This window comes from Ruegeria sp. N11 (genome assembly GCF_056531525.1).
This window is the reverse complement of the sequence record NZ_JBQFLX010000006.1, coordinates 57,219-257,289: the sequence shown is the minus strand read 5'-3', so window position 1 is coordinate 257,289 and position 200,071 is coordinate 57,219. Positions and strand designations below refer to the sequence as shown.

Below are 200,071 nucleotides of genomic sequence, written 5' to 3'. Positions count from 1 at the left end.
AGGCCGTCTCCCCGACCCGTCAGCACCGCCTCAGCAGCGCCAGTGAAGGGGGTTCTAAGCATAACACTTATCAGCCGCAAGCGAAAAAACAGAAGAAATCGAAAAAAGTTTGAGCAACAAGTTTTCTCATTTAAAAACATATTATTAAGTCGATGCTACGCTCGAAAAACTACAGACGACGGCATGGAAACGCACTAAATCCAGACAGCAAGACATTTATCCACAAGCTTGCCCACAGACTCGCCCTTGGTCAGGCAGAGTCTGCCGTCCTGAACCGCATCAAGGCTTCGGTCATCGGAAGGCGCAAAGCCAGAAGACCAACGATCAGGCCCAGATAAACCAGCGGCTCGATCTGAAATCCCTTTGCCAACATCACGTAGTGTAGCCCACCCAGGATTGCCGCCGGATAGGCCAGACGGTGCAGCTTGCGCCAAACCGGACCCAAATGCCGGACTGACCAGTTATTCGAGGTTAGCGCGAGCGGCAGCAATAACAAGAAACCGGCCATCCCGACTGTAACATAGGGGCGCTTGAGTATATCCGCCCAGATTTGACCCGGCACCTGTACGTCCAGAACAAGCCAGACCAGCAAGTGAAAACTGACATATCCGAATGTCAGAACACCGATTGCCCTGCGGAACTTCATCAGGTTCAGGCCCAGATGCTTGCGCAGCGGTGTGATTGCCAGTCCGAAAATCAACAACTGAAGAGCCATTTCGCCGTATTCATGCTCCAGGGCTTCAATGGGCTCCACGCCCAGACCTCCGGTCAAGCCCTGATAAAAAAACCAGGGTGCCGGCAGGAAACCGACCAGATAGATCAGCCAGACCGGGATTCGTCGCAGGTGATGATTCAAAAACTGCATGGTCTCAGTAGTTTTTCGCCAGATCCATGCCTTCGTAAAGACCGGCAACCTCTGTTTCATAACCATTGAACATCAGCGTGGGCTCGCGTTTGGCAAACAGCCCGCCTCCGATGCGACGCTCAGCGGCCTGCGACCAGCGCGGGTGATCCACATTGGGATTAACATTACTGTAGAATCCATACTCACGCGGGTTCGACATGTTCCAGCTGGTTGGTGGCTGCGTGTCTGTCAACATTATCCGGACAATCGACTTGATGGATTTGAAGCCGTATTTCCACGGAACCACCAGACGCAAGGGTGCGCCATTCTGGTTCGGGATCGGCTTGCCATAGATGCCCGTCGCCATGATCGTCAACGGATGCATGGCTTCATCCAGACGCAACCCTTCGCGATAAGGCCATTCCAGGATCGGGTATTGCACCCCCGGCATTTCGTCGGGGCGATAGGCGGTTTCGAATGCCACGTATTTGGCGCCCTCCTGAACCCCTGCCATGGCCAGCAGATCAGCCAGCTCAAACCCGTTCCAGGGGATAACCATTGACCACGCCTCGACGCAACGGAAACGGTAGATACGCTCCTCTACCGTCATTTCTGACATGATGCCCTTAAAGTCGTATTCGCCGGGGCGATCAACCAGACCATCTATCTTCACGCTCCAGGGTTCGGTTTTCAGCGAAGCGGCATATTTTGCCGGGTCATCCTTGCCCGTGCCGAACTCATAGTAGTTGTTGTATGATGTGATCTCTTCCCAAGTGTTCGGCTCAAGCGTATTCTGTGCATCTGCCGGCTTTGCCATCGCTGTCAATCCGACACCGGCCAGACCGGCCATGACCTGCCGCCGGTTAAGAAACGCCGACTTCGGGGTGACGTCTTCATGTGTCAGTGTGTTTCTCCAGCGATACGCCATTTGGGTCTCCATATTCCGTATTTCCCGGGCTCGGGATCGCCCGCTCATACCACATTGTCACCGCTATATACGCTCCAATCTGATGACATTCTCGCAAGCTGACGCAGCTGTTACCCGTGTTACAGGGGGATGGGCGTCAAAGATCCACAACGCTTTCATCTGGGCGCAATTTGATCGGCCCGTTGAAAAGCCTTCTCTTTACAAAGCAAATGCCGAGCGCGCAGTCTGTATCATGCTGTCAGACGCGAAATTGTCGCCTATGGAAATGGCAGCCTGAAAGGGAGAGGACTAATGTGTGACATCTGCGTAGTTAACGCGGTCAAGGACCGCATGCTGTCAAGACGGGGATTCTTCAAGGCCGCGGCAGCCTCTGGCGCGGCGATTGCCGCAACGGGCGCGACCGCGCCTGCCGCTCTGGCCCTAGTGCATGGCAAGGTCGAAGATATGACCCATACACTAAGTGCTGATTTCCCAACCTGGGGAGGTGACCCCGGTTTTGCCGGTGATCAGGTTTTCAATTTTGGGGAACACGGGTTTAACCTGTTCAATCTTACAATCAACGAGCATACCGGCACGCATATCGACGCCCCGCTGCATTTTTCCGCGGATGGCCTGTCTGTTGATGAAATACCGGTGACGGATCTTGTTGCCCCGCTTTGCGTGGTCGACATCGCAGCACGGGCCGCCGAAGATGCGGACACACTGCTTACGCCGGACGATCTGAAAGCGTGGATTGCAGCCAACGGCGACTTTCCTGACGGAGCCTGCGTGGCAATGCATTCAGGTTGGGCAGGCAAGACAGCCACCGATGAGTTCCGCAATTTTGACGGCGAGGCCCAGCACTACCCAGGCTTTCACGTTGAAGCCGCGCAGATGCTGATGGAGGAGACAGGCGCACGCTCGATTGCGGTAGACACTTTGTCGTTGGACCACGGGATCTCGGCGGACTTTGCAACTCATTACGCCTGGCTTCCTTCCGGACGTTTCGGAATTGAATGCCTTGCCGGGCTTGATCTGGTACCTGCTTCGGGTGCGACCCTCGTCATAGGCGCGCCAAAACATGCAGGCGGGACAGGAGGACCCGCACGAATTTTTGCACTGATCTGACGACACCGGGACGATCAATAAAGGGCTCGCCGCGATGGTGAGCCCTTGCTGCTTGGGCAATTGCTTCAGCGAGACCTAAGCAGCCAATCGATTGAAGCCGCCTGAACCAAACATGTTTTGTCTTGACCTAAACCTACCTTGAGCAATCAGGGTCCATTCGAAGACCGGATAGCAATAGAAGGATTCGCATGTGCATGTCCTGACAATTCTTGATCATCCAGACCCCAACTCATTCACCGTCGCTGCGGCGCGGAGCTTTATGGAAGGTGCGACAGCGGCCGGTCACACCACCGAGCTTGGCGACCTGCATGCAGAAGGTTTTGATCCGCGCTGGTCCATGGCCGATGTAGAAGGAAATCTGGCCTCCGACGCGCTGTCAGACGTTGTTGCCGAGCAGTCGCGAATTGCGCGCGCCGACGCAATCTGTCTGGCTTTTCCCCTGTTTTGGTGGGGAATGCCGTCCATGATGAAAGGCTGGGTTGATCGCGTATGGACCTGGGGGTGGGCGTATGACCAGTTGAATGATCCCGAGAAATCGCTCCAGAGGTCTCGCACCGGAGTACTGTTGGTACCAGCAGGGGCCCGATCCGACGAAATGGAACGCGCCGGATATCTTCAGGCGCTGGAAACAAGCTGGATGCAGGGTACCTTTGGGTATTTTGGGTTTTCACCACGCAACCTTGTTATTCTTCACGGATCGACCGGGTCGGAATCCCGGCGAAAAGCTCTGCTGGAAAAGTGCTACACTATCGGCCAGACCTTGCCCGTGCCTGAGAACCACTAGGATACATTTCGTCTCGTGGTATGGCTTTTTCGAACTCAATTGCGACGGGCCGAGTAGTTTGATCACTGCCCAAACCCAAATAATTTCACAGACGAGATTGTTTGGATGGACTGCCAAACACTTACCAAAACGTCAGTGCATATTCTCTTTTAACTGCTTCACCATCAAGCTGGCAGAACTGGTTGCGGCTTCCAGAGACGAATGGGAATGTTCATCGCGGTAGAGTACGATCCCATCCTCGCCAAAATAGTTACAAACCAGCCCCGGACAATAGAAGTCGAACAGATCCACAAAGATCGCAGTTTCGTTTTCCTCAAGCGTTGACAGTTCGGTGCGGACCCCGCCAACCCGATTGAGAGTTTGCTCGCGCGTCAGGTAGTGGCATGGACCGCCATTGGGCGCAAACCACTGGGCAACTGCCACCTCGGGCGTGCATCGGGCTTCGCGGACAAGAGGCAATGGACCAACAACTGCGAGCGAAATATCTTTTTCACTCAATTCACCGGCAAACCGCTGAATACCTTCCAAGTAACGCTGCAGAACCACGTCATCCTTCCCGCCTGAGCCGTACGAAAGCCCGCCAAGATCGCTAAGCATCAGAACCACATCCCCGGCACGAAGTTCACGCACCAATTCAGGCACTGCGTCTTCCCAATAGTGTTGATTGGCTTCTTTCCATGGTCCATTGTAACCAAGCTCAGGCACTGGCTGTGCGCCCCAGCTGGAGGTTAGCAAAACCGCCCAGTCTTCGGTTTCCGAAATCTCTCGAAATGCACCGCCAAAGGCGACGGAGAACGAGTTTCCGACCACCAGTATGCGTTTTTCAGCCGTTTCCCATGAACCGAAGACGCAGCCTTCAATTGGAATGGACCTCCCGACCTCGGTTGCGTCTCTGATAATACAAGGCCTTCCCTGCCAGACAGAACCATCATTTGCCTTCAACGGCGCCTCGAGGGTCGCCGGACCTTGTTGAGCAAGCGCCGGAGACACGCCGGAGTATAGGTTCCGGCTTACATCTTCTGACAATACCCAAAGGGCAATCAACGTTGTGACCAGCGCGGAGGACCCAACCAGGTAACCCGGCATTCTGGCTGCGGTCCACTTGGCATGGCGCAGAGGATTCTCGATAAACCGGTAGGACAGCGTAGCGGCCCCAAACATCACGAGAACAAAAAACGGTGCGGTGATCGCGGTTAGCCCGATCGTCCATTTGGCCAGAACGGCAACTGGCCAATGCCACAGGTACAGCGAGTATGAGATCTTACCGACCCAGCGAAGCGGCGTATTCGAAAGCGCCTTCGAGAAGGTTCCGGTCCGGACGGGGAACAGCAACAAGGTCGCCGACAAGACAACGGCAATGACCGTTGCAAAGTTGCGATTCAAGTCGACCTGTAAGGCAAACAAGATCAGCAACAGCCCCAGACAAACCGGAACGATCAGAGAGTTAAAACGCTGCGGTCGCCAAAGTCTGATCAGCACGGCAATGGCCACACCCAGCCCCAGCTCCCAGGCCCGGAAGTAGATCATGTAAAACGTGCCCACCGGATCCGCCTTGGCAAACAGCAAGTACGCTCCAAGCGACGCCAAGCAAAACACCGCCAATACCGTGATTGAAATCAGGTTTACCCTGCGCGGCAAAGCTGCTGACAGCGACAGCCACGCAGCAAGTGGAAAAAGAATATAGAATTGTTCTTCAACACCAAGGGACCAGGTATGCGTGAACAGGTTGAGATCCAGCAACCTGCCAAAATAGTCAAATTGCTGACTATAAAAGAAAAAATTTGAAAGCCCGACAGACGCCCAAAATGCGGTTTTCGTGTTGTCCTCCATGTCCTGAATAAAGAACGAACCCACTAGTGAGGACAGCAGAAGACACACAAACAAGGCAGGCGCCAGCCGCTTGAAGCGGCGCGCAAAGAAATGAGAAGCATTGGGCCAGAACTTCGTCCAATCCCAATCGATGACGGATCGGGCGATGACAAACCCTGAAATCACGAAGAAGACATCAACGCCCAGAAATCCGTAAGGAAGAAGATCGAGGCCGAGATGATCAATCAATACAGCCAGAACAGCAATGCCACGAAGGCCTTCGATATCTCCGCGAAACTTGTATGGCTCCGCGCTGGGGCCATGGAAGTCTGTTTGTTGCATTGCGGTTTTCCGGGGTCGTCCTGCGTGACTGCCGTGGGTGAGCGATATGCGCCTTACCAGACTTTTAGTCAAAAAGACAAATAGCCGCCAATATGGCGGCTATTTATCAGTTCAAATGTCAGATCAGTGCACCACGGCATCATCGGGCCTTGGACGTTCTGACGTACCCAGCCGATCGCCGATGATCAGCCCATCAGGTCCGGCGGTGACCGGTACAGTCCCGCCATCCTTGATCTCACCGGCCAACAACGCCTCGGCCAGCGGGTTTTGCAAGGCGCGCTGAATCACGCGCTTGAGCGGACGGGCACCGAAGACCGGGTCATAGCCTTCGTTCGCCAGCCATTCCTTCGCGCCATCGTCCAAAGCCAGCTCGATCTTGCGCGCAGCCAAACGTTTCTGCAGACGCGCCATCTGGATATCGACGATGCCATCCATATCGGCCCGCTTGAGGCGGTCGAAGATGATGGTCTCATCCAGACGGTTCAGGAACTCGGGTCGGAAATGCGCCCGCACCGCATCCATCACGTCACGCCGCGCCTGCGCGCTGTCCGCGCCCTCGGGCAACTGGCTCAGCGCCTGCGACCCAAGGTTCGACGTCAGGATAATCAGCGTCTGCTTGAAGTCCACCGTGCGGCCCTGACCATCGGTCAGGACGCCATCGTCCAGAACCTGCAACAGCACGTTGAAGACATCCGGGTGCGCTTTTTCGACTTCATCGAACAGCACGACCTGATAAGGCCTGCGCCGCACGGCTTCGGTCAGCACACCACCTTCGTCATAGCCGACATAGCCCGGAGGGGCACCGATCAGACGGGCGACTGCGTGTTTCTCCATGAACTCGGACATGTCGATGCGCACCATCGCGTTGTCATCGTCAAACAGGAAGTTCGCCACGGCCTTGGTCAGTTCGGTCTTACCCACACCCGTCGGGCCGAGGAACAGGAACGAGCCCAGTGGGCGGCCTTCGTCATTCAGACCGGCACGGGCCCGGCGAACGGCGTTGGCCACGGCAGTGACCGCCGCATCCTGACCGATCACGCGGGAATGCAGATCATCTTCCATCCGCAGCAGCTTCTCACGCTCGCCCTCCAGCATTTTCGAGGTCGGGATACCGGTCCAGCGCTCGACCACCGAGGCGATCTGTTCCGGTCGCACCGTTTCCTCGGCCATCATCTCGCTGCTTTCGGCGTTCTCGGCCTCGGTCAGCTTCTTTTCAAGCTCGGGGATGACGCCGTAAGACAGCTCACCCGCTTTGGCGAGGTTGCCTTCACGCTTGGCGATCTCAAGATCGGCCCGCGCCTTGTCGAGCTGTTCCTTGAGATCCCGCGCGCCTGCCAGCTTGTCGCGTTCAGCCTGCCATTGGGCGGTCATCTCGGCGGACGTCTCCTGCAGGTCGGCCAGGTCCTTTTGCAAGGTTTCCAGACGATCCTTGGAGGCCGCGTCATCCTCAAGCTTCAGCGCCTCTTCCTCGATCTGCATCTGCAGAATCTGGCGATCCAGCTGATCGAGCTCCTCGGGCTTGGAATCCACCTCCATCCTCAAGCGGGACGCCGCCTCATCGACAAGGTCGATGGCCTTATCGGGCAGGAAGCGGTCGGTGATATAGCGATGCGACAAAGTCGCCGCCGAGACCAGCGCTGAGTCCGAGATGCGCACACCGTGGTGCAGCTCGTATTTCTCCTTGATGCCGCGCAGAATGCTGATCGTGTCCTCGACCGACGGCTCCTGCACCATCACAGGCTGAAACCGGCGCGCAAGGGCGGCGTCTTTTTCTACGTATTTGCGATACTCATCCAGCGTGGTCGCGCCGATACAGTGCAGCTCACCCCGGGCAAGCGCGGGCTTGATCAGGTTGGCGGCATCCATCGCGCCTTCGGATTTACCCGCACCGACCAGCGTGTGCATCTCATCGATGAACAGGATGATCTCACCAGCGGCCTCGGTCACCTCGGTCAAAACGGCCTTGAGGCGTTCTTCGAACTCACCGCGGTATTTCGCACCGGCGATCAGCGCACCCATATCGAGCGCCAGCAGCTTCTTGTCCTTCAGCGATTCCGGCACGTCACCGTTGATGATGCGCAAGGCCATACCCTCGGCTATCGCGGTCTTACCGACGCCGGGTTCCCCGATCAGAACCGGGTTGTTCTTGGTGCGGCGCGACAGAACCTGCATCGAGCGGCGGATTTCCTCGTCCCGTCCAATAATAGGATCGATCTTGCCTTCAGCCGCCGCCTCGGTCAGGTCACGCGCGTATTTCTTGAGCGCGTCATAACCCTCTTCGGCGCTCGCGCTGTCAGCGGTGCGCCCCTTGCGAATGTCGTTGATCGCTTCGTTCAGTTTCTGGGCGGAAACAGCCCCGGCCTCCAACGCCTCTTTGGCCTTGGATTTCACCATGCACAGCGCCATCAAAACGCGCTCGACCGGCACAAAGCTGTCGCCCGCCTTGGTGGCGATCTTCTCGGCCTCGTCCAGAACCTTGGCGGTCTGGCCGTCCATGTAAATCTGGCTGGCGTCACCGCTGACCTTCGGGATTTTGCCCATTGCGGCGTCCAGCGCCTCGACCACGCGGTTGGGCGCACCGCCCGCGCGTGTGATCAGGTTGCTGGCCAGCCCCTGATCGTCATCCATCAATGCTTTGAGTATATGTGTGGGCTCCAGCCTCTGGTGCCCCTCGCGCAACGCAATGGTCTGCGCGGCCTGCACGAATCCCCGTGCCCGCTCGGTGAACTTGTTCAAGTCCATTTTATTCTCCTTTTTCTCAAGCGCCCTGAATATGATGCGCCCGCTTGGCGGCACGCTTCGGTCTGGGCCTCACATTCAATTTGGGAAATGTCTTCACGGCTTCAAGGGGCCAGGTTTCAATATTCGGCCTTATCCCCGCGGTATTGAGTAGACCGTGTAGCCGCCGGTCTCAGCCATTTGCCTGGCTTCGTACATGTCCACAAGCGATTGCGCCGCATCGCTGCCCGTCGGGCACGACACCAGATCGGCGGTATGATCCAGAAATTCGACGGTAAATGCGGTCTCGCCTGTGAGCTGGCACCAGTCGTCCTCTGATCGATATCCAAGCACCAGCAGCAGATCATCATTGGTCGGGACCGGGGCAGCGCCTGTGTCAGGTGTGTTGACGCGCGGCGCCTCATCACACGCGAAAAGCGCCAAGGTCGCCCCAAGCAAAATCAGTTTCTTCATATCGCAGTTCCCTATTCTTCATCACAAACCGGCAGGATCATAGCACAGAGTTGAATCCGCTAAGTGATCTGCATCACCCGGTTATCATGCATGGACAGAGCATACTGAACCCGTTAGGACGCACACGTTTGCCAAAAAGGAGCCTGCCCATGTCCGATGACCGCCTGATCGTTGCCCTTGATGTTCCGAATGCCCTGCAAGGGTTGGCCATGGCCGAGCGGCTGGGCGACAGCGTTTCGTTCTACAAGATCGGGTTGGGAATGCTGACCGGTGGCGGATTGGCCCTGGCCAATGAGCTGAAGCAGGACCACGGCAAACGCATCTTTCTGGACATGAAGCTGTTCGACATCGGCAACACAGTGGAAAACGCAGTACGCGGGTTGGCGCAATTCGATCTGGATTTCCTGACCGTGCATGGCGATCCGCACGTGGTTCGCGCGGCCAAAGAAGGGGCGGCAGGCAAAGACCTCAGGATTTTGGCGGTGACGATCCTGACTTCGCTGAACCGCGACGATCTGGATGCCAGCTTGCTGAAAGACGGATCAGTGCAGGAAATGGTCGTTGAACGTGCCGCACGTGCGCTGGAAGCCGGGGCCGACGGGGTCATTGCAAGCCCGCAGGAAGCTGCCCTGATCCGCGCCCTGCCCCAGGCCGAAGGTCGGCTGATCGTTACACCCGGTGTCCGCCCTGCAGGGGCCGCTTTGGGCGACCAGAAACGCGTGGCCACACCTGCCAGCGCCATCGGCGACGGGGCAGATCATATCGTGGTTGGCCGTCCGATTTATCAAGCTGACGACCCAAAAGCAGCAACCGAGGCCGTTTTGGCAGAGCTAAATTCTTTGACCACGAACTAAACAGACATGGCCGATTGACGTAGCCGACACACCCAAATCGGCTCGCAACGCCTTGACCTTAGGTCAATTTTGGCGTCAGCCGCGCCAAATCGTCCCTGTGCCTGAAAACACACATGAAAAACACAAGTTCAAAAGGCAAGTTCTCAACCCTGTCGTAATTGTGAGTTTTGCGCGATTCTGTAGGGGTATACTCCCCAACGGGCCATTTCTTCCTGAGGTCCGTTACCTCCCCCCGCGCAAGTGCGGGGGGGCTTCTTTGGTAAAATCCAGGCCTCCCATCACCGCGCAAATTCCGACCAAGAGGTCCCGCAGTCAGCGGCGCTTACCGGATGCGCAACCACTTCAAAAATCCCGCCTATGGCGCAATCCGCAAAAACATCATGGCCTTCGCGCCGACGCCGCGAAGATCTCTGCAGCCCGGTTAAGGAATACTCCGTAAGTCATTTCGCTGAATCACCACCGATTCTGGTTCCGAAAACAGCACCGTCTTTTGCCGTGTCGAAATCCATGTGCCGCTTTTGCTTTGTTCTGAACCACGTTAGAATTTAGCAGATTGCTCGGGCGAACCAAGCCCGCGCCGGGCTAGGAAGTGACTGAAATGCCTGCTCTCTGTCAGGATTGCCTTACACAAATGGAAGCCGGAAGCAGGTGCCCGTCCTGCGGCAGCCCGCGCGTCAAATCGCACCCGGAGCTATTTGAGCTGAACATCGCGCACATGGACTGCGATGCCTTCTATGCCTCGGTCGAAAAAAGGGACAACCCCGAACTCGCAGATAAGCCGGTTATCATTGGCGGCGGCAAACGCGGGGTCGTGTCCACCGCCTGCTATGTGGCGCGCATTCGGGGCGTGCGATCGGCCATGCCGATGTTCAAGGCATTGCAGCTGTGCCCCGACGCTGTGGTCATCAAACCGCGCATGTCGGTTTATGCGGACGTGTCACGTCAGATCCGGTCGATGATGGATGAACTGACCCCGGTTGTGGAGCCATTGTCGCTGGATGAAGCCTTTATGGACCTGTCGGGAACCTATCGCCTGCACGGCGCCCCACCAGCGGTGATGCTGGCGCGACTGGTCAAGAGGATGAAAGATGAGCTGGGCCTGACCGGGTCAATCGGACTGAGTCACAACAAGTTTCTGGCCAAGGTTGCATCCGACCTTGATAAACCACGCGGATTTTCAGTGATCGGCAAGGCTGAGACAGCGGAATTCCTGCACAACAAGCCCGTGCGGCTGATCTGGGGCATTGGCCCTGCGGCCCAGGACTCTCTGGACCGGGCTGGGATTCGCAGTTTTGCCGATTTGTTGCGTTGGGATCAGGAGGCTCTGACCGCACGGTTCGGGTCGATGGGTTATCGGCTGTGGCACCTGGCGCGCGGGCAGGACAAGCGCCGCGTTTCCGGCAATGAGCCGATGAAATCAATCAGCAATGAAACGACTTTCTTCGAGGATACGGCCAGTATCGACATTCTGGACGGGCATTTGTGGCGTATGTCCGAGAAAGTGGCCGACAGGGCCAAGGCCAAGGGGTTGGCGGGACGGGTCATTACACTGAAACTCAAGAAGGCCAATCACAAGATCATCACACGGCGCGTTTCCCTGCGCGACGCGACTCAGATCGCCGACCGCATCTATCGAACGGCGCGTGGGCTTTTTGATCAGGTCGGAGATCGGGGACCATACCGCCTGCTTGGTTGCGGATTGTCGGATCTGTGCCCCGAGCACCAGGCCGATATTTCGGGCGACCTGCTGGACCCCGGTGCGGCAAAGCGGTCACAGGCAGAGCGGGCCACAGATGAAATCCGACGACGTTTTGGATCTGAGGCGATCGTGAAAGGGCGCGCGTTGCGCTAGGGCTATTCGGCAGCCAGACGGGCCGGCTCGGCGCCGATGCAGGCAATCTCTGAGATCACATCGCGCAGTATGGTTCGGAATTCATCGAAATTTTCGCTGGGCTCAATGGTGTCTTCGTTCATATAAAGCGACCGGTCGATTTCAATCTGAACCGCATGTTGATGACGCACGGGGCGACCATAGGTCTGGGTCACGTAAGCACCGGCAAACGGGGCATTGCGCGCTACATTCAACCCGGCAGATTCAAAGGCAGCTTCGATTCGATCGACGACCTCACCAGTCGCTGATGCCCCAAACCGGTCGCCCAGAACAATTTCCGGCCGTTTGGACTGTGCATTGCTGGCCATGGCGACGGCTTCATGTGGCATCGAATGGCAATCGATCAAAATAGCCTGCCCAAATGCCTCGTGCGATTCTGACAAAAGGGACTTCAGGCGTGCGTGATACGGGCGCCAGCATGTGTCGATCCGCAGGCGCGCTTCGTCCATCGTCAGTTTCCCGCGATAGATGGCCCGACCGTTGGCAACGACGCGCGGAATCACACCCAACCCGGACGCAACACGCGGGTTGTGACCATGTCTGCGCGCGCCTTCGATCAGGGCCGGATCCAGTTCATCGGCACTGCGATTCAGATCCAGGTATGCGCGCGGCATTGCAGCCGATATCAGCGGCGCACCAAATTCGGATGCCGGGGCAAACAGCTGATCGACAAAAGCATCCTCCGAGGATCGAATCACGCTTGGGCTTAACACTGTCTTCTTGAGCAGGGAATCAGGGTAGACGCGCCCGCTGTGTGGAGAGGAAAACACCACGCATGACGTACGCTTGACGGGCAATTCCAGTATATAGGCTGCGTTCGACATGGTGACTCCTTGTTCGCACTCAACATAGACCGGAAAATAGTTCTTCCAAACCCCTTGAACCCCTTTGCGACTCCTTTTATAGACCCCGCTACCGGCGCGGGGTTCCGCGCCCCATTTCGTTATGGGGCACATCTCGCAAAGGTAAGTGGGCGGTTAGCTCAGCGGTAGAGCACTTCGTTGACATCGAAGGGGTCACAAGTTCGATCCTTGTACCGCCCACCATCGTTTTCACTGCTTCGGGTCTGACCCGGGGCACCCGCTAACCCAGGCGCTGGCCACGTCTCTGATGAAGGCGCCGCAGATTGGAGACAGACCATGAAGGTCAAGAACTCGCTCCGCTCGCTCAAGAACCGGCACCGTGACTGCCGTGTTGTGCGTCGCAAAGGCCGCGTCTACGTGATCAACAAGACGCAGCGCAAGTTCAAAGCTCGTCAGGGCTAAGAACTGCATTGAACCGCTAAAAGAAGCCGCGCCGTTGAGCGCGGTTTTTTTGTTGTCTGCATTAGTCCGCGCAACATGGTACGCTTGCCTCATTTGATCGGAGCGCGAATTCCATGAGAGGACAAGGCGTCGACATACTGGTCGGAACGACCAAAGGCACATTCATCATCACCAGCGACCATGACAGGTCGAATTGGAAAGTTTCAGGCCCGCATTGCGATGGCTGGCCGATAAACCATGTGATCGGCGACGCAGAAACGGGCCTGCTTTGGGCCGGTGGCGGCAGCGATTGGCACGGCGCGGGCATCTGGCGGTCTGAAGACGGTGGAGAAACTTGGGAAGTGACAAGGCTTACCACCGGTCAGAGGGACGAATGGGCCAGCAATGACCCTGATTTCGCCAAGATGGTCGGCTGGACCGGCGAACCTATGCCTTTCACCGACGCATTTTCACAAATCTGGTCGCTGAGCTACGGGCACGGCACGTTGTATGCAGGCGCCAAACCAGCGCGTTTGCTGACCAGCCATGACAACGGGCGGACGTGGGAGACTGTCGAAGGCCTTACCAACCATCCTTCAGCGCCGGACTGGAATCCAGGGGGCGCCGGATTGGTATTGCACACAATCCTGGCAGACCCGGATGACAGCCAAAAACTCTGGGTCGGCATCTCAGCGGCGGGGGTCTTTGCGTCAGAAGACGGGGGCAGGAATTGGGAACGGCGCAACCGGTTGTCCAACGCGGAAAGCTGTGATCACCACGATCATCCCGCAGCCCCAAAGGATGGTGAAACAGGTCATTGCGTGCACAATATGGTTCGGGCCCCGAAGACCACGGACTTGCTGTACCAACAGAATCACCACGGAGTCTGGCGCTCGGTCGACGGGGGGCGCAGTTGGGAGGATATTACCGAGGGCCTTCCATCGACTTTCGGTTTTCCGATTCATGTTCATCCGCGAGATCCTGGCACGATCTGGACTTTACCCCTGAACGGCGACAGCATCGGCCGCTATCCACCCGACGCAGCAGCAGCGGTTTGGAAATCCACTGACGGCGGCGCGACATGGCAAGATCAACGGCACGGGCTGCCGCAGGAAAGCTGCTATTTTACGGTACTGCGTCAGGCTATGGCCGGAGACAGCCGAGACCCCGCAGGAGTTTATTTTGGGACAAACAGCGGGTCTGTTTTCGCGACCGGTGATGAAGGGGACACCTGGAACGAAGTGGCCCGACATTTGCCGACCATTCTCTCTGTTGAGGTTCTGGACCACGAATAGATCATTCGTGGCGATGAGACACTGATCCAATCACGGCCAGCGGCTCGAATGGTCATGAAGAGTGTGAAGATACAAGCTGCGCCATTTTGACCGAGTAAATTTGTCAGATTTCCTTGCATCCTCCCGAGAATCGTATAATTGACCAATTCAGTCGGATAACGATCCGCTACAACTTCAATCGTTGGGAAATATGATGCTGAAATCCTCTACATGCGTTGCTGCCGCTCTGACGGCCCTGATTGCAACCTCCGCCACCGCTGACGGCGAGCTGAACCTCTATTCTTCGCGCCACTACGACACGGATCAGCGTCTTTACACCGATTTTGAAGATGCCACCGGGATCACTATCAATCGCATCGAAGGCAAAGCAGACGAACTGATCGCTCGGATGGAAGCCGAAGGCGCAAATTCTCCGGCCGATATCCTGCTGACAGTTGACACATCACGCCTTGCGCGCGCCAAGAACGCAGGCATTCTGCAGACCGTGGACAGCGAAGTACTGGAAGACCGCATTCCGGCAAATCTTCAGGACGAAGACAATCAATGGTATGGATTTTCGCAGCGCGCCCGCATCATCTTCTTTGACAAGGAAGGCGTCGCCAACCCTCCGGCTTCTTATCTGGACCTGGCCAAACCCGAATTCAAAGGTCAAGTCTGCATTCGTTCGTCCAGCAATACCTACAACCAAACCCTGCTGGCCTCGATCATTACCAACCACGGCGCGGAAGAAGCAAAAAAATGGGCCGAAGGTGTCGTTGCCAACATGGCGCGTGACCCACAGGGTGGTGACACAGACCAACTCCGCGGCATCGTTTCGGGTGAATGCGAAATCGCGGTGTCCAATTCCTACTATTTCGCACGTGCCTTACGTAAGGACGTGAAGGGCCTGAGCGACCAGATTGACATGATCGGCGTGCAATTCCCCGCTCAGGACGCCGAAGGCGCACATATGAACCTTTCCGGCGCGGGCGTTGCGGCACATGCCCCGAACAAAGAAAACGCAATCAAGTTTCTTGAATATCTTGCCAGCGAACAGGCTCAGGAATACTTCTCGTCCGGTAATGACGAATTCCCGGCTGTTGAAGGTGTTGCTCTGGCTGAGCCGGTCGCTGCTCTGGGTGATTTCAAGGCTGACAGTGTCAACCTGTCCGAAGTTGCCAAAAACATTCCGGATGCGCAGAAGATCTTCAATGAGGTCGGCTGGAAATAAGCTGGCTCCATTCGAGCGGGAACGAGGCGCGGTCAGACGCGCCTCTTTTTCTATTGATTAAGGCTAAAAATCTACCAATACTCCCAGATAAGGGAAAAATTCTCGGTTCTGAAAAATGCTTGATAATATCTCGAACCGGCTTGCAAGCCAGCTGAGAGAACTGCGCAGAAGACAAGGCTGGTCCCTGGACCAGCTGGCCAGCCGCAGCGGACTTAGCCGGGCGACCCTGTCCCGCCTTGAAAAAGGCGATGTCAGCCCGACGGCGGAAAGCCTCGGGCGTTTGTGCGCAGCCTACCGGTTGCCCATGTCCCGGCTTTTAATGATGGTCGAAGACAGTTTCGACCCCAAAGTTCCGTTCGAACGACAGGCCGAATGGCGCGATCCGGAAACCGGTTTCACACGGCGCTCGGTTTCACCGGCCGCACCCGGGCTTAGCGGTGAAGTTCTGGAATGTCACTTGCCGCGGAACACCGTGATTTCCTATGACGCACCCCCCAATCCGGGGCAAGAACACCATTTAGTCGTATTGGACGGCGGCCTTTCCCTGACGCTGGATGAAACAACACATGAACTGGCCGGAGGAGATTGTCTGCGGTATCACCTGTCTGGCCCGACCCGGTTTGAAACAGGCGCACTGAAAGGCGCGCGTTATATTCTGGTGTTGTTGTGATACAGCGGCTTGACGAAAACAGCTTTGAAGCCGCCCTGCCCGATCTCAGCGAGATTCTCCACGCCTGCGTTCATGCAGGGGCCAGTATTGGCTTCATTCTCCCTTTTTCCCACGAGGATGCGCGGGCGTATTGGCTGGACAGGATACTGCCGGACTTACAGGCCGGTCTTTTGGATCTGTTTGTGTTTCTGGACCGGGGCCGCATTTTGGGAACGGTCCAGCTTGTCCCTGCAGCGATGCCAAACCAACCGCATCGCGCGGATGTAGCCAAATTGCTGGTTCACCCCGATGCAAGAAGGCGCGGTCTTGGGAGAAAACTGATGGCAGCGCTTGAGGGGCGTGCGATCGAACGCGGCAGATCCGTATTGGTTCTGGATACGCGCAGCACAGACCCTTCCAGAATCTTGTACCAAAGCATTGGATTCCGGAGTGCCGGGGAAATCCCAAATTACTGCCGCAACCCCTTTGAAGACCGCCTGGAACCCACAACGTTCATGTTCAAATTGCTGGAGTAAGAACGGCGCATGAGGGTTGTCGAACCCACAGTTCAATGTTTGCTTATTATCAGTGAGTTTAGAAGATCGTGTGGTGCGGGTGGAGGGACTTGAACCCCCACGCCTTGCGGCGCCAGAACCTAAATCTGGTGCGTCTACCAATTTCGCCACACCCGCATTCCGGCATTTGCGCGCCGGATTGACGCGGTCAATATCAAAGCTTGAAACCAAGTGCGAGAGGGAATTGCAGGTGACGCCAAAGTTTATTCCCATTCGCAATATTACGCCTGTTCAAGGTACTGATCCAAATTCTTTCATGGCAACCGTCAGTTGAACTAACTCCTGTTCAATGCCGTGTAGAAACAAGGACATGGCGATGCAATTGAACAGGCCCTGCTGAGTTTATTCATCTCTACTGAGATGATCGGCACAATAGGTGCGCAATCGGATGAGGCGTTCATGAAGTCATCTGCGCGAGCATTTCTGCTTCGCAAAGTCCGCTGGGTCCAATCAATCAGAGCTCTGCGCACCAAAGCAGAAAAACCAATGCAAGTCCGCCCACTACCGGCAATCCCGATTTCCGCTGACGCGTGTGGTGCTCAAATCTTCAGGCGAATAGGCAACCGCGCACGCAAAGCCTCCTCGGCCTTGGCGGGCAGATGGTCGGGCGCGGGTTGTGCCTCGATCTGGGCAACGCGGGCGATGGCGCGGTCCCATACTGTCTGCGCACCGCTTTCCAGCCAGTCATTGACGCTTTGGCGGTCGCCCAGAGAGGGGTAGACATATTCGCGGGTCATTAGGTTCAGTGTTTGAGCGGTGCCAAGATAGTGCCCGTCGCCTGTGACGACCTCTTCGATCAGGTCAAGATCAATCGAGTTGTCACACATCTCGACCCCGCGAACAGACCGCAGGATCGCACCGCACATGTCGTTGTCGATCACCAGCGCCTCTTTGCTGGCGGCCATGATCGAGCCCAGCATGCCGACCGAAAGATTGATCATGTCCGCCCCGCCCTGCGCTGCCAGGGCGATGGTATAGCCTTTCTCGTATCCTGACTGCGCGTCAGCCGTCTTGGCGTCAGTCATCCCGGCGGAAACAGTCGATGGCAAGCCGAGGTTCAGCAACAGCTGCGCGGCGGCGGCATTGGCGATTGCGGCTTCACCCGATCCGCCGGTCATGGCCCCGGTGCGCAAATCCGAGATGAATGGCAGAAAGGCAAGGATGCAGGGAAAGCCGGACCTCATCATGTTGACTAGCACCAGACCCGCCATCGATTCTGCCAGACCTTGCGCCAGCGCTCCGGCAAGAGAGGCCGGGCTGGTTGCCCCCGCCTGAGCCGCCGAACAGATCTGGAGCGGCATCCCAAGACGCACGCATTCGCGCATGACACCACATGCTTCTTCGGCCAGCGTCAACGGCGGCACCACATGACAAACCGAGGCAAAGCAAAACGGTTGCCTCCTGAAACCCCCTTCTGCCCCCAACGCCTGATCAAGCATCTCGATCACTGGGGCGACGTGCGCCGGCTCGAAAAAGCTGGTGCCGATGGGCTTTGATGTCGCCTTCATTGCTGCAAAGGCGGTGTTGATATCCAACGTCAAAGGGTCTTCCAGATCCCGCGCGACCACCGGGCGCAAAGAATAGTGAATCGCATCACAGGAATCGACGATCCGCATCAGACCATAAAGGTCCTTCAGCGTGCTGTCGCGATATGTATTGGTTTCGGAATCAAGGATGTGTACGGCCGCGCCGCCAGTACCTATATGGACCTTTCCACCGCCTATCTCGATCCCGCGATCCTTGATGAACCCGGGCAGTTCGACCCGCTTGCAGGCCTTGGAAATCACCTCTTCAACCAAAGCGCGGGGAAAGGTGATACGCCCGTCCGCCCGCTGCAACGCGCCGTTGTCCAGCGCCAGATCACGGATGTCACGGGACGCACCCGACACTCCTGTCCGTTCCAGAATATCAAACGCGGCGTTGGTAATTTGGGCAAGCTTGCCCTCGTCCAGCGGTCTGAACCGTCCACCGAAAGGTGGCGGCGTCATTTGGTGCGCAGAAAGTTCCAAGCCCCGACCGGATCGTGATCGCCGCATGTCTACATCCTATGTGGATCCCCATGCGGAGGCATATTAGGAAGCGCCACTTTCAAGCTCAATTCTATTAGTTGCATAATTTCGTGAAATTATTTCGCTCAATGTAGGTCAGGCCCACCACCCGCCCTGAACAGGGGGCCTGTCCTTTTTGCTGTCGGGAAGGAAATCAAGCGAACTCTCCCATGGGTTGAGGCATTCTTATGCGCGCCTCACCACATTCGCGCCACAATTCAAACGTTAAAATATCTTATTCGCGTCAAAATAACACCGCCTTGAGGGTTCTTCTTGGGCACAGGAGTTAATGAGTCTTTTTGCGCATCTGCTGCGCTGTACCAGTGTTTCACTCAACTCCAGCACAAGGGTCTTTACCGTGACCGACATGATGAACTCCGCCGCTGCCGAGCAAGACGCTGTCGTTTTTGCACGTCAAAGTTTTCTTGGTGAACTCAAAACACTGAACCGCGATTACCCTGACACGGGATTTGGCATTGCGTTGCGAACCCATTCCGGCGACCACTATCTGCTGGCCAATGCGCGGATGCCTTTGCCTTCCTTCAAATCTGAAGGGTTTCCCACCGGACGCCAGGTTGCACGCCTGGAAAACGGTGATCATTTCAGTCTGATCGAAGTTCTGGCCGATGCCGGGGCATATGAAAACATTTCTCCGCGCGCTGAAGCCGAAATTCTGGGCAACGCTCTGGATCTGATTGCCCGGATCGACACCCTGACCCGCGCGCCTTCTGGCCGAATGCCGGAAACCCTGCAAATCGCCGCAACTGGAACCGGAGGCTGATCCATGGCGCGCAACGAACATCTTCTGTCCGTAGGTAATGAGGCCCTGTCACCTATGACGTCGGCCATGACGTCCCTGACGGCTCAGATCGACCAATTGACGGAAGTGGCCGATGCGCGCTCTTCGGCACGGCTGGCGACACTCAAGACGCGGATGGAGAACTTTACCGCGTCAGTGACGCTGGTCGGGCAGGTGAAGGCCGGTAAATCCTCGATCGTGAACATCCTTGCGGGCCGTCCAGCCCTGCTGCCGTCGGATGTGAACCCATGGACCTCGGTTGTCACCACCCTGAACATCAACACCCGTACGCAGGGCGGCACCAAGTCCAGGTTTACCTTCTTCGAGCAGGAGGAGTGGGACAATCTGATGGTCGGCGGCGGTCGGCTGGGCGAACTGGCCAACCGGGCTGGTGCGGACGACGAAATGGATGATATCCGGCGTCAGATCAATGAAATGAAGTCCAAGTCCGAAGCGCGGTTGGGAAAGCACTTCGACCTGATTCTCGGCCAGAGCCACCAGTACGACTATTTCGATGAGGAACTGATCCAGCGCTATGTGTGTCTGGGGGACGAAGACGACCCGGATATTAACCCAAAAACGGGGCGGTTCGCCGATGTCACCAAATCAGCGGAACTGTTCATGGATATTCCCCAATATCCGATCTCGCTGAAGCTCTGCGACACGCCCGGTGTGAACGATACCTTCATGGTGCGCGAACAGATCACCTTGCGCAGCTTGCGCGGATCCGAGGTCTGTATTGTGGTTCTCGCGGCCAGTCAGGCGCTGACCACCATGGATATGGCGCTGATGCGGATCATCGCCCAATTCGAACACCGTCAGATCATCCTGTTCGTGAACCGGATCGACGAGCTGGCCGATCCCGTCAATCAGGTTCCGGAAATCCGCGACCGGATTCAGGACACGCTGAAACAGAACAACATCGACACAAACACCAGCGTTGTATTTGGAAGCGCTTTGTGGGCCGAGGCCGCACTGACTGGCAACCCCGACATCCTGACAGAAGAATCTCGACAGGCGCTGAACACGTTCTACCTGGCGGCCGGATTTGGCGATCAGGCACCTTCGCTTGACAAAATCTGGGCGTTGTCCGGTCTGCCTGACCTTCTGCTGGCCATGAATGAACGCATTGCCGAAGGCGCGGGCACCCGTCTGCTGGATCGTGTGCGCCACCGGGCCCGAAACATTGCCAGCCAGATTCGGGCCACGGCCGTCGCCAAGACTCTGTCTGGTGGCGAAGGAGTGGTTCGGGATCTGGACGGAGTATCGCCAGAAGACGCCATTTCCACCGTAGCCGCCGAATACGAAAAGAAGGTCGCTGACCTGACCACGTCGCTGCGCGACAAGGTGCTTGAACGGTTGGCCTCGGCCGAGGCGAATTTTGTCAAACGGGCGACGGATTCCCTGATTTCCCATCTGGAACAGAACGGCGAACAAGGCACCTGGCAGTATGATCCGGCCGGGCTGCGCACCCTGCAGAAGGCCGCCTATTTCAGCTTCGCCCGATCCATCCGCAAGGAAGCCGGAGCGCTGTACGCAACCGCCGCAACGGACGTGGAAGCCCTGTATCACAGGTTGCTGGGCAACCATTTGGGTGAATTCAAGATCGAAGCCCCGATTGTACCGCGCGTCCCGCCGCCATTGGGCATCGGGCGAACCATTGCGCTTGATTTGCAAAGCACCTGGTGGCGCCGCTGGTGGAAACGCCGCAAAGGATTCGAGGCTTATGCGGCGGATTACACCCGCCTGATCGCCTCCGAAGCGAACTCGATCACCAAGGATATCGAAGAAAACCAGATCGCAGCCGTTCTGGAAAACGTCAGGGCTACTCTGTCCGATTTCATGCGTGAACAGAAAGAGACCCTGCTGAACATCTCGGCTACGGCGGAGCAGGATCCCGGACGCAACACCGCATTGATGGCAGGCATCCAACTGCAGAAATCGCGGGACGAAATTCTGGGTAGCATCCTTAAAGATCTAAGTAACGAGGCAGCATAAGTAGAGATATGACAAAAGACTCACAAAACCGCTTCGTGTCACCAAAGGCCTGGGAACGCATCGAGCAGTGGTCCCGCCGCAAGCCGGTCTTTGCGCTAATGGGGGAATTCAGCGCCGGGAAATCGACGCTGATGAATTTTCTCCTGCGCACGCAGGCACTGCCGACACAGGTCACGGCGACGCAATTGCCGCCCATCTGGTTCAGTTGGGGCAACAAACCTGCATTTGTAAAACGGCATGATGGCAGCACGGAAAGTATCACGCTGGATCAGCTTGAAAGTGTTGGCGTGAATGATGCGCAGTTCATTCGCATCTATCTCGAGGCCGACATTCTGGAAGCTGTCGACCTGATCGATACCCCGGGCATTTCGGATCCCAAGATTTCGACCGATGTGTGGCGGCGCGCGATCGGTCAGGCCAATGGCGTTCTGTGGTGTACCCATGCAACGCAGGCCTGGCGCGAGACTGAACGCGCAACCTGGGTATCCCTGCCCGAGCGTTTGCAGAACAACTCCCTGTTGCTGGTCACCCGCGTCGATGCACTTGATGTCAAAGACCGCCAGAAAGTGCTGCGACGGGTCAATCGGGAAGCCGGACATCTGTTCAACAGGTCGATCCTGTTTTCTGCGCGCGATGCCATTACGGCGCGGGACAAAACCGGCGATGCCGAGCTTTGGTCGCGCAGTGGTGGCGGCAAGATGGTCGACAGCTTTCTGGAGATCACCGAGCACATCATGGACAACCGGGCCGAACAGCTGTCCCGCTATCAGATCGACAAGACGCTGCCCAACGAACCCAGGGTTCGGCCGCTGCGTCCGTCGCGTAAAACCGATGGCGAGGCGGACAAACGGCCCGAAAGTGAAGCGGCGCCCCTCCAGCTGGTAAACCCCCTTGCCGACGAAAGCGACGAACCCAAGGTCGTGACCAGCTTTCCAGTGCGTCCTGCACGTGTGGAGCGGCAAGGCGAGGATTCGGAACGACCGCGAATTGACGCGGCTGAGGCCGAACGACTGCGGGCTGAGATGGTGCCCGATACCGTAGACTCGAGCAAAGACGGCGAAGACGACGATCTGCGGACCTTTTTCCGCAAAACGTCGGAGGGTCCGCTGGACCTGACTGCGCTGGCCAGATCCACTTCGGATGAAGACGAGTTCGATCTGCTGGACGAAGACGAACTGGATGAAGAGGCTCGCGACCCGGCGATTGCGACCAGTGAACCCGAAGGTTGGGACGAGTCTGAAACCCTGATCGCGACGGCTGAAGAAAATCAAGCGGATGCGCCTGAAGTCTCGGTCGAGGAGGAAGCTGAAAAAGAAGAGGGAATTGAGGTATCGGTCTCGTCGATCACGGCTTTGCTGGCCCAGCAATCGGACAAGTCAGACCAGGAATACGAACCTGAGCCTGAAGACCTTAGCCCCGCCGAAGCCGAGATTCTGTCCATGCCGGGCGGAAATGCCGAAGCGCCAAGCCGCGAATCCGAGAACATCGATGCTATAGCTGGCCAGATGTCGGCGCCTAAGGAAAGCTCGCTCAGCGCATCCGCCATGTGGCGCGAGATTGCGAAGGACGAAGACCTGCCGGAAGATGCCGAAGGCTTAAAGAACGTATTCACGGCGTTTCTGGCTGAGTTTGACAAAATCGCCGTTGAGCACAACGAGCAGCAGACCAAAGAGGCGTTGCGCCCAATGGCAAAAACCAGTGAAAACAGCAGGGCGGAATGGCATGTGCTTTAGTCCCGGAAACATTGTCCTGACGGACAGTTTCGACAGAATTGCCAGGTGTTAGATGTCGATCGAAGCTGCGTTGACCACTGCAATGGAATCAATACCCGACTGCATCGCAGCCGGGTATGTCGATATGGAAACCGGGATGTTACTGGGGACAAAAGTCGCTGACCCGGAAGGTGGCGACGCATTGGACACACTTGCAGTTGCAGTCGCCAACCTGTTTCAGGGCCGGGGAGTACGGGCCTTTGAACAGCTTCTGCGGCAGGCAGAGCCAGAAAGCACGGACGGTTCCGGCTTTGGCGAGATTGCAGTGTTTTCAAATGATCGGCTCAATATTTTTCTGCGGACCCGGGAATATCCCGATCATGTTGTCTGCTACGTCTGTCACAGCAGCGCGAATGTCGGGTTGGCGTTGGCGAAATCACATCTGAGTCTGGGGTCGGTGGCGGCTGCAGTCTAGTTCGACCTGAGGGGGTCAAGACATGATGGATACTGACATACTTGACATGCTCGAAGACATCGGGCGGTCATCTGTTGCCCGGCTCTCTCCGGCTGTGACGCTGGCGGGCGACACTCCCGTAACACGTCGCGCTGAAGTATTGCGCGCCATTCGCCGAACCGTATTGCCGCGCCGCCTGGAATTTACGGCTGCAAATGGAGATTGCCTTGCAATTGAGGTCAACAGTTCAAGGGTCACGGATGTCTTTCGCGTCCGGTCCGGTTTGGTGCCGGATTTTGAAACCGAACCGCGGGATGCTTTGACTGACAGGCTGGCTCATCTGTTGTCGGATATTGCCGCTGCCCCTGCCCCGCTGGAACTGACGTCATTGCAGCCGGATACCGCGCTGGAAGCGGATGATGTCGGGATAACCCTCAGCGAAATCCAGGTTGCCTGCCAGAGTATTGAATTTCCAACCGAACCAATTGTTTCGATTGTGCCTGATGTCCAAACGGACCCGCAACCGCCCACACCCCAATCGGATACGCTGGCAGCAAGATTCTTTGACGCGGCCGACAAATTTGCGCTGGGACGGATTCTGGCGGAAAGCTCAGATGGGCGTGAATTGCAATCCGACGGCATTTGCGCACCCGGCCAAAGCGCTGGGCCAAATCAGGATCTTCTTGCACAATTTGCGAAGGATTTGAGCGGGTGGAACGCCGATCTGGCTATCGATCCCGAAAAGCCGCAACTGATTGTCATGCGTCCGTCCGGCGGCAAAGGAGCCGGTCTTGCGGTTCTGCAGCATGGTGATCAATTCGCGGTCGCCTTGCATGAGGCGCGCAAGCTGGGTTCAGCGGTCAATCTGTGGGCCTCTCTGAAGGGATCAGAGGAATGACCGCGCCCAAAACAATCAATTTTTCGAATAATTCAATCCGTGAGTACGAGTAAACAGGTATAACGTTATGAGTGAAAATAATCGTCGCGAGTTAATTCGCATCGCAGAAGACATGAATGAAGTGAGCAATGACGAAACCCGTCAGTTCATTTCGCGTATTGTGAGAGACCTTACAAATCTGAGGCCCTCCATCGCTTTTGTCGGTCAGATCAAGGCCGGTAAGTCTCGTCTGATCAATGGCTTCACCGGGCAGGCCGAGTTCCTTCCGTCGGATGTAAACCCCTGGACCACCGTAATCACCGACATGCATTTCGGGCATCCTTCGGGCCGGACGGACGGGGCCGAATTTCATTTCTTCGACAATCGCCAATGGCAGGCGCTGATCGCCGAAGGTGAAGAACTGCGCAACATGTTCCCCGATGACGAGGACAGCTATAAGCGCGAGATGATCGAGGAACAGGTCGAGGCGATGAAAACCCGCGCCCGGCTGCGTTTGGGCGAAAGCTATGAACAACTGCTGGGTCAGCACCACGATCTGGAACATCTCAATACGGACGATCTGGCGCGCTATGTCTGCGCCGGGGATGATCCAACCGATACTGAAACGCACGACCCCGGTTCTGACCGGGGCCTCTACAGTGACATTACCCGCAAGGCCGAAGTTTATTTCGACATCGGCCACTTTCCGTTCCCGCTGACCGTCACAGATACGCCCGGTGTCAACGACCCGCTGCTTATCCGCGAGGAAATCTCGCGCCAGTATCTGAAGGAATCCGACTTTTTTGTTGTGGTTCTGTCGGCGCATCAGGCCCTGTCCCGGGCTGACCTGAAACTCTTCCGTTTGATGCAGGCGTTGGAGTTGGGCCAGATCGTCGTGTTCATCAACCGCGTGGACGAACTGGGCGGTGGTGCCGACGATGCAACGAAAGTGCGTGCGGACGTTCGCGACGGGCTTGAGAAAGCCCTTGGAAACTCGGATATCGACGTTTTGATGGGCAGTGCCCAATGGGCACATTATGCCCTCACCGGAGATGACACCGGGATCAATCACGATCACGTTCTTGCCTGGTTGCGAGCCCATCCCGAACAGATGCAGCAATATCTGAAAGGTGTTGAGGAGATCAAACAAGGCCCCGGCCCCATCAGTCGCGAAGGTGTCCTGCGCTTTGCGGCCATGATCGCCTCGGGCCTTCCGGATCTGCGCCGGCATGTGACCCGCGCCCTCACCGAGGGTCCCCGGAACGAACAGATGCGCATGGCGTGGCAGCACCTGAACAGTTTCGCCAAGGGCGAGGTTGAACGCTCTGGCGCGCATCTTCGCGCTTTGGAAGTCGATTCCGGCAATGACACCTCAAGTGCGGATGAAAACGACAAGACGCTGGGCGATCTTCGCGCCTTGGTGGTCGAAAAAACCAGCGAAATCACAAATGATATGGACGACGTTCTGGCCAATCTGCGTGGTGTCATGGATGACACGGTGGCCGAATCCGTATCGGGCGTGGTGCGTGGACCGAACGGGCAATCGCCGCTGCTGATCAGGGGCGGCGATACCGAATTGAACTTTACCCCGCTGCGCGATCGGATGCGGGAACTTGTTCAGGGTGCGACGCAGGTCGTCCGTCAACGGATGCTGAGCGAGCTTTACGCCATCGACATGCAATGCAACGCGGCACTGCGGACACTGGCAGGCTGGCATGATCCGGCTGACAACCGCATGAACACCAGTGCCGTGCGGTGGTACCGGCCGGACACAACCGCTCTGACACGCGGAATCACGGTAGAGTTGCGTGTGAACTGGCTCTCTCGCCTGATATCGCGTAATAGTGTGGTATCCAGGGCCGAACGAATGATCGTTCAGGAATTCGAGATGATCGGAGATGATCTGGTCGACACCGCGCGCGGGGATTTACTGGAACGCCTGAATACCGTTCTGGATCACTACATGGCTCTGTTGGCCGGACATCTTGAACATCGCGCCGGTAGCGGAGAGGCAAATGCGAGAACACAGGCGCAGACCGCATATGATCGCGCCCGGCGGATTGCCGATGAACTGGGTTCCGTTTTCGGACCAAATTTGGCGGAAAACACACAAGCAGAGGCTGCTGAATGATTGAATTTCCCGGAACCGAAAAGGAAGTGCGTCAGCTTGAGCGCTTTCTGACCGCGACGGAGGCATTGCCTTCCGATACGGCGCTGGACAAAATGCGCGAGCGTGCGCTGGCCCACGCCGAACGGTTGTCCAATGCTGTCAATATCGGTTTCGCGGGCGAGTTCGGGGCTGGCAAATCCAGTCTGGCCAACATGCTGGCCGGGGCCGACATACTGCCGACCGGGCCGCAACATCTGAAACTGCCCTTGGTGATTGTTGCCTATGCCGATACACCGGAAACCACCGTCGGGTGGTGGGATAAAGAGCCAATGGTGTACTCCGGCATAGCGCTTGAGAAGGCGGCTGCGGACAATCCCGATTTCATCTCAGTCGGGCTGAATACACCTGCACTCAAGGAAATCTCACTGTTCGATCTGCCGGGGTCTGGTGCGCTTGACGATACGTACAAGCAAACGCTGGACCTTCTGAAGTTTGTCGACTGCGCGATCTGGTGCACAAACGGAACCAATGCCTGGCGCGAAACCGAACGTCATCTGTGGGCCCGGGTTTCGGAAGAACTGCGGGCAAACAGCCTGCTGGCCGTCACTCATACCGATCTGCCGCCGGTCCGCGATGCGCTGGATCGTGTTCTGGCTCGGTTGAACAAGGAAAAAGGCGACCTGTTCCGTGCGGTTGTCCCAATCGGCACACCGATAGCGGTCAAGGCAATGGCGCAAGAGCCCGAGCCCGATTTCGACCTATGGGAAACATGCGGCGGGCAAAATTTGGCTGAACAAGTATTGCAGGTCGCATCCGACCGACGGCTGAAGGATCTGGAGGCCGCTCGCACCGACCTGAGGCAACAATTTCTGCCCTATCTGGAAAGCCTGCCCGGTGAGGAACCGGCGCCGGAGTCAGAAAGCACCGATGCGTCGGCCATGCACACGGCGTTGGGGACTGCACTGCCCCCATTGGACAACCCCATACTGGAAGACTGGCTGGCCGCAATCACCAGCATCTACGAGGACCTGCGGGAATCGTCCAGTATCGAACCCGCAGCCTTCCTTCAAAGCTGCCAGGATATCGTCGAAGACTTCGCCGAACGTCTGGAACAGGGGGACGAAATCGACCCTGAGGCAGACTGGATACCGGGTGAGTTCGAAAAGGCCACCGACCTGCTGCTGTTGCTTCAGTTCGAAAGTGGCGATGCGCCGCTCAAGGACGCGATCAGCATCTTGGCGCAGCTGGGCGACAACCTGGCCTGGGCCGGAAGCAAGGTTTCCTCACCACAACCGAAAACCGGCACCTGACAATTTTCTCTTTAAAACTGATCTTGGATATCGCGAATCGAGCCCGGCAGAATCGGGCTTTTATTGTTTCTATTTCGTGGACCAAGAGCGTTTAGCGGACGATCAGTTCACACGCTTGACGAGCTGGAACACAACATATAGCCACACCACCCACCTCTGTTACTGTATGTAGTTTTTGATCAAAAACGATCCTTAGTGAAGCCATCAGGTGGCCCCAATAAAGTCAAATTTGAAACGTCTAACCGTTCTCAAGTGTTCTGCGGTTGTTTCTGGTTGTGAGTTCGAGGGCCATTTGCCCGGTTGTCATTACGCCGCAAAGTTTAGAACGGGTGGAAAGAATGAGCCGCAACCAGGCAGTCGGTGCATCGCACGACGAACCGAAAATTGAAGGATTGGAACCGGGCGCAAAGCTGTTGCGCGGCCAGTATGAAATCCTTCGTTATCTCAGCAACGGCGGATTTGGGATCACCTATCTGGCGCGCGACAGCCTGGAGCGCGATGTGGTGATCAAGGAATGCTATCCCGGTGCCCTCTGCCGCCGGAATGGCGATCTGGTGGAACCCAACGACCCTTCATATCAGGAAGATCTGCGCGCGATCATCGACCTGTTCATTCAGGAAGCCCGCAACCACGCGCGGCTTGTCCACCCCAATATCGTCGATGTGCATCAGGTGTTCGAAGACAATGACACCGCGTATATCGCCATGGACCTGATCCGGGGTTGCGACCTGCTGGATTACGTCGAGAACCCGGAAAACGATGGCGGGCCCGACTTTATCGTTCAGGTCACGGAAAAAATGCTGTCGGCCGTGTCCTTCATTCACCAAAGCGGCATGTTGCACCGCGACATCTCGCCCGACAACATTCTGATCGACGAAAATGGCGATCCTGTTCTGATCGATTTTGGAGCAGCCCGGGAACAGGCAGCACATCAGAGCGCGGCTCTTCTTACGCTTCGCGTGATCAAGGACGGCTATTCCCCTCATGAATTCTATGTGCGCGGGGCCGAGCAAGGCCCAAGCAGCGACCTGTATGTTCTTGCGGCCACCCTGTACCACGCGATCAGCGGCGAACGCCCCATAGATGGCCAGACCCGCCTGAACGCCTTCAACAGCAGCCAGGATGACCCCTACACTCCGTTGGCCGGTCAATTTAAAGGTTATCCCGAGGGATTTCTGGAAGCGATTGACAAGGCGATGGAAGTTCACGCCACGGATCGGTTGCAAAACGCGCTGGAGTGGTTGCGGATGTTCCGTGGTCCGAGCGTGATGTTCGACAGCTTTGCCTATCGTCCCGTTTCGGTCATCGTCGGCATGGACCGCAAAGATGACGAGGAAGAAAAAGCCCGCATCAAGGCCGAAAGCGAAAATGCCGAGGCGGTGGTTACCGCCCTGCTGGCGGGCAACCAGGACATCGTTATCGGCAATGAGGATGACAAAGATTTGGCCAAATTCGCGCCCAAGGCCAACGAGCCGGTTGCGGTAGACACCGTTGTACAAAACCGGTCAGGCGGCAGCGGCAAAATGATTGCCGGCCTTGCCGTAGTCGCAGCACTTGCGGCAGGTGGTTACATCTTTATGGAGAGCAACAAGGGCACCGATATCTCCAGCACCACGGAAACAGCCACACCTGCGGCCGAAACGGCGGAACCTGCGGTAATTGCCGCGGAACCCGCCGAAGAAAAGACCGAAGTTGCAGCCGCCCCAGTCGAAGAACCCCCAGAGGTTGCGGCGCCGGTCAGTGCAGACACCACAGCAGTCGAGACCGTTCAGACCGAAACGGAAACAGCAGTTGTCACACCTGCCGAACCCGTCACCATACAGAAAGAAAACCCCCAGGAGCAGCCTGTCGAGCAGACACAGGCCAAACCGGCGGCCCTGAACGAGGCCGAAGCAAAGACCGCCGAGGGAACAGCGGAAACAGAAACACCCGCGGCCCCGGCGGCACCGGTTAACCTCGCTGAAACGCAAGTTGCATTCGCTCATTGGGACGTAGAAATTCCTTTTGCGACCGCCAAACGCCGCGCCTCGACCGGTAACGTGATCGCCGTTACCGAGGTTGATCCGTCGCTTGACATGGGCGTCATCGGTGAATGGGTCCAACGCGGTGCCGCGATTTTCACACTGAATGGCAACCCAGTGCGCTCGGATGTGACGTTTGCCGCCCAAGTTCTGGATGACCTAAAGGTCGATCCGGACGGCTATATCCGCGTATCTGCACGCTATCGCCCATTGGGCAAGACCCGCGCTCAGAACGGATTGCTGGCGTTGCCTGCTCATCGCAAGCTCGGGCTGGAGAATGGGTTTGCCTTTGATATCCGTCACAACGGTGACGGCTGGCAGACGGTTGTCACCAGTGCCCCTGCAGGTGAAGCAGGCGGCCTTCGGCAAGGGGATATTCTGCGGAATGAAACGCATACAGGTCTGGCCATTGACGGCCCGGAAAGCCTGGATGCTGTACTGGCCGATCTGGTCTCGGAAAATCAGCCCCAGGCACGGCTGACTGTGTTGCGCAACGGTGCGGACACGTCTGCCACCATGCCTTTGGCGAGGGAGTGATCGGACAGTTTGAAATGTGATCTGCCAGTGTGTGTTTGCTGAGGGTCGCGGGTCAAACCCGCAACCCTGACGGGAACCGGCCCGTCGCGGAAAGTTAAGTTAGTTCTCTGGTTTCTCAAATCGTAGGTGCCGCTGCGCATGTTGCGCGGAGGTGAGTAGCAGCCGCGCGGGACAGTCGTCCTGTGCCCAAAGTCAAAGGTGTCGACACCATGTTCAAATATAAAAGCCCTCTCAGCCGGCTTCTCGAAGGTGCCGGCAAAGCAAGAGAAACCGAAACCGAAGACGTTGCCGCCCCGGCGGAAGAAAGCCCGGAAAACAAGCAGCCGATCGCGGACTTCAACGCACTGCGCGCAGCGTTGGGCGGTGGAAACCTCTCGGCCGAAAGCTACGAAGAAGCCGATGAACTGATCCCTGAAGAAAAGATGCCAGAATTCGCTGAAGGCGAAACTGAAGTGGACTCCTCGGATGACGAAGCGCAGGTCGAAGTAGAAGACGCGGTCGCAGAACCGGAAGCTCCACAACCCGAAGAGGCACAGGACGATCAAGTTGTAACTCTGCACTTGACGACTGAAGTTACCGAAGTTGAGGCGGTTGAAGAAACCCCTGAGGCCGACGAAGCCGCAGTTGAAGTAATCGAAGACCCTGCAGAGCCGGAAATTCAACCGGAACCGGAAGCCGTGCAGTCACACGAACCTCAAGTGATGCAGGTCGCCGAACCGGAAATCGTCCAGGTGCCTGAAACGGAAGTTGCACAGGCCCCGGAGGTCGAGGAAACCCCGGCAGCGCCCGTTGCCGCCGATGATCGCCGCAGCCGCGTGAAGACAACCTTCCTGGGGTTTGAGCGTGCCGACACACATGTGCAGGATCTGATGGAAACGGCCGAACCGGTCGCCAAGTCCGAAGCTGCACAGGAGACCTTTCCTGTTGGCTGGCTGGTTGTCACGTCCGGCCCGGGTCGTGGTGCGTGCATCACGCTGACCGAAGGCTTGATGCAGATCGGCCGCAATGACGATCAGGCCATTCAGCTGGACTTCGGCGACACAGGTATTTCGCGCAGCAACCACGCCGTGATCGCCTATGACCCCGAAGATCGCAAATGCTACCTGGGGCACGGCGGCAAGGCCAATCTTGTGCGCCTGAACGGCAAGCCGGTGCTCAGCACTGTGGCTCTGTCCAGCGGCGACCTGATCCGGATCAGCGAAACTTCGATCCGTTTCGCTGCTTTCTGTGATGACGGCTTTGACTGGCGGGATTCCTGATAGATGCTGGCGACCCCGGCATATGATATTGCACTGATCCTGGATCAGGGTCAGCGCGACACGCAGGAAGATGCGATTGCATCGCGCATGTTTGACGCGTGCAACGCAGGTTACGTGATTGTGGCCGACGGAATGGGCGGTCACGCTGCAGGTGAAATAGCTTCGGAGTTGGTGATCGCCGCCTGGCGCGGGGCACTGGACGCCGAGCTTGAGACGGACACTCCAAGCGAAGCTAACCTGATCGACGCCCTGCCTCTGGCCGCCATACAGGCCAATGCCGCTATCGCCAACCACAGCGAAGAACAGGGCGACGGATTCAACATGGGCTCGACCCTGCTGGGTCTTCTGCTGCTGGGCCAACGCGCGTTCTGGATTTCGATCGGTGACAGTCCGCTTTATTTGTTCCGGAATGGCCAGCTGACCCAGATAAATGAAGATCACTCGATGGCACCTGTGATTGACGCACAGGCCGCCGAAGGTGCTCTGACCCTGGCCGAGGCACAGGCTCACCCTGACCGTAATCAACTGACTTCGGTGGTTATGGGCGCCGCTATTCCTAAAGTCGATTGCCCTGAACAGCCTTTGAAGCTGGAAGCCGCTGATATCCTGATATTGGGCAGCGATGGGCTGCAATACCTCAACGACGCGGAAATTCGGTCCATCGTGACCGACAATGCGCAGGCCTTGGCACAGGATCTGGCGGATGCGTTGCTTCGCGCCCTGCAAGCCAAAAACGACCCCGATCAGGACAACGTATCAATCGCCGTGGTGAAACCGGCAATACCCTAACACAGGCAAAGCAACAGGACCCATGAGAAACCATCTGATCGTATCAAGTCTGGCTCTCGCAGCCGCGACGGGCGCGGCCTCGGCGCAAGAGGCGTGCAGTACCTATGAGATTCAGCGAGGCGACAGCCTCCGGGAACTGGCGATACAAGTCTATTCGACTGAAGACTATCGGTTTATATACGACGCGAACCGGGATGTCATCGGCTCGAACCCGAACATCATTCGGGTCGGCGATATTCTGACTTTCCCCTGCCTTGAAGAGGTCGGACGCGAGGCAGCAGTGCCGGATACCAAAGCCGGACGCATCGCCGCGGAAATGGCTGCCGAGTTGGTGAAAGCCGCAGAAGAGCGGGCCGAAAAAGCCATTGCCGACGCCGAAGCCCGCGTTGCAGCAGCCGAAGCCGAGGCCAAGAAGGCCAGCGAAGACGCTGTGATCGAGGCCAAAGCGGCGGCCAAAGAAGAAATTGAAGCCGCACGCGCCGAAGCTGCAGCGCTGATCCGCAACGCAGGCGACAATGAGCGGCCCGAGGTTCGGGATCGCCAGATTTTGCTGATCACCGGCGGAAATTATGCACCCTTCACGGATGAGGCACTGCCGAACCGAGGGTTATATACCTATCTGGTCGAAACCGCGATGCTGCGGGCCGCGCCCGAGCAATCCTACAAGATCCAGTTCGTCAACGACTGGTCGTCGCATCTGGATCTGCTTATGCCGACGCTGGCGTTCGACGCGACATTCCCCTGGTCGCGCCCCAATTGCGAAGAGGCCGAAGCCCTTTCCGACAAGGACCGTTCGCGGTGTGAGACCTACAATTTTTCCAACCCGTTCTACGAAGTTGTTGACACCTTCTTCGCCCGCGAAGGTTCGGGCTATGAACAGACACTGACCTACGCGGATTTCGCGGGCACCACGATCTGCCGCCCCGAAGGCTGGTCTCTGTCGCACATGGATGCGGTCGGCCTTTACGAGCCGGCGATCAAGTTGATGCGTCCGGTTTCGCCGGATGACTGCTTTCACGCCGTCATGGAAGGCACCGCCGACATCGTCGCCATCGAGGCACACCTGGCGGTCGAGGCAATCGGTCGGCTGGGTTACGAACACCGCATCATCGAAAACCCCAATCTGGCGGCGATCAAGTCGCTTAACATCATGACCCACAAGGACAATCCTGACGGGGAGGCAATCCTTGAGACGCTGAACCAGGGTCTGGCAATCATGCAGCAATCGGGCGAATGGCGCGACATCGTGTCGACCGCCCTGCGTCACCAAATGGAAAATGGCTAAGGCCGCAATCGGCCTGACACACAAGAAAGTCTGGAGGAAGTGGACATGTTTAATATTGATCTGAAGAAAGTGGTAATGTCGGCCACCGCCGTCACAGCACTGAGCGCAACCGCGGCGGCGGCACAGGAAGCCTGTACCAACTACACCGTCGAGGATGGCGATACGATGGCAACCATCGCCATCGCGGCTTATGGAACGTCGAACTATCAGCCGATCTTCAACGCGAACCGCAACGTCATTACGAACCCGAACGCACTGGAGCCGGGCCTGGTTCTGGCCCTACCCTGTGAGGACGGCAGCCTGCCCAACGGTCAGACCGCACAGGAAATCATCGCGGCGGAAGAACAGCGCGCGGCCAGCGTAAAGCGGTCGAGCGTCTACCAACCGCCGATCAAACTGGTCACCGGCAATGGCTGGGCGCCGTTTGCCGATGAATCGCTGAACGGCGGCGGTGCAATCACCCGCCTGGGCACCACTGCCCTGCAGCGTGGCGGCAACGCCCGCGACTATTCGGTCAGCTTCGTGGACGACTGGAACTCGCACCTGGAAACGCTGCTGCCTTTGGGGGCGTTTGACGTATCCATGGCGTGGAACATGCCCGACTGCACCAACCGCACCTACGAATGGTCGTGGGAAACTGAAGTGCGCTGCACCCAGTTCGACTCTTCCGTTCCGGTTTATGACATCGTGGTCGGGTTCTACACCCTGCCGGAAAGCAGCTATGCAAGCGCGACAACTTTTGAAGAGCTGAAAGGGTCCACCATCTGCCGCATGGACGGCTGGTTCATCCACGATCTGGAACAGGAAGGCTTGCATAACGGCGAATCCATGACCCTGATGCAACCCATCACCGCGCGCGAATGCCTCGACGCTGTTCTGACAGGTACCGCCGACGTCGCGACGTTCGAAGTTCAGTTGTTCTCGGACACCATGGTCGAAATGGGCCTGAACCAGAACGACATGGTGGAAAACCCCTTCGTGACCTCGCTGTCTTCGCTGCGCTTCATCAGCCACCGGAGCAACCCGTTCGGCAAGCAGTATCTGGCGATGCTGAACAAGGGCCTGAACGAAATGCGTGAATCCGGCGAATGGTACGCCATCGTTTCTGACACGCTGCGCGAGCACAACGAGAAACTTATGGCAGCGTCGAACTGATCCCTCGGTTCAGCTGATACACTGGGGCCGGTTCCGCAACCGGCCCCTTTTTTGTTCGTGATAACCCAGTGCCCTGGCCTGGACTTGGTGGTTGGGCGCCGCATCACGGAACTGAAAGAAGCCTAAGCTGATCGCCTTTTTGTCCTTTGTATCCGGGATTATTCTGGACACGGTGACCGTCGGACGGCGGGAAATGAAGCGGCTGCATTATCTCAGCCTGCCAGCGCCAATATCCAAATAACGGCACTCGGTCTGCTTTCGGACAAGCAAAAAACACCCCAACTACGGGAAACCCCCAATATCGGAAGCTGCCGGGTTTGATATTCTGACCCCAACAGCACCGGTGAGGCCTGAGCCTCTCCACTCACTTGAAAAGGGACTGACTTTGGGGGTCAGTCCCTTTTTACTTGTCTCATTGAATACTTACTATCCGTGAAGGGCCGCATCAGTGGGCGCGGCCCGAATAATCTTACCCGATAATGGCGTTCAGCGTCGCGCTGGGGCGCATAACTGCAGCTGCCTTCGTCGGATCTGCGTGATAGTATCCACCCAGATCGGCAGGCGCGCCTTGCGCCGCAGCCAGTTCCGACAGGATTTGCTCTTCCTTGTCGGCCAACTCTTTGGCAACCTGGGCAAAATCGGCGGCCAGATCGGCGTCATCGGATTGCGCAGCCAGCGCCTCGGCCCAATATCGTGCAAACCAGTAGTGGCTGTCGCGGTTGTCAGGCTGGCCAACCTTGCGGCTTGGCGATTTGTTGTTGTCCAGAATGCCTTGCGTGGCCGCTTCGGCCGCTGAACCCAGAACCCCGGCCTTAGCATTGCCTTTGCTGTCGGCCAGGAAGTTCAGCGATTCACCCAGCGCACAGAACTCACCCATCGAGTCCCAACGCAGGTGGTTCTCTTCCACCAACTGCTGCACGTGTTTGGGCGCCGAGCCACCCGCGCCGGTTTCAAACAGACCGCCGCCATTCATCAGCTTGACGATCGACAGCATCTTGGCCGAGGTGCCCAGTTCCAGGATCGGAAACAGGTCGGTCAGGTAATCGCGCAGCACGTTGCCAGTGATCGCGATGCTGTCCTTGCCTGCTGTAATGGTCTGCAGCGACTGACGGGTAGCCTCACGCGGGGCCATGATCAGGAACTTGTCCGCAACGCCAGCCGCCTCAAGCGCCGGTTTGACGTATTTGATCAGCTCTGCGTCATGGGCGCGGTTTGCGTCCAACCAGAAGATCGCCTCGGAACCGGTCAGGCGCTGACGATCCTTCGCCAGCTCAATCCAGTTCTCGATCGGAGCCTTTTTGACGGTGCAGGAGCGCCATATATCGCCCTTTTCGACCTCATGCGAATGCAGCGTCTCACCATTGGCCAGTACGATACGGATCGTGCCATCGGCGGGTGCTTGGAAGGTAGTCGGGTGCGAGCCGTATTCTTCCGCCTTCTGCGCCATCAAGCCAACATTGGCCACGGCACCGGCAGTTGCCGGGTTCAGCGCGCCGTTGGCTTTGAAGAAGTTGATGGCCTCATCATAGACGGGCGCATAGCAGCGGTCGGGTATCACACAATTGGTATCACCCTTCGCACCGGTCTCGTCCCAACCCTTGCCGCCTGCACGGATCACGGCGGGCATCGACGCGTCGATAATCACGTCCGACGGGACGTGCAAGTTGGTGATGCCCTTGTCGCTATCGACCATGTACATCGACGGACGGTCCGTCTTGATCGCGTCGATCGCGGCCATGATGTCGGCGTTGCCCTTCACGCGATCCAGAAGATCACCCAGACCAGAGTTCGGGTTCACGCCCAAAGCGTCCAGTTCCGCGCCGAACTTCTCGAACACCGGTGCCAGCCATGCCGTGACCGCATAGCCGAAGATGATCGGGTCCGAGACCTTCATCATCGTCGCCTTCATGTGCAGCGAGAACATGGTGCCATCTTTTTTAGTGTCCTCGATGGCGTCCGCCAGGAACGAAGACAGCGCCTTGACCGACATGAAGGTCGCGTCGGCAACAGTGCCTTCGGCCAGAGGCCAGGCATCTTTCAGAACGATCACGCTGCCGTCCTTGCCAACAAATTCGATCTTGGCATCACCCGCCTGAGCAGCCGTGATAGTTGCCGAATTCTCATTCGCATAGAAATCGTTGCCAGACATGGAAGACACTTTGGTTTTGCTGTCCGACACCCACTCACCCATCGAATGCGGGTTCTTCTGAGCGTAGTTCTTGACCGCACGGGCCGCGCGACGATCCGAGTTGCCCTCACGCAGTACCGGGTTAACAGCCGAACCTTTGATGGCATCATAACGTGCGCGGATCGCCTTTTCCTCATCGGTCGAAGGCTCTTCGGGATAGTTCGGAATATTGTAGCCCTGCGATTGCAGCTCTTCGATGGCTGCAACCAGCTGCGGGACCGACGCCGAAATATTCGGCAGCTTGATCACATTGGCATCCGGCGTCTTCACCAGCTCACCCAGTGCGGCCAGATCGTCTGTGATGCGCTGATCTTCGGTCAGGTTCTCGGGGAAGGTTGCCAGAATGCGGCCCGCCAGCGAAATATCCTTGGTGCCGACACTCACGCCAGCGGCCGAAGCGAACTTGCGAATGATGGGCAGGAACGATGCGCTCGCCAGCTCCGGCGCTTCGTCTACAATGGTATACAATATATCGAAGTTCGATTTTTCTGCCATATTCCCTTACCTTTTTTAAGCCTTTCAGGGGCGTGCGATCCAAGAGTTGATGCCACATCAACGTGGCGCGGCAGGGGCACGATCAGGATGCTGCCCCTTGGTTACTCTGATTTGACAGGGCCTCCCATAAAACAGGATGGCCCCGGGATCAATCACCGGAACGCGCGCAAATTGACACGGGGTTGGGTGAACCAGATGAAACGGCGCAGAAAAAGGGTCGGCCTTGCTGCCTCAGACGCCCCAGGTGTCGCTCAGACGATAGCCGCCCGGCCAAGGGTCATCGGGATCCAGCATGTGTTGGTGAATGCCGGTAATCCAGCCCTGGCCGCTGATCTCCGGGACAATAGCCGCGCGATCGCCCAGCCGTGTTGCCTCGACGATTCGACCGGTAAAACGCGAACCGATGATGGAAATGGCTTCGAACGTTTGGCCGACCTGCATCTGTCCTTTGGCGGCCATCAACGCCATGCGTGCCGAGACCGCCGTGCCGGTAGGTGAGCGATCGACTTTACCCGGTTGAATGGCCACGGCGGACTTGCCGCGCACCCCTTCGGGAGCTTCCTCCAAAGGACCGCAGAGGGCACAGAAGGAGATGTGATCCCAATCCGGGTTTTCGGGATGGGAAAAACCAATCTGTTCATTCGCCGCATTTGTGATTGCAACACCCATACGCGCGATATCACGCGCCTCGTCTTCGGTGATCTCAAAGCCCAGAGCGGCGGCATCGACGACGACGAAACTGTCGCCTCCAAAGGCCGTATCGACCTGCAACGTTCCCACGCCCGGAACTTCGAGTGGAACGCCAAGCTTGTCGGCAAAGCTGGGCAGGTTCTGCACAAAGATACGTCTGGCCTTGCCGCCCTCGCACTCGGCCCGGACACGGACCAGGCCGCCGGGCGCTTCCAGTGTCAGATGGGTTTCGGGCTCCTGCATCGGGACGATGCCGCCATCCAGCAACACGGTCGATACGCAGATCGAATTCGATCCGGACATCGGCGGCGTATCTTCAGGTTCCATGATGATAAAACCCGCATCAGCGTCAGGATGTTTGGGCGGCACCAGCAGGTTTACATGGCGAAATACTCCGCCCCGCGGTTCGTTCAGGACAAAACTTCGTAAGGTCTGATCTTTTGCGATGAACGAACGCTGGTCCCACAGCGTTTCACCCGGGGGCGGCGCGACACCGCCAACGATCACATCCCCGACCTCGCCTCCGGCATGGGCTGAAATCACATGAATTGTCTTCACGCTGCGCATGAGGGCTCCTTAAAACCGGGTGGCAGAAAAAGGATCAGGGGAAATCTCAGGAGTATCATCGACAAGCAGGTCGGCGACCATTTCAGCGGTCCCTGCTGACTGTGTCAAACCCAGATGACCATGGCCAAACGCATAAATCACATTGCGGGAACGGCGTGCAGGGCCGATCACCGGAATACTGTCGGGCAGCGACGGGCGGAATCCCATCCATTGCGTACCACCTTCGGTCCTGAGCCCCGGCAGGAACTGCGTCGCCTTTTGCAAAAGGGTTTCCGCCCTCCGGTAATTCGGTGGCAGTTTCAGCCCACCAAGCTCGACAGCCCCCCCGATGCGCACGCCGCCGTTGATGCGACTGGCCACGAATCCGTGGCGGGAAAAGGTCAGATGCATCCGCAGATCGAAGGCGCCCTCGGGCAGGGTCGTGTTATAGCCGCGCTCGGTCTCCAGAGGAATGTGATCGCCCAGAGTGCGCGCCAGTTCATGCGACCACGCACCGGAAGCGACGACAACCTTGTCGGCCTCAACTGTTCCACCGGCATGGCTCAGTTGCACCGATGTGTCCCAGGGAGTAACGGCGCGAATTTCAATTTGCTCGATCCGGCCGCCGCGATGCAGAAACGCTTGCGCCAGATGGCCTACCCAAGTTTTTGGATCGACCGTGTTCATCCAACCCGGTGTGAAACCGGCATGAGTAAAGCGGGGGCTGAGACCAGGCTGCAACTCGGCAATGGCTTCACGGTTTTCCAGCAGTTCAAACGCGATCCCGTGACAGCGGCGTGTTTCCCATCCAGGCAGGCTGGCACGAAACTCTGCCTCGCCTTCGTAAAGCTGCATCTGACCATCCCACTGAATCAGCGCCTCGCCATCGACGTCCGAAATCAGACGCTCCAGCGCAGCGCCCGACAGGCGCATGAGGCCCGCCTGTGCGGCCAGAAGCTCGTGATACCGGCGCGGACGGCTGGCCTGCCAGAACCGCATCATCCAGGGCGTGATCTTCAGGGCATATGCAGGGGGAATTGACAAAGGCCCCAGCGGATCCAGCAACCATTTAGGTGCCTTGCGCATGATGCCCGGCGTCGCCAGCGGCTCGACCTCGGTCAGGGCAAACGCTCCGGCATTGCCGGCAGAAGCCTGCGCCGCGACGCCTTCGCGGTCCAGCACGCGGACATTATGACCCCGACGCTGCAGCTCAAGCGCAGTTGTTATGCCGATGACACCGGCACCGATTATCACCACGTCCGAATGCGTCACGTCGCAATCCCATCTTTGAACGGATCATTTTCGGCAAAGATCAGCTTCGCCTCGGCCATGACATGGGCCTGCCCGGTAATCGAGGGAATGACACCTCCATTCGGGCCCGGCTGATAAGACAGGCGATAGGTGCTTCCGATCACAGATTCCTGCACGATCTCCTCGCCCGGGGCCAGTTTTCCATCCGCCGCCAAACAGGCCAGCCGTGCCGAACTACCGGTGCCGCAGGGCGAGCGGTCGTAATTGTCATCCGGACACAGAACAAAGTTGCGGCTATGAACGCCATCCGTCGAAGACGTTCCCTGAAAGATCACATGATCAACGGGTTCACCTTGTTCGCCGCCAATACCCTGCGCGATCGAGGCTTCGCGGATGGCCACGGCCATATTCGTCAGCTTTGCGATATTCCCGACACAAACCGGAATTGGGCTGGGATCGACAATAAAGAACCAGTTGCCACCATAAGCCAGATCGCCCGTCACTGGCCCGTACTCTGGCACGTCCATGGTGGCTGAGCGCTGTACCCGGCGGCTTTCGATGTTTGTGACGGTCACCGTGTTTGCGTCATGCAATTCGACCGTCACCACCCCCGCAGGAGTTTCGATGCGATGGGTGCCCTGCCCGATCCGACCCAAGTGGGCCAATGTCACGGTCAGACCAATGGTGCCATGACCACACATGCCAAGCACTGCGTCAACGTCAAAATAGATCACGCCGGTCACACAAGTCGGATCAACCGGTTCGACCAGCAATGCGCCAACCATGGCCGGTTGCCCGCGCGGCTCGAGCATGATGGAGCGGTAAAACTCCTCATGCTCGGTTGCCAGTCGCCGGGCTCGTTCCGCAATGGAGCCATTGCCCAGATCAGGTGCGCCATCCAGGATCACCCGCGTGGGCTCGCCCCCGGTATGGCTGTCGATCACATGCATTCAGCGATCACCCCGCCCTGCGCTGACCAGTCGGCGAACCAGTTTTTGAACAGTTCATACTGCTGTTCACAATAGTTGCGCTGTGCATCATTCAACTCATCGCTTTCGTTAAAGTGCAGGCGGTATTCCGGTTCACCGTTCAGCACTAACAGATGCTTGTAATAGAGCACCAGATCGGGGCCTTCGTCAAAGCTGGAAAGAACATGGAACGCCTCGGTCAATTCCTGAGCGCACAAACGGGCCTCGGCGCTTCCGGTGGCGGCTTTTTGCGACAACGCCGCCAGCAACAGCGCCTCGCGCGGCAGCGCATTGCCGATTCCGGTGATCGAACCGGTCGCGCCGCAGTTTACAAAGCCATGAAAGACTTCGGTATCGACGCCTACCATCAGGGTCACGTTGTCATCCTGACTGGTGATGTTCTCTGCCGCGTAGCGCAGATCATCCTTGCCACCGAATTCCTTGAACCCGATCAGATTGGAGTGTTCGGCCCGCAGCGCAAAGAACAACTCGGCGCGGGTGGCGAATCCGTAATAGGGGCTGTTGTAGATCACGGCAGGAATGTCGGGCGCCGCAGTCAGAATATCCCTAAAATGGTTCTTCTGCGCCGCCGGCGAACTGCCACGTGACAGAACGCGCGGGATCACCATCAGGCCGGCGGCGCCCACTTTTTGCGCGTGGGCGGCATGGGCCACGGCGGATTTTGTGTTAATGGCCCCGGTGCCCACGACAACCGGAAGTCCGGCGGCTACCAGACGCTCGACCCCCTCCATCCGCTGTTCGTCGGTCAGCAGGGGCCAATCCCCCATCGAACCGCAATAGACAACCGCCGACATCCCTGCATCGATCATCTCCTGACCCTTGCGGACCAGTGCGTCATAATCCGGTTTGCGGTCCGGTGTGCAGGGCGTCATGAGGGCGGGCATGGTGCCGGTGAAGACATTTTTTGGCATGGGGCAAATCCTTTGGAAGCAGCGTTTCGTACGGCAGGAGGAAATCAGGTCAGAGCCGTTTCGAATCGGAATAACGGATATTGGATACAAAATCCATAAAAATTCTGCGCCAAAGCAAAACGCGCCGAACCGGTGGCTCGACGCGCTGTTTGATCAGGGTTTGGGTGTCAGATTCAGCGCAGGCGCTGCCCGGTTTCGGGGTCGAACAGTAATGCGCGGTCAGGTCGGACCGAAATGCCAATTCGCTCGCCCTGCGTGCTGCGTTGATCGTCGCGTTCTTCGACAATCAACCGGTCGCCATTCGGCGTTACCAGGTAAGAATACGACACCCCGCCAAGCGCTTCGGTCAGGTCAACGGTGCAGGTCTCGCTGCCGCGGTCAATCTGGATATGCTCTGGCCGAATGCCCAGCGTGACCTTGTTGGCCCCCGAAGGCACGGACGCCGTAACCGGAATCGACTGATTGAGTGCAGGATGACTGACCTGACCATCAACAACATCGCATTCTAGAAAATTCATCGCGGGCGAGCCAATGAAACCGGCCACAAACCGATTGTCCGGATCACGGTACAAATCCATCGGAGCGCCGACCTGCTCGATCCGCCCGTCCCGCAGCACGACGATCTTGTCGGCCATGGTCATCGCTTCGACCTGATCGTGCGTGACATAAATCATCGTGGCGCCGATTTCGTTGTGCAGTCGCGCAATCTCAACCCGCATCTCGACCCGCAACTCGGCATCGAGGTTCGAAAGCGGCTCATCAAACAGGAACACTTCGGGCCCGCGAACAATGGCGCGCCCGATGGCCACCCTTTGCCGCTGGCCACCCGACAAAGCCTTCGGCTTGCGTTTCAGGTACTGGTCCAGCTTCAGAATTTCCGATGCCTCGTGCACCTTCCTGTCGATTTCGGTTTTCGAGACGCCATTCATGCGCAAACCGAAGCCCATGTTTTCCGCCACCGACATGTGCGGGTAGAGAGCATAGGTCTGAAACACCATTGCCACGCCACGTTTGGCCGGGTCCATATGGGTTACATCCCGCGAACCGATGTTGATTTGCCCTTCGGTCGTTTCCTCAAGCCCGGCGATCATGCGAAGAAGGGTGGACTTGCCGCAACCTGACGGACCCACAAATACGCAGAATTCACCATCTTCGATCTCAAGTTCTATGCCGTGAATGACCTGTGTCTGGCCGTACCGCTTGATCGCGCCGTTTAGTGTAACTCCGGTCATGTCGCATGCATCCTGTCTTTGCGGGTGGTCCTACGGGATTCTGGGAATTGCCATGCCTGAGCTTCGGCACCGATCTGATCGGCCACATGGCGGACACGGGGAATCCAGGCTTCGAGCTGGGTGAAATCCATCCGTTCCGTGAAGCCGGTTACGGAAATTGCGCCCAACATGCGCCCGCCCGAAGTCAGGATCGGGCATGCGATGCAGATGATGCCGGGCTCGTGCTCTTCATCGTCGATCGCATATCCGCGCTGCCGGATCAGTTCCAGATCCGCGCGCAGCGCCTGTTCCGAGGTCAGTGTCTTGTCGGTAAACCGGTGATAGCTTTGTTGCGACACCGCCTTGGTCAACGCCTCGTCATCCAGATGCGCCAACATCGCCTTGCCGACGCCTGTGCAGTATGCGGGGCCGACTTTGCCAGCTTGCGAGAACATTTCGACCGGCTGCGCTGCGTTACGTTTGTCGACATACAAAACCTGACTGGAATCAAGCTGTGCAAGGTGAACTGTTTCCCCTGTTTCCTGACTTAGCGCGTCGAGAAACGGGCGGGCAATCGGGGCCAGTGAGCTTTGGGTCCAGGCATCATGCGCCAACCGCACCAACCTCAGGCCAGGTGCATAGGTCTGACGGTCGGGATCGTAGGACAACATCCTTTGGTGGGTCAGCGATTGCAGAAACCGGTACAACGTCGCCTTGGGGAAACTGCTGTTGTCCAGCAGCTCCGCGAAACGGACCGGGCGTCCGAATGCAGCCACCTGATCCAGCACATCGCATGCTTTCCCAATTGTTCCTTCACCTGCCACGGGCGCTTTTCTCCTCCGTTTGCCCACGGCCGACAGCACGTGGGTCTTGACAAGACTAACCGAGTCGATGTGTAGTTTTCAATATATAAAACTAAGTTTCACTATGTGGAACCTAAATGTGGAAGCTAAGGGAGGAAACCATGCATTCCATCTACAAGCGCACAACGGCCGCGCTGGCCATGAGCGTTGCACTTGCCGTTCCGGCCTATGCCGAACTCACTGGTGAGCTGCGGATTTTCCTGGACACATCCAACCCGGCGCCGCGCGCGACGATGGAAGCGATGATCGGCCGCTTCGCTGAAAAGCACCCGGGGCTGGAAATCGAAACCACAGTGATCGACCGCGAGGCGTATAAGACGCAAATCCGCAACTTCCTGACCGCCGACACGCCGGACGTTGCCACGTGGTATGCCGCCAACCGCATGAAGCCTTACGTCGAAGCAGGCCTGTTCGAGGATGTTTCGGACCTATGGGCCGAGCCTGAGATTGCTGAAAACCTCGCCTCGACCAAGGGCGCGATGACCATCGATGACAAGCAATGGGGTGTACCCTACACCTACTACCAGTGGGGAGTTTATTACCGCAAAGACATCTTTGATGAGTTGGGCCTTAGCGAACCCACCACCTGGGAAGAGGAACTGGCCAACTGCCAGAAAATCGTCGACTCAGGCCGCGCCTGCTATACCATCGGCACCAAATTCCTGTGGACTGCAGGCGGCTGGTTCGACTACCTGAATATGCGCACCAACGGCTTCGACTTCCACAACCAGCTTGCCAATGGCGAAATCAGCTGGGAAGACGACCGGGTCAAACAAACCTTCGCCAACTGGAAACAGTTGATCGACATGGGCGCGTTCATCGACAATCATCAGACCTATAGCTGGCAAGAGGCTCTTCCCTTCATGGTAAACGGCGAAGCGGCTGCATATCTGATGGGGAATTTCGCTGTCGCGCCGCTAAGGGATGGCGGCCTGACCGACGATCAGCTGGACTTCTACCAGTTCGTGTCCATCAACCCTGATGTCGAAATGGCTGAAGATGCCCCGACAGATACATTCCACATTCCTGCGAATGCATCGAACAAGGAAGCAGCGCGTGAGTTCCTGCGCTTTGTGGTCTCTGCGGAAGAGCAGACCGAAATCAACAATGGCTCGAACCTTGGGCAATTGCCGGTAAACGCACAATCCTCGGTGGATGATGACAAGTTCCTCCAGCAGGGCTTCCAGATGTTGTCGTCGAACAGCCCGGGCGGGGTGGCGCAATTCTGGGACAGGGATGCACCGGCGGAAATGGCAAAAGTGTCTATGGAAGGCTTCCAGGAATTCATGGTCAAACCGGACAATCTGGACCGTATCCTGGCCAAGCTGGAACGCGCACGTGAGCGCATTTACGAAAACTAATCCGGTCGGGCCGGGCACACGCCCGGCCTGCACCTGAACCTGTGCAAGGCGGGTGCCAACCTGCCTTGCTCCTTCCACCTAAACCATGAGTATCCGCATGTCTGCCGTCGACGTCCCCGAACAGGAAAGCTGGTTTCACAGAAATCAGCAGCGCATCGCGCCCTGGCTGTTTCTGGCCCCCGGCCTGCTGTTCTTTATGGTCTATGTGATCATTCCGGTGTTTCAGTCCTTTAATCTGTCGCTTTATGAATGGGACGGTCTTGGTGCGGCTGAATATGTCGGGTTCCGCAACTACGAGGATTTGTACTGGGAATGGGTTGACCGGGATGCATTTTACATCTCTCTCAAAAACAACCTGATCTGGCTGATCCTGTATCTGGCTGCGATTCCCGCCGGCTTGTTCATTGCGCTGTTCCTGAACCAGACGGTCTGGGGCATTCGCCTCTACAAGTCGCTTTTCTTCTTCCCGTTTGTCATCTCTCAGGTCGTTGTGGGCCTCGTCTTTACATGGTTCTACGATCCGACTTTCGGACTTCTCAACGAGTTCCTGGGGTTTTTCGGCGCCGGACCCCTGAATGTCCTGGGAGACGAACGTTTTGTCACCTATGGCATCATCTTTGCGGGCCTCTGGCCTCAAACCGCGTATTGCATGATCTTGTATCTCACCGGTTTGAATGCCGTGGACCCCGAACAGATCGAAGCCGGGCGTCTTGATGGGGCCAAAGGCATGCGGATGCTCTGGCACATCATCCTGCCGCAACTGCGGCCCGCTACTTTCATCGCCTTCGTTGTCACAATTATCGGTGCTCTGCGCAGCTTTGACCTGATCTCAATCATGACGCAGGGCGGCCCCTTCGGTTCCTCCCGTGTCTTGGCTTACTACATGTTCGAGGTCGCCCTGTCCGAATACGGCTTCCGCATGGGGTACGGCGCGGCCATCGCGGTCATCCTGTTCCTGATCATGCTGTGCTTCATCGCTTATTTCCTCTGGTCAATGTACCGCGAAGAGAAGGGGCACTGAGATGTTTCCCAAACCCATCGAAAAACAACCCCGCTCGGCGCAGATTACCTATCAGGCCATGCTGCCCCTGGCGCTGCTTCTGTGGCTGGGGCCTTTGCTGGCCGTCGCGCTGTTCTCCGTCAAACCGGCAGCGGATTTCACCAACGCAAACTACTGGGGCATGCCCTCCAGCTTTGAAGGCGCGTTCAACTACGGTCAGGTATTCTTCAACTCGGACATGCCGCGCTATCTGCTGAACTCGTTCATGATCACCATCCCAACGGTTATCGGAGCGGTCGCGCTCAGCTGCATGACGGGGTTTGCGCTGGGGATCTACAAATTCAAGTCAAACATCTGGATCTTCTTCATGTTCGTGGCTGGCAACTTCGTGCCGTTCCAGATCCTGATGGTTCCCGTGCGCGACCTGACGCTGCAACTGGGTCTCTACAACACCAAAACCGGGCTTGTGCTGTTCCACATCGCCTTCCAGACCGGGTTCTGCACACTCTTCATGCGCAACTTCATCCGCGCCCTGCCCTTTGAACTGATCGAGGCCGCCCGTGTCGAAGGTATCAGCGAATGGCGCATCTTCTGGTACGTCGTCCTACCGCTGATGAAACCCGCTATCGCTGCCCTCAGCGTCCTTATCTTCACGTTCATCTGGAACGACTATTTCTGGGCCGTGGTCCTGACCCAAGGCGCAGAAAGCCAGCCCGTGACAGCCGGTATCACAAGTTTCAACGCTCAGTTCCGGGCCGCCTACCAGTTGATGAGCGCAGGCTCGATCGTCGCCGCTTTGCCGCCTGTGGCCATGTTCTTCCTCATGCAGAAACACTTCATCGCGGGTCTGACCCTCGGAGCTGTCAAATGACCAAAATTACCTTTATCGGCGCGGGTTCCACGATCTTCATGCAAAACATCCTGGGTGACGCGCTGCTGACCCCCGCGCTTTCCGACAGTCATTTTGCACTGATGGATATAAACCCGGTGCGCCTGGCGGAAAGCGAGGCCGTGGCAAGGGCGATGATCCGTTCGGTTGGAACCGGCGCGACCGTTTCCACCCACACCGACCGCCGGTCGGCCCTGGATGGGGCGGATTTCGTAATTACCGCGTTCCAGGTCGGGGGATATCAGCCCTGCACTGTCACCGATTTCGAGATTCCCAAGCAATACGGCTTACGTCAGACCATCGCCGACACGTTGGGGGTTGGCGGCATCATGCGCGGGCTACGGACCGTTCCGGTTCTCTGGGACGTGGCGCAGGACATGATGCAGCTTTGTCCCGACGCGACGCTGCTGCAATACGTCAACCCGATGGCGATCAATACATGGGCCCTGGCGGAAAGATTCCCGACGCTGAAACACGTGGGCCTCTGCCATTCGGTCCAGAACACGGTCGAGGAACTGGCCCACGATCTGGACTTGCCCAAAAGCGATATCCGCTACCGGGTGGCCGGCGTCAATCACGTCGCCTTCTTCCTGCGGCTCGAGTACGAGGGGCGCGATCTCTACCCAGCCCTGCGGCAAGGCTACGCCACCGGGAAGCTTCCCAAAGCCCCTCTTTTGATGCCGCGTTGCCCCAACAAGGTACGCTACGAGGTGATGGACCATTTGGGCTATTTCTGCACGGAAAGCTCCGAGCATCTGGCCGAATACGTTCCGTGGTTCATCAAGGACGGGCGCGACGATCTGATCGAGCAGTTCTCGATTCCGCTGGACGAATACCCGACCCGGTGCGAGGAACAGATCGCCGATTGGCAGCAGAAGGCAAAAACTCTGACTGATGGGGGCAACATAGACGTGATCCGCAGTCACGAATTCGCCGCCGACCTCATGAACGCCATCATCACAGACGAACCTTATACGGCCTACGGCAACCTGCCAAACACCGGCCAGATTCCGCAACTTCCATTGGGCGCGGCGGTGGAAACGCCATGTCTGGTGGACAGCAACGGTGTTCAGCCTTCGATTGTGGCTGATATTCCGCCACAACTGATCGCCCTGATGCGCACTCAGATCAACGTGCAGGAATTGACCGTCCGCGCCCTGACCGAGCAGAACCCGGAGCATATCTATCACGCGGCCATGATGGACCCACACACCGCAGCGGAACTGGACCTGCGGCAGATCCGAGGCCTGGTTACCGATCTGCTGACTGCCCATTCCGACTGGCTTCCCGATTGGTGCCGCCCGGCCCGCGCGGCCTGACCTTCATCTTTTCACAAATACTCAAACCCAACCCGAACCACGAAAAGCAAAACAAGAAATGAAAAAGCGCCGCTCACAACACTGGTACGGAAAACTCGACAAAGATGGGTTCATCCATCGCTCCTGGATGAAAAACCAGGGATTTCCTGATCATGCCTTTGACGGGCGCCCGATCATCGGCATTTGCAACACCTGGTCTGAATTGACACCCTGCAATTCAGGCCTGCGCGATCTGGCCGAGGGCGTGAAACGCGGCGTTTGGGAGGCCGGTGGCTTTCCCGTCGAATTCCCGGTGATGTCGCTGGGCGAAACCCAGATGAAGCCCACCGCTATGCTGTTCCGCAATCTGCTGGCGATGGATGTCGAGGAATCTATCCGCGCCTATGGCATCGACGGCGTCGTGTTGCTGGGCGGTTGCGACAAGACCACGCCGGGCCAGTTGATGGGTGCGGCCTCGGTTGATCTGCCCTCGATCGTCGTCAGTTCGGGCCCGATGCTGAACGGCAAGTATCGCGGGCAGGATATCGGTTCCGGCACCGACGTGTGGAAATTCTCCGAGGCTGTACGCGCGGGGGAAATGACCCTGCAGGATTTCATGAACGCAGAATCCGGCATGTCCCGCAGCGCCGGCGTCTGCATGACCATGGGCACGGCCTCGACCATGGCGTCTCTGGTCGAGGCTATGGGCATGTCGCTGCCCACCAACGCCGCCCTGCCCGCCGTGGATGCCCGCCGCATGGCGCTGGCGCATCTGACCGGCAAGCGGATTGTCGAGATGGTCGACGAAGACCTCAAACCCTCGGACATCCTGACCAAAGAGGCGTTCGAGAACGCCATTCTTGCCAATGCCGCCGTGGGCGGCTCGACCAACGCGGTGGTTCACCTGCTGGCGCTGGCCGGTCGCGTCGGTGTGGACCTGGGCCTTAAGGATTTCGAAATCGGATCCGAAATTCCCCTGCTAGTGAACTGCATGCCTTCGGGAAAGTACTTGATGGAGGATTTCTGTTACGCAGGCGGCGTTCCGGTTGTTCTGAACGAGCTCAAACCCTTTCTGCGCCCGGCCAGAACGGTTTTGAACAAGGATATTTCCGCCCATTACGAGGGTGCCGAATGCTTCAACACAGACGTCATCCGTCCCTTTGCCGATCCGGTGAAACCCGCCGCGGGCCTGCGGGTTCTTCGCGGCAATCTTGCACCCAACGGTGCCATCGTGAAGCCTTCGGCGGCCACGGACGCTCTGCTTGAAACCGAAGGCGAGGCATATGTTTTCGAGAATATCGAAGACCTGAAGGCCAATATCGACCGCGACGATCTGCCGGTGACGCCCGAAACTATTCTGGTCCTCAAAGGATGCGGCCCCAAAGGTTATCCGGGGATGCCCGAGGTCGGAAACATGCCGATCCCCGCCAGGCTAGTGAAAGAGGGCGTGCGCGACATGATCCGCATTTCCGACGCCCGCATGTCCGGCACCGCATATGGCACTGTCATCCTGCATGTCAGCCCCGAGGCGCAGGCCGGAGGCACGCTGGGCTTGGTCAAAAGCGGTGATCGCATCCGGGTTTCCGCCAGCAAGGGCGAACTGGAGCTGTTGGTCGATGAAAAGGAGCTGGACGCCCGTCGTGCCGCGTGGCAACCGGACGACCCCCATTACACCCGCGGCTACGCGAAACTTTATATCGACCACGTGCTACAGGCCGATCAGGGAGCAGACCTTGATTTCCTTGTCGGCAAAGACACCCGCCTTGTGACCCGAGAGAGCCACTGATGACCCAAACCGCCACATTTCACGACCTCAACGGCGCGTCCGTTTTCATCACCGGCGGCGGATCGGGCGTCGGAGCATCCCTGACCGACGGGTTCCTCGCACAGGGCGCAAATGTTGCCTTCATTGGCCGCTCGGACGCCAGCGCTTTTGTCGACGAGATGCAGGAGAAGCACGGGCGCGCACCGCTGTTTTTGCAGGGCGACATCACCGATACAGAGTTGCTGCACGCGACCATGGCAAAAGCCGCCGAGGCTTACGGGCCGATCAAGGTGCTGGTCAATAACGCCGCGAACGACAAACGGCATGGACTGTCCGAAACCACCACGGAGTTCTGGGACTGGATGATCGAGGTGAACCTCAAGGCTTATTACTTCGCCTGTCAGGAGGCCGCGCGGCAAATGCAGGAGGCCGGCGGGTCGATCATCAATTTCTCTTCAATCAGCTACATGATGGGCAACGCGGGATATCCGATCTACACCACATCGAACGCCGGGATCACGGGGATGACAAGGTCGCTTGCGCGCGAGTTGGGTCCGCAGAAAATCCGCGTGAACGCGCTGGCCCCCGGTTGGGTTCTGACGCAGAAACAGCTGGACATGTGGGCCACGCCCGAGGATTTGGCGGCACATATGGAGCGCCAATGTCTGAAAGAGCATCTGACACCGGACGACATGATTGCGCCGACACTGTTTCTGGCTTCGGACGCCAGCCGCGCGATGACGGGGCAGTGCATGGTGGTCGATGGCGGCGTCGTTGTTACGGGGTGAGAACATGAACACAGAATGGATCGCGGTTGATTGGGGAACCTCCCATCTGCGCGCCTGGACAATGCAAGGCGATTCCGTGCTGGATCACGCCCAATCTGACCGAGGCATGTCACGTGTTGCGGGGCGCGATTTTCAGCAGGTCCTGCTGGACCTGATTGGAGGCTGGCTTGGCGCCGGCCCGACCGATGTGGTTGCCTGCGGCATGGTTGGCGCCCGGCAGGGTTGGGTCGAGGCCCCCTACTCTGCGGTTCCGTCCGCGCCGCTTCCGGATATGCCAATCCGTGTGCCGGGCACTGATCCGAGTATTCGCGCGTTTGTGGTGCCGGGACTAAAACAGAACGACCCCGCCGATGTCATGCGCGGCGAAGAAACCCAGATCGCAGGATTTCTGGCAACACATCCAAACTGGGACGGTGTGATCTGCCTGCCCGGGACACACACGAAATGGGTTCAGGTCAGCGCTGGCGAGGTCGTCAGTTTCCGCACGTTCATGACTGGCGAAATGTTTGATCTGCTTCAGGGACAATCGGTCCTGCAACACTCGGTTGGCACCGGCTGGGATGATGCCGCTTTTGCGGAAGCCGTAACAGACATCCTTTCAAAGCCGGAGCAGATGGCGGCCCGTCTGTTCGGCCTGCGCGCAGCCGACCTGCTGCATGGCCAGGGCAAGGACGTGGCGCGTGCGCGCTTGTCCGGTCTGCTGATCGGTGCGGAACTTGCAGCCACGCGCGCCTACTGGCTGGGCCAACAACTGGCCATCATTGGCGCGGAAGGACCATCAGAGGTTTACGCCAAGGCGCTACAGCTACAAGGTGCGTTTGTGGAAACGGCGGACGCCACTTTAGTAACACTGGCAGGTCTGGCTCAAGCGCGTCAACTCACGAGGCAAACCGCATGAGCCGTCCGATCATAGCCATTTTGCGCGGATTGCGCCCGGATGAGGCAGCCCCAGTTGGTCAAGCGCTGCTTGAGGCCGGTATCGACCGGATCGAAGTCCCCCTGAACTCTCCTGACCCGCTGGAGAGCATCCGCATTTTGTCCGCCACCTTCGGCGATCGCGCCCTTATTGGTGCAGGAACCGTGCTGACACCAGAACAGGCCGAGGCGGTTGCAGCCGCTGGTGGAAAACTGATCGTTTCCCCGAATTGCGATGTGGATGTCATCAGCAAATCGGTCGCGCTGAACATGCAAAGCTGGCCGGGCGTCTACACACCAACCGAGGCATTCGCTGCACTTCGCGCCGGCGCCACCGGGTTGAAACTTTTTCCCGGCATTCTTGCCGGTCCCATGGGACTGGCAGCGTTGCGCCCTGTCCTTCCCGACGGAACACTGGTGTTTGCCGTCGGCGGCGCGGGCCCGGACAATTTCCGGGACTGGATCAGGGCTGGCGCGGACGGTTTCGGAATCGGATCAGCCCTGTTCAAACCGGGAATGAGTGTCACGGACATTGCCGACCGCGCCGGACAGATCGTGGCGGCGTATGATGAGGCCGTGGAATGACCGAAATCTATGACGATCGTCCCTGCGCGTTGGGCGAAGGGCCGCTCTGGCATCCGGAACGGCAGCAGTTGTTCTGGTTTGACATCCTTAACCGGTGCCTGATGACAAGGGATCAATCCGGGCAAAAAAGCTGGGATCTTGCCGAACATGTTTCTGCAGCTGGCTGGGTGGATCTCGACACGTTACTGATTGCGTCGGAAACGGGATTGTGGCGCTTTGGCCTGAGCAATGGCAGAAAGGAACTGGTCACACCGCTTGAAGCCGATAACCGGGTAACACGTTCGAATGACGGGCGGGCTGACCCTTGGGGCGGGTTCTGGATCGGGACCATGGGTAAACAGGCTGAACACGGCGCCGGGGCGATCTACAGATATTGGCGGGGAGAGTTGCGAAAACTGGTCCCGGACGTGACAATCACGAACGCGATTTGCTTCTCGCCTGATATGTCCTGCGCGTATTTCGCGGACACCGCTGCCGGGCAGGTGCGTCGTTGGAAACTGGAGGGCAAAACCGGTTGGCCCATTGGCGACAGCTCGGTGTTTCTGGACTTTCGCGAAGCCGGGCTGAACCCTGACGGAGCCGTAACGGATGCCGCAGGCAACATCTGGATCGCGCAATGGGGGGCTGGCCGTGTCGCTGTTTATAGTCCCGAGGGCAGTTTTCTCCGCGCGGTTTCCGTTCCGGCCGCCCACACCTCGTGCCCCGCATTCGGTGGTGAAGACCTGACCACTTTGTTCTGCACAACGGCCCGCCAGGGTCTGGATACGGACGCAATCGAAGCACAACCCACCAATGGCATGACCTTCGCCGCCCACGGCGCTGGTCAGGGTCGGGCAGAATATCGGGTCATCCTATGAAGCCGGAATTGGGCGTTTGCTATTATCCCGAACATTGGCCCGAGGAAATGTGGGAGAATGACGCCAGAAGCATGATCGAGGCCGGCCTGCATTGGGTTCGGATCGGGGAATTTGCCTGGAGCCGGATGGAACCGCAACCGGGAGAATTGCAGTTCGACTGGCTGGACCGGGCGATTGAAACGCTTGGCTCGGCCGGTCTGAAGATTGTTCTGGGTACGCCAACGGCAACACCACCACGCTGGATGCTGGACCGTCATCCGGACATGCTGGCAGTGGACGTTGTGGGGAACCCTCGAAAGTTTGGATCGAGGCGTCACTATTGCTTCAGTCACAAGGGTTACGCGAACGAATGTGGCCGCATCGCCCGGATCATGGGTGAGCGGTACGGGCGCAATCCTCATGTCGTGGCCTGGCAAATCGACAACGAATACGGCTGTCATGACACCACAATCAGCTACAGTCCGGCGGCCTTGCAGGCTTTCCGCCTTTGGCTCGCCGCCGAATACACGAGCATAGACGCGCTGAATGAAGCCTGGGGTAACGTGTTCTGGTCAATGGAATACAGTGAATTCGACCAGATCGACCTTCCAAACCTGACGGTGACCGAGCCGAACCCGGCGCATGTCCTGGCCTTTCGTCGCTTCAGTTCTGATCAGGTCGCGGCTTTCAATAAGGTGCAGGTAGATGAACTGCGTCCGCTGACGGGTGCACCATTGCTGCACAACTACATGGGCCGCGTGTTGGAATTCGACCATTTCGCGGTGGGCAAAGACCTCGATATCGCCACGTGGGACAGCTATCCCATCGGTTTTCTGTCTGACAGGCTTGAAGCGGATGAGGATAATAAATCTGCGTTTCTGCAGCAGGGTGATCCGGACATGCAGGCCTTTCACCATGATCTTTATCGTGCAGTTGGTCACGGGCGCTGGTGGGTGATGGAACAACAGCCCGGACCGGTGAACTGGGCCCCCTATAACCCAGCCCCCCTGCCCGGAATGGTTCGGCTTTGGTCCCTTGAGGCCGTTGCCCATGGTGCCGAGGTGATCAGCTACTTTCGTTGGCGGCAGGCCCCGTTCGGGCAGGAACAGATGCATGCCGGTCTGTTGACACCGGACAATCGCCCCGCTCCTGCATTGGATGAGGTCAGGCAGACCGCAGACGTTCTGACCGGATTGGGGGAAGTGAGGCCATCGCGTGCTCCAGTTGCAATCGTGTTCGACTACGCCTCGGACTGGGCTTGGAGAACACAGCCGCAAGGTGCCGGTTTCGATTACTTTCGGCTGGTTTTTTCGGCCTATTGCGCCCTTCGCCGTGCTGGGTTGTCTGTTGATTTCGTAACTTCAGCGGACAAGTCCGCGGAAAAGTACAGGCTGATCCTTGCCCCCGGTCTGGCAACGCTGGATGACGGGTTTGAAAGCAGGCTGTCGGAAAGCTGTGATCTCGCCATCCTCGGGCCCCGAACAGGGGCAATCACATCTGAATTTCAAATACCCCAGACAGGCCGTCCCGGCCTGAAGGCACTTAGTTGCAATGTTGACCTTGTGGAAACGCTACCCCCCAACGTTGACCGCGCGGTCGTCGGCGGCGGAGCTGCGAAACACTGGGTCGACCGCGTGTCAGGGGACGCCCCCAATCTGCTTCTGTTTCAGGACAAGTCCCCGGCGCTGAAAGGCGCTGATGGGCTTTGGTATCTGGCGGGGTTTCCGGACGAGGCCCTTTGGGACCGCGTGATTGCTTTGGCCGCTCAAGAGATTGGCCTGTCCTTGCAACCAATGCCACGTGGCCTGCGCCGCCGCGAAACTGCGGATCACGAGATCCTGATTAACTACAACGCTGATCCCGTGGAATGGAACGGCCATGTAATTGATGGATGCGATGTGATCATCCTAAATCGCAAACCGCCCGAACAAGACTGACTTGTCCGGGCGGTGGTCTGGTGTTGGGCGAGTTACGTCTAGTCGCCGCTGTTCAGGCTGTTGGGGTCAAATGCCCCGCCGAAACCGCCGCTTCCACCGTTCGAATCCGAGGGCTGTTCTTCGGGTTCCGAAGCACCGTCGCTCTCCTCTCCGCCCAGTGTATTTGGCGCGAACACGTTTCCAAAGCCGCTGTTGTTCGACGGCTTCGGAGCCGATTGCTGGGCGTCGCCCTGTTCGGCCTGTTCCGCCTCGCGCTTTTTGCGCTGTTCTTCGCGCTGCTTGCGCAGCTCCTGAATCCGCTGTTCTGCCTCCAGGCGCTTCTCTTCTTTCACGTTGGCAATGCACTGCGCGGGGTTATACGCCGTAGCAGTACCCACAACGGTGATCGTTGCGACCGAGAAGATAACCAGCAATACGGCGGCGGTGTTGCCTGAAAAGAAGCTGGGCAGTTTGATCTTGCCAGCCAATTCCTCAACCGTGGCCTGTTTGCGGGCCGCCGCGACCAGTTCCTGACGTTTCAGCTTTGCCTCGTTCAGCAAGGCAAAGAACACGGTCAGCGCCACGATGATGAAGGCCAGGGCCGAGATCGCAGGCGTGATACCATAGCGGACCTTCTGCGCCAGTTCGATTGTCAGGGTCGGGTATTCACCGAAGGTGAAGGTGGTCGTGTTGTAGTTCTCGAACGAAGCGAGGAACGCCAACACTGCCGCCGACGCAATCGCAGGGCGCATGAAGGGCAACAGAATCTTGCGGAACGCCTGGGCATGGCTTGCCCCGAGATCCAGCGCCGCTTCGGTCAATGCCACATCATAGCGCTGCAGACGCGCTACCAGCACCAGCATGCAATAGCTGGCAATAAAGGTGGACTGGCCGATCACCGTCAGGAAGATACCGTTGGACAGGAAGCTGTCAGCCCCCAGGCCCAGAAACCGGTTGATCCTGTCCCAAAAGACCAGGGTCGAGATACCCAGAACAACACCTGGGATCAGGATCGGCGCGATGATGACGGTGTAGTAGGTCGCGCGAAGCTTGGGCCAGATCTGGGTCAGCATCAGCGCCCCGGCCAGACCCATCGCCACCGACAGAACAACCGTTCCGGCACCGATGATTAGCGAGTTCTTGATGCCATTCAGAATACGCTGATCCTGAAACAACTCGCCGAACCACTGGAAGGTCAGGCATTCCCACGGACTCATCCTCGGGAACCCGGACGAGTTGAAAGCGGTGATCGACATGATCACCAGCGGGCCCAGCAGGTACAGGAAAAAGATGACCAGATAGACCCAGATGCTTATGCGGAGGAAGGAATTATTCATTTCCCGATGTCCCCCATGTTCACTTTGAACACACGCATCATCGCCAGAACGAACAGGATACAGGTCACCAGCAGCACGATGGCGTAGGCGGCCCCCTGCGGCCAGTCATTGTTGTCGTTGAACTGCTGATAGATCAGCTGCGTGAACCACAGCGACGATGGACCGCCCAGAATCTGTGGCGCGGCCAGCGCACCGGCGGACAGCATGAACACCATGGTACAGCCAGAACTGATACCCGGTTTGGCATATGGAATGACCACGCGCCAGTGAATCCGCCACCAGGGCGCACCCAGATCCCGCGCCGCTTCGATCTGGTTTTTGTCCAGACTTTCAATAACGTTATACATCGGGAAAATCATCAGCAGGATATAGGCATAGCCTAGGCCGGCATACAGCGCGATATCGTTGCGGATGAAGTCGAACGGCGTATCCCATATCCCCAGTCCCACGAACAGCGTATTCAGAACACCGGTCTCGCCAAAGATAATCCGCAGGGCAAAGGCGCGCAGGATTTCATTGATCCAGTATGGAATGATCAACATGATCGCGAAAATACGGATTTGATTGCCCTCGGTCTGGCCCAGATAATAGGCAATCGGATAACAGATGATCAGGTTGAAGATCGTCACGCAGACCGCCGCGACAAGCGTTCGAAAGAACACCCGCAGATCGACCACGTTATAATCCTGACTACCACCTTCGGGGCCATAGATCAGGTATTTGTAGTTCTCCAGCGTATAAACGTCCTTGGGCCCGCCGATTTCAGGCGGCGGAAGGTTTGGACGGAAAGAGAAGTCCAACATCGACAGCTGAGGCAAAATGATCAGGCCAATGGTCCAGAAGACCACCAAACCCAAAATTGCCAGTCCCATGCCGGTGCCGTTGCGATTGAAAAATTCTTTCAGAAACCGGGGCATAAGTTCTTCCCCTTATTCCGCTGCCAGCTCACCAGCAGGAACCAGAACCGCGTTGCGGGTCTCGTATTCCAGCGTGATGTTCCGACCGGTGTGATCCTCGAAAGACTGTCCGTGGTTCGGGATCGACACTTTGATCTCTTTGCCGCCTTCACCTTCGGTGAAAATGTTAAAGACGTTGCCCTCGAATTCTTCGTGGTTGACGCGGGCAGTGACGAAATGATTGCCCGTTGCACTGTCCGGCGCTATGGCGAAGGCTTCGGGACGGATGAACATCATCGCGTCGTCGCCTTCCTTCATCTTGCCCTGATTGGCGGTCGAAATCCGTGCAACCAGCTCACCCGAGCGGTTGGTCGAAATCAGGGCCTCATTGCCCATCACTTGCTTGATCTTGCCGCGGAAGACGTTGTTTTCGCCCACGAAAGAGGCTGCAAAAGCCGTATTGGGATCGTTGTAAATGGTTTTACCGTCGGCGATCTGGTCGATGACACCTGCTCGCATAACGGCGATGTTGTCCGACATGGTCAGCGCCTCACCCTGATCGTGGGTGATGTAGATAAAGGTGATGCCCACACGCTGTTGAATTTCTCGCAGTTCGGTCCGCATGTGCTGGCGCAGCTTGAGGTCCAGGGCGGACAGTGGTTCGTCCAGCAACAGAACATCGGGTTCGGCACACAGGGCACGTGCGATTGCCACACGCTGACGCTGACCGCCCGACAATTCGCTGGGCAGTTTGTCGCCCTGCCCCGGCAGCGCGATCATATCCAGCAGTTCGTCCGCACGTTTGCGACGTTCGGCAGCGCTGGCGCCCTTGATTTCCATAGAGAAGGTGATGTTTTCCCAGACCTTCATCAGCGGAAACAGGGCCAGGTTCTGAAAGATCAGCGCAGTAGGACGCTTGTTGGGCCCGATCCCCCGCATATTGTTGCCGCCGATCAGGACGTTCCCTTCACTCGGCTCCAGAAAACCCGACACGGCGCGCAGGATGGTTGTCTTGCCGCAGCCCGAGGGGCCGAGGAACGAAAAGAAGTCGCCCCCGTTGATGTTTACGTTCGCATCTCGCACGGCGACAAAATCACCGAAACGGATCCACAGGTTTTCCAGATCGACTCCGACCCCTGCACTCATTTTTGGTATCTCCCTGGAGCACGGCCCGCGACCGTGTCACATTTCTGTCCGTCGCACCGGGGCGGCGTACGGAAACAGCCCCCCGCGCCAGCGCGAGGGGCCAGATTTCAAGGCGATCAGGCGCTCTTGAACTTGTTGACGAACTCGGTCCGGGTTTCCGCGTACCAAGGTGCTTCGGCCGGCCACGGATTGAGGTTGGCCAGCGAGTCGCCTGGATAGGCCTCGGCGAAGTTCTTCTTGTAGGTGTCGCCCGAATATTGGTCGGCACCCAGCACCGGCGAGTTGTAGCCGTGGCTGTCAATTGCAACACCGGCAGGCTTGGCTTGATAGGCAAAGTCGATGAACGCATAGACTTGGTCGATATTCGCCGCACCTGACGGCATCGAAATACCGTCAACCCAGGCCATCGCACCTTCAACAGGCGCCTGATAGTGCACAGGCTCACCGGCAGATTTCAGGGCCAGCGGCGGGCCGTCCCATGTTTGGCCGACAACGACGCCTTCATTCAAAAGACCGTTCTTCTGTGTGTCCGCGTCGTTCCAGATCAGCTTGATCCGGTCCTTGCGCGCGATGCACCAGTCGGCGATCTGACCCCAGACCTTGCGCATGGTCTCTTCGTCGCCATATGCGGCCCAGACCGAACCCGGCTCCATCTCACCGGAACGCTCCATATAAAGACCGGCACCCAGCATCATCGAGTGCGCACGGCCCATGGTCTTGCCGGCGTTTTCCTCGGACCAGACGTCGCCATAAGACGGTGCGTCGCCTTCAGGCAGCCACAGATCAGTGCGATATGCGATGCCTTCGGTGCCCCAGATATGCGGCAGCCAGTGCGCGCCACTATCGCCGAAGTTCCAGGCATCCGTGCCGATCTTCGCCATCGCCGGGTTCACCAGATCAATCGGAACCTTGTTCATGTCAAACGGCTGCAGCAGTTCCAGCGGCTCCCACTGGAGCGAGCGGTTGTTGGTGGGCGAGATGATGTCAAAGCCCTGGCCTTTGGTGGCCTTCATCTTGTTGATGATTTCTTCGTTCGACCCGATACCGGTGTAGTTGACCTTGATACCAGTCAGGGTCTCGAACTCTTCGATGAAGGACGGCGGCAGGTAATCCGACCACATCAGGATGTTGATCTCACCCGAAGATGCCAAAGCGGACTTGCTGTATAGTGGCGCTGCCAGCGCCGCTGCACCGGCCCCTTTAAGGACTGTACGACGTGTTACAGTTTTACGGTTTTCCATTGAGTGTACTCCCATTGTTGGAACGTCTTGTTTTTGTTTTGTAGTCGCAGGCTAGAACTTTGCGGCAAGCCTGTCAGGCCAAAAGTGACAGTTGACAAAAATAATAGGTCCAGATCGTCGGCCAACCGATTGGAAAACCTGGTTAAGCCACTGAGCCATCACGCCAGATGGCCAGGTCACACGGGCCAATACTGGCTCGTCCGACCAAAAATCGGCGGCTTTTGTCTTCTGGCAATGTTACTGCGACGTCACCAAAATTGAATGCGAATGTCAGGTCGCCACGGCGGGTGATGCGCACGTCAGGCCCAAGATCACTGCCAATTACTCCTGCCCAGTCCAAAGTTTCGGCGACAATCGCGTGCAGCAGCCCTTTTCGCGGAATCATCGCCAGGTAAGTGGCGCGCGCCGAACGCACGGCCGCCGGACTTCCATCGCGGTAGGGGCTTTCGAATCGCGCGATAACCTCCTGATCCGTCTCCACGATCTCGCGCCAGCCTGTGAACACATGCATCTCTCCACCAGTCAGGCGAACGCGTTCTGCCGCCAAATCCGGCAGCGACTCCACCCGCAGGACACGCAGTCCGGTCAAATCTGACAAAAGTCCGGGTGCCAGCCCCTCGGGGGTATGCATGTCGGGCGTTTTACTGCCAGAGCGTGCGCCGATCAGCAATTTTGCCGTGCAGTTCTTCAACTTCTCGGCAAGATCGGGTGTGATGATCATGCTTTGTGGCAATACAACCAGCGCATAGTCGGACAAATCGCTGTCCGGCCCCACGAAATCCAGATCCACCCCATACCGCCGGAATGCGGCATACCAATCACGCACGATCTGCGCGTTTGGAAAAGCATCGTCATGCGGAAGGATGTCCGCAGCCCAAATCGACTCGTAATCCAGCAGCATGGCGACCTGCGCCCGGTCACGGACTTGTTCCGGCAGGTTTTCGCGTTCCCCTGCAACCTGCGCCAGCTCAACCGATGCCTGATCAGGGCTGCCATCCGATCTCTGCAAAGCAGTGTGGAATTGTTCCTGAGCGAACTTGGCCTGGCGCCACCGAAAAAACATCACTGCCTGCGCGCCGTGCGCATAGGCCGCCCACGTCCATAGCCGCACCATTCCATCCGCTGGCGAGGGGTTTTTCTCTGCCCAATCCACCGGACCTGGCTGCTGTTCCAGCACCCACATCCGGCCATTTCCCTGACTTCGGTAAAGATCGCAGTGAAACCCCTGATAATCCGGTGCCCCGGTGCGTAGGTACCGGTGCTTTTCCTCGTCCGTCAGCGTCGAACCTAGCAAGTTTCCCAGCGGGTAACTGTCAAAACCCACGATGTCCAGATCAGCACCAACGGCGTGATGATCAAACTCGAAACTGCCCGCCATGAAGTTATGCGTGATGTCCCGTCCCGGTGAAAACTGCCGCAGGATATCCACCTGGGTCCGATTGAACAGCCGCACCCGGTCCGAAGAATACCGCGCGAAATCAAGCGAGTGGGTCGGGTTGGGCATGGCAACCAACCCGTTCGGCAGCCCGATCTGCTCAAAGTCCGAATAGACCGTGCTCCAGAAAACCGTTCCCCAAGTCCGGTTCAGGTTTTCAATCGTCGCGTACCGCTCGGCCAGCCAGCGCTGAAAACCGCGGCGCGCCGCGTCCGAATAGCTGAGAACGGTATCATGGTCATTGTATTCATTGTCGATCTGCCAGGCGTGAACACAGGGGTTTTGCCCGTAACGGCGGGCATATTCGGTGGCGATCCGCCTGGCTTCGGCCAGGTAAATGTCGCTGGAGAAACAGTAATGCCTGCGCGATCCGAACCCGCGCACCCGGCCATCCGGACCCACAGGAAGGATCTCAGGATGCTGATCAATCAACCATTTCGGCGGCGCGGCAGTTGGCGTGGACATCATCACGCGCAAGCCAGCCTCGCCCAGAATGCCAATCACCTCGTCCAGCCAGCCCCATTTGAACCGCCCGCGCTCAGGCTCAATCAGACCCCAGGTGAACTCGGCAATGCGCACCCAGTCCAGCCCCATGTCCGCCATCCGCGCAGCATCGTCACGCCATTGTGACGCGTCCCATTGTTCCGGGTAGTAGCAGACCCCAAGTTCCAGTTTACTCATCTGTTTTCTCTTGCGGTTCGCCGCTCGATCCATTTCAGGAAACTGGCGCAGCCAAGGGTAATGACCACGTACAGAATGGCCGCGGTGTTAAACGGAGCGAACGGCAGAAAGCTGGCGGCCTGAAACTCGCGCATGCGCTGAGTCATATCGCGCACCGACAGAATTGACAGCAATGACGTATCTTTGATCATGGCGATGAATTCATTGCCCAATGGGGGGGTCACGATCCGCAGCGCTTGTGGCAGAATGATCAGCCGCGCGGTCTGCCAGCGCGACAGGCCCAGTGATCCGCCCGCCTCGATCTGTCCACGTGGGATGGCTTCGATGCCGGACCGGAAGATTTCGGCCATATAAGCCGAATAGCCCACCGAAATGGCGATGATACCGCGGGTCATATTGGTCATGTCGATGCCGCCGCCAGTGGCATCCTTGACCGCGCCCGCCAACGGGAGACCGATATAAAGGATGATCACCAGCATCGGTATGCCCCGTATCGTGTCCACAAAGAACTCGGCCCCGACCGCAAGAGGATGCAGCTTGTGCTGCGCCCCACCTATCGTCAGGGTCAGAAGCAGAAAGCCGAAAACCGCAAAGGCCAGTGCCGGGTTTCGGTATTTGTCGGGTAGGAAAGTGGTCTGCCAGATCACCGGATACCCTTTGGTATTTGTCCCGGCGGGAACAAAGGCACCCGACACGCTGTCCACGGACTCGATCTGATCCAGTGCGCTGGCGGCATCGGGTGCGCTGCGAATGCGATATTGCTGACCTTCGCCGCCCTCGAATTCGCCAAACCGAATGATGTCTGCCTGCGCCTGCGGCGTACCGCGCACAATGGCAATGCGGGCCTCGGTTGTACCGATCAGTTCATAGCTGACCTGCGGCTGCATGAAGAAAAAGGCCGAGACTGCCAGCAGGGCCAGACTGATCGAGCCATAGACCACCGTTGTTCTGGCCTTGGGCTTGAAAGATTGCAATCCGACCCAGATCAGCCCCAGGATCGCGGCAAAGATATAGGCAAATATTGCCGCCCGGAAGGTGATTGCGACACCGGTCGCAAACTGCCAGTGCGCCATGAACATCAGATAAAACAGTGCGGCACCGGTAAGAATCTCTAGCCCCAACCGGACATACCCGCGCATCGCAGTTGGCAGGTTTGGCGAAATCAAGATCACGGCTACCAAAGCCGCATAAACGCAAAGCAGTATCTGCAAACCGCTCTGAACCTGTTGAACCACTTTCGGAAAAAGAACCCATGTCTGTTCTGATCGGTCTATAAGCGCTGACGTATTTTCGCTGAGTGCGTGAAAGAACACGGATTCGGCAAATGGCATCAAAATTTGTGGGGCCACGAAGCCCAGAACCGCCAGCGCTGCGGCCGCTGGCAATGCCGCCAAGGCTGCACCGCGCAACCACAAGGGCGCGACCGTCTGAAACCGGGCGCTGCGGGCGCACAGATAACCCAGCGCGGCTACTGTCAGGATCAGCAGGAACCCGACAAAGATCGCGCCTGCATTGTTGCCAATACCCAGAATGGCAATCAGGGATCGCAGATATTTTGAAGACGTTGCAAAGAGATAGATGATAAACGGAGCCGCGGCGAGCAATACAAGATTGCTCGGCCGGATCGAGCTGAGGCGGGACATGGGATTTCTTCGACCTCTCTGCTGGGGTTGGATCCGGCGGTCAGAACCGCCGGACCTTCTGTTCGTTCAGAGGATCACTCGGTACTCCAGTACTTGCCGACCAGGGCATCCAGCGTGCCATCTTCCTTGATCGCCGCCAGCCCTTCGTTGATCGCGTCAACGGTGGCGTCACCTTCCTGAAACACGATGCCCAGCGGATCGGACTGCAGACCGGTGATGCCCACGGTCAGTTCACCTGCAAACTCCTGCTCGTACGCCGCAGCCGAAGTTCCGTCGATGATGACGCCCTGCACATCGGCGTTCTGCAGCGCCAAAATGGCGGCCGAGAAATTATCATACAGGCTGACATTCTCACGCCCGACCAGTTCTTCGGCCAGCTGCGCATTGGTGGTACCGGTTTGCGCCGCCAGTTTCTGGCCGCCAGCCTTGAAGTCATCCAGTGTCATGTCAGAGTTATCGACCTGCAGCAGGATGGCCTGGCTGACCACGATATAGGGGTCCGAGAAATCCATGGTTTCTTCGCGTTCCGGCGTGATCGACACGCCCGAGATCACCAGATCGAATTCGCCCTGTTGAAGCGCCGCAAAGATGCCGTCCCACGCGGTGTTCACGAAGTTCGGAACGCAATTCACCTTTTCACAGATCGCGTTCATCACATCCACGTCAAAACCCACGATCTGGCCGGTGGATTCATCAACGGTTTCCATCGGTGGATAGGTGGCATCGGTTCCGATTTTGAGCACGCGCCCTTCCAGATCGGCGGCCATGGCCACGGGTGCGGTCAGCGCGGTCAGCGCCGCTGCGGCAAACAAGTTCTTGAACATTTTCGTCTACTCCTCTGTTGGTTCAATTTGTGTGCGCCGTTTGCGGCGCGGCGGTGTCAGGTTGCCGCTCGATCAATCTGGCCCTGATCTTTTTTTGTGTCCTTGTGGGGTCGGCCCCCTCCAGCGTTTTCAGCATGTACTCGCCCAGCAATTGGCTGGTCTCTTCGATCGGAACATAATAGGTGCTGGGTGGCGGCACGAAGTACCGACTGAGTTGCAGGTCATCGGTCGAGATGACCACAAGATCCCGCCCAATCCTGACGCCAGCGCGATGCGCGCCGGACAATACACCAAGCGTCATCGCTTCGTTTGCGCATATGCAGGCGCTGGGTCGGTTCGGCAGGCGCATCAGATCATCGAAAACCCGCTGCCCCGTTTTTGCAGTGACCGGACCGTTGAAGATCAGTTCCGGCTCTACCGGCAAACCACCGGCCAACAGTGCGGTGGCATAGCCTTGCTGTCGTTGCGTCGCATAGATCAGATTCTTTGGCGGGTTGGCCAAGGCGATACGTCGGTGCCCAAGCCGGATCAGGCGCGCCGTTGCATCATGCGCTGCGGCCTGACTGTCCAGATCGACGTAAGCATGTGGGGCTTCACTTTCGCTCATGCCCATGGTGACGAAGGGAAAGTCTTTTTTCTGCAGGAACGCGATGCGCGGATCGTCGTGTAATGTACCGGAGAAGATCACACCATCGGCCAGCCCGTCCTGAACAATCCGGCCCAGTTTTGCCATTGCATCTGTGACGTCCGAGACGCTGAACACACTCAACTCATACCGCGACCCCTGAAGGGCACTGGAGATTCCAGCCACGATACGGGTGAACTCCACCCCTTCCCACTCATCGGCCGTGTCCGGGGATACGCTGACCAAAACCGCAATGCGATAGGATTTGTTGGTGCGCAGTTTCAGCCCGTCCAGATTGACCCGATAGCCCATTTTAGCTGCTGCGGCCTGGATCACTTCGCGCGTTTCCGCCTTGACCGAAGCCGCCCCGCGCAGCGCATTGGAAACGGTTCCCACCGAATAGCCGGTTTGTCTGGCTATCGACTTGATCGTCGCCCGCGCCATTACCCGACCCCGGCCAAAAACTGGTCGCACAGGAAAAGACGACCGGATTTGAGTATTTCGGCGTGGTTTTGCGTGTCGTCATGTTCGACAAAAATGTCAGTGCAGGCACTGTCGGCCAGGGCCTGCAACACCAGCGCCCAGTCGACCAGCCCCTGCCCCGGCGCACACCAGAGATCATCCTCGGGCCCGGCTCGGGGCTTCACGTCCTTTGCGTGCGCCGACGTTATCCGGTTGGAATATCGGTTCAGTAGATGGTGGGGTTCCGAAACGGCAGATGCCAGCCATCCTATATCCGGCTGCCAATACAACGCCTTTCTGGACAATATGATATCCAGCGGCGTTTCGCCCCTGGGGCCGACCAGTTCAAAGTCATGGTTGTGATACGCCAGACATATGCCGTGCTCAGCCAGACGCGCGGCCCAGCTTGCCAACTGGCCCGACACTACCCACCATCCCTGGGCAGTGTCGGGCCTGGCCTCGGGCGCCAGCCAAGGCATGACGGCCACTCGGCATTCCAAACCCTTCAGCAAGGTGATGATTTCTTGGAACCGGCTTTCGAAGTCTTCCCATTCAAAATGTGCCGACCGAACCTTCAATCCGGATTGCCGCACCTGCTTAATCATTTCCGATACAGAGAGACCGTAAAACCCGACCGTCTCAACATCGGCAAATCCGCAGCGCGCGACCAGATCAAGCTGAGATCGCAGATCGCCAAGCTGGCGCACGGTATATAGCTGGGCTGATATCCGCATTTACACCGGTTTAAGTTCATTGAAACGTTTCAATCACCGTGAAACAACCCGCCCTTCTTTGTCAAGCTCCGAAAAAAGCTGATGTCCCGACCGGATTCCAAGACGGGTACTTGAGCAGAAGAAGTCATTTTTGACTGCGCATACATCTGGATTGCCGCAAAAGGACCTGATAAATGGTAGCGCAATCATTCCCGACCCCGGCAGGTTCCGAGCATGAATTTCAAACGCAGCGACTTTCCCAAAGATTTCCTCTTTGGCGTGGCGTCACCTGCCTGCCAGGGCGAGGAAGCCAACCGGGATGATGCACGTCAGATGGGGCGGGAAACACTTACGGCTTCGACACAAAACTCGGATGGTTCGGCGTATGACCCCCTCAGCAAGCTGGAACAGTGGCTCGATCCGGTAAGCGAAGCCGGGTTTGACGGCTTGGCTTTCACGGTCAGCTGGACGCGGGTGATGCCCGAAGGCCGCGGCGCGGCCAGCCCGGATGGTCTTGATTATTATGACCGGCTGGCAGACGCTTTGCTGGACCGTGGCATACGCCCCTGCGCCACCCTGTTTCACCAGGGCTTGCCCACGGCGCTTGCGGACCTGGGGGGGTGGCGAAATCGCGACATTGCCGGTTGGTTCGCTGACTTTACGGAAATCATAATGGGCCGTGTCGGCGACAGGATGTACAGCGTCGCGCCAATTTGTTCGCCACTGGACGTTATTGAATCAAATCGCCAAATCCCTGGACAGCGCTTTACACGAACTACGGCGCGTACCATGCACCATCTGCTTTTGGCGCATGGGCAGTCGATCCAGTCCATGCGCGGGCTGGGCATGACAAATCTTGGCGTCATGCTGGATATCGATCAGGCTGAAATTGCGACTGCTGATGACCAAGGAGAGCGCACAATCGGGAATGGCTCCCGATCATACGTGCGCCACGTCAACAACGCCCTGTTCCGCAAAACCTATCCCGTAGACGAACCGAACAAGTTGGAGCAACTTCTGCCACACGGTTGGCAGGATGATTTCGAAACGATTGGCGCGCCGATAGACTGGTGTGCCCTCAACTGTGTTTCGTGCGAAGTCGTCGATCCACCAGACGGGTTTGAACAGAAAACCAGTCCCGAACTGCCGAAGCTTCTGTTACACATACAACAGGAGTACACCGGCGACCTGCCCATCTATGTCACCGACGGCATTCGGCGGAACCTCGGTCAGCGCGCAGTTGAACAAGGGATCGAACGCCTGAACCAAGCTCTTGGAGCGGTTCAATCTGCAACGGGTCAAGGCGTGCCTGTCGAAGGGTTTTTCGCCCGATCCTTGCCTGGCGATGATAAGTTTGCAGAAAACGGATCGTTCGAGGCAATAAAGAACGCGTTGTCAAAAGTAGAGGTTCTGGCGCGTCCCATGGCGCAGCCTGCCGGTCGCATGCACGAACATTGGAACCTGGTTGCCGATATCGGTGGAACCAACACACGGCTCGGAGTGATTTCGAACGGGCAACTGACTGAATTGCGAAAACACCCGACGGGCAATCTTTCCCAGTTGCTCACGGCCTTCCACGAGTTGAGGGACGACATCGGAACTGACCCGCGCGCGGTGGTCGCGGCCGGGGCCGGGCCGGTAAAAAATGGAACGATCCGGTTGACCAACGCCCATCTGGACCTGTCCGAAACAGACATCGGGCGGGCAACGGGCGCGCAGAATACATTCGTCATTAATGACTTCACCGCGGCCGCCTGGTCGGTGGCGGAAATCTCATCAAGTGATGTCGATGTCCTGCAAGGGTCCGAAACACCTCCGCCCGGAACCCGTCTGGTGGTTGGACCGGGCACTGGTCTTGGCGTTGGCGCATTGCTCTACTCGGAAGGGCGCTACCATACTGTGTCGGGCGAAGGCGGCCATATCGGCCTGTCCCCGCGCCATGATGACGAGGTCGAGGTCTTCCGCGCTGCCCGAAGCATCGCGCCCGACTGTTTCTTTGACGGCAGTCTGGTGCTGGAGGCCGAGATGTTTCTGAGCGGCACCGGCCTGCCGGTTCTGTATCAGGCTATTGGCCTGGCCGCGGGTCATGCCGACACGCCAAAACGCAACGCCCGGGACATCCTGCAGGATGCGCGCGCGCAAACTGATCCGTTCGCGGCGAAGGCGGCGCAAATGTTCACCACGCATCTTGGCGCCATGATGGGCGATCTGGCGGTGACCCTCATGCCAATAGGTGGCGTTTACCTGGTTGGCGGCGTGGCAGAAAAGAACCGCTGGCTGTTTCGTGACGCATTTCGTGCGGCCTTCAATGCAGGTGGCCGCTTCAGTGAGTTGCGCCGGTCCATGAACCTCTATGTTTCAGAGCAGTCTGAATTCGGCATAATCGGTGCAAACAACTTCTGCAATAACGCCCTGCGGGGCAAGGGCATCTGATCTCCAATCCGAAAGGACTCCTATCTTGATCCTGTGTTGTGGCGAAGCTTTGATTGATATGATTGCCTCTCCGACGCTGTCCGGGGAACAGGGGTTTGTGCCCCATTCCGGCGGTGCCGTCTTCAATACAGCCATTGCACTGGGCCGTCTTGGCGCGCCGGCCGCGATGCTGACAGGTTTGTCTACGGACATGTTTGGCCGACAACTGGAAAAGGCGCTCAACGACAGTCATGTCGATACCACGCATCTGATAGCATCAGACCGCCCAACAACGCTGGCCTTTGTGCAATTGCAGAACGGGCAAGCCACATACAGTTTCGTTGACGAGAACACCGCAGGACGCATGCTGCGCCCCGAAGACATGCCAGAACAGCTGACAACGGTATCAGCAATGTATTTCGGCGGGATAAGTCTGGCGTGTGAGCCTTGTGCTGATGCGTATGCCGCGTTGCTTGACCGCCACGGATCGGATCGCGCTGTCATGCTGGATCCGAATATCCGCCCGGGCTTTATCAAGGAACCGACCAGATACCGCACCCGCCTGAACCGCATGATTTCGCAAACCGATATCCTCAAGGTTTCGGACGAAGATTTGAACTGGATCATACCGGGCCCGGAACCTTTGGAAGAAAAGGTGCCTTTGCTGCTGCAGGCCGGTCCTGCCGTGGTTTTGGTCACTCGGGGCAGCGATGGCGCTTCCGGGTATCTTGCTGATGGATCGAACGTCTCGGTGCCAGTGAAACCGGCAGAGGTGGTCGACACGGTAGGCGCCGGCGACACATTCAATGCAGGCGTGTTGGCCCAGTTGAACGGGTCGGGTCATCTGACCAAACCGGGCTTGCGTAATCTGTCCCGCACCCAGTTGTGCGCGGCCCTTGAAATGGGGGCCGAAGTAGCCGCCGTTACCGTATCCCGCGCCGGGGCAAATCCGCCGTGGCGGCACGAGCTATAAGAAAAGGAAGGTCTTTCGTGAAACGATCCGAAATCAATCGCATCAAGGCAGAAGCTCAGGCTTTCATCCAGTCTTTCGGGGCGGTTCTGCCACCCTTTGCGGACTGGTCGCCCGACGAAATCCGCAGCCCGCAAGCTTCAGGTATCCGCGAACGAGGGTTGGGCTGGGATATCACCGATTACGGACAAGGTCGGTTTGATGAACTGGGTTTGTTTCTGTTCACCCTGCGCAATGGCGACGTGACCCAACTAAATCAGGGGCGTGGCATGCTGTATGCTGAGAAACTGCTGATTTCGCGGGACAAACAGCTTTCGCCCATGCACCGGCATATCATCAAGGCTGAAGACATCATCAACCGTGGTGGTGGTGACCTGGTTATGGAAATCTATGGATCTGACGCCGGGGGCGGCATAGACCGCGATAATGCCGTGACCGTACCCAGCGACAGTTGCCCCGTGACAATCCAACCGGGCGAGCATCTGCGGCTGAAACCGGGCCAGAGTGTCACACTCATGCCCGGTATCTGGCATGCTTTCTGGGCGGAACAGGGCGATTGTCTGATTGGTGAGGTGTCCACGGTTAATGATGACCGTACCGACAACGTGTTCGAAGATCCCATTCCCCGCTTCGCCTCAATTGAGGAAGACGTGGCCCCCGACTTTTTGCTGGTTGCAGACTATTAAATCAGGTGTCGCCGGGCAGTCCGGCGTTGCTGAGACTGCGCAGCAGTTTCTGCTTGAATGCTTCATCCAGTTGCCAGATAGAGAGTGTTTTCAGCGCGTTGGCGGAAAACTCCGGCTGAAGTCTCAGCAGGTCACGGATTGCAGCCTTGGCGCGATCCGGCTGACCGGCTTCGTGACTGAGGGCGGCGTGCCACAGATGCGTCCAGAAAAAATCCGGCATCTCGATCTGGTTCAGCTCGGTCAGGGCCTGTTCGAATTCACCCTGATCAAACAGGTAGAAGACACGCGGGAACCGATACCAATGGGGGTAAACCGGATTCAGCGCAATCGCGCGATCCACCAGTGCCAACCCCTCATCCCAGTCTCCGCCGAAGGCCCGGCGCATACCATAATGTGCCAAGATGGCCGCATCATTTGGATTAAGGTCAATTGCTGCCGCACCCGACTTCCGGAAACCATCCATGTCACCCATGACAAACCTCAGGTTCGCCAGCATCAGATGAGCCGTCGGCAGGTTGGGATCGATCTGCAACGCCCGGCGCGCAGCCACGTTTGCAGATTGCAGTACCTGAGTGCGATCGCCACCCAGATTGAACCGGACCTGCTGCAGATAAAGGTTCGACAGAACCGCCCATGCCTCGGCGTAGTCAGGATTTTGGTCAACCGCTTTCAGAATGCAGGATTTGACCTCGGCGTGGCGACTGAGGTTTATGCGGATCTGATAGGCGTAATACTCGAGAACGCAGTCATAGGCGTCCCGGTTTCTGGGCGGTGTACGGGCTGCGGACCGCATCGCGTCATGTGTCAGCAATCCGTATTTGCCGGCCAACTGCCCGGTAACGTCCCGGACTATCTGATCCTGAGCACGATAGATCTCGGACGGGGACCGCCCGACAGAATAACTGCGCACCCAGACATACCGCGCCTCGGCCAGATTGATCAGCCGCGCTGACAAGCGCAGGGAATCTCTGGTTTCCAGAACGCTGCCTTCAAGCGCGTAGTCCGCTTTGAATTCAGTCCGGAGCGTCTGCGGGTCGGTGTCGCCGCCCCGAAAACGGCCAACCGTCCCCAGTGGCAGAACCCACAAATCGTTGAACCTGATCAGTTCGGTCGTCAGTTGTTGCGTAATGCCATCAGCCAGAACCAAGGACGCCTCGCCCAATGAGTCAAACGGCAAGACCGCAATGATTGGCCCCTTGGGCAACCCCGGGTCTCGTTCCGAGGGCGGGTCATACAAGACAGACCATCCCGCCCAGATCACTGCACATACCATCCCAAGGCACGACGCCAGAATTATTCTGGTGGATCGCGACCGGCCTTCCTTTTTCATAGGCTCTGATGCGGGTTGAACAGAACTGGGTTGGGCAAACGTCATCCGTTCGAACCGCGGCGCATAACCGCCCTTGGGAATGCTGAGACGTATCGGATCGTCGCGACCAGGACCGGCATAGTACCCATCGATGTCCTGACGTAGACGGCGCGCTTCAAGCCGGACAACCGGATCGGATTGCTGATCGAAACTGGCATCGCGGTCAAAGACCGACATGGCAATCGACACGCCCTTGATATGGCCGGCCCGGCCGGCCAGGTATTCGTCGACCACATAAGCCAAAAAGGCCCTGCGCTGGGGCGTCGCTGAAAACTCTGGGTGGTCAAGAAGGCGCTGCAGCTGCGTGCGGATATCCCGCTCTGATATGGCCAAATCCGGCATCCAGTTCTGAAAAATGGTTTTGTTATAGTCTCTTATGGCAAATGTTTCGCCGCTTTTACATCTACTACCGCCCAGGTAGCAACATGTTCGCACTTCACGAGCGCGCGCGAATGCATAACAGCCTTTGCTTCAACAGGAGTTGCTGCAGGTGATCGGTTTGTCTTTCCAAACTTCCACGAATGCGGAACGGAACATCTGAACACGCTCCTGAAAACCACGATCGAGCATTTATCAATTGGAGCTGCCCAACCTATGGCACGTCGACACATTCTGGCCCTTTCCACCGCATTGCTGACTGTCTCCGCCAGTCTTGTAGCCGCACAGGAGCATTTTGATCCCAAGGGTAAACTGCCCTCGGAATTCACGGTCAATTTTCAGGAAAAATTGCGCAACACCCTGCCGTTCGAGGATCAGCGGGATTTTGAAGAAAGCCGTAAAGACCTGATCGCCGTTCCCGATTATCGCCAGATCACGACCGAAGACGGCACAGTGGCCTGGGATATCGGCAGCTATGACTTCCTGCTGGAAGACGGACAGGAGTTCGATTCGATCCACCCGTCGCTGCAACGCCAGGCAGTTTTGAACATGAACTATGGCCTGTTTGAAATTCTGGAAGGCCAGATTTATCAGGTGCGTGGCTTTGACCTGTCAAATATTTCCTTTATCCGCGGCGAAAGCGGCTGGATCATCTTTGACCCGCTGGCGTCGAAGGAAACCGCCGCGGCCGCATTGAAACTGTTGAACGACACGGTGGGTGAGTTGCCGGTCAAAGCGGTGGTTTATTCACACTCTCACGCCGACCACTATGGCGGTGTGCGCGGTGTCATCACCGACGAAGATGTCGCCGATGGCGTTGAAGTCATCGCGCCTGCCGGTTTCATGGAACATGCCGTTTCCGAGAACGTTTATGCGGGCAACGTGATGAACCGCCGGCTGTTCTTCCAATACGGCGTTCTGCTGCCGCGAAATCCTTACGGCCATGTGGACCAGTCGATCGGCAAGAACATCTCGGCCGGAACCACCGGCCTGATTGAACCGACCCGCTATGTCTCGGATGACTATGAAGAGATCACCATCGACGGCGTGCGCATGATCTTCCAGAACACACCGGGTACCGAGGCCCCGGCGGAGATGAATACCTACTTCCCCGACCTCAAAGCGTTCTGGGCGGCTGAAAACATCACCGGCACCATCCATAACATCTACACTCTGCGCGGTGCGCTGGTCCGTGATGCGCTGAGCTGGTCCAAGCATATCAACGATGCGCTTTACGAATTCGGGCAGGATGCCGAACTGATGTTCGCCTCGCACTCATGGCCGCGTTTCGGCAATGATCGTATTCAGGAGGTGATGCGGGCACAGCGCGACACCTATGCCAACCTCAACAACGGGGTTCTGAACCTGGCCAACAAGGGCGTGACCATCAATCAGGTCCACAACGTCTATGAGGTGCCGCAGAGCCTTCAAGATCAATGGGCGGCACGCAGCTATCATGGCTCGGTCGAGCATAACAGCCGCGCGGTGATCAACCGCTATCTGGGTTATTGGGATGCCAACCCGACGACGCTGACGCCCCTTTCGCCCGAAGACAGCGCACCATTGTTTGTCGAGATGATGGGCGGCGCCGGACCGATCATGGCAAAAGGTCAGGAACTGGTGGCTGCCGGGAGATATCTCGAAGCGACCGAGATCCTCAACAAACTTGTCTACGCCGAGCCGCAGAACCAGACCGCCAAGGACTTGCTGGCCGATGCCTTCGAACAGATTGGATATCAGAAGGAAAGCCCATCGGTCCGCAATTCGTTCCTGGGCGCGGCCTATGAACTGCGCAATGGCATCCCTCAGGGCGCCACCATCGAAACCACCGGCCCGGATACGATCAAGGCCATGCCGACAAGCATGTGGCTGGACTTTCTTGGCATCCGCGTCAACAGCGCCAAAGCGGCAGGGATGGAGTTCACGATTAATCTGACGATCCCCGATCGGGACGAAAACATCGTCGTCGAGATGAGCAACGCCACGCTGACCCACATCGTGGGCCAAAAAGCTGATGACGCCGACCTTTCGATTGCTCTGAACCGTACCGACCTGGAACAGGTCATGACCGGAGAGCGGAAGCTGACAGATATGCTGGCGGACGGAACGGCGAAGTCCGAAGGCAATGCGGATCTGGTGGCGCAACTGGCCTCAACTCTGGACCAGTTCGATCTGGGGTTTGAGCTAATGCCCGGGACCGGCGCGCAGGACCTGACGGCCCCTGCCAACGATTTTGCTCAGCCACCTCTTGCGAACTCCAACGGCGGCTGATTCCCCGATCAGCCAACCGGTTCCTTGTCACAACGAACCGGCAACGTTGTGGAGGGCAGGTTTGTCCTGCCGGAAGACGGGCTGCCCCAGCGGCCCGTCTTTTTCGCCTTTCTTGTGAGGCTAGAATGTCTTTTTTGCCGCCGAACGCCACCACAGGGACGTGCGTAAAATCAGACCTCATCCCCAAAACAATGGCGCTTCGTGAGCCTTCAGGCCCCCGCAATCAACGATCTTCAGGTTGTTTCCAGTCCGGAAGTCAGCCCACCATGATGCTGGCTTCGTGTTTTTTCAGAACCCGCGCCGCCGTCGGGCCGTAGTTCCTACAAACGCCATCGGCAATCTCGGGAAAAATCTCGACGATCTCGTTCCAGGACTCCTCTGAGAAGCCTCGCGCGGCGATGTCACCGGGATAAAGACTTTCAGAAAACGCGCCATTTGAATGCACGATTTCATGCCTGTCGAAGATGAAATGGAAATAGGTTACCTGCGACACGTCCGCCGCGACTGACACGCCGGGTAAGCCCAGCAAATGCTTGGCCGCGACCAGCACCGCCTTGTCACCAAAGTGGATTTCATTGACAGGCTTCGTCACCAGCATCCGGTGGTTTGGTGATACCATCAGATCCGACGACGGAGAGTTCGGCGCGAGTGCCCCTTGCGCTATCCGGATCGGTGTTAGATGCCGCTGTGCGGACAAATCCAGAGTGCGTGATCCGATCCATCGAATTTTCCGGGCCTGCCCGTCTGCCGTATCAACCAGATCTCCGGCCATCAGGCTTTCGACAGGCCTTGAACCGTCTGGTGTGCCGATCAGGGTACCTTTCACGAAACAGGGTACATCGACAATTGCGTCAGGGTCAGTGGTATCCGGCGCGTTTCCAGGCGTTACATTCGAGATTGAGAACGGGTAGCTGGTGCCCGGAACAAGCGGTTCGGACGTGATATAACCGGCCAAGGTGCCGTCGACCTCGACCCGGAACACGTCGATCGTCCCGCCGCCCGGTTTGAAAAGCTGATAGGATTCTTCGAGGTAGATATTGCCACTCAGGAACGTGACAGACCCGTCCAGACTGGTCACGTCGCCTGTCTGCGTCAGGTCATCGCCAACTTCGTTGTTGAATCTGTCACCGTTGAAATCCGTGCCATTGTCCGGCGCGCCATTGACCAGCGTCCCTCCGGCGCCGTCAACCACCGAAAACAATACCCGGTCCGCATTCGGGTCATACGTATTGGACAGCGTAACACCGCCGCCAAAAAACGAGACGGTTATTACGCTGGGATCATACCCGATATACGAATAATTCGCCATAAAGTGACCTCACACTCGCGAAACACGCTTCATTTGTTATACTGAGTTAAGTTGGGCTTAAATAAGGAACTTTTGTGCAGCGGAACCGGTCACACATGTCCACGAAGTTGCTACCTTGCACGCCAATCGATTAATTCTTGATGAACAGAGACCCCGGACACCAACCGCGAGGCTCGGGTAGCCAAACAGAACACCGGGGCGGAAGGGTCCAAAGGGATGGTCACAAAAGCAGAGCTTGAACAGCAGGTTGCTGAGTTAAAGCGCCAATTGGCGGAGTATTCCCGCAACGAGAAGCCGATTGAATATCGCGAAACCAATGACCCACAGACACCTGATCACGAGATGATTTCAGAAGCTTGGGCCGAAAATCTGCGACATCTTCCCGGGCAGATCGAAGATGTGCTGACCGAACTGGAAGATTTGCCCCACAAAAAGCCGATTCTGTTTGCCCTTGGTGTCTTTGCCCTTGGGTATTTGATTGGCCGGTCCCGGTAGGAGCGTATCATGAGCCGTATTTCCAGAAACTTGTCGATCGTCCTACGTTCAGAACGGCTGATTGCCCAGCGGCAATTTACCATCGCGGCGCGCCGCACCGGGCTATATGCCGCGGCCGGTCTGGCCGTGGGGCTGGCTGTGATCATGCTGAATGTCGCAGGCTATTTCGCATTGTCAGAAACACTATCGAAACCGCTGTCGGCGCTTCTGGTTGCCGCGGCGAACCTTGTGTTGGCGGTTTTGCTGGCCCTCTTTGCCAAATCAATGTCCTCGCAGTCCGACAGTGAAACAGTGACTGAATTGCGCGACATGGCGCTGGCAGACATCGAAGAAGAAATCCGCGACGGGCTGACACAGGCGCAGGACGCGATTACGCATGTCAAAAAAATGTCACGGGACCCTTTTGGTACAATCGCGCCCGAACTGGCCGCCGTAATTGTTAAGATACTGGCGCGACGCGCTTCCGATCGCTCAAAAACGGACTAGAAAGCCTAAGAGTCAAAGACTGACGCCTAATCTAACTAAACGAACGGCCGCTACAGAGGTCGAAATGTCCTTCGCCGATGCCCTCGCGCCTACGGGCTGTGCGAGGGTCACAGTCGAAAGGCCAAAGGTTCCCAAGCGCACTCCGGACGGAATCAGCGCGCTTTAGGCTGCTGGTTCACCGGCGGGAACAATGCCCTGCGCGACCCATTGGTCGAATATCTCCAGGGCGGTGATGCAGAATTCCGGGTCATTGATATGGGCGTCCAGTTCGGTTGCCTGAACCGAAGGTGCGACAGTAGTTGTCAGAGCCTCAATAAACGCGCTCAGGCCATCTGGGTCGTAACAATCTCCACCCGGGCGATCCCATTCCTCGATGCCGCCGCGCGGTATGATCAGATGGGTGGGCGCGGGACTTTCGCCAAGGCGCTTGTTCAGTTCGTGGGCAATTTCGCGCCGCTCGTCAGCAGTGTAGTAGGTGTTCTTGACCAATTTGTTGTGGGTGTGGATCGGACGGTTCAAAAACCGTTCCGGGATGTCTTGCCAGCCCGCAAAATCTATCAGGTCCATACATCCCGGGGCCACGATCTGCGGAATGCCGGCCCGCCCTGCCCCGCGATGCCGGTCCTTGCCTGCGTTCACGACGGAACCGGCCAGCAGATTGCCCAATTCGCACCCGGCAAAGTCCATAACGCAGACAAAGCCGTTTTGGCCTGCGATCTGTTCAAAGGCCATGCCGCCCATGCCCATGGCATGAAATACGGCAACTTCATAACCGCGCTCTTCCAACGCAGGTTTGAGTGTCTTGATGTACTTGAGGCATGAGGTCCCCAACGAGGTGACACCCACCATCGGACGCCCGCTTTTGGCCGGTTCTGCCGCGCGTGCGGCCCCCAAAACGGCGCCTGCCGCCTGTGACAGCGACGATTTGCAGATCGCGTTCAACCCATACAGCCCCCCGGCCCAGAGGATCATCTGGATGTCCGGCGAAAGACGCTCGGCCGGGATCAGGGCCGAGAAGGACACGGTAGAGACGACGTATTTGGGCACTCCGATAGGCAACGATTGACAGACATCCAGCGCAAGATCGGTACCCATGGTGCCGCCCAGTAAGATCACACCGTCAATCAGGCCCTGATCGTGCAAGCGGCGGGTCAGGACACAGGCACCGGCGGACATGATCTGCATAGCCACATGTTCGCTACCACTGTCTATGGCGGCCTGGATCGAGCTGCCACCCGCCTTGGCCACATCATGTTTCGAATAGTCGGTGGGATTGGCGGGGTCGCCCAGAACACTGACGTCCAGGGTCAGCACACCACCGCCCAAGGAACGGATCTTTGCCGCCATGAACTCCAACTCGTCGTTTTTGGTGTCATATGTCCCAACGACAAGGATCGTCTTGTCCGCCATGAGGTCCTCCGCTGAATTTTAATTAACATATTAAGAACTAGGCTGCGCGATTGTCAATTGAGCTTCCCTGGTCTGGTGTCAGCCCCGCATCAACTCTCCTTTGGGGTCGTAGTACGGCGCAAACTGAACCCTTAGCGGGTACATTTCCCCGGCGATTTGAACGTCAAAGCCGCCCTCGTCGATCCAGGCCTTCGAGACACCTTCCTCATGGTGCAGGCTGGCCAAACCGACCATCGCCTGCAACCGGAAGCCCCAGTCGCCCGAGGTGACATGCCCCACAATCCTGCCATTCTTCCACACAGGCTCGTTGTGAATCAGATACGGACCGGTTTCAGCATCCAGGTCGTCAACTTTGCAGGATACGGTGCGGTGCGCAGTCGCGGCACCGCCAGCCTTCTGTTCAGTCAGAACGTCCTTGCCGAGGAAGTTGCTAGCCTTATCCAGCGCTACTGCAAAACCCAGCCCGGTTTCATAAGGCGTGTCATCCTCGGCGATGTCATGCCCGAAATGTCGGAAGCCCTTCTCGAGCCTGCAAGCGTTCATGGCGAACATTCCCATATGGAGCATTCCGTGCGATTTGCCCGCTGCAATCAGCGCTTCATAAACACCAGCGACGAACTCGGTGGGTATCATCAGCTCGTACCCGAGTTCACCAATGAACGAGCGCCGGATGGCCCACCCGCGGGCATAAGCCATGTCGATTTCTCGTGCCGCGCCAAAGGGGAAGGCCTCGTTCGACAGGTCATCGCCCGAGATGGCAGACAGAATGTCGCGCGATCTTGGACCGTGGATCGTGATCAGGCCATAGCCCGAGGTCGCGTCGAACACCTCGAACCGCCAGCCCGGTTCGGCGTGATCCTTGATCCATGCCTGATCGCGCATCTGGCTGGGATGGCCTGTAATTACCATGAAACAATCCTGCGCTGTTCGGGTCACGGTCACATCGGCCTCGATCCCGCCGCGCGCGTTCAGGAACTGGGTGTAGACCGAGGTGCCGACCGTGACATCCATCTGCGCGCCGCAGACCTTGTTCAGCGCTTTGACCGCGTACGGACCCTGCACCTGAATTTTCGAATACATCGATTGATCGATCAGCACAGCAGCATCCCGGGCGGCCAGACATTCGGCCCTGACGTGCGGTGCCCAGTCTTTGCGCCGCAGGCTCGGTTCTTCATTCCAACCCTTTTTTTCGGGGTCGAAGTACATCGGCACCTCCCAGCCGATCCGCTCGGCAAATGTCGCGCCTGCCTCTTTCAGCCGATCATGCAACGGCACCCGACGCACTCTGCGTGCCGAATGGACCTGCCGTCCGACCCAGTTGACGCCATAGTGGAAGCCTACTGACTCGGCGCTGCGGTCATGATTGTATTTGGTATTGCGCTGGAATGGGTGCGCCCGGCGGGCCAGCATCGGGCCCATGCCCCGCGACGGCGCGCCGTCGGTTATCCATTCCGCCATTGTCAGGCCAACACCACCCGAGTTCAGGATTCCGTTCGAGTTCATGCCGGCTGCCACAAACAGGCCCTCGATCTCGCCGGTCGGACCCAGATAGGGGCGGCCATCGGGTGTAAAACTCTCGGGCCCGTTGAAAAAAGTCTGTATGCCCATCTCGCCCAGTGCAGGCATGCGTTCGAACATCTTCTCAAGATTCGGTTCGACATGTTCCATGTCAAACGGCAGCTCGTCGAATTCGAAGTCTTCGGGGATGCCGTTCCTGCCATAGGGCTTGCCATGCTTTTCGAATGACCCGATCAGCAGCTTGCCAGTGTCTTCTTTCCAATAGGTCCGCTCTTCGGCGATGTTCAGAATCGGCTGGGTCCTAAGCAAGCCGCCCACAGGTTCAGTAACAATGTAGAAATGTTCAGTCGCGTGCAGCGGCACGGTTACTCCGTGTGCCTTGGCAAACAGGTGGCTCCACATGCCGCCCGCCAGCAACACTTTGTTGGTCGCGATCACGCCCCTTTCTGTGTCGATACCAACCACCTTGCCATCCCGGATGACCAGACGATCAACCCTGGTGTTTTCGAACACCTGTGCCCCCATGGCCCGCGCGCCCTTGCTAAGCGCGACCGTAACGTCAAGCGGGTTCACCTGGCCATTCGACGGAACAAAGAATGCGGATTTCACGTCATCGGTTTCGATCCATGGCCATTTCTCTTTCAACTCGTCGCGAGACAGCATGAAAGTCTCGATCCCCATGCGGGCTGCGTGGTCGTGGCTGCGCAGCAGTTGTTCGTGGCGCACATCGCCGATTGCCAGATTGATCGTGCCGTTTGTCTTGTAGCCGGTCGCCTGTCCGGTTTCGATTTCCAAATCGCTGAAAAGGCGCGCTGTATATTTGCCCAGCTCGGTCTGTGCCGTGCTGTCGCGTAACTGCCCGACGATCCCGGCTGCATGCCAGGTTGTTCCGCTGGCGATCTTCCGTCGCTCGACCAGAACTGCGGGAACGCCGCGCTTTGCCAGATGATACAGGGTCGAAATGCCGATGATACCACCACCGATGATCACCACAGGCGCTTGTTCAGGAAAAGAGTTGGGCATCAAAACAATCCTTCAGTCTGCAAGGCAGCCGATCTTCGGGGTTTCGGATCACAAACGCCGTGGGGTCAAGCTGTGCCGGATCCACCCTGCGCTGTCGGGTGTTATGTGCCAAAGAATGGTCAGGAATCACAATAAATCGCACCATTTCTTCATCAGGGCCTTGGTGCGCCAGTCAGTGCGATTTCAAGCTTTTCCACTGCGGTTTGGAGAAACACGGCAAGTTCCACTGTTCGGGCTTCATCCAAACTCGCGTCGGGAACGGCAATGGCAACGGTTCCCGCAGGATCTTTACCGTCGGTGAAGAACGGCATCGCTACGCTGGCAACGCCGATGTCAACCGCATTGCGACTGCAGGCAAACCCTCGGGCTCGGGTCTCCGAGATCAGCTTCCTGAGCGTCTCCAAATCCGTCACGGTGTACGGCGTCAGCTTTTCCCGTTTGAGTGCCAACAATTGCTCGCGTGTCTGATCCGAACAGAACGACAAATACGCAAGGCCGGAAGACGACGAATGAAATGGGTAGGAATCCGCGGGCCGCAGGTTGATCACATTCCCACGCGGCGGCAAGGTGAAGGCCGCAGTCGCCATCCCCTTGTCGCCGGGAATACCGACATGCACTGTTTCATTTGCCTGGGCGGACAACCATTGCGATACGATTTGCGTTGCATTCACCATCGGTACGGTGGCCTCTCTCAACCTGGCCAGCGAGAGGAATCCGTGGCCCAACCGGTATTTTCGGTTCTCCGGGTTCTGTTCGATGAACCCGTGACTGATGAGTGAGACCAGCAGCCTGCGCGTGACCGCCTTGTCCTGCCCTGTTGCCCTTGCCAGGTCATTCAGACCAATTTCGAGGCTTTCCAAAGAAAACTGGCGCAGCAGCATCATGGCTTTGTCGACAGTTTTCATTTCGATCTCCCCTCAAAGGCATAATCCAGAAATGACACGACGATCATGCCACCGCACCCTCGTCTGCATGTCAGAACGTGATTAAGACGCCCAGTCGATGCTGAACTCCTCACGAAAAGCAAACCTTGCCAGGTGGGCTTCGATCACCTCTTGCCACCGGGCAAGGTCGCCCCGGGGTCCGGTTGCGGCCGAGATGGTCAGGCTGGTTTCGTCCGCCGTCAGCGTGACAGCATTGCCGTTCTCGAAGGCCACACTCCCTTCGGTGTCGTCAAAGAAAACTTCGGCCTTGTGGGACCAATGCTTGCACAACTGCTGCAGATATTTGCTGCCAGTACTTGTCTGTGCAACGCCCGTGACACTTTGGTCCGGCAACAACGCCAGCGCCGCGTCGGCAGCGCCGCGCATAGCCGAGGCAAACAGGGTTACATCAATACTTGTCGCCAGAAAGGTCACGCCCAGATCCAGGCATTTGCGCTGCATTCCGGGGTCGAGTGTCAGGATACCCGCGGCCTTGCCAGCGGCGGTGATCCGCGTCAGGGCATCAAAAATTGCCTCGACCACATCGGGATGACTGGCGTTACCCAGGTGGCCCATATCCGCGGCAAGATCGGCAGGGCCAATAAAAACACCGTCCACATCCGTTGTCAGTATGTCATCCAGAGCGGCCATGCCCAGTCGGTTCTCAACCTGAACCAGCAGGCACACCTGTTCGTCCGCTGTTGTCAGGTAGTCCGGAATTGCGCCAAATCGCGAAGCCCGCGCCATTGAAGAACCAACCCCCCGGACACCTAGCGGCGGGTATTGTACAGCCCGAACCAGTACCCTCGCCTGATCACCGCTTTCGACCATCGGCACAAGAATGGTCTGCACCCCGGCATCCAGATACTGCTTGATCATCCAGGTCTCGCCAATCGGCAACCGGGCCACCGGATGGCTGCCCGAACCGTCGATAACGCGCACTTGCTCCAATACCGTGCGCAGGTCGTTGGGCGCATGCTCACCATCCACCAATAGCCAGTCGAACCGTGATGTGGCCGCTATTTCAGCGGCATAGGCATCGGCCATACCCAACCAGCAACCGATCTGAGGTTGCCCGGCCTTCAGTGCGGCTTTGAACGGGTTCTGTGGCGCGGACATTCTGAGCCTCCTTTAAGCGAATTGTATGTCGACCGAGCCGAACGAGCCGAAATCGGCGTGGATTTCGGTGCCCGAAGGACATTCGACAGGGCGAATGAAGCTACCCGACAGGATCACCTGGCCCGGCTCGATGCTCTGACCATATTGTGCCATGCGCCGGGCAAGCCAGACAACGCTTTCGACAGGATCATTCAGAACACCTGCACCCAGGCCGGTTTCTTCGATCTCGCCATTGCGGAATGTCAGTGCGCCGACCCAGCGCAGATCGAAAGTCTCAAAGGCGTGGCGTTCTGCACCCAGTACGATGCCGGCATTGGCGGCGTTGTCGCTGATCGTGTCAAACACGGTGCGTGCCTTGCTGGTCTTTGGATCGACCCGCTGAATGCGAGTGTCGAGGATTTCGATGGACGGCGCGACATAATCAGTCGCAGCAATGACGTCCGCGCGGGTTACATGTTCCCCAGCCAAGGCAGACTTCACGACAAAGGCAATCTCGGCCTCGATCCGAGGCTGGATGAAACGGCCCGCAGGCACAGTGCCACCATTTTCAAAGGCCATGTCATCGAACAGGATGCCACTGTCGGGAATGTCGATATTCAGCGCATATTGCATCGCCTTCGAGGTCAGCCCGATCTTCCAGCCGATCACCTTGCGCCCTTCGGCCAGTTTGGCGCGATGGATGGCGTTCTGCACCGCATAGGCATCGTCCATTCCCATCTCGGGATGCCGCAGTGTCAGCAGACCGATCTGTTCGCGCGTCTGCTCGGCCCGCAACAGATCGGCGGCCGCGCAAGCGTGATCTTCGGGGGTCATACCTGTTCATCCTCGACAGTGTTGCGCAGTGCGCCGATGCCGTCGACAGAAACCTCGACCACATCGCCGGGGACCAGGTATTTCGGCGGGTCAAACCGTGCACCTGCGCCGGTTGGCGTCCCGGTGACAATGATATCGCCGGGGTGCAAAGTCATGAAGGTCGAGATGTACTCGATCTCGCGCCGGATCGGGAACATCATACGATTCAACGTATCGTCCTGACGCAACTCGCCGTTGACATGCGTCTGAATGCGGGCGTCGTCCAACTGGGCCGCGTCGGTGAAAGGCACAAGCCAAGGGCCGATCGCGCCGGTTCTGTCCCAGTTCTTGCCCTGTGTGACGTTGAACTTGGCGTGGCGCACCCAATCGCGGATCGTACCCTCATTGCAAAGCGTGAGTGCCGCGATGTGATCATAGGCGTCGTCTTGTGAAATCCTGCGGCCCGCCTTGCCAATCACGATGGCCACCTCGCCTTCGTAATCCAGCGTGTGGTTTTCCGGCGGGCGGATCAGAGGGCAGTCATGTCCCGTAAAGCCGCTGGCAAAACGCGGGAACAAAGACATGTATTTCGGTTGCGCGCTGCCATCCTTGTATTCCGCATTGCGGTCAGGGAAGTTCACGCCGACGCAGAGGATACGGCGGGCGTCGGGCATCACCATTTCATAGGTGAAATCTTCATGAGTTACGGGTTTACCATCCGCTTTTTCGGCCAGTTGGTCGAACGCTCCGGCGGCGATAACTTCGTACAAGCTGCTGTGGTTTGGAAATTCGCCATTCAGCGCAATTGCGCCGTCCTTGGTAATGGCACCGAAAAAGGTTGCGCCATTGGCGGTGTAAGTTGCAAAGCGCATCAGGCCTCCTCGGCGGCCTTGCTGCCACCCATGCAGAGAAAACATAGCATACGAACCCGCGTCCCGACCTCAGACCGAGAAGCTGATGTTGGCCTGCCCCGTGCCGGAGCTTCCGAAATACGGTGTGTAAATATCGATCTGGCCCTTGTAGCTGCCCCAACCCAGCGCGCCGAACAGCAATGCGGTGTCGTTCATCGCACACTCACCCGTGCATTTCCTGGCGTAGTCGGGAAGCATTTCCAAAAACTCTTCAAACCGACCCTGTTCCCACAGCTCCAGTACACGCATATCCATCTGACGATTGAACTCGCCATTCACGGCGTTCAGCCCTTCGACCGAGCGCTCGTTGGGCGTAAAGTCATGGCTCAGCGAACCCGATGCGAGAATTGACACATTGCGGTCGGAACGACGGATACCTTCGGCGATGGCCTCGCCCCAGACACGGTTTTCGGCAATCGACGAGAACTGGTTGACCGCGACGGGTAGCACCCGCGCATTTACACCGTCATTGATGAAATGCATGGGCAAAAGGGTGCCGTATTCCATGCCCATATCGGGATGTGAATGGCCAAGGGCCCTCTCCCCCCGCTCACGCAAGACGTCAAGGATGGTTTCCCCCAATTCGTGATCCCCGCGATAGTCAAACTCCATGTCCGCCAGCATGTGCGGCAACTCGTGGCTGATGAAACGGCCTTTGTGGTGCTCTTTCGTGTTCAGATGGAACCCCTGATTGGTGATCCAGTGGGTGTCGAACACAACAAACGTATCCACCTTGCGGTCAATTGCATCCTGACGCAGGCGCGCATATCCTTCGATGGCGGGTTGCCGGATGCCTTTGTATTTCGGCATCGTGTGGGACATCCAGATGCTGGGCACATGCGTGATTTTCGCGGCCTGTACAATCTTTCCCATGACGGTTCCTCCTTATGATCGTGACGTCTGGCCTGACTGCCAGAACGTCCTATGGTCCGAGCGTTTGATGGACCAATGATGCGCACTTCCTGATTCAACTATAGTCAGCCAACCCCTGCCAAGGGATCAGGCTGCACGATACTATTTCCCAAGTTGCATGATCTTGTGCTGACCGGTGGCAAAGCCAACATGCTTTTGTTCCATGTAGAATTCAAAGCTCCAGTCGCCGCCGTCCCGGCCGATACCCGACGCCTTGACGCCGCCGAAGGGCGTGGGCAGGTGGCGCACATTTTCCGAATTCACCCAGATCATACCTGCTTCCAGTTTGTCCGTGAACCGCAGGGCACGCGTCAGGTCGTTGGTCCAGACGTAACCGGTAAGGCCGTAAGGCGTGTCATTTGCGATCTGTAGCGCCTCTTCTTCGGTCGAGAACGGGATGGACGTCAGAACCGGGCCAAATATTTCCTCGCGCGCGATGCGCATCTGGTTGTTGGCATTTGTAAACAAGGTTGGCCGCACGAAATACCCTTCGTCCCCCACTTTGACGCCGCCGGCTGCGATAGTCGCGCCATCGTCTTTGGCGATGTCGAAATACGAGGTGACTTTATTGTAGTGCTCTTCCGTTACCAGCGGGCCGATCTCGGTCGCCGGGTCCAACGGGTGACCGACCTTGATGCTGTTCACGCGTTCTACCAGCTTGGCCTCGAACTCGTTTTTGATGGTGTCTTGTACCAGCAAACGCGAAGACGATGTGCAACGTTCCCCATTGATCGAGTAGATCATGAAAATCACGGCATCCAGCGCGCGGTCCAGGTCGGCGTCATCGAAGACAATCACCGGGTTCTTGCCGCCCAGTTCCAGATGCATCCGCTTGAGCGTATCCGCGCCCTGCTTTGTGATTATGCTGCCGGTGCGGCTTTCTCCGACAAAAGCAATGGCCTTGATCAGCGGATGTTCGGTCAACGTCTTACCGGCATCCGGTCCAAACCCGTTCACGATGTTCAGAACACCCTTGGGCAGACCGGCCTCTTCCGCGATTTCGACCAGTAAACGCGCCGACAGCGGTGAATCTTCGGCCGGTTTGTGAACGACGGTACAACCCGCTGCCAGTGCCGGCGCGATCTTCCAGGTCGACAGCATGAACGGCGTGTTCCACGGAGTAATGACACCAACCGGGCCAATTGGAACGCGGGTGGTGATGTTCATCAGGGTCGGTGACTTAAGATACTGTCCATCCCTTGCCTGCACCACCTGATCAGCGAAATAACGGAAGTTCTCGGCACCGCGCAGTGCCGCCTTGGACATGAAACGCAGGGTCTGACCGGTGTCCCAGCACTCACAAAGGGCAATTTCCTCGGCACGCGCCTCGATCGCGTCGGCCACGTTCAGCAGGATACGGCGGCGTTCAGTAGCGGGCATATCGCGCCACGCGGCGAATGCCGAGTGGGCTGCCTTGGCCGCCGCATCGATGTCATCCGCCGTCCCATGGGCAACATCGCAGATCACGGACTTGTCCACTGGCGAAGTGGATTGAAACACTCCGGCCGCCCCGTCGCGATCTTCGCCCGCAATGCGGTTCTTGATGCCTGTCTCTTTGAACCGGGCCAGAAACCCCGCCAATTTTTTGATATTGGTGTCCAAGGCGCTCATGGTTCAGGTCTCCTGCTGGGTTGCAGCCAATTGGTCCCGGCCCAGATGCTCTCTGATAGTGCCGGTCTTGGGCGAAAGGTCCGGATCGATGTCACGCATCTCAAGCGACAGAGCGATGGAGTGCATCGAAAGGGCCGGTTCAAGATACGCCCTTACCGCTTCGAATATGCGCTGCGTTGCGTCCTGCTTGACGTCTTCGGGGCGACCGGCGCGCAGTCGGATCGAAATATCGACAAAACCATGCGCCGGGTTCCCGTCGGCAATGGAATAGTGATGCACCCGCGTGGCGCGTACGCGAATACCCGCCATCGGGAACGTGTCAATTGCTGCTGCTGTTGCGCGCACACACTCGCACAAACCATCCATATCGACCCAGTCTTCTAGGTTACCAGAGTAATCGATGTGGAAATGCGGCATGGTTCCCTTCCCTTCAATTAGTAAACATGTTTAGTAATTACGTCACCACGTGTCAAGAACTTGACTTGTTATTCTTTGCAATTCCGGAAGCAGCGCTCTAGAAAACGGCATGACCACACAAAGCCACACCAAGAGCACTTCCCGCGCGCTTCCGATCGCGCTGCTGCGTGCCCGCGAAACAGTCATGGCGCCCATTCGGGACATGTTGAACAACATTCAGCTTACAGAACAGAAGTGGCGCATTCTTCGCGTTCTGGATGAGTTTGGTGAAATGGAACAAAGCGCCATCTCGAAAGAGGCCTGTCTTCTGTTGCCCAGCCTCACCCGCATTCTGCGCGCCATGGAAGCAGACGGCCAGATTACACGCCGCCAGGACAGTCAGGACAAGCGCCGGTCTATGGTGAAGATCACGGATACAGGTCGTGGAATCCTGACCGAGAACCTTCCGACATCCCTTGCAATTTATGATCGCATTGAAGAACAGATGGGTCAGGACAAGCTGGACGACCTTCTGGACCTGCTTGAGGAGTTGCAGGCCGTCAAGATCTGACCACACACAAACCGGGCGGGGCCAGCCACGCATCTAAAGTGTCGACAGACCGGTATCCAGTGCCGACAGAATCTTGGCCACGTCCTCGGACGTGATGACCAGCGGTGGTGACAGGATGATGTTGTTGCCCGACACACGGACCATCACGCCATCTTCGTATGCCGCCTTCTGCACCTGCAAGGGCAGATGCTTGGCAACCGGCGCCTTGGTTGCACGATCAGATACCAGTTCCAGCGCACACATCAAGCCCTCGCCTCCGCGCACATCTCCGATTGCGTCGTGTTTTTCAGCCAAATTTTTCAATCCGGTAAAAAGTTCTTCACCGCGGGCCGCGGCGTTTTCCCAAACACGCAAACGATTGATTTCAGACAGAGCCGCCAGCGCAGCCGCTGCGCCGACCGGATGGCCGGAATAGGTATAGCCCTGATCGACTGACGCCATACCTGTGGTGTCGCTTTCAAAAACCTCGGCGACCGCGCCCGAAATCATTGCCGCACCGAATGGGAAATAACCGTTGGTGATCGCCTTGGCTGTCGTCATGATGTCGGGCTGCACACCCCAATGCCGCGCGCCGCTTTCGCTGCCGGTACGACCAAAAGCAGTGATGATCTCGTCCGATATAAGAAGAATACCGTTTTTCGAACAGACCTCGCGCACCATCGGCATGAAGCTTTTGTGTGGTGGGATCACGCCGCCTGCGCCCAGAATCGGCTCCATGATGAATGCGGCGACGGTATTTGCCCCCTGGAATGCGATCTCGGCCTCCAGCGCCTTGACGCAAAGTTGCGCCAGACGCTCGGGGTCTGTTTCGTCGAACGGATTGCGATAGGTCCACGGCGCGGGCACATGGAAACAGCCCGGCATCATCGGCTCGTAAGCCGCGCGGAACTTCTGGTTGCCATTGACCGAAGCGGCCGCGAAATGGGTGCCGTGGTATCCTTGCTTGAGGCTGATGAACTTTGTCCGACCGGCCTCGCCCCGCACTTTGTGATACTGTCGCGCAAGCTTCAGTGCGATTTCAACTGAATCCGATCCGCCCGAAGTGAAAAAAGCTCGGGTCAGACCATCAGGCTTGAAAAACTGCGCCAACTCATAGGACAGCACAATCGCCTTGTCGTTGCTGGTGCCCCGGAAGGTCGAGTAATACGGCAGCGCATTCAACTGATCGGTAATGGCCTGCTTAACCGGATCACAGGAATAACCCAGATTGACGTTCCACAACCCGCCAACCGCGTCGATGGCCTTGTGGCCGTCAATATCGATGATGCTGACCCCTTCCCCTCCGGTCAGGATGGTGGGCGGATTGTTTTGACTGTCGGCAGGATGTGCCATCGGGTGCCAGAAATGGCGCGCGTTGTTTTCCTTCAGGAAATTGGAGTCTTTCATATCACGGGTCTCCGAGGATCTTGTCCGCCCATCGGTCAGGGCTGGAACGCGGTTGGGAAGTTTCGCGGAAACTGACCACCGAAATTCGCAGTCAGTTCGAGCGAAAGGGAATGCAATGTCGTCAGGATCAAAGGCAGGTGATCGCCGTTTGCACGAATTTCAGGCACCGCAATTGCGATTGTGCCTATCGCCACCTGATCAATTCCAAAGACAGGCGCAGCGTATCCATAAACGCCTGCTTCAAACCCGCCTGCGCTGTTTGACCAGCCCTTGCGCCTGATCTCAGAAACCCGTTCACGTATCAGGTCAGGGGACACCAGGGTTTCCGCTGTGTAGGACGTCAAGGCCTGGCGATCCAGATCTTCAAGCAGGTGAGCGGGGCCAAAACTCAGCAGGCACAGGCCGGAGGCCGTTGCATTGATCGGCAGAATTTCCGCCGGATCAAGGCTGACCCGCACGGTGTACCGCGTGGTTTCCAGCGCCAGAGCGGTCTGCAATTTGCCTTGTTGCAGCAGCGAAAGGTGCATGCTTTCGCCGATTACCTGCATGGCGGACTGCATCCTTGCGCGCGCGCCTTCAAGCCCCGGATTTGCGATTTCCCGCAGCGCGGCAAGACGCACCACAGCCGGTCCGATCGCATAGGACTTGGAGTGCGGGTTTTGTTCGATCAGGCCAAACTCTTCCAATGCGCGAAGGTGGCGCAGAGTCGTTGCCTTGTTCATACCGGACAGCCGGGCAAGGTTGCTCAGACCGATCTCCGGCTGAGCACTTGAAAACAACTCGAGCAATTTCAAAGCATTAAGAGCGGTGCCCATGCGCTTTTCTCTCCTTCGCACGTAATACTTGACAGAAAGCATTTAACAAAGCAACATTATTGTTGTTACTTCGGTTCAAAAAATGAACCAAGCCAGGGAGGCGTCAATGAAAAAAATTCTAACCGCTGCCGTTTTTGCAGCCTCTGCAACAGCAGCACTTGCTGAATACCCGGAAAAGCCGGTGACCTTTGTGGTTCCGTGGCCTCCGGGCGATCTGGAAGACGTGTTAACCCGGATGATCGCAGATGAATTCCAGGCCATGTACGGCGTTCCGGCCGCGGTTGTGAACAAGCCTGGCGGCGGAGGCGGCCCCTTCCCCGGCGCGGTTGAGGTCGCAACGGCTCCGGCAGATGGCTACACCATCGGATCCTTCGTTATTGGCGTTCCTGTCATCGGGCCCGAGATCGGAATCCCGGAGCTGAACCCAAATCCATTCGACCCTATCGGAATTTTCCTGACCTATCCGTTCGTGATCGCATCCAGCAAAGATGCGCCATTCTCGAATTGGGACGAACTTGTAGCGCACGGTAAGGAAAACGATGTGGCTCTTGGCCATTTCGGCTCGGTCCTGCCGCCCACACAGGTTACGTTTGCGGCTGCGGTGAGCAGCGGCTTCGACTTTGCAAGCGAAGCGGCGTTCGACGCGCTGGACTGCAACACATTGGCGTCAGGTGACGTGGACGTCATCAATACCACGCTGCAACTCGTGCTGCCCTGCCTCGACAATGTGAACATTCTGGCCAGCATCGGTGGTGAACGAATTTCGCTTGTACCGGACACACCAACGGTTGTCGAAATGAACCCGGACCTGCCGCTTGCGTTGTGGAACGGGTTGTTCGTGCACAAGGACACTCCGGCAGATGCCCGTGAAAAGATCACTGCCGCCGCGCAAAAGGCGTTGGAGTCCGACAAGGCCAAAAAGCTGGCTGAAGAAACCGGTGCGTTGATCTATTGGCAGGACCCTGACGCGTCAAATGCGCAAATCGAACAGGACAAAGCGTCGTTCGCGAAAATCGAAGAGATTCTGGGCGAATAAGCACCTAACAGGGCGCGGGTGGAAAGCCCGCGCCTTGTTGCATGTCGGGGAGGGACATGATGATTGCAAAAACGCTTCAGGACATGTTCAGAAGGTATCGCCGACCTGGCGACATCATCTTTGCCGTCTTTTTCCTTGCCTTCTCGTTGTTCCTCCTCAGCCAGTTGGGCACCGAGACAAAGTTGGTAAAGCGCACCAAGTGGTTTGCGCAGCCGTCGCTGTGGCCGACCATCGCCATATGGGGCATGGTGATTTTCAGCGCCCTGCATCTGATCGGCTCAGCCGTTTCCCCCCGTATTCCCGGGCGCTGGAGAGAGCTTACTTTCTGGCTCATGTCTCTTGAATATGTTGTCTATTTCCTGATCTACGTGGTGGCCGTGCCGTGGCTGGGGTACTTGCCCTCGACCATGCTGTTCGCCGCTTTTCTGGCCGCGCGCACCGGTTTTCGAACGCCCGGCACAATCGGGATTTCACTGCTGTTCGGCGCCAGCGTCGCCATTCTTTTCAGAGCATTTCTTCAGGTGAATATCCCGGCAGGTCGGGTTTACGAGTTCCTTCCGGACTCCGTCCGCGTCTTTGCCCTGACCTATCTGTGAGGCCGCTATGGACAATCTGATTTCCGGCTTTGCAATTCTGGCCCAATGGCAGGTTTTGATCGCACTGCTCATCGGGTCTGTTGGCGGAGTCATCATCGGCGCACTGCCCGGCGTCGGGGCGGCTGTCGCCATCGCCATTCTGCTGCCTGCTACGTTCGCCTTCGAGCCTATTGTTGGTCTGACCCTGCTGCTGGGTATCTACGGCTCATCGATGTACGGCGGCGCAATCCCTGCAATTCTGATCAACACGCCGGGCACGGCAGTGAATGCGCTGACAACCTATGACGGTTATCCAATGACAAAGCGGGGCGAGGGCCATCGCGCGCTGTCGCTGGCTTATTCCGCGTCGTTCTTTGGCGGCATCTTCTCGATCCTCTGCCTGATCATCCTGTCCCCGGTTCTGGCATGGGTCGCCCCGCATTTCGGCAGCCGCGAGATCTTTCTGGCCGCGTTTCTGGGCATCCTTCTGGTGATCCTGGCCCATCGTGGCCAGACATTTTCGGCGGCAATGCTGGCCTTCTTCGGCATCTTCCTGAACACGGTCGGGCTGGAGCCCGTCAAATACACAAAGCGTTTTACGTTTGACCAAAGCTGGTTGTCTTCGGGGATCGACCTTATTGTCGTTGTGCTGGGTTTGTTTGCCATCAGCCAGGCGCTATTGCTTCTGGTCGACAAGGAACACGCGCCCGGTGAGGCGCACGTTCGAGGCAACATCTTCGCCGGCCTCAAAGAACTGTTGGGCATCAAGCGCATCGCGACGGTGTCGTCTTCGTTAGGTGTCCTGATGGGCATGATTCCCGGAACAGGCGAATTCACTTCGCAATTCCTGTCCTACACCTATGCGCAGAAAAGCTCGAAGACTCCGGAAGCTTTCGGCAATGGCTCTCCCGAAGGTCTGGTTGCCTCTGAGGCTGCTAACAATGCGGTCCCAGGTGCCGCAATGATCCCCTTGCTGGCGTTGGGTATCCCGGGTGAGGCGCTGACGGCGATGATGCTGTCGGTCTTTTATGTCCACAACGTGGTCCCCGGGCCGCAACTGTTTGCCGAGCAGATGGATTTTGTTCTGGCTCTGTACATGTCGCTGATCCTGCTGAACGTGATCGTTCTGGTCTTTCTGTTGTTCTCGACAAATCTGCTGCTGAAGATAATTCAGATCCCGACCCGGTTCCTGGGCATCATGATCCTGACTTTGTCTTTTGTCGGGGTGTTCAGTCTGCGCAATTCAGTCACCGACTGCGCCATTGCGGCAGGGTTCGGAGTGTTTGGTCTGATCCTCAAACGTCTGAACCTGCCGATCGTGCCGATCATTCTGGGCATGGTTCTGGGCGGCATCATGGAGGTCAAGCTGCGCAGCGCCATGGCGCGGGTCAAAACGCCGCTCGATTTCATTGACAGGCCAATCGCAGCGATCCTGTTCATCATGATCCTGGGCGTCATTCTGCTGCATATCCGCACGCTGGTGAAGGAACACAAGGAACGGATCAAACCGCAGCCGATTGGCGACGAAGGCTCGACACAGCAAGGATAACCCTCATGGACCAGACCTCGATTGATGCGCTGCGCGCGCAGGAAATCTCCCCTCGTGGTCATTTCATCAATGGTGCCTATCAGGCCGCAGAGAACGGCGCGCAGCACGAAGTGTTGTCGCCCATCGACGGTCAGCCCCTGGCACGCATTGCCGAGGGAACGCTATCGGACGTTGACACGGCGGTGCACGCCGCGCGCCTGGCGTTCGAAGATGGCCGCTGGTCCCGTATGTCGCCTGCCGGCCGCAAGAAAGTGCTGCTGAAGCTGGCCGATCTCATCGAAAGCCACGCACTCGAGATCGCCGTTATGGGCGTGCGGGACAACGGAACCGAGATAAACATGGCCTATAAGGCCGAGGCGCTCTCGGCCACCGGCACCTTTCGCTATTACGCCGAGGCGATAGACAAGGTTTACGGTCAGGTCGCCCCGACCGGACATGACGTGCTGGGACTGATCCATCACGCTCCGGTGGGTGTCGTGTGTGCAATTGTGCCTTGGAACTTTCCGCTGATGATCGGAAGCTGGAAGATCGCACCTGCTCTGGCTGCGGGCAATTCCATTGTTCTGAAACCGGCAGAGAGCGCCTCTCTCAGCCTGCTGAAAATCGCCGAACTTGCGTCTGCGGCAGGCGTTCCGGACGGCGTGTTCAACGTTGTTACGGGGCGCGGATCAGTCGTGGGCGAGGCGCTGGCGCTGTCGATGGACGTGGACATCATGGTGTTCACAGGATCAGGCGCAACAGGCCGCCGTCTGCTGGAATATTCCGCACGGTCGAACTTGAAACGCTGCTATCTGGAACTTGGCGGAAAATCCGCCAACATCGTCTTCAACGATGCCCCCGATCTGGCCGAGGCCGCGAAGGTTTCGGCAGCGGGTATCTTCCGCAACTCGGGACAGGTCTGCGTTGCGGGGTCTCGCCTGCTGGTGCAGGAAGACATCTATGAAGACTTCGTGGCCGAAATCTCGCGCCACGCCGAGAGTTTCCGCGTGGGTGATCCGCTGGATCTGAACAGCCAGATCGGCGCCGTTCACAGCCTGCCCGAGTTGGAAGCCAATCTGGACTTCGTCACCAGGGCCGAAGCTGAAGGTGCCGAACGCCGCACCGGCGGTCACCGTATCCTGACCGAATCCGGCGGCTACTATATGGCGCCGACGGTGATGGCGGGTGTGAAAGAGACCGATAGCCTGTTTCAGAACGAAGTATTCGGCCCGGTTCTTGCGGTGACACCCTTCAAGGACGAGGAAGAAGCGATCCGCCTGGCCAATGCCACTGTATACGGGCTTGCTGGAGGCGTATGGACGTCAAACCTCAGCCGGGCGCACCGCATGGTGGCAGGCGTGCGGGCGGGTGTCGTGCATGTGAACACTTATGGCGGTTCCGATCTGACGGTGCCGCTGGGCGGGATACGTCAATCGGGCAACGGGCACGACAAATCACTGCACGCGCTTGAAAAATATGTGGACTTGAAAACAGCCTGGATAAAGCTCTGAAATGTTGTCTGAACAATCCGCAGAACTGATCGAACGCAGAACCAGGCTGCTGGGTCCCAACGTCTCGACCTTTTATGACGAGCCTGTTCATTTTGTGAAAGGCGAAGGCGTCTGGCTGTGGGACGCCGAAGGGCGCAGATACCTGGACTGCTACAACAACGTTCCACATGTGGGCCACTGCAACCCGCGCGTGGTCGAGGCGATCTGCCGACAGGCAAGTACGCTCAATACACACACGCGATACCTGCATGACGGGATCTTGGATTATGTAGAAAGGCTGACCGGGACAATGGATGTCTCGCTGGACACGGCGATCCTGACCTGCACCGGATCCGAGGCCAATGACATCGCCCTGCGCATGGCCGAGGGCATGACTGGCAGGCGCGGCATCATCGCAACCGATGCGACCTATCACGGCAACACCTCGCTGGTCAGTCAGTTGAGCAAATCGAACATCCCCGCCGTGGGTTTTGGGCTGGGCCAGTATTTCCGCTTTGTCGAAGCGCCCGACAGCTTTCGCAACCCGGACCCGGACGGCACCAGGTTCGCGGATGCGGTGGCCGAACAAATCGCCGAACATAAGAAGTCCGGTCTTGGGTTTGCGGCCCTGATTGTCTGCCCGTATTTCCTGAACGAAGGGTTCCCGGACCATCCCGATGGCTGGCTGAAACCCGCCGCCGATATTGTCCGCAAGGCCGGCGGGCTGCTGATTTGCGACGAGGTGCAATCCGGTTTTGGCCGCACCGGCACCCATATGTGGGCGCATCAGAAAATGGGCGCGGTGCCGGATATCATGACACTTGGCAAGCCGATGGCCAATGGTCACCCGGTGGGTGGTGTCGTCACACGCACCGAAATACTGACCAAATTCCGCAAGGGCTATCGCTATTTCAATACGTTTGGCGGCAACCCGGTCTCGTGCGCAGCGGCCATGGCCGTGCTGGAAGAGATTGAAGACAAGCAATTGCTGGAAAATGCCAGAACGGTCGGGAAACACGCCCGATCGCGCATGAGGGCTTTGGCCCGGAAGTATGATTTCATCGGCGACGTGCGCGGCTCGGGCCTGATCTTCGGAGCGGAGATGGTGCTGGATCGGGACAGCAAGGAACCGGCCAGCGCCTTCACCGACCGGGTGATCAACGAAATGCGGCAGCGTGGGATCATTCATTCCAAGCTGGGGCGTCACAAGAACACTCTGAAAATCCGCCCGCCGATGCCTTTCTCGGTCGAGAATGCCGACTTGCTGTTTGAAACGCTGGATGAAGTTCTGGCCGAAACACCGATTTGCTCATGATAGACGCGGCAGAAAAGGCACTGGCGCTATGGGGGTTTCAAGACGCAGTTTGCACGTTGGCAGCGGCCCGCGAAAACCACGTTTATCAGGTACAGCTGGATGGGCGCAGCTTTGCGCTGCGATTGCATCGTCCCGGCTATCGCACAGATGCCGAACTGTGGTCGGAACTGGAATGGATGGGTGTGTTGGCCGCAGAACATGTCGGGGTACCTGAACCCATTGCCAGCAACCGGGGCAACTTTCTCGAGGTCATTGAGAACATGCAAATCGATGTTCTGACCTGGTTGCCGGGGCGGCCACTGGGGTCCACTACAACCGGGATCGATCACGAAGACCGCATCGGCCTTTTCCATTCCTTGGGCCGGGAAATGGCCCGCCTGCACTCCATCAGCGACGAGTGGGAGCGCCCTGCAGGGTTTTCGCGCTGGTCCTGGGACCGACCGGGATTGGTCGGCCAGGAACCCGTTTGGGGCCGGTTCTGGGAAAACCCGACGCTTGGCGATGACGATCGTGCGCTGTTCACGCGCTTCCGTGAAACGGCAGAGCGGGATTTGAAACGCATTGAATCGGAACTGGACTATGGCCTGATCCATGCGGATCTGGTCCGTGAGAACGTAATGATTGCGAATGATCAGGTCTCATTGATCGATTTTGACGATTCCGGCTTCGGTTTTCGCCTTTTTGACATCGCCACCAGTTTGATCAAAAACCTCGCGGAACCCGATTATGATCGACTGCAGGCTGCGCTTTTGGCCGGATACCGATCACAGCGTCCGATTGACACCAACCATCTTGATCTGTTTCTGGCATTGAGATCGGCAACTTATGTAGGCTGGGTTTCGACCCGGTTGCACGAAGATGGCTCAGAAGATCGGAACAGCCGATTTGTGGAAAACACCAGAAAACTGGCGCGCCGATACCTCAGGTAAAACGGTTGACATGGAGCCTCAGTTTCGAGGTCGTCCACGCTCGCCAGCCGACTCCCAACTTTGAAGTGGCACCGCAAAATTCAGGCCTTACCCACGTTCGGGTTCCTGTTTCATTTAGGCTTCGGATTGGACCGTCCCGTATAGGTCGTAATGACGCGGCTTAATCACGCCATTTAGGCAACGGACCCTGCATGTCGCGGTAGCCTCACAGCCCAAGTCGGCATAGAGAGGTTAAGAATAGAAAACGCATAGCGTTAACGCCGCTTTCAGGAGATCAAAAATGGCGAGTGAGGAAAAGGACCAGCGGCTTTTGAAGCGCGGCATCGAGGACACTCTGGTTACCGATTTCGCAACCAAGCACCGCAGCAGCTATGGAGACTTTTTGGAACTCAAGACCCTGCTGAGCATTCAGAAGACCTTTCAGGACCCTGCGGAACCGGATGAGCTGTTGTTTGTGATCATTCACCAAGTCAGCGAGCTTTGGCTGAAACTGATGCATCACCAACTTGTGGAAGTCCGGCGTTTTCTGCGCCAAGACGCCTTTGGCCCCGCTCTCAAGAACATTGATCGGATCAAGGCAATCCAGCGTCAGCTGATTGCGGCCTGGGAAACGCTGCTGACCATGACCCCGGCAGACTACATGACGTTCCGCGATGCGCTGGGAAGTTCATCGGGTTTCCAGAGTTATGGCTATCGCCAGATCGAGTTCATTCTGGGCAACAAGGACACCTCGACGCTCAAGGTTCATGCACACGACCCCGAGGTAATGGAGGAGTTGACCGCAGCGTTGACCAAGCCGTCTTTGTACGACGAGGTCATCATGATGCTGGCGCGAAAGGGCTTCGATGTTCCGCAGGACCTTGTCGAACGTGATTTTTCCCAACCATATGCGGGTGATCCGCGCATCGTAAACATCTGGGTCGAAGTTTACAGGAACAAAGACAAGTATTGGGACTTGTATGCCCTGGCTGAAAAGCTGATGGATGTGGAAACACTGTTCCAAAGATGGCGCTTTGACCACGCAACAGCCGTTGAGCGGGTCATCGGAATGCAACCGGGAACAGGCGGGTCCAGCGGTGTCGCCTTCCTGAAAAAGGCGCTGGAGCTCAAGTTCTTCCACGACTTGTACGACATGCGTTCCGAGCTTTTCTATGCGGGCGGAGAAAAGAAGTGACCTATCGCGGGTTTTCCCCGGACGAGCTGGAAAGACAATACTCTCCAAGTGTCATGGTTGGCGGAGATATCTCTCATTATCTGGCGGCCTACGCGGATATGAGTGCAGCCGCACGTGTCGAGCTGGAAGTGCTGGAAAACCTGAAATACGGGAACCTCAAGTCCAATATTTTGGATTTCTTTCCCGCAAGCGAAGCCAACGCGCCGCTGCACGTTTTCGTCCACGGCGGGTATTGGCAGGCGCTCAGCCAGCGTGAGTCAGCTTTGGTCGCGAAGCCGCTGGTTCGCGCGGGTCAGGCCTTTGCAACACTGAATTATACACTGGCCCCCAAAGCGCGTCTGGACGAGATGATCACGGAATGCGGCCGGGCGCTGTTGTGGCTTGCAGAAAGGGCCGAGAAACTGGGGTTTGACCCCGGCCGGATCACTTTGTCCGGCCACAGTGCCGGGGCGCATTTGGCAGCAATGGCACTGAACCGCTTTGGCGAAGACCTGAAGCAGGCGGGTTTGATGATCGGAGACCTGGTTCTGATCAGTGGCATTTATGATCTGGAGCCGATCGCGCAGACATCGGTCAACAACCCCCTGCAGTTGACCGACGACGATATCCTCAGCCTCTCACCGATCCATCACCTGCCACCAGCGGATGTTCGCACCCGCGTCACAGTCGCCGAACGTGATACACGCGAATTTATCCGGCAAAGCCGGGATTTTTCTGCGCTACTGCGCAAGGCCGGTCGGGATGTATCATTTGACGTGCAAAAGGGGATGCACCATTTCGATATTATTATGCATCCAAACAGCTTCTTCCCGGCACCCAGAACTCAGGTATAGCAGCAGGATAAAAGCATCTTTAGTCTCATAGACACCCACTGCCGGGACCCGTGAATTGCGTGGCAGCCCTTCGGGCATGTCCTCGCCAAACATCCGTTCCAGCACGTTTTCGTAGCGGTTTTCCAACAATATGACGGTGCCGAAAGGCGAAGCAATACGTTGTGACACGGTTGACTCTCCCGGCGTTGGTTTGGTTGGCGAGATGGGAATACGCACGTCTTTGCGGCCTTCCAGCTCGTCGGTTGGATAGTCTTCTTTCAGCCGCTTTGTCAGCGACATGGTCATCAGGACCAGTACCACCATCAGTGGCAGCGAAAGCATCTGTGCACGTGCTGCACCGCCCCGAAATTGACAAGCGTAAGATCATATTGTGCGTCCGACAGATCGGGTCTCAGTCCGAGGACAGCCACCGCGACCAGTAGGATTGAACTCAAGAACAATTTTCGTGCCTTGTGAACCGGCAATTCACGTCAGTTCCTCCGGCGGATCAAAGACCACATTGGGACCTAAGCCTGACTGAAAACCGAAACCTAAGATTGAAGTCGAGTTGTCCAGAAACGCTCAGGGTCTGGATTGACAGGCGTTACAGCACATAAAGGCTGATACCCGAAACATTTAAGGGCATCTGTGTGCAGAACATTGGAAACTGGATCAGGAATAATGCTTGTTCCTGGACATCCTGCCAATCCCCGGATTCATGCTGTTCGTGGGATCCACAGATTTGTAAAAATCAGCCAGATCGGGTTTGGCGGGGTACAGATGGCCAACATTGTGCTCGGCCGGGTATTCGGCGCCGCGGCGGTCGAGGATCTTAAGCATCTCGGCTTTGATCGCCTTGGGATCAGCACCTTTCTTCACAATATAGTCCTGGTGCAGAACGTGGCACATGAAGTGACCATAATACAGCTTGCCCACAAGTTGCTTTGCCAGTTCCGGCGGCAACTTCTCGAACCAGTCGGTGTCATTGCGGCGTAACGCTATGTCGAGCGCAATGATGTCTTCAACTTCATGCGCATGTACCTTCATGTAACGAACGGCGGCGCCAGCCGCTGCAAAACGGTGCAAACCCGCGATTTTCGCTTCACGCGGATCACACTCGAAGTAGTCCAGCTTTTTCTTGCCCGCCATATCGCTGAGCAAGGCACGGGCCTCGTCGATACCGCCGTCGCGCATTTTCAGGATCAAGTGGTGCGGGTATCGCTTGCGAAACCCGCGCATCCGCTGCGGAAGGATATCAGGCCAAAACCGCATCGCAAACTGCATGACTCGGTCAGTGAAGTTTGTCAGACCGGGAATATCTTCAAGCCGCGCATCTACCGCGCCCTTGATGGCAAAGAAAGTCGGCAGCCGGTCCGTTCCCAGCTTGTCGATCATTACCATGGTATCCTTGCCGTATCGGTCCGAGATATCGAAAACCTCCTGGTGCATGTATTCAGCGCTGACCGGCAAGGTCTTGAATGTCGACAGGATGCAGCGGCGCAATTCGGTCAGGGCATCGGTGTCCTCAGCGCCAACATAGAACGTGCGCTCATTTTCGTTCTTCGGGTAGGTGTCCAGCCGGACTGCAAAGACAGCCAGTTTCCCGGCGCAACCGGACGCTTCGTAGAGCCGCGATTTATCGGCATTGAAGCGCGCCGGTGTATCCGCGTCGACATTCCTTACGCGCCTGCCATAGTCTGTGTCCGAGGCTTTTCGGTTGTCGGTTTCAGTATCGCCCGGCCCGAAGTCGCCCTGTTGCAAGCGGGTCAGAATTTCTTCGACCGTGTCGCCCAGGTGGATGCCCAGATGATTGACCAACTCCAGCTTTCCATCCTGCGTAATACGCGCATATAGCGACAGTTCAGTATAGGATGGCCCACGTTCGACCAGCGACCCACCCGAGTTGTTGCACACGCCCCCGACAACCGACGCCCCGATACAGGACGAACCGATCACCGAATGTGGCTGCCGCCCGATCGGGTCTAGCAACTTTTCCAGTGCGAAAAGGGTCGAGCCAGGCAAACTGATAACCTGTTTGCCTTCGTTTATCAGATGCAGGCCGTTCATCCGGCGGGTGTTGATCAGCACCACATCGCGATCATAGCACCCCTTTGGTGTGGAGCCTTCGGTCAGTCCGGTGTTGGCCGCCTGCATGATGACGATTTTGTCCGCCTCAACACAGGCCTCAAGCACCTTCCATTGTTCCAGCAACGTGGCGGGCCGCACCACCGCCAGCGCGTCCCCTTCCCCCGATCTGAATCCCCGGCGAAAACGGCGGGTGTTGCGGGCAGTTGTCAGCACATGACGCCGCCCGCAAATGGCCTGAAAGCGCTTGATCAGATCGGTATCGGTCATCCGGAACTCCTCAGTACGCCACCGAAGGCAGCCACGTGGCCAGTTGCGGCCAGAGGAACACGAAGAACAAGCCGGTCAACTGCAGGATCACAAAAGGAACGATGCCTTTGTAAATGTCGGTCAACTTGATTTCAGGCGGGCACACGCCTTTCAGGTAGAACAGTGCAAACCCCACGGGCGGCGTCAGGAACGAGGTTTGCAACGTGACCGCGACAAGGATCACAAACCATACCAGCGCCGGTTCGTCGATGACGCCAAAGCCTTCGATATCCAGACCCAGCCCGTTCACAATGGGGCGCATCAGGGGCAGAACGATCAGGGTGATCTCGATCCAATCCAGAACAAAGCCCAGAAGAAAAACGATGAACAGGATCATGAAGACAGTGCCGTTGGGGCCAAGACCCGTGCCGTGGATCATGTCTTCGATCAGTGCATCGCCACCCAGTTCCCGCAGGACATAGGAAAACACCGTCGCACCCAGGAAGATCGCAAAGATATAAGCGGTGGTGTTGAACGTAGCTTTCAGAACATTGATCAGTTTTGCCAGCGTCAGTTTGCGATATCCCAGCGCCAGCAGGGTCGCGCCCAATGCGCCCACGCCCGAGGCTTCGGTCGGTGTGGTCAGGCCCGCAAAGATTGAACCCAGAACGGCAAGGATCAGGGCAAGGGTCGGCAGTACAGCAATCAGCACATCCTTGACCGCCGCCCAATCGGGACGAGTGGCCCCTTCGGGCACTGGAGCGACTTCGCGTTTGATCAAGGCGATCACAAAGATATAAGTCAAATACAATACTCCGATGATCACCCCGGGGAACACCGCGGCCATGAACAGGTCGCCAACTGACAGGGCCATCTGGTCCGCCATGATCACCAGCATGATCGAGGGCGGGATCAGGATACCCAGCGTGCCTGATGCGCTAACCACACCGGCGGCCAGAGAGGGGCTGTATTTCTGCTCTATCATCGACGGCAGAGACAACACACCCAGCAAAACTACAGAGGCACCGATGATGCCTGTTGAGGCGGCAAGAATGATACCAATCATCGTCACCGTGATCGCCAGCCCGCCGCGCACCGTGCCGAACAGGCGCTGCATCGAAGACATCAGCCGCTCGGCCACGCCGGATTCGTCCAGCATCAGGCCCATGAAAATGAACATCGGCAAGGCCACCAGAACCGCGTTCGACATCGTGGCGTAGACACGGTTTACCACGGCGCCCAGCGTCAGATAATCCAGTCCGGTCAGAGTTTCCTCCAGACCTGTCCAATTCATCATTCCGTTGTCGAACAGATAGGCCAGTCCGCAATACGCGACCCCGACGCCAGCCAGCGTCCATGCCACCGGGAAACCGGTGAACAACAGCGCGATGAAGGTCAGGAACATGGCGATGACCAGCTTTTCCTCGGTCGTCTCAACCAGGAAGGTCAACGCGGTCGCCACGACGGCGAAGCCCAAGAGCGCCCAGATGATCAGGCGCAGGCCCTTGCCCTGACGCTCTTCATCCAAATTCATGAACAGAGCGTGGATGTCGTGGATAAGCCGCGCGCCCGCTGCCAGAGCCAGCAGAATGAAACTGGCCGGGATCACGCCCTTCAAGGCCCAACGCGCAGGCAGACCAGTCGGGCTGTCCGACGACTCGTTTACACGCCAGCTTTCATAGAAATAGTCATAGCCCTGATCGATCATGAGCCAGATGAACGGCACCAGCAGCGTGAAGATCCCGATGATCTCGATAATCCGGCGGGCACGCTGGCTGAGTTGCATGTGCAGCAGGTCCACGCGCACATGGCTGTCCGTGACCAGCGCATAAGAGATGCCGATCATCGTGACCAGACCGTAAAAATGCCACTGGATTTCATCCAGCTTCGGGTAGTTCTGGTTCAGCAGATAGCGCAGGGCTACCTGCGAAACGATGGCGGCAACAAGCAACAGGTTGGCCCACATGACCACGTGACCCACGGTCTTGACCACATCGTCAACGGCGACTGCCAGTTTCTGACGGTCAGGCTCATCGTGTTCAAGAATGTCCTCGTAGATTTCGATCGGGTCGTGACGTGTCCGCTTGGTCTCAGCCATGGTCTCCTCCTAAAGATGCAGGCTTCGGGGCGGGAATACGCCCGTATCAGTTTGGAAATGACGAAGGTCGGGAAAGGTGGGGGCGGCGAAATAAGCCGCCCCCAGGGAGGCGCAAGTGCTCAGGTCACTTGCGAGGGAGGAACGCGTTTTCTTTCCATACGGCATAGCCATCCCGGAATTCGTTCATATCGGTCAGAACCTTGTTGAAGAATTCGTCATTGGCGGCCTGTTCGGCGGCAACCTCTTCCCAGGTGGTGCGGAAGGTGGCCAGCATCTCGTCATTCCACTGTTTGATCTGCACGTCGTTGTTTTCGACGTTGTCGATCAGTGCTGCGTGCTGGATCGCCTCGCCTTCGGCAAAACTGTCCGCCATCGAAGCCTTACATGCGTTTTCGATGATCGCTTTGTGCTGATCGCTTGCCTCGCTCCACACATCCTTGTTGATCATCAGTTCGAACACGGTCGCCTGCTGGTGCCAGCCGGGGAAGTAGTTGTACTTGACCAGTTTGTGGAACCCCAGACGCGCATCGATGGCAGGCATCGAGAATTCAGTCGCGTCAATCGCGCCTTTTTCAAGAGCCGGGAAGATCTCACCACCAGGCAGCAGCGACGTGGCAACGCCCAGCTTCTGCATGACTTCACCGCCCAGGCCGAAGAAGCGCATCTTCAGGCCATTCAGGTCTTCGGGGCTGTTGATTTCATTTGCGAACCAGCCCGAGGTTTCCGGTGCAATGATCGCGCAGGGGATGACATGGACGTTGAATCCGGCCTGATCATACATCTCCTGATACAGGCTCAGCCCGTTGCCATAGTAAAGCCATGCCATGTATTCGCCGGCTTCCGGGCCGAAAGGCACGGCCGAGAACAGCGGAGCGGCGGGGATTTTGCCAGCCCAGTACCCGGCCGTGGTGTAGCCCGAATTGATCTTACCCGAGGATACGGCGTCCAGAATTTCAAACGGCGGAACCAGCTTTCCCGGCTCATAAACTTTCATTTTCAAAGTGCCGCCGGACATCAGGTCCAGTTGCTCGGCCACGCGCGGGATCGGCGAGCCAAGGCCCGGAAGCGCCGTGGAAAACGCAATCGGGGTTTTCAGCAACATCTTGTCAGCGGCCTGAACGGCGGGTGCGGCCAGAAGCGAGGCCGCAACGGCGAGCGAGGTCAGGGTGGTTTTCATGTGTACTCCTCCAAAGTGCAGGTCAGCCATCAGATCTGACCGGTCTCACCGCAGTGGCGGTATATGAGGTAAATATTGTTGACCACTTTATTCAGTCAACAATTTTATTTACCTCTTGACGCCACATTCTTGGTTTTCGAGCTCAGGCGATCATTCGCTTTCGAAAGGTCGAAATTGGCCCAAGATTCTCATTATTCAAATTTTACAGATATATATACTGTTTCCACCCATCCGTATTTTTGGGTATTTTTCCTTGCATTACAGACGTTCAGTGGTAAATTTTAAAGACAACTAGATTTTTGTGATTTCCGGCAAGCGAGGAAAAGAATTGAGCACCAGCGGGCCTTTTGAACCTGTCGGCCACGAATCAATCGCCGACGCGGTGGTCGAACAAATCGAGACGATGATCGTCGATGGCATCCTCAAGGAAGGGCGCAGATTACCATCGGAACGGGATCTTGCAGAAGCGATGGGCGTATCGCGCCCAAAACTGCGTGAAGCGTTGCAAACTCTGGAGCAACAGGGGCTGGTAACTGTCCGTCACGGCGAAGGGACATTTATCGCGCCTCTGACTGGGCGGGCTATGTCGCCCGCACTGCTGTCGCTTTACGCCCGCCATGGCGGCGCATTTTATGACTATCTTGAGTACCGACGCGAACAGGAAGCCTTTGCCAGCCGGCTTGCGGCGCAGCGCGCGACACAATCCGACAAGGAACGCATCTCGGACATTATCGCGGAAATGCAGAAAGCCTGGGAGGAAGATGATACCGACGCCAGCCAGGAAGCTGATTTTCGCCTGCACACCGCCGTGGTCGACGCCAGCCAGAACACGACCCTTATTCATATGATGGCCTCGATCTACGATCTGACGCGCCAGGGCGTATTCTACAATCGAAGGTTCTTGCGCACGATGGACGGGACCGGAGAAGTGCTGTTGCAACAGCACAAGGACATTGCGCAGGCTATTGTGGATGGCGACCCGGACAGGGCCGAGGCCGCCGCGCGAAACCATATGGACTTTGTGGAAACTTCGTTTCGGACAGGGCAGGAACAACAGGCCCGGGAAATCAGGGCCGCGAAGCGCCGTCAGTTTTCCAACTGAGCCTGCCAGTGGAGAGCGGATATGGTTGAATTCGAGCAGCAACGCCAATCAGTAATCAAAACCTGTTTGCGACTAGCCGGTGAAGGGTATCTTGCGGGTACCGGTGGCAATGCCTCCTTGCGTCTGAGTGATGAGCTATTTGCCATCACACCGTCCGCTACGGAATATCCGTCGCTGACACCTGAAGACATCGGGGTGCTGAGGCTGGATACTTTGGAACAAGTGGATGGTACCAAACCGGCCTCCATTGAAAAAGCAATGCACGCGCAATTGCACCATGCATTTCCCGGCCGCCGGGCCTGCATTCACACGCATCAACCGGTGGCAAGTGCCGTTGCACTGCTGCATCAGCGACTTGAGTGGCCAGAAGGCACGGACACGGAACTGAACGGGGATCACGTCGGGCTTGCGGAATATCAGTTCTCTGGCACCAAAAAACTGGTCAACGCTCTGAAACAGGCTTTGCGCCCGAATGTGTTCTGTTACCTACTTGCCAGCCATGGTGTCATCGCTTCGGCCGCATCTCTGGAAAAAGGCGCGGAATTGGTGGCTGCGATCGAATTTGCCGCCGCGCAATACCTTGCTGCCTTGATCCGCAACTCCAATGAATTGCCTGATATGACTCGTCAGTTGGTATCTGAAACGCTGAGCATGGTCCACGAACAAGGGCTCACGTCATGACCAGCAATGAGGGCGTCGAACATCAATTGCAGTTGGCTGCATCTCGGTTGGCGGGCAAAGGCTTGCTGCAATCCGGCGACATGATGTCGATGCGGATGCCTGACGAGAATGCGACGGTCAGCGTACATGCGGACGGCTCGTTCAGTCGTAGCGAAATCGAAGCATCCGGAACCACGCATGCGCGTATCTACGCGGCGCGTCCCGATGTCGGCGCGGTGTTGCAGTTCGATCTTATCTGGACCCGCGCCATGCATGAAATGCGCGCCTCAATGCCCTCAGTTTTCGATGAACAGATGATCCGATTGGGACGCTATGTTCCCTGTCTCGGCATCTCAAGCGACGATGACCTTCTGATCCCTGCCATCGAAGGACAAAACAACGCCTTGGTCTGCAACGATACTACGTTTTGCTTCGGAACAGGCCTGGAAAGGTTGTTGCTGAACGCCGAGTTGCTGGAAAAATGCGCTAAAGCCTTTGTGCTGGCCCGGGCTTCGGGCCAGCCGGTGCACGAAATTCCCATCGCAGAGCAAGACATGGCCGCAGACCGCCTGAAGAACGAAGAAGACGCCGCAGCCGCGCGACACCGTCAAGGGCTCTATTCCATTCTGACCAAAGGCTACTGAACCACCGGCGCCCGCCAGCAAAGGTGAGGGTTTCAACCTTGTTGTTTTTGACCATCTTATCGTCCACCTCCAGTGGCCAACCAGTTGGCGCCGGAACAACGGGCCGCAAAACCTCTTTGAAATTCAGCGCCCGTTTTTGTATTTTGGATACAAAGCCACCCAAGCTCGAGATCACTCAATGCCCAACACGCGCGCAATTTCAAGACAAAGCCTGCCGGATGTCATCACCAACGACTTGCGCGAAAGAATACTGAACGGGGAAATGGCCGAGGGTGAAGCCATCAGGCAGGAAGCGCTGGCGGAAGAATACGACGTATCCCGCATGCCAATTCGCGAAGCACTGAAACGGTTGGATGCCGAAGGGTTGGTGCAGTTGACCAACAACCGGGGCGCATCCGTCACAACGCACTCCCTGTCCGAGATCGGTGAAATCTTCGACCTGCGCGTTTTGATGGAGGTCGATTTGTTCAAGCGCGCAATTCCACATATGACCGACGCTGATTTTTCAAAATGCGAAAAACTGCTGGATGAGATGGAAAAGTCTTATGACGCTTATGATGTCGGGCGGTGGGGCAGACTGAACTATCAATATCATATGGCCCTTTACGCCGCCGCGGGGCGTGGGTTGACGAACGAAATTCTGCAACGGGTCAATCGTCAGTCAGACCGTTATGTCCGGCTGCATCTGAGCGTCATGAAACAGCGCGAGCCCGCCAAAAAGGACCATCAGCAGCTGTTGTCTCTGGCACGCGAAGGTCGTGTAGACGAAGCATGCGATCTGCTGACCAGACACATTCAGCGCACCAAGGATCAACTGTTGGAAATGGTCGTCGCCACTCGTGCAGCCGAAGACCGCTGACAGATCAGGACAACGGATAAAGGCAGGCGACCTGATGGTCGGTACCGCGCAGATCCGGTGGAGCCGCTCGGCACCGGTCAGTTGCCAGCCAGCATCGCTGGGCAAATGCGCAACCTTTTGGAACGTTCATCGGCGATGGCAGTTCCCCCTCCAGCTTGATTCTTTCCTTGCGGGCATCCGGATCGGCCCGGGGTGTCGTGGACAACAGCGCCTTGGAATAGGGATGACGCGGGGCGGCGAACAGTTGCTCTTTGGGGGCTTTTTCCACTGCGCGGCCCAGATACATGACAATCACGTCATCAGCAAAATGCCTGACAACCGAAAGGTCGTGAGAAATGAACAGGTAAGCCAGGTTCAGCCTCTCCTGCAAATCCACCAGAAGGTTCAGGATTTGCGACTGAATGGAAACGTCCAGTGCCGAAACCGGCTCATCCAACACCAGAACCTTGGGGTTCAGCATCAATGCGCGGGCAATGGCGATCCGCTGACGCTGACCACCCGAGAACATGTGAGGATAACGGTCATAGTGCTCTGGTCGCAGGCCAACCATCTCGATCATTTTTCGCGCGCTGGCTTCGCGATCCGCAGCGGACATATCGGGTCGGTTGATGATCAATGGCTCCTGAAGGATCTGACCGATCCTCTGACGCGGGTTCAAGGAGCCGTATGGATCCTGAAACACGATCTGCACCATTTCGCGCATTTGCGCCCATTTCGACGGTGTTATGTCGATTCCATCAATTGTCAGACTTCCCGAAGTCGGCTCTTCGATCATCGTTACCAGCCGGGCCAGAGTTGACTTGCCGCATCCCGATTCGCCGACAACGGCCAGTGTTTTTCCGGGTTTCAGATCAAAATCGACCCCAGACAAGGCTTTGACCGTAGCCGGTCTGGACAGCAGCCCGCCCTTGACGGTGTAGAACCGCGCAAGCGCGGTCGCCTGTACGATAGGTGCAGTCATGCGATTTCTCCGGCTGCAATCTTTTCGACGTGATGGCATCGCGCCTTACCGAAGGCGTCACTATGCGGTGTCGGGGGAGTCTGGACACAGGTTTCGTCGGCGAAACGGCATCGCGGGCCGAACAGGCAACCCTTGGGCCGGTCGAACTGCCCCGGCACCACGCCGGGAATTGTTGGCAGCGTCTTGGACGTCGCCCGTTCAGGCAGAGCGCTCAGCAAAGCCGAAGTGTAGGGGTGGCGCGGCGTGCGGAACAGATCGCCCACCGGCTGTTCTTCGACCTTCTGCCCGGCATATTGAACCTGAACCCGCTCGGCGGTTTCTGCCACCACACCCATGTCGTGGGTGATCAGGACCAGCCCCATGTCCTGCTCGTCCCGCAACCGGACCAGCAGATCGAGGATCTGCGCCTGAATGGTCACGTCCAGCGCCGTGGTCGGCTCATCCGCGATCAGAAGCTTGGGCTTACAGGCGATGGCCATGGCGATCATGACCCGCTGATTCATACCACCGGACATCTGGTGCGGAAACGTGTTCAGACGGCTGGCCGCAGCGGGAATACCCACCTGATCGAACAGTTCGATCGCGCGTTCGTGCCGTTCCTTGCGATTCAGTCCAAGATGGATGCGCAGCGCTTCTTTGATCTGGAAGCCGACCGTGAAACAAGGATTCAGCGATGACATTGGCTCCTGAAAGATCATCGCCATATCCTTGCCGATGATCTTGCGCCGTTCGCGGGCCGAAATACCGACAAGATCGCGTCCTTCAAAGCTCATCTCATCAGCCGTGATTGTCGCTGTCCACGGCAACAGGCCCATCAGAGCCAGCATCGACACCGATTTGCCAGAACCGCTTTCACCCACGATGGCCAGCAACTCGCCCTTGTTGACCGACAGGTCGACACCGTCGACGGCGCGGAACTTGCCCGAGGCGGTAGCGAATTCCACTGTCAGATTGCGGATCTGCAAAAGGCTCATGCGATCAGCTCCGTTTCAGTTTCGGGTCCAACGCGTCGCGCAGCCCATCGCCCATCAGGTTGATGGCAAGTACCGTGATCAGGATGGCCAGACCCGGAAAAGTGACCACCCACCAGGCGCGCAGAATGAATTCGCGCGCTTCGGCAAGCATGGTGCCCCATTCCGGTGTGGGCGGCTGTGCGCCCATGCCCAGAAAGCCAAGAGCGGCCGCATCCAGAATGGCAGTTGAAAACGACAGCGCTGCCTGCACGATGATCGGCGCAAGGCAATTGGGCAGCACCGTGATGAACATCAGCCGCGCTTTACCCGCTCCGGCCACCCGGGCGGAAGTGACATAGTCTTTCTGGCGTTCTGCCAAAACCGAAGCCCGGGTCAGACGCACGTAATGCGGCTGGAACACGATGGCGATGGCGATCATCGCGTTGGTCAGCGAAGGCCCGAGGATTGCAACCAGAACCAGAGCCAACAGCAATGACGGGAAGGCCAGAATGATGTCCATCACCCGCATGATCAGAGTGTCCACCCATTTCGGTGCGAACCCTGACAGCAATCCGATCATCACCCCGCCCGACACTGCGACACAGACCACGACAATCCCCACAAAGAATGAATAACGTGACCCCATGATCAACCGTGACAGCATGTCCCGGCCGAGTGGGTCTGTACCCAACGGGAAAGCCCAGCTACCGCCCTCTTGCCAGGCGGGAGGTTGCAGGATGTGTTCGCGGAATTGTTCGGTCGGGTCATACGGGGCCAACAGGGGCGCGAAGGCTGCACAAAAGACAAAGACGGCAAAGACCCACAAACCGATGACCGCGCCTCGGTTTTCGCTAAAATAATACCAGAACTCACGCAGTGCGCTGGGGCGGCTTTCGGATTTGGGTTGGGTTGCGGAAAGCTCGGCCATCACCGCCTCCGGATCTTGGGGTTGATGACGCCGTAAAGGACATCGACCAGCAGGTTCACCAGCATCACGATCACTGCAATCATCAGCAGACCGCCCTGCACCACCGGATAGTCACGGCGGAAAATGCTGTCGACCATCCACTTGCCGATACCCGGCCAGCTAAAGATCGTCTCGGTCAGGATCGCACCGGCCAACAAGGTGCCGACGGACAGACCGATCACCGTAACCACCGGAATCAATGCGTTGCGCAAGGCATGAAGCCCGTTGATCCGAGCCGGAGACAGACCCTTGGCACGAGCCGTTCGGATATAGTCTTCGCCCAGAACTTCCAGCATCGCCGAACGTGTCTGCCGGGCAATCACCGCAAGGGGGATCGTACCCAGAACAATGGTCGGCAGGATCAGATGTCGCACAGCCGACCCGAACGCCCCCGCCTGCCCAGACAGCAGACTGTCGATCAGCATGAAGCCCGTGACACTTGGGAAGTAGTACAGCAGATCAATCCGCCCCGAGACCGGTGTCCAGCCCAGATTGCCGGAAAAAACGATGATCAGCAGCAGCGCCCACCAGAAGATGGGCATGGAATAACCAACCAGCGCCGAGGACATCAGTGCCCGGTCAAAGAACTTGCCGCGGTTCACTGCCGCGATGACGCCTGCCGGCAGACCAAGAACAACCGCAAATATCATCGCGCAGAGCGACAATTCGAGCGTTGCCGGAAACAGGGCAAAGAACTCATCCCAGACTGGCTTCTTGGTGACAAAGCTTTCGCCCAGATCGCCTTGAAGAACGCCGGTCAGATAGTCCCAGTACTGCTGCAGCACCGGCTTGTCGAAGCCCAGCTTCTCGACCATTTCCTGATAGCGTTCCTCGGTCATGCCGCGTTCACCAGCCATGACAATGATGGGATCGCCCGGAAGAACCCGGATGAACATGAAGGAAATCAGCGTCACACCCAGAAAGGTCGGGATGAACATACCCAGTCGGGTGAGAAAATAGCCAAACATCAGTGACCTATGATTCTGAGATCCTTGGGAAAGCTGGTCAGCGACCGGCAACCATCATCCGTCACCAGTACGTCATCCTCGATGCGCACACCGAAGTTGCCCAGTTCATAAAGGCCGGGCTCATTGGTCCAGACCATGCCAGCACAGATCACCTGATCGTTCCCGCGCATGATATAGGGTGCCTCGTGCACATCACGGCCCAGCCCGTGGCCGGTCTTGGTACGGATACGGTCGGCGAATGGCGATGCCTCAAGCACGCCGGTAACCGCGTCGTCGATGTCATGAGCGGTCACGCCCGGACGGCACACTTCAAATCCCTTCAGATTTGCCCGCAGCACGGTGTCATAAACCGCCCTGCCCTCGTCCGAGACCTCGCCTACAAAAAATGTACGTGTGATATCCGCTGCAAAGCCGTGCTTACGGGCTCCAAAGTCGAAAAGCAGCGCATCTCCTGACTGTATCTTGTAGTCCGCTCGCGCCTTGCCATGCGGACAGGCCGAGTTGTCCCCGGCCGCCACGATTGGGTTGAATGCCAGCGTCTCCGCCCCTTCGGCGAACAATGCCTGTATCAGCGCCTGCTCAACCTGCTTTTCGGTCTGGCCGATGCGCACATTTTCGATGACTTTCTCCAGCGCGCGTTCGGAAACATCGATTGCTGCCTGTAATGCAGCGATATCATCGTCGGTCTTGACGGTCCGTAACCCTGAAATCTGGCGCTCGCCATCCACGATCCTCAGTTTCGGCATCGCGCGGGTCAGCGCTTTGGACACAAACACCCGCATCACCTGGCCTTCTACCGCCACGGACGACACTGGCATGTGTTCAGCCAGCGCCGCAAAAGCACCATCATACCCGGTCTGATCAAACCAGTCGAACACTGCGCCCTCAAATCCAACCAGTTCCCACGAACCAAGTTCAAGATTGGGTACGATGGCCGCCGGTACGCCCTTTGCGGGGATCACAACCAGAAACGGCCGCTCGTGGCTCATGAAGGCCTTGCCCAACGCGCGGGTGAAATTCGGGCCGGGCACCAGCGCCACGGCATCAACTGACATGTCGCGTGCCAATTGGCTGTATTCGGACAAATTCGGCATTTTGGTCAGCCTCCAACAACAAGAAAACCAGAGCCGCCATATCAGGCGACTCTGGCTAGTGAGTGGTGGTTTATTCGACGCTCACACCATAGAAGATGTGGCCGCCCAACGGGTGCACTTTGTAGCCCTGCACCTTGTTGCTCATCGGCATGTAGACAACCGAATGCGCGATGGTTGCCCAGGGCGCTTGATCCTTGAAGATAACCTGCGCGTCTTCGTAGAGTTTGGTACGCTCGGCCTGATCAGTGCTTTGCTTGGCTTTCTGGATCAGGTCTTCAAAGGGCTCGTGGCACCATTGTGCGCGGTTGGACGCTTCGCGACCGTCACAGCCCAGCAGCACGGCCAGGAAATTGTCCGGGTCGCCATTGTCACCTGTCCAACCCAGCAGAACCGCGCCATCCCGGTTCAGCTCTTTCGAGCGCGACAGGTACTCGCCCCATTCGTAGGACACGATTTCGACGTCGACACCGACCTTGGAAAAGTCTTCTTGTATCAGCTCGGCCATACGACGTGCATTCGGGTTGTAGGGACGCTGCACAGGCATCGCCCAGACCTTCATCGACAGATCAGACACGCCTTCAGCTTCCAGCATCGCCTTGGCCGCTTCCGGGTCATAGGCGTCGTCTTCGATGGCATCGTTATAGCCCCACATGGTTGGCGGGATCGGGTTCTTGGCCGCCTGGCCCGAGCCCTGGAAGACCACGTCGATGATCGCCTGCTTGTCGATCGCCATGTTCAGCGCCTTGCGCACCTTCGGATTGTCGAACGGCGCCATGGTGGTGTTGTAGGCCAGATAACCAACGTTCAGACCTTCCTGCTCCATCATGTTGATGTCGGCGTCATCCTTCATCGCCTGAATATCGGCAGGGTTCGGATACGGCATCACGTGGCATTCGCCCGCTTTCAGTTTCTGATAGCGTACCGACGCGTCCGGAGTGATTGCGAAAATCAGGTTTTCAACCTGCGCCGGATTTTTCCAGTAATCGGCATTCTGAGCATTACGGATCACCGCGTCCTTCTGATAGGCCACGAACGAGAACGGTCCGGTGCCGATGGGCGCTGTGTTCAGCTTTTCAGGTGTCCCGGCCGCCATCATCGCGTCCGCATATTCCGCCGACAGGATCGAGGCGAAATCCATCGCCATGTTGGCCACAAACGGCGCTTCAGGCTTGGAGAGTGTAAATTTCACCGTGTAGTCGTCGATCTTTTCCACCGACTCGACCAGATCCGGCATACCCATACCCTGGAAATACTCCCAGGTGCCGCCCGAGACCTGATTATAGGGGTGGCTTTCTTCTTTCTGGCGCATGAACGAGAAAATCACGTCATCCGCGTTGAAATCACGGGTCGGGGTGAACTCGTCATTGGAATGGAATTTCACGCCCTGACGCAGTTTGAATGTATAAACTAGACCATCATCGCTGGCCTCGACACTTTCGGCCAGACCGGGGATCACATTCGTCGTGCCGGTTTCAAACTCGAGCAGTCGGTTATAGATCGGGTGCGAAGAGGCATCAAAGGTCGTCCCGGCCGTGAACAGCGCCGGGTCGAACCCCTCAGGTGATCCCTCAGAGCAATAGACCAGAGTGTTTGCCTGCGCTACGGCACCCGTCAGGGCAATCGCCGTGGTTGCGGCCAGCAATTTGAGTTTCATGATTTTCTCCCAGAAATGGACTTCTCAAGACAATCGCAGGGCTCATTGTCGTCAGAGCATTCAGTGACAGCATAGGTCGATGCGATCTATCTCAGCAATGTATCCAAAATACAATATCCATTATCAACTGGCGGGCTGCTGCAATCTTGGTTTTCGGGAAATGCATTCCAGTTATCCCTATCGAGGAGTCCGATGTCTTTGCGCGACATCAAATGCAGTTTCAGTAAATTGGATTGCGGAATACACCTCCGCGTCGGCATCAGAATCTTTGTGAAACTGTGTGTAAGTCAGGCCCCGTAGCGCGCCATGAACATGTCAACGGCCTGCTGCGCGACTTCATCGATCTCGGCCCGGGTGAAGCTTTTCTGAAAACCAAAAATCGCCCGGGTCCAGATCCGCACCTTGCACAACTCCGAAAATTGTTCGGCGGCGATAAGGACATCGTCGATGGCCAATTCTCCCTTGGAGACCGCTTTCTCAAGATACTCCGCCAACTGGCACTGACCATTTCGGGGACCCGCATCATAAAACGCCCGAACCAACTCAGGGAACCTGTCACGTTCAGCAACACAGATCCGAAACATTTGCTGGGCAATATCCGAAACCAGAAATTCCGTCAGTTGTGTTGCTGCGATAGTCAGCACTTCCCTTGCCGGTTTGCTGTCGTCCACCATCGCAACCACACGATCAGCCATGCGGGTACATTCGGTTTGGGCGACCTCCATGAACAGCAGCCTTTTGTCCGGAAAGTAGCTGTACAAAGTCGCCTTCGACACCCCGGCCACCCGAGCTATGTCGTCGACACTTGCACCCTCGAACCCATCCGCCAAAAAAACCTCTCGGGCGCCGCGCAGAACCTGATCGAATTTCCGGCCTGTGCGCAGAATTGTGGCGGCTTGGGTCATGTCTTCTCCTGAGGTGGTGCCTGACCTGAATTTATAAACCGTTCAGTTCAGATACAACGATTCTCGTATTTCCAAGCGGTTCAAACCGGCAATTGCAACGAACCGAGTGCCATTTCCCCGCTAAAAGAACAACAAGCCCTTCCGAAAATTCGATCATCATACGCCGAAGGCTTGCGACGCGAAAAATCCGTGCTACCAGTCTGCCCATGGTCGATATTTTCCTGCGCACGCTGCCCTTCTTCGCGATTATCGGCCTAGGATACTGGGCCGGGCGCAGTCGGTTTTTTTCCGAGGAAGCGACCGCATATCTAACCAAGTTCGTTTTCTACTTCGCGCTGTCGGCCATGTTGTTCCGATTTGCGGCCACATTGTCCTTTGCCGAGATTTTCAACGGACGGCTGGTGCTGGGATATCTGATTGGCACTGTCACCGTTTACTTGCTGGCCACGTTTGTGGCGTGGCTGCGTGGTTTGGATGTTCCGACCGCCGCGGTCGAGGCGCAATGCGCAGCCATCGGAAATGTGGGCTTTCTGGGTTTACCTATGCTGGCGATGCTGTTCGGGCAGGCCGCGATCGGCCCTGTCATGCTGGTCCTGACGGTCGACCTTGTGGTGTTTTCGTCGCTGATCGTAATCCTGATCAATGGCGGACGGGACGGTGCGCTGAAACCCGCAACCCTTCGACTGATCGGCATGGGTCTTCTGAAAAACCCGATGATCGTGTCGATCTCTGCCGGTTTGATATGGTCAGCCCTGCAGGTCCCCGTGCCTGCGCCGTTGAATGACTTCCTGACAATCCTCGGAGGTGCGGCGACACCGGGTGCATTGTTTGCCATCGGCGCATCTTTGGCGGGCAAATCGGCTGAACGCGTGCAAATCGCCGCCTGGCTGAGCTTTTGCAAACTGATTGCGCATCCGATCTGCGTGGCCATTGCCTTGATCTGGCTGATCCCTGTCGCCGCCTTCCCCGCTTCGGTTGCAATCGCCGCTGCCGCCCTTCCTGTTGCAGGCAACGTGTATATGCTGGCAGCCCATTATGGGGTCGCACCGCATCGGGCCTCGGCCGCGATTTTGTTGTCGACGACTACCAGCATCCTGACGATACCGCTTGTCATTGCCTGGGTGGGCACTCTCTGATCTTCACCTTTTCGAAAAATACTCTCGCCGAAGGCACCTGCACTTTACGGCAGGGCCTGTGACCGTTAGCCATGGGTCGAACCCAATACGAGGACAATACCTGATGGAAACCCTTTCCGAGAATGCCTGTTTCGGCGGCGTACAGGGCGTTTATCGCCATGCCTCAGCCGCGTGCAAATGTGACATGACCTTTGGGCTGTTTTTGCCGGCCGAGGCCAAGGACGGCCCGGTTCCTGTCCTGTGGTATCTGTCTGGCCTGACCTGCACCCACGAAAACGCCATGACCAAGGCCGGTGCGCAGGCCTGGGCCGCGGAACAGGGCATTGCCGTGGTATTTCCTGACACATCACCCCGGGGCGAAGGCATCGCAGATCACGAAGACTATGATCTGGGCCAAGGCGCGGGTTTCTACGTGAACGCAACCCAGACCCCATGGGCACCGCATTTCAACATGTGGGACTACGTTGCCGAGGAACTACCCGCCCTGCTGGTTGAAAACTTCGCCATCGACAGCGACCGGCAAGCCATCACCGGACACTCTATGGGCGGGCATGGCGCATTGACGCTGGCGATGAATCTGCCCGGCCGGTTCCGGTCGGTTTCGGCTTTTGCCCCGATCTCCAACCCGACTGGCGCAGATTGGGGCCGCAAGCAGCTTGGCGCTTATCTGGGCGATGACGAAGCGGTTTGGGCCAAACATGATGCGTCCTTGCTGATGAAGGAAAAGGGCTTTGACGGCCCAATCCTGATCGATACCGGAACCGATGATCAGTTCATCGATCTTCTACGCCCGGAAACGCTGGCGCAGGCCATCGCCGAGCGCCGTCAACAGGCGATCTGCCGCCTGCAGCCTGGTTATGATCATTCGTATTTCTTCGTATCCACTTTCATGGAAGACCACATCACCTTCCATGCCGAGGCCCTGTACGGAGACTGAGGAATGAGCAAGTTTGACTATGACCTGATCATCATCGGGTCCGGCCCTTCGGGTCGTGCTGCGGCAATTCAGGCGGGCAAACTGCAACGCCGTGTTCTGGTGATCGACCGCAAGGACCGGTTGGGAGGTGTTTCCGTTCACACTGGAACAATCCCGTCAAAGACCTTGCGCGAAACTGTTCTGAACTTGTCCGGCTGGCGCGAGCGCAGCTTTTACGGGCGCTCCTACCGGGTCAAGGACCAGATCCGCGCCGAGGATCTGAAGGCGCGATTGCACATGACTTTGGACCACGAGGTCGATGTGCTGGAGCACCAGTTCAACCGCAATCACGTGGAGACCCTGAACGGTCTGGCGAAATTCATCGGCCCGCACGAGCTTGAAGTTGCGACCGATGCGGGTGAAACGACGCGACTGACCGCCGCCAAATTTCTGATTGCCACAGGCACCAAAACTTATCGCCCCGATTACGTTCCCTTCAACGGCAGAACGGTTGTCGATGGCGACGAGTTTCTGGAGATGGCCGAAATTCCACGTTCGCTTTGCGTGATCGGCGCCGGGGTGATCGGTGTGGAATACGCCACCATGTTTTCGGCTCTGGACGTGCGTGTCACGCTGATCGAACCGCGCGAGACGTTCCTCGATTTCATCGACAAGCGTCTGATTCACGACTTCACCCATCAGATTCGCGAAAACGGGGTCGATCTTCGTCTTGGTTCGGCGGTCGAAAAGATCGAGGATGCCGGCGGGCATGTTGAGATCACGCTGGACAATGGACGCCACGTCCGGGCCGAGATGCTGCTGTTTGCCGCCGGTCGCATGGGCGCGACCTCGGCCCTTAATCTGGACGCGGTCGGGCTGGCAACCGACCATCGCAACCGGATTGAAGTGGATCGGAAAACCTATCAGACCGCTGTGCCTCATATCTATGCCACCGGCGATGTGATCGGGCATCCGTCGCTGGCCTCGACCTCGTTGCAACAGGGCCGCGTCGCCGCTTGTCACGCACTCGAGACGCCCACACTGCCGGAAAGCCCCTGGTATCCTTACGGCATCTATTCTGTTCCCGAGATTTCCACCTGCGGCATGTCCGAGGAAGAGTTGCAGGAACGCGGTATTCCCTACGAAGTCGGTGTGGCCCGATTCCGAGAGACTTCGCGCGGGCATATCATGGGGCTCGAGCATGGCATGTTGAAAATGCTGTTCTCGTTGAAAACCCGCCGGGTTCTGGGGGTTCAGATCGTCGGCGAAGGTGCGACCGAACTGATCCACATCGCACAGGCGGTGCTGAACCTGAAAGGCACGGTGGACTACTTTGTTCAGAACACGTTCAACTATCCGACGCTGGCCGAGGCCTACAAGATCGCCGGTCTGGACGCGTTCAACCGGATGCCCATCCCCGAAGAGTTCAAGGTCCGTAAGAAATCTACTGAACCCTCCAAGAAAGAGGCAACAAAGGCGTGACGACCCTTTACGTCGATGGCGATGCCTGCCCGGTGAAGGCCGAGGCTGAACGAGTGGCCACGCGGCACAAGGTGCCCATGGCGCTGGTGTCGAACGGCGGACTTCGTCCATCGGCGAACCCCTTGGTGCAGATCGTCATCGTCGCCGAAGGGGCCGACGAGGCAGACAAGTGGATCGCCGAACGGTGCGGGCCGGGGGATGTGGTGATCACTTCGGACATTCCTTTGGCTGCGAAATGCGTTGAAGCAGGCGCACGGGTTCTGCGCCCGAATGGCGAAGCGTTCACTGCCGCCAATATCGGACAGCAACTTGCCATGCGGGACCTGATGGCGGATCTGCGGGCCGCCAATCCCCTGGGTTCGGGAGGCGGCGGAAAACCGTTTGGAAAAGCGGACCGGTCGCGGTTTCTGGACGCGCTGGAACGTGAGTTGCGCGCAGCACTCAGGAGTTAGTGCTCTTGCTGGGTGCGGCCACGTTGCAAACGCGCTTCTCTCTATGGTGTCAGGCGGCACGACGTGCTGGATTTGGGCGGACCGGCTGCGTGACACAATGGAATCCCAAACTGTCACTCTGACGCAATTGCGCCGCGCGAAAACCGGAAGACCCTGCACATTGCCGTTGCAGCGACCGCGCAATTACAATCACATACGCCCATGACTCTGCCAACGATCACATCAGAGCAAAACGGCGACGGCCTGCGCATATCAGTGGCCGGCGATCTGGTGACTCAGTCGTTGGAACACATTGAGCGCGCATTTGCCGCGATGCCAACGTCAGGCAAAGACGTGACCTTGGACCTGTCAGCCGTTGACTCTCTGGATACCGGCGGCGCATGGCTGGTGGCCGATCTCGCGCGCCGATACAAGGCTGCGGGGGCTGAAACGCAGTTTTTGGGCGCTTCTCCCGCTCATTCCGCGCTGATCGATACCGTATCCCGAAACATGCCGGAAAAGTCCAGCACGGTGGAGGGGCGCCGCAGCTTTGTCGACTGGGTCGAACATCTGGGCGAGAAAACCGTTGGTGCAGGAAAAGATGCCCTGTCTATTCTGGAATTCACGGGGCTGACTTTGCACCGCCTGACCCGGACACTGCTGAAACCATGGCGGCTGCGCCGCGCGGCGTTGGTCACCCATATGGAGGAGACCGGCTTCAAAGCCCTGCCAATTGTTGGATTGATGGGTTTCCTGATCGGCGTGGTTCTGGCGTTTCAGGGGGCGACGCAGCTCAAACAGTTCGGCGCCGAGATTTTTGTGGTCGAACTGATCTCGATCTCGGTTCTGCGGGAACTGGGGATCCTGCTGACGGCCATCATCGTTGCGGGCCGGTCCGGCTCGGCCTTTACCGCGTCTATCGGATCAATGAAGGTTCAGGAAGAAATCGACGCCATGCGCACGTTGGGCCTGGATCCGATCGAGGTACTGGTGGTGCCGCGTGTGCTGGCGCTGTTGATCATGTTGCCGATCCTCGGCTTCGTCGCCGACATGGCCGGCCTGATCGGCGGCGCGTTGATGAGCTGGATCGACCTTGGCGTCAGCCCGGGAATGTTTCTGACGCGCCTGAAGGAAAATACAGGTGTCTGGCAACTGGCGGTCGGACTGATCAAGGCCCCGTTTTTCGCCTTTGTGATCGGCATCATTTCCTGCTGGCAGGCAATGCAGGTGAAAGGATCAGCCCAAAGCGTGGGCCAGAGAACAACCGCGTCCGTCGTGCAGTCCATTTTCTTGGTGATCGCCATCGACGCCCTGTTTTCGATCTTTTTCTCCGAGATCGGGGTCTGACATGGACGGTACGGCCCCTCAGAAATCCCAACAGGCGAATACGCAGCGCGAAGCGGTAATCCGAGTGCGCGGATTGAGAAACCAGTTCGGACCGCAGGTTGTGCATGACGGCCTGGATCTTGATGTCTGGCGCGGTGAGGTACTGGGCATTGTCGGGGGTTCGGGCACCGGGAAATCGGTGCTGTTGCGAACCATTGTGGGGCTGAACAGACCCGCCGCCGGTAGTATCGAGGTTCTGGGTGTCGATGTACTGAACGCGCCCGATGAAGAACGTCAACGGATCGAAAAACGCTGGGGGGTGGCCTTTCAGGATGGGGCCTTGTTTTCGTCGCTCAGCGTGCTGCAGAATGTCATGGCCCCGCTGCGTGAACACACCGGGATCAGCGAAAAGCTGATGGAAGCACTGGGAAGCCTGAAGATAAGTCTTGTCGGGTTGCCACAACTGAGCTGCGGCAAGTTTCCGTCCGAGCTATCAGGCGGTATGCGCAAACGCGCGGCTTTGGCACGGGCTCTGGCACTGGACCCCGAGATCGTGTTTCTGGATGAGCCGACCGCCGGGCTGGACCCGATCGGGGCTGCTGCCTATGACGATCTGATCGGTGAATTGCAGCAGGCGCTTGGGCTGACGGTCTTCATGGTAACGCATGATCTGGACAGCCTTTATGCGATTTGCGACCGCATTGCCGTGCTTGCAGAAAAACGCGTGCTGGTTGAAGGTCCGATTGAGGATATGGTCAAAGTAGATCATCCTTGGGTGCAGGAGTATTTCACAGGCCCCCGTGCGCGCGCAGCGCAACAGAAGGGGCAGGACAGGTAGAGGCGATGGAAACTCGGGCGAACTATATCCTGATCGGCGCGTTTACCCTGGCGGGCATATTGGGCGTGTTTGGGTTTTTCCTTTGGCTGGCCAAGTTCGAGGTCAATCGCCAATACGCCTATTACGACGTTCTGTTCGAAAACGTGTCAGGTCTGTCAGCAGCTGGCGGCGTCAGTTTCAATGGTCTGCCCGTTGGTCAGGTGGTTTCACTCAGGCTGGATGAGGGTGACCCCTCAAAAGTCCGCGTTAAGCTCGAGGTGGACGCCGACATTCCCGTAACATCGGAAACCGTCGCCCAGCTTCAGTCGCTTGGCGTCACGGGAGTTGGCTATGTCGAACTGACCGGGGGATCGGTCAATGCGCAGCGGCTGCCGGAAAACAGCGTCATCAAAAGCAAACGCAGCACGATACAGTCACTGTTCGAAGGAGCCCCGAAGGTTCTGGATCAGGCGATCGTGCTTTTGGAAGACCTGAGCGCCGTGGTGGACGAAAAAAACCGCAAGGCAGTCTCGGATATTTTGGACAATCTGGCGTCAGCGTCCGGGCGGCTGGATAACACTTTGTCGGATTTCGAAAGCCTTTCAAAAGACATCAGCGGAGCCGCAAAGAACATCGGCGCGTTTACCGATCGGCTGGACCAGTTGGCAGACACCGCGGACACCACCCTGAAGGCGGGCACGGACACGCTGCAAAGCATAAAAACCGCCTCAGATTCAGCTGTCGGCGCATTGGGTGAGGCCAAGACAACTCTGGCCACGGCCGATCAGGTGTTGAAGCAGGACATCAAGCCGTTCCTGGATCGTGGCTCACAACTGGCCGAACGTCTGATCGGCCTGTCTGACGAGGGCAGCGTGGCACTGGGCGTAATTTCGGAAACGGTGCTGAACGCAAATTCGACCTTGGCCACGATCTCATCGACAATGGACACGGCCAATGGGGCGTTCGCTTCGGCCGAGCGTGCTTTTGATTCAGCCAACCGTGTCATGGACGAAGATGTTTCGGTCGTCGTGGAAGACATTCGGAACGCAGCCAATCAGGTGGCGGAGACAGTTTCAAATGTCACGGAGCGGATCGACAAGATATCTGACGACATTCTCAATGCCTCGAAATCCGCATCCGAATTGCTGGAAACGATCGATGGCATCGTGCAGGACAACCGCCGGCAGGTCTCGGATTTCCTGCGGGTCGGATTGCCGCAATTCGTCCGCTTCATCGAGGAATCCCAGCGTCTGGTCATCAGTCTGGATCGCCTGGTCGACAAGGTCGAGCGTGACCCGGCGCGCTTCCTGCTGGGCACACAAGCTTCGGAGTTTCGCCAATGATTAAACGCCTCTCTCTGGCTCTGATGATCGGGGCGCTTGGCGGTTGCACGGGGTTGGGTACGCTGAAACAGGCGTCGAAGCCGAACGATCTGTATCTGCTGACGCCCAAAAGCACGTTTTCGTCATCGCTGCCGCGCATCAGCAAGCAGATCGTCGTCGAGGAGCCAACGGCAACGGCGGCCGTCAACACCGACCAGATTGCGGTGCAGCCTAACCCGTTGCAGGTCCAATACCTTCCACGTGCCAGATGGGTCGACCGTGCGCCGTTGATCGTTCAGGCCCTTTTGGTGGAGAGCTTTGAAAACAGCAACAAGGTGGCCGCAGTGGGTCGGTCCACAGTCGGTCTGCGCGCTGATTATGTGATTGTGCCTGATCTGCGCGAGTTTCAGGGGATCGTGGTCGCCGATACCGAGAACACCAAAACCGTGCGTGTCGAAGTGCGGATGAACATCAAGATCATCGATGATTTCGACGACAAGATCATCGCTTCGAACTCGTTCCAGGAATTTGTCGTCTCAGCCAGCGACCAGACGCCAGATCTGGTCGAGGCTTTTGACGTCGCACTGGGAAAAACCATGCGCGACGCCGTGGAATGGAGTGTCCGCAGGATCAACAATCACGCGGCCAGCAACCCCCGCGCATTCTGATCCTGCACCAAAGACTACTCGAACAGCGACTCGGCCAGCCGCATCAGCGTCACGGCTTCCGCACGGTAGCCGAACGGGTCATCGCCTTTGGCTGCATTTGCCAGTGAAATGGCGTCGTCGTAGGACCAGGTGCCCAAATATTCACCGCCGCGCAACAACTGGCCAAACCCGGCAATCGCAGTTGAAAAGCGTACATCATCGGTCGGCACCCCCTGCCCCAGCAGAATAGGTTGCTCGATCAGCTGGCTTTGGCTGGCACCCGGGACCTTGTAGCGCAACTTGAAAAACCCGATCTCATCCAAGCCGTCCGGCGCGGTTTCATTTGCATAGCGCAGCGGTCCGTTTCGAATGGCGTCCGAGCCTGTGGGCGTCACCTCGTAGATCGCGGTCACGCTATGGCCCGCACCGATATCTCCGGCGTCCACCTTATCGTTTGAAAAGTCCTCGCGCCGCAGGGCACGGGTTTCATAGCCGATCAGACGGTATTCAGCGATTTGTGCAGGATTGAACTCGACCTGTATCTTGACGTCGTTGGCAATGGGGAACAGCGCCCCGGTCAGTTGATCGACCAGAACTTTACGCGCCTCGCCCAGCGTATCGATATAGGCCGCCTGGCCGTTTCCATATTGCGCCAGCGCCTGCATGGTCGCGTCATCCAGATTACCCCGGCCAAAACCAAGCACGCTGAGATAGGTTCCGCTGTCCCGTTTGCGGGCAATGAAATCCTTCAGTGCGTCCGGGTCGGACGGACCCACATTGAAATCACCGTCCGTCGCCAGGATCACGCGCGTGACGTCCCCGTCATCTGCCATGGCCTCGGCAACCTGATAAGCCTGCTGCAACCCCGCCTGACCTGCCGTCGATCCACCCGCCTGCAACTGATCAAGGGCGTTCATGATCTTGGTCCGATCCGCCGCTGCGGTCGGCTCCAGAACCTGACCAGCACTACCGGCATATGTCACGATCGAGACCTGATCTTCGGGACGAAGCTCAGACAACAACAGGCGGAAGGATTGCTTGAGCAGTGGCAACTTGTTCGGCTGCTGCATGGACCCGGACGTATCGATCAGAAAAACAAGGTTCAGCGGCGGCCGATCTTCAATCTGCGGCAACGCGCCCTGAATACCGATATGCACAAGCTGAGTGCCCTCGTTCCAGGGCGTCGGTGTCACCGTGATCGTCGGCCGGAAAGGCGCATCTCCTTCGGGAGCAGGATACGTGTAGGGGAAATAGTTCACCATCTCTTCGACCCGCACCGCATCTTTGGACGGCAGCCGACCGTTCATCAGAGAGGATCGGACGATGCCATAGGACGCCGTATCCACATCAATTGAGAACGTAGAGACCGGATCGTCGGTGGTGATCTTCAACGGGTTGGTTTCGGTGTTAGAAAAGGTTTCTGTGTTTTGTTCTTGTTCGGCAACCGGTGCAAGCATGCGTTTCGCAGAATGTTCGGACGCGCCGGTCGCATATCCCAGGACGACACCGCCAACGAGCGCCTCAGCCATGCCCCTCTCGGGTTTTGCAGACGGCACGATGGCCTCTGCTGCAGGAACATCGGCAATCGGCTCCTCCAGCAGGGGCTGGGGCACAGCATGGGCAATATCTGCCTCCGGTTTTGAACCCACTTGTGGAGATGACGCGTTGCTTTCGCTGCGGGACAATGGATTGACCACGAGGTCCTGCGCCTGCGGTACGATCAGGATCAGGGCAACAGCGGCTATCGCGGTGGTCGCGGTTAGCGCGCCACGGTGGGAGAGGGCATTCAACATCGATTTCGCTCCTTCAGTCATGCGGGCCAAGAGGCCTCGCTTGACAGTGGGACGCGTCCCGTTGCCCGATCCTTGGGCGCGGTAGAAATTTTTTTGCGCCATGGCCAGATTTTCAGCCCGGCGCCGGGCATCCGGTGCGGGGGTTGCCGCATCCATCAGCGCCTTGAGATCATCCAGATCGTCGGTCATTGCGCCAACTCCTCTTGCCGCATTGCCTTCAGGCGTTTGCGGACATCCGACATCCGCCAGGATATCGTCCCTTCCGAGACACCCAGGACCTGAGCCGCCTCGGCGTGGGTCATTTCATCCTCAAGCGTCAGTGCCAGTGTGTCCTGCAGCTCCTGCGGCAGCGACCGCATAGCCCGTTGCAGCCAATCCATGGCTTCTGTGGTTTCTGCCGCCTCCGCGCGGCGCATTTGTTCGACATCGCCCCACCCCGCCGCGGCTTTTTCATGACTTGCCCGGCGTCGTCGCGCATCTTCTGCCGCGTTGACCACGACGCGGTACAGCCACGTGGTGAACTTTGCCTGTGCCCGAAACCCCTTGATCTTGGCCGGTAGAGCGGCACAGATATCCTGCGTCAGATCCTCGGCCCTGTCCGCGTGACCGGTCAGCCGAAATGCCAATCGGAAGACGAGATCATAGTGGCGCGCCAACAAGGTGGCGAACGCGTTCGCGTCGCCTTTGGCTGCCGCCTTTGCCAGGTTTTCGTCAGACGTCGTCATCCGCATCACGTTGATAAGACGGATACCAGGCGTCAATCCTTGGCGCGTTCCGAAAAAGAATCAAAAATGAGCGGCCGAGGCTGTTTTCCAGTCTTCTGCAAACATCTCGGGTATCGCTTCAGTCAGCAGAGCACCGTCGTCGATGAAGGAATAGAGCTCGGCATATGTCCGCTCGCACTCATCCGCCGTGCGGCGGTGAATATCCGAAGGACGCAGGTCGGCAACCTTTTCTTTACCCATCGCGCCAAGCAATTCGCGAAAGCTTTCCAACGTGGCGTCGTGATACCGGTGAACGCGCTGACGCTTCTGCGGGACGTTCACGGCCCGACCCCGGATCGGATCCTGTGTCGCCACGCCCGAAGGACAGCGGTTGGTGTTGCAGTGCAAGGCCTGGATACAGCCCACCGCGAACATCATGGCCCGCGCCGCGTTACACATATCCGCCCCCAAAGCGAATTTCTCGATCATGTCATAACCAGTTGCTACCTTGCCCGAGCAGATGACGCGTATCTGGTCGCGCAAACCTACGCCGCGCAGGCAGTTGTTCACAAAGATCAGAGCCTCATTCAGAGGCATGCCCAACCGGTTGGTAAACTCGACAGGGGCCGCCCCGGTGCCACCCTCCGCACCGTCAACGGTAATGAAATCGGGCAGAATACCAGTCTCCAGCATGGCCTTGCAGATCGCCATGAATTCGGACGGTTTGCCGATGCACAGCTTGAACCCCACCGGTTTGCCGCCCGACATTTCCCGCAGGTGCTGAACGAAATGCATCAGACCCGTCGGGCCTTCAAACGCAGAATGCGTGGGGGGTGAGATGACATCCTGGTGCACCGGTACACCACGAATTTCGGCAATCTCTTCATCAACCTTGACCGCGGGCAGAACGCCACCATGCGAAGGCTTTGCCCCCTGTGACAGCTTGATTTCGATGGCCTTGACCACCTCTTTTTTTGCTTTTTCGGCAAAGAGATCCTTGTCAAAATCACCCTCCGAGGTACGGCATCCGAAATAACCGGTCCCGATCTGCCAGATGATATCCCCACCTTCGGCCAGATGGTGCGGCGACAGCCCGCCTTCGCCTGTGTTGTGTGCAAACCCACCATCCTTGGCGCCGCCGTTCAGCGCCCGGATCGCGTTGGCGCTGAGGGCCCCAAAGCTCATGGCAGAAACATTCAGTCGGGACGCGCTGTAGGGTTGGTCGCATTGCGACCCGCCCAGCGTTACCCTTTCTTCGCTTTCGGGCACGTGTTTGGGTGCAAGTGAATGGGCAGCGCGTGTGTAGCCAACGGTGAGGATATCGTATTGTGTTCCGAAGGCCTGGGTATCCACCTGTCCCTTGGCGCGGGAATAGACCAACGATCGGACGATCCGGTTGTAAGGCCGACCGCTTTCATTGGTTTCCACGAAATATTGGCGGATTTCTGGGCTCACAAATTCCAGCATATAGCGGAAGTGCCCAAGGACCGGATAGTTGTTCAGCACATTGTGCCGGGTTGTCATCAAGTCATATGCCCCAACCACGGCATAGGGCACCAGCAGGACCAGCAGCCAATGGATCGGAAACCAGAAAAATCCCAGCAGCAGGGTCAACGGCAAAACGACGCAACTGAGCACGAAATAAAGCCTGCGAACGATCATTTTCGGTCTCCTTGCGCTTGGCTGGCCGGGGTTTGCTTGGCTTAACGAGAGGCTTTTTGGTTATGGATTGCAAGCCTTTGTATGTTCTGCATTCTGATCAGACGGAATTGTGATGATCTGCGATGGGTCCCGCCTTTGGTTGATCCCACACCAGCCAGTCTGTATGCCGAAGCAGACACCAGAACAGGCCCGATCCTTGGCAGAGCGAGCAAAACAGGCAACATACCGGCACCAGGCACTTATGTTCATTGCCGTATTCGTAGGCGGAGCGGCAGGGTCGCTGCTGCGCGAGGTGTTTGCCGTCAACTTACCCGGGTTGCCCTACCTAACCTCAACTTTCGGGATCAACGTGGTTGCGTGTTTTGTTCTGGGCTGGCTGTATTCCGTCCGCCACCGTGTCCACGCGCATGTGTTGCATTTGGGTGCGGTCGGGTTTTGCGGGGGGCTTTCGACCTTTTCCTCCTTCGTCGCTGATCTTGAAGTCATGGCAATGTCCAGCGGCTGCATGGCCGCTGTCGCCGCCGTGGCGGAAATTGCTGTCGGTCTGGGTGCCGCCATTCTGGGTGAGATGACGGGGCGGCGGTTCCAATCAGGTGGTTTCCGGACATGACCGACCTGTATCTGCACGCAATGTTTGGCCTGGGCGGGGGTCTTGGCGCCGTGATGCGGCATTGGCTTGCGCTCAAAGTCACGCACCAACTGCCATTGTCCACCCTGATCGTGAATATTCTGGGCAGTCTCTTTTTGGGCCTGTGGATAGGGTATCTGGGCGGTGCCGCAGACATGGGCGAAGAAGAAAAACGGCTGGTTTTCGGGTTTTGCGGCGGGTTCACGACCTTTTCCAGCTTCGCCTATCAGTCGCTGGAGCTGCACCGCGAACGGACAATCGCTTTGGCAGCCGCGAATATCCTGCTCAGCCTTGTTTTGTGCTGGGCGAGCTTGTGGCTGGGTCTGACGGTCATGCGCTAATGTGCGTGAACGCTGACTTCCGTACCCGGTTTCGGCGCCCGACAAAAGAATACCAGTGGGATCGTCGCCAATGCCAGAAGCCCCAGGTTGTTGAACACAGTCAGATAAGAGATCATCTCAGCCTGCCGCGCGATCTCCTGCCCCAGAATTGCCGCCCCTTGCGGGCTGTCCGGTGCCAGGCCAAGCGGCTTCAGATATGCCTGTGCGGCGGGATTGTAAGGTGTCACGTTCTGGCTGAGGGTCGCGGTATTCGTCTGCAGACCACGCACGACCCAAGTACCGACCAGCGATATGCCAACTGACGAGCCCAACTGCCGGGTCACGTTGAACAGCCCCGAGGCTTCATCCTGGCGGGCCTTGCTGATGCTTTCGAAGGCAAGAATGGACATGGGTACAAAAACCAGTCCCATGCCCAATCCGCTGACCGCACCTGGCCAGGCCAATTGCCAGAAACCGGCATTCAGATTGAGCGCGCCCAGCATGAAGTTCCCGATGGCTGTCAGCAATAAACCCAGACCGGTCAAAAGCCGGGGATCGAACCGTGTAACCAGCACGGACCCCGTCAACACCATCGAAAGTCCCGCCGCAATCCCGCGCGGGATGAACAAATGCCCGGACTCGATGACGGGAAAGTCCAGAAGATTCTGGACAAAGGTCGGCAGGATCGCGATCCCGCCGAACAGGGAAATCGCAAAACCTGCGATGATCAGATTGCACAGCGCGAAATTGCGATCCGCAAACAGCCGCAGATCGACAACCGCGTTTTTGGCGGACAGGGCATGAACAATAAAACCAAGCGCGCCCAGAACCGAGGCGATCAACGCGACCTGAATGACCCGAGAGGACAGCCAATCCTTGGTCTCGCCCTGATCGAGTATGAATTGAAGGCATCCGATCCCGACCGCCAGCAGCGCAAGACCTTTCCAGTCAATCCGAACTTCTTCGGTCTTGTCATCAGGCAGTTCCCCGGCCAGCAGCAACAGTGCCATGGCCGCCACGGGAAGGTTGACGAAGAACACCATGCGCCACGAGAAATACTCGGTCAGGATTGCACCGACTGTAGGCCCAAGAACCGGCGCGACGACCACACCCAACCCGAATACAGCCATTGCATTGCCGCGTTTTTCCTTTGGAAACGCATCAAACAGGATGGATTGCGACAGGGGGATCAGGAACGCTCCGAACATGCCTTGCGCCAGACGGAATGCAACTATGGTCTCAAGGCTCCAGGACAGGCCACACATCACCGACATGGTGGCGAACCCGGTAACAGCGGTCAGGATCAGGCGGCGGCGGCCCACTCGCCGCGCAACAAACCCGGTCAAAGGCATAACCACAACAGCCGAGACGATATAGCTGGTCAATATCCATGTCGCCTGATCGGTGGTCGCTCCGAATGCCGCCTGAATATGAGGCAGAGCAACGTTGACGATCGTACTGTCCAGCACCTCAAGGATGGCGCTCAGCAATACGGCGATAACGATCACCGGATTCACATGGCTGGCGACCGTATATGTCACTTTTCAGCCTGAGCAGACGTAGTGTCCACCGTCACTTTACTGCTGCCACCGACGCGCAAGGGTGCGTCGGTCGGATCCAGCGCGATGCGCACGGGAAACCGGCGTGTAACCTTGACCCAATTCCCGCTGGAATTCTCGGACGGCAATAGAGAGAATGTATCCCCCGACCCCCGACCGATCGAGGCGATCTTGCCGGTCAGCGACATGCCCGGCAACATATCGACCCTGACGGTCACGGGCTGTCCCGGACGAATACGCGGCAATGCAGTTTCCTTGAAATTGGCATCCACCCACCAATCAGAAGACTCGATAATTGAAAATTGCGGGGCGTTGGCAGATACAGCTGAGCCGGGCCGTAGGGTCAGATTGGCGATCCAGCCGTCTGCCGCCGCGTAAACTTTGGTCCAGTTCAGGTTCGCCTTCGCAATTTCAAGCTGCGCCTGTGTCGCCAGCACATCGTCCTTTTTTGCCGCCAATCCGCTGCGCAATGCCAGAAGGCTGGACTGGCTTGTTGTCAGCCGTGCCGAGGCCTGCGCAGCATCGGTCGTGGCCTGATCCAGCGAGACCTGCGCGACATCCCCGCTGGCGAACAACGCCTTGGAGCGCTCGAAATTCTTCTGTGCAGTATCAAATGCGGATTGCGCCGACTTCACTGATGCTTCGGCCGCCGCGATCTGGGTTGAATAGGACTGAGCCTGCTGCCTGGCGCTGTCCAGATCGGCCTGGGCCTGATCGACCGACGCGTTGAATTGTGTGGCATCGATTTCAAACAAAAGATCGCCCGCGTTGACCTTTTGGTTTTCTACGACAGAAAGGCCGGACACCTGCCCTGTGACCTGCGCGGCCACATAAATGATGTTGGCCCCGATATAGGCGTCCTTGGTCGACGGGTAACGCTCCTCATGGCGCCAGTACAGAAGCAGTCCGGCGGCAATCGCGCCCAGCATGGCAATGACAGCGACGGTTTTCAGGGATTTCATGTGATCCGTTCCAAATGAGTGCCGAAGTTGAGGGTCCGTCACATCGGGATCGTGTGCATCCGCACAGACAGATTGCCCAGAATCCAGACAGTTCCAAGGATGATGATGAGCAGGACCAATGTCGAAAACAGGACCAGATCCAGATCCTCGCGACTGCTGCGGCGACGATCAATATGCAGGAAATAGACCAGTTGAACGATCAGCTGCGCCAGACCCAGAAGGCCAATGGTCAGATAGACCCCGGGGGTTTCGATACCGTACCGATAGGCGATCATGAATACGGCCAGGGTCAGCACCAGCGACCCGCCATACCCTATCAGATATCGGCGCCGTTCGCGGCGGAACATCTCGGTCTGCTTATCCATAAGTCAGCCCTCCGAAGTAGACGATGGTGATGATGCCGATCCAGATCAGGTCAAGGAAATGCCAGAACAGCGCCAGCCTTATGACGCGCGAGATCACCTTGTCGGTCATCCCCATCACCCGCAGCTGAATGCCCAGCACGACGAGCCAGACACAGCCAGCGGCCACATGCAACCCGTGCAGCGGGACCAGCCCGAAGAAGGCAGACAGAAACCCGCTGCGCTGTGGCACCCCGCCCTTTTCCGCCATGGCCATGAAGTCGCGAACCTCGAGCACCAGAAAGCTGATGCCCAGCAGCAATGTCAGGCAGAACCAGAAAATGACACGCACGCGCGGCCGGTTGTATTTCAACGCCAGCATGGCCAGACCAACCGTCAGGCTGCTTGTCAGCAGGATCATGGTCTGGGCGAAGATGCTGTAAAGGTCGAACAGTTCATGTGGTCCGGGGCCACCCGCCTGCGCGTCGATCATCGTGATGTAGATCGCAAACATCAGGCCGAAATAGACCAGATCGCTCATCAGGAAGACCCAGAATCCGAATGTTACGACCTCGCTCGATTTATCGGCGCTGGCGTGGTTTTCGCCCAGATTCAGACCCGGATAGCTGTGTGAGGGTGCGCGTCTCATGTCGCGGCCTCCAGATCGGGGCCGGCAAGACCGCGGTTTTCCGAGGCGGTTTCCAGATCGCGGTTCACGGGTTGGGATTTGCGCACCAGATCCAGCCAGGCTTCGTGCTGTTTGCGGACCTCTTCGGCCGGGATCACCTCCTCGGTGTCGGTGTTGAAGGTCCAGATGATGACCGCCAGGATCATCAGAACGGTCATCAGGATGGCCAGCCACCAGATCCACCAGACCAAAGCGAACATCCAAACACCGCTGAGCACGCAAAGCGCAAAGCCGATGGCCGTATTGCGGGGCATCTCGATGTCTTCATAGGCATCCGGGGATGGGTAGACCGTTCTGTTTTCCTTGGCCGCGGCAAAGTCATCCCGGTCGGACACCTGCGGAATGATCGCAAAATTGTAAGCCGGCGGCGGTGCCGGTGTCGCCCATTCCAGCGTTCGCGCGTCCCACGGGTCGCCAACCGGTACACGTGTCTTTGCGCGATCCCTGATACTGACCCAAAGTTGCACCAGCACCGACAACAGCGCCATCAGAATGACGAGCGAGCCGACAACTGCGGCGATCATATAGGGGTGGAAGCTCGGATCCTCCCAACTGAAGGACCGGCGCGGCATACCCATCAGGCCAACAAAGTAAAGCGGCAGGAAGGTCAGCATAAAGCCGACGGTCCACAGGGCCACAGACACCCTGCCCCAAAACTCGCTTAGCCGAAAGCCAAACGCCTTGGGGAACCAGTAATTGTATCCGGCCAACAGGCCAAACAGGACACCCGGCAACAGCACGTTGTGGAAATGAGCCACCAGAAACAGGGTATTGTGTACCTGATAATCCACGGTGGGATTAGCCAGTATCACGCCGCTAAGCCCGCCGATGACAAACAGCATCAGAAACGACAGGCCATACAGCATCGGAACCGAGAACCGGATACGGCCACGGTACAGAGTCGCCATCCAGTCATAGACCTTTACGCCGGTCGGGATGGCAATCAGCATGGTCGCGATGCCGAAAACCGCGTTGATCAGGGCGCTTTGGCCCATGGTGAAGAAGTGGTGCAACCAGACGGTAAAGGACAGCACCGCAATCGACATCGTGGCGATAACCAGTGAGTTGTATCCATACAACCGTTTGGCCGAAAAGGTCGCGAAGATCTCGGAATAGATACCATAGGCGGGCAGAACCAAAAGGTAGACCTCGGGGTGGCCGAATAGCCAGAACAGGTTGGCATAGTTCATCATGTTGCCGCCAAGGTCGTTGGTGAAAAAGTGGAAGTCGAGATAGCGATCGGCCGCCAGCAACAGCGCGGCGACCCCAAGCGGCGGCATGGCGAAGATGATCAGGATCGAACTGCAGATGATCGTCCAGCAGTACATCGGAAGCCGCATGAACGTCATTCCGGGCGCGCGCAGTTTGTAAATCGTGACGGCAAAGTTGATGCCCGTCAGCGTTGTGCCGACGCCCGAGACGACAATGGCCCAGATCCAGTAATCCGGTCCAACGCCCGGATTGAAGGTTGCACCCGTGTAGGGCGGATAGGCCGTCCAGCCGCCCGTCGAGAACTCACCCACAACCAACGACACCATCAGCATCATGCCAGCCGAAACGGTCAGTCCCAACCCGATCTGGTTCATCACCGGAAACGCCACATCCCGCGCGCCAATCATCAACGGGACTAGATAATTTGCGACCCCAAAGACAAACGGAACGGCGACAAAAAACACCATGATTGTACCATGGGTGCTGAACAGTTCCGCAAAATGCTCGGCTTCAAGAAATCCGTCGCCCGGTCCCGCCGCCTGCTGGGCGCGCATGACAACGCCCTCCAATACGCCGCGTGCCAACATGACGATGGCGAAGACGATATACATGATGCCGATCTTCTTGTGATCCGCGCTGGTCAGCCAGTCGCGCCACAATGGTCCCCAAAGGCGGAACCATGTCAGCAGGCCCAAAACCGCAATGGCACCGACGATCACGATGCCCGCCGCCACATTGGCAACGATTTCATTGGCGTTGGGATCCCGGATCAGTCCGCTGATCGGAAAGGCATCCCAGTCGAGGCGGCCAAAGAACCCTGATCCGACCGTCGTCATTGACTGACCTCCTGCCCGAACTGCGCGGTTCCCGGCTGTTGATCCCGAGGCAACGGTTTGCCGCTGTGGTATCGGTGAAGAATGGACATGAACAGATCTTTGTCATCCAGAGTAAAATAGAGCGCGTTTTCCGGCATTTGCGCCGTGCCAAGCGCCGCCTGAACCTCATCCCGGTCAGTTCGCTTGGCCAAAGTCCGATAGGTTTCAGGGTCAAGCGGGATACCATTGGAACGCACACTTTCCACCCATGCATTGAAATCGTCAGGCTGCATCGCCAGCGTCTGAAACTTCTGTTTTGTAAAACCCCGACCATTGTACTGCGTGTTTTCCCCCTGCATCCGTTCAGGATGGTCAGCAACAAGGTGCAGTTTGGTTGTCATCCCCGGCATCGCATAGATCTGACCCGCCAAGGCCGGGATCATGAAGGACTGCATCACAGTGTCGGTTGTCAGCGTCATCGCCACCTGCTGCTTGACCGGGATGCCCAGCTCTCCGACACTTGCGATGCCCAGGTCGGGGTAGATGAACAGCCATTTCCAGTCGAGCCCGACAACCTGCACCTCCAACGCGGGCGCATCACCGAAAGGCGCGGCATAAGGGTCAAGACGATGGGTCGCCTTCCACAGGTAGAAGGACAGTATCGCCACTATGACAACAGGCACCCCCCACATCAGGAATTCAAGCCTGAACGAAAAATCCCAGTTTGGTCGATACTGGGCAGTGCTGCCCTTGTGGCGGCGGTAACGCAGGGCAATCAAGGGAACCAACACCAGGACAGGAATGACAGCGACCATGATCAATATTGTTGCGCGCAGCAGATGGGTTTTCTGAACAGCCGCAATTGGCCCTTGCGGGTTCATGAAACTGTCGCTTGCGCCAGCCAATTGGGGCGAGGCAAACAAAACCACCAATGCCGCCAGTATTGAAACTGGCGCAGGAGAGATCCTGAAACTGGTCACGCCTGCCCGTCCCCTCATGCCGTTGTTTTCCGCCCAACTATCGACACTGTCACAGATTTTCTCAAGGTTTTTTACCGTACCGGAGATTGATCGGCGCGCTGGCGGCTCAACCAAAGCCGACAAACGGAGGTCATGGCTGTTGACTTGGACTGCGCCAGAGTCGAAACCGGAGTGGTGATGAAACTGGTTGTTTTTGTTCTTTCCCTTCTGTGCCTGCCAGCCGCAACACTGGCGCAGGATCGCGCCACGGTTGAAAAACAGTTTCAAACCTGGCTGAACACCACGGTATGGCCTCAGGCCCGCGCCAAAGGCGTTTTGCGTCGCACGATGGAACAGGCGTTTGAGGGCGTGACCCTGAATTGGGATCTGCCCGACCTCGTCCCTCCCGGTACAAAGGCAAAAACCCCCAGGCAGCAAAAACAGGCCGAGTTCGGGTCCCCGGGACGTTACTTCAACGCGGGTTCCGTAAACGGCGCCACATCGGAAGGGCGAAGAATGGCGGCCCGCCATTCCACCACACTAGACCAGGTCGAAAGACAGACGGGTGTGCCTGGCCGGATCATTCTGGCGATATGGGGTCGTGAAAGCGGGTATGGTCAGGTGCCGATCCGGTACGACGCGTTCGAGGTTCTTGGCACCAAGGGGTTCATGAGCACACGCGCCGAGTACTTCACAGCCGAACTGGTCGCCGCCCTGCAGATCGCGCAGGCCGGCCACATGCCTGCGCGCACCATGAAAAGCAGTTGGGCCGGGGCGCTTGGGCAGCCACAATTCATGCCATCGAACTTCCTGACCTATGCAGCAGATGGAAACGGCGATGGGCGCGCCGACATCTGGGGCTCGGCGGAAGACACCATAGCGTCAATCGGGAACTATCTGCACCGTCATGGCTGGATCTCCGGTCGGGACTGGGGGTTCGAGGTTGATGTTCCCGGGTCGGTTTCCTGTGCGCTTGAAGGTCCCGATCAGGGTCGCCCCATTCATGAATGGGAGGCAATGGGGATCACGCGTGTCTCCGGCAAACCATTTCCGGCCCACGAAAGGGACGGCGTTGGGTATCTGATGATGCCGGCGGGACGGTTCGGGCCAGCCTTTGTCGTGACACCCAATTTCTATGTGCTCAAAGAGTACAACAAAAGCGACCTCTACGCCCTGTTCGTGGGCCACGTCGGCGACCGTATTCAATATGGGGTCGGCGATTTCACCGGGCGCTGGGGCAAGGTCGGCGGGCTTTTTCGATCAGACGTTGCCACGATGCAAAGGGCGCTGGAGAAACAGGGGCACGATGTCGGGGGAGCGGACGGGCTGCCGGGATTCAAAACGCGCCGGTCAATCGGGCGCTGGCAGTCTTCGACAGGTCAGTCCCCCACCTGCTTTCCGCAAGCGCACATGAAAGCGGACCTGAGGGGCTGAGCGTCATTCGATCGGCACCAAGGGTATAGCGATTCGCTGTCTCCCGGCCTTGGAAGCGCAAGTCTTGGCGGTTTTCCAAAGACACATTCTGGATGCAGGTTCACGAAAATGTCACGGACCCCCCGGGGTTCCTTCCTAAAATTTCCGACGCACCCACGGTTTAGGAAGTAATCCACCTTTGGTTGTTCAAACGAACGGCCAAGGCTTTAACCTTTTCGAAAACAATGTCACCTTCTGCCGCAGTGAAAGGCGACTTTCGCAAACAGTTCCCGACTGCATACCGAAAGACTGCGACGCGGTGTTCATTGCGATCAGTAACAAGACATATGGACCCCTCCCGGTTTTGTTCGGAGTCGGACAACCAAGGCAGGCGCACGCCACCCCTAAAAGGGTTTTGCGCCTTTGCTTCAAAAAACGGGAGTACATAACATGAAAAAGACTATTCGGATGTCGCTGGCGGGGCTGTTGTCCTCGACCATTATCGCAGGCGTGGCCTTTGCCGCCGGAACCCATCCTGTAACCGGTGAGGCACTGGCCGACGACCAGACCTTTACCTATCGCATTCTGGACGAACACAGCTCGGTCGATCCGCAGGTTGTCGAAGATGTCTCGGGCGCGGAAATCGTTCGCGACCTGTTCGAGGGTTTGATGAACCAGGACGAAGACGGCAACCTGGTGCCTGGTGTGGCTACGGAATATTCCGTCAATGACACCAAGGACGTCTACACCTTCACATTGCGTGACAATGCAAAGTGGTCGAACGGCGATCCGGTCACGGCGGGTGATTTCGTTTATGCCTGGAAGCGCGCGGTCGATCCCGAACTGTCCTCGCCCTACGCCTGGTTCATGGAACTGATGTCGATCGAGAACGCCGCCGCAATTATTGCCGGTGAAAAGCCCGTGGATGAACTGGGCGTCAAGGCAATCGACGACAAGACTCTGGAAGTCCGCCTGAGCGCCCCGCTGCCATATTTCCCGCAGATGACCACACATTCGACCACCTTCCCTGCCCCGCAGAAAGTGATCGAAGAGTTCGGCGATGCATGGACCAAGCCCGGAAACATCGTATCGAACGGTGCCTATGTCCTGACCGAGCATTTGCCGCAGGAACGTTCGGTACGCGAACGCAATGAAATGTACTGGGACAACGACAACACCATCATCGACAAGGTTGTGTCACTGGTGATCAACGACGAAAACGTCGCCCTGACCCGGTATCTGGCTGGTGAACTTGACCGCACCGAAATTCCCGCCGGTCAGTACCCGCGCCTGAAAGAGGAACACCCTGAAGAAGCCATCAGCTTCCCGCGTCTTTGCAACTACTATTACACGTTCAACCTGTCCGAGGGTGGCCCTGAGGCATTCAAGGACCCCAACGTCCGTCAAGCCTTGTCTCTTGCAGTCGACCGCGCAATCATCACTGAAAAGGTCATGGCGGGCGGACAGCCGCAGGCATACACCTTTGCGCCCGAGGCAACTGCCGGCTTCACAGTTCCGGCTGTAGAAATGGCTTCGATGACCCAGCCAGAACGGGACGAGCTGGCCAAGGAACTGCTGGCCGAAGCAGGTTTTGGCCCCGACAATCCGCTGAGCTTCGAGATGGTCTACAACACCTCGGAAGACCACAAGAAGGTTGCCGTGGCACTGAGCCAGATGTGGAAACAGAAACTGGGTGTTCAGGTCGAACTCGCCAACATGGAGTGGAAAGTCTTCCTGGAAGAGCGCGGCAACCAGAACTTTGATCTGGCTCGTGGCGCATGGTGTGGCGACTATAACGAAGCGTCCACTTTCCTTGACCTGCTGCAATCCGATTCCGGTTATAACGACGGCAAGTACAATAACGCGCGCGTCGACGAGTTGCTGGCCGAGGCCAAAACCTCGAACGATCCGGCACCGCTTTACACGGAAGTCGAGCGCATTATCGCGCATGAAACCCCTGTGATCCCGATCTACCACTACGCCGGTGTCTACATGATGGACAGTGACGTCGGTAACTGGCCGGTGAAAAATGTCGAGCAGAACTGGTACTCGAGAAACCTCTACAAGCTCGCTGAATAATCGTTTTTGAACCGCGCCCTGTCCCGGTCACATCCGGGGCAGGGCCAATAAAAATGGGGGCATGAAATGCTTGCCTATAGTTTGCGGCGATTGCTCGTCGCCATTCCGACGATCCTGTTGCTGATCGTCGCCTGTTTCTTTCTGATGCACTTCGCGCCCGGCGGGCCCTTCACCTCGGAACGGCCGCTGCCGCCGCAGGTTCTGGCCAATATCGAGGCGCGGTACGGGTTGGACCAGCCGCTGTGGAAGCAGCTGTGGGACTACCTTTACAACATCGTCGTTCATTTTGACTTCGGCCCGTCCTTCAAGTTCAAGGACCGGGACGTCAACGACATCATCGCGCAGGGTTTCCCGATCTCGCTGACCTATGGTTCGCTGTCGTTTCTTGTGGCGACCGCAGTCGGTGTGAGCCTTGGGATTGCCGCCGCGATCAAGCACAATAGCTGGATCGATTATTTCGCGGTTGGTCTGGGTATCGCGGCGCAAGCGCTGCCCAACTTCATCATGGGCCCGATCCTTATCCTGACCTTTACCCTGTGGCTGGGCTGGCTGCCGGGCGGCGGCTGGAATGGCGGTCAGTGGCAGTACCTGATCATGCCGGTCATCGCGCTGGCGACGTCCTATATGGGCTCGATCGCGCGGATTACCCGGTCATCGATGCTGGAGGTTCTGAACTCGAACTTCATCCGAACCGCCCGCGCCAAGGGGCTGCCGACCAGAACCGTGATCTGGCGCCATGCGCTGAAACCCACGCTGCTGCCGGTCGTGTCCTATCTGGGACCGGTCTTCGTTTACGTGCTGACCGGCTCGGTCTTTGTCGACATCTATTTTTCGACCGGCGGTCTGGGTCAGGCCTACGTCGGCTCGGCCCTGTCGCGTGACTATGCCGTGCTGCTGGGGGTTACGATCCTGTACGGCGCGCTGACCGTTGTCGTGAACCTGCTTACCGACCTGGCCTATGCCTGGTTCGATCCGAAAATCCGTTACTGAGGGGCAGGCAATGCTTGGAAAATCTCAAAAAGCCGCCCATCTGGCCGAGGAAATCACCGATTACACGGTCATTCAGGGGCGCTCACTCTGGCAGGACGCGCGGATGCGTTTTGTCCGCAACAAGGCCGCGATGGCCAGTGTCTTCATTCTGGGGATGATCGTCCTGTTCACGATTATCGGACCCTATTTCGCAGCCTGGAACAACGAAGAGATCGACTGGAACGTCATGGGTGACGTGCGCGGCATGGGAATGCCGTCCATCGAGACCGGACACTATTTCGGCGTCGATGATCTGGGGCGCGATCTGTACAGCCGTGTCATTCAGGCAACCACGACGTCGCTGCTGGTGGGTCTGATCGGGGCGGCAACGGCGCTGATCGTGGGCACCTGCTACGGCATCGCTGCAGGTTATATCGGCGGCCGCACCGACAGTGTCATGATGCGCTTTGTCGACATCCTGCTGGCGATCCCGGCTACGCTGGTCATCATCCTGCTGCTTGTCGTGGCAGGGCGGTCATTCTTCATGCTGTTCATCGCCCTTGGGGCGGTCGGCTGGCTGACCATGGCGCGGATCGTGCGGGGACAAACTCTGACTCTTAAAAACCGCGAGTTTATCGAGGCCGCCCGCGCCGCCGGGGTCAGCGAGTTTACCATCATGTACCGCCACATCCTGCCCAACCTGCTGGGCGTGGTGATCGTCTATGCCTCGCTACTGGTGCCCGAGATGATCCTGACCGAAAGCTTCATCTCGTTCCTGGGTCTCGGGATTTCGGAACCTTACACCTCATTGGGCCGTCTGATTGCCGAAGGGGCCGGCACGATGAGCTATGGCACGCTGTGGCAGTTGATGTACCCCCTGACATTCTATGTCGCCATCATCATCACCATGTTCTTCATCGGTGACGGTCTGCGTGACGCTCTGGACCCGAAGGATCGCTGATATGAGCCTGTTTTCCGTAAAAGACCTGAGCGTCCGGTTCGACACTCCAGATGGCGTGGTCGAAGCCGTCAACGGCATCAGCTTCGACATAAATCCGGGTGAGTGCCTGGGCATTGTTGGCGAAAGTGGTTCGGGCAAAAGCCAGACCTTTATGGCCGCGATGGGGCTGTTGCCATCTGCAGGCCACGCGAGCGGGTCGGCAATGCTGAACGGCAAGGGAATCCTGAACCTGCCGGTACAAAAGCTCAATCAGATCCGTGGTGCCGATGTGGGAATGATCTTTCAGGATCCCCTTACGGCCCTGACGCCGCATTTGCGGGTCGGCCAGCAAATGCGCGAAGTGCTGCAGGTTCACGAAGGCTTGCAAGGTTCGGCTGCTCGTGCCCGGTGTCTGGACTGGCTGGACCGCGTGCGCATCCCCGAAGCCGCGCGCCGGTTGGATCAATACCCGCACGAGTTGTCCGGCGGGATGCGCCAGCGGGTCATGATCGCCATGTCGATGCTATGCAATCCCAAGCTGCTGATCGCGGACGAACCAACGACCGCCCTTGATGTAACGGTACAGGCCGACATTCTGGACCTGATGGTTCGACTGCAAAAGGACGAGGGTACGGCGATCGCGCTCATCACCCATGACATGGGCGTCGTGGCGCGGATGTGCGACCGCATTCAGGTCATGCGGCTTGGTCAATTCGTCGAGGCCGGTGACACCCGGGAAATTTTCCGCGCGCCTCAGCATGAATATACCCGCACATTGCTTGAGGCGATGCCGCGCATCGACGCCGGTGATGCCCCCAAAGCTTTGGCCAAGGTCGAAGAGCCGCTGCTCAAGGTCGATAACGTCAAGGTTCACTTCCCGATCCACGTCAAGGGCGGTTTGTTCGGGCGCAAGGTTCCACTAAAGGCGGTCGACGGTGTCAGCTTCGATATCCGCAAGGGTGAAACGCTGGGCGTTGTTGGCGAGTCGGGTTGCGGAAAATCCACGCTGGCACGGGCCGTACTTCAACTGATCGAGCCCAGTGCGGGCAATGTCAGCTGGCTGGGGCATCCGATCGTCGGACTGAGACGGGCAGAGCTGAACAAGTATCGCAAGGACCTGCAGATCGTGTTCCAGGATCCGCTGGCCAGTCTGGATCCGCGCATGACGATCTCGGCCTCGATTGCCGAGCCGCTGAAAACCTACCGCCCCGACCTGACCGAGCGGGAACGCAAGGAACTGGTCGCCGAGATGATGGAGCGGGTCGGCCTCAAGGCGAACATGATCAACCGTTATCCGCACGAATTGTCTGGCGGACAAAACCAGCGTGTGGGAATCGCCCGGGCGATGATCAACAAGCCAAAGCTGATCATCTGCGATGAAGCGGTTTCGGCTCTGGATGTGTCCATTCAAGCTCAGATCGTGGAATTGTTGCGAGAATTGCAACAGGAATTTGGCCTGTCGATGATCTTCATCAGCCATGATCTGTCCGTAGTGCGCGCGGTGTCGAACCGGATCATGGTCCTGTATCTTGGCCGTATCGTCGAACTGGGCGATGGCGAAGTGATTTGTTCCGATCCGGTTCACCCATACACAAAGTCGCTGATTTCGGCGGTACCGATACCCGACCCCGATGTGGAGCGAACACGCCAACGTCTGAAATTACCGGGAGAATTGCCGTCGCCCATGGATCCGAAGGCGGCCCTGCGGTTTCTGCCGAGTCGCCTGTCGGCCGGTCAACCGGACTATGTTCCGCAACTCAGCGAGATCGCACCCGATCACTACGTGGCCGAACATGATCCGCTGGAGATTATCATGAAGGCGTCCTGATACTGCTTCCGGCGCCTGATTGCAGGCGCCGGAGGTACGTTTTTCTGAACTGGGTTTGGACCGGATGTTTTGACTCCTCCGCATCGAGATGGCACCTTTCCGATCACTTCTAGCCTGGGAATCCGGGCGACGTTGATTGTTCAGGCATTGCAGCCTAAGAGGAGAGACCGGCCTCACCACACTCTGTCGGGCTCGTATTGAATTTGAGAGGTAACATGGCACGTAAGGTCACAAAGGCGATTTTCCCGGTTGCAGGGCTGGGTACGCGATTTTTGCCCGCAACAAAATCAGTTCCGAAAGAGATCATGACATTGGTTGACCGGCCGCTGGTTCAATACGCCATCGACGAAGCACGTGCCGCGGGAATTACCGAATTCATCTTTGTCACCTCGCGCGGGAAATCCGCGCTTGAGGATTATTTCGATCACAATCTAGTGCTCGAACAGGAACTCAAGGCCAAGGGCAAGGACGACCTGCTTGAAATCCTGAGCGCGACCAACATGGAAAGCGGCGCCATCGCCTATATCCGCCAGCACAAGGCACTGGGCCTGGGTCACGCGGTCTGGTGCGCGCGGCGTCTGATCGGGGACGAGCCCTTTGCCGTCATGTTGCCCGACGATGTGATCGCGGCGGACAAACCCTGCCTGCAGCAAATGGTCGAGGCCTATGAAGAAACCGGTGGCAACATGGTCGCCGCAATGGAAATTCCCAAGGACAAAACCAGTTCCTACGGTGTTCTCGATGTTGGCGAGAATATCGGTACGGTTGTCCGGACCAAGGGCATGGTCGAAAAGCCAAACCCCAATGAGGCCCCGTCCAACCTGGCGGTGATCGGGCGTTATATTCTGGGGCCGTCGGTCCTGTATAACCTCAATCAGAAAAAGAAGGGCAGCGGCGGTGAAATCCAGCTGACTGACGCGATTGCCGAAGACATTGTGAACGGTGTCCCTGTTTTCGGATACAAGTTCAACGGTCAGAGGTTCGATTGCGGTTCCAAATCCGGGTTCCTGCAAGCCACCGTGGCCTTTGCGTTGGCACGCAACGATTTGCGCGACGATCTGAGCCAGTATCTCCATGATGTCGTTGTTGCGGGAAAGGCGGCGCAATAGACCTTTGCGCAACCCGAACCCCTCTTTCAGGGCAAATGAAATCCAAAGGCAAACGTCATGACAACTGTCCATCCCGTCATTCTCTGCGGTGGCTCCGGGACCCGGCTGTGGCCCTTATCCCGCAAAAGCTATCCCAAGCAATTTGTGCCGCTGCTTGGCGAAACCAGCCTGTTGCAGGATTGTGCCGCGCGGATGTGCGGACCATCTGACGCGCCTTATGCCAAACCGCTGATCCTGACCAATGAAGCGTTTCGGTTCGTTGTACCCGAGCAGCTAAACGGCATTGGCATCGATCCCGGCCCGGTCCTGATCGAACCCGAGGGCCGCAATACTGCCCCAGCCGTATTGGCGGCTGCGCTATACTTGGCTGCTGAAAACCCGGACGCCATCATGCTTGTCGCCCCTTCCGATCACGTGATCCCGGACAAAGCCGCGTTCCACGCGGCTGTTGCCAAAGGTGTCGAAGCCATCCGCGAACGCGGTGATCTTGTGACCTTCGGCATCACTCCGAACCGACCGGAAACGGGGTATGGGTATCTGAAACTCAGCCACGCCCCGAACGCAGACACCGCAGTTCCGCTGGACCGGTTTGTTGAAAAGCCCGATCTCGAAAACGCCCAGGCAATGGTCGCCGATGGCAGCTATCTCTGGAACTCGGGTATTTTCCTGTTTGCGGTGAAAGACATCATTGCAAGTTTCGAACAACACGCCCCGGACCTGATCCCGCCGGTGCAAAAAGCGGTTACCGATGCGCAGACCGACCTTGGATTTCTGCGTCTCGATGCGACCGCTTGGAGTGAGGTCAACGATATCTCGATCGACTACGCGGTCATGGAAAGAGCAACTAACCTGAGCGTCGTGCCCTATGCCGCTGGCTGGTCTGACGTCGGAAGCTGGTCCGCTGTGCAGGAGTTGAGCAATCCTGACGCCGATGGCGTCGCCACGACCGGAGAAGTGACTGCAATCGATTGCCGCAATGTCCTGATCCGGTCGGAATCCCCGACGCAGGAAGTTGTGGCCATGGGGCTGGAAAACGTGATTACGGTTGCCATGCCCGATGCGGTTCTTGTGGCCAGCATGGACAAGGCGCAGGACGTAAAACTGGCCGTCGCTGCACTGAAAGCGAAAGGCGCGAAGCAGGCGGAATCTCTGCCGGTGGATCATCGCCCGTGGGGCTGGTTCGAAAGCCTTGTGATCGGGGACCGGTTTCAGGTGAAGCGTATCCATGTCCATCCCGGTGCCGCGCTGAGCCTTCAGTCACACCACCATCGCTCGGAGCACTGGATCGTTGTGGAAGGCACGGCCAAAGTCACGATTGACGACGACGTGCGCCTCGTGTCCGAGAACCAGTCGGTCTACATCCCGCTGGGTGCCACGCACCGGATGGAAAACCCCGGAAAGGTGCCGATGGTTCTGATCGAGGTGCAGACCGGAACATATCTGGGTGAGGATGACATCATCCGTTACGAGGATATCTACGCGCGCGACTAGGCGAACGATGTTCTCGCACGCGGTTCCTGGCCCTGTGTCAGGCAACCATTAGTTAATTAGCAAATCGTTTCGCGGGCGTTCGGCCCAGTCGGACAGGATTCATGTGTGTCACGGCAGGGTGGCGCGCAATGCAATTGTCGGACCGACAACCGCAGGAGGACGCCCGTGTCACAGACCTCACCCCGATTGGACCTGCCATTTCTACAACCTTCGCAGGCCCAGAAACACGTCACCCATAACGAGGCCCTGCGCCGGCTGGATCTCGTGGTGCAGCTCAGCGTGGTGGCCACCAACGCGACCACGCCTCCGCCGGTTCCGGAACAGGGCGAGGTTCATGCGCTGGGATCTGCGCCAACCGATGAATGGGCGGGTCAGGCAGGTAACCTTGCAGCTTGGCTGGACAACGCCTGGCACTTCCTTTCCCCCGGCATCGGATGGCGCGCCTGGGATCAGACCGCTGGCCAGATCAGGATTTGGGACGGATCTGCCTGGACTGATCCGCCGGTGGCGACACAGAATCTGAACGGTGTCGGCATCGCCACCAGCTATGACGGCACAAACCGCCTATCAGTGCGCGGCCCCGCCACGCTGTTCAGCCATGATGGCGGCGGACATCAGGTCAAGATCAACAAGGCCGGTTCCGGTGATACCGCATCGCTTTTGTTCCAGTCCAACTGGACCGGCCATGCGGAAATGGGGTTGGCTGGAAACACAGGGTTTTCCATCAAGGTCTCTCCTGATGGGGGCAGTTGGACCGAAGCGCTGCGCCTTGATCCGACCACCGGTATCGCGGACGGCGCCGCCATACAGGCCAGTGCCGACGACACAACGACAGGCCGCCTGATGCGGGCGGACTACGGATATGGTCCGGGCAATTTGCTGGGGTCTGTATCCGAGTCCGGCGGCATTCCAACTGGTGCGGTCATCGAACGGGGCAGTACAGCAAACGGTGACTATGTTCGTTTTGCCGATGGGACGCAGATCTGCACCGCCGCATTGAATGCCGTTGCGTGTACCACCGCCGAAGGGACGATGTTTGCAAGCAATACAGACACCTGGACCTTCCCTGTAAGCTTCGCCGCGGGTTCGGTTCCAGTCATCAGTGGCTCAGGGGGTGCGACATCCCGATTTGCAGGTTTTGATGGGCCTTCAGAAACACAGGTAACGTACAAGGTGTTGTCGGCATCCTCGGATGCAGACACGCACGCGCCAACGGCCATTGCAATCGGTCGCTGGTTCTGAACATCAGGCTGCCCGGGCTTTAGTCCGGGCAATCACTTCGAACGCAGATCTACGTCGTTCTGTTCAAGAAACCACGCATAAGTTTCGCGCAAACCATCCTCAAGCGACACGCGCGAGCGCCAGCCCATATCTGCCAATCGCGTGACGTCCATCAGCTTGCGCATTGTGCCATCAGGTTTGGACACATCCTGTGTGATCCGCCCCTCAAACCCCGTGACTTCAGCCACCAGCGCCGCCAGATCCGCAATCGAGATGTCCGAGCCGGTGCCAACATTGATGTGGCTCAGCATCGGTTGCGTGTTTGTCTCATATTTTTCGCGCGGCAGGTCGAGGACGAACAGCGATGCCTCGGCCATGTCATCCACATGCAGGAACTCGCGCCTCGGTTTTCCGGTTCCCCATATCACAACCTCGTCCAGCCCGTCGCGCTGTGCCTCGTGAAACCGCCGGATCAGGGCAGGCAGAACATGGCTGTTTTCGGGGTGGAAATTGTCCCCCGGACCATAGAGGTTCGTGGGCATGACCGAGCGGTAGTCGACACCGTGCTGACGGTTGTAGCTTTCGCACAGCTTGATCCCCGCGATCTTGGCAATCGCATACGGTTCGTTTGTCGGCTCTAACACGCCCGTCAGCAATGCATCTTCCCGCATCGGCTGCGGAACTGCGCGTGGATAGATGCAGGAACTGCCCAGTTGCAGCAGGCTTGTGACCCCGGCCGAAAAGGCCTGATGAATCACATTGCATTCAATCATCAGGTTTTCATAAATGAAATCAGCGGGGTACGTATTGTTGGCGTGAATGCCGCCAACCTTGGCCGCCGCCAAAATGACCACATCAGGTCGTTCATCCTGCATGAATTCCCGCACAGCTGTCTGGTCCGTCAGATTGAGCTCGGCTGACGTTCGGGTCACAAGCTCAATCGCTTCACCCCCAGCCTGACGATCCTGCAATCGGCGCAGGATGGCACCGCCGACCATGCCGCGATGCCCTGCTACGTAGATCTTGCGCATGGCGTCCCCCCTCAGCCGTTTTCCAGGCTGACCGGCAGCTCGAACCCGTGCTCTTTCAACAGCGCATGGCGTTTGGCTGTTTTCAGGTCTTCCAGAACCATCTCGGCGCACATTTCCTGCACGGTCAACTCCGGCTCCCACCCGAGCTTCTGTTTCGCCTTTGACGGATCACCCAACAGCGTCTCCACCTCGGCCGGGCGGAAATAACGGGGGTTGATCCGCAGGATGACATCACCGGGTTTCAAAGCCGGCGCATCGTTGCCTTCAATGGCGGTGACCGTAGCAACCTCATCCACCCCTTCGCCCGAAAACTTCAGCGAAATGCCGAGTTCAGCCGCTGACCATTCAACGAATTGACGCACAGAATACTGCTTGCCGGTTGCAATCACGAAATCCTCGGGATTGTCCTGTTGCAACATCATCCACTGCATACGGACATAATCCTTGGCATGTCCCCAGTCGCGCAAACTGTCGATGTTGCCCATATAAAGGCAATCTTCAAGCCCCTGCGCGATGTTGGCCAGACCGCGGGTGATCTTGCGCGTCACGAAGGTTTCGCCTCGGCGTGGGCTTTCATGATTGAACAGAATTCCGTTGCAGGCATAAAGACCATAAGCCTCGCGGTAGTTCACAGTGATCCAGTAGGAATACAGCTTGGCCACCGCATAGGGCGATCTGGGGTGGAACGGCGTCGTTTCCCGCTGCGGTGTTTCCTGAACCAGACCATACAATTCCGACGTCGAGGCCTGATAGAACCGCGTCTTGTCCTCGAGCCCGAGAAACCGGATCGCTTCAAGCAGGCGCAGGGTGCCAATTGCATCCACATCGGCGGTGTATTCCGGAGCTTCAAAACTGACGGCAACATGAGACTGTGCACCAAGGTTGTAGACCTCGTCAGGCTGCACCTCCTGCATGATCCGGGTCAGATTCGAGGTGTCGCTCAGGTCCCCGTAATGCAAATGCAGCTTCGGGTTCGGTACATGCGGATCCTGATAAATGTGATCGATGCGCTGCGTGTTGAAGGACGATGCCCGTCGTTTGATTCCGTGAACTTCGTAGCCTTTTTCCAGCAGAAACTCGGCCAGATACGACCCATCCTGGCCCGTGATACCGGTAATCAATGCCTTTTTGGTCATATCTGCGCCTCACAAATATCAATGTGTCAGTTTAGCGTCTCAAAAACAGCAAGAAACCATGGAATGCAAGCCAAGGTCACAGTCAGGCATTGAATCCGGCGGAAGATTCTTCGAATGTGCGGTCGCCAGACTTGGTAATTGGTAAGAAGGATTTTAACGAATGCGTATTGCAATGATCGGAACTGGCTATGTCGGTTTGGTATCCGGTGTCTGTTTCTCGGATTTTGGCCATGACGTGATTTGCGTCGACAAGGCCCGGGAAAAAATCGAGATGCTGCAGGCCGGAAAGGTTCCGATCTATGAGCCGGGCCTTGATGTGCTTATGGCCAAGAACGTGGCGGCCGGCCGGCTGAGCTTTACCACTGATTTGACTTCAGCTGTCGATGGCGCGGATGCCGTTTTCATAGCTGTTGGGACACCCACCCGTCGGGGCGACGGACACGCGGACCTGACTTATGTGATGGCCGCCGCAGAAGAGATCGCACGAGCCATAACCGGCTACACCGTTGTTGTCACCAAATCGACCGTTCCGGTCGGAACCAATCGCCGGGTGCATCAGGTCGTTTCTGCCGCAAATCCCCAAGCCGATTTCGACGTCGCCTCGAACCCCGAGTTTTTGCGCGAGGGTGCCGCAATTGACGACTTCATGCGCCCCGACCGTGTGGTTGTCGGCGTCGAAAGCGACCGCGCGGCAGACGTGATGGCCGAAATCTACCGCCCGCTCTATTTGCGCGATTTCCCGATCCTGACTACCGATCTGGAAAGCGCCGAGATGATCAAATACGCGGCGAACGCCTTTCTTGCGACCAAAATCACCTTCATGAACGAAATCGCGGGCCTGTGTGAAAAGGCGGGGGGCGACGTCAAGGAAGTGGCGCGCGGCATTGGCCTCGATGGCCGGATCGGCAACAAGTTCCTGCACGCAGGCCCCGGCTATGGCGGTTCGTGTTTTCCCAAGGACACCGCTGCGCTGGCCCGGATCGGGCAGGAGCATGCGCACCCGATGCAGATCACCGAAACCGTCATTCGCGTGAACGACGAGGTCAAGAAACGCATGATTGGCAAGATCCGGGACGCCTGTGACGACAGTTTCAACGGCAAGACCATTGCGGTTCTGGGCGTGACGTTCAAACCCAATACCGACGACATGCGGGATGCTCCGTCACTGACCATCGTCCCTGCCCTGATCGGCGGTGGCGCAAAGGTCCGCGTTGTCGATCCGCAGGGCCGGTCCGAGGGTGAAGCACTGTTGCCCGGCGTCGAGTGGTCCGACGATCCGTATACCGCGGCAAAGGATGCGGATGCGGTGGTAATACTGACGGAATGGAACGAGTTTCGCGCACTGAACCTGACGGAACTGGCTGGGACCATGAAAACCGCAAGGATGGTCGATTTGCGCAACGTCTATTCCGGCAGCACTGCGTTGAAATCCGGTTTTGATACCTATGTAGGTGTCGGGCGCTGAACGCGCCCGACTAATCCATCAGACCTTATCCAACTCTTCCTGCAGTTTTGCCATCTCACCTTCGTGCATCTCAATGGACTGCGCCGGATATGGAAAGGCTTTGGCCTGCACCTCGGATTGAAATGCCTTCAGCGCCACGACCCGCTCGTGATACATCTGCTTGTGCAGACGGCCCAGATTGCCAAAGGCATGGGCGTGACGCGGAGGATTTTCCGCTTCGCCGCAAATATCGGCCATGAACAGGAAAATCACGTCACCCGCATTGCCCGACCCCAATGAAACCGTGACGATCGAAGTCTTGTCGTTCAGCAGGTTCAAAGTGTCTTCGGCGACACATTCGATTTCGCAGGCCATCGCGCCTGCGTCCTCATAGCGCTTGAAGGTCTTGTAGATCTGCATCGCCTCATCGGCGGTACGGCCAAAGGCCCGCAATCCCCCGGCCCAATGGCTGAGCGACGGAACCAGCCCCATATGAACCTGAACCGGAATGCTTTCACGCGCCAGCATTTCCACCACGTCGTACGAGCGGTTGGTGAAATACATGTCCGCGCCCTTTTCCATACACTCGATGGCATGGCGCATGATCTCGTCATTGGTGGCGAACTGGCCCCAGTTCATGGCAGTACCGGCGAAATGGGTCGGTGCAATCTCACGCGCCATGTCCAGGTGCACATCCCACAGCGTCAGCAGGTCAATCCCCGCATCCACGCAGGCCTGTATCTCGGCCTCGTTCGCCGGGTTGCACATAGTCAAACGCTGGCCGGTTTTCTTCAGGTCCAGCAGATCCTTGACGGTATAGTTTCGCCGGGCCGGGCGGCGGCCGAAAGTATAGATGTTTTTCATGATCTTCCCTGTTTTCAAATAGCAGTTGCCGGGCCAAATAAGACCCGGCAATGACCGTTTTCGGTTGGCTTACTCGGCTGCCCAGATCTTACGGCGGCGTTTCTTGACCATCTCGTTGCCCTCGTCGGTTCCGTCATGGAAAGTATTGAACCACTCATCCCACGGCGTTTCCCAGGTGCCGTAATTGCAGTCAAAGAACCTGTGGTGCAGCTGATGAAAAAAGTCTCCGACCAGGAATTTACCCTTGTTGCCGAACTTCACATGCTCGAACCCGGCATGAGAGGTCGGCGCGCCAATCCCGTGGTGAAACAGCAGAAAGATGGCATGGATCGGGTGAGACGGTAGAAGGAAGAAAATCATCGTGTCGAACATCAGAAAGAAGCTTTCAACCGGATGCATCGCCAGACCTGACCATGGACCGGTATTGATGTTGCGGTGATGCCAGGCGTGCACCTTGGTATAAAGCGGGCCGACATGCAGCAGCCGGTGCAGCCAGTAGAAATGGAAACCTGCCCAGATCGGAATGAACACAACCATGGCAATGAACCAGATCGGATTGCCATCAAGGGAAATCATCGTCACCCACCCATTGGCGTAGGCATACAGAATGAAGCATTCCCAGAACGTCCAGAATGTCAGCGCCGGACCCAGGGTCCAGAACATGTTGTCCCAGACCTGGTTTTTGAAGGTAAAGACCTTGGCGCCTTTCATCATCGGGCGCATGTCATATCGGTATTCGTCCTGCTGGGTGCGGAATTTCCACAAGGCCAAATGCAAGCCGCCCGCAACCACCATAAGGATGCAGAAATTGCGGAACCAGATCTCGGCCACCCAATCCCAACTCAGCGTTTCGATCCGGGCCAGAGACGGGGTCAGATAGGTCCACGTGATGATCGCGAAGACCAAAAGCAACGCGCGCAGCGCCAATGGATTCCAGCTTTGCAGCAGGTATCGCAAGGTGGCCAGAGGCTTCATCGGCCAGTCCCAATAGGGCGAGGTCTGAATTGGCAATTGCGGGGTATAGTTCCAGATCTTGCGCTTTGGACGCGGCTGGGGGGGTGAATCCGACATGATGTGGCTCGTCTGTTCAATTTGCTGATCGCCACCTTAGGATCTGTGAGGGAAAGCTCAGAACTTATTGTCTTGCCGGTCAGCCTAAGTTTTGCTTAGCCTGATTTCATGGCAACCCGAATTCCTTCGCTGAACTGGCTGCGCGTTTTCGAAGCAGCAGCACGTACCGAAAGCTTTTCCCGCGCGGCCGCGCAGCTGAACATGTCCGCCGCCGCCGTCAGCCAGCAGGTCAAGGCGCTGGAAACCCGCCTTGGTACACCACTGTTTCACCGCCACGCCCACGCAGTGACACTGACCGAGGCAGGCCGCGCCTATCTGCCATCGGTTCAGCAATCACTGCTGATGCTGGAAACGGCCACGACGGGCCTGTTCGGCGAGACCCGGGAACAACGCCTCTACGTTCAATCCGTTCTGTTGTTCGCACATGGGGTTCTTGCCGGTGGTCTGCCTGCCTTTCAGGCGGAACAACCTCGCATCAACTTGTCGCTGTCCACAGGCAACATGATCTCGGATTTCGCAAACCAGTTTTCTGATCTGCAAATCGTGTTCGGCAATCCGGCCCTCTTGAACACCGAATGGGACGAGTTGCTGAAAGAGCGCCTTTTCCCGATCGCTCCACCAGAGATAGCCGCGCAGATCAGATCGCCCCAGGACCTGTTCAAATTCACCTTGATCGAGGTCTCAACACACCGCGCAAGCTGGCCGCACCTGTTCGAGGCCCTGCGCCTGCCCGCCGGTCAAGCCCGCTATTTCTTCGCCGACAATTCCCTGATGGCGGCCGAGTTGTCGGCCAGTGGCGGCGGCATTGCGCTGGCCCGCGCGCCCGCATCGGACAGGATAATGCAACTGTCGGGACTTGTCCCCTGCCTGCCCGGCATCAGTGTTCCGGGACAGGAAGCCTATCATTTGATCTATCCATCGCGTACCGCGCTGCGTCCTCCGGCTCGTGTGTTTCGCGATTGGCTGCTGGACTATAGTGCAGCCGTCCAGACGCGGTAACGTCCTTGCCCCGTGACCTCCCGGATCAGGCCGCGACGCGTGAAACGGTCGAGGTTTCTCTGAACTGCCGCACGCGAGGCTTGGGTCAGTTCCTCCGCCAAAGGTGCCGATATCATGGGCCAGGCCGTCAACGCGTCAAGCAATAGCGGAGGCGTCCGGCCGCTCAGATCCTGCGTGGCGTCACGCGCGCGCTGTTCCCACGCGCTCACACGATCCAGATGCAACAGTGCGGCCAGAACCGCCTGCCCTGCTCCGCTCAGCCATGCCTCCAGTTTTTCTTTAGGCTCGCCAGTCCCGCGCAACGCGCCCGGGCCGGACAGCGCAAGTGGAAGAAACAGTGCCCCGCCCCGCCCCATCTTCGCGGCAAGGCGCGCGGCTATGATTGCCGCCTCGGTGTCCTGTCCGATGCCCTGCGCCAGACTGCGCCACGCGTGAAACCCAACTGCTGCCTGCGTTATCGGGTGCAAACTGTCCGTGTTGCGCATGACGTCAGCCAGATCGGCCACTGCTTCGGGTACTTCTTCGACCCCCTGACCCATTCGGTCCAGAAAAGCTGTCAATCCGGACTCCCACCCGCCTTCTGACGGGTCGGCACCTGTCGTCAGGCGACGCACGGCCCAGCCCGCGCGAAACAGGGCCTGAATGTCATCGCCGGTCGAGCCCAGCCGCAAACCGGTCCACAGCGCCAGACGATCGGCGCTGATCCGGTCCCCCGTCCACCAACCCAGGTCAGACACTTCCATCAAGGCCAGACGATGGCCCCATCCTTTGGGCCCGGCCCGCAGACGCTCGTCCAATGCACCGAAGGTGACCGCGACATCGGCCAGTTCATTGGACAACTCCGACTGCCCTGCATACCAGTCGCGTGGATCGAACAGCAGGCGTTCCTGCATCCGCGTTCCAGGCGGCAGATACTCCGGAAGCACTTCATCTTCGTCCGGAGGCAGGAACCAAAGATCTTCGTCCTCGGACGGGTCCGCGTCATAGATACTTTGCGGGCCGAGCGGATCGGCCTCATCATCCGGGTCAGGAAGGACGGTTCGGGGCTTCATGCCCGCTATTCTTCGGGCAAATTCGCGGGTTCACAAGGCTATTTCGCGGCTCAGCCAGCAAACAGCGCAGTCAACGTGTCCAACTGCCCACCAAGGTCAGTTTGCGCGTCGCTGCCCAGCAGCATGTAACCATAGCCACCCTGCGCCCATGTGGCCGTGGCCAACCCACTGAGAACCGCCTGTTCTACGTCCTTATTCGGGGCCGCCGGTCCCTGCCGTATGACACAAAAGGCCAAAGGCTGCCCCTGCGCATCCGCGAATACAATCTGGATCAGAGGTTTGCCCTTGAACGACAGGACCTGCGCCCGCTTCAGATCAAGGCCCGGCAGCGCCTCGAGCGCATCACGGTTCAACGATCGTCCAAGCTGTTCCTCGGCCTGTGCGAATTGCACATCCAAAGCGGCTGGAGAGCTGTCCAGCGTTGCAATCGTATCCGGCACGTATAGCGACTGATAGATCGCGGCCTGTTCCGCCCAGCCCATCTCGACCGGGCGCGTTGCCCAGAACGTCGCTGACACCGCAATGACAGCAACCGAAGCCGCAACCGCAAGCAGACGCCATGAGCCAGCGACCGACCTTGCAGACGTTGATGCGTAGGTATCCGGCAAATCGACGTGCGGCGTTTGGGCAGGCACCGCCTCGAACACCTGCTTCACCACCGGTGCAAACGGGTCCAGCGCCATCAGACGTTGTTCCAATGCAGGGTCATCCGCAACCGCATCTTCGATCGCACGGGCCTCACCCTCGTCCAGGGTGCCTTCCAGATACGCCACTAGCGTCTCGTCGGAAAACTTCATTTGCCACTCCGTCGAACGACATCCGCTGCGTCTTGCTGCATCACGTTTTTCAGTTTCTGCCGGGCGTTGGAAAGCCGGCTCATGATTGTCCCTATCGGCACCTCCAACAACGCGGCGGCCTCGCGGTAGCTATAGCCTTCGACAAACACAAGCATTACCGTCTCGCGCTGCGCTTCTGGCAGTTGCATCACCTGTGTAAACACTTCAGTGGCGAAAATATTCGTCTCAGAATCGTTTCCGGGTGCAATTAAATCCGCCTCGGGCGTGACCGACAGCGCCTGGGCCTTGCGAACCGATCGCGCGCGCACCTCGTTCAGCCAGATCGAGCGACAGATCGTCATCAGCCAGCTGTCCAGCCGATCATGCGATGTCACCTGATGGTAACGCTCCAGCGCACGCAGGCATGTGGACTGCAAAAGATCGTCTGCAACGTCCGACGCGCCCGACAATGCCAGACCAAACCGCCAGACACGTTTCGAATGTATCTGGATCGCGCCACGCACGGCCTGTTCAGAACTGATCTCACCACTCATCGAATAATATGCGACCTGTGTGTGTTTGTTTTTCACGGACCGGGCCCGCGGGGTCAGGATTGACACAGACTCAGGGGGAAAGAAATGAAACTTCTGCTTACAGCAGTCACGATTGCGTCGGCAATTGTTGCAGGCCCGGCGCTGGCGGACAGCTGGACACTGGCCCCGGAAGGCTCGCACCTGGCATATGGCTCGATCAAGAAAGACACGGTGGGCGAGGTCAACAGCTTTACCCGCCTCAGCGGTCACGTCAGCCCGGATGGCAAGGCGGACATTAAGATCGACCTGTCTTCAGTCGAAACGAATATCGACATTCGAAATGAACGGATGATCGAATACGTGTTTCGCAAAGCCGGAAGCGCAACGCTGACGGCCCAGTTCGATATGGATGAGGTCTCGGGCCTTGGCGCGGGCGAAACCACCACCATCGATGCCGAGGCCATCTTGTCGCTGGCAGGCACAGACGTCGCGTTCGATGCCGAAATGTTCGTGGCGCGCCTGTCCGAAACATCGGTCATGGTCTCAACCAACGATATGGTGTTCCTCAGCACGGAAGATGCAGGCGTCAACGCCGGGATCGATACGCTGATGGAACTTGCGGACCTGCCGGGCATTACCCGAACCGTGCCGATCACCGCGCGACTGATCTTCAACAAGGACGACAAAAAGGCCGAGACAGAACCCTCGACCCCGATCACCCTCGCCGCCGTCGAGGGCGATATCAAGGCGGGCAAGAAGGTCTATCGCAAATGCAAGGCCTGTCACCAACTGAAAGAGGGCCGCCACGGTGTCGGCCCCTCGCTGCACGGGATCATCGGCGCAAAAGCGGGTCGGAGCGACGGTTTCAAATACTCCGGCCCCTTGCAGACCTCTGAAATTGTCTGGACGGCAGACGCGCTCAGCGCGTTTCTGTCCGATCCGAAAAACACCGTTCCCGGCAACCGGATGCAGTTTCCCGGACTGAAGAACCAGACAGAGATCACCAATCTCATCGCCTATCTACAATCTGAATCGCAGAGCTGAACCGAAATCCCGCTTTTCAATCGCTGGGTTGCCACGCTATCCCTTGTGCTGAATTACCGGCACAGGGGACAGGCATGAGCGATACGGTCAAACTAAATCTGGACGAAATTCGGCAGCTAAGCCTGAACGTACTCATAAAATCCGGGTTTGGATCAGCCCACTCAGCGGCCATCGCAGCCATGCTGACCACTTGCCAGATCGATGATTGCCAGTCACACGGACTGTTTCGCCTGTTCATGTGTACCGAGACGATGCAGGCGGGCAAGATCGATGGCCATGCCGCGCCGGTTTTGGCCCCATCGGACAACGCGATCATGCGGGTCGACGCGCAGGGCGGCATGTCGCTGCTGGCGTTTCAGCAGGCCTTGCCGGTTCTGATTGAAAAGACCCGCACCCACGGCATCGCCGCGATGGCGATCAATCGATGCTTTCACTTCTCTGCGCTCTGGCCCGAAGTCGAACGCCTGTCATCGGCCGGGCTTGCTGCGATGGCAATGGTTCCAAGCCATTCGTGGGTGGCCCCCGCAGGCGGAACACGCGGCAGTCTGGGCACCAACCCGCTCGCCTTCAGCTGGCCTCGGTCAGGAAAAGATCCGTTCACCTTCGATTTCGCCACCAGCGCCTTTGCCCGCGGTGAGATCGAACTCTATAGAAGGGCAGGAAAACCGCTGCCCGAGGGCGTTGCCATCGACAAAAACGGCAATCCGACTACTGATCCTCAGGCGGCCATGGACGGTGCCATGCTGACCTTCGGCAGCTACAAGGGGTCGGCCTTGTCGATCATGATCGAGTTGCTGGCCGGTCCCCTGATCGACGACCTGACCAGTCTGGAAAGCATGGCTTTTGCCGAGGGCGCTGGCGGTGCGCCCTATCACGGCGAGATCATTCTGGCATTTGACCCCGATCAGTTCAGCGGCGGCAAAACGCAGGAAAACGACGCAAGGGCCGAACGGCTTTTTGCCGACATTCTGGATCAGGGCGCGCGGTTGCCGTCGCAGCGGCGATTTGCGGCCCGCGCCCGCAATACTGCACGCGGGTATGTCGAAATCTCCAAAAACCTGTACGACGATTTGCAGGCTTTGTTGTAACTGTAGAGGCGGGTCGTTTTCACCTCTTCCCCTCTTGGGCGGCGCTGGATAAGAAGTCCTTCCAACCGTAGTTCAGGAGGCCTCATTGGACCGCATCGCCCGCACTATCGCTACCGAGATCAACGCGCGTCCCGAACAGGTGGGCGCAGCGGTCAAGCTGCTGGACGACGGGGCCACCGTGCCTTTTGTCGCCCGTTACCGGAAAGAGGCGACGGGCGGGCTGGATGATACGCAACTGCGGGTTCTGTCGGACCGCCTGACCTATCTGCGCGAACTGGATACCCGCCGCGACAGCATCCTGAACTCGATCAAGGATCAGGGAAAGCTGACCGAAGACCTGGCCAAATCCATCGCGCAGGCGGACACCAAAGCGCAGCTGGAAGACATCTATCTGCCGTATAAACCCAAACGCCGGACCAAGGCGATGATCGCCCGCGAAAACGGTCTGGAGCCGCTGGCCGATGCCATTCTGGCCGACCGTTCTGCCGACCCCGAAGCCCTGGCCCAAGGTTTTGTGAGCGATGCGGTACCTACAACCAGGGACGCGCTGAACGGTGCCCGCGACATCATCACTGAACGCCTGACCGAAAATGCTTCGCTGCTGGGTGAACTGCGCAGCTTCATGCAACGCGAGGCAGTGCTGAGCGCAAAGGTGATTGACGGCAAGCAGCAGGAAGGCGCGAAATTCAGCGATTACTTCGACCATTCCGAGCTGTGGTCCAAAGTGCCCTCGCATCGCGCGCTGGCAATGCTGCGCGCCTCGAAAGAGGGGATCGTGACGCTGGACATCGCGCCCGAACCCGAAACCGGCGCAACACGGGCCGAAGCGATTGTGGCCGCACATCTGCAGACACGCAGCGATGGGCCGGCAGATAAATGGCTTCGCAAGGTGGCGGGCTGGACCTGGCGGGTGAAACTGTCACTGTCGATGATGGTCGAACTGATGGCGGACCTGCGCGGCCGGGCGCAGGAAGAGGCCATTCAGGTGTTCTCCCGCAACCTCAAGGACCTTCTGTTCGCGGCGCCTGCCGGCGCACGCGCAACGCTGGGCCTGGACCCTGGAATTCGTACCGGTGTTAAGGCGGCTGTGGTGGATGCAACCGGGAAAGTGGTGGCCACGGATACCTTGTATCCGTTCCAGCCCAAAAACGATCTGCGCGGGTCGCAGGCGGCAATCCTGAACCTGATCTCGGCCCATAAGATCGAACTGATTGCGATCGGCAACGGCACCGCCAGCCGCGAGACCGAGCGATTGGTGGCTGACACGCTGAACCTTTTGCCCCAGACGGTGAAGGCCCCGACAAAGGTTGTGGTCTCGGAAGCCGGTGCCTCGGTCTATTCGGCATCGGAACTGGCCACGCGGGAGTTTCCCGACCTCGATGTGTCACTACGCGGCGCGGTGTCGATCGCCCGGCGGCTGCAGGACCCCTTGGCCGAATTGGTCAAGATCGAGCCGAAATCGATCGGTGTCGGGCAGTACCAGCACGACGTCGACCAGCACCGCCTTTCTCAATCGCTGGATTCCGTGATCGAGGATGTGGTGAACGCCGTGGGCATCGACCTGAACACGGCCTCGGCCCCGTTGCTGTCGCATGTTTCCGGTCTGGGGCCTGGGCTGGCCGAAGCGATTGTGATGCACCGCGACCTGCATGGCGCGTTTCAGTCTCGCAAAGAGCTGCTGGATGTCGCCCGCCTTGGTCCGAGGGCCTTCGAACAATGTGCGGGCTTCCTGCGTATCCGCGACGGGGCCGACCCGCTAGACGCGTCCTCGGTCCACCCCGAGGCCTATGACGTCGCGCGCCGCGTCGTGGCGGCATGTGGACGTGACATACGGCAAATCATGGGACATGACGGCGCCCTGAAAGGTCTGCGGGCCGAGCAGTTCGTCGACGACCGCTTTGGCCTGCCGACGGTACGGGACATTTTTTCCGAGCTGGAAAAGCCCGGACGCGACCCGCGCCCAAGCTTTGTGACCGCCTCATTCACCGACGGGGTGGAAGACATCACTGATCTCAAACCCGGCATGATGCTGGAAGGGACCGTCACCAACGTTGCGGCCTTCGGGGCATTCGTGGATATCGGCGTTCATCAAGATGGGCTGGTGCATGTCAGCCAGCTGGCCGACCGGTTTGTCAAAGACCCGCACGAGATCGTCAAGACCGGTCAGGTCGTCAGGGTTCGTGTGGTTGAGGTCGACGTACCCCGCAAAAGGATCGGTCTGACCATGCGCAAGGACGGAGGCGCCTCTGCGCGTCAGGAGCAAACCTCGCGCGGCGCGGGAAAGGCCAGCGGTCAACCAAAACACCGCAACACGCAGCGAGCGGAATCAGGCGGAAACGCGCAGAACGGCGCATTGGGTGACGCTCTGCGCTCTGCGCTCAAAAACCGTTAAACGTCGCTGGCCAGCGTTTGGTGACAAGCTGGTCGCACTGCCATTTCGTGGGCGGGACTTGCCGTTGGTTCTGGGTCGAGTCCTGGCACTCAAATTTGATTTTTTCGAAAATTAATGGCACGCAGAATGACGTTCGGTTTCGGAAACAGTTTCGGGTGCCTACAGACAGATCGTCCAGATATACGCGCGGGTATGATGGCGGAAGCCACCAACAGGCCCGCGCAATTAATTGTTTAACAAAGGTTTGTTATGAGGTTTCCTGTGACTTCTGCGCTTTCTGCTGGCCAGTTGTAAAACCGTTGGATTTGACTCGACACGGCCCCGCACCTTCACCGGTTCGGCGGTCACATGGCATCGGCGCGAAACGACCCGTTTCCTCAACGCATCCCCGCAATTGACTTTTGCATGGCTACAATCAAAGCATCGCGTTTTTGCGACAACTCACCCGGTGTCATGCCCCTTCCTTCGGCCTGAACACCCTCGGTCAATTGTTGAGCGACCTGATCGGACAGATGGATCTGGCCCAGATCGTCCCACCAGCCGTTGAACGTATCGGCGAAGTGATCGCAAAACGCCTTTAGCCCACCTTCACCCGCCCCAAGGTTGAACAGCATGGTCGGCCCCATAGCCGCCCATCTGAGCCCGGGACCGGCCCAGACGGCCTTGTCGACATCCTCGACCGAAGCCACGCCCGAGACAACCAAACTAACGGCCTCGCGCCAAATGGCCGCCTGCAGACGGTTGGCCACGTGACCGGGCACTTCCTTGCGCAAACGGATCGTTGTTTTTCCAACGCTTTCGTAGAACCCCTGCGCCGTCTCGACCACCCCGGGGGCCGTTTTTTCGTTTCCCAACACCTCGACCAAGGGGATCAGGTGCGGCGGATTGAACGGATGGCCTAGCACAAAGCGCGAAGGATCCTTCCAGCCGGGCTGCATCTGGCTCAGAGTCAGGCCGGACGCCGAACTGGCAACAATTGCACCGGGGGCCAGGGCGGGCTCGATCACGGAAAAGGTTTCATGCTTGACCGGCAGCCGCTCAGGCACATTTTCCTGCACGAATCCGGCGCCCTCGACCGCGCTGGCCGCGTTTGTGTGGAAGGTGATCGCGTCGGACGTGCCATCTAGGGTCAATCCAAGCTCGGTCATCGTGGGCCACGCCGTTTCGATGTAGTCGCGCACCTTACGCTCAACATCGGGGGCCGGGTCGAACATCGCGACCGAACGGCCGGATGCCAGAAACAAGGCCGCCCAACTGGCGCCGATCACCCCGCCGCCAAGGCAGGCCGTGTGTTTGAACTCCATCAGAACAATCCCGGATTGAGAGGGGATGCGGCGGTCATGCCGCCATCCACGGTAAACAACTGGCCTGTAGCGAAACTCGCTTCGTCCGAGGCAAGCCAGACCGCCATGCTGGCGATGTCCTCGGGCTTGCCGAACCGGCGCATCGCATGTCGGGCAAGTGCATCCTGCCGCGCGGCCTCGGGGTTTGATGCAAGGTCGAAACCTGCATCCAGCATGCCCGTTTCGATCCAGCCCGGGCAGATTGCGTTACAGCGTATTCGGGGACCATGATCCACCGCGATCGACCGGGTCAGCCCATGCACAAAGGCTTTGGACGCATTGTAAAGCGCCATCGAAGGATCCGCGACCTGCCCCGAGATCGAGCCGATGTTGATGATCGACCCGCCTAGGGGCATTCGGGGGATATATGCGCGACACATATTGAACACGCCCCGGCAATTGGTCCCGATCACGGTATCCCAGTCAGCGTCGGTGCTGTCAGCCACCGTTCTTTCGACCTGAACGCCAGCGTTGTTGACCAGAATATCCATCCCGTCCGTCGCGCTGGCCAGTTCCTCTACGGCAGCGGCGTCCGTGACGTCCAGCGGGTACCAAGTGACACTGTCTGGCAGCCCTTCGGGTCTCGGGCCACGCCCGCAGGTCGAAACCGTCGCATATTCGCGCAGAAAGGCCTCGACAATCCCGCGCCCGATGCCTTGGCGGCCACCAGTCACAAGTGCTCTTTTTCCAGCCAGCCGCATCAGTTCGCCACCATTGCCTTGCCACGCGGACGTGTTCCGACAGGCCCTAACATCGCGCTGCGCACGATCTCGGCGCCGTCCCGGTTGATATCCAGTTTAGCCGATGGAGCGGTCCGGATGATTGCACAACATCGCGATTTCCAAGCACCAAAGAAGGGGTTTCTCGTTTCGTATCCCAACGCTTCACTCATAGCTTCATCTGCTGGACCTGCGCGCTCAGCCCTCCGTCAAGAACCCAAAGCTGGCCGCTGGCATAGCGCGCCTCGTCCGATGCCAGCCAGTTGACCAGGTTGGCGATGTCGTCCGGTGTGCCATAGGTGCGCATCGGATGCACATCGCGGACCGCCTTCTGCAATTGGTCGATGGTTTTGCCGCCGCCACCCGAACCCTCGCCGGTAAAAAAGCTTTGCAGCATGGGTGTGTCGACATAGCCCGGGCAGATTGCGTTGACCCGAATACCTTCGGGCCCGTGGTCGCAGGCCATTGCCCTGGTCAGGGCGTGAACCGCGCCTTTGGTTGCGCAATAAGCCGCCAGTCCCGGGTCAGCGATGAATCCGTCGTAGCTGCCAAAATTGATGATCGATGCCGTCGTCCCGGCGGCAGTGGCTTTTCGCATCAAGGGCAGGGCATGTTTTGACGTCAGGAAGGTGCCGGTCACGTTGACGGCAAAGGACAGGTTCCATTCTTCCAGAGTGGTCTGTTCGATCGTCTTTTCGATCTCGATCCCAGCCGCGTTGACCAGAATGTCCAACTGGCCCGCGTTTTCGGCGACCTGCTCCATAGCCGCAACGGCATCCGCCTCCTGCGTGACGTCGAGTTTGACAAACACGCTGCCGTCGCCGTCATGGGTGGCCAACGATCCCTCGGGCGTCAGGTCAGCCGCATAGACCCGTGCACCTTCTCGCAGAAAACGGGCGACGATGGCGCGCCCGATGCCGCCTCGGCCGCCTGTGACCAGCGCGGTTTTGCCCTTCAGCATCATTCTTGGTTCTCCTTCAAAGGTGAAAAGCGGTATCTGGCCGCGGCAACAGTCCAGTCCATGTGATTGCGCACATATTCCTGAGAAGCGTCGCGCGGCGGATTGTAATCCCAGGCCTCACCCGCCCCGGCTTCCATCGCGGCATGAAGCGCACGACGGGATTTTTGTGTTGCGATGATATCCGCACGCAGCTTTTCACTATCCCAGCGCTGGTCGGTTTCGGCGGCGAAAGCAGCAGAATGGGCGGCATAAGCCGGATCGTCCGCGACATTCACCGTTTCCAGTGGATCAACGGACAGGTCGTAAAGTTGCAGTGGGTCGGGGTCACAATGGATGTATTTCAGCGGCCCGCGCCGGATCATGAAGACCGGATAAGGGGTCATCTCTGCACAATACTCACCGATCGCTTCGTCGACGATGTCAGCTTCGCCGCGGGCCAGCGGCATGAGTGAACGACCATCCACCGGTTCGCCAAACATCTCTTCTTGCCCCCCAGCGATTTCAACGAAAGTCGGCAGCAGGTCCAGCAGCGAACAGGCGTTGAGTGCTGTCCCTTGCGCAACACCCGGCCCGGCCATAATCAGTGGGACGCGGGCAGAATGCTCGAAGAAGTTCATCTTGTACCACAACCCCCGCTCGCCCAGCATATCCCCGTGATCGGCGGTCACGACGACGATAGTGTTGTCCAGTTCGCGTATATCTTCCAGCGCCTTCGCAATCGCCCCGACCTTGCTGTCGAAATAGCTGACATTGGCCAGATAAGCGCGGCGGGCGCGGCGCACCTCCTCATCCGTCAAAGAGACGTAGCTCGCCTCGATTCCGTCCATTACCCTGCGCGAGAACGGGTCCTGTTCCTCGGGCGTCAGGGGGGTGTCCGGCATCGGAACATCCGCATCCGTATACAGGTTCCACCATTCAGGCTTGGCCACGTAGGGGTCATGCGGGTGGATGAAGCTGGCGACCAGGCAGAACGGCGCTTTGTCCCCGGCCGCCCGATCGCGGCCCCGGTCAATCAGCCAGCGGCGGGCTGCGAACTCGACCTCATCATCGTAATCGGTCTGGAACGTCGCGATGGCTTCGCCGCTTTCCTTGACCGTTTGCATATTGTGATACCACTTGTCGATCCGTTCATCCGGGGCTTCCCAATCTGGTGTCCAGGCGAAATCGGCAGGGTAGATGTCCGTTGTAATGCGGTCCTGAAATCCGTGTTTCTGATCCGGTCCGACAAAATGCATCTTGCCTGACAGGCAGGTTCGGTATCCCAGCGCCTTAAGGTAATGGGCAAACGTCGGGACCGAAGCGGGAAACTCACTGGCATTGTCATAGGCCGCAATCCGACTGATCAACTGCCCAGACATGAAGGCAAAGCGGGACGGCGCACACAGAGGAGAGTTGCAGTAAGCCGCATCAAACCGCATACCGCGTGCCGCCAGCGCATCGATGTTTGGTGTCCTGACCGTAGGGTGGCCGTAAGCCCCGCAGAAATGCGGGGCAAGTTGATCGGCCATGACCACAACGATGTTGGGCCGCGTCACGGCGCGGCCCTTGCGTAAGCGTCCAGAACCAGCCCATGGAAGTGATGCACCGCATGTTCGGACTTGCCCGAGCCGCTCGGGTCATGAACGATACGCCCTTGCGTAAAGGCAGGCGTACCCATCCCGCGCTGAACGCTTTCGACGATATCGATGTCTTCGCGTTGCAAAACCTCGTCGAGATAGCGGATCGCCTCCTGCTCTGCCTCGTCCGGTTCCGGAGTTTCGAGGAAGAAGTCATAGGTCTCAAGCGTGCGGTCAGGACCCACGGGGATGATGTTCAGCACGATCATCGATGACCGGCCCGGGTAACGCATCAGGCAGGTCGTGGGCCACAACCACCAGACGGCATGAGTGCGCACAGACGCATTCGACACGTCATAGGCAGAGTTTGCGCCTTTGCCTGCATCGGCCATATGACTGGAATAGATGCCATAGGTGGTCACTTTGTAGGTGTCCATATCCACCAGATCGCAAAAATCCTTGTGCGCGGTCGGGCAGTGATAACATTCAAGAAAATTATCGACGACGTTCTTCCAGTTCGACTTGATGTCATAGGTCAGGCGATGGCCGAAAGTCAGCCGTTCGATATCCGGGGCCCAATGGCGAATTTCCGTTTCAAGGTTGCCCGACACTTCGCGCAGGGGGCGCGCTTGGGTGTCCAGGTTGACATAAACGAAACCTGCAAATTCTTCGACTTGCACTTGATAAAGGGAAATGTCCCGGGTGCTGAACCCGGTCAGGTTTTCTGTTTCGGGCGCGCGCACCAATTGGCCGTCCAGCCTATAAACCCAGGCGTGGTAGGGGCACATGATGCGGGTTGTTTCCCCCTCACCCGACAGCAGGTGATGCGCGCGGTGCTTGCAGACGTTGTAGAAAGCGCGCAATTCCCCCTCGCGGTCGCACACGATGGCAATGGGCCGCCCGGCAATTTCAACCGTCACATAAGATCCTGGCGCGCGCAGCTTTTCGACGTGACAAACCCATTGCCATGTCTTGGCAAGGATTTCATTCAAATCCACCTGATGCCAAACCGGATCAACATAGGCCTCGGCCTTCAACGAGCTTGTGTTGAATGGATCTGGACTGAATCCATCGGAAATCCGCTCGAATTGTTCTTGGGTTGGCAGCTCGTTCATTGGTGACTCCAAGATTTCGGACCCGCGCGGTCCGGTGGGCTGGCTTGCGAAGCGTATAATCCTTTGAAATCAATTTACGTTGTTGACTTTTTTCGCCTCTCAAATGACTATTTCCGCCATCAACAGAGTTGTGCTTCAAGGCTGCCTGGGCTTGCGATGCATCGGCCAAGCCCGGTATTCAAACGGGACCCGCCCTTCGATCCGATCCTGACTGGGTGGCAGGCCAAACCTGTCTCTGTACGAGCGGCTGAAATGCACCGGGCTGGAAAACCCCGACGCCATTGCAATCTCGGAAATCGGCATTTCTGTTTGCGTCACAAGCCCCCGCGCCCGGTCCAGCCGGATATCGCGATAATAAAGCGCCGGAGTTTTCTTGATAAATGTGGCAAACATCCGATCAAGTTGACGGTGCGAGACACCCGCGCGCCTGCATATCTCGGGGATAGACACTGTTTCTTCCAGATGTGCCTCCATGATCTGGATCGCAGATTTCAACGTCGCCGGAACAACCGCCCCTAAAGGCTCGCTGCCTTCAGGTTGCTGCATCGAAGCGGGGCCCCGCAAGCGGTCGTGAAAAATGTATCTGGCGGCCGCGTTGGCCAGCGCGCTGCCGTGAATGCCCTGCAGTATCTGCAGCGCAAAATCCACCGAAGCACTGCCGCCGCAGCACGTGATCCGGTTGCCGTCTAAAACGTAGAGGTTCTCAACCACTTCCACGCCTGGGAACAGTTCCTGAAATGCGTCGATATGTTCATAGTGAACAGTCGCCCGGCGACCGGAAAGCAACCCGGCCTGCGCCAGAATGAACGCGCCCGTATCCAGTGCGCCCAGCGTTACGCCACCTCGCGCCCAACCGCGCAACGTATTGCCGATCTTGGGCGTCAGGTGTTTTTCCGGGGTCCAGCTGGTCGAAACGATCACGATATCCCGCTGACCTGCAACGCTTTGATCGATCGCCTTGGTTTCTATCCCAGCACCATTGCTTGAGGTGCAATACCCACCGGATTCTGAGACAAATTCCCAACTGAAATAAGACCGTCCGTCCAGGTAATTTGCCGCGCGAAACGGGTCAATAAAGCTCATGGTTGCGGACAAATTGAAACTTGGCGCAACAATCACCAACAATCGGGTTTTGCCATCCATAGTCTTCACGGTCGCGTTTTCCGGCCACAAATCTCAATCGAAGTACGATCGCCCTACCTTCGACCTGCGGGTGTGGATTTGCAACGCTGCCCACCCCAAAACCTATGGATTTGGGGTGGGCGACGTGTACAAAACGGCGCGGTCAACCTGGCTGATATCTCAACCTAGGCAGCGACCGCGGCAACCTCTTGCCGTTCATCCCTTGCGAAAAACACCGCGTAGAGGACCGGCGCGGCAACCATTGTCAGGATTGTGGCAAAGGCCAGGCCTCCCATGATCGTGACCGCCATCGATACAAAGAACGCATCCGTCAACAAGGGTGCCATTCCCAGAATGGTGGTGATCGCGGCCAGAATGACAGGGCGCAAGCGCGAAATCGACGCTTCGATGATCGAGTCTTTCAACGGCTTTCCGGTCGCGCGGACCAGATCGATTTCTTCGACCAGCACAATCCCGTTCTTGATAAGCATCCCTGACAGGCTGAGCAGCCCCAGCAACGCGGTAAACGTAAAGGGCAACCCGGTACCCAGAAGGCCGATCACCACTCCGTTAACGGACATGGGCACCAGCAGCCATATGATCAGAGGCTGGCGGATGGCGTTGAACAGCAACACCGATATCAGCACCATAATCAGCAGGCTCAGCGGTAATTGTTTTCCAAGGCTTTCCTGAGCATCGCGCGAGTTCTCGTATTCACCGCCCCACTCCATTTTATATCCGGGTGGAATTTCCATTGCCTCGATCGCTTCGCGCACCTCGGCGTGCACTTGCGCGGCTGTCATGTCCGGCGGAATGTCGGCACCGACGGTTATCGTAAGGACACGATTTCGGCGATGTACACGTGTATTTTGGGTTTTGTACTCAAATCCATCGACCATTTGTTCGATTGGCACCCACTTTTCGGCCTGCGTTGAATAGACAACCTGATCGACCACGGAATAGTCGCCATCAACCGGTCTGCGCAGGATGATCGGGATCAGGCGGTCGCGTTCACGGAACACTCCGCCGGTGATGCCGTCGGTGGAAAACAAAAGTGTCGCCGCAACGTCTTCGCGCGTCACACCAGCGGTTTGCGCCCGCTCGGTTGCGTAGATTGGCTGAAGCGCCAGTTCTTTCTCGCGCCAGTCGTGACGAACGCCGATGACATTGTCCGAAGCATCAGCCATGCGCCGCTTGGCCTCTTCGGCGAGTTGGCGGAGCACCATCGGATCGCTGCCGGAAAACCGGGCCTGAATCGGATCACCACCGCCGGGGCCGAAGACCAGCCGCTTGGTGCGGAACTCTCCTTCGGGGTACAACGCCATGCCATACTCTTCCAGGTCAGCCTGAAGCTGCGGGATATCGTCCAGAGTTTCCGTACGTATGATCATATGCCCGTAACTGGGATTGGGCTTTTCAGCGGAATAGGTCAGCATGAAACGGGTCGCCCCCTGCCCCACAAAGGTCGCCACCGAGACCACATCGTCGCGCTTGCTTAGCCAGTCCTCGATCTGCGCCAGATCCTCGGACGTCCGCGCAATCGGGGTGCCTTGCGGCAGCTTGTAATGGACAAAGAAAAGCGGGGTGTTCGAGTTCGGGAAAAACTGCTGCTTCATCAGACCGAAGCCCGCAAAACAGGCCGCCGTCACCGCGACCAGTGCGATGATTACCAGCCAGCGGAACCTGAGCGCTGCTCTGAGGATCGTGCCATAGATCCGAAACAGCAAACCGCCATAGGCGTCGATTTCGCCTTCCTTACCCTGCTTGAAAAAGTAGTGGCCCAACAGCGGAGTGACGGTCAGCGCCAGAACCCAGCTCAGCAGCAGCGAAATTCCGATCACTGCGAACAGCGAGAACAGAAATTCACCTGTAGCATCGGGGCTCAGGCCGATGCCGGCAAAGGCCATGATTCCGATCACAGTCGCGCCAAGCAATGGTATCTGGGTTTTGGAGGCCGCGTCGTCTGCGGCATCGCGCGAGTTTTTACCGCGCAGCATGGCAATCTGCATGCCTTCGGCGACAACGATGGCGTTGTCGACAAGCATTCCCATCGCAATGATCAGCGCGCCAAGCGAAATCCGCTCCATCTCGATCGAGAACATCGACATGAACAGAACCGTGCCCACAACGGTCAGCAACAGCGTGCTGCCGACAACGATTGCGGCGCGCCACCCCATGAACAGGCCAAGCACCGCAACCACGATCGCAACCGACATCGCCAGATTCACCAGAAAGTCGTTGGACGCCTGTTCAACCACGACGTGCTGCTGGTAGATTGGCAGAATATCGACACCAAAGGGGATATTCGGATCCAGCTCTGCCATCTTGGTGTCAACGCGTTTGCCGACTTCGACAATGTTCTCGGTCGCCAGACCCGCAATCCCAAGCGTGAATGCCTCGACGCCGTCAAAACGGACGATCAGGTCAGGATCGTTCTGGCGGCCGCGATAGACATCTGACATGTCGAACAGGTTGATCACGTGGCCCTGAGAGCCGACCGACAAACCGGCGATTGCGGATACACTGTCCGAGCCTTCGGCCGTCAGCAGCGTCGTCAGATTGTTCTCGGATCGAAGTGAACCAGAAGCGTTGACCGAGTTGGCGTTGGCAATCGCTTCGTTGATCGCCTGCAGCGGTACGTTCTGGTTTACGGAAATGGCGAGGTCCGGTTCAATAAAGATTGCTTCCTCGGGAAGGCCCTGAACCTCGACATCGGCAACCCCGTCAACGGTCAGCAACTCCCGTCGAAGGTAAGTGGCCAATTCGTGCTTTTCGGCGTCGGAAAAACCTTCGGCGGTCACCGCATAGAACAGGCCGAACACATCGCCGAAGCCATCGTTCACATATGGCTGGTCCACGCCCTGCGGCAATCCGCGGGCGGCGTCCCTGACCTTGGCCCGAAGCTGGGTCCAGATATCCGGCAGCTCGCTGCCGTCATAGGTCGACTTGATCTCGACCTCGATCAGAGACTGTCCGGGGCGGTTGACCGAGGTGATGGTGTCCACCTCGCCCATTTGCTGGATGGCCGATTCCAGCGGTTCGGACACTTCCAATGCAACCTGCTCGGCGGTGGCGCCGGGATAGGCTGTCACAATGACGGCCTGTTTGATGGTAAAGGCCGGATCCTCCAGCCTTCCGAGCGAGAAAAAGCCCCAGATACCGCCAAACAGTGCGACGAGAATGATGAGCCACGTATAAAGCGGCCTGTCGATGGATGCGCGCGCGATGTTCATCGATCCGCCCTTCAGTTCGCAAACCCGGCAAAGCGGCGCACCGCCTGTCCGTCACTCAGCGCGTTGCCGCCAGCTACAACGATTTCGTCCCCGTCGGAAAGACCGGACACGACACGCACATCCCCCGATTGGGTGGGTTCGATCTCGACCGGCACGCGCTGCACGGTTCCTTCGTCCGCGACCGCCGGGGAAAACAGCAAGACACCCAGACGACCTTCGGCATCCGCAACAATGGCGGTCGGCGGGACGACGATGCCGGTTTGATTATCCTGAACCTGCACGTTTACCGTTACCGACGAACCGGGAAGAACCTGAATGCCTTCCGGCGGTGTCAATCCGAAGTTGATCCGGAACGTCTGACCGACGCTGGACGTTTCAGCATCGAATTCGCGAATTTGCAGCGGAAAAACTTCATCGCTGGCGGGAAATTTGGCAGTAATCGTCACGTCATCCTGACTGCCCCGGCGCTGAAACAAGATTTCGGGCACATCGACTTCGATCCGCAATTCAGACATGTCGTGGATACGTACGATGGGCGTTCCGGCGGAAACGGTGGTGAATGCCTCGACCGTGCGGCTGGAAACTAGCGCGTCGAAGGGGGCCGTGAGGGTCGCATGTTCAAGCGCGTATTCCGCGTCACGTGTGGCAATTGCCGCCAGCTGGGCGTTTGTATCCGCATCATCCAGGGCCACCTGACTGACCGTGGTCCCCCTGAGCCGGGACAGGCGTGCAACCGTGCGGTCGGCCTGATCCTTTTGCAGTCGGGCGCGGTTGAGCTGCAGCTCGAACGGTTCCTGATCGAGTCTGGCGATCAGCCCGCCTTTCGGAATAACCAGACCTTCGGTGACGGGCATCTCGATAATCTGTCCGGCCACCTGAAAGGCCAGATCGACCGTTTGGCGGGCCGCGACCCGGCCAAAGAACTGTCGCGAAAAGCCGGGTGACGTTTCACTGACCATCAGCAGTTTCACCGGTTTCGGGGCTTGCTGTGCGGTCAGCGATGTCGCCAGCACGATCAGGCCAAGAGCCAAAGTTGACAGGATCTTCATTTCTTCAAACCTTCGGGTATGCCTGTTTTCAGGACGGTTTCGCGGATCTTCTGCGCCAATCGCGCGAATTCAGCGGTTTCTTCATCATTGAGCCCCGAGGCACGGCGAAACAGTTCCCCGGCTTCGGTCACAAGTTGTTTTCGGGCATCTTCGCCCTGCCCGGTCAGAACCAGCAGCCACGCGCGGCGGTCCTCGGGATCGCGCTGTCGAACCAGGTAACCGGCCTTGGCCAGCGAATCCGCAGTCGCGGTTATCGTAGAGGGCAAAGATAACATGTCATGTGCCAGAACGCCCATCCGCTTGGGCTGTTCCAGCTTGATCAGCATGTGGCATTCCTGATGGCTCAGATCGGTCCGCAACAGATCGATGCTTTCCTCCAACTTCCAATAAAGCGCGTAGACGCCCATCATCGATTGAATTTCAGGACTGTACTTCTGCGTTGATGGTTCGACCGTCTCGGTCATTTCGGTGCCCTCGGATAGGTTGGGCGCGGTATACTTCAAATAATGAAATATTCAAGATGCGAAGTGAAGACTACTCATGGTCGCGCCACATCACCCTTGGAACGTGAACGTCCTTATTAGGCGCGTTTGGGAATGCCCAAACACGAGTGGGTTTCGTCGAGGGCCGGAATTCACCTTGCCGCGGAAAGCAGATCGCTGGCCTTTTCGCCGATCATGATCGCAGGTGCGTTTGTGTTTCCGCTGACAATTTCGGGCATGATGGAACAATCAGCCACCCGCAGGCTTTCAATGCCTCTGACCTTGAGCTGCGGATCAACGACGGCGTCATCCGATACTCCCATCGCGCAAGTGCCTGTCGGATGGTAAATCGATGCCGAGTTGGACCTGACCCAATCCAGCGTTCCGTCATAATCGTCCATGGCCAGATCGGCAGATGGCCGAAACTCTTCGGAAATCTTGGACGCAAGCGGGTTTGCCTTGGCAATGGTGCGCGCAATGTTGACGCCATCGACAATGGTTCGGCAATCCGTCTCGGTCGACAGGTAGTTCGGGAAAATCTTGACATAACTCGACGGGTCCGGGCCATTCAGACGCAGCTCTCCCCGGCTTTCGGGGCGCAGTTGGCAGACCGACATTGTAAATGCCGAGAACGGGTGAACGCCCTCTCCGGGGCTGTCGGCCGACCAGGGTTGGACATGGAACTGAATATCGGGCGTCTGAACTTCTGGTCGCGTTTTCAGAAAGCCTGTCGCCAAACTGGCGGCCATTGTCATCGGACCGGCACGGAACAACGCGTATTTCAAGGCTATTCGCGCCTGATTGAACAGGTTCCTCACCTCGTCGTTCAAAGTGGGTTCGTTACATTTGAACACAAGCCGCGCCTGAAGGTGATCCTGCAGACCTTTCCCCACTTTGGGCAGCGCGTGTCGCGGTTCGATCCCGTTTTCCCTCAGGTGATCCGGATCGCCGATACCTGACAGCATCAGAATCTGCGGGGAATTGATCGCACCGCCAGACAGAATAATTTCACGCCGTACGGTCAAAGTCTGTTCGGCACCTGAACGGTCCCGATACACCACACCGACCGCGCGTTTTCCTTCCAGCTTTATGCGCGTCACTAGGGCACGCGTTATGATCTTCAGATTCTGTCGGTTCCGGATCGGCTTCAGATACGCCACCGCCGAACTGCACCTGCGTCCGTTGCGCGTTGTCAGCTGAAAATAGCCGACACCTTCCTGTTGCGCACCATTGTAGTCCGGATTGAACGGGTAGCCCGCTTCTTGCGCGGCAGCGACCCAGGCATCACAAATCGGGCGCTGGATACGCATGTTGGATACGGCAAGTGGGCCTCCGACCCCGTGGAAATCGTCTTCTCCGCGCTCCTGATCTTCGCTGCGCCTGAACAGTGGCAGAACATCATCCCAGCCCCAGCCGATATTCCCCATCTGCCGCCAGCGGTCGTAATCCTCTTTCTGACCGCGCACATAGAGCAATCCGTTCAACGAGGACGACCCCCCAAGAACCTTGCCGCGCGGCCAGTCGATTGACCGACCGTTCAGACCGGCGTCTGGCTCGGTCCGGTAGCACCAGTCCACCGACGGGTTATGCATGGTTTTGAAATAGCCGACCGGAATATGAATCCACGGATTAGTGTCTGGCCCACCGGCTTCGAGCAGTGCAACGGACGTACCGGAATCGGCGCTCAGACGGTTGGCGATGACACAGCCGGAAGAGCCAGCCCCGACAACTGCATAATCCACCTCCATAACCGTCTCCTCTTAGCGAAATTAAAAAAAGTCTATGCAAGTTGCATCAAATATACTAGCATTTTTTGATACAAAACGTCTCAATAATTTTTCATCGGGAGGAAAAAGATGGAGATTGGTCGGAAACTAAGCGGAATATCACGGAGGGATTTCTTCCGCGTGGCGGGCCGATACGGCATGAGTTCAACACTGTTGGCTGCAGGAGGGTTTGGCGGCGCGATGAGCCTGGCGAATCTGGCGCAGGCCGCTGAATCGAATTATGAAAAACGGTTCTCGAAAGAACCCAAGCACACCCTGAAATTCGGCGCTGCCGGGTTCAACACCCGCAACCTTTTGATCGAGCGCGCAGGCGCCATCGAGTTTGCACGCGACCTTGAAGAACGGACCGATGGCGAGATTCGTGTTGAGTTCATCGGCGACAACCAGATCTGCGGTCAGCTGAGCTGTGTCGAAAAAACCCAACAGGGCATTGTCGACATCTACGCGGCTTCAACGCAGAACTCGGCAGGCGGCGCACCTTATCTGAACGTGCTGGACTATGCCTATATGTTCCCCAGCCGCGCGGCCCAGTATCATTTCTTCTACAGCCCGGCCAGTCAGCGCATTCTGCGGGACCCGCTGGAAAAACGGCACGGTCTGAAGTTCCTGTTCACCCACTGTGAACTGCGTGGACTGCAAATGGGTTCGACATTCTCGGACAAGCCGACGGTCACCAAGCTTGAGGAACTGTTCGGAACCAAGAACCGTGTTACCGGAACTCAGCTCGGCCGCATTGCGATGCAATTGCTGAACCTGAACCCGGTGCCAGTGGCGTGGGAAGAGACGCTGGACGCGCTCAAGACCGGGCTGATCGACGGCGCTGAAACCTGGGCTTCGGCGGTGGCTTACGCCAACATGTCGCCGGTGGTGTCACAGTCCGTGAACCTCAAGTTCTTCTGCGGCACCGAACATACCTCGATGTCCGCAAAGGTCTTTGACAGTCTGGGCGGTGAACTGCAGGACGCGGTCATGGAATCGTCCTACTTCACCCAGGCACTGATTCAGGGCGCAAACGAAGCCGCGCTGCTGAACACCGTCGGGTTCTCGGACCCGCAATTGCCGGGGACGATCTTTGCCGAAAACGGGGTCCGCCCCGCATTCCTGCCGGACGATCAGATCAAACTGGCCGAAGAGATGTGCGCTCCGAACTTCAACCCCGATCCATGGGCACAATGGCGCGAGCGGTTGGACAAATGGGCTGGCGGCATCGACACATATCAGGAAATCTACGACATCGCGCGTGAGATTCCGGCGGACATGTTGCCGGAAAATGTCGAGCCACGCCGTTGGTGGAAAGGCGAAGCCTGATAAGACTACCGAACCGGCCCCACGCGGGCCGGTTCCACTAAACACCGACTGGGAGGACGGGGTTCATGTCATTTTGGACCGATGTTGGCGCAATATTCAGCGCCATTCTAAGCCAGGATTCGTTCGAGATTCAGTCTGCGCTGCAGTCTGACGCGACATGGGTGGTAGGGACCGTGGTCGCTGCCCTGGGCGGTCTTATCGTTATGGCGATCTATCGAAAGGTTCCCTTCATTGAACGCCAACTGGAGCGGTCGGTCATGGTCTATTCCTATCTGGCCATTGCGCTTATCATTTTCTGGGGCGTGATCGACCGCTTTGTGTTCAACGACCAGGAGCCGTGGTCCACAACCATTCCGCCGCTTCTGTTCATGGTTATGGCGTGGTTCGGCGCGTCCTACAACGTTCGCCTGCGCACGCATCTGAGTTTCAGCGAATTCCGCACCTCGATGCCGCGCGGTGGGCAACTGGCCTGTCTGATCCTGGATGCGATCCTGTGGTTCATCTTTGCGGTGATCGTCATCGTAACAACATCTCGGCTGGTGGCGCTGTCGGCTTCGAACTTCCAGATCGTGCTTGGCACCGACAACGTGATGCAGTGGTGGTTCCTGCTTGCAGCGCCACTGTCGTTTTTTCTGATGGTCGGCCGCGTGTTTCAGAATCTGGCGGACGATTTACACAACTGGAAAACCGGCGAGCCCTTGATCAAGCAAGCCGTGATTGGGGCGGACTGATGGCAGACGGAACCTGGGTTACATTGATTTCACTGGGCGTGACGTTCTTGTTCATGCTGGGCGTGCCGGTCCTGCTGGTAATCGGCTATTGGGTCATAGGCTGTTCATTTGTTCTGGGTCTGACACTCGACAACATGGGGGCCGAGCTTCTGAATGTGTTCAACAAGGGCTTTGCCTTGCTGGCGATGCCGCTGTTCATTCTCACCGGCGATCTGATCAACAAATCGGGCATCGCACGACGGCTGAGCGATTTCGCATATGCCTGTCTGGGCTGGATACGCGGGGGGCTGGCGATGGCCTCGCTTGGCGCATGCGGGCTGTTCGCCGCGATTTCGGGCTCGAACTCGGCGACGACGGCAACAATCGGATCGATGCTGCACCCCGAGATGGTCAAGGGCGGGTATGACGAACGGTTCAGCGCCGCCACGGCAGCGGCAGGCGGCACGGTCGGGATCATCATTCCGCCGTCGATCATTTTCATTGTCTATGGCTTCCTTATGAACCTGCCCATTTCCGAACTGTTTGTGGCCGGCATCCTGCCCGGTGCGCTGATGGTTATCGGAATGCAGGTCGCATGCTGGATCATCTGCCGTATCAACGGCTGGGGCCATCTGATCCCGCTGCAACTGAACCGCGTTCTGAAAACCGCCTTTGGTGCCTGGCTGGGTTTCTTTGCAATCGGGCTGGTGCTGTGGGGCATCTACACCGGCAAATTCTCTCCGACCGAAGCGGCGGGTGTGACCGTCGGCTTCTGCGTCATCGCCGGTCTGGTGAGCTATCCGATCAACCGCATCATGGGTGCGCGCGACGACATTTCCCCGACTGACAAGAGCTATGCGGAAATGATGGTCGTCGAAGGGTTCACGATCCCGGAAATCCCATCGATCGTGATCCGTTCCGCGCAAATTACAGGGATCCTGGCACCGCTGATCGCTATTTCGGTCGTCATGCAACAAATCCTGTCGCTGCTCGGCGCGCAGCAAACCATCGGGGATTTCGTGACTTCGATGGGCGGGTACCATGCGGTGCTGTTCACCTCGATGGTCATCGTCTTTTTCTCGGGCATGGTGCTGGAGAGCCTTCCGGTGACCATCATCCTCGCACCGATTCTGGCCCCCATTGCGGCATCGGTCGGCGTAGATCCCATCCACTTCTCGGTGATCTTCCTTGTCGGCGCATCAATCGGGTTCATTACGCCGCCATATGGCCTGAATCTTTATGTCGCGTCAGGCGTAACGGGCGTGCCCTATTTCCGGCTGCTGCGTTACACCGTACCCTATCTGGTCGCGCTGCTGTCCGTCTGGATATTGGTATCTCTGGTGCCTGATCTGGCCTTGATCCTGCTGCCAAACAAATAGAATGTAAGGGGATGGTCGAGACGGAAACTTCGGAACGAGAAACTCAGATACCGACAAATCTGCGATTGCTTCTCATCCTGGAAGAAGTCGCAAAGCGCGGCGTTGCTGTTAAACCGGCCGACCTGATCGACACCCTGGGGCTGGCGAAACCAACGGTTCACAGGCTGCTGCAAACAGCCGAAGCGGAGGGGTTCCTGCAACGCGATCTGGACGGACGCTCGTTCGGGCCCGGTCCACGTCTGCGCAGGCTGTCCGTCAACACAATGTCTGCTGAACACCTGCGCACCGCGCGTCTAGCAATCCTGCGCGGGGTTGCGGACGAAATTGGAGAGACCTGCAACCTTGCGATCCCGGATCGCGAGGGGATGATCTATCTGGATCGGGTCGAAACCAAATGGCCGCTGCGCATTCAGTTGCCGATCGGCACCCAGGTTCCGTTCCATTGTACCGCCAGCGGAAAGATGTATCTGTCCACCCTGCGCAAGGTCACGCTGGACGGTTTTCTTTCAGCGCGGAAACTTCTTCCGCAAACCGAGCGGACATTGACGGACCCCGAGACCCTGCGCACCGAGATCGGGCGCATTGCGGAAAACGGGTATTCCACCGACAACGAGGAATTCATGCCGGGAATGGCCGCCGTCGCCGTGCCTGTTACCGACGATCAGGACAGGCTGGCCGCGACACTGTCCGTTCACGCACCCACCCAACGCCACGATCTTGAAAGCTTGAAGAAATTCCTGAACACCTTGCAGGATGGGGCGGACAAACTCAGAAGGCTGCTCTTGTTCTGACCAGTCGGCTGCAGGGCAATGGACTAATCACTTCAAACCGCTACACTCTCTGTCCATGTTGCGTTTTAGGTTCGTTGTTTCATTTGTCATTGCACTTACCGTTGTGTGGTCCGGGCCACTGATTTCACAGTCATATGCAACCGACCGACCGCAAGATGCACTGGCCGTACAACTGGCAAATCAGGGACGTTATGCCGAGGCCGAAGCGCTTTTGCGCAGAACTCTGGCGCAGGATCGTGCGAACCTTGGGCCAAGCCATCCGAATACGGTCGACACAACCGAAAACCTGGCCGTTGTGCTGGATATTCTAGGGCGACCCGATGAAGCGGAACCGCTGCATCGCTTGATTCTTCAGACGCGCCGCAAGCATCTTGGCCCAAACTCACCCGCCACACTTCGGGCGATGAGCAATCTGGGAACCACCCTTCGGGATCTCAACAGGTTTCGAGAAGCGGTCGAAATGCTCGACGCGTCAGTCGCAGGATCAAACATTACCCACGGCGAGACGGCGCCCGAGACGTTGGCCCGCATGAACATGCTGGGCCATACCCTGTTGCGCGCCAATCAGCCAGAGCGGGCCGAGCAGGTTCTGAGGCGCGCGGTGGAACTGGGCGGCCAAACGCTTGGTGAAGACAATGCCGAGGTCCTGTCCTGGTCCGTCAATCTGGCTCTGGCACTGGACACAATGGCGCGTTTTGAAGATGCAAACGCCTTGAACGCGAGAATTATCGCTGGCCTCAGTCGCCGGCAGGGTCCGACTTCACCCAGAGTTCTGACGGCCAAGAACAATTTTAGTTTCAGCCTCATGAGTCAGGGCCGAATGCTTGAGGCTGTTCCGTTGTTTACCGAGGTCCTGAAGGCGTATGAGCAAACCTTGGGACCTCAACATCCTCAGACGATGACGGCACGGATCATGTTGGGAAACGCTTTGTCCAAACTGGGCCGAGGGGACGAAGCGCTTGCGTTGCGCAGGCGGGATCTGGACCTCATGATCAGCTCGGCAGGCCCGGAGCACGTCTATACGGTTCGGGCGATGCGAAACTATGCCAGCGCGCTGGAGGCGGTTGGGCGGTTAGTGGATGCCCAAACCATCCGCCAACGCGTTTTGGCGATTTCCCGGAAAACCAATGGCGAGCGTAGCGAAGACACGTTGATTGCCATGAACGATGTTGCCCTCGACCTGTTGGAAAGCGGTCAGGTTGCGCAGGCAAGGGAGTTGATGGAGCGCTCCCTTGATGGATTTGTGGGACTGTACGGGGCTGCCCATCCCCGAACGATAGAATCCGCCATAAACCTTGCGGCCATTCAAGCACAGGCCGGAGATAGCGAAGCCGCCATCGCTTTGCTGCGTGACATCCGCAAACATCTTGGTACGCACCCGCATTTCGGACCGAATGAGGAATTGCGGTTGGCGTTCAATCTGTCTTCAACCCTTCGCGATGCCGGGCTGCCACTGGAAGCAGCACAAGAGCTTGAGGCGATGGTTCCCAAAGCGGACGCCGTATACGGCCCTACGTCCGTCAGGCCACAATTGTTCCGGTTGCGGCTGGCCGAATCCTCTCTGGCTTCGGGTTCGTTCCGCAAGGCACTGCAATTGTCCCGTCACGCCCATTCCGTCTTGGCAGATCGATTGCGCCGCACCGGCAACCTCACCGCCGACGAACAGCGGGTCGCGCTGGAACAGGCCTCCCGCGCGGCGTGGGCTTTCATTCAGGCGTCCTGGGCGGTTTCCCAACAGACGGATAGAGCTGAGGCTGACCAGTTGGCGCGGGATGCTTTCGAGGCCGCACAAACGATCGGGCTTGGGCCTTCGGCCTTTGCCATATCGCGGGCTGCCGGGCGCATTGCGGCAGACAATGCCCGCGTCGAGCCCTTTTTGAACGACTGGATTGGCGCCAAACGCGATTTGGCGGCATTTGAGACCAAGTCCGTTGCCGCCGCATCCGGCGCAGGGACATCGATAGTGGCCGCGCCCGATACGCTTGATCGGCTGACGGACAGATTGGATAGAACAACGCAAGCCTTGCAGAATGCCTTTCCCGCGTTTTTTGACCTGATAAATCCGCGCGTGGTCCGGGTGACTGATTTCCTGCCGGGTGGCGATGCCGAACTCGATGACGACGAGGCGCTGATCCTGATCGTTCCGGAAGGTGGAAATGATCGTTCAACGCATTTCGGACCCGGCTTTGTCTGGGCCGTAACCCGTGAAGGCGTCACATGGTCCCGATTGGAATTCGATGCAACAGAGCTGGAAGCCCGAGTCTCGGCCCTTCGCCGTTCCATCAACCCAAACGAGGAGTTCCTTGTCGCGGCACGCGCACCCATTAACCCCTCCGGTCCCGCGCGACAGGACAGCACACGCAGGTTTGACATTGAACTGGCCCACGATCTGTTTCTTGACCTGTTCGGCGCACCGGAGATTTCAGAGGCAATCGCGCCGAAAAAGCGGTGGCTGATTGCCCCGCAAGGTTCGCTGCTGAGCCTGCCATTCGGCGCGCTGGCGACCGCCCCTCAAAAGGAATTCGGGTCCGTGGCGGAAACCCTTCGAAATACACGCTGGCTTGGCGTCGAACGCGCCCTGAGTGTCATCCCTTCCCTGCAACTGGTGTTGCGAGACAACACAAGCACCACGGCTCGGGCAGACACGGGCGTCAGTTACGTCGGGTTCGGCGATCCCGATTTTCACGGGACACCCGAACCCCTGCGGCTGGAGACCCGCAATCTTCACAGATCGGCCCAAGACCTGCGCGACGGGTTGAAGAACCTGCCAAGACTGCCCGGAACGCGGACCGAGATCCTGTCGCTGGCATCGCAGTTTGGGGCAGGCGAGCATTCCGTTTTTCTTGGATCTCGGGCCAACGAAAGTGAACTCAGAAAACTGGACGCTTCCGGGCAATTGCGCCAGACGCACGTTCTGCATTTCGCAACGCACGGGCTGATTTCCGGTGATTTCGACAATCTGGACGAGCCTGCCCTGGCGCTTTCGCCCCCGCCTTCGCCGCGCAGTCCCAAGTTTGACGGACTTTTGACCGCATCCGAAGCGGCCGCGTTGTCCTTAGATACAGAATGGGTTCTTTTGTCTGCATGCAACACCGCGGCGGGGGCAAAACCGGGGGCGGAAGGGCTGTCCGGGCTGGCCCGCGCCTTCTTTTTTGCCGGTGCCAGGAACCTCCTGGTGACTCACTGGCCGGTTCGGGATGATCTGACATCCCGCCTGATCACCGAGGTTGTAACGCCCTCGACCGACCGGGTTCGCAGCGAAGCGCTGCGTCAGGAAATTGAGGTGCTGATACAGGACACCAGCGAAGATCACCACGAACGCCCGTTGGCGCATCCCGGGAACTGGGCTGGCTTTCAACTGGTTGGTGCCGGTTGAACAAATCCGCTTTCACAGCCATGCGAAAAAACTGAGCGCAGGTCTTGGCCGTTTTCCTGCCGTTGCATATCTGTGGCAGTGACCTACTCGTTAGGCAAAGCGTGGAGCAACCCCTGTTGGCCGTCAGATCCTGCAACCAAGTCATGCCCGCGACGCATGCCGGACATGCATTGCACGTACTTATTTTTCATAGGTTTTAGGGATAGATGCAGAAACAAGAACTTCTGTCCCTGAAACACTTGGAATGACACGATGACCAAAGAACTACGTGAAACCGTACACTACGTCAGCTTTGTTGTTGCCGGGCTGGCATTCATTGCCGCACTCTCGATCCTATTTTACAGCTAATCGGGCAAAGCGGCCTAAAGACAGGCATCACTTTCGAATTGTCTGAAAGCCGGAGGAACACTCCGGCTTTTTTATTAGGCTTGCGCCATTGAACCGGGTGTTCTCAGCGGTGCCCATGTGAGGTCAGGCAGTCACACCCTCAACGGAAACGGCCGCTCTGAAAAAAAGGCATCCGAACCCGCACGGGTCGGATACCTTTTTTGGATTTTGAGTGTCGGATTACCGGCCCAGCAACAGGTCCGGCAACCACAATGCCAGTTCAGGAATAAACGTGGTCAGCATCAGTGTCGGCAGCCATGCAAACACGATGAAGATCAAAGTCGGCCACAGCATCTTGGCAACCGGCGTGTCGCAAACCTGCGCCCCCAAGTACAGCAGCGGCGCCGTGGGCGGCGTGATGTTGGCCATACCAAGATTGACGCCGATGATCGCGGCAAAGTGGATCGGATCCACACCCACGCTCTGCGCAATCGGCAGCAGAATCGGCGTGGACAGCAGCAGCCCCGAGATATCGTCCATCAGCATGCCGATCAGGATCATGACAACATTGATCATCAGCAAAATCACGACCGGGTTGTCCGAAACCGAATAGACCATATCCTTGGCCATCTGCGGCGCACCCTGCGAGATCAGGTTGTCTGATACGATCAGCACCATGAAAATCATCACCATGACCACCCCGATCGTAACACCCGAAGTCTGGATGGTCTGGGCCAGGGTTTTCCAGGTCAGGCCGCGATAGAAGTAGATTGCCACGGGAATCGCGTAAACAACGGCGATACCAGCGGCTTCGGTCGGTGTCATGATACCGCCGTAGATACCGCCCAGGATGATGATCGGCATCATCAGCGCCGGACCCGCCAACCGACCCTGGCCCAACAATGCAGGCATGAAGGGATTCGGGCGCTCTTTCAGTTGGATATCGTCATACTTTCGCAGCATGAACTGATTGGTGATGATCAGCAGCGTGATCAGAATGATTGCGGGAATGACTGTCGACAGGAAGCACTTCAGCACGTGTTGCTGTGCGACCCAGCCGTAGAGGATGTGCGATGAACTGGGCGGGATCAGAAGGCCCAGGGGGCTTGCCGACACAATCAGGGCCGCGGATTGCCCTTTCGGGTAATTCGCCTTTTTCAGGTGCGGCATCATAATACCGCCGATGCAGGTCAGGGTCGCATTCGCACTGCCCGAGATCGAGCCGAACACGCCGCAGGCCAACACGGAGGCCGCGTTCAGTCCACCTTTGATGTGGCCAATGAACATCTCGGCCAGCGCCACCAGAGGCGCCGCAATTCTGCCTTTCTCCATAATGCCACCGGCAATCATGAAAAGCGGAATGGCGAGCAGCACCAGAGAGCGGATCCCCGTCGCTCCGGTCGGCAGATATCCTGTGATGGATTGGTCTCCCACCATCGCGATAAAGATCAGGACGGCTCCGAACGCCACATAAACGCTGACACCCAGCAAGAGCATCAGGCAGACAATAACAAGACTTCCGGCGATAATCATTTCGCGGCTCCCTTAAGAATTTCAGAGCGCAACGGAAGCCCGAGCCCCTTGCGGATATGAACGTAGAGATACGCAGCCGTGAACATCGCCATGAAGCCGAAAGAGCACATGATCGCAATGCGCCAGGAGACGAACGGAATTCGCAGGACCGGAGTGGATCGCAGCCGGGGGAAAGAGAAGTCGTCAAGCAGTGACACGTAGCAGGCGTAGACCATAAAGAGGATCACAAGAAGCTCGACCAATAGCACCACGAAGCCGCGCCACCAGATCATCCGGGGATTGTGTATCACGATACCCAGAATATCGGCGTTGATATGCAGATTGCGCGCAGAGGCCAGAACCGCACCGGCAAAGAAGCCGATGATCGAGAAGGCCAGGAGCCATTCTTCATAAGCGAACAGGTCGCCGCCGAAACCGTATCGGATTACAACAACAGCGCCAAAGGTGAAGGCCATCAGGAAGCCGCAGGCCATGACGATTTGTCTGCAAACAAACGCGATCACTTTCATGGGATACCCGATGACGGGCGGCAATTCGTCGGTAACTTTCTGCGGTTTATCGGCGTCTTCGTCGCCAACCCATCTCGTCATGTCATCGTCTTCTATCGACATGTCTGTCCCCGCTTTTTGTTTTTTTGTCAGGTATTAGAAAAAGGGCCGGCAAGTTTGCCGGCCCACCTGGGTTTCAGACTATCAGTTTTTGCTTGCAAGCAAACGGTCAATCACATCCTGACCGACGCTTTGCGCCATCATGGGCCAGATATTTTCCTGAATGTGGGCAGCCATTGCGGCCTGCTCTTCTTCGTTCAGGGACAGGATAGTATAGCCTTTTTCGATCAACTTCTCCCCAAAGGCCGCATCGTTGTCGCGGTTATACTGGAAGAAGTCGTCGGAAGCCTTGGTCATTGCGGCCTGCAATGCCGCCCGCTGCTCGTCGTTCAGCTTGTCCAGTGTACGCTGCGAGGCATAGAACGTGGTCAGTTCCGAGATCGAGTTGTACTCTACGAAATGCGTGCCGACATCCGACTGCGCGAAGATCGAGTAGGTTGCCGTCTTGGTGCAGCAGATCGCGCCGTCCACGATACCGGACTGGATCGCGGGGAAGATGTCGCCCCATGCCATGGTCGTCGCCTTGTAACCAAGTGCTTCCACCATGGCTTTTACAGCCGGAGACGACCAGACGCGAATGTTCATGCCTTTGTCGTCAAAAGTGTTCCAGTTGGTCGGCTCCTGCGTGGCCACGATGCCGACAAACCCTTCGGGGTTCTGGGCCATCACGCTCACACCATACTCGTCGGTGATTTCCTGCAGGATTTTGTTATATTCGGAATCCATGTTGCGCATGATGTTGTTCATGTCGTCCCAGCCACCCACGAGGAACGGCATCGACAGGAACTCCAGGCGCGGGTCGGTGTCGGCATAGATAAAGGCCGCCGCCAGATCGATGTTGCCGCGGGCCACGTCTTCAAACAGCGCCTCGCCCGAGCCCAGCTGGTTTGCGGGGAACACTTCGATCTTCAGACCGACGTTTGCCGCCGCGACGTCCGCCGCAACCTGTTCCATCATCTTTGTACCCTGATGGTCGATTGGGAAAACACCGGCAAACCGCAAAGTCATATCTTCGGCGAATGCAGCGGTGGCCATCAGCGCGCTGGTGGCGCCAATGACCAGCCCTTTGGCCAGTTTGTCGAATTTCATGAGAATTTTCCTCCCTTTAGGGTTTTTGCCCTTGAACACCGGGCTTTTAGAATCGTTTTGGCCAGCAGCATCGCCACGTGGCCAGTTCTTAATATTTTGTTATCACTAAAGCTGGAATTTATCATCTGCAATTTGTTTTTGCGAATCTTTTTCGATTGAAACATCTGAAAGGCGAATTTGGCCGACGAAAAACAGTTTGATTTCAACCCTGTGAATGTGAGCCCGCCAACAATTGTTGCAGGCCCACGCGTCAGCGGTGGATTTGAACTGAATCCCGAACAGCTAAGGATCGCACTCATTCGGACCACTCCATCGGCACCGGACGTTGCAACAATTGCAGATCGTCATCTTGCTAAATCCCCTGGGGCGTTTCAACATCAACCTGAGTACCCGGACAGGAATGCGTTCAGATTTTCACCCAGTTCATCGCAAAGATAGCCCCCCTCCTGTACGATGACGGTCGGAACGGCCAACTCATTCAGCTTCTCCGCAATTCTGGTGAAGCCCGGCGTTGATACCGCCAGCCCGCCAAACGGATCACCTTCGAAAGCGTCGAGGCCCAGCGCGATCACGACCGCGCCCGGCGCAAAGGCCCGGACATGTTCAAGCCCGCTTTCCAGCCCCTTCATGAACCCGTCATCCCCGGTTCCGCGCGGTAGGGGAATATTGAGGTTATAACCAAATCCGGCGCCCTCACCGCGTTCATGCGCGTGGCCCCAGAAGAATGGATAGAACCGCGCGGGATCCGCGTGGATGGAAAGCGTGAAGACGTCACTGCGTTCATAGAAAATGCCCTGCGTACCGTTTCCATGGTGCAGATCCACATCGATGATCGCCACGCGGTCATGCTGCTTTCGCAGGTATTGCGCTGCGATTGCGCTGTTGTTGAGATAACAGAACCCACCCGCCAGATCGCTGAAACAGTGATGCCCGGGCGGGCGGCACATCGCATAGGCGACATCGTCGCCTTCGCTCACGGCCTGCGCTGCGGAAACAGCGCAGTTCGCAGACCAGCGCGACGCTTCCCAGGTGTGCTCTCCGATAGGACAGGACATATCCGCGATGTGGTATCCCGCTTGCGCCACGGCGGATAACGGATAGCTCGCCGTGCGGCGGTCGGGATGAATGTTCGGGAAAATCTCTGGCGCCGCATCCGGAATACGTTGCCAGCGCGGGTAAACCGTCGACAGAAACTTCAGATAGGCCGGAGCGTGGACCGCCGCAATCGGACCCAGGCCATGATCCTCGGGGGCCAGAATGTCATGCCCGCCTGTCGCGACCCCATCCAGAAACCGTTCCAGCCGTTCAGGTTTTTCCGGATTGGGCTGCATGAGGCCATTCACCAGAAATCCCGAAGGAAAGTGTTGGCGCTGTTTTTCCTGTTCAACAAAGACTTTCATGCCATCCCCCTAAAACGCGACCTGATCCGGGCCTTTTAGCCCCAGTGTTTCGCGTACATCCGTGGGTGATGCGACATCGAACCCCAATTCTTCGACAATGCGTCGAATTTTCTGCACCTGCTGCGCATTGCTTGTGGCCAGTTCCCCTTTCGCGTTCATCAGGTTGTCTTCCAGCCCGACGCGCACGTTCCCTCCCAGCACCACGCTCATTGTCCCCAAAGGCATCTGCTGGCGCCCGGCAGCGAGAACGGAAAACTGGTACTGATCACCCAGCAAACGGTCCGCGGTTGATTTCATGTGCATCAAGTTCTCGGGGCTGGCATCCATGCCGCCAAAGACACCCATGACAAACTGAAGGAAGACGGGTGCCTTGATCCGTTTTTTCCGAAGATAGTAGGCGACGGTCTGGATGTGACCAACGTCGTAACACTCCAGCTCGAACCGTGTTCCGCACCCATCCCCCATCAGCGTGAAAAGACGCTCGATATCATGAAACGTGTTCTTGAAAACATTGTCGCGAGAGTTTTCCAGAAATGGCTCTTCCCAGTCGTGTTGCCAGTCCGAGAAACGTTCGCGCATCGGGAAAAGACCGAAATTCATTGACCCCATGTTGAGCGAACACATCTCAGGCGACAGTTGCGACGGAGCGGACAGGCGCTCTTCGATCGTCATCTGCGAACTACCACCTGTCGTGATGTTGATGACCGCATCTGTAGCCTGTTTGATGCGCGGCAAAAACTGCCGGAATACGTCGATATCCGCGCTTGGCTTCCCGGTTTCCGGGTCGCGCGCGTGAAGATGCAACACCGAGGCCCCTGCTTCGGCTGCCCCGATAGCCGCAGTCGCGATCTCATCCGGTGTCACCGGCAGATACGGGCTCATGCTAGGGGTGTGGATCGAACCTGTGACCGCACAGGTTATGATGATTTTTCTTGTCATATTCAGCTCTCCAGCCCGGCTTCCCGCGCAAATACGGAAAGGCTGTCATCCAGAATGTTCAGAATGTCGCCAACCTGATCTTCGGTTACGATCATCGGCGGGCAGATCAGGAAATGATCCCCTTCCAGCCCACCTCTGGTCCGGCGGGAATAGGTGATCAGACCTCGATCGTAGCAGATGTCCACAAACCGGGAATACGCATCCAGTTGCTTGGGAAGCGGCGTCATGCTGTTGCGATCCGAAACCATTTCAAACGCCATCAGCAAACCTTTGCCCCGCACATCGCCGATGAAGGAATAGCGTCCCATCAACTCGTGCAGCCCGGCCATCAGAACACCACCCATCCGGGTCGCGTTCTCAAGCAGATTCAGGCGTTCGATTTCACCCAGCACTGCCAGACCCGCCGCGCAGGCCAGCGGGTTGCCTGCATAGGTGTGACCGTGCGCAAAACCGCCAGCGGCCAGGACGGCGTCCACCATCCGTTCGTCGGCAATCATCGCGCCCAGCGGCGCATAACCGGCGGCAAAGCCCTTGGACACAGCGGCCAGATCCGGACGAACATCCCAATGTTCGGACGCCATGAATTTGCCCGTCCGTCCAACGCCGGACATGACTTCGTCCATGATCAAAAGGATACCGAATTCGTCGCAGATTTCCCGGATGCGGCGATAATAGCTGTCCGGTGCAACCAACGCTCCGGTCGACGCGCCACCCACCGGTTCCATGATAAAGGCCAGCACGGTCTCAGGACCCTGAGCGATGATCTCATCCCTCAGCATCTCGGCGTATTTCAAACCGCGCGCGTCATCGGACAGGTTGTCATTGTCCAGATAGCAACGCGGTGCCGGGATCTTCGGCATGTCCTGAAACATTGGCCGAAACACATCTACCAAGGGCCCGTACCCGGTCAGTGCAAGCGCACCCAAGGTGCTTCCGTGGTAGGAAGGGAACCGCGAAATCACTTTCCAGCGGTCCTGCTGCCCAGTGGCGACCGCCCATTGGCGCGCAAACTTCACGCAGGATTCAACCGCTTCTGAGCCACCCGACACAAAAAAGACCCGGTTCAGACCGTCCGGCATGCGCGCGGCGATGGCCGACGCGAGGTCTTCGGCCGGGGCGTTTTCGAAATGGAGCCTGTAAGCGAACGTGGCGCTGTCCATTTGCGCCTTCATCGCAGCCAGAACGTTCGGGTTCGAATGTCCGATGTTGCTAACCATCGCACCGGATGAGCCATCAATGTACCGTCGGCCTTCCGTATCCCAAAAATAGATCCCTTCGGCACGGTCGACCTGAGGCCGCCGGAGACGGGATTGATAGAACAAATTCGATTTCTGCACTGACAGGCCTCCGAGAATCCCTGAACGTATCGGGACGACAAGAAGATGTTGCGCGCAGATCTGTCATAGACCAAATAGATAATATGAATGGATATCATAGATCTGGTTAATGGCATGAAGGAATCCAAGGCGGAAAGACTGGCGCGGGAACTGGACTGGAACCTGCTGCGCACCTTCATGTTTATCGTCCAGGAAGGCAGCCTGACCAGCGCAGCCAACCGACTGAGATTGCGCCAGCCGACGATAAGCCAGGCCTTGCAGCGGCTTGAAGCCCGCACCGGCACCAAGCTGATCGAGCGCAGTCCGTCAAGTTTTCGGGTCACGCCGGCCGGCGAAACCCTGTATCAGGAATGTGTTGAAGTGTTCGGAACCATCACGCGCGCCGTGCAGACAGCCCAAACCACACGGGATCATCTGACCGGTCAGGTCTCCATCGCCACAACCAGCCGAATTGAAAGCCCTTTCTACGACAGGGTTCTGTCTGATTTTCACGAACAGAATCCCAACGTGACATTTGAAATCAACGTCATGTCCAGCGCAAACGTCCAGCGCAGTGTTCTGGAGAAGAACGCGGCCGTGGGCTTTTGCCTGGCCCACGAAATTCACCCCAGACTGAATCACGAGATCATGTATAGATCTTTCTTCAGCCTCTTTTGCGGCCCGACGCATCCTCTTTTTGGGCAAGCGGATTTGAAGCTGAGCGACCTGAGAGAGTATTCGTCGGTCTCGTTCAAAACCGACCAGTTGTGGGATGCCCTAAGGCCGGTGGCCCTTTTGCGGGCGCAGCAGGCGTTGGACAAGAAGGTTATCGGATACACGTCTAATCTGGACGAGGCCTTGCGGATGATCATTGCCGGGCTGGGGTTTGGCCCCCTGCCCGTCCACTTCGCCCGTCAATATGTGGCGCAAGGCAAACTCTGGCGCCTGCCGCCTTACACCAACGAACCGGTGATCGATTTTTTCATGGTCCACCATGGCAACGCGCGTCTGAACCCCGCAGAATTCGCCTTTCTTGAAATGTTGAAGGCCAGAATATCCAGTACTCCGCTAAGCAAACGCACATACTCGGACTGACATCCCGACACAGGGCATCGTCCGGCCCGGATGTTTTCAAATGATACAGTTGTCAGGAAATATTGCACGAACGTGAAAATCATCCTAGCATCGCGCTCAGGCTGTTGGGTTGGGGCCATGTCAATACACCCGGAAACATCAACGTGAGCAACCTCCTGTTCTGAGCACTTGTAGTATGAGCGATTATCAGCAAATCGGCGAACGCCTGAGGGACCTTTACCCCGACCTTCCCCGCGTTCTGAAAATCGTCGCGACCTACATGCTTGAGCATCCGGGCGACATCGCGACACTGTCCATGCGCCGTGTGGCAACAAATGCGGGCGTTTCCCTGCCGAATTTTTCCCGCATGGCAAAAATTCTGGGGTACGAGACCTATAGCGAGCTGCGTGACGTCTATCGCAAACAGGTGCAGCAGCACGACATCAAGGATTATCACCTGCGCGCCGTAACCATGAGCGACTCGGAAGACAGCCGCAGCAACATCAGGTTCTGGGAGCAGTTGCGCGACGCAGCGCTGACCAACGTATCTTCTCTGTTCGAAGCCAACGACCCGGAACACATCGCCGAGATCGCCCGCATGTTAAGCAAAAGCAGACATGTCTATCTGGTGGGAATGCAGGCTTCGCAAACCCACGCGTCTTACCTGCACTATCTGGCGGGAATGACCAGCGGCAAATTCCGCCTGCTTCAGGCCGCTGGCGGTGTTCTGGCCGACTCAATCACCGATATCTCGGAAAAGGACACCGTGATAACAATCAGCCTGCAACCTTGCGCCAACGCGGCCATTCAGGTGTCCGAATTTGCGCAGGAACGAAAGGCGAAGGTAATCGCGATCACCGACAGTCCCGCGTCGCCTATTGCGATCATGGCAGATCACACACTGCTGGCTCAGGATCAGGCCCCGTTTTTCTTTGGCTCCTTTGCCGGCGTAACGGTGCTGATCGAGGCACTGATCGGGTTCTTCACGATCGAGGAACGGGCCAGCGCAACAGACAGAATCAAACAGATTGAAGCGGATCGCATCAGGCTGGGCGAGTATTGGAAGGACAAGGAAGTCTGACAATGTCGAAGGAAGAAACACTGGCAATTCTGGCGTGTCAGATCCGCATTCCGCAAACGAACTCTGCGCAGGAACGCGACGATCATCTGGCGCAGTCCACGCAAAGAGTATCCGAGGAACTGGCCGCCAGGCCTGCGGACCTGGTGGTCTTGCCCGAATTGTCGAGCATAGATTATTCCCGCGCGGCGTTTTCGCGTCTGGACGATATTGCCGAACCCCTGGACGGTGCTTCATTCCGCGCGTGGCGTGATGTGGCGCTAAAGTTCGGCGTTTTCGTTTCCTACAGCTTCGCGCGCAGAGGGACAGACGGCAACTATATCTCGATTGCGGTTGTGGGACCGGACGGCAATCTTGTCGGGCATTATGACAAACTACATCTGGCCCAATACGGCGCCTCGATGGAGAAAGAGTATTTTGAGCGCGGCGCGCATCTGCTGACTTACGAAGTCCGTGGATTCAGGATCGCCCCTATCATTTGCTACGACATCCGCATTCCCGAGCTATGCCGCACCCTGGTTGTCGACAGGGGTGTTGATCTGATAACCCATTGCGGCGCCTATTTCCGGGATGAATCCTTCCCCACCTGGCACGCCTTCGCGACCACCCGAGCGATGGAGAATCAGGTGTTCCTGATGTCACTCAACCGCGCCGGTGAGCAGTATGGAAATTCGCTGTTCTGCTGGCCCTGGATGGACGAAAACAAGAGCCCCGTCGCGTTTCCACAGCATGAAGAAGCCTTGAAACACATCGTTTTGGAACGATCCGTTCTGAATCAGGCCCGCACCGATTATTCTTTCCTGAGGGACCGGCTGGAAGACTATGATCGTCTTCCGACCCTGACCTAACAAACCTCGCAATACGCAAACGATTGGCTCAGGACCGCTCGGGACAATTCCGGAATGGTGGTGAACTGTACGCTTGTTCACATAATTTAACGAATGATATAATTTGTTAGACTAATTTTTCAAATTTAATATTCTGAGTAAAATTGGCTTTGAATCAGAATCACAGGAAAGCGAAATGACTGTCCCAAGCCACGCTTCAGTAATTGTTATCGGCGGCGGAATTATGGGGTGCTCGACCCTGTACCACCTGGCAAAAATGGGGGTCGGCGATGCGATCCTGCTGGAACGCAACAAGCTGACCAGCGGTACGACGTGGCACTCTGCTGCACAGGTACGCGCCCTTCGCCATTCGCAGAACCTGACCCGTATGATCCAGTATTCGGTCGATCTTTATTCCCGGCTTGAACAGGAAACGGGCCAGAATGTTGGCTGGATCCAGAAAGGCAGCCTGTCCATCGCCACCTCGGACGGGCGTATGACACATATCCGACGGCAAGAGGCGCTGGCCAGAGCCTATGGGGTCACTGCGCAATCCATCAGCGCAGGCGAGGCCAAGGAACGCTGGCCGCTGATGAATGCCGAAGATGTCATCGGCGCTGTCTGGTCGCCGGACGACGGCCGAGTCAGCCCTTCGGACGTGTGCGCCGCACTGATCAAGGCTGCGAAAGGTTTGGGCGCAAGGATTTTCGAGGATACCGGGGTCACTGGCATCCTGACTGAAAATGGCCGCATCAAGGGCGTTGAAACAACGGCCGGTACGATCACATGCGATGCCATTGCCTTGTGCACCGGGCTTTGGTCACGCGAAGTGGGCGCCATGGCCGGCTCCGCCGTGCCTGCGCTTGCCTGCGAACATTTCTACCTGCTGACCAAGCCAATCGACGGAATTGTCGGAAATACTCCAACGCTCAGCGACCACGACAGCCATCTGTACATCCGCGACGATTCAGGCGGCTTGCTGGTGGGTTGCTTTGAACCCATGGGCAAACCGGTGAAACCCGGCATTCTGGATGAAAACTTTGAATTCAGCCTACTGCCCGAGGACTGGGACCACTTCGAGCCGATGATGATGAACGCGCTGCACCGGTTACCGGCGCTTGAGACGGCCGAGGTCAAAATGCTGCTCAACGGGCCCGAGAGTTTTACCCCGGACGGCATGTTCATGCTGGGCGAGACGGCGGAGACACGCGGGCTGTATCTGGGCTGTGGTCTGAACTCGGTCGGGATCGCTTCGGGTGGCGGCGCCGGGATGAACCTGGCCCATTGCATCGTTCATGGGCACACGACGTATGATTTGGGCGAAGCGGATGCCAAACGTTTTGCGCCTGTGTTCAACTCGCTGGATCATCTGATGGCCCGGGCGCCGGAAATTCTGGGAACCCACTACGAAATCGCATATCCCGGCCGTCAGCTCACAACCGCGCGGAACCTGCGTGCCCTGCCGCTCGAGACGGAATACAAGGCTGCGAGCGCGCATTTTGGCCAGTTTTATGGCTGGGAGCGCCCGCTCTACTTCGGAAAAACCGCCGAGCCCGCAATGAGTTTCGGCAAACCCGACTGGTTCGAAAACGTGGCGAATGAAGTCAAAGCCGCGCACGAGCAAGCGGCTGTCTTCGATGCGTCATCCTTCGGCAAGATCGAGGTTGAAGGCCCGGATGCCGAGGCGTTTCTGCAACATACATGCGCGTCCAACATGGCCAAGCCGCCGGGCAGTGCTGTCTATACTGCGGTCCTGAATGAACGCGGCACCTATGAAAGCGACATTACCGCCCATCGGATTGCCGATAATCACTATCGACTGTTCGTCGGCACCAATGCGATCAAACGGGACCTCGCCTGGTTCCGCCGCCACTCGGAAGGGTTTGATGTGACCCTGACCGACAGCACCGAGGACTACGCCGTTCTGGGCCTGATGGGTCCTGACGCCGCACGGATCATCACCGAGGCCGGTGCGCCCGAACTGACCAGACTGGGCTATTTCAAGGTCGGTCCCGCGCACATCGCCGGATGCCATGTTCGGGCCGTGCGCATGTCATATGTCGGGGAACCGGGCTGGGAAATCACCATGCGCGCCGAAAACACCCCCGCGGTTTATGCAGTGCTGACGGCAGCGGGCGCAAAACCGGCGGGCCTGTACGCCCAGACCGCCATGCGGATCGAAAAGGGATTTGCCGCCATGGGTCATGAGCTGGACAGCGACACGTCCCCTGTCGAGGCCGGGCTGGACAGTCTGGTGTCGAAGAAGAAGCCCTTTATCGGTTCCGAAGCGCTGGCACAGCGCCGCGAAACGAGTTCACGCCATCTGGTCACGGTGATCATCGACGACGAGGCGGCGCTGCCACTGGGACATGAGCCCATCTATGCCGGAGACAAGATTGTGGGTCATACGACGTCCGCCGCTTTTGGCTATCGTATCGGCAAGCCGGTTGCACTCGCCCATGTCAAACTGAAAGACGCTGATGGCGTCAGGGTCCATTTGGATATAGCGGGCAGCCGGTTTGCGGCGAAACTTCAATATGCGTGTGCGTTTGATCCGGAAGGCGCACGGATGCGCAGATAAGACGCCACCGCGCCGTGGTGAAAAAATCCGGCGCGGTGGAACCGAAACATGTAAGACGTCGCCAAGTTCCGAATTCACTGGTATCCGGGTAGGCAAGCCGGTCGCAGAAAGGGTGACGTCCGAAAATGCCAGTTGAAATCATCGAAAACACATGGATACCACTACCGGACGGGCGAAAGCTTGCCGCAAGGATCTGGTTGCCGGAAACAGGGCCTTCCCCTGCGATTCTGGAGTACCTTCCATACCGAAAGCGTGATGGGACTGCGCCGCGGGATGAAACAACCCATCCTGTGTTTGCCAAGGCCGGATATGCCTGCATCCGGGTCGACATTGCCGGAACCGGCGACAGCGAAGGCCAGTTCGATGATGAATATTCCGAGCAGGAACTCAGCGATGGCGAAGCCGTTCTGAACTGGATCGCAGCACAAGGCTGGTGCGACGGAAACGTCGGCATGATCGGAATTTCCTGGGGCGGGTTCAACGGGTTGCAACTGGCTTTCCGCCGTCCTGCCGCGTTGAAAGCGGTCGTCAGTGTCGCCTCGACAGTCGATCGTTACGCCGACGACATTCATTTCATGGGCGGGTGCCTGCTCAGCGACAACGTCAACTGGGGGTGCCAGATGTTCGCCTACCTGACACGCCCGGCTGACCCCGCTTTGCGACCTGGTTGGCGCGAGGACTGGCTGAAACGGCTTGAAAACGTGCCATTTTCAGCCGCCGACTGGCTGCGCCATCCCACCCGAGATGGGTTTTGGAAACATGGCTCGGTCTGTGAAGACTGGTCAGCCATTCGGACACCCGTTCTGGCAATCACCGGCTGGGCGGACGCCTATGTCAACGCGCCCCCCGCGCTGGCCGCCAATCTTGAAGTACCCGCAAAGGCTATAATCGGGCCCTGGGAACACCGCTATCCGCATATTGCCAAACTGGATGCCGGGGACTTCCACTCGGAAGTCATCAGGTGGTTCGACCGATGGCTGAAAGGGCAACAGAACAGGGCCGAGGATTTGCCCGCCTATCGGACGTATATGCAGCAACATTTCAATCCGACCAAGGAAAACAAGCCAAGACAGGGGCACTGGATCGCCGAAAGCCAATGGCCCTCACCCAATGTAGGTACCCAGCACTGGCACCTGCGACCGGGTGGATTTGCGGACGCTCCTTTCGCCGAAAAAGCGACGGTGGCCAGCCCCTCGCATATCGGACAGGCAAGCGGGTATTTCTGTCCGGGCATGCGGATAGATAACGAGTTGTCCGAGGATCAATCTCAGGATGATGCACTGTCACTTTGCTTCGACAGCACAGCAATGCAAAAACCGCTGGACCTGTTGGGGCGCGCCCGGCTGAAACTGTCCTTCACCGTGGACAAGCCGGTGGCGCAACTGGTCGCGCGTCTGTGTGACGTTGCCCCCGACGGAACGTCGCAGCGGATTACCTACCGCGCGCTGAACCTGACGCATCACAACAGCCATGAAACGCCCGAGGCCCTGGTGCCCGGCAAGGTCTATGAGGCTGAAATCGTATTGAACGAATGCGCCCACCGCCTGCTACCGGGGCACGTTCTGCGTCTGGCGCTGTCCAACTCATATTGGCCAATAGTCTGGCCTGCACCCGACGCTGCACAAGTGACGCTGCTGCTGGAACACTCAACCCTGCTGTTGCCTGTGCGGGACGTACACGAGGAAATCGCACCATCAAATCCCGGGCCGGTTCAGGATTATCCGACACTTCAGGCCAGTCAACTGCGGCCACCTTCTGGACGTTCGGAGCGCTCAGTGGAAGACGACGGAACCGTGGTCCTTACGACATTTGACGATTACGGCAAGGCCACCGACCCTTATCATGGCATGACAGTTGGCAGCCATGTGGCCATGCGTTACGCGATCCACCCAAATGATCCGACAACGGCACAGTACAAAGCCAATTGGTCATTTACGTTCGCACGAGGCGATTGGCAGGTTGAGATACATACGGAAGGCCAGATGACCTGCGATGAGCAGAATTTTTACCTGGAAAGAAAATTGCGCGCGACCGAAGGCTCCGAAAAATCCGAAGTCCTGACAAAGGAATGGCGCGAGACAATCCCGCGTGGACTTCTTTGAGATTACTGATCACGAAAGGTTAATCGTCTCGAAACTCACTAACCCGTTCCTAGGATCCGGATTTAGGTTTTCGCTTTGAAGAATCGCGCCCTACAACAACCGCAAAACAGAAATGGCACCCTTTGCTTGGCGAAAGTGCCGGACGCGTGACGCGCCAAGTGTCCGGCATTCAAATTTCAGGTTTTCAGGATCAAGCCCTGACCTGTCGGCGGAGACAAGAAGTGAAAGTTCATCTTCTGGCTCAGCTCGTCCATCGCGTTCTGGCTCCGCACGAAGAAAAATACTTGGGATGTGCACAACATGTTGGAACTTGCATGGAAAGCGCCCGGATTCAACTGTGCGACGGTTACTCAGAAGCCCTGATGCTCGACGGCAAAGGATCAACTTACGTCTTGGCAGATCTGACTGAATACCCAGTCAACCAGAAAACGGGTCGCGCTATCAGCGCTCCGCATCGCCTGCAAAGCACAGGCAAGGTCGAGCGGTTGATTCAAACCATGAAGAACTGGGCGCTCTTGGACAATTACCACCTATCACACTACATGAAACAACAGATCGGCGTACTTGTGACTGTGACAACAAACATCGATACCACAAGAGCATCGAAAACCTAGAACCGGTGGGGGTCTATCGCGGGCGACACGTGAAGTTCCTATTAAGGATCGCGTAAATCGAGAGACAGACACCCTAGGGTCAGGATTCATAACCAATGGATGACGGTCGCAGCGTGTGGCTACACGCCGCCAGTCCTTGAGCCTGCCGAACATGAATTCAATCCTGTCACGCCGTTTTTGTTGACGTTTATCGTATTTCAAGGTTGTCTTGCGTTGGTTTCGACTCAGGATACCGACGCGTATACCTTTGTCTTTTAACGCATCTCGGAACTAATCGGCGTCATAGCCACGATTTCCAAGCAACCAGTTGACCCTTGGCAAGCTGCTCAGCAGTGCTCGCGCGCCGATGTAGTCACTGAATTGACCAGCGGTGACGAAAAGGCTGAGTGGTAGCCCTTGGCTATCACAGATAGTATGCCGTTTGGTGTTCATGCCGCCCTTGGTTCGACCAATCAGGCGGCCACGCCCCCTCTTTCGCGACCATACTGGTCGTGGTGGGGTCTGTTGCCTCGATCATCACGGTCTTATTCTCGCCGTGTTAGGCGGCCAGGCGCACCATCTTCTGGGTGAAGATGCCTTTCTCGCTCCAACGTTTCCACCGGCTGAAGAGCGTCTTGTGCGACCCGTATACCTCCGGCGCATCTCGCCATCGCAACCCATTACGGTTGAATAAGATAATCCCGCTCGACACCCTTCTAACATCGACCCGTGGCCTGCAGTCTGCCTTCAGGAAGAAAGGGGAAAACTTGGCCACCTGCTCGTCGCCTAGCCAGAAAAGGTCACTCATGTCACAGCTCCGTTTTCCAAGCCGTGATTCACGCAGCGCATTAAGAATCAATGCATATTGACCCTATAGACCAATGCCGCCGATCAAAAACAGTTATTTGCTTTTTTTGTTACCTTTCATTATACATTAATATGGACGCTGGTCGCCGGGACAGGCAGAGCGCAAGGAAAAGAAAACCGGCGTGATCGTCGCAAGGTATCTCGACGCCTGCCTTTGATGATCACGATTATTCAGTCTTGCTTGCCTTCGGTTTCATCAACCCATTCTGCACGGGGATTGGCCCCCACTTCATCCAGTTTCTTCAAAACTTCGGCTTTCCAGCCTGCCTTGATGTTGAGCGCGAGCTGTGACGCTGGTCGGTGGTCAGGCTGAAGGATCGCGTATTCATATCTGAGCGGGTTTTCGAACGGCAAAAACGCAACCTTCCCCTGAGACAGCCCCAATTCACGTTCGGTGGCAAAGGTCAGCGGATCAACGATGGTGCAGCACTGACCCGAACTTACAAAGGGGATCAACGGAAGAAAGTACTGGCAGGTGACAGTCGGTTTGTAGTTTGCAGATTCGTCCTGAAACTCTTGCCGGATCTTACGCTGGAACGGATGGGTTTCGTGCAACCCGCCCATGGGGATCCCATCCAGATCAGAAATCGTTATGCTTTTCCGGGACGCCAGAGGGTGCGCGCTGTCTATGGCGCAAAAACAGTCAGCCCCGATGAGTTCGGCTGAATATTGCGGTTTTCTGCCGGCAGAGTGTTCAAAATCAGCGAAACCAAAATCGATATTCTGGGTACCTGCAAGCTCCATGATCTGGGGCGAACTGCGTGTGGACAGCGTGATGCGTATATTGGGGTTTTCCCCGACCGACTGGCTGATGAACCGCGGGAACAGAAACGCCGAAGGACCAGGCATTGTGGCGATGTTCAAACTGCCGGAATGCCCTTTGATCAGCCCTTCCATGGTACTGGAAATCGTCGAAAGCCGATCCAGGATACCCGTAGTTTCCGCAAGAAGGTAGTGCGCTTCGGGAACCGGCACCAGACGCCGCCCTTTGCGTTCGAACAACGTAAGACCCAAGTTCTTTTCAAGGTTCTTCAATGCCAGGCTGATCGCTGGTTGCGTGCGGTTCAGTTTTTTCGCCGTCTGAGAAATGGAACCGGTTTCCATCACTTCGCGAAATACGGCCAGTTGGGTAAGATTCATGCGCTATATATAAGCTAAATTTAAATTTTGTGAAATATAACAAATTTGTATTTATGTGAATTCCCTCTACGCTGGCGGGATCAAATTTCGGGCAAACCGAATCCGATGATCCACAACTTGGAGGAAACGATGAGACTATCGAAATGCCTGGCAGGCATCGCTCTGGCTGGCGCGCTGGCCGCACCGGCGCTGGCACAGGACCCGACCTTTTTCCGCATCGGTACCGGCGGGGCTGGCGGAACCTACTTCCCCATCGGCGGCACAATCGCAAACGGGATTTCTGCCCCTCCGGGTTCGCGCCCGTGTGAAGAAGGCGGCCAGTGCGGCGTGCCCGGTCTGATCGCGATTGCGCAATCCACCACTGCGTCTGTCTTTAACAATGCGGCCGTTCAAAACGGCGAGTTGGAGGCCGGTCTGGCCGCCGCCGACGTCACGCGCTCGATGTATCTGGGTGAGGGCAAATTCGAAGGCAAACCGCATCCTAACCTGCGCATCGTAGCCAATCTCTTCCCCGAGGACCTGCATTTGGTTCTGCCGGCAGGTCAGACGATCAATGATCTTGGCGATCTGGAAGGCAAACGTGTTGGTATCGCGCAGGCGGGTTCGGGCACTCAGGTGGCCGTTCTGCAGATGCTGGACGCCTGGGGCGTCAACCGCGACAACATGGACGAGGCCGAGCTGAACAACAGCCAGAGCGCGGAGCGTCTGGCCGACGGTCAACTGGACGCCTATTTCTATGCTGCGGGCTGGCCGGTCGCCGCGATGGTTCAGCTGTCCTCGACCAAGGGCATGAACCTGCATTCCTTCTCGGACGAGGATCTGGCGAAGATCAACGAGATCATCCCGGCCTATATCCCCTCGGCCATTCCGGGTGGTGTCTATGAAGGGATCGATACCGAGACCAAAACCCCTGCGGTCAGCGCGATGCTGGTTGTATCCTCGGACCTATCTGAAGATCTGGTCTATGAACTGACCAAAGCCCTGTGGAACGACAACACCCGCAAGCTGCTGGATAACGGCCATGCTAAGGGCAAGCAGATCACTGCTGAGACAGCGCTGGACGGTGTCGAGGCGCTGGGTGTTCCGCTGCATCCAGGTGCTGAGAAGTTCTATAAAGAAGCCGGACTTCTTCAGTAATCCGATCTCAGGAAACTCAAACACCCGGTGCCCCGCCTGGGGCACCGGGTTCTCGAAATACGCGCAATCAGGGGGCCATCATGTCCGAGACACTGAAACTTGATGACCACGAGCTGACAGCCGAGGAACTGGCTGCCATCGAAGAACAATTCGACGAAGGCGCCGCCGTCCGGCAAGTGTCGCCCGCAACCGGCAAGGTTCTGCGAGTCGTCGCTCTGATCTTTGCATTCTATGAATTCTTCACCGCCGGTTTCGGCCTGCCCGCCGATCACTGGCACATGGGCATCTATCTGGCCCTGCTGTTCATTCTGGTTTATGCGACAATCCCGATTATCGGGGCCAAAAGTCTCTATGCGCTCAAGGTCAGCCGCTTCCGCATCGGTAACATTCCACTCTACGACTTGGTCTTCATGGCGTTGGGGATCATCGCTGCGCTGTATGTCGGACTCGCATGGCGCGGCATTCCGTTTCTCGGGCTCGAGGAACAGACGTTCCGCATGGGCAACCCCAACACGTACGACGTGATTTTGGGCGTAATCATCATCCTGCTGGTTCTGGACATCGCGCGCCGTACTTTGGGCTGGGTGCTGCCGCTGATCATCTGTGTCTTTATCTCATACGCCCTGCTGGGTCCCTATTTCCCCGGCCTGCTGCAGCATCCCGGCGTGAATTTCAAAACTTTCGTATCGTCGATGTACTTCCCGCAGGAAGGCATCTACGGCGTCACACTTTGGGTTGTTTCCACCATCGTGT

167 protein-coding genes, 2 tRNA genes and 1 pseudogene (1 of these 170 running past the window's edge) are annotated in these 200,071 nt (G+C 57.6%); 87 read left to right on the top strand and 83 right to left on the bottom strand.

Annotated features, from left to right (window positions below):
* Positions 1-250 precede the first annotated feature (250 nt).
* Both msrQ and msrP read right to left on the bottom strand, forming a co-directional pair.
* The gene (gene msrQ / locus ACR0J8_RS08905; RefSeq protein ID WP_480523509.1) at positions 251-865 is read right to left on the bottom strand and encodes a protein-methionine-sulfoxide reductase heme-binding subunit MsrQ; all 615 of its coding nucleotides are present in this window, start codon (positions 863-865) and stop codon (positions 251-253) included.
* Positions 866-869: 4 nt separating this feature from the next.
* Entirely contained in the window at positions 870-1,772 is a 903-nt protein-coding gene (msrP, locus tag ACR0J8_RS08900; RefSeq protein WP_480523507.1) for a protein-methionine-sulfoxide reductase catalytic subunit MsrP, read from the bottom strand.
* 291 nt (positions 1,773-2,063) lie between these two features.
* Here msrP and ACR0J8_RS08895 point away from each other — a divergent pair, with 291 nt between their 5' ends.
* Both ACR0J8_RS08895 and ACR0J8_RS08890 read left to right on the top strand, forming a co-directional pair.
* A complete protein-coding gene (locus ACR0J8_RS08895) occupies positions 2,064-2,879 on the top strand; it encodes a cyclase family protein (protein ID WP_480523506.1) in 816 nt (271 codons plus the stop codon).
* A 190-nt stretch (positions 2,880-3,069) separates the two neighbouring features.
* The gene (locus ACR0J8_RS08890; protein ID WP_480523504.1) at positions 3,070-3,663 is read left to right on the top strand and encodes an NAD(P)H-dependent oxidoreductase; all 594 of its coding nucleotides are present in this window, start codon (positions 3,070-3,072) and stop codon (positions 3,661-3,663) included.
* Between the two features lie 132 nt (positions 3,664-3,795).
* On the opposite strand, the gene ACR0J8_RS08885 is transcribed toward ACR0J8_RS08890, so the two are convergent.
* From ACR0J8_RS08885 to ACR0J8_RS08875, 3 genes are all read right to left on the bottom strand, one after another.
* Positions 3,796-5,814 (bottom strand): acyltransferase family protein, encoded by a 2,019-nt coding sequence (locus tag ACR0J8_RS08885; RefSeq protein WP_480889751.1) that lies wholly within the window; start codon positions 5,812-5,814, stop codon positions 3,796-3,798.
* Between the two features lie 123 nt (positions 5,815-5,937).
* Positions 5,938-8,556 (bottom strand): ATP-dependent chaperone ClpB, encoded by a 2,619-nt coding sequence (gene clpB, locus ACR0J8_RS08880; protein ID WP_480889748.1) that lies wholly within the window; start codon positions 8,554-8,556, stop codon positions 5,938-5,940.
* 129 nt (positions 8,557-8,685) lie between these two features.
* Positions 8,686-9,006, bottom strand: a complete 321-nt coding sequence (locus ACR0J8_RS08875; protein ID WP_480889745.1) for a hypothetical protein — start codon at positions 9,004-9,006, stop codon at positions 8,686-8,688.
* 149 nt (positions 9,007-9,155) lie between these two features.
* Between ACR0J8_RS08875 and pyrF the strand changes: the two genes are divergently transcribed.
* Positions 9,156-9,860: an orotidine-5'-phosphate decarboxylase gene (pyrF, locus tag ACR0J8_RS08870; RefSeq protein ID WP_480523497.1), complete on the top strand. Its 705-nt coding sequence runs from the start codon at positions 9,156-9,158 to the stop codon at positions 9,858-9,860.
* 598 nt (positions 9,861-10,458) lie between these two features.
* Positions 10,459-11,712, top strand: coding sequence for a DNA polymerase IV (locus tag ACR0J8_RS08865; protein WP_480523495.1), 1,254 nt, complete (start codon positions 10,459-10,461; stop codon positions 11,710-11,712).
* Positions 11,713-11,714: 2 nt separating this feature from the next.
* Here the strand turns inward: ACR0J8_RS08865 and ACR0J8_RS08860 are convergent, their stop codons facing one another.
* Positions 11,715-12,575 carry an N-formylglutamate amidohydrolase gene (locus ACR0J8_RS08860; RefSeq protein WP_480523493.1) on the bottom strand — a complete coding sequence of 287 codons (861 nt, stop codon included), beginning with the start codon at positions 12,573-12,575 and terminating at the stop codon, positions 11,715-11,717.
* 147 nt (positions 12,576-12,722) lie between these two features.
* Between ACR0J8_RS08860 and ACR0J8_RS08855 the strand changes: the two genes are divergently transcribed.
* From ACR0J8_RS08855 to ACR0J8_RS08830, 6 genes are all read left to right on the top strand, one after another.
* Positions 12,723-12,797, top strand: a tRNA-Val gene (locus ACR0J8_RS08855).
* 93 nt (positions 12,798-12,890) lie between these two features.
* Positions 12,891-13,016, top strand: a complete 126-nt coding sequence (ykgO, locus tag ACR0J8_RS08850) for a type B 50S ribosomal protein L36 (protein ID WP_005648635.1) — start codon at positions 12,891-12,893, stop codon at positions 13,014-13,016.
* A gap of 113 nt (positions 13,017-13,129) precedes the next feature.
* Entirely contained in the window at positions 13,130-14,290 is a 1,161-nt protein-coding gene (locus ACR0J8_RS08845; protein WP_480889740.1) for a sialidase family protein, read from the top strand.
* 193 nt (positions 14,291-14,483) lie between these two features.
* The gene (locus tag ACR0J8_RS08840) at positions 14,484-15,500 is read left to right on the top strand and encodes a Fe(3+) ABC transporter substrate-binding protein (RefSeq protein WP_480889737.1); all 1,017 of its coding nucleotides are present in this window, start codon (positions 14,484-14,486) and stop codon (positions 15,498-15,500) included.
* Positions 15,501-15,615: 115 nt separating this feature from the next.
* Complete coding sequence (locus tag ACR0J8_RS08835; RefSeq protein ID WP_480523488.1) at positions 15,616-16,170, top strand: helix-turn-helix domain-containing protein; 555 nt, start codon at positions 15,616-15,618, stop codon at positions 16,168-16,170.
* Positions 16,167-16,685, top strand: coding sequence for an N-acetyltransferase family protein (locus tag ACR0J8_RS08830; RefSeq protein WP_480523487.1), 519 nt, complete (start codon positions 16,167-16,169; stop codon positions 16,683-16,685). The genes ACR0J8_RS08835 and ACR0J8_RS08830 overlap by 4 nt, the downstream gene beginning before the upstream one ends.
* Before the next feature lie 71 nt (positions 16,686-16,756).
* On the opposite strand, the gene ACR0J8_RS08825 is transcribed toward ACR0J8_RS08830, so the two are convergent.
* A tRNA-Leu gene (locus ACR0J8_RS08825) sits at positions 16,757-16,841 on the bottom strand.
* A 422-nt stretch (positions 16,842-17,263) separates the two neighbouring features.
* Positions 17,264-18,712, bottom strand: coding sequence for a trimethylamine methyltransferase family protein (locus tag ACR0J8_RS08820; protein WP_480523485.1), 1,449 nt, complete (start codon positions 18,710-18,712; stop codon positions 17,264-17,266).
* A 349-nt stretch (positions 18,713-19,061) separates the two neighbouring features.
* Between ACR0J8_RS08820 and ACR0J8_RS08815 the strand changes: the two genes are divergently transcribed.
* From ACR0J8_RS08815 to ACR0J8_RS08760, 12 genes are all read left to right on the top strand, one after another.
* A complete protein-coding gene (locus ACR0J8_RS08815; protein ID WP_480523483.1) occupies positions 19,062-19,553 on the top strand; it encodes a hypothetical protein in 492 nt (163 codons plus the stop codon).
* A 3-nt stretch (positions 19,554-19,556) separates the two neighbouring features.
* Complete coding sequence (locus tag ACR0J8_RS08810; RefSeq protein ID WP_480523481.1) at positions 19,557-21,569, top strand: dynamin family protein; 2,013 nt, start codon at positions 19,557-19,559, stop codon at positions 21,567-21,569.
* 35 nt (positions 21,570-21,604) lie between these two features.
* Positions 21,605-23,302 (top strand): dynamin family protein, encoded by a 1,698-nt coding sequence (locus ACR0J8_RS08805; protein ID WP_480889733.1) that lies wholly within the window; start codon positions 21,605-21,607, stop codon positions 23,300-23,302.
* Between the two features lie 52 nt (positions 23,303-23,354).
* A complete protein-coding gene (locus ACR0J8_RS08800) occupies positions 23,355-23,756 on the top strand; it encodes a hypothetical protein (RefSeq protein WP_480889731.1) in 402 nt (133 codons plus the stop codon).
* Positions 23,757-23,778: 22 nt separating this feature from the next.
* A complete protein-coding gene (locus ACR0J8_RS08795) occupies positions 23,779-24,633 on the top strand; it encodes a hypothetical protein (protein WP_480523475.1) in 855 nt (284 codons plus the stop codon).
* A gap of 67 nt (positions 24,634-24,700) precedes the next feature.
* The gene (locus ACR0J8_RS08790) at positions 24,701-26,743 is read left to right on the top strand and encodes a dynamin family protein (RefSeq protein ID WP_480889729.1); all 2,043 of its coding nucleotides are present in this window, start codon (positions 24,701-24,703) and stop codon (positions 26,741-26,743) included.
* On the top strand, positions 26,740-28,032 hold the full coding sequence (locus ACR0J8_RS08785) for a dynamin family protein (protein ID WP_480523472.1): 1,293 nt from the start codon (positions 26,740-26,742) through the stop codon (positions 28,030-28,032). The genes ACR0J8_RS08790 and ACR0J8_RS08785 overlap by 4 nt, the downstream gene beginning before the upstream one ends.
* Before the next feature lie 338 nt (positions 28,033-28,370).
* Positions 28,371-30,590 carry a protein kinase domain-containing protein gene (locus ACR0J8_RS08780; RefSeq protein WP_480889726.1) on the top strand — a complete coding sequence of 740 codons (2,220 nt, stop codon included), beginning with the start codon at positions 28,371-28,373 and terminating at the stop codon, positions 30,588-30,590.
* Between the two features lie 209 nt (positions 30,591-30,799).
* Complete coding sequence (locus tag ACR0J8_RS08775; protein ID WP_480523468.1) at positions 30,800-31,849, top strand: FHA domain-containing protein; 1,050 nt, start codon at positions 30,800-30,802, stop codon at positions 31,847-31,849.
* Between the two features lie 3 nt (positions 31,850-31,852).
* Entirely contained in the window at positions 31,853-32,638 is a 786-nt protein-coding gene (locus tag ACR0J8_RS08770) for a PP2C family protein-serine/threonine phosphatase (protein WP_480889722.1), read from the top strand.
* 22 nt (positions 32,639-32,660) lie between these two features.
* Positions 32,661-33,923 (top strand): type 2 periplasmic-binding domain-containing protein, encoded by a 1,263-nt coding sequence (locus ACR0J8_RS08765; RefSeq protein WP_480523464.1) that lies wholly within the window; start codon positions 32,661-32,663, stop codon positions 33,921-33,923.
* Between the two features lie 45 nt (positions 33,924-33,968).
* Positions 33,969-35,078 (top strand): transporter substrate-binding domain-containing protein, encoded by a 1,110-nt coding sequence (locus ACR0J8_RS08760; RefSeq protein ID WP_170611179.1) that lies wholly within the window; start codon positions 33,969-33,971, stop codon positions 35,076-35,078.
* A 469-nt stretch (positions 35,079-35,547) separates the two neighbouring features.
* Here ACR0J8_RS08760 and ACR0J8_RS08755 read toward each other — a convergent pair whose 3' ends face one another.
* The 7 genes from ACR0J8_RS08755 to ACR0J8_RS08725 all read right to left on the bottom strand — a co-directional run bounded on the left by ACR0J8_RS08755 (position 35,548) and on the right by ACR0J8_RS08725 (position 44,183).
* On the bottom strand, positions 35,548-37,761 hold the full coding sequence (locus tag ACR0J8_RS08755; protein WP_480523462.1) for an NADP-dependent isocitrate dehydrogenase: 2,214 nt from the start codon (positions 37,759-37,761) through the stop codon (positions 35,548-35,550).
* A 231-nt stretch (positions 37,762-37,992) separates the two neighbouring features.
* Positions 37,993-39,018 (bottom strand): trans-3-hydroxy-L-proline dehydratase, encoded by a 1,026-nt coding sequence (locus tag ACR0J8_RS08750; RefSeq protein ID WP_480523461.1) that lies wholly within the window; start codon positions 39,016-39,018, stop codon positions 37,993-37,995.
* A 9-nt stretch (positions 39,019-39,027) separates the two neighbouring features.
* Positions 39,028-40,269, bottom strand: a complete 1,242-nt coding sequence (locus tag ACR0J8_RS08745) for an NAD(P)/FAD-dependent oxidoreductase (protein WP_480523460.1) — start codon at positions 40,267-40,269, stop codon at positions 39,028-39,030.
* Complete coding sequence (locus tag ACR0J8_RS08740) at positions 40,266-41,198, bottom strand: 4-hydroxyproline epimerase (protein WP_480523458.1); 933 nt, start codon at positions 41,196-41,198, stop codon at positions 40,266-40,268. Before ACR0J8_RS08740 ends, ACR0J8_RS08745 begins: the two co-directional genes overlap by 4 nt.
* Complete coding sequence (locus tag ACR0J8_RS08735; RefSeq protein ID WP_480523456.1) at positions 41,189-42,148, bottom strand: dihydrodipicolinate synthase family protein; 960 nt, start codon at positions 42,146-42,148, stop codon at positions 41,189-41,191. The genes ACR0J8_RS08740 and ACR0J8_RS08735 overlap by 10 nt, the downstream gene beginning before the upstream one ends.
* 173 nt (positions 42,149-42,321) lie before the next feature.
* Entirely contained in the window at positions 42,322-43,380 is a 1,059-nt protein-coding gene (locus ACR0J8_RS08730; protein WP_480523454.1) for an ABC transporter ATP-binding protein, read from the bottom strand.
* A complete protein-coding gene (locus tag ACR0J8_RS08725; RefSeq protein ID WP_170611200.1) occupies positions 43,377-44,183 on the bottom strand; it encodes an IclR family transcriptional regulator in 807 nt (268 codons plus the stop codon). The genes ACR0J8_RS08730 and ACR0J8_RS08725 overlap by 4 nt, the downstream gene beginning before the upstream one ends.
* A 140-nt stretch (positions 44,184-44,323) precedes the next feature.
* Between ACR0J8_RS08725 and ACR0J8_RS08720 the strand changes: the two genes are divergently transcribed.
* The 10 genes from ACR0J8_RS08720 to ACR0J8_RS08675 all read left to right on the top strand — a co-directional run bounded on the left by ACR0J8_RS08720 (position 44,324) and on the right by ACR0J8_RS08675 (position 55,596).
* Positions 44,324-45,583 carry an ABC transporter substrate-binding protein gene (locus tag ACR0J8_RS08720; RefSeq protein ID WP_170611203.1) on the top strand — a complete coding sequence of 420 codons (1,260 nt, stop codon included), beginning with the start codon at positions 44,324-44,326 and terminating at the stop codon, positions 45,581-45,583.
* 97 nt (positions 45,584-45,680) lie between these two features.
* Positions 45,681-46,604, top strand: a complete 924-nt coding sequence (locus ACR0J8_RS08715) for a carbohydrate ABC transporter permease (protein ID WP_480889714.1) — start codon at positions 45,681-45,683, stop codon at positions 46,602-46,604.
* A 1-nt stretch (position 46,605) separates the two neighbouring features.
* Positions 46,606-47,454 (top strand): carbohydrate ABC transporter permease, encoded by an 849-nt coding sequence (locus tag ACR0J8_RS08710; protein ID WP_170619379.1) that lies wholly within the window; start codon positions 46,606-46,608, stop codon positions 47,452-47,454.
* A complete protein-coding gene (gene melA / locus ACR0J8_RS08705) occupies positions 47,451-48,791 on the top strand; it encodes an alpha-galactosidase (RefSeq protein WP_480889711.1) in 1,341 nt (446 codons plus the stop codon). The genes ACR0J8_RS08710 and melA overlap by 4 nt, the downstream gene beginning before the upstream one ends.
* Positions 48,745-50,556, top strand: coding sequence for an IlvD/Edd family dehydratase (locus ACR0J8_RS08700; protein WP_480889759.1), 1,812 nt, complete (start codon positions 48,745-48,747; stop codon positions 50,554-50,556). The genes melA and ACR0J8_RS08700 overlap by 47 nt, the downstream gene beginning before the upstream one ends.
* Complete coding sequence (locus tag ACR0J8_RS08695) at positions 50,556-51,323, top strand: SDR family NAD(P)-dependent oxidoreductase (RefSeq protein ID WP_480523444.1); 768 nt, start codon at positions 50,556-50,558, stop codon at positions 51,321-51,323. Before ACR0J8_RS08700 ends, ACR0J8_RS08695 begins: the two co-directional genes overlap by 1 nt.
* A gap of 4 nt (positions 51,324-51,327) precedes the next feature.
* Positions 51,328-52,221 (top strand): 2-dehydro-3-deoxygalactonokinase, encoded by an 894-nt coding sequence (locus ACR0J8_RS08690; protein ID WP_480523442.1) that lies wholly within the window; start codon positions 51,328-51,330, stop codon positions 52,219-52,221.
* Positions 52,218-52,823 (top strand): 2-dehydro-3-deoxy-6-phosphogalactonate aldolase, encoded by a 606-nt coding sequence (locus tag ACR0J8_RS08685; RefSeq protein ID WP_480523440.1) that lies wholly within the window; start codon positions 52,218-52,220, stop codon positions 52,821-52,823. The genes ACR0J8_RS08690 and ACR0J8_RS08685 overlap by 4 nt, the downstream gene beginning before the upstream one ends.
* Positions 52,820-53,680: an SMP-30/gluconolactonase/LRE family protein gene (locus ACR0J8_RS08680; protein ID WP_480523439.1), complete on the top strand. Its 861-nt coding sequence runs from the start codon at positions 52,820-52,822 to the stop codon at positions 53,678-53,680. Before ACR0J8_RS08685 ends, ACR0J8_RS08680 begins: the two co-directional genes overlap by 4 nt.
* Positions 53,677-55,596, top strand: a complete 1,920-nt coding sequence (locus tag ACR0J8_RS08675; protein ID WP_480889707.1) for a beta-galactosidase — start codon at positions 53,677-53,679, stop codon at positions 55,594-55,596. The genes ACR0J8_RS08680 and ACR0J8_RS08675 overlap by 4 nt, the downstream gene beginning before the upstream one ends.
* A 38-nt stretch (positions 55,597-55,634) precedes the next feature.
* On the opposite strand, the gene ACR0J8_RS08670 is transcribed toward ACR0J8_RS08675, so the two are convergent.
* The 9 genes from ACR0J8_RS08670 to ACR0J8_RS08630 all read right to left on the bottom strand — a co-directional run bounded on the left by ACR0J8_RS08670 (position 55,635) and on the right by ACR0J8_RS08630 (position 66,599).
* Complete coding sequence (locus ACR0J8_RS08670; protein WP_170611232.1) at positions 55,635-56,912, bottom strand: ABC transporter permease subunit; 1,278 nt, start codon at positions 56,910-56,912, stop codon at positions 55,635-55,637.
* Positions 56,909-57,829, bottom strand: a complete 921-nt coding sequence (locus ACR0J8_RS08665) for an ABC transporter permease (RefSeq protein ID WP_170611235.1) — start codon at positions 57,827-57,829, stop codon at positions 56,909-56,911. Before ACR0J8_RS08665 ends, ACR0J8_RS08670 begins: the two co-directional genes overlap by 4 nt.
* A 12-nt stretch (positions 57,830-57,841) precedes the next feature.
* Positions 57,842-58,954, bottom strand: coding sequence for an ABC transporter ATP-binding protein (locus tag ACR0J8_RS08660; RefSeq protein ID WP_170681330.1), 1,113 nt, complete (start codon positions 58,952-58,954; stop codon positions 57,842-57,844).
* Positions 58,955-59,070: 116 nt separating this feature from the next.
* A complete protein-coding gene (locus tag ACR0J8_RS08655; protein WP_170611241.1) occupies positions 59,071-60,195 on the bottom strand; it encodes an extracellular solute-binding protein in 1,125 nt (374 codons plus the stop codon).
* A gap of 142 nt (positions 60,196-60,337) precedes the next feature.
* Entirely contained in the window at positions 60,338-62,311 is a 1,974-nt protein-coding gene (locus ACR0J8_RS08650) for a beta-galactosidase (protein ID WP_480889702.1), read from the bottom strand.
* Positions 62,308-63,954: an amino acid ABC transporter permease gene (locus ACR0J8_RS08645; RefSeq protein ID WP_480523432.1), complete on the bottom strand. Its 1,647-nt coding sequence runs from the start codon at positions 63,952-63,954 to the stop codon at positions 62,308-62,310. The genes ACR0J8_RS08650 and ACR0J8_RS08645 overlap by 4 nt, the downstream gene beginning before the upstream one ends.
* 74 nt (positions 63,955-64,028) lie before the next feature.
* Positions 64,029-64,778 (bottom strand): basic amino acid ABC transporter substrate-binding protein, encoded by a 750-nt coding sequence (locus ACR0J8_RS08640; RefSeq protein WP_170611251.1) that lies wholly within the window; start codon positions 64,776-64,778, stop codon positions 64,029-64,031.
* Positions 64,779-64,800: 22 nt separating this feature from the next.
* A complete protein-coding gene (locus ACR0J8_RS08635; RefSeq protein ID WP_170681324.1) occupies positions 64,801-65,847 on the bottom strand; it encodes a LacI family DNA-binding transcriptional regulator in 1,047 nt (348 codons plus the stop codon).
* Positions 65,847-66,599, bottom strand: a complete 753-nt coding sequence (locus ACR0J8_RS08630) for a sugar phosphate isomerase/epimerase family protein (protein ID WP_480523430.1) — start codon at positions 66,597-66,599, stop codon at positions 65,847-65,849. Before ACR0J8_RS08630 ends, ACR0J8_RS08635 begins: the two co-directional genes overlap by 1 nt.
* Positions 66,600-66,812: 213 nt before the next feature.
* Between ACR0J8_RS08630 and ACR0J8_RS08625 the strand changes: the two genes are divergently transcribed.
* Genes ACR0J8_RS08625 through ACR0J8_RS08615 form a run of 3 tightly spaced genes read left to right on the top strand, consistent with a single transcriptional unit; the run spans position 66,813 to position 70,646 of the window.
* Positions 66,813-69,011: a family 1 glycosylhydrolase gene (locus ACR0J8_RS08625; RefSeq protein ID WP_480523428.1), complete on the top strand. Its 2,199-nt coding sequence runs from the start codon at positions 66,813-66,815 to the stop codon at positions 69,009-69,011.
* A gap of 25 nt (positions 69,012-69,036) precedes the next feature.
* Entirely contained in the window at positions 69,037-69,963 is a 927-nt protein-coding gene (locus ACR0J8_RS08620; protein ID WP_480523426.1) for a carbohydrate kinase family protein, read from the top strand.
* Positions 69,964-69,980: 17 nt separating this feature from the next.
* The gene (locus tag ACR0J8_RS08615; protein ID WP_480523424.1) at positions 69,981-70,646 is read left to right on the top strand and encodes a D-lyxose/D-mannose family sugar isomerase; all 666 of its coding nucleotides are present in this window, start codon (positions 69,981-69,983) and stop codon (positions 70,644-70,646) included.
* A 1-nt stretch (position 70,647) separates the two neighbouring features.
* Here ACR0J8_RS08615 and ACR0J8_RS08610 read toward each other — a convergent pair whose 3' ends face one another.
* Complete coding sequence (locus tag ACR0J8_RS08610) at positions 70,648-72,357, bottom strand: tetratricopeptide repeat protein (protein WP_480889694.1); 1,710 nt, start codon at positions 72,355-72,357, stop codon at positions 70,648-70,650.
* Positions 72,358-72,609: 252 nt separating this feature from the next.
* On the opposite strand from ACR0J8_RS08610, the gene ACR0J8_RS08605 reads away from it, so the two are divergent.
* The gene (locus tag ACR0J8_RS08605) at positions 72,610-74,664 is read left to right on the top strand and encodes an alkyl/aryl-sulfatase (RefSeq protein ID WP_480889692.1); all 2,055 of its coding nucleotides are present in this window, start codon (positions 72,610-72,612) and stop codon (positions 74,662-74,664) included.
* Positions 74,665-74,920: 256 nt separating this feature from the next.
* Here the strand turns inward: ACR0J8_RS08605 and ACR0J8_RS08600 are convergent, their stop codons facing one another.
* Positions 74,921-75,973 (bottom strand): Hint domain-containing protein, encoded by a 1,053-nt coding sequence (locus ACR0J8_RS08600; RefSeq protein WP_480523419.1) that lies wholly within the window; start codon positions 75,971-75,973, stop codon positions 74,921-74,923.
* Between the two features lie 216 nt (positions 75,974-76,189).
* Here ACR0J8_RS08600 and ACR0J8_RS08595 point away from each other — a divergent pair, with 216 nt between their 5' ends.
* Complete coding sequence (locus tag ACR0J8_RS08595) at positions 76,190-76,468, top strand: hypothetical protein (protein WP_480523417.1); 279 nt, start codon at positions 76,190-76,192, stop codon at positions 76,466-76,468.
* A gap of 9 nt (positions 76,469-76,477) precedes the next feature.
* A complete protein-coding gene (locus ACR0J8_RS08590) occupies positions 76,478-76,954 on the top strand; it encodes a phage holin family protein (protein WP_170611275.1) in 477 nt (158 codons plus the stop codon).
* Positions 76,955-77,116: 162 nt separating this feature from the next.
* Here ACR0J8_RS08590 and ACR0J8_RS08585 read toward each other — a convergent pair whose 3' ends face one another.
* The 9 genes from ACR0J8_RS08585 to ACR0J8_RS08545 form a co-directional block, all read right to left on the bottom strand.
* A complete protein-coding gene (locus tag ACR0J8_RS08585) occupies positions 77,117-78,364 on the bottom strand; it encodes a Tm-1-like ATP-binding domain-containing protein (protein ID WP_480523415.1) in 1,248 nt (415 codons plus the stop codon).
* Between the two features lie 78 nt (positions 78,365-78,442).
* Positions 78,443-80,905, bottom strand: coding sequence for an FAD-dependent oxidoreductase (locus tag ACR0J8_RS08580; RefSeq protein ID WP_480889688.1), 2,463 nt, complete (start codon positions 80,903-80,905; stop codon positions 78,443-78,445).
* Positions 80,906-81,057: 152 nt separating this feature from the next.
* Positions 81,058-81,810 (bottom strand): IclR family transcriptional regulator, encoded by a 753-nt coding sequence (locus ACR0J8_RS08575; protein ID WP_480523411.1) that lies wholly within the window; start codon positions 81,808-81,810, stop codon positions 81,058-81,060.
* An 81-nt stretch (positions 81,811-81,891) separates the two neighbouring features.
* On the bottom strand, positions 81,892-82,947 hold the full coding sequence (locus tag ACR0J8_RS08570; RefSeq protein ID WP_480523409.1) for an aldolase/citrate lyase family protein: 1,056 nt from the start codon (positions 82,945-82,947) through the stop codon (positions 81,892-81,894).
* A 12-nt stretch (positions 82,948-82,959) separates the two neighbouring features.
* On the bottom strand, positions 82,960-83,760 hold the full coding sequence (hpaH, locus tag ACR0J8_RS08565; RefSeq protein ID WP_480523407.1) for a 2-oxo-hept-4-ene-1,7-dioate hydratase: 801 nt from the start codon (positions 83,758-83,760) through the stop codon (positions 82,960-82,962).
* Entirely contained in the window at positions 83,757-84,611 is an 855-nt protein-coding gene (locus ACR0J8_RS08560; protein ID WP_480523405.1) for a fumarylacetoacetate hydrolase family protein, read from the bottom strand. Before ACR0J8_RS08560 ends, hpaH begins: the two co-directional genes overlap by 4 nt.
* A gap of 69 nt (positions 84,612-84,680) precedes the next feature.
* Positions 84,681-85,523 carry a 3,4-dihydroxyphenylacetate 2,3-dioxygenase gene (gene hpaD / locus ACR0J8_RS08555; RefSeq protein ID WP_480889684.1) on the bottom strand — a complete coding sequence of 281 codons (843 nt, stop codon included), beginning with the start codon at positions 85,521-85,523 and terminating at the stop codon, positions 84,681-84,683.
* A 141-nt stretch (positions 85,524-85,664) separates the two neighbouring features.
* Entirely contained in the window at positions 85,665-87,173 is a 1,509-nt protein-coding gene (gene hpaE / locus ACR0J8_RS08550) for a 5-carboxymethyl-2-hydroxymuconate semialdehyde dehydrogenase (protein WP_480523403.1), read from the bottom strand.
* 3 nt (positions 87,174-87,176) lie between these two features.
* Positions 87,177-87,590, bottom strand: coding sequence for a 5-carboxymethyl-2-hydroxymuconate Delta-isomerase (locus ACR0J8_RS08545; protein WP_480523401.1), 414 nt, complete (start codon positions 87,588-87,590; stop codon positions 87,177-87,179).
* 109 nt (positions 87,591-87,699) lie between these two features.
* Between ACR0J8_RS08545 and hpaR the strand changes: the two genes are divergently transcribed.
* Complete coding sequence (gene hpaR / locus ACR0J8_RS08540) at positions 87,700-88,140, top strand: homoprotocatechuate degradation operon regulator HpaR (RefSeq protein ID WP_480523400.1); 441 nt, start codon at positions 87,700-87,702, stop codon at positions 88,138-88,140.
* Between the two features lie 33 nt (positions 88,141-88,173).
* On the opposite strand, the gene ACR0J8_RS08535 is transcribed toward hpaR, so the two are convergent.
* Both ACR0J8_RS08535 and ACR0J8_RS08530 read right to left on the bottom strand, forming a co-directional pair.
* On the bottom strand, positions 88,174-89,526 hold the full coding sequence (locus ACR0J8_RS08535) for an aminotransferase class III-fold pyridoxal phosphate-dependent enzyme (protein WP_480889680.1): 1,353 nt from the start codon (positions 89,524-89,526) through the stop codon (positions 88,174-88,176).
* 35 nt (positions 89,527-89,561) lie between these two features.
* Positions 89,562-90,341, bottom strand: a complete 780-nt coding sequence (locus ACR0J8_RS08530) for an IclR family transcriptional regulator (RefSeq protein ID WP_170611298.1) — start codon at positions 90,339-90,341, stop codon at positions 89,562-89,564.
* A 106-nt stretch (positions 90,342-90,447) separates the two neighbouring features.
* On the opposite strand from ACR0J8_RS08530, the gene ACR0J8_RS08525 reads away from it, so the two are divergent.
* The 8 genes from ACR0J8_RS08525 (at position 90,448) to ACR0J8_RS08490 (ending at position 99,221) form a co-directional block, all read left to right on the top strand.
* Entirely contained in the window at positions 90,448-91,377 is a 930-nt protein-coding gene (locus ACR0J8_RS08525) for a tripartite tricarboxylate transporter substrate binding protein (RefSeq protein WP_170611300.1), read from the top strand.
* 56 nt (positions 91,378-91,433) lie between these two features.
* Positions 91,434-91,973 (top strand): tripartite tricarboxylate transporter TctB family protein, encoded by a 540-nt coding sequence (locus ACR0J8_RS08520; protein ID WP_480441575.1) that lies wholly within the window; start codon positions 91,434-91,436, stop codon positions 91,971-91,973.
* Positions 91,974-91,980: 7 nt separating this feature from the next.
* A complete protein-coding gene (locus tag ACR0J8_RS08515) occupies positions 91,981-93,501 on the top strand; it encodes a tripartite tricarboxylate transporter permease (protein ID WP_480889676.1) in 1,521 nt (506 codons plus the stop codon).
* Positions 93,502-93,506: 5 nt separating this feature from the next.
* Positions 93,507-94,991 carry an aldehyde dehydrogenase gene (locus ACR0J8_RS08510; RefSeq protein WP_480523392.1) on the top strand — a complete coding sequence of 495 codons (1,485 nt, stop codon included), beginning with the start codon at positions 93,507-93,509 and terminating at the stop codon, positions 94,989-94,991.
* 1 nt (position 94,992) lies between these two features.
* A complete protein-coding gene (locus tag ACR0J8_RS08505; RefSeq protein ID WP_480523390.1) occupies positions 94,993-96,285 on the top strand; it encodes an aspartate aminotransferase family protein in 1,293 nt (430 codons plus the stop codon).
* On the top strand, positions 96,282-97,214 hold the full coding sequence (locus tag ACR0J8_RS08500) for a phosphotransferase enzyme family protein (RefSeq protein WP_480523388.1): 933 nt from the start codon (positions 96,282-96,284) through the stop codon (positions 97,212-97,214). The genes ACR0J8_RS08505 and ACR0J8_RS08500 overlap by 4 nt, the downstream gene beginning before the upstream one ends.
* 280 nt (positions 97,215-97,494) lie before the next feature.
* Positions 97,495-98,388, top strand: coding sequence for a tryptophan 2,3-dioxygenase (locus ACR0J8_RS08495; RefSeq protein WP_480523386.1), 894 nt, complete (start codon positions 97,495-97,497; stop codon positions 98,386-98,388).
* Positions 98,385-99,221, top strand: coding sequence for an alpha/beta hydrolase (locus tag ACR0J8_RS08490; RefSeq protein WP_480523384.1), 837 nt, complete (start codon positions 98,385-98,387; stop codon positions 99,219-99,221). The genes ACR0J8_RS08495 and ACR0J8_RS08490 overlap by 4 nt, the downstream gene beginning before the upstream one ends.
* Here the strand turns inward: ACR0J8_RS08490 and ACR0J8_RS08485 are convergent.
* The 4 genes from ACR0J8_RS08485 to ACR0J8_RS08470 form a co-directional block, all read right to left on the bottom strand.
* Positions 99,135-99,542, bottom strand: a complete 408-nt coding sequence (locus ACR0J8_RS08485; protein WP_480889671.1) for a hypothetical protein — start codon at positions 99,540-99,542, stop codon at positions 99,135-99,137. The two genes, ACR0J8_RS08490 and ACR0J8_RS08485, sit on opposite strands and share 87 nt — an antisense overlap.
* A 330-nt stretch (positions 99,543-99,872) precedes the next feature.
* On the bottom strand, positions 99,873-101,555 hold the full coding sequence (gene dld / locus ACR0J8_RS08480) for a D-lactate dehydrogenase (protein ID WP_480523380.1): 1,683 nt from the start codon (positions 101,553-101,555) through the stop codon (positions 99,873-99,875).
* 10 nt (positions 101,556-101,565) lie between these two features.
* Positions 101,566-103,632 carry a TRAP transporter large permease subunit gene (locus tag ACR0J8_RS08475; RefSeq protein ID WP_480523378.1) on the bottom strand — a complete coding sequence of 689 codons (2,067 nt, stop codon included), beginning with the start codon at positions 103,630-103,632 and terminating at the stop codon, positions 101,566-101,568.
* Positions 103,633-103,756: 124 nt separating this feature from the next.
* Positions 103,757-104,809 (bottom strand): TRAP transporter substrate-binding protein, encoded by a 1,053-nt coding sequence (locus ACR0J8_RS08470; protein WP_170611325.1) that lies wholly within the window; start codon positions 104,807-104,809, stop codon positions 103,757-103,759.
* A 328-nt stretch (positions 104,810-105,137) separates the two neighbouring features.
* On the opposite strand from ACR0J8_RS08470, the gene ACR0J8_RS08465 reads away from it, so the two are divergent.
* From ACR0J8_RS08465 to ACR0J8_RS08450, 4 genes are all read left to right on the top strand, one after another.
* A complete protein-coding gene (locus ACR0J8_RS08465; RefSeq protein ID WP_480523376.1) occupies positions 105,138-105,911 on the top strand; it encodes a FadR/GntR family transcriptional regulator in 774 nt (257 codons plus the stop codon).
* 21 nt (positions 105,912-105,932) lie between these two features.
* Entirely contained in the window at positions 105,933-106,592 is a 660-nt protein-coding gene (locus ACR0J8_RS08460; RefSeq protein ID WP_480889666.1) for a class II aldolase/adducin family protein, read from the top strand.
* Positions 106,589-107,215 (top strand): class II aldolase/adducin family protein, encoded by a 627-nt coding sequence (locus ACR0J8_RS08455; protein WP_480523372.1) that lies wholly within the window; start codon positions 106,589-106,591, stop codon positions 107,213-107,215. Before ACR0J8_RS08460 ends, ACR0J8_RS08455 begins: the two co-directional genes overlap by 4 nt.
* 178 nt (positions 107,216-107,393) lie before the next feature.
* Complete coding sequence (locus ACR0J8_RS08450; RefSeq protein ID WP_480523370.1) at positions 107,394-108,074, top strand: GntR family transcriptional regulator; 681 nt, start codon at positions 107,394-107,396, stop codon at positions 108,072-108,074.
* A gap of 4 nt (positions 108,075-108,078) precedes the next feature.
* On the opposite strand, the gene ACR0J8_RS08445 is transcribed toward ACR0J8_RS08450, so the two are convergent.
* From ACR0J8_RS08445 to ACR0J8_RS08415, 7 genes are all read right to left on the bottom strand, one after another.
* Positions 108,079-109,035: a dipeptide ABC transporter ATP-binding protein gene (locus ACR0J8_RS08445; protein WP_480523369.1), complete on the bottom strand. Its 957-nt coding sequence runs from the start codon at positions 109,033-109,035 to the stop codon at positions 108,079-108,081.
* On the bottom strand, positions 109,032-110,009 hold the full coding sequence (locus ACR0J8_RS08440) for an ABC transporter ATP-binding protein (protein WP_480523367.1): 978 nt from the start codon (positions 110,007-110,009) through the stop codon (positions 109,032-109,034). The genes ACR0J8_RS08445 and ACR0J8_RS08440 overlap by 4 nt, the downstream gene beginning before the upstream one ends.
* A gap of 4 nt (positions 110,010-110,013) precedes the next feature.
* Positions 110,014-110,916, bottom strand: a complete 903-nt coding sequence (locus ACR0J8_RS08435) for an ABC transporter permease subunit (RefSeq protein ID WP_480523365.1) — start codon at positions 110,914-110,916, stop codon at positions 110,014-110,016.
* On the bottom strand, positions 110,916-111,923 hold the full coding sequence (locus tag ACR0J8_RS08430) for an ABC transporter permease subunit (protein ID WP_480523363.1): 1,008 nt from the start codon (positions 111,921-111,923) through the stop codon (positions 110,916-110,918). Before ACR0J8_RS08430 ends, ACR0J8_RS08435 begins: the two co-directional genes overlap by 1 nt.
* On the bottom strand, positions 111,923-113,017 hold the full coding sequence (locus ACR0J8_RS08425; protein WP_480523362.1) for a M24 family metallopeptidase: 1,095 nt from the start codon (positions 113,015-113,017) through the stop codon (positions 111,923-111,925). Before ACR0J8_RS08425 ends, ACR0J8_RS08430 begins: the two co-directional genes overlap by 1 nt.
* A 70-nt stretch (positions 113,018-113,087) precedes the next feature.
* Positions 113,088-114,671 (bottom strand): ABC transporter substrate-binding protein, encoded by a 1,584-nt coding sequence (locus ACR0J8_RS08420; protein ID WP_480889661.1) that lies wholly within the window; start codon positions 114,669-114,671, stop codon positions 113,088-113,090.
* A gap of 287 nt (positions 114,672-114,958) precedes the next feature.
* A complete protein-coding gene (locus ACR0J8_RS08415; RefSeq protein ID WP_170611340.1) occupies positions 114,959-115,576 on the bottom strand; it encodes a TetR/AcrR family transcriptional regulator in 618 nt (205 codons plus the stop codon).
* A gap of 206 nt (positions 115,577-115,782) precedes the next feature.
* Here ACR0J8_RS08415 and ACR0J8_RS08410 point away from each other — a divergent pair, with 206 nt between their 5' ends.
* From ACR0J8_RS08410 to ACR0J8_RS08375, 8 genes are all read left to right on the top strand, one after another.
* The gene (locus ACR0J8_RS08410) at positions 115,783-116,712 is read left to right on the top strand and encodes an AEC family transporter (RefSeq protein WP_480523357.1); all 930 of its coding nucleotides are present in this window, start codon (positions 115,783-115,785) and stop codon (positions 116,710-116,712) included.
* A 103-nt stretch (positions 116,713-116,815) separates the two neighbouring features.
* Positions 116,816-117,649: an S-formylglutathione hydrolase gene (gene fghA, locus ACR0J8_RS08405; protein ID WP_480523355.1), complete on the top strand. Its 834-nt coding sequence runs from the start codon at positions 116,816-116,818 to the stop codon at positions 117,647-117,649.
* 3 nt (positions 117,650-117,652) lie between these two features.
* Positions 117,653-119,110, top strand: coding sequence for a Si-specific NAD(P)(+) transhydrogenase (sthA, locus tag ACR0J8_RS08400; protein ID WP_170681244.1), 1,458 nt, complete (start codon positions 117,653-117,655; stop codon positions 119,108-119,110).
* On the top strand, positions 119,107-119,562 hold the full coding sequence (locus ACR0J8_RS08395; RefSeq protein WP_480523353.1) for a YaiI/YqxD family protein: 456 nt from the start codon (positions 119,107-119,109) through the stop codon (positions 119,560-119,562). The genes sthA and ACR0J8_RS08395 overlap by 4 nt, the downstream gene beginning before the upstream one ends.
* A gap of 201 nt (positions 119,563-119,763) precedes the next feature.
* Entirely contained in the window at positions 119,764-120,888 is a 1,125-nt protein-coding gene (locus ACR0J8_RS08390; RefSeq protein ID WP_480523351.1) for an ABC transporter permease, read from the top strand.
* A 1-nt stretch (position 120,889) separates the two neighbouring features.
* Complete coding sequence (locus tag ACR0J8_RS08385) at positions 120,890-121,705, top strand: ABC transporter ATP-binding protein (protein WP_480523350.1); 816 nt, start codon at positions 120,890-120,892, stop codon at positions 121,703-121,705.
* A 5-nt stretch (positions 121,706-121,710) separates the two neighbouring features.
* Positions 121,711-123,027 (top strand): MlaD family protein, encoded by a 1,317-nt coding sequence (locus tag ACR0J8_RS08380; protein ID WP_480889654.1) that lies wholly within the window; start codon positions 121,711-121,713, stop codon positions 123,025-123,027.
* A complete protein-coding gene (locus ACR0J8_RS08375) occupies positions 123,024-123,674 on the top strand; it encodes an ABC-type transport auxiliary lipoprotein family protein (RefSeq protein ID WP_170611356.1) in 651 nt (216 codons plus the stop codon). Before ACR0J8_RS08380 ends, ACR0J8_RS08375 begins: the two co-directional genes overlap by 4 nt.
* A gap of 14 nt (positions 123,675-123,688) precedes the next feature.
* Here the strand turns inward: ACR0J8_RS08375 and ACR0J8_RS08370 are convergent, their stop codons facing one another.
* Genes ACR0J8_RS08370 through ACR0J8_RS08360 form a run of 3 tightly spaced genes read right to left on the bottom strand, consistent with a single transcriptional unit; the run spans position 123,689 to position 127,812 of the window.
* The gene (locus ACR0J8_RS08370) at positions 123,689-125,635 is read right to left on the bottom strand and encodes a vWA domain-containing protein (RefSeq protein ID WP_480523346.1); all 1,947 of its coding nucleotides are present in this window, start codon (positions 125,633-125,635) and stop codon (positions 123,689-123,691) included.
* Positions 125,632-126,171, bottom strand: a complete 540-nt coding sequence (locus ACR0J8_RS08365; RefSeq protein WP_170611360.1) for an RNA polymerase sigma factor — start codon at positions 126,169-126,171, stop codon at positions 125,632-125,634. Before ACR0J8_RS08365 ends, ACR0J8_RS08370 begins: the two co-directional genes overlap by 4 nt.
* A 60-nt stretch (positions 126,172-126,231) precedes the next feature.
* Positions 126,232-127,812 carry an FMN-binding glutamate synthase family protein gene (locus ACR0J8_RS08360; RefSeq protein ID WP_480889649.1) on the bottom strand — a complete coding sequence of 527 codons (1,581 nt, stop codon included), beginning with the start codon at positions 127,810-127,812 and terminating at the stop codon, positions 126,232-126,234.
* 241 nt (positions 127,813-128,053) lie between these two features.
* On the opposite strand from ACR0J8_RS08360, the gene ACR0J8_RS08355 reads away from it, so the two are divergent.
* Both ACR0J8_RS08355 and crcB read left to right on the top strand, forming a co-directional pair.
* Complete coding sequence (locus ACR0J8_RS08355) at positions 128,054-128,422, top strand: fluoride efflux transporter FluC (RefSeq protein WP_480523342.1); 369 nt, start codon at positions 128,054-128,056, stop codon at positions 128,420-128,422.
* Positions 128,419-128,781, top strand: a complete 363-nt coding sequence (gene crcB, locus ACR0J8_RS08350) for a fluoride efflux transporter CrcB (RefSeq protein ID WP_480523340.1) — start codon at positions 128,419-128,421, stop codon at positions 128,779-128,781. The genes ACR0J8_RS08355 and crcB overlap by 4 nt, the downstream gene beginning before the upstream one ends.
* Here the strand turns inward: crcB and ACR0J8_RS08345 are convergent.
* From ACR0J8_RS08345 to ACR0J8_RS08320, 6 genes are read right to left on the bottom strand one after another with little or no spacing between them, the layout of a single operon-like run.
* Positions 128,778-130,301: a DHA2 family efflux MFS transporter permease subunit gene (locus tag ACR0J8_RS08345; RefSeq protein WP_480523339.1), complete on the bottom strand. Its 1,524-nt coding sequence runs from the start codon at positions 130,299-130,301 to the stop codon at positions 128,778-128,780. The genes crcB and ACR0J8_RS08345 overlap by 4 nt on opposite strands.
* Positions 130,298-131,281 (bottom strand): HlyD family secretion protein, encoded by a 984-nt coding sequence (locus ACR0J8_RS08340; protein WP_480523337.1) that lies wholly within the window; start codon positions 131,279-131,281, stop codon positions 130,298-130,300. The genes ACR0J8_RS08345 and ACR0J8_RS08340 overlap by 4 nt, the downstream gene beginning before the upstream one ends.
* A gap of 38 nt (positions 131,282-131,319) precedes the next feature.
* The gene (locus ACR0J8_RS08335; RefSeq protein WP_480523335.1) at positions 131,320-131,646 is read right to left on the bottom strand and encodes a cytochrome o ubiquinol oxidase subunit IV; all 327 of its coding nucleotides are present in this window, start codon (positions 131,644-131,646) and stop codon (positions 131,320-131,322) included.
* Positions 131,639-132,271, bottom strand: coding sequence for a cytochrome c oxidase subunit 3 (locus tag ACR0J8_RS08330; protein ID WP_170611372.1), 633 nt, complete (start codon positions 132,269-132,271; stop codon positions 131,639-131,641). The genes ACR0J8_RS08335 and ACR0J8_RS08330 overlap by 8 nt, the downstream gene beginning before the upstream one ends.
* Positions 132,268-134,358 (bottom strand): cbb3-type cytochrome c oxidase subunit I, encoded by a 2,091-nt coding sequence (locus ACR0J8_RS08325; protein WP_480889643.1) that lies wholly within the window; start codon positions 134,356-134,358, stop codon positions 132,268-132,270. Before ACR0J8_RS08325 ends, ACR0J8_RS08330 begins: the two co-directional genes overlap by 4 nt.
* On the bottom strand, positions 134,355-135,317 hold the full coding sequence (locus tag ACR0J8_RS08320) for a cytochrome ubiquinol oxidase subunit II (protein ID WP_480889640.1): 963 nt from the start codon (positions 135,315-135,317) through the stop codon (positions 134,355-134,357). Before ACR0J8_RS08320 ends, ACR0J8_RS08325 begins: the two co-directional genes overlap by 4 nt.
* 177 nt (positions 135,318-135,494) lie before the next feature.
* Between ACR0J8_RS08320 and ACR0J8_RS08315 the strand changes: the two genes are divergently transcribed.
* The 8 genes from ACR0J8_RS08315 to ACR0J8_RS08280 all read left to right on the top strand — a co-directional run bounded on the left by ACR0J8_RS08315 (position 135,495) and on the right by ACR0J8_RS08280 (position 146,367).
* Positions 135,495-136,730 (top strand): lytic murein transglycosylase, encoded by a 1,236-nt coding sequence (locus ACR0J8_RS08315; RefSeq protein ID WP_480523514.1) that lies wholly within the window; start codon positions 135,495-135,497, stop codon positions 136,728-136,730.
* Positions 136,731-137,159: 429 nt separating this feature from the next.
* Complete coding sequence (locus ACR0J8_RS08310) at positions 137,160-138,788, top strand: peptide ABC transporter substrate-binding protein (protein ID WP_480889637.1); 1,629 nt, start codon at positions 137,160-137,162, stop codon at positions 138,786-138,788.
* Positions 138,789-138,854: 66 nt separating this feature from the next.
* Positions 138,855-139,778: an oligopeptide ABC transporter permease OppB gene (oppB, locus tag ACR0J8_RS08305; protein ID WP_039543927.1), complete on the top strand. Its 924-nt coding sequence runs from the start codon at positions 138,855-138,857 to the stop codon at positions 139,776-139,778.
* Positions 139,779-139,788: 10 nt separating this feature from the next.
* Positions 139,789-140,718: an ABC transporter permease subunit gene (locus ACR0J8_RS08300; RefSeq protein WP_170611380.1), complete on the top strand. Its 930-nt coding sequence runs from the start codon at positions 139,789-139,791 to the stop codon at positions 140,716-140,718.
* 1 nt (position 140,719) lies between these two features.
* Positions 140,720-142,525 carry an ABC transporter ATP-binding protein gene (locus ACR0J8_RS08295; protein WP_480889632.1) on the top strand — a complete coding sequence of 602 codons (1,806 nt, stop codon included), beginning with the start codon at positions 140,720-140,722 and terminating at the stop codon, positions 142,523-142,525.
* A gap of 215 nt (positions 142,526-142,740) precedes the next feature.
* A complete protein-coding gene (galU, locus tag ACR0J8_RS08290) occupies positions 142,741-143,634 on the top strand; it encodes a UTP--glucose-1-phosphate uridylyltransferase GalU (protein ID WP_480523328.1) in 894 nt (297 codons plus the stop codon).
* 57 nt (positions 143,635-143,691) lie between these two features.
* Positions 143,692-145,125, top strand: a complete 1,434-nt coding sequence (locus ACR0J8_RS08285; RefSeq protein ID WP_480523326.1) for a mannose-1-phosphate guanylyltransferase/mannose-6-phosphate isomerase — start codon at positions 143,692-143,694, stop codon at positions 145,123-145,125.
* A gap of 165 nt (positions 145,126-145,290) precedes the next feature.
* Positions 145,291-146,367: a DUF2793 domain-containing protein gene (locus ACR0J8_RS08280; protein ID WP_480523325.1), complete on the top strand. Its 1,077-nt coding sequence runs from the start codon at positions 145,291-145,293 to the stop codon at positions 146,365-146,367.
* A gap of 32 nt (positions 146,368-146,399) precedes the next feature.
* On the opposite strand, the gene fcl is transcribed toward ACR0J8_RS08280, so the two are convergent.
* Complete coding sequence (fcl, locus tag ACR0J8_RS08275) at positions 146,400-147,377, bottom strand: GDP-L-fucose synthase (protein ID WP_480523323.1); 978 nt, start codon at positions 147,375-147,377, stop codon at positions 146,400-146,402.
* A gap of 11 nt (positions 147,378-147,388) precedes the next feature.
* Positions 147,389-148,513, bottom strand: a complete 1,125-nt coding sequence (gene gmd, locus ACR0J8_RS08270; RefSeq protein ID WP_480523321.1) for a GDP-mannose 4,6-dehydratase — start codon at positions 148,511-148,513, stop codon at positions 147,389-147,391.
* 160 nt (positions 148,514-148,673) lie between these two features.
* On the opposite strand from gmd, the gene ACR0J8_RS08265 reads away from it, so the two are divergent.
* A complete protein-coding gene (locus tag ACR0J8_RS08265) occupies positions 148,674-149,978 on the top strand; it encodes a UDP-glucose dehydrogenase family protein (RefSeq protein ID WP_480889626.1) in 1,305 nt (434 codons plus the stop codon).
* Positions 149,979-149,996: 18 nt separating this feature from the next.
* Here ACR0J8_RS08265 and ACR0J8_RS08260 read toward each other — a convergent pair whose 3' ends face one another.
* Together ACR0J8_RS08260 and ACR0J8_RS08255 are read right to left on the bottom strand one after the other, a co-directional pair.
* Positions 149,997-150,821 carry a 3-methyl-2-oxobutanoate hydroxymethyltransferase gene (locus tag ACR0J8_RS08260; RefSeq protein ID WP_480523318.1) on the bottom strand — a complete coding sequence of 275 codons (825 nt, stop codon included), beginning with the start codon at positions 150,819-150,821 and terminating at the stop codon, positions 149,997-149,999.
* Between the two features lie 69 nt (positions 150,822-150,890).
* Positions 150,891-151,892: a sterol desaturase family protein gene (locus tag ACR0J8_RS08255; RefSeq protein WP_480523316.1), complete on the bottom strand. Its 1,002-nt coding sequence runs from the start codon at positions 151,890-151,892 to the stop codon at positions 150,891-150,893.
* A 108-nt stretch (positions 151,893-152,000) separates the two neighbouring features.
* Here ACR0J8_RS08255 and ACR0J8_RS08250 point away from each other — a divergent pair, with 108 nt between their 5' ends.
* The gene (locus ACR0J8_RS08250) at positions 152,001-152,891 is read left to right on the top strand and encodes a LysR family transcriptional regulator (protein ID WP_480523315.1); all 891 of its coding nucleotides are present in this window, start codon (positions 152,001-152,003) and stop codon (positions 152,889-152,891) included.
* On the opposite strand, the gene ACR0J8_RS08245 is transcribed toward ACR0J8_RS08250, so the two are convergent.
* The 3 genes from ACR0J8_RS08245 to ACR0J8_RS08235 are packed head-to-tail and all read right to left on the bottom strand — an operon-like array spanning position 152,864 to position 155,309.
* Positions 152,864-153,943, bottom strand: a complete 1,080-nt coding sequence (locus tag ACR0J8_RS08245) for a helix-turn-helix domain-containing protein (RefSeq protein WP_480523313.1) — start codon at positions 153,941-153,943, stop codon at positions 152,864-152,866. The two genes, ACR0J8_RS08250 and ACR0J8_RS08245, sit on opposite strands and share 28 nt — an antisense overlap.
* Before the next feature lie 50 nt (positions 153,944-153,993).
* The gene (locus tag ACR0J8_RS08240; RefSeq protein WP_480889621.1) at positions 153,994-154,740 is read right to left on the bottom strand and encodes a hypothetical protein; all 747 of its coding nucleotides are present in this window, start codon (positions 154,738-154,740) and stop codon (positions 153,994-153,996) included.
* The gene (locus ACR0J8_RS08235) at positions 154,737-155,309 is read right to left on the bottom strand and encodes an RNA polymerase sigma factor (RefSeq protein WP_480523309.1); all 573 of its coding nucleotides are present in this window, start codon (positions 155,307-155,309) and stop codon (positions 154,737-154,739) included. The genes ACR0J8_RS08240 and ACR0J8_RS08235 overlap by 4 nt, the downstream gene beginning before the upstream one ends.
* Before the next feature lie 48 nt (positions 155,310-155,357).
* Between ACR0J8_RS08235 and ACR0J8_RS08230 the strand changes: the two genes are divergently transcribed.
* The 3 genes from ACR0J8_RS08230 to ACR0J8_RS08220 all read left to right on the top strand — a co-directional run bounded on the left by ACR0J8_RS08230 (position 155,358) and on the right by ACR0J8_RS08220 (position 159,776).
* On the top strand, positions 155,358-156,296 hold the full coding sequence (locus ACR0J8_RS08230) for a c-type cytochrome (RefSeq protein WP_480523307.1): 939 nt from the start codon (positions 155,358-155,360) through the stop codon (positions 156,294-156,296).
* Positions 156,297-156,370: 74 nt separating this feature from the next.
* Positions 156,371-157,384 (top strand): Ldh family oxidoreductase, encoded by a 1,014-nt coding sequence (locus ACR0J8_RS08225; RefSeq protein ID WP_480523305.1) that lies wholly within the window; start codon positions 156,371-156,373, stop codon positions 157,382-157,384.
* A gap of 85 nt (positions 157,385-157,469) precedes the next feature.
* Positions 157,470-159,776, top strand: a complete 2,307-nt coding sequence (locus ACR0J8_RS08220) for a Tex family protein (protein ID WP_480889616.1) — start codon at positions 157,470-157,472, stop codon at positions 159,774-159,776.
* A 377-nt stretch (positions 159,777-160,153) separates the two neighbouring features.
* On the opposite strand, the gene ACR0J8_RS08215 is transcribed toward ACR0J8_RS08220, so the two are convergent.
* The 10 genes from ACR0J8_RS08215 to ACR0J8_RS08170 form a co-directional block, all read right to left on the bottom strand.
* A complete protein-coding gene (locus ACR0J8_RS08215) occupies positions 160,154-161,080 on the bottom strand; it encodes a 3-hydroxyacyl-CoA dehydrogenase NAD-binding domain-containing protein (protein ID WP_480523302.1) in 927 nt (308 codons plus the stop codon).
* A complete protein-coding gene (locus ACR0J8_RS08210; protein ID WP_480523300.1) occupies positions 161,080-161,820 on the bottom strand; it encodes an SDR family NAD(P)-dependent oxidoreductase in 741 nt (246 codons plus the stop codon). Before ACR0J8_RS08210 ends, ACR0J8_RS08215 begins: the two co-directional genes overlap by 1 nt.
* A gap of 187 nt (positions 161,821-162,007) precedes the next feature.
* Positions 162,008-162,802, bottom strand: coding sequence for an SDR family NAD(P)-dependent oxidoreductase (locus tag ACR0J8_RS08205; RefSeq protein ID WP_480523298.1), 795 nt, complete (start codon positions 162,800-162,802; stop codon positions 162,008-162,010).
* Complete coding sequence (gene betC, locus ACR0J8_RS08200; protein ID WP_480889612.1) at positions 162,799-164,334, bottom strand: choline-sulfatase; 1,536 nt, start codon at positions 164,332-164,334, stop codon at positions 162,799-162,801. Before betC ends, ACR0J8_RS08205 begins: the two co-directional genes overlap by 4 nt.
* On the bottom strand, positions 164,331-165,470 hold the full coding sequence (locus ACR0J8_RS08195; protein ID WP_480889609.1) for an aromatic ring-hydroxylating oxygenase subunit alpha: 1,140 nt from the start codon (positions 165,468-165,470) through the stop codon (positions 164,331-164,333). The genes betC and ACR0J8_RS08195 overlap by 4 nt, the downstream gene beginning before the upstream one ends.
* A gap of 135 nt (positions 165,471-165,605) precedes the next feature.
* Positions 165,606-166,613, bottom strand: coding sequence for a GlxA family transcriptional regulator (locus ACR0J8_RS08190; RefSeq protein WP_480523513.1), 1,008 nt, complete (start codon positions 166,611-166,613; stop codon positions 165,606-165,608).
* 164 nt (positions 166,614-166,777) lie between these two features.
* Positions 166,778-169,825: an efflux RND transporter permease subunit gene (locus tag ACR0J8_RS08185; protein WP_480523293.1), complete on the bottom strand. Its 3,048-nt coding sequence runs from the start codon at positions 169,823-169,825 to the stop codon at positions 166,778-166,780.
* Between the two features lie 11 nt (positions 169,826-169,836).
* Entirely contained in the window at positions 169,837-170,874 is a 1,038-nt protein-coding gene (locus tag ACR0J8_RS08180) for an efflux RND transporter periplasmic adaptor subunit (protein ID WP_480889606.1), read from the bottom strand.
* A complete protein-coding gene (locus tag ACR0J8_RS08175; protein ID WP_480441606.1) occupies positions 170,871-171,338 on the bottom strand; it encodes a MarR family winged helix-turn-helix transcriptional regulator in 468 nt (155 codons plus the stop codon). The genes ACR0J8_RS08180 and ACR0J8_RS08175 overlap by 4 nt, the downstream gene beginning before the upstream one ends.
* A 170-nt stretch (positions 171,339-171,508) precedes the next feature.
* The gene (locus ACR0J8_RS08170; RefSeq protein WP_480523287.1) at positions 171,509-173,104 is read right to left on the bottom strand and encodes a GMC family oxidoreductase; all 1,596 of its coding nucleotides are present in this window, start codon (positions 173,102-173,104) and stop codon (positions 171,509-171,511) included.
* A 108-nt stretch (positions 173,105-173,212) separates the two neighbouring features.
* Between ACR0J8_RS08170 and ACR0J8_RS08165 the strand changes: the two genes are divergently transcribed.
* The 5 genes from ACR0J8_RS08165 to ACR0J8_RS08145 all read left to right on the top strand — a co-directional run bounded on the left by ACR0J8_RS08165 (position 173,213) and on the right by ACR0J8_RS08145 (position 180,707).
* Positions 173,213-174,451: a TRAP transporter substrate-binding protein gene (locus ACR0J8_RS08165; protein ID WP_170611426.1), complete on the top strand. Its 1,239-nt coding sequence runs from the start codon at positions 173,213-173,215 to the stop codon at positions 174,449-174,451.
* Positions 174,452-174,516: 65 nt separating this feature from the next.
* On the top strand, positions 174,517-175,182 hold the full coding sequence (locus ACR0J8_RS08160) for a TRAP transporter small permease subunit (RefSeq protein ID WP_170681178.1): 666 nt from the start codon (positions 174,517-174,519) through the stop codon (positions 175,180-175,182).
* On the top strand, positions 175,182-176,540 hold the full coding sequence (locus tag ACR0J8_RS08155; RefSeq protein WP_170611430.1) for a TRAP transporter large permease: 1,359 nt from the start codon (positions 175,182-175,184) through the stop codon (positions 176,538-176,540). Before ACR0J8_RS08160 ends, ACR0J8_RS08155 begins: the two co-directional genes overlap by 1 nt.
* Before the next feature lie 11 nt (positions 176,541-176,551).
* A complete protein-coding gene (locus ACR0J8_RS08150) occupies positions 176,552-177,331 on the top strand; it encodes an IclR family transcriptional regulator (protein ID WP_480889600.1) in 780 nt (259 codons plus the stop codon).
* A gap of 55 nt (positions 177,332-177,386) precedes the next feature.
* Positions 177,387-180,707 (top strand): tetratricopeptide repeat protein, encoded by a 3,321-nt coding sequence (locus ACR0J8_RS08145; RefSeq protein ID WP_480889597.1) that lies wholly within the window; start codon positions 177,387-177,389, stop codon positions 180,705-180,707.
* 567 nt (positions 180,708-181,274) lie between these two features.
* Here ACR0J8_RS08145 and ACR0J8_RS08140 read toward each other — a convergent pair.
* The 7 genes from ACR0J8_RS08140 to ACR0J8_RS08110 form a co-directional block, all read right to left on the bottom strand.
* Positions 181,275-182,567 (bottom strand): TRAP transporter large permease, encoded by a 1,293-nt coding sequence (locus ACR0J8_RS08140; protein ID WP_170807514.1) that lies wholly within the window; start codon positions 182,565-182,567, stop codon positions 181,275-181,277.
* Entirely contained in the window at positions 182,564-183,178 is a 615-nt protein-coding gene (locus ACR0J8_RS08135) for a TRAP transporter small permease subunit (RefSeq protein WP_170611438.1), read from the bottom strand. Before ACR0J8_RS08135 ends, ACR0J8_RS08140 begins: the two co-directional genes overlap by 4 nt.
* 81 nt (positions 183,179-183,259) lie before the next feature.
* Positions 183,260-184,264, bottom strand: a complete 1,005-nt coding sequence (gene dctP / locus ACR0J8_RS08130; RefSeq protein ID WP_170611440.1) for a TRAP transporter substrate-binding protein DctP — start codon at positions 184,262-184,264, stop codon at positions 183,260-183,262.
* On the bottom strand, positions 184,261-184,563 hold the full coding sequence (locus ACR0J8_RS08125; protein WP_480523278.1) for a hypothetical protein: 303 nt from the start codon (positions 184,561-184,563) through the stop codon (positions 184,261-184,263). Before ACR0J8_RS08125 ends, dctP begins: the two co-directional genes overlap by 4 nt.
* A 78-nt stretch (positions 184,564-184,641) precedes the next feature.
* Positions 184,642-185,664 (bottom strand): histone deacetylase family protein, encoded by a 1,023-nt coding sequence (locus ACR0J8_RS08120; protein ID WP_480889592.1) that lies wholly within the window; start codon positions 185,662-185,664, stop codon positions 184,642-184,644.
* A 9-nt stretch (positions 185,665-185,673) separates the two neighbouring features.
* A complete protein-coding gene (gene kce / locus ACR0J8_RS08115) occupies positions 185,674-186,603 on the bottom strand; it encodes a 3,5-dioxohexanoate:acetyl-CoA acetone transferase (protein WP_480523274.1) in 930 nt (309 codons plus the stop codon).
* Positions 186,604-186,605: 2 nt separating this feature from the next.
* The gene (locus ACR0J8_RS08110) at positions 186,606-187,946 is read right to left on the bottom strand and encodes an aminotransferase family protein (protein ID WP_480889756.1); all 1,341 of its coding nucleotides are present in this window, start codon (positions 187,944-187,946) and stop codon (positions 186,606-186,608) included.
* A gap of 81 nt (positions 187,947-188,027) precedes the next feature.
* Here ACR0J8_RS08110 and ACR0J8_RS08105 point away from each other — a divergent pair, with 81 nt between their 5' ends.
* From ACR0J8_RS08105 to ACR0J8_RS08080, 6 genes are all read left to right on the top strand, one after another.
* Positions 188,028-189,014, top strand: coding sequence for a LysR family transcriptional regulator (locus ACR0J8_RS08105; protein WP_480889589.1), 987 nt, complete (start codon positions 188,028-188,030; stop codon positions 189,012-189,014).
* Between the two features lie 175 nt (positions 189,015-189,189).
* A complete protein-coding gene (locus ACR0J8_RS08100; RefSeq protein ID WP_170611449.1) occupies positions 189,190-190,074 on the top strand; it encodes a MurR/RpiR family transcriptional regulator in 885 nt (294 codons plus the stop codon).
* A gap of 2 nt (positions 190,075-190,076) precedes the next feature.
* Positions 190,077-190,919 (top strand): carbon-nitrogen hydrolase family protein, encoded by an 843-nt coding sequence (locus ACR0J8_RS08095; protein WP_480889585.1) that lies wholly within the window; start codon positions 190,077-190,079, stop codon positions 190,917-190,919.
* 175 nt (positions 190,920-191,094) lie between these two features.
* On the top strand, positions 191,095-193,479 hold the full coding sequence (locus tag ACR0J8_RS08090; protein WP_480889582.1) for a GcvT family protein: 2,385 nt from the start codon (positions 191,095-191,097) through the stop codon (positions 193,477-193,479).
* A 125-nt stretch (positions 193,480-193,604) separates the two neighbouring features.
* Positions 193,605-195,581, top strand: coding sequence for a CocE/NonD family hydrolase (locus tag ACR0J8_RS08085; RefSeq protein ID WP_480889579.1), 1,977 nt, complete (start codon positions 193,605-193,607; stop codon positions 195,579-195,581).
* A gap of 158 nt (positions 195,582-195,739) precedes the next feature.
* Positions 195,740-196,195 carry a hypothetical protein gene (locus ACR0J8_RS08080; RefSeq protein ID WP_480889576.1) on the top strand — a complete coding sequence of 152 codons (456 nt, stop codon included), beginning with the start codon at positions 195,740-195,742 and terminating at the stop codon, positions 196,193-196,195.
* A 90-nt stretch (positions 196,196-196,285) separates the two neighbouring features.
* Here ACR0J8_RS08080 and ACR0J8_RS08075 read toward each other — a convergent pair.
* Together ACR0J8_RS08075 and ACR0J8_RS08070 are read right to left on the bottom strand one after the other, a co-directional pair.
* A pseudogene (locus tag ACR0J8_RS08075) lies at positions 196,286-196,982 on the bottom strand (IS5 family transposase); the annotation flags it as partial.
* Between the two features lie 230 nt (positions 196,983-197,212).
* Positions 197,213-198,181 (bottom strand): LysR family transcriptional regulator, encoded by a 969-nt coding sequence (locus tag ACR0J8_RS08070; protein WP_480889574.1) that lies wholly within the window; start codon positions 198,179-198,181, stop codon positions 197,213-197,215.
* Positions 198,182-198,310: 129 nt separating this feature from the next.
* Between ACR0J8_RS08070 and ACR0J8_RS08065 the strand changes: the two genes are divergently transcribed.
* The gene (locus ACR0J8_RS08065; protein ID WP_480523263.1) at positions 198,311-199,318 is read left to right on the top strand and encodes a TAXI family TRAP transporter solute-binding subunit; all 1,008 of its coding nucleotides are present in this window, start codon (positions 198,311-198,313) and stop codon (positions 199,316-199,318) included.
* Between the two features lie 80 nt (positions 199,319-199,398).
* A protein-coding gene (locus tag ACR0J8_RS08060) for a TRAP transporter permease (RefSeq protein ID WP_480889571.1) crosses the window boundary here: on the top strand, positions 199,399-200,071 show its start. 1,541 nt of this gene lie beyond the right edge of the window; only the first 673 of its 2,214 coding nucleotides appear in the window; its start codon is at positions 199,399-199,401; the stop codon falls past the right edge of the window.

Excerpts from the sequence above, each read along its gene's own strand:
- msrQ (WP_480523509.1), bottom strand. The coding sequence starts at position 865 with ATGCAGTTTTTGAATCATCACCTGCGACGAATCCCGGTCTGGCTGATC.
- msrP (WP_480523507.1), bottom strand. The coding sequence starts at position 1,772 with ATGGCGTATCGCTGGAGAAACACACTGACACATGAAGACGTCACCCCG.
- ACR0J8_RS08895 (WP_480523506.1), top strand. The coding sequence starts at position 2,064 with ATGTGTGACATCTGCGTAGTTAACGCGGTCAAGGACCGCATGCTGTCA.
- ACR0J8_RS08885 (WP_480889751.1), bottom strand. The coding sequence starts at position 5,814 with ATGCAACAAACAGACTTCCATGGCCCCAGCGCGGAGCCATACAAGTTT.
- clpB (WP_480889748.1), bottom strand. The coding sequence starts at position 8,556 with ATGGACTTGAACAAGTTCACCGAGCGGGCACGGGGATTCGTGCAGGCC.
- ACR0J8_RS08875 (WP_480889745.1), bottom strand. The coding sequence starts at position 9,006 with ATGAAGAAACTGATTTTGCTTGGGGCGACCTTGGCGCTTTTCGCGTGT.
- pyrF (WP_480523497.1), top strand. The coding sequence starts at position 9,156 with ATGTCCGATGACCGCCTGATCGTTGCCCTTGATGTTCCGAATGCCCTG.
- ACR0J8_RS08865 (WP_480523495.1), top strand. The coding sequence starts at position 10,459 with ATGCCTGCTCTCTGTCAGGATTGCCTTACACAAATGGAAGCCGGAAGC.
- ACR0J8_RS08860 (WP_480523493.1), bottom strand. The coding sequence starts at position 12,575 with ATGTCGAACGCAGCCTATATACTGGAATTGCCCGTCAAGCGTACGTCA.
- ykgO (WP_005648635.1), top strand. The coding sequence starts at position 12,891 with ATGAAGGTCAAGAACTCGCTCCGCTCGCTCAAGAACCGGCACCGTGAC.
- ACR0J8_RS08845 (WP_480889740.1), top strand. The coding sequence starts at position 13,130 with ATGAGAGGACAAGGCGTCGACATACTGGTCGGAACGACCAAAGGCACA.
- ACR0J8_RS08840 (WP_480889737.1), top strand. The coding sequence starts at position 14,484 with ATGCTGAAATCCTCTACATGCGTTGCTGCCGCTCTGACGGCCCTGATT.
- ACR0J8_RS08835 (WP_480523488.1), top strand. The coding sequence starts at position 15,616 with ATGCTTGATAATATCTCGAACCGGCTTGCAAGCCAGCTGAGAGAACTG.
- ACR0J8_RS08820 (WP_480523485.1), bottom strand. The coding sequence starts at position 18,712 with ATGACGCCGCCACCTTTCGGTGGACGGTTCAGACCGCTGGACGAGGGC.
- ACR0J8_RS08815 (WP_480523483.1), top strand. The coding sequence starts at position 19,062 with ATGAGTCTTTTTGCGCATCTGCTGCGCTGTACCAGTGTTTCACTCAAC.
- ACR0J8_RS08810 (WP_480523481.1), top strand. The coding sequence starts at position 19,557 with ATGGCGCGCAACGAACATCTTCTGTCCGTAGGTAATGAGGCCCTGTCA.
- ACR0J8_RS08800 (WP_480889731.1), top strand. The coding sequence starts at position 23,355 with ATGTCGATCGAAGCTGCGTTGACCACTGCAATGGAATCAATACCCGAC.
- ACR0J8_RS08795 (WP_480523475.1), top strand. The coding sequence starts at position 23,779 with ATGATGGATACTGACATACTTGACATGCTCGAAGACATCGGGCGGTCA.
- ACR0J8_RS08790 (WP_480889729.1), top strand. The coding sequence starts at position 24,701 with ATGAGTGAAAATAATCGTCGCGAGTTAATTCGCATCGCAGAAGACATG.
- ACR0J8_RS08785 (WP_480523472.1), top strand. The coding sequence starts at position 26,740 with ATGATTGAATTTCCCGGAACCGAAAAGGAAGTGCGTCAGCTTGAGCGC.
- ACR0J8_RS08780 (WP_480889726.1), top strand. The coding sequence starts at position 28,371 with ATGAGCCGCAACCAGGCAGTCGGTGCATCGCACGACGAACCGAAAATT.
- ACR0J8_RS08775 (WP_480523468.1), top strand. The coding sequence starts at position 30,800 with ATGTTCAAATATAAAAGCCCTCTCAGCCGGCTTCTCGAAGGTGCCGGC.
- ACR0J8_RS08770 (WP_480889722.1), top strand. The coding sequence starts at position 31,853 with ATGCTGGCGACCCCGGCATATGATATTGCACTGATCCTGGATCAGGGT.
- ACR0J8_RS08765 (WP_480523464.1), top strand. The coding sequence starts at position 32,661 with ATGAGAAACCATCTGATCGTATCAAGTCTGGCTCTCGCAGCCGCGACG.
- ACR0J8_RS08760 (WP_170611179.1), top strand. The coding sequence starts at position 33,969 with ATGTTTAATATTGATCTGAAGAAAGTGGTAATGTCGGCCACCGCCGTC.
- ACR0J8_RS08755 (WP_480523462.1), bottom strand. The coding sequence starts at position 37,761 with ATGGCAGAAAAATCGAACTTCGATATATTGTATACCATTGTAGACGAA.
- ACR0J8_RS08750 (WP_480523461.1), bottom strand. The coding sequence starts at position 39,018 with ATGCGCAGCGTGAAGACAATTCATGTGATTTCAGCCCATGCCGGAGGC.
- ACR0J8_RS08740 (WP_480523458.1), bottom strand. The coding sequence starts at position 41,198 with ATGCATGTGATCGACAGCCATACCGGGGGCGAGCCCACGCGGGTGATC.
- ACR0J8_RS08735 (WP_480523456.1), bottom strand. The coding sequence starts at position 42,148 with ATGCCAAAAAATGTCTTCACCGGCACCATGCCCGCCCTCATGACGCCC.
- ACR0J8_RS08730 (WP_480523454.1), bottom strand. The coding sequence starts at position 43,380 with ATGACCGGAGTTACACTAAACGGCGCGATCAAGCGGTACGGCCAGACA.
- ACR0J8_RS08720 (WP_170611203.1), top strand. The coding sequence starts at position 44,324 with ATGCATTCCATCTACAAGCGCACAACGGCCGCGCTGGCCATGAGCGTT.
- ACR0J8_RS08715 (WP_480889714.1), top strand. The coding sequence starts at position 45,681 with ATGTCTGCCGTCGACGTCCCCGAACAGGAAAGCTGGTTTCACAGAAAT.
- ACR0J8_RS08710 (WP_170619379.1), top strand. The coding sequence starts at position 46,606 with ATGTTTCCCAAACCCATCGAAAAACAACCCCGCTCGGCGCAGATTACC.
- melA (WP_480889711.1), top strand. The coding sequence starts at position 47,451 with ATGACCAAAATTACCTTTATCGGCGCGGGTTCCACGATCTTCATGCAA.
- ACR0J8_RS08695 (WP_480523444.1), top strand. The coding sequence starts at position 50,556 with ATGACCCAAACCGCCACATTTCACGACCTCAACGGCGCGTCCGTTTTC.
- ACR0J8_RS08690 (WP_480523442.1), top strand. The coding sequence starts at position 51,328 with ATGAACACAGAATGGATCGCGGTTGATTGGGGAACCTCCCATCTGCGC.
- ACR0J8_RS08685 (WP_480523440.1), top strand. The coding sequence starts at position 52,218 with ATGAGCCGTCCGATCATAGCCATTTTGCGCGGATTGCGCCCGGATGAG.
- ACR0J8_RS08680 (WP_480523439.1), top strand. The coding sequence starts at position 52,820 with ATGACCGAAATCTATGACGATCGTCCCTGCGCGTTGGGCGAAGGGCCG.
- ACR0J8_RS08675 (WP_480889707.1), top strand. The coding sequence starts at position 53,677 with ATGAAGCCGGAATTGGGCGTTTGCTATTATCCCGAACATTGGCCCGAG.
- ACR0J8_RS08670 (WP_170611232.1), bottom strand. The coding sequence starts at position 56,912 with ATGAATAATTCCTTCCTCCGCATAAGCATCTGGGTCTATCTGGTCATC.
- ACR0J8_RS08665 (WP_170611235.1), bottom strand. The coding sequence starts at position 57,829 with ATGCCCCGGTTTCTGAAAGAATTTTTCAATCGCAACGGCACCGGCATG.
- ACR0J8_RS08660 (WP_170681330.1), bottom strand. The coding sequence starts at position 58,954 with ATGAGTGCAGGGGTCGGAGTCGATCTGGAAAACCTGTGGATCCGTTTC.
- ACR0J8_RS08655 (WP_170611241.1), bottom strand. The coding sequence starts at position 60,195 with ATGGAAAACCGTAAAACTGTAACACGTCGTACAGTCCTTAAAGGGGCC.
- ACR0J8_RS08650 (WP_480889702.1), bottom strand. The coding sequence starts at position 62,311 with ATGAGTAAACTGGAACTTGGGGTCTGCTACTACCCGGAACAATGGGAC.
- ACR0J8_RS08645 (WP_480523432.1), bottom strand. The coding sequence starts at position 63,954 with ATGTCCCGCCTCAGCTCGATCCGGCCGAGCAATCTTGTATTGCTCGCC.
- ACR0J8_RS08640 (WP_170611251.1), bottom strand. The coding sequence starts at position 64,778 with ATGTTCAAGAACTTGTTTGCCGCAGCGGCGCTGACCGCGCTGACCGCA.
- ACR0J8_RS08635 (WP_170681324.1), bottom strand. The coding sequence starts at position 65,847 with ATGGCGCGGGCGACGATCAAGTCGATAGCCAGACAAACCGGCTATTCG.
- ACR0J8_RS08630 (WP_480523430.1), bottom strand. The coding sequence starts at position 66,599 with ATGCGGATATCAGCCCAGCTATATACCGTGCGCCAGCTTGGCGATCTG.
- ACR0J8_RS08625 (WP_480523428.1), top strand. The coding sequence starts at position 66,813 with ATGAATTTCAAACGCAGCGACTTTCCCAAAGATTTCCTCTTTGGCGTG.
- ACR0J8_RS08610 (WP_480889694.1), bottom strand. The coding sequence starts at position 72,357 with ATGCCGGATTTGGCCATATCAGAGCGGGATATCCGCACGCAGCTGCAG.
- ACR0J8_RS08605 (WP_480889692.1), top strand. The coding sequence starts at position 72,610 with ATGGCACGTCGACACATTCTGGCCCTTTCCACCGCATTGCTGACTGTC.
- ACR0J8_RS08600 (WP_480523419.1), bottom strand. The coding sequence starts at position 75,973 with ATGGCGAATTATTCGTATATCGGGTATGATCCCAGCGTAATAACCGTC.
- ACR0J8_RS08595 (WP_480523417.1), top strand. The coding sequence starts at position 76,190 with ATGGTCACAAAAGCAGAGCTTGAACAGCAGGTTGCTGAGTTAAAGCGC.
- ACR0J8_RS08590 (WP_170611275.1), top strand. The coding sequence starts at position 76,478 with ATGAGCCGTATTTCCAGAAACTTGTCGATCGTCCTACGTTCAGAACGG.
- ACR0J8_RS08585 (WP_480523415.1), bottom strand. The coding sequence starts at position 78,364 with ATGGCGGACAAGACGATCCTTGTCGTTGGGACATATGACACCAAAAAC.
- ACR0J8_RS08580 (WP_480889688.1), bottom strand. The coding sequence starts at position 80,905 with ATGCCCAACTCTTTTCCTGAACAAGCGCCTGTGGTGATCATCGGTGGT.
- ACR0J8_RS08575 (WP_480523411.1), bottom strand. The coding sequence starts at position 81,810 with ATGAAAACTGTCGACAAAGCCATGATGCTGCTGCGCCAGTTTTCTTTG.
- ACR0J8_RS08570 (WP_480523409.1), bottom strand. The coding sequence starts at position 82,947 with ATGTCCGCGCCACAGAACCCGTTCAAAGCCGCACTGAAGGCCGGGCAA.
- hpaH (WP_480523407.1), bottom strand. The coding sequence starts at position 83,760 with ATGACCCCCGAAGATCACGCTTGCGCGGCCGCCGATCTGTTGCGGGCC.
- ACR0J8_RS08560 (WP_480523405.1), bottom strand. The coding sequence starts at position 84,611 with ATGCGCTTTGCAACTTACACCGCCAATGGCGCAACCTTTTTCGGTGCC.
- hpaD (WP_480889684.1), bottom strand. The coding sequence starts at position 85,523 with ATGGGAAAGATTGTACAGGCCGCGAAAATCACGCATGTGCCCAGCATC.
- hpaE (WP_480523403.1), bottom strand. The coding sequence starts at position 87,173 with ATGAGCGCCTTGGACACCAATATCAAAAAATTGGCGGGGTTTCTGGCC.
- ACR0J8_RS08545 (WP_480523401.1), bottom strand. The coding sequence starts at position 87,590 with ATGCCGCATTTCCACATCGATTACTCTGGTAACCTAGAAGACTGGGTC.
- hpaR (WP_480523400.1), top strand. The coding sequence starts at position 87,700 with ATGACCACACAAAGCCACACCAAGAGCACTTCCCGCGCGCTTCCGATC.
- ACR0J8_RS08535 (WP_480889680.1), bottom strand. The coding sequence starts at position 89,526 with ATGAAAGACTCCAATTTCCTGAAGGAAAACAACGCGCGCCATTTCTGG.
- ACR0J8_RS08530 (WP_170611298.1), bottom strand. The coding sequence starts at position 90,341 with ATGGGCACCGCTCTTAATGCTTTGAAATTGCTCGAGTTGTTTTCAAGT.
- ACR0J8_RS08525 (WP_170611300.1), top strand. The coding sequence starts at position 90,448 with ATGAAAAAAATTCTAACCGCTGCCGTTTTTGCAGCCTCTGCAACAGCA.
- ACR0J8_RS08520 (WP_480441575.1), top strand. The coding sequence starts at position 91,434 with ATGATGATTGCAAAAACGCTTCAGGACATGTTCAGAAGGTATCGCCGA.
- ACR0J8_RS08515 (WP_480889676.1), top strand. The coding sequence starts at position 91,981 with ATGGACAATCTGATTTCCGGCTTTGCAATTCTGGCCCAATGGCAGGTT.
- ACR0J8_RS08510 (WP_480523392.1), top strand. The coding sequence starts at position 93,507 with ATGGACCAGACCTCGATTGATGCGCTGCGCGCGCAGGAAATCTCCCCT.
- ACR0J8_RS08505 (WP_480523390.1), top strand. The coding sequence starts at position 94,993 with ATGTTGTCTGAACAATCCGCAGAACTGATCGAACGCAGAACCAGGCTG.
- ACR0J8_RS08500 (WP_480523388.1), top strand. The coding sequence starts at position 96,282 with ATGATAGACGCGGCAGAAAAGGCACTGGCGCTATGGGGGTTTCAAGAC.
- ACR0J8_RS08495 (WP_480523386.1), top strand. The coding sequence starts at position 97,495 with ATGGCGAGTGAGGAAAAGGACCAGCGGCTTTTGAAGCGCGGCATCGAG.
- ACR0J8_RS08485 (WP_480889671.1), bottom strand. The coding sequence starts at position 99,542 with ATGCTTTCGCTGCCACTGATGGTGGTACTGGTCCTGATGACCATGTCG.
- dld (WP_480523380.1), bottom strand. The coding sequence starts at position 101,555 with ATGACCGATACCGATCTGATCAAGCGCTTTCAGGCCATTTGCGGGCGG.
- ACR0J8_RS08475 (WP_480523378.1), bottom strand. The coding sequence starts at position 103,632 with ATGGCTGAGACCAAGCGGACACGTCACGACCCGATCGAAATCTACGAG.
- ACR0J8_RS08470 (WP_170611325.1), bottom strand. The coding sequence starts at position 104,809 with ATGAAAACCACCCTGACCTCGCTCGCCGTTGCGGCCTCGCTTCTGGCC.
- ACR0J8_RS08460 (WP_480889666.1), top strand. The coding sequence starts at position 105,933 with ATGGTTGAATTCGAGCAGCAACGCCAATCAGTAATCAAAACCTGTTTG.
- ACR0J8_RS08455 (WP_480523372.1), top strand. The coding sequence starts at position 106,589 with ATGACCAGCAATGAGGGCGTCGAACATCAATTGCAGTTGGCTGCATCT.
- ACR0J8_RS08450 (WP_480523370.1), top strand. The coding sequence starts at position 107,394 with ATGCCCAACACGCGCGCAATTTCAAGACAAAGCCTGCCGGATGTCATC.
- ACR0J8_RS08445 (WP_480523369.1), bottom strand. The coding sequence starts at position 109,035 with ATGACTGCACCTATCGTACAGGCGACCGCGCTTGCGCGGTTCTACACC.
- ACR0J8_RS08440 (WP_480523367.1), bottom strand. The coding sequence starts at position 110,009 with ATGAGCCTTTTGCAGATCCGCAATCTGACAGTGGAATTCGCTACCGCC.
- ACR0J8_RS08435 (WP_480523365.1), bottom strand. The coding sequence starts at position 110,916 with ATGGCCGAGCTTTCCGCAACCCAACCCAAATCCGAAAGCCGCCCCAGC.
- ACR0J8_RS08430 (WP_480523363.1), bottom strand. The coding sequence starts at position 111,923 with ATGTTTGGCTATTTTCTCACCCGACTGGGTATGTTCATCCCGACCTTT.
- ACR0J8_RS08425 (WP_480523362.1), bottom strand. The coding sequence starts at position 113,017 with ATGCCGAATTTGTCCGAATACAGCCAATTGGCACGCGACATGTCAGTT.
- ACR0J8_RS08420 (WP_480889661.1), bottom strand. The coding sequence starts at position 114,671 with ATGAAACTCAAATTGCTGGCCGCAACCACGGCGATTGCCCTGACGGGT.
- ACR0J8_RS08415 (WP_170611340.1), bottom strand. The coding sequence starts at position 115,576 with ATGACCCAAGCCGCCACAATTCTGCGCACAGGCCGGAAATTCGATCAG.
- ACR0J8_RS08410 (WP_480523357.1), top strand. The coding sequence starts at position 115,783 with ATGGTCGATATTTTCCTGCGCACGCTGCCCTTCTTCGCGATTATCGGC.
- fghA (WP_480523355.1), top strand. The coding sequence starts at position 116,816 with ATGGAAACCCTTTCCGAGAATGCCTGTTTCGGCGGCGTACAGGGCGTT.
- sthA (WP_170681244.1), top strand. The coding sequence starts at position 117,653 with ATGAGCAAGTTTGACTATGACCTGATCATCATCGGGTCCGGCCCTTCG.
- ACR0J8_RS08390 (WP_480523351.1), top strand. The coding sequence starts at position 119,764 with ATGACTCTGCCAACGATCACATCAGAGCAAAACGGCGACGGCCTGCGC.
- ACR0J8_RS08385 (WP_480523350.1), top strand. The coding sequence starts at position 120,890 with ATGGACGGTACGGCCCCTCAGAAATCCCAACAGGCGAATACGCAGCGC.
- ACR0J8_RS08380 (WP_480889654.1), top strand. The coding sequence starts at position 121,711 with ATGGAAACTCGGGCGAACTATATCCTGATCGGCGCGTTTACCCTGGCG.
- ACR0J8_RS08375 (WP_170611356.1), top strand. The coding sequence starts at position 123,024 with ATGATTAAACGCCTCTCTCTGGCTCTGATGATCGGGGCGCTTGGCGGT.
- ACR0J8_RS08370 (WP_480523346.1), bottom strand. The coding sequence starts at position 125,635 with ATGACCGACGATCTGGATGATCTCAAGGCGCTGATGGATGCGGCAACC.
- ACR0J8_RS08365 (WP_170611360.1), bottom strand. The coding sequence starts at position 126,171 with ATGACGACGTCTGACGAAAACCTGGCAAAGGCGGCAGCCAAAGGCGAC.
- ACR0J8_RS08360 (WP_480889649.1), bottom strand. The coding sequence starts at position 127,812 with ATGATCGTTCGCAGGCTTTATTTCGTGCTCAGTTGCGTCGTTTTGCCG.
- ACR0J8_RS08355 (WP_480523342.1), top strand. The coding sequence starts at position 128,054 with ATGTTCATTGCCGTATTCGTAGGCGGAGCGGCAGGGTCGCTGCTGCGC.
- crcB (WP_480523340.1), top strand. The coding sequence starts at position 128,419 with ATGACCGACCTGTATCTGCACGCAATGTTTGGCCTGGGCGGGGGTCTT.
- ACR0J8_RS08340 (WP_480523337.1), bottom strand. The coding sequence starts at position 131,281 with ATGAAATCCCTGAAAACCGTCGCTGTCATTGCCATGCTGGGCGCGATT.
- ACR0J8_RS08335 (WP_480523335.1), bottom strand. The coding sequence starts at position 131,646 with ATGGATAAGCAGACCGAGATGTTCCGCCGCGAACGGCGCCGATATCTG.
- ACR0J8_RS08330 (WP_170611372.1), bottom strand. The coding sequence starts at position 132,271 with ATGAGACGCGCACCCTCACACAGCTATCCGGGTCTGAATCTGGGCGAA.
- ACR0J8_RS08325 (WP_480889643.1), bottom strand. The coding sequence starts at position 134,358 with ATGACGACGGTCGGATCAGGGTTCTTTGGCCGCCTCGACTGGGATGCC.
- ACR0J8_RS08315 (WP_480523514.1), top strand. The coding sequence starts at position 135,495 with ATGAAACTGGTTGTTTTTGTTCTTTCCCTTCTGTGCCTGCCAGCCGCA.
- ACR0J8_RS08310 (WP_480889637.1), top strand. The coding sequence starts at position 137,160 with ATGAAAAAGACTATTCGGATGTCGCTGGCGGGGCTGTTGTCCTCGACC.
- oppB (WP_039543927.1), top strand. The coding sequence starts at position 138,855 with ATGCTTGCCTATAGTTTGCGGCGATTGCTCGTCGCCATTCCGACGATC.
- ACR0J8_RS08300 (WP_170611380.1), top strand. The coding sequence starts at position 139,789 with ATGCTTGGAAAATCTCAAAAAGCCGCCCATCTGGCCGAGGAAATCACC.
- ACR0J8_RS08295 (WP_480889632.1), top strand. The coding sequence starts at position 140,720 with ATGAGCCTGTTTTCCGTAAAAGACCTGAGCGTCCGGTTCGACACTCCA.
- galU (WP_480523328.1), top strand. The coding sequence starts at position 142,741 with ATGGCACGTAAGGTCACAAAGGCGATTTTCCCGGTTGCAGGGCTGGGT.
- ACR0J8_RS08285 (WP_480523326.1), top strand. The coding sequence starts at position 143,692 with ATGACAACTGTCCATCCCGTCATTCTCTGCGGTGGCTCCGGGACCCGG.
- fcl (WP_480523323.1), bottom strand. The coding sequence starts at position 147,377 with ATGCGCAAGATCTACGTAGCAGGGCATCGCGGCATGGTCGGCGGTGCC.
- gmd (WP_480523321.1), bottom strand. The coding sequence starts at position 148,513 with ATGACCAAAAAGGCATTGATTACCGGTATCACGGGCCAGGATGGGTCG.
- ACR0J8_RS08265 (WP_480889626.1), top strand. The coding sequence starts at position 148,674 with ATGCGTATTGCAATGATCGGAACTGGCTATGTCGGTTTGGTATCCGGT.
- ACR0J8_RS08260 (WP_480523318.1), bottom strand. The coding sequence starts at position 150,821 with ATGAAAAACATCTATACTTTCGGCCGCCGCCCGGCCCGGCGAAACTAT.
- ACR0J8_RS08255 (WP_480523316.1), bottom strand. The coding sequence starts at position 151,892 with ATGTCGGATTCACCCCCCCAGCCGCGTCCAAAGCGCAAGATCTGGAAC.
- ACR0J8_RS08250 (WP_480523315.1), top strand. The coding sequence starts at position 152,001 with ATGGCAACCCGAATTCCTTCGCTGAACTGGCTGCGCGTTTTCGAAGCA.
- ACR0J8_RS08245 (WP_480523313.1), bottom strand. The coding sequence starts at position 153,943 with ATGAAGCCCCGAACCGTCCTTCCTGACCCGGATGATGAGGCCGATCCG.
- ACR0J8_RS08240 (WP_480889621.1), bottom strand. The coding sequence starts at position 154,740 with ATGAAGTTTTCCGACGAGACGCTAGTGGCGTATCTGGAAGGCACCCTG.
- ACR0J8_RS08230 (WP_480523307.1), top strand. The coding sequence starts at position 155,358 with ATGAAACTTCTGCTTACAGCAGTCACGATTGCGTCGGCAATTGTTGCA.
- ACR0J8_RS08225 (WP_480523305.1), top strand. The coding sequence starts at position 156,371 with ATGAGCGATACGGTCAAACTAAATCTGGACGAAATTCGGCAGCTAAGC.
- ACR0J8_RS08215 (WP_480523302.1), bottom strand. The coding sequence starts at position 161,080 with ATGGAGTTCAAACACACGGCCTGCCTTGGCGGCGGGGTGATCGGCGCC.
- ACR0J8_RS08210 (WP_480523300.1), bottom strand. The coding sequence starts at position 161,820 with ATGCGGCTGGCTGGAAAAAGAGCACTTGTGACTGGTGGCCGCCAAGGC.
- ACR0J8_RS08205 (WP_480523298.1), bottom strand. The coding sequence starts at position 162,802 with ATGATGCTGAAGGGCAAAACCGCGCTGGTCACAGGCGGCCGAGGCGGC.
- ACR0J8_RS08195 (WP_480889609.1), bottom strand. The coding sequence starts at position 165,470 with ATGAACGAGCTGCCAACCCAAGAACAATTCGAGCGGATTTCCGATGGA.
- ACR0J8_RS08190 (WP_480523513.1), bottom strand. The coding sequence starts at position 166,613 with ATGGATGGCAAAACCCGATTGTTGGTGATTGTTGCGCCAAGTTTCAAT.
- ACR0J8_RS08185 (WP_480523293.1), bottom strand. The coding sequence starts at position 169,825 with ATGAACATCGCGCGCGCATCCATCGACAGGCCGCTTTATACGTGGCTC.
- ACR0J8_RS08180 (WP_480889606.1), bottom strand. The coding sequence starts at position 170,874 with ATGAAGATCCTGTCAACTTTGGCTCTTGGCCTGATCGTGCTGGCGACA.
- ACR0J8_RS08175 (WP_480441606.1), bottom strand. The coding sequence starts at position 171,338 with ATGACCGAGACGGTCGAACCATCAACGCAGAAGTACAGTCCTGAAATT.
- ACR0J8_RS08170 (WP_480523287.1), bottom strand. The coding sequence starts at position 173,104 with ATGGAGGTGGATTATGCAGTTGTCGGGGCTGGCTCTTCCGGCTGTGTC.
- ACR0J8_RS08165 (WP_170611426.1), top strand. The coding sequence starts at position 173,213 with ATGGAGATTGGTCGGAAACTAAGCGGAATATCACGGAGGGATTTCTTC.
- ACR0J8_RS08160 (WP_170681178.1), top strand. The coding sequence starts at position 174,517 with ATGTCATTTTGGACCGATGTTGGCGCAATATTCAGCGCCATTCTAAGC.
- ACR0J8_RS08155 (WP_170611430.1), top strand. The coding sequence starts at position 175,182 with ATGGCAGACGGAACCTGGGTTACATTGATTTCACTGGGCGTGACGTTC.
- ACR0J8_RS08150 (WP_480889600.1), top strand. The coding sequence starts at position 176,552 with ATGGTCGAGACGGAAACTTCGGAACGAGAAACTCAGATACCGACAAAT.
- ACR0J8_RS08145 (WP_480889597.1), top strand. The coding sequence starts at position 177,387 with ATGTTGCGTTTTAGGTTCGTTGTTTCATTTGTCATTGCACTTACCGTT.
- ACR0J8_RS08140 (WP_170807514.1), bottom strand. The coding sequence starts at position 182,567 with ATGATTATCGCCGGAAGTCTTGTTATTGTCTGCCTGATGCTCTTGCTG.
- ACR0J8_RS08135 (WP_170611438.1), bottom strand. The coding sequence starts at position 183,178 with ATGTCGATAGAAGACGATGACATGACGAGATGGGTTGGCGACGAAGAC.
- dctP (WP_170611440.1), bottom strand. The coding sequence starts at position 184,264 with ATGAAATTCGACAAACTGGCCAAAGGGCTGGTCATTGGCGCCACCAGC.
- ACR0J8_RS08125 (WP_480523278.1), bottom strand. The coding sequence starts at position 184,563 with ATGAGTGCGATCCTTAGCTGTTCGGGATTCAGTTCAAATCCACCGCTG.
- ACR0J8_RS08120 (WP_480889592.1), bottom strand. The coding sequence starts at position 185,664 with ATGAAAGTCTTTGTTGAACAGGAAAAACAGCGCCAACACTTTCCTTCG.
- kce (WP_480523274.1), bottom strand. The coding sequence starts at position 186,603 with ATGACAAGAAAAATCATCATAACCTGTGCGGTCACAGGTTCGATCCAC.
- ACR0J8_RS08105 (WP_480889589.1), top strand. The coding sequence starts at position 188,028 with ATGGATATCATAGATCTGGTTAATGGCATGAAGGAATCCAAGGCGGAA.
- ACR0J8_RS08100 (WP_170611449.1), top strand. The coding sequence starts at position 189,190 with ATGAGCGATTATCAGCAAATCGGCGAACGCCTGAGGGACCTTTACCCC.
- ACR0J8_RS08095 (WP_480889585.1), top strand. The coding sequence starts at position 190,077 with ATGTCGAAGGAAGAAACACTGGCAATTCTGGCGTGTCAGATCCGCATT.
- ACR0J8_RS08090 (WP_480889582.1), top strand. The coding sequence starts at position 191,095 with ATGACTGTCCCAAGCCACGCTTCAGTAATTGTTATCGGCGGCGGAATT.
- ACR0J8_RS08085 (WP_480889579.1), top strand. The coding sequence starts at position 193,605 with ATGCCAGTTGAAATCATCGAAAACACATGGATACCACTACCGGACGGG.
- ACR0J8_RS08070 (WP_480889574.1), bottom strand. The coding sequence starts at position 198,181 with ATGAATCTTACCCAACTGGCCGTATTTCGCGAAGTGATGGAAACCGGT.
- ACR0J8_RS08065 (WP_480523263.1), top strand. The coding sequence starts at position 198,311 with ATGAGACTATCGAAATGCCTGGCAGGCATCGCTCTGGCTGGCGCGCTG.